The organism is Sulfitobacter sp. 1A15258 (assembly GCF_043557045.1).
Taxonomy (GTDB): domain Bacteria; phylum Pseudomonadota; class Alphaproteobacteria; order Rhodobacterales; family Rhodobacteraceae; genus Sulfitobacter; species Sulfitobacter faviae.
In genome coordinates this window covers 57,181-249,645 of the sequence record NZ_JBIFFK010000006.1, presented here as the reverse complement: position 1 = coordinate 249,645, position 192,465 = coordinate 57,181, and the positions used below count along the sequence as shown (strand labels likewise).

Genomic DNA, 192,465 nt, shown 5'->3' with positions numbered 1-192,465 from the left:
TGGCGCGGTTGACGGGGCTCGAACCCGCGACCCCCGGCGTGACAGGCCGGTACTCTAACCAACTGAGCTACAACCGCCCGCTGCACTCTCCAGGTCGCCCCGGAGCGTTTGGGTGTTCTATGGTGAGGGCGCTCCGCCGTCAAGCGCGGTTTGCGCGAAAATGTGAAATTTTCGTAAGTTGTTTTTGGGGCTTTTGATGGGCTGGGTTTGAGGCCGAAAATCGGGTGATTTTCGCGGAGGGATCGGGCCGCTTTTGCTTGGCCGCCCCGATGGTCAGGACTGACGAAGGCTATGGCTTGGAATACTGCTATGCCGCGGAGGCATTGAGCTGCTGGCCCAACATCAATCGCTGAACGAGAGGGAAATGCTGCGTCGTGAGAGGCTCGAACTCCCGACCCAGACTGACCGCGCAGCGGGCGGGCGTCGATCGGGCTCACCACTAGAGCAACTGGCTGATCCAAATAAATAGGTTGAAGGGAGATGGTGGGTCGTGAGAGGCTCGAACTCCCGACATCTTCGGTGTAAACGAAGCGCTCTACCAACTGAGCTAACGACCCGACTTGGACCTGATAGCCCAAGGTGGGGGCGGGCTTCAAGCCTATAATGTCAGCCTTTCTTGCTGACCGTTCTCAAGACGGAAAACCACCCCCTGCCCGCCTTGCATCTCCCGCAGCGCGGCGGGCGTGCGGCCCAGTAAAATAAGGCGCAACATGCGCGATGTGATGCCGTGGGTGACCAGCACATGGGGGCCGGACAGGCTGTCCAGAAAGCGCTGGCAGCGCTTATGCAGCGCCGCGAAACCCTCGCCCTCGGGGGCGTGTTCGTAAAGATCGTAGGAATCACGCGCGGCGGGGGTTTGGCGCAGCAACGTCTCGCGCGGCATTCCGGCCCAAGCGCCGATGCCGATCTCCCCCAAACGAGGATCAGGCGCAGCCTCCATCCCCGTCCCCGCCAGCGCGATTTCGGCTGTAACCACCGCCCGCCCCTGCCGGCTGCTGAGCGCCGAGAACCCCGCCAGATCGCAGCGCTTCAGAATCGCATTCTGCGCCGCGGCCTGTTCCCGCCCCCGCTCGGTCAGCGGGGAATCGAAATGCCCTTGGAGCCGATTGGCGAGGTTCCACTCCGTCTCCCCATGGCGCAGGATATAGAGCGTCGGGTAACGGCTCATGCGGAGGCTTCCAAGATGCGCTCGGTCCCGTTTTCCAACAAGTAGACGCAGCCCTGTCGATTGCTGAGTCGACCGGCCTCTGCCGGAGCGACGCCGCAGACCTCTGCCCGAAGCACCTGCCCCCAGAGCCCGTGGGCCACCAGCACCGTGGGCGCAGTCAAACTGTCGAGCACCGCCCGGATCCGCGCCCGAAAGGCCTCTACCCCCTCCCCGCCCGGCGCGGCGGCGTAGATCTCCAACGGGGCCGGGTCGCGGGCAGCGAGGTCGGGGTGCGCGGCGAATATCTCATCCCGGGTTGCCCCCTGCCAATCGCCCGCATGGATTTCTTTCAGCCGGGCATCCGTCTGGAAAGCGGCCCCATTCAACGCAATCCGCGCCGTCTGCTGCGCGCGGCCAAGCGGAGAGACGAGGATATCCGGCTTTTGCGCAAGGATCGCTGGCATGATCTGCGCTTGTCGCTCGGCCTCAGCGATGCCCTGATCGGTCAGCGGTGAATCGAGATGTCCTTGCAGACGAAACGCGCGATTCCACTCGGTCTGCCCGTGGCGCAGGAACCAGATTTTAGGATGTGCCGACATGCTCTCTCCGCCCGTGGTGCCCGTGGTATGGGCCGATGGGGATAAGGATCACCCCGACGCAGAGAAGGCAAGCCATGGGAGATGGGCGCAGGCTCGGAGCGGCAAGCTAATCCAACGCGAACTAGGGGGAAAATGGTGGGTGATAAGAGATTTGAACTCCTGACATCTTCGATGTGAACGAAGCGCTCTACCACTGAGCTAATCACCCTTGCGGGGCGAAGTAGCCAATTGCGGCGCGGCTTGCAAGAGGGTTTGGCGCAAAAACTGTCGCGAGATGCGGCGGGCCCTGCCCCACGGTGGATACGAAAAACGCGCGCCCCGAAAGGCGCGCGTTGATGACATTCTGACGGGCCGTTCGCCTTAATGCGTGGTCGTGGCGTCCACGCCTGCGGCACGGGCCTTCATCGCGGCGGCCTCGGCGGCCTCTTGGGCGGCTTCGTCCCAATCGATCGCTTTCGGCTTGCTCACCAGCGCATGCTCCAGAACTTCCGAAACATGGCCCACCGGGATGATGGTCAGCCCCTCTTTGACGTTGTCGGGGATGTCCGGCAGGTCTTTCTCGTTCTCTTTGGGGATCAGCACCGTGGTGATGCCGCCGCGCAGGGCCGCGAGAAGTTTCTCCTTCAATCCGCCGATTGGCATGGCGTTGCCGCGCAAGCTGACCTCGCCGGTCATGGCGATGTCGCGCCGCACCGGGATCTGCGTCAGCACCGAGACGATTGAGGTCACCATCGCCAGACCGGCCGAGGGGCCGTCTTTCGGCGTAGCGCCGTCCGGCACGTGAACGTGGATGTCCAGCGTGTCGAACTTCGGTGGTTTGATCCCGATCTGCGGAGAGATCGACCGGACGTAGGAACTGGCCGCGTCGATGCTTTCCTTCATCACGTCGCCAAGCTTGCCGGTGGTCTTCATCCGGCCCTTGCCCGGCAGGCGCAGTGCTTCAATGCTCAAAAGCTCACCGCCCACGGAGGTATAGGCCAGCCCGGTCACGACACCGATCTGGTCCTTCTCCTCGGCCAGACCGAAGCGGTGCTTGCGCACGCCGAGGTAGTCTTCGAGGTTGTCGCCGGTGACGGTGACGCTCTCGGCCTCCTTCTTGACGATCTTGGTCAGCGACTTGCGCGCCACCTTGGCGATCTCGCGCTCGAGGTTCCGGACGCCGGCCTCACGGGTGTAGTAGCGGATCATGCCGGTGAGGGCGGAGTCCTCAATCTCGAACTCCTTCTTTTTCAGACCGTGGTTCTTGATCTGCTTCTGCACCAAGTGCTGCTTGGCGATCTCGCGCTTTTCATCCTCGGTGTAACCCGAGAGCGGGATGATCTCCATCCGGTCCAGAAGCGGCCCGGGCATGTTGTAGCTGTTCGACGTGGTCAGGAACATCACGTTCGACAGGTCGTATTCCACTTCAAGATAGTGGTCCACGAAGGTGCCGTTCTGTTCCGGATCAAGCACTTCAAGCATGGCCGAAGCCGGGTCGCCACGGAAATCCTGACCCATCTTGTCGATTTCATCGAGCAGGATGAGCGGGTTCGTGGTCTTGGCTTTCTTCAGCGCCTGGATGATCTTGCCGGGCATGGAGCCGATGTAGGTCCGACGGTGGCCGCGGATCTCGGATTCGTCGCGCACGCCGCCCAGCGAGATGCGAATGAACTCGCGCCCCGTGGCCTTGGCGACCGATTTGCCCAAGGATGTCTTACCGACGCCCGGAGGGCCGACGAGGCACATGATCGGGCCTTTCATCTTGGTCGAGCGCTGCTGCACGGCCAGATACTCGACGATGCGCTCCTTGACCTTCTCGAGGCCATAGTGATCGTCATCGAGAACCTTTTGCGCGCGGCCCAAGTCCTTCTTCACGCGGGATTTCACGCCCCACGGGATGGATAGCATCCAGTCGAGGTAGTTGCGCACCACGGTGGCCTCGGCCGACATGGGCGACATGTTCTTGAGCTTCTTCAGCTCGGCCTCAGCCTTTTCGCGGGCTTCCTTGCTCAGCTTGGTCTCGGCGATCTTGGCTTCAAGCTCGGCAACTTCGTTCTTGCCGTCTTCGCCGTCGCCCAGCTCCTGCTGGATCGCCTTCATCTGTTCGTTCAGATAATATTCGCGCTGTGTCCGCTCCATCTGGGACTTCACGCGGGTCTTGATCTTCTTCTCGACCTGCAGCACCGACATTTCGCCCTGCATCAGGCCATAGACCTTCTCAAGCCGCTCGGAGATGCTCAGCGTCTCCAGCAAGTCCTGCTTCTGCTCGACCTCGATGCCGAGGTGACCGGCCACGAGATCGGCGAGACGCGCGGGCTCGGCGCTTTCGCCAACGGCGGCAAGCGCTTCCTCGGGTACGTTTTTCTTGACCTTGGCGTAGCGCTCGAACTCATCGGCCACGGTGCGCAGCAGCGCCTGCGTGGTGGCCGCGTCACCCGGCATCTCGGTCAGATACTCGGCGCGCGCCTCGAAGAAGTTGTCGTTCTCAAGGTATTCGGTGATGCGCACCCGCGCTTGGCCTTCGACCAGCACTTTCACGGTGCCATCGGGCAGTTTCAGCAGTTGCAGCACATTGGCCAGCACACCGGCCTTGTAGATGCCGGATGTGTCGGGATCATCCTCGGCGGGGTCGATCTGGCTCGACAGCAGGATTTGTTTATCGTCCGCCATCACCTCTTCAAGGGCGCGGACGGATTTCTCGCGGCCAACGAAAAGCGGCACGATCATGTGCGGAAACACGACGATGTCGCGCAGCGGAAGCACCGGGTAGGATGCGTTCAGTGGCTCTAACATGCTCAATTCCTTATCTTAGCAAGACATCCGGGCCCCTGTCATAGGCGGCCTCTGACATCCCCTCTTCTGGACAGGACATGTGTGCATCCCATCCGCCTGTTTCAATCCCTTGCGGGCTATTCGACCGCCATCATCGCGCTTCGGCGGGGTGGAGGCAAGCGCGCGATGGGGTGATTTCGCCCCAATTGCACGCGTCGTAAGAAAGGGGCGCCGCACGGGCGCCCCTGATCGGTCAGGCTTCAGCCTGTTCCAGCGTCGGATAATCGGTAAAGCCTTCACGCCCACCGCCGTAGTAGGTATCGGTATCGCCCTCATTCAGCGGCCCGTTCATCTGCCAGCGGCGCGGCAGATCGGGGTTGGCGATGAAGGGGCGGCCCACGGCGATCAGATCAGCCTTATCCTCGGCCACGGCCTTGATCGCCATTTCGCGGTCATAGCCGTTGTTGGCCATGTAAGGCCCGTCAAAGAGCGCCCGCAGCGCGGCGATGCTTTCGCCTTCGTCCAACTCGCGCGAGCCGCCTGTCGCCCCTTCGACAAGGTGCAGATAGGACAGGTTGTAGCGGTTCAGCCCCTTCACGACATACTCAAAGGTCTCTTGGGGATTGGCGTCTTCGATCCCGTTGGCGGGCGAAAAGGGCGAGAGACGCAGCCCCACACGTTCGCCGCCCCAGACTTCCGTCACCGCATCCAGCACCTCGAACAGCAGCCGCGCGCGGTTTTCCACGCTGCCGCCATAGGCATCGTCGCGTTTGTTGCTGCCGGTTTTCAGGAATTGATCCAGCAGATAGCCATTGGCCCCGTGAACCTCGACCCCGTCGAAGCCTGCTTTCTTGGCCATCTCGGCGGCATGGGCATAGTCGGCGACCAGACGCGGCATCTCATCCAATTCAAGCGCGCGCGGCTCGGAAGTATCCTCGAACCCGTTGGCGGTGAAGGTTTTCACGCCAGCGCCGATGGCAGAAGGCGCGACAGGCTTGCCGCCATCGGGCTGTAGAGAGGTGTGGCTGATCCGGCCCACATGCCACAGTTGAATGACGATCCGCCCACCTTCGGCATGCACCGCGTCGGTCACCTTGCGCCATGCGGCGACTTGGCCCTCGCTATGAATGCCGGGGGTCTGGAAATAGCCCTTGCCCTCGGGGCTGATCTGCGTGGCTTCGGTGATGATGATGCCCGCGCCAGCCCGCTGGCGATAATAGTCGACATGCATGTCCGAGACTTCGCCGGTCTCATTATCCGCACGGTTGCGCGTCAGCGGGGCCATCACCAGACGGTTCTCGGCCGCGATCTCACCGGCGGTGAAAGGGGTAAAAAGCTTCTCGGTCATATTCGGGCCTTTCCTTGCAATAGAATGTGCAAGGCACCTAAGACCCCGCCGCCTTGCAGCAAGGACCGTCAGCACAAATTCGCGTGAGGGCGAAACGCCCCGCCGCTACAGCGGGTCGATGTCGCCCTGCTCGCGCCCTGCGTGGAAATCGGCCTGCCACTGGGTGAACCGCCCCGCCGCAATGGCCTCGCGCATGCCGGCCATGATGTCTTGGTAATATTGCAGGTTGTGCCATGTCAGCAGCATCGACGAGATGATCTCTTGGCTGCGGAAGACATGGTGTAGATAGGCGCGCGAATAGTTGCGGCAGGCCGGGCAGCTGCAATTCTCATCCAACGGGCGCGGATCATCCTGATGCCGCGCGTTCTTGATGTTGAGCACGCCCATCCGGGTAAAGACCTGCCCCGTACGGCCAGAGCGTGAGGGCAGCACACAGTCCATCATGTCGATGCCCCGCGCCACGGCACCGACGATATCGTCGGGTTTGCCCACCCCCATCAGGTAGCGCGGCTTGTCCTCGGGCAGCATGTCGGTCGAGAAATCCAAGGTGGAGAACATCGCCTGCTGCCCCTCCCCCACGGCCAGACCGCCGACGGCATAGCCGTCAAAGCCGATCTCGCGCAGCGCCTCGGCGCTTTCTTGGCGGAAGTCTTCTTCCAACCCGCCTTGCTGGATGCCGAACAGCATGTGACCGGGGCGGTCGCCAAAAGCCTCCCGGCTGCGCTTGGCCCAGCGCATCGACAGACGCATGCTTTCGGCGATGCGGTCCCGGTCGGCGGGCAGCGCCGGGCATTCGTCGAAACACATGACGATGTCCGAGCCCAGAAGCTCCTGAATCTCCATCGAGCGCTCCGGCGTGATCTCATGCTTGGAGCCGTCGATGTGGCTTTTGAAAGTCACGCCGCGTTCGGTCAGCTTGCGCAGCCCGGCAAGGCTCATCACCTGAAAGCCGCCACTGTCGGTCAGGATCGGCTTGTCCCAGTTCATGAACCTATGCAGCCCGCCCAAGGTGGCCACACGCTCTGCCGTGGGGCGCAGCATGAGATGGTAGGTATTGCCCAGCAGAATGTCCGCGCCGGTGGAGGCCACGCTCTCGGGCATCATCGCCTTGACCGTCGCCGCTGTGCCCACCGGCATGAAGGCAGGCGTGCGGATCTCGCCGCGCGGGGTTTGGATCACGCCGCTGCGTGCCTTGCCGTCCTGCGCGTGTTTGGTGAATCCGGTGCTGGTCATACGCTGCCCTCTCTGCCTGCGACTGGCGCGATAAACCAGTGGCGGGAAACATGCAATAAAGCTGAAATAGCCGAGATTGCACGAGAATGGTATCGTTCAAAGGATAACGGGCTTGGTGCTTGGCCGGGCTTGTTCGTTGCCCTCTCCCCGCTCTGCGGGCGCATTTTGACGTAGCGATCCGGCGATGGGCGGAGGGTCATGCGCGATCTCGACAGGCCCCAAAGCCCGCAAATAGCGTTTCAAAGCGCCGCGCAGCCTTGAATTGCCCGAACCCCCGCTACATTGCGCTATCCATGCAGCGGCTTGCCTTACTCCCACGCGCTTTCGCGACTGTGTTTCCTCGTTTTCTGGGGGCCTTCGTGCTGGCGATTGCGCTGCTGACGGGGGCCGCCACCGGGCAGGCGCAGGAGAAATGGTTCCAAACAACCGAGCTGAACCCCGGCCTGCCGCCACCGCCTGAGACGCTGGACCGCGGCACACCGATGGCGGCGTTGGAAAGTTTCATCTACCTCACCGACAATGGCCACTATTCGGACGCGGCCCATATCCTTGACCTGTCGGACCTGCCGCAAGGGGATCAGGCGGTTATTGGGGCCGAGCGCGCTTTTCAGCTTTCCGTTCTGATGGAGCGCAAGGTCGTCGTGCCATGGCGCAGGCTGGCGGACCGGCCCGACGGCTGGCTCTCAGGCTCGGCCGAGGACAATGACACCGGGCGCGTGCGCCGCTCGCTCTTGATCGACCGGTTGGAACTGGGCGGCCATGACGTGCCGCTGCGGCTCAACCGGATCAAACCCGGTGAGGATGCCGAGCCAGTCTGGGTCTTCTCGCGCCAGAGCATCGATAACATTCCGCATCTTCACGCGCAGTATGGGCCGACGGACCTTGAGACGATGCTGCCCGACTGGCTGCGCATTCGCGCCTTTTGGGGCATGTACCTGTGGGAGGTGCTGTTCCTGCCCCTGCTGGTCGTCGTCGCCCTGACAGCCGGTTGGTTCGCCTTTAGCATCATGCGCCGCCTCGGACAGGCCGCCAAACGCCGCTGGATGCGCTTTGTGCTGCGCTCCTTCCGCTGGCCCGCCGCCATCGTGCTTTGCGCGGCAATCATTGGCACGGCCACCAGCAGGGTCTTGGTTGTCTCGGGCTTTATCGACGCGGTGCTCAGCCCGCTTTTGCTGATCGCCTATGTTACCGCCGCCGCCCTCGCCATTGTCTTTACCTTTGACGAGATCTTTGACCGGATCAGCCCCAACAACGCCTATGAGTTGGCCGATCCGATGAACGCCCATATGCGCTCTATCGCCACGACAATCGCGGCGGCGCGCAAAGGGGTGATCGTGATCGCCGTGCTGGTGGCCTCAGGGGTGATCCTCGTCTCCAGCAATGCGGACAACACCCTTGGCCTGTCGCTGCTGGCCTCTGCCGGTGCGGTGACCATCGTCTTGGGTTTCGCCGCGCGTGAGGTTTTAGGCAATATCCTCGCCTCTATCCAGATTGCGCTGAACCGCTCTGCACGGATCGGGGACCAACTGATCTTCGAAGGGCATTTCTGCACGGTCGAGCAAATTCACTTTACTTACGTGCAACTGCTCAACTGGAACGGCACCCGGCTGATCGTGCCGGTCAGCTATTTCGTCTCCGACGCCTTTGAAAACTGGTCGATCGAGGATCACGCCATGGTGCGCCCAATCATTCTGACCCTGTCGCAAAACGCCGATGTGGCAGCCCTGCGCCGCGTGTTCTTTGACCTCTTGGCCCGCGAAGACCCCGATGATGTCAAACCGATGGACAAGGCCAAGGTGCATGTGCTCGACCAAGATGCCTTTGGCATCAAGGTGCGCTTCGAGTTGCCCACCGACAATGCCGCCACCTTTTGGGATATCGAATGCCGCGTGCGCGAGGAACTTCTTGCCGCCGCCGCGCGGATGGAGAAAGAAGACGACGTCCGCATGTTGCCCCCCGCCCCCGCGGATATGGGCACCCCCTGACATCGCGCCGCTTGATGCAGCCCCTGCCGCAGGTTAGGCAGGCAGACCAATGACCCAAGGAGCAGGCAATGGAAAAACTCACATTCGGTTGGGAAGAATGGGTTGCCCTGCCCGATCTTGGCCTGCCCGCGATCAAAGCAAAAGTCGACACCGGCGCGCGCACCTCGGCGCTGCATGCCCATGACATCGAAGTTTTCGGCCCCGCCTCGAAACCCAAGGTGCGGTTCAACGTGCATCCCATTTCCGGGCGCGAGGATATCTCGATCACCTGTTCCGCCCCGATCATCGACCGGCGCGAGGTGACTTCCTCCAACGGCGAGTCTGAGCAACGTTTCGTCATCGCCACCACGCTTGAGGTCGGCGGCCAAAGCTGGCCCATCGACGTGACCCTGACCAACCGGGGCACCATGACCAGCCGCATGCTGCTGGGCCGTCAGGCGCTGACCGAACATATCAACATCTCGGCCACCGAACGACGGCTGCAACCTGACCTGAATTACGACGTTTACCACACCGCCAGCCTGCGCCACAAAGCGCCGCAGCGCGCCCTGCGCATTGCCGTGCTAAGCCGGGAAGACAACTACTCCACCCGCCGACTGGTCGAGGTTGGCGAGGCGCGCGGCCATGTGGTCGAAGTCATCGACACGACGCGCTGCTATATGGCGATCAACCAATTGGCCCCCGAGGTGCATTACGACGGCAAGCGCCTGCCGCGCTACGACGCCGTGATCCCGCGCATTGGCGCGTCGATCACCCCCTATGGCACCGCCGTGATCCGTCAGTTCGAGACGATCGGCACCTATTGCGTCAACGGCTCTGCCGGGATCACCGCGAGCCGCGACAAGCTGCACGCGCATCAGGTCTTGGCCGCGAAAAAGATCGGTATGCCGACCACGGCTTTTGCCGCATCGCCGAAAGACACTTCCAACCTGATGGCGCTGGTGGGCACCGCACCGCTGATCGTAAAGCTACTGGAGTCGACCCAAGGCAAGGGCGTCGTGCTGGCCGAAACCAAAAAGGCCGCCGAGAGCGTTATCGACGCCTTCCGCGGCCTGCGCGCCAACTTCCTTGTGCAGGATTTCGTCAAGGAAGCCGCCGGTGAAGATATCCGCTGTCTCGTGGTGGCGGGCAAGGTCGTGGCCTCCATGAAACGCACAGGTGCCGAAGGGGACTTCCGCTCGAACCTGCACCGGGGCGGCTCGGCCAAGGTCGTGCGCATCTCGAAAGAGGAACGCGACACCGCCGTACGCGCCGCCCGCGCCTTTGGCCTCGGCATCGCCGGTGTCGATCTGCTGCGGTCCGAAAGCGGGCCAAAGGTCCTTGAGGTCAACTCCTCCCCCGGTTTCGAGGGGATCGAGAATGCCACCAAGAAAGACATCGTCGGCAAGGTCTATGATGAGATCGAAGCCCGTGTGAAGCCGCAGCCCGCGCGGCGCCGCAAAGGCGGCTAGCGGGGGCGACAGCAGCCCCACCCGGCTCGGGGCCACTTTACGCCCCTGCCCGCAATCCCTATATAAAACGTCGAGAATGATGCGAGGCAAGAGATGACCGAACAGACCCAACCGCTCGAAGGGACACCGCTGATTGCGCCCTCTTCCACCGACCACCCGCTCTACGAGCAGGTCGTTGAGGCTTGTCGCACGGTCTATGACCCTGAGATCCCGGTGAATATCTATGAACTGGGGCTGATCTACACCATCGACATCAACGACGAGAATGAAGTCGACATCAAGATGTCGTTGACCGCGCCCGGCTGCCCCGTGGCCGGTGAGATGCCCGGCTGGGTTGCCGATGCGGTCGAGCCGATCGCCGGGGTCAAGCAGGTCAATGTGGCACTGGTTTGGGAGCCGCCTTGGGGCATGGACATGATGTCTGACGAAGCCCGTCTCGAACTGGGCTTCATGTAGCGGGCAGTCTCGCAGCGCGAACAACAGACGCCGTCGATGTAACTCATCGGCGGCGTTTTCTTTTGGCCGCTTCCCGCCGAGCGGGGTCACCGCGGATTGTTCATTTGACTGACATGATCCGGTCGTGAAACCGTTACATCGGGCACCCATAGAAGCCCCAGAACTTCATTCACGAACGGATAACATTATGCGAACACTTGTTTCTCTCGCCGCTCTGGCCCTCGCGCCCGGCATGGCACTGGCCGAGGCCCACGCCGCCGCGACACCGGTGGAATACGGCCCCCGCCCGGCCTATCTGGTGGACAAGCTGCCCGAGGGCGCATTGAAGGACAAGCTGGCCTCCTGCATGGGGCAAGACGCCACCAAAACCGATTTCTCCATCGGCCACCGTGGCGCGCCGCTGATGTTTCCTGAGCATACCGTGCAATCCAACGTCGCCGCCGCGCGCATGGGCGCGGGCATTCTGGAATGCGACGTGACCTTTACCGCCGATCATGAGCTGGTCTGCCGCCACGCGCAGAACGACCTGCACACCACGACGAACATCCTCGTCTCCGATCTGGCTGAGAAATGCACCACCGGCTTCACCGCCGCGTCGGGTGACACGCCCGCCAGCGCCGAATGCCGCACCTCCGACATCACCTTGGCCGAATTCCGCACCCTGACGCCCAAGATGGACAGCGCCGACAAGACCGCCACCACCGCCGAAGACTATCAGGGCGGCGTCGCGACTTGGCGCACCGAGCTTTACAGCGACAAGGCCGATCTGATGACCCATGCGGAATCGATCGAACTGTTCAAATCCCTGGGCGCCAAGTTCACGCCCGAGTTGAAATCCCCCTCTGTCGAGATGCCCCACGACGGTTTCTCGCAAGAAGACTACGCGCAGAAGCTGGTGGATGAATATGTCGCCGCAGGCATCCCCGCCTCCGACGTCTGGCCGCAGTCCTTCAACCTCGAAGACGTGCTTTACTGGGTTGAGAACACTCCGGAATTCGGCAAACAGGCTGTCTATCTGGTGCAATGGTCCGACGGTTTCGATGAGCAAAACCCCGAGACTTGGGCCGAGGATTTCGCCAATCTGAAAGCCAAGGGCGTGAACTACCTTGCCCCCTCGCTCAACATGATGCTGACCAATAAGGACGGCGCCATTGCCGCATCCGAATACGCCATGGCCGCGAAAGAAGCAGGGCTGACCCTGATCGCATGGACGCTGGAGCGTTCCGGCCCGCTCGCCTCCGGTGGCGGTTGGTACTTCCAGTCGGTCAATGACATCGTGACAGACGACAGCGACTATCTGGTGGCGCTGGATGTGTTGGCCCAAGACGTGGGCGTGGCCGGTGTCTTCTCTGACTGGCCCGCGACCGTGACCTATTATGCGAACTGCATGGGCCTCTGATCGGTCCTAGCCGTTAGAACGCCATCAGGGCCGCCCCCTCCCGGGCGGCCCTTTTCCGTGGCCGGGCTTGCATGGATTTCGCCTTCCTGCGACATTGCGGGAAACAAGGGGCAAGCCATGGAAACTTGGGCAATTTTTACCGGCGATATCGTGAAATCCTCCGCGATGAGCCGGGCGGAGTTGGATGCCATCTTTGCGCGCCTTGACGACGCCGCTGAGGCGCTGACTGCTTGGCAAGGGCAGCCCGCCCGGATGACCCGTTTTCGTGGAGATGGCTGGCAGATGGCCGTGGCGCCCGCCTTCACCTTCCGCGCAGCCCTCGTGCTACGCGCCACCGTGCGCCGCTGCGGCAAGACCGCCGACACCCGCTTTGGTATCGGGATCGGCCCCGCGCATTTCGCAGGGGACGACCTATCCCGCGCGGACGGAGTGGCACTGGTCAGCTCCGGCCACGCGCTCGACAACATGCCCCGCGCGCGACGCATGCACGCGCCCGACGCCCCCCTCGCCTTGCGCACGGCCCTGCCCCTCGCCGACCGGATCGCGGGCGGCTGGACCAAGCGCCAAGCCGATGTCGCCTATTACATGCTGGCCCCCGAACCGCCCGTCCAAGCAGAGCTTGCGCGGCAGTTTGACCTGACACAGCAAAGCGTGCAGGGCCATGTGGAGGCGGCGGGGATAGATGAGTTGCGGGAGGTCTGCCAGGTTCTCGAGGCGCGCAAAACAGCCCTTTAAGCCTGTTTTACCAAATTACAGCCAAATTAGACTGTTAAACACTATAAGAAAACACTTGTCCCGGCTCGCCATGGCTTTTCAAATGGACGCCATCACCAACTACCGGAATTTCTATGACCGAACAGGCCATCGCCACCGCTCTCGCCTGCCTGATCGCTCACTTGCTGGCCGATTTCGTTTTTCAAACCAATGCGATGGTCGCCGCCAAGCGCAAGCCGCAGGTGCTGCTGCTCCACGGCGCTATCGTCTTTGCCCTGACCGCATTGGCCCTCGGCGGCAGTTTGATCCCTGCCGCCCTCCTCGCGCTTGCCCATACCGCGATTGATGCGCTTAAGACCTACGCCGTGCCGGAGCACCAGCGCGACCGGCTTTGGCCCTACCTTACCGATCAACTTGCCCATCTCATCAGCATCGGGGTCCTTGTCCTCTATGCCCCCGATGCCTTTGCCAGCGGCATTTGGGCCGACCACAGCGGTACGCTCATCCCGCCTGCCCTGTTCCTTGCCGGGCTGATCACCGCGACCCTTGCGGGCGGTCCGGCGGTGGGCGGCCTGATGCTGCCGCACAAAGCTCAAGCCCAGCCGGACGGGCTGGAGAATGCCGGGCGGATGATCGGCCTGCTGGAACGCGCGTTGATCTTCCTCATGGTCATGATCGGCGAGCTTGCGGGCATCGGTTTTCTCATCGCGGCAAAGTCGATTCTGCGCTTTGACACCGTAAAAAAGAACCAGAAGATAAGCGAATACGTGATTATCGGCACGCTAGCCTCATTCGGCTGGGCGCTCATCGCCGCCTTCGCCACCAAGGCCGCAATGAATTCCTTCTGACGGCTTGAGATCGCCGCGCCGCACCCCTATCTTGGCGGCATAGGAGATTTGTGATGTTTGGCATTCCCGGCAAGCAAGCCGTTACCATGACCCCCAAAGCCGCTGGCCAGATTGCGAAGTTGATGCAATCGGCGGGCCACGCCGGGCTGCGCATTGGCGTCAAAAAAGGCGGCTGTGCGGGGATGGAATACACCATGGAATACGTCGAAGCGACCGACCCCAATGATGAGGTGGTCGAACAAGGCGGCGCGCGGGTGATGATCGCCCCCATGGCGCAGATGTTCCTCTTCGGCACCGAGATCGACTATGAGACCACGCTGCTCGAGTCCGGTTTCAAATTCCGCAATCCCAATGTGACCGAAGCCTGCGGCTGCGGCGAATCGATTAAATTCGACGAAAGCCTCGGCGCGAAGTAAGCGCGCCGATCGGCCCCGGCCTTGACGAAAGGCCACGGGCCTGCGAACTGATCTGGCAACATTAACAGATCAGGACGGAACCGATGCGCCCCAAAATCGCCGCCGGCAACTGGAAAATGAACGGCACTGCCGCCGCGCTGACAGAGCTTCACAGCCTTGCCACCGGCCTGCCCGACAACCCGCCGCAGGTCGTGATCTGCCCGCCCAGCACCCTCCTCTTTCGCGCCACCGACGCCACCCATGGCAGCCCGATCCAGATCGGCGCACAGGATTGCCATGCCGAAGAAGCGGGCGCCTACACCGGCGATATCTCCGCCGCGATGGTTGCCGACAGCGGGGCCAGCCATGTGATCCTCGGCCATTCCGAGCGCCGCGATGCCCACCGCGAGACCGATGCCGATGTGCAAGCCAAGGCTGTTGCCGCATGGGGTGCCGGTCTCACCGCCATCATCTGCATCGGCGAAAGCGAGGCTGAGCGGGACGCGGGCCAGACCCTCGACATTATCGGCGCGCAGCTCGACGGCTCCCTCCCCAATGCTGTGGAGGCCGGGAACACCGTTATCGCTTATGAGCCGATTTGGGCCATCGGCACCGGCAAGGTCCCCAGCATTGCGCAGATCAAAGAGGTGCATGACTTCATCCGCACCCGCCTGATCGGCCGTTTCGGCGCGGAGATCGGCAATGCGCTCCCCCTGCTCTACGGCGGGTCGGTAAAGGCTGCCAATGCGGTCGAAATCTTCGCGGTCGAAAACGTCGATGGCGCACTGGTCGGCGGGGCCAGCCTCAAGGCCGAGGATTTCGCGCCCATCGTGACGGCCCTCGCCCAGTCCTAAGCCAATGCGGGGCGGCGAAGACACCCGCCGCCCCGCCCTCTTACAGCGGCAGCATCGTCGTCGATTTGATCTCTTCCATCGACAAAAGCGCCGTGACGTTATGCACTTTCACCTCTGAAATCAGCGCCTGATAAAAGACATCATAGGCCCGCGCGTTCTTGACCCGCACCTTCAGGATATAGTCGATATCCCCCGCCAGACGGTGCGCCTCCTGCACCTCGGGCCGGTCTTTCAACGCCTGCAAAAACGCTGCCTGCCAAGCCGCCTCATGCTCTGACGTGCGGATCAGGACAAAGAAACAGGCCTCGAACCCGAGCGCTTCGGAATCCAGCACCACGGTCTGTTGGCCGATGACCCCGGCTTCGCGCAGCTTGCGTATCCGATTCCACACCGGCGTTTTCGAAGACCCCACTTCACGGGCAATATCGTCCAGCGATTGGCTCGCATCCCGTTGCAGCTGCGCCAAAATCTTCCGGTCGGTCTCATCAATTCGGACAGTCATTCTCTTCTCTCTCGCCCCGGCAGGACGTTCATACTCAACCCGCGGCCAAAGCGAACGCATGTTCTTATCTGCGCCAGCATATAGCCAATTATCGGGAATATTTCCTATATAAGAGGTCACGTCAAACAGAATACAGGGCGCATCATGGATCACTTTCCCATCTTCCTTGCCACCCGCGGGCAAAAGATCCTCCTCTCCGGCGGCGGCGAAGCCGCTCTGGCCAAGCTGCGTCTGCTGATGAAAACCGAAGCGGCGCTGCATGTCTTCGCCCCCGACCCGGCGGCAGAGATCGTCGACTGGCAAGCGGCAGGCAAGCTCACCCTACATCGCCGCCCCCTCACCGCCGCCGATCTCCCCGGCGCGCGGCTGTTCTACGCGGCGGATGAAGATGACACGCTGGATGCCGAGAATGCCGCGCTGGCCCATGCGGCGGGCGTGCTGGTCAACATCGTCGACAACCTGCACGACAGCGAATTCATCACCCCCGCCATCGTCGACCGCGATCCGGTGACCGTGGCCATCGGCACCGAAGGCGCCGCCCCGGTGCTGGCCCGCGCCATCAAGGCCGATTTGGAAGAGCGTCTGCCCGTCACCCTCGGCCCGCTGGCGCGCATCGGCAAAGGCTTTCGCAAACTGGCCGATGCCCTGCCCATGGGCCGCGCGCGCCGTGATTTCTGGCGGGAGTATTATTTCGCCACCGGCCCCCGCGCCATGGCTGAGGGCAAGGATACCGTGCGCCCGGCGCTGAAGACCCTGCTGCACACCCACCTCACCCGCAAGGCCCGCGCAGGCCATGTGGCCTTTGTTGGCGGCGGCCCGGGCGACCCGGAACTGCTGACGCTCAAGGCCCGCCGCGCGTTGGATGAGGCCGATGTGGTGATCTACGACCGTCTGATCAGCCCCGAGATCCTCGAACTCGCCCGCCGCGAAGCGCTGATGATCGACGTCGGCAAAGAGGGTTTCGGCCCCTCCACGGCCCAGGAGCACATCAACGCCCTGCTGGTCGAACACGCGCAAAGCGGCGCGCAGGTGGTGCGGCTGAAATCCGGCGATGCCACGGTCTTTGGTCGGCTCGACGAAGAGATCGACGCGGTCGACGCCCATGGCATCGGCTGGCACATCGTGCCCGGCATCACCGCCGCCTCTGCCGCCGTGGCGGGCATCGGGCAGAGCCTGACCAAACGGGGCCGCAATGCCTCGGTTCGGTTCCTCACGGGGCATGACATGAAGGGTTTCGCTGATCACGATTGGGCCGCCCTCGCGCGCCCGAATGAAGTCGCCGCGATCTATATGGGCAAGAAATCCGCCCGTTTCGTCCAAGGGCGCCTGCTGATGCACGGCGCCGACCGCGCCACACCCGTCACCGTGATCGAAAACGCCTCGCGCGCCGATCAACGGGTGCTGTCGACCACGCTGAACGATCTGCCGCGCGATCTGGCCGATGCCGAAATGACCGGCCCCGCGCTCACCTTCTACGGCCTCGCCCCGCGCGCCGCCGTCCAAGTTGCCACCGAAACCCCGCTAGAGGAGCTGGCCTGACATGCCCAAACCCTTCACCCCCAAGGTCATCACCGCCAATGCGCTGCTCGAAGGCGATGTGGTCTATCAAACCGCCACCGGCTGGACCCGCAAACTGAGTGAAGCCGAAGTCCTCACCGATGAGGCCGACGCCGACCTGCGCCTGATCGACGCGCTGAGCCAACAGGATTTGGTCGTCGGCGTCTACCTCGCCGATGTGGCCCCCGAAGCGGGCGGCCCCCGCCCCACCCATTTCCGCGAAGAGTTCCGCGCCACCGGCCCCTCAAACTACGCCCACGGCAAACAGGAGACCGTCTGATGTACAGCTACACCGAATTCGACGACAAATTCCTCGCCGAGCGCAACGCCCAGTTCCGCGCCCAAGTCGAGCGCCGCATCGACGGCTCGCTCACCGAGGATGAGTTCAAACCCCTACGCCTGATGAACGGCCTCTACCTGCAACTGCACGCCTATATGCTGCGGGTGGCGATCCCCTATGGCACGCTGAACAGCGCCCAGATGGATCAACTCGCCTATATCGCCGAGCGGTGGGACAAGGGCTACGGCCATTTCACCACCCGCCAGAACATCCAGTACAACTGGCCCGAATTGCGCGACGTGCCCGATATGCTCGACGCGCTGGCCGAGGTGAAGCTGCATGCGATCCAGACCTCCGGCAACACGATCCGCAACGTGACGGCAGACCATTTCGCCGGGGCCGCCGCCGATGAGGTCGCCGACCCCCGCCCCGTGGCCGAGCTGATCCGCCAGTGGTCCACCGACCACCCCGAGTTCCAGTTCCTGCCGCGCAAGTTCAAGGTCGCCGTCACCGGCGCCGCCGCCGACCGGGCGGTGATCAAAGCCCATGACATCGGCCTGCGCATCATCGAACGCGATGGCGAACAGGGCTTCGAAGTCATCGTCGGCGGCGGTCTTGGCCGCACCCCGATGATCGGCAAGGTGCTCTATGAATTCGTCAGCGCCGACGATCTGCTGCCCACGCTCGAAGCCATCGTCAGCGTCTACAACGTGCTGGGCCGCCGCGACAATAAGTACAAGGCGCGCATCAAGATCACCGTGCACGAGAACGGCATCGAAGACATCCGCGCTCGGGTCGATGCGCAATATGCGCTGATCCGCGACCAGTTCACCGGCGTCGATCAGCAAATGCTGTCGCGTATCGAAGCCGACTTTGCAGCACCCGCGTTCAAAACCGCCTCACTCGGGGCTTACGAGTCCGCCTATACCAATGACCCGGCCTTCCGCGCCTGGGCCGATACCAACCTCGCCGCGCACCGCGCGCCCGGCTATGCCATCGTCTCGATCAGCCTCAAGGCCCATGGCGCCACGCCGGGCGACGCGACGGCAGACCAAATGCGCGTGATGGCCGACCTCGCCCGCCGCTTTGGCCATGACGAGCTGCGCATCAGCCATGAGCAGAACGTGATCCTGCCCCATGTGCACCGCAGCGACCTGCCCGAACTACACGCCGCGCTGAAAGAGGCGAAACTGGCCACCGCCAACATCGGCCTGATCTCGGACATCATCGCCTGCCCCGGCATGGATTACTGCGCGCTGGCCACCGCGCGTTCCATCCCCATCGCGCAGGAAATCGCCACCCGTTTCGACGAGCTAAAGCTCGAGCATGACGTGGGCCCGCTCAAGATCAAGATCTCCGGCTGCATCAACGCCTGCGGCCACCACCACGTGGGCCATATCGGCATCCTCGGCCTCGACCGCGCAGGTGTGGAAAACTACCAGATCACCCTCGGCGGCGACGGCACAGAAAACGCAAGCCTCGGCACCCGCACCGGCCCCGGCTTCTCGGCCGAGGAAATCATCCCCGCCATCGAACGCCTCGTTCTGGGCTATCTCGACCTGCGCAACGATCCCGGCGAGACGTTCTTGCAAGCCTACCGCCGCCTCGGCCTCGCGCCATTCAAAGCCGTGCTCTACCCCGAAGCGGCAGAGAAGGATCGGGCCAATGCCGCTTGATACCCCTGAACTTCATCCTTTCTCAAATACCGATGCGCCGCCCCCCGAGGGGCTGCGCGCGGTCGAGGAAAAGGTGGCACGGCTCAACGCCGACCTGCGCCACCACGGGGCGACGGATGTGATCCGCCGCGCCGATACGGAGATCGAGAACCTCACCCTCGTCTCCAGCTTCGGCGCGGAATCGGTGGCGCTGTTGCACCTCGCCTCCATGGTCTCGCGGGACATCCCGGTGCTCTTCATCGACACCGAGATGCTCTTTGCCGAAACCCTCGTCTACCAGCAGGAACTGAGCGAGCGCCTCGGCCTGCGCAATGTCACCACCCTGCGCAGCGCAGAAATCGCAGCACAGGATCCCGATGGCACGCTGCACCAATATGACACCGATGCCTGCTGCGCCCTGCGCAAGACCCGGCCCCTGCAAAGCGCGCTGGCGGGCTATGACGGCTGGATCACCGGGCGCAAACGTTTTCAATCGGGCAGCCGCGCGGCCTTGGAGTTTTTCGAGACCGAGATCCCCGAAGACGGTGCCGCGCCGCGCATCAAGGTGAACCCGCTGGCCTATTGGGCCAATTCCGATGTGGCCGACTACATCACCGAAAACCGCCTGCCCCGGCATCCGCTGGTGGCCAAGGGCTACCCATCGATCGGCTGCGCGCCCTGCACCTCGCCCGTGGCCCCGGGCGAAGACCCGCGCGCCGGGCGCTGGCGCGATCAGAACAAAGAAGAATGCGGCATCCATTTTGTGAACGGCAAAGTGGTCCGAACAGGAGACAAATCATGAGCGTACTCGTCACCGACACAGGCTTCACCGCCGACGACTGGACCCAAGGCTATTGCGAGGATGGCGCCGCGAACGATTGCCGCGCCGTCGATCTGGCCTCTGACGCCGATGCCCATGCCCTCAGCCTGACCCCGGCGCTTGAGATGATCCGCGTCGATTTCCCCTCTTTCGCGGATGGGCGCGGCTTTACCATCGCCCGCGTCCTGCGCCTGCGCGGCTACAAGGGCCGCCTGCGCGCCCGCGGGCATGTGCTGGCCGATCAATATGCCATGGCCCGCCGCGCCGGGTTCGATGAGGTCGAGATCGACGAGGATCTGGCCGCCCGCCAGCCTGAGGACCAATGGCGCGCCCGCGCCGATTGGCAGGCCCATGACTATCAGTCCCGCCTGCGCGGTGCCGCATCCGGACCGGCGACCGCGGCCAAATAGGCCGCTTCATTGCCCTCCCCCCTTCCTTGCCATAAGTAGAGGCCGCAACCCGATTTGCGGAAACCATGATGACCGAGCAGAGCACAGTGAACCAAACCGCCGCCAAGCCCGTCCCGACATTGCCCGACGCCCAGACCGTGACTTCGGTCACCCACTGGACCGATCAGCTTTTCTCGTTCCGGGTAACCCGGCCCGCTTCCCTGCGCTTTCGCTCGGGCGAGTTCGTGATGATCGGCCTGATGGGCGATCCGCATCCCGAAACCGGCAAGCAAAAACCGCTCTTGCGCGCCTATTCCATCGCCTCGCCCGCGTGGGACGATGAGTTGGAGTTCTACTCGATCAAAGTGCAAGACGGCCCGCTGACCTCCAAACTGCAACACATCCAGCCCGGCGATCAGATCATCCTGCGGCCCAAGCCCGTGGGCACACTGGTCCATGACGCGCTTCTGCCCGGCCACCGGCTGTGGATGTTCGCCACCGGCACCGGCTTTGCCCCCTTCGCAAGCCTGCTGCGCGAGCCTGAGACCTATGAGAAATTCGACGAGGTCATCGTCACCCACACCTGCCGCGATGTGGCAGAGCTTGAGTATGGCCGCCAGTTGATCGAAGGGCTGAAGGCTGACGAGCTGATGCAGGAACTCATCGGCCCGGAAAACCTTGCCAAGATTCGCTATTACCCGACCACCACCCGCGAAGAGAGTCCCAAGATGGGCCGGATCACCAATCTTTTGCAGGATGGCACGGTCTTCAAAGATCTGGGCGTGCCCCAAATCAATGCCGCCCATGACCGCGCCATGGTCTGCGGCAGCCTTGGTTTCAACAAGGATATTATGGAGATTCTCGAAGGCTTTGGCCTCACCGAGGGTGCCAATTCCGACCCCCAGCATTTCGTCGTCGAAAAGGCTTTCGTCGGCTGAGCCAAATTAAGCCTTACGAAAGGTCGCAGCGTTACAACCAAGGTGTCGGCGCAGCTTTGCCGACGCTTTGGCAGAACCCTGCGCATCCCGAAAACGCCCCCTTCCGCTGCACTGCGGCAGGGCTTAGCTGACGCCTTGCGAGCGCGGGGGACTGCCGCGCGAAACGCAACCACAGGCGAAAGGCATATCAATGGCGAGCAATGGGACCCCGACCCCAAAGAAAGTCTCCGATCTGGCAACTCAGAAGGCCGACCTGTCCAGCACGGCGCTGATCGGCATCTTCGGCAGCGACAGCACGCCCGGCGCGCTGATCCGCGAAGGTGGCGGCAAAATCTCACGCGTCGAAGTGGGCGATCAGGTCGCTGGCGGCGTCGTCTCCGCCATCGGACAAGGGACGTTGGTGCTCTCCAGCCGCCGCGGCAATCAGGTGCTGCGCCTGCCGCAGGGCTGAAACCTTGGGGGAGGCGCGGCGCGCGCCTCTTGACCTGCCGCGCGGGGCAGTGCACATCCCGCGCATGAGCAAGACAGCATTGATCACCGGCGCATCGCGCGGCCTTGGGGCCGCATTGGCAGAAGCCTTGGCCCCCACCCACCACATCATCGCGGTCGGTCGCACGACCGGCGCGCTTGAAGAGTTGGACGACCGTATCCAAGCCAAGGGCGGCAGCGCCACCTTGGCGCCGATGGACATCACCAACGCCGATGCCATGGCCGTGCTCTGCCGGGGCATCCATGACCGCTGGGGCGGGCTTGACCTTTGGCTGCACTGCGCCGTCCATGCCGCCCCGTTGACGCCCACCGATCACATTGACGCCAAGGATATGGAGAAATCCATCGCCGGAAACGTCACCGCCACCGCGCGGCTGATCACCTTTGTCTCGCCGCTTTTGGGGGCGGATGGCACGGCGGTCTTCTTTGACGATCCGCGTGCGGGCACGAAATTCTTCGGCAGCTACGGCGCCACGAAGGCCGCGCAGATCGCGCTGGCGACCTCTTGGCAGGTCGAGACCGCGCAGATCGGCCCCCGTGTCCATATCCTCACGCCCGAGCCGATGCCCACCGCCACCCGCGCCCGCTTCTTCCCCGGCGAAGACCGCGCGGCGCTGAGCGACACCGCCACGCAGGCCGCTGCGGTATTGGCGCAACTGTCGGAAAACTCCGCCTCCTGAACCGCGCGGCACCGGCGCGCTGCGCTTGCCGCCGGTCCGCCCCTCGCCTATCAAGGCAAAAAGGGGCCATTCATGCGTATTTTGATTACAAACGATGACGGCATCAACGCGCCCGGTCTGGCCGTGCTGCGCGCCATTGCCGAGGAACTGGCCGGGCCTACGGGCGAGGTCTGGACCGTGGCACCGGCGTTTGAGCAATCCGGCGTCGGCCATTGCATCAGCTACACCAAGCCGATGATGATCACGCAATTGGACGACCGTGTCTTCGCCACCGAAGGCTCCCCCGCCGATTGCGTCCTTGCCGCGATCCACGACACGATGACCGCCGCCCCCCCCGATCTGGTGCTCTCCGGCGTGAACCGGGGCAATAACGCGGCTGAAAACGCGCTCTATTCCGGCACGCTTGGCGGCGCGATAGAAGCGGCGTTGCAGGGGCTTCCGGCCATCGCCCTGTCGCAATACTACGGCCCCGCCAACCGCGATCTGGCCGATCCTTTTGAGGCCGCCGCCCACCATGGGGCCGAGACCTGCCGCCGCATTCTAGATCACAGCCCCAAGGAAGACGCGGCCTATGGGCTTTTCTACAACGTGAACTTCCCGCCCGTAGCGGGCGCTGATGTGCGCGGCATCCGGCTGGCCCCGCAGGGCCGCCGCCCCGGCACCGGGTTTTCGACCGAAGCACATCTGTCGCCCTCAGGCCGCCGCTTTTTGTGGATCAAGGGCGGCGATCAACGCGTGCAGACGGCACCGGGCAGCGATGCCTGCGTCAACCTTGACGGCTATGTCTCAGTCACCCCGATGCGCTGCGACCTGACGGATCACGCGGCCCTCGAAACGCTGGCGGGCATCAACGGATGAATGAGCCACCCATCTCTGAAGCGGAACGCAAAATGCAGTTCCTCTACGCGCTACGCTCCAAAGGCGTGACCGATGCGCGCGTGCTCACAGCGATGGAAGCGATCGACCGCGGCCCCTTCATCCGCGGCCTCTTTGCCAGCCGCGCCTATGAGGATATGCCCCTGCCCATCGCCTGCGGCCAGACCATCAGCCAACCCTCTGTCGTCGGGCTCATGAGCCAAGCCTTGCAGGTATCGTCGCGCGATAAGGTGCTCGAAATCGGGACCGGCTCGGGCTATCAGGCCGCGATCCTCAGCAAGCTCGCCCGGCGGGTCTATACGATCGACCGGCACCGCCGTCTGGTGCAAGAGGCGCGCGGTGTCTTCGAGGCGATGGATCTGACCAATATCACCGCGATCACCGCCGATGGCAGCTTTGGCCTTGCCGAACAGGCCCCCTTTGACCGGATCATCGTGACCGCCGCCGCCGAAGACCCGCCCGGCCCCCTGCTCGCGCAGCTAAAAGAGGGGGGCATCATGGTGCTGCCCGTCGGCCAATCCGACACGGTCCAACACCTCATCCGCGTGCGAAAGACCGCTGATGGGCTGGAATACGACGAATTGCGTGCCGTGCGCTTTGTCCCCCTGCTGGAAGGCTTGGGCAAGGACGGCTAATAGGTTACAGAGACACGGACAACGCCCCATACCGTCTGGGGGCGAAGATGAGGACTTGCAGATGCGCCAAACACGCTTGCGCCGCCCCATGCGGCTGACCCTAATGGCCGGGACCAGTGCGATACTGCTGGCAGGTTGCGAAAATCAGCCCTTGGATTACGACATGCGCAGCACCTTTGGCGATGGGTTCTCCACCGCTGAAGCCGCACGCGGGCCTTTGGCAGACCGGCCAAAACCCGACGCCCGGGGCGTGATCTCTTATCCCAATTACCAAGTCGTCGTCGCCCGCCGGGGCGATACGCTGAAAGACGTGGCCGCGCGTGTGGGCGCCGACAGCGGCGAATTGGCCCGCTACAACGGGATCGATCAGGGCGTCCCGCTCCGCCAGGGTGAGATCATCGCCCTGCCCCGCCGAGTCTCTGAGCCTGCGCCGGGCACCAATGGCGCCGTGGACATTACCACCCTTGCCGGCAGCGCCATCGACCGCGCCCCGGCGACCCCCAGCGTCCAGACCCAAAGCCTGCCGCCCGCAGGCACCAGCACACCCGCACCACAGCCCGCCGCAGCACCGCAGGCGAAAGAGCCTGTGCGCCACCGGGTCGAGCGGGGCGAGACCGCCTATACCGTGGCGCGCCTTTACAACGTGCCGGTCAAGGCGCTGGCCGAGTGGAACGGCCTCGGCCCCGATTTCGCGATCCGCGAGGGCCAATTCCTGCTGATCCCGGTCGAGAAACAGGCGCCCCCGCGTCAGGCGACCAACACCGAGTCGAGCGCCGCCGCCTCGCGCCCCGTGCAGCCGGTCACCAGCGCACCCGGCGCAGGCACCCCCACGCCCACGCCGCCCTCCGCCGCCAAACCGCTGCCGCAGGATGAGACCGCACAGCCCCTGCCGCCCAAGGTCGAGCCGAAAGAGCCTGTGGCCGATGTGGGCAAGCCCACTGCCCCGGCAAAGGCGACCAAGATGACGCCGCCGGTCCAAGGCTCCATCATCCGCGCCTATTCCAAGGGCAAGAACGAGGGGATCAACATCAAAGGCAGCCCCGGCGGGCCGGTGAAAGCCGCCGAGGCGGGCACCGTCGCCGCGATCACCAAGAGCGCCGAGGGAATCCCGATCGTCGTGGTGCGCCATGCCAACAACCTGCTCACGGTCTATGCGAATGTCGACGGCGTGAATGTGGCCAAGGGCGATAGCGTCAGCCGTGGCCAGCAGATTGCCAAACTGCGCGGCGGATCGGAATCGCATGTGCATTTCGAGGTGCGCAAAGGCTTTGAGAGCGTCGATCCGACGCCCTATATTCAGTAACCAAACGACAAAGGGCCCGCAGAATATGCGGGCCCTTTCGCCAATACCGTCCGGCGCTCAACCGCCCGAAACGGGAACGCCTTTCCGGCCAGCCAAATCCACGAAATACTGCCAAGCCACCCGGCCCGAGCGGGCGCCGCGTGTTGCCTGCCATTCGACAGCCTCGGCGCGCAATGTGTCGTCGTCGATCTCCACGCCGAAGGCATCGCAATAGCCGCGGATCATCGCCAGATATTGGTCCTGATCGCAAGGGTGGAACCCCAGCCAGAGCCCGAACCGGTCAGAGAGAGAGACCTTTTCCTCGACCGCTTCGGAAGGATTGATCGCGCTGCCGCGCTCGTTCTCGATCATGTCGCGCGGCATCAGGTGGCGGCGGTTCGATGTGGCATAGAGCACGACATTCTCGGGCCGCCCTTCGATGCCACCGTCCAGCACGGCCTTCAGCGATTTGTAATGCGCGTCGTCATGGCCAAAGCTAAGGTCGTCGCAAAACAGGATGAACCGCTGCGAGGCCCCGCGCAGGAGGGACAGAAGCCGCCCGACCGAAGGCAGGTCTTCGCGCTGCAATTCAACGATGCGCAATGCTTCATGTGATGCTTGAACTTCCGCGTGTATCGCTTTGACAAGGCTGGATTTCCCCATGCCCCGCGCCCCCCAGAGCAGCGCGTTGTTCGCAGGCAGCCCCGCCGCGAATTGGCGGGTGTTGGCCAAGAGCGTATCCCGCGCCCGATCCACCCCCACCAAAAGCGGCAGGTCGATCCGCGCGACCTGCGGCACGGGCACCAGACGGTCGGGGTCGGTGTGCCAGACGAAGGCAGTGGCCGCATCGAAGTCCGGCGCGGCGAGCGGCGCGGGAGACATACGCTCCAGCGCCGCCGCGATACGGTCCATCGGATCATTGATCACAGCAGGTCTTCCTCGTCTTCGTCGTCAAAGTAGCCCTCTTCGCGCAGCTTTTCGTTGCGCTTTGTCTCGACCCGGCGCACGAGGAAGATCGAGATTTCGTAGAGGCCATAGACCACCACGAAAAGGATCACCTGCGTGATCACATCCGGCGGGGTGACCAGCGCGGCCAGCACAAGGATCGCCACCACCGCATATTTGCGCACATTGGCCAGTCCTTCGGAACTGACCAGCCCCGCCTTGCCCATCAGTGTCAGCAGAACCGGGAGCTGGAAACACAGGCCAAAGGCCACGATGAATTTGATCGTGAGCGACAGATACTCCTGCGCCGAGCCTTGGAAGGCGATGGCGGCAATGCCGTTCTCACCATCCGGCCCACCGACCAGCGTGCCCGCTTGTTGGAAGCCAAGGAAGAAGTCGAAGGCCAGCGGCGTGACGACGTAAAAGGCGAAAGCCGCGCCAAGGAAGAACATCACCGGCGAGGAGATCAGGAAGGGCAGAAAGGCCCCCTTCTCATTCTTGTAAAGCCCCGGCGCCACGAAGCGCCACAGCTGGTAGCTGATGAAGGGGAAGCCCAGCACCAGACCGCCCAAGAGAGAGATCGAGATCGCGACGAAGAAACCCTCTTGCAGCTTGATCAGGATCAGCCCGCAATCCTCTTGCCCCCGTTCCGCCATGGCCGAGCAGAGCGGTTCGGTCAGGAAGTTAAAGATCGGGTTCCAGACGGTAAAGCAGATCACCATCCCGATGATGAAGGCGATGACCGAATGGATGAGCCGCGTGCGCAGCTCGGCCAGATGCTCGATCAACGGGGCGGAACTGTCGTCGATCTCGTCATAATCGTCGGTGGCGCTCATTCAACTCACTCTTTCTTGGCGGCAGCTTTGGGTGCCGTTGAGGTCTTGGCGGCGGCATCGTCCGATGCCGCTTGGGCCTGACCTGTGTCTTTTTCGATCACAGGCCGCGCCGGGGCTTCCTTGGCCGGGGCGGCGTCCGAAAGCTTCGCCTCTGCTGCTTCGGCCTCGGCCATGGCTTCCGCCGCTTCGCGTTGCTTGCGTTCGGCGGCGGCCCGCGCGGTGCTGGCTTGGATCTTCTTCACATCCTCGGCCTTTTGCGCCGCCAGTTTGCCGGTCTCGCTCTCAGGGTCGAAATTGGTCAGTGACCGGGTCGCGTCCTTGACCTCATCCATTGCGCTGCCTAGCGGGTTGCTGGCCGTCTTGAGCGATTTGTTCAGCGACGATGACATCTCGCGCATGCCGCTTTCATCGGCGGCATCGTTCATCGCTTGGCTGAATTCACGCGCCATGCCTTTGGCCTTGCCCACGAATTGCCCGACGCGCCGAAACAGTACGGGCAAGTCCTTGGGGCCGACCACGATCAGGGCCACCACGCCGATGACTAAAAGTTCCGTCCAACCCAGATCGAACATCGGGTTACACCCGGTCCTTGTCGGCCTTCAGGTCGGTCTTGGGATGGGTGCCCTGATCGGCATGTTCCGGCAGGTCAGCATGGTGCACGTCTTCGACATGTTTGATCTCGTCGCGCTTGTTCTCTTCTTCGCCTTCGCTGATGCCCTTTTTGAAGCTGGTGATGCCCTTGCCGACTTCGCCCATGAGCGAGGAAATCTTGCCCCGGCCAAAAAGCACCAGCACGACAACCGCGATCAGCAGCAGGCCCGGCAGTCCGATATTGTTCAACATGTCTGTTCTCCCATCATGTTTGGCGCAGTCTCGTCGCGCCAGTCTGCACCGTGATAGCGGGCGGCGCCGGGACCATGAAGGGGCAATGCGGCGGATGGGCGGTGCTGCGGGCGAAGGACTGCCGATTTTCGCGCGTGCAATTCGCGTTGTGACATGTTTTTGTCAGGAGCATCAGGAGGCAACATGGTATCAGCGAAAACCGAAGACCGGCTTGTCAGGCTGATTGACAGGCTGCGGGATGGGCGGCTGCACCGGGCCGAGGATTTGGCCCGGCAGTTCAGCGTCTCCCCCCGCACGATCTACCGCGATATGGGCAAGCTCAGCGCGGCGGGCCTGTCCATCGCTGGGACGCGGGGCGAAGGCTATCGGATCATCCCTGCAATCACCCTGCCCCCGCTGACCCTGACGGCGGCGGAGTTGGAGGCGCTGAACCTCGGCCTCGCCGTGGCAGCAGAGGTGGGCGACCCCGCCCTGCAAGCCGCAGCAGAAACATTGGCCGCCAAATTCGACGCAGTGCTGCCGACGGAGGCCATTGCCGAGGGTGCCGCATGGGCGCAGGCGCTGAGGTCGCAGGGCAAAGCCACGCGGGTTTTCACCCATCTGCCGGTGCTGCGCGCGGCGGTGCAGGCCCGTCAAAAGCTGCGGATTGCGGTGATCGGCGAAGCGCCGCAGGTGGTGCGGCCGCTAGAGGTGCGGAACTGGGGGCGGTTCTGGTTGCTGACGGCCTGGAGCGAGGGGGCAGCGGATTTCGTGACCCTGCCGCTTGATCAGATCGAGAGCGCTGAGCCGCTACCGGAGTTGTTCGTGGACGAGCCGGGCAGAACGCTCGCGGATCATCGCCCCTAACCCCAGATCAACGCCGCCTCAGCCCTTCAATCGCCAGCCGGTTTGCGGGGGCAAAAACGCCTCGACACTGGCCTGCGCGATCACGATGGTATCCTGTCCCGTGGCTACATTCAGCCCGCCCTTCACCGCGCGGACCTTGGCGCGACCGCGCGGCAGTTTCGCCACCAGCGCGTCGACATCCACCTTCTCAGGCTCCTGCACGGCCACGGTGACCTGCACGCGCATCTGGTCGGGCGTCACGTCCAACGCGCCGAAAAGCGGCAGGGAGGAATGGCGCAAGGCATCCTCGATCGCGCGGGCGGCGGCCTTGGTATAGTCCATCCCATGCAGATCGTTGCCCATGCCCATTTCGATGATGATCCGCTGCTCAGCCATCGGCGCGCTCCATCTCGAAGCCAACGGAAAGCGCCACATTGGCCATGACCGTTGGGTTCCCTTCCCCTTCGGGGCGCGGCACGTCGAGGCCGCCGTGATGCAGTTTCACCGTCACCTCGCCATAGGGAAAGACCGCGCGCAGCGCTTCGGCATCGACCAGATCGGGCCGTTGCACGCCCACGTCGAGGATGATGCGCATGGCCGACTTATCGAAACCGAAAAGCTCGGCCAGATTGATCGAATTATGCCACAGCGCATCCTGCACCGCACGTTTCGCGGCCTGCGTATAGTCACCGCGGCGCAGGGAGGATCCCATGCCGAATTCTACCAACAGAGGCTTCATGAGGTCACCGGAAAGACAAAGCAACGGTCACGGCGCACGGTCAGCCACATGACGGCGCCGGGTTGCGGCAGAAAGACATTGGGCACCGTGGCCTTGAGCCGCGATCCGTCCTCCTCCAGTACGAATTCCACAAGGCTTTCGTTGCCCATAAAACGCGCGCGTTCCACCACCGCCCGGGCCGGTGTGCCATCGGACGCCGTCGGGCGCGGCCCCTTGCCCGCCCGGTCAAAATCGATGCGCAGGTGTTGCGGGCGAAAGACGATATTTACGGGCGTGCCGTCGGGCACCCCGGGGGCAAGGAATTGGCCAAAGACCGTATCGGCCAATGCCCCGGTCACCGTGGCCTCAAGCACATTGGCATCGCTGAAAAAGGCGACGGAGGCGCGGTCGACGGGCCGCGTATAGACGTTGTAGGGCGCGCCTTGCTGCACGATCTTGCCGTCGCGCATCAGGGCGATCTCATCGGCCATGCGCATCGCCTCGTCCGGCTCATGGGTGACCAGCAAAACGGCGGTGTCCTCTTCCTTGAGGATGCTCAGCGTCTCGTCGCGGATGCCATCGCGCAGACGGTTGTCGAGGCCGGAAAACGGCTCATCCATCAGCATGATACGCGGCTGCGGCGCCAGCGCGCGGGCCAGCGCCACGCGCTGCTGCTCCCCGCCCGAAAGCTGGTGCGGGTAGCCGTCGATATAGCGCAGCAGGTCCACCCGTTCGAGCAGTTCTTCGATCCGCGCGCGTTTCTCCTCACGCGTGCCTTTCTTGAGGCCAAAGCCCACGTTGTCGGCCACGCTCAGATGCGGGAACAGGGCGAAATCCTGAAACATCAGCCCGATCTCGCGCCGCTCGGGCGGGACGCGGAACATGGTGTCGCAGATCAGCTTGCCATCGACATGGATCGTGCCGCTGTCCTGCATCTCGACGCCCGCGATCATCCGCAGCGTGGTGGATTTGCCGCAGCCCGAGGGGCCAAGCAGGCAGGTCACCTGCCCCGGCATGATCTGCAAAGACACGTCATCGACCACCTGCCGCCCGCCATAGGCGCGGCGCAGGTTGCGGATTTCCAGACGGGGGGTGGGGTCACTCATGGCGGCTGCGGTATCCGATCAAATCGCTCGGAAACCCAGCTATCAGCCCCGCCGCGCCCCCGCAAGCACCGCTGCAAACCCGGCCAGCAGCACGATGATGCAGATCACCAGCAATTGCTCGTATTTATGCCCCTCGGGCAGAAGTGCCGCGACCCATCCCCAGCCCCGCGCGAAATAGGCCGCAGCCCCCAGCATCGCGGCGGCAAAGGCGGCAAGGTAGCTCCAGACCGGGATCGCGCGCCCCGCCACCAGCCCCACCAGCAGCACGGGGGTGAGGAACATCGACGCGGTGCCGCTCACCGCCACGGCATCAAAGAGCGTGGCGTTGCCCCAAAGCGTCAGCAGCGCACCAAGCGCCATAAACCCCGCCATCACCAGCCGCCCGCCCGCGAGGCTGCGCGGCGCAATGCGCCATTCCTCGACCATCAGCCGCGCCGCCGAAGCCAGCGCCGAGTCGAGCGTCGAGAGGGCCGAGACCAGCAGCGACAGCATCAGCGCCACGAAGATCCAGCCCGGAAACATTTGCCCCCATGTGCCGATCAGCTCACCCTCATAGGCCGCGCCGGTCAGGCTGGCTTGGATGCCGAAAAAGCCAAAGCCGATGATGCAGAGGGTCGAAATCCAGAAGGCATGGAGGAAGGACGCCTGCGTGGTCGCCTTATCCGCCAGAAAGCCGCGGTCCATCATCACCGGGTCATGCGCCGGGTAGGAAAAGACCTGCAACAGCGCCACGACCAAGAGCACCCAGCCGTTGTAGGGGCCAGAGACTCCCGGCGCGCTTAGCACCGCGCCAAGCTCGAACCCGGGGCTGAGCAGCAGCGCCCCGAGCGCAAGGCCGAAGACGATGAGAAAGACCAGCATTTGTACCACATCCGTGCGCAGCGCGGCGGAAAGCCCGCCCCACGCCGAATAGCCAAAGCCAAGGGCGGCGACGATCAGCACAGCCAGCGTGCCCGACCCGGGCCAGACGGCCTCGAAAATCAGCGCGACGACCAAGAGATTGGCAAAAACCTCGGACAGCAGCCGCAGCCCGATCACGAGGTTATAGGCCGCCGTCCCCGCGCCCCCGAAATGCCCCGCCAGCCAGTCCTGCACGGAGCGCGCGCCGCCGCGGCGCAGGTGACCCACGATGAAACCGCCCGTCAGGAAAGACCCGTAATAGGCCGCATAGGCCAGCGTGCCCGCGATGCCGTAGAAATAGCCCAAGATCGCCGCGTTCATCAGGCTGCGGGCGAAAATCCATGTGGTGACTTGGCTCAGCACCAGCACCCAAAGCCCCGGTGCGCGGCCCACCGCATTGGCGCCGCCAAAGAAGCCTTCGACCGTCGCGCGGCGCGGTGCCACCAACAGGCTGGCAAGGATCACGGCAGCGAAAAGAAGGACAAGAACAGTGGTTTGCATGGGCAGCGGACCTTTTGCGAGAAGCTGATCCACGAGGGTTAGCCGCCGCCTGCAATCCGAGCCAGCACTGAAACCGCTGCTGTCAGGAATGTGATCCACCGCGACGCTGTATGGCCGGGACGCGCGCCCCGGCCATGGAGGGTTTACATGGTCAGATTGGTGCCGCCGCCGTCCAGCAACAGGTTCTGCCCCACGATGAAGCCCGCGTGCTGCGAACAAAGGAAGGCACAGGTCGCGCCGAACTCCTCACGGGTGCCATAGCGCCCTGCAGGGATGCCCGCCTGCCGCTCGGCGCGGGCCTCGTCCAGCGTGATGCCCTTTTGCTTGACCACATTGGCGTCGAGCGAATCTGCCCGGTCGGTCGCATGGATGCCCGGCAGAAGGTTGTTGATCGTAACCCCCTTGCCCGCCACCTGCCGCGCGGTGCCCGCGACATAGCCGGTAAGCCCGGTGCGGGCGGAGTTGCTCAGCCCCAGCACGGGGATCGGCGCGCGCACCGACTGGCTGGTGATGTTCACGACCCGGCCCCAGCCGCGCTCCATCATTGCGGGCACCAGCGCTTTGATTAGCGCGATGGGGGCCAGCATATTGGCGTCAAGCGCCTTGATGAAATCCTCGCGGTCCCAATCCTGCCACATGCCGGGAGGGGGGCCGCCCGCGTTGTTGACCAGAATGTCACAGCCCTCTGCCGCCTTGATGACCAGCGCCTGCCCCTCTTCCGTGGCTACATCCGCCGCGACGGTAGTGACCTCGACGCCGTGTTCCTGACGGATGCGCTCGGCCGAGGCCTCAAGCGCCTCTGCGCCGCGGGCGTTCATCACAAGGTTCACCCCTGCCGCCGCCAGCGCCTCGGCGCAGCCAAGGCCGAGCCCCTTGGACGAAGCACAGACCAGCGCCTTCTTGCCTTTGATTCCCAAATCCATTTTGATTCCTCCTATGCATTTGCATATGCCTACCACGCCGCGCCGCCAATGCCAGCAAATCACCCGAGCCTTGACCCATCCGGGCCACAATTCTAGCCTACCTCACTGGCGAAAGCCCCAGAACCGAAGGCCCGTCATGTCCCCCAGCCGCACCGCCCCCGCACAGAACCTCGCCGTCTACCGCGCCGGGCAATTCCGCGCGAGCGATGGGGCAAACATGGGCGATGCGCTGTCCTTTGCCGCCGAATTGGTCCTCGATGATGTCTATGAGTTGGACCGCACGGCAGAGCCGCAGCGCTTGTCACTTTTGACCCTGCCCGGCGATCAATTCCGCCTTGCCGAGGATACCGGCGTGGGCCGCCCCGGGGGCGATCTGCATCTCGACAGCCTGCTGACGTTGATGTCGCCCGACGGGCAGACCCAAGAAGCGGTGCTGCTGGTGGAGGTCGATCAACACGGTCACGCGGCAGAGGTTTACCTTCTCCCGCTTGGCCCGCTGACACCGCAGACAGGCTACCGGATCGTGGGGATCGACACCCAGACCGCGCGGCAAAAGTTCGGTCAGCTCGCCTGCGTCTCTTTCACGCGCGGCACCCATATCTCGCTCAGCACCGGCGAGCTACGGCCCATCGAAAACCTGCGCGTGGGGGACCGGATCCTAACCCGCGATGATGGCGTACAAACCCTGCGCTGGATCGGGCAGAGCACCCTGCGCGCGGTCGGCGAATTTGCCCCGATCCGCATCCGCGCAGGCACGCTCAACAACGAACACGACCTGATCGTCAGCCCCGATCACCGGCTTTTCATCTATCAACGCAGCGATGAAATGGGCGCGGGTCGGTCCGAATTGCTGGTCAAGGCGCGGCATCTGGTCAATGGCGACAGCGTGACGGTGCAGGACGGCGGATTCGTCGACTACTTCCAACTGCTCTTTGACGGGCATCAGATCATCTATGCCGAGGGGATCGCCGCCGAATCCATGTTGGTCGACAGCCGCACCCGCTCGGTCTTGCCGCCAGAAATGGCCGAAGCCTTGGGCGAGGTGATCCCCGGCCATTCCGATCTGCCCCATGCCGGGCTTGATCTGGCAGAGGCTTTGCTTGACCGCCCCAACGCGGCGGCGCTGCTGCGCAAAGCCTCAACCCGTTAAGGCGCCTCGACGGCGTAGTGGAACTCCTCCCGGACGATCTTGCCGTCTTTGACGTGGTAAACGCCGATCTCTTCCATCTGGAACCGCTCACCGCTTTGCTTGTCGGTGGCATCGACCTTAAACATCGCGCTGAACTGGCTGTCGCCAAAGTAGAACGGGCCGATCACCTCGGTGCTATGTTCCTCCATCGCGTTTTCCCACCAATCATGTTTGCCATGGATCGCCTTAATGCCATGGGTCTCGCGCCCCTGCCCGCCCATGTCGGCAGCCTCTACAGAAACGGCATCTTCGGCATATAGCTTATCGAGGTTCTCGCGCACTTGGGCGTTCCCCGCACGGCAGCCCGCGACCAATTCGCGCGCAATCTCTTTCAGTTCCATCGCAAACCTCCATGTACCACTTATGTTCTCACCTTATGTCCATAGCCGATTCGCAGCAATGGCCAGATTGCGCCCGGTCGCGGCGCGGCCTATATGGGTCGGATGTTGGACACGCCGCAAAACCGCCCCGCCCTGCCGCCCGAGATCGCGCGCCGTCGCACCTTTGCGATCATCAGCCACCCTGACGCGGGCAAAACCACGCTGACTGAAAAGTTCCTGCTGTTCGGCGGGGCCATTCAGATGGCCGGCCAAGTGCGCGCCAAGGGCGAAGCGCGGCGCACCCGCTCGGACTTCATGGCGATGGAAAAGGACCGGGGTATCTCGGTCTCGGCCTCGGCCATGTCCTTTGACTTTCATAGCGGTGACACCAACTACCGGTTCAACCTCGTTGACACGCCCGGCCACTCGGACTTTTCCGAAGACACCTACCGCACCCTGACGGCGGTGGACGCCGCCGTGATGGTGATCGACGGCGCGAAAGGCGTGGAAAGCCAGACGCAAAAGCTCTTCGAAGTCTGCCGGATGCGCGACCTGCCGATCCTCACCTTCTGTAACAAGATGGACCGGGAAAGCCGCGATACCTTTGAAATCATTGACGAGATTCAGGAGAACCTCGCCATTGACGTAACGCCCGCAAGCTGGCCCATCGGCGTGGGCCGCGATTTCGTGGGCTGCTATGACATGCTGCGCGACCGGCTGGAACTGATGGACCGCGCCGACCGGAACCGCGTCGCCGACAGCATCAAGATCGAAGGGCTGGACGACCCAAAGCTGGCCGAACACGTTCCCGCCGCGCTGCTGGAGAAACTGCGCGAAGACCTTGAAATGGCGCGCGAATTGCTGCCACCGCTGGACCTCAAGGCGATGCACGAAGGCACGTTGACCCCGATCTGGTTCGGCTCGGCGATCAACTCCTTCGGGGTGCGCGAATTGATGGAAGGCATCGCCAAATACGGGCCAGAGCCGCAGATCCAAGCCGCCACCCCACGCCAGATCCTGCCCGAAGAGAAAAAGGTCGCGGGCTTCGTCTTCAAGGTGCAGGCCAATATGGACCCCAAACACCGTGACCGCGTGGCCTTTGTCCGCCTCGCCTCAGGGCATTTCGAGCGTGGCATGAAAATGACCCATGTGCGCACGAAAAAGCCGATGACGGTGTCCAACCCGGTCATGTTCCTCGCCTCCGACCGCGAGTTGGCCGAAGAGGCGTGGGCCGGTGACATCATCGGCATCCCCAACCACGGGCAGCTGCGCATCGGTGACACGCTGACCCAAGGCGAAGCGCTCCGCGTGAGCGGCATCCCCTCCTTCGCGCCCGAATTGCTGCAATCGGTCCGCGCGGGCGATCCGCTGAAGGCGAAACACCTCGAAAAAGCGCTGATGCAATTCGCCGAAGAAGGTGCTGCAAAAGTGTTCAAACCCTCGATCGGTTCGGGGTTTGTCGTGGGCGTTGTCGGCCAGTTGCAATTCGAAGTGCTCGCCAGCCGGATCGAGTTGGAATATGGCCTGCCGGTTCGGTTTGAGCCGTCTCAGTTCACCTCGGCCCGTTGGGTGAACGGCACGAAGCAAGCCGTTGATAAGTTTATCGATAGTAACAAACAGCACATCGCGCATGACCATGATGGCGACATCGTTTACCTGACCCGCCTGCAATGGGACATCGACCGCGTCGAGCGCGATTACCCGGATGTGAAGCTGACCGCGACCAAGGAAATGATGGTGTAAAACGGCCCGCCCCCGGGGGGCAGAAAACCTTGATTTCGGGGCCGATCATGGCATTCTAACCCCAACTGGGGAGACGCGATGACGACGACGACGAAATGGGGGCTGGTGGCCACGATCCTGGCCCCCGCAGAGGAGATACGCCGCTTTGCCGCCTACCATCTGGAGGCGGGCGCGCATCGCCTCTACCTATACCTCGATGCCGAAAACCCAGAGGCTTTCGAAAGCCTGAAGGCCCATCCGAAAATCCGTGTCACCACCTGCGACGAGGCCTATTGGCAGAGGCACTGTGGCAAACGTCCGCAAAAGCACCAAGTCCGTCAAAGTCAGAACGCGACCCGCGCCTATAACCGAGCGGATGATGTGGATTGGCTAATCCATATGGATGTGGACGAATTCCTCGTCTCTGACCGGCCCGTGGGCGAGGTACTTACCACCCTGCCCCCGGCACAAAAAATCGCCCGCATCCGCCCGATGGAGGCTTTGGCCGGGGATGGGACGGCCTTCAAAGCCTTCATTCCGAACGGCCCCGAGCGCGCCCAGATCGTCTCGGCGCTTTACCCGACCTATGGTGACTACGTCAAAGGTGGCTTTCTGAGCCATCTGGCCGGGAAAGTTTTCGTTCGCACCGGGATGGCGGAAGTGCGGCTCCAGATCCACAATGCTTTTCAGAACGATACGATGATCGACGGGCCAGAGCAGCAGCCCGGCATTGATCTCGCGCATCTTCACGCGAAAAGCTGGCCGGAGTGGCTCGCCGCCTATCGCTACCGGCTGGAAAAAGGCTCCTACCGCGCCGATCTGGCCCCCAACCGCCCCCGCGATCGCGGCGGATTGTCGATGCATGAACTCTTTTCCATGATCGAATCCGAAGGGGGTGAGCCGGGATTGCGCGCCTTTTTTGATGAGGTCTGCGCCGATACGCCTGAGCTGCGCGAAACGTTAAATGCCCACGGTCTGCTGCGTCTCGCTGATCTCGACCTTGATGCAAAGGTGTCGCGCCATTTCCCAAGTTAAGCGCCTGAGAGGGCAAGTGTTTGACGGCTGGGCCGCAACTTGCTATGCGCTTTCGCAACATGCCGCGGCAAATGCCGCCCCTTGGGCCATTCGGGCCGGCTTGTATTGCTGCCGCGGGCCAAGTCAGTGTCCGCTCAACTCGGACGCACATGACAAAATTTACCGATCTGAACCTGAATGCCAAGGTCCTCAAAGCTATTGATGAGGCTGGCTACGAATCGCCCACACCTATTCAGGCGGGCGCCATTCCCCCCGCTCTTGAAGGTCGTGACGTTTTGGGCATCGCCCAGACCGGCACCGGCAAGACAGCCAGCTTCACGCTGCCAATGCTGTCGCTTCTCGCCCGTGGCCGGGCGCGCGCCCGGATGCCGCGGAGCCTCGTCCTCTGCCCCACGCGGGAGTTGGCTGCACAGGTTGCCGAGAACTTCGACACCTATTCCAAGCATCTGAAACTGACCAAGGCGCTGCTCATCGGCGGAGTCTCGTTCAAGGAGCAGGACAAGCTGATCGACAAGGGCGTCGACGTGCTGATCGCCACCCCGGGCCGCCTTCTGGATCATTTCGAGCGCGGCAAGCTGATCCTGTCGGACGTCAAGGTCATGGTCGTGGACGAGGCCGACCGGATGCTCGACATGGGCTTCATCCCTGACATCGAGCGGATCTTTGGCCTCACGCCCTTCACCCGGCAAACGCTGTTCTTCTCGGCCACCATGGCGCCTGAGATCGAGCGGATCACCAACACCTTCCTCAGCAACCCTGAGCGGATCGAAGTGGCGCGTCAGGCCACCACGAGCGAGAATATCGAACAGGGCGTGGTCATGTTCAAAGGCTCGCGCAAGGACCGCGAGGCGAGCGAGAAGCGCAAGCTGCTGCGCCTGCTGATCGACGCCGAGGGCGAGAAATGCACGAACGCGATCATCTTCTGCAACCGCAAGATGGACGTGGATATCGTCTCGAAATCGCTGAAGAAATACGGATATGACGCGGCCCCGATCCACGGCGATCTGGACCAGAGCCAGCGAACCCGCACGCTCGAAGGGTTCCGGGGTGGCGAGTTGCGCTTCCTTGTGGCTTCCGACGTTGCCGCGCGTGGCCTTGATGTGCCAAGCGTGAGCCATGTCTTCAACTTCGACGTGCCCAGCCATGCCGAAGACTACGTTCACCGCATTGGCCGCACCGGCCGCGCGGGCCGCGATGGCAAGGCGATCATGATCTGCCAGCCGCGCGACGAAAAGAACTTCGAGGATGTCGAGCGTCTGGTGCAAAAGGAAATCCCGCGCATCGAAAACCCGCTTGGCAAAGTCAAACCCGCCGAGGAGACCTCCGACGCACCGGCCAAGTCCGATGACAAGCCCAAGCGGAGCCGCTCGCGCAGCCGCAAGGCCGACAAACCTGTCGAGGCACCCGCCGAGGACAAGCAACCGCAGGCCGAGAAGGCTGAGGCCAAGGTCGACGCTAAAACCGACGACAAAGCGCAGCCCGAAAAGGCAGAGGCCACGCAGGACGAGCGCAAGTCGGGCCGCGACAACAAGGACGAGAAGAAGTCCCGTGGCGGACGTGGCCGCGGCGACAAACGGGGCGGCAACGACAACCGTGTCGTCGGTCTGGGCGATCACACGCCAGACTTCATCGGCTTGAGCTTCCGCGAACGCATCTGAACCGCACCACAGCGGGCATGAATTCGCCGCCGATCCCCGCCGGGATTGGCGGCTTTTTCGTCTGTGCTATGTGAGGGGAAACCACTCACATAGGACCATCATGCTGCGCCCCGCCCTCTTCGCCCTTGCCTTTACCCTGACCGCCCTTACAGCCGCCCCCGCCAGCGCGGAACGCTGCCGGGCCGAGGTCAATGGCGCCGAAGTTGTGGTGGAAGCCGAGAATTTTGCCAATTTCGCCGAAGAGGTCGGCACCCGCGAGCGTCTGATGAATTGGCCCGCGCGGAAGTGGAGCAAGCTTTGGGGCACGCCGCCCGCCTGCGACAGCGGAGTGCTGTTCGACTACCTCGCCACCACCGTGCCGCTGGATCAGATCGACGGCTATTGCCTGACCGCCACGCCCGAAGACGGGCATTTCCTGATCCCCGGCGCGCGGAACTATCGCGGCTATTGTAAGAAGACTTTCTGCGAGCGGGTGAACACCACCAAGGAAGAGACCGTCGAGATCAGCAAGAACATCGCGCGCTCCGCCGTGGACCGGCTCAGCCAGCCGGACAACCTACGCGCCGTGGCGCATAAATCGGGGGCGTTCATTTTGACGGGAGGGGCCTCTGCCCTCAGCGCCAATTTGGCGACGACAGGCAGCACATTGGCCGCTGCCCTGTCGACCCCCGCCGCCCTTGCGGCCACGGGGGTAAGCGTGGTCGCGGTGGGCGGCGCGGTCTATATGTGCAGCGGTGAGGCGGAGGTCAGCTCAGACGGCTGACCACCACGGTGACTTCGGGCTTCTTGCCGATTTCGTCATAGGACGACTGCCGCGCGACCTTTTTCAGACCGTCATTCAGCTTGTCGTCATCCCGCAGGGTGGCGGCTTTCTGACGGTTCAGCCATTGGCTGAGGTCTTGTTCCAGCACGTCCACGAGCGGCGCGTTGGAGCGGCCCGTTTCCGGCAGGCCCATCAGATCGACCCAAGGCTCGCCCAAAGGCTCGTCATCGGTATCGAGGATCAGCGTCACCGTGGCATGGCCGTTCAGCGCCATGCGGATACGGTCGCGGATCACACCATCCAGCGCGCCAACCTGAACCGACCCGTCCAGATACATGCGGCCCGTGTCCACATGTTCGACCACCTTGGGCTGGTTGCCCGACAGGTCCACCATCATCCCGTTCACCGCCAGAACGCCGGTGATGCCCTTGGCATCGGCGATCTTGACGTGTTCGCGCAGGTGGCGATGCTCCCCGTGCATGGGGATCAGGACCTGAGGTTTCACGATGGCATGCAGCGTTTCAAGATCGGGGCGGTTGGCATGGCCCGAAACGTGGTAGAGGCCCGAAGAATCGTCGACGACATCGACGCCCTTTTCCGAGAACTGGTTGATGATGCCGATCACGCCGCGCTCATTGCCCGGAATTGTTTTCGACGAGAAGAGGAACAGATCGCCCTCTTTCAACTCGATGCCCTGATACTTGCCCCGGGCCAGTTGCGCCGAAGCCGCGCGGCGCTCCCCTTGGCTGCCGGTGACCAGCAGCATCAGGTTCTCGCGCGGGATGGCGCGGGCGTTTTCGGGGGAGATGACGGGCGGGAAGTCTTTCATCACACCGGTCTGGATCGAGGCTTCGACCATGCGGTTCATCGCACGGCCCAGAAGAACGATAGACCGACCTGCCCGCGCACCGGCTTCGGCCAGCGTTTTGACCCGCGCCACGTTGGAGGCGAAGGTGGTGGCGACGACCATGCCCTCGGCGCTGCTCACGAGCTTTTCGATCTCTGGGCCGACGGTGGCTTCGGAGCGACCGGGATGGGCGGAGAAGACATTGGTGCTGTCGCAAATCAGCGCCTTCACGCCATCCTTGCAGACCTCGGCCCAAAGCGCATCGTCAAAGGCTTCGCCGACGCCCGGCGTGCGGTCGATCTTGAAGTCGCCAGAGTGGATCGTGCGCCCCTCGGGCGTGTCGATAACCATGGCGGAGGATTCGGGGATCGAATGCGAGATCGGCAGGAAGCCCACTTTGAACGGGCCTGCGGTGATCTGCTCGGGCCATGCGCTGACAGTGGTGACCGCATCCTCGGGATGGCCGTGTTCGGACATCTTCCGGCGGGCGATATTGGCGGTAAAGGCACGCGCATAGATCGGCGCCTTCAGCACCTCATAGGAATGCGCAATTGCACCGATGTGGTCTTCGTGGGCATGGGTGATAAAGATCGCCTCGATCTGGTCGCGGCGTTCCTTCAGCCAAGTGATGTCGGGCAGGATCAGGTCCACGCCCGGCGTGCTGTCCATGTCCGGAAAGGCCACACCGATGTCGACGACGATCAGCCGCTCTTTCCCGGGCTTGCCGTAGCCATAGACATAGGCGTTCATGCCAATTTCACCCGCCCCACCGAGGGGCAGATAGATAAATCGTTCGCTGCTCATATTATTCAGCTTTGTCCTTATTGTAATCGTGGATCACGGTCAGCCCGTGCATCGTGAGTTCATCTTGATAATCATCGAACAGGTCGACTGCCTGCTGAAACAGCGGTGCCAGACCCCCCGTGGCGATAACGCGCATGGGTCTTGCACGTTCCGCCCTTATCCGCTCACATATCTCACGAACCAGCCCGACATAACCCCAAAAGACACCAGACTGCATACAGGCCACGGTATTGGTGCCAATCACATGCGGCGGTTTGGAGATATCGACATGCGGCAAGGCGGCGGCGGCGCTATGCAGCGCCTCTAGGCTGAGGTTCACCCCCGGAGCGATCACACCCCCGATATAGGCCCCGTCATCGGCCACCACGTCAAAGGTCGTGGCCGTGCCGAAATCCACCACGATCAGGTCGCCGCCATAGAGGTCATAGCCCGCCACGGTGTTCACCAACCGGTCCGGGCCGACCTGCGTCCCCTCGTCCACACGCACGTCGATGGGCAGCGCACAGCCCGGTTTCCCGACAACAAAGGGCCGCGTGTTAAAGTAGCGATCCGCCAGAACGCGCAGGTTGAACACCACCCGTGGCACCGTCGAACTGATGATCATATCGGTGATGTCGGCGTCGATATTCTGGAGCCGCATCAAGGTGTTGAGCCAAACGTAATATTGGTCCGCGGTGCGCTTCCATTCGGTCGACGTGCGCCATGTAGCGATGAACGCGTCCCCGTCCCAGATAGAGAAAACGGTGTTGGTATTGCCGCAGTCGATTGCCAGAAGCATGGTGCCTCCCCTCCCCCGATTTTAGAAAAACACGTCCGCCGCGGTGATGGGCACCGGGCCGTCGCGGGTGCGCAGGATCAGATTGCCTGCGCTGTCTACATCTTCGTAAACGCCGGTCATCTCGTCGCGCATGGTGCGCGCGGTGATGACCTCTCCGAGCCGCGCGGCATGGGCCAGCCACGCGGTGCGGATCGTGCTGAACCCATAGGTCGTGAACTGCTCTTCCAGACCGGCGTATTCCCGCGCAAGCACGTCGAGGAAGTCTTCAGCGCTCACATTGCCCCCCGCATCGCGTAGGGTCACCGCAGGTAAGGCGCGCGCCTCAAGGCTGCCCACCGCCGGTCCATGCGCAAGGTTCACGCCAATGCCAATGGCCAAATGCTCGCCCACGCTCTCCAGCAAGATGCCAGCGACCTTGCCCCCGCGCAGAAGAACGTCATTCGGCCACTTGAGCGCAAAAGCGTCCTCCCGCCCCGTCACAGCCACGAATGCACGGTAAAGCGCGAGCGAGGCCACGAAAGAGCGCAGCGCGGCGACGCCCGGCGGCTCTTTGCGCGGCATCATCAGGGTGGCCGCGAAATTGCCGCGGGGGGTGGCCCAGCTCCGGCCCCGACGCCCGCGCGCCGCCGTCTGCTCTAACGCCAAAATCCAAGTCGGCGCGGTCAGCTCTTGCTGCAACCGCGCCGCTTCTGAGAGGGTGGAATCGAGCGTGTCATAGACGCGCCGGCCATAGCCTTCCGGCCAAGGGGTCATGCGCGTCTCTGGCCGATCTCGTGCCGCACCGCTCAGTTCACCAGCGAAGCCGCAGCCGATGCGGCCAAGCCTTCGACGCCGAACATATTGGCGATGCCGACGATCATGATGACGGCAGAGGCCATCAGCACCACGGTCAGCACACCACCGTTCTGGTGGTCGAGCGTGTCCGAACGCTCTTCGCCGAAGTACATGTAGAAGACGATGCGCAGGTAGTAATAGGCACCGATCACACTGGCGATCACGCCCGCGATGGCCAGCCATGTCATATTGGCGTCATAGGCCGCGCGCAGCACATAGAACTTGCCGAAGAAGCCCAGCATCGGCGGCACGCCCGCAAGGCTGAACAGCAGCACCAGCATCGCCAGCGCTCGGCCCGGGTTGGTCTTGGCATACATGTTGAGCAGGGTGATATCGGTCACCGGCGCGCCGTCTTTCTGCATCAACAGAATAAAGGCGAAGGTGCCGAGGTTCATGGTCACATAGATCGCCATATAGACCAGCATCGCCTGCACGCCAAAGGCGGTGCCCGCGGCCAGACCCATCAGCGCATAGCCAATATGCGCGATGGAAGAGAAGGCCATCAGACGTTTGATATTGGTCTGACCGATCGCGGCGACCGAGCCAAAGAACATCGACAGAACCGACAGCAGCGCGACGATCTGGGTCCAGTCACTGACGATCTGGCCAAAGGCGTCATGCATCACCCGCGCGAAGAGACCCATCGCCGCGACCTTGGGCGCGGTGGCAAAGAAAGCCGCGATCGGCGTGGGCGCGCCCTCATAGACGTCCGGTGTCCACATATGGAAGGGCACGGCGGAGACTTTGAAGGCCAGACCGGAGATCAGGAAAACCAGACCAAAGAGCAGGCCAAGCGATGTGCCGCCCGTCTGCGCCGTGGTGATGATGCCCGCGAACAGCGTGGTCCCGGCGTAGCCATAGACCAGCGATGCGCCATAGAGCAGCAAGCCCGAGCTGAGTGCGCCGAGCACGAAATACTTCAAACCCGCTTCAGTGGACTTAACCGAGTCGCGGCGCAGGGAGGCTACGACGTAAAGCGCCAGCGACTGCAGTTCCAGCCCCATGTAGAGCGCCATCAGGTCGCCTGCGGAGACCATCATCATCATGCCAACGACGGCCAAGGCCACGAGCATCGGATACTCGAACCGCAGCAAGCCGCGCAGTTTCATATAGTTTTCCGACATGACCAAGACGGCAGCGGCAGAAAGCAGGATCGTCACCTTGGCGAAACGCGCGAAAGTGTCGTCGATGAACATGCCGTGGAAGGCGATATTGGTGGTGCCGTCGCCAGACATGGCCACCCAACCGGCCAGCAGCACCATCACCACCGCGGTCACCCAGACGAGCACCCCGGCGGCCTTGTCTTTCGACGTATAGACCGCGCCGAGAAGGCCAAGCAGGGCAAACCCCGCAAGGACGATCTCAGGCAGAATGATGTTCAGATCAGCGGATATCATGCGCCAAGTCCTTCTTAATGCGAGGCATCGGCGGTCTGCACGGCGGTATCAGCCGCCTCCAGCGCCATGTCGTAATTTTCAATCAGGGCCGCCACGGAGGGCCCGATCATGTCCAGCACCAGCGCCGGGTAGACGCCGAGGATCAGGGTCATCGCCACCAGAGGGGCAATGATCCATTTCTCACGCGCAGTCATATCGGTGATCGCCTTGAGGCTTTCCTTGATCAAGTCACCCATCACCACGCGGCGATAAAGCCACAGCGCATAGGCCGCGGAGAAGATCACCCCTGTGGTCGCCACGGCCGCCACCCAAGTGTTCACTTGGAAGGTCGCCATCAGCGTCAGGAATTCCCCCACGAAGCCCGATGTGCCCGGCAGGCCCACGTTGGCCATGGTGAAGAACATGAAGACCAGCGCATAGGCGGGCATCCGGTTCACCAGACCGCCATAGGCGTCGATCTCACGGGTATGCATCCGGTCATAGATCACGCCGACACTGAGGAAGAGCGCGCCGGATATGAAGCCGTGGCTGATCATCTGGAAGATCGCCCCATCGACACCCTGCTGGTTGGCCGCAAAGATGCCCATGGTCACAAAACCCATATGCGCGACCGAGGAATAGGCGATCAGCTTTTTCATGTCCTGCTGCACCAGCGCCACCAGCGAGGTGTAGACGATGGCGATGGCCGACATCCACAGGATCAGCGGCGTCATCACCTCGGCCCCCACTGGGAACATCGGCAAAGAGAAGCGCAGGAAGCCGTAACCGCCCATCTTGAGCAGGATTGCCGCCAGCACCACGGAGCCTGCCGTCGGCGCCTGAACGTGGGCATCGGGCAGCCAAGTGTGCACCGGCCACATCGGCATTTTCACCGCGAAGCTGGCGAAGAAGGCGAGGAACATCAGCGTCTGCATGCCGCCGACGATCTGGATGCCCAGAACCTCGAAGCTTTCGGAGCCGAAGTTATGCGTGAGCAGGCTGATTTCGCAGCCACCGATGCAGGTGGTGCCCGCTTCGGTAAACATCGCCACCATCGCGACCAGCATCAGCACCGAGCCGAGGAAGGTGTAGAGGAAGAACTTGAAGCTCGCGTAAATACGCTCTTTCCCGCCCCAGATGCCGATGATCAGGAACATCGGGATCAGGCCGGCTTCAAAGAAGAGGTAGAAGAGCACCAAATCCAGCGCCATGAAGACGCCCAGCATCAGGGTCTCCAACAGCAGGAAGGCGATCATGTATTCCTTGACGCGATGCTCGACGTTCCAGCTTGCCGCGATGACCAGCGGCATCATGAAGGTCGTGAGCATCACGAAAAGGATCGAGATGCCGTCGACGCCGAGGCGGTATTTCAGGCCCAAAAGCCAGTCGGCCTCATCCACGAATTGGAAATCGGTGTTCGACGGGTCGAACTCGAACAGCACGAAAAGCGAGATCAGGAAGGTGACCGTCGTGGTGATGAAGGCCAACCATTTCGCATTGCGCCCGGCGGCGGCATCGTCGCCCCGCAGAAAGACCGCAAGGATCAGCGCTGCGAATGCCGGAATGAATGTGATGATTGAAAGCAGATGCGTATCCATCAATTCGCTCCTCCGCTCATCGTCATCCATGTCACCAGAACGGCGATGCCGATCACCATGGCGAAGGCATAGGTGAAGATATAGCCCGTCTGCGCCTTACCCGCGAGGCGGGTGAAGAAGGGGATGATTCCCATGGCGACGCCATTGAGCGTGCCGTCGATCACAGTGCCATCGCCGCGTTTCCACAGGAACCGGCCGATCGTTTTGGCAGGACGCACGAAAATCACGTCGTAAACCTCATCAAAGTACCATTTGTTTTTCAGGAACAGGTAAAGCGGGCGTTGGTTTGCCGCCAGCCGTCCCGGGACGGTCGGGCTCCAGATGTAAAACCACAGGGCCATGACCAGACCGGCCAGCATCGCGATGAAGGGCGAGACCTTGACCCATTTCGGCGCGGCATGGGCATCTTCCAGCACATGGTTGTCAGGTGCGAAGTAAAGCGCCCCCTCGCCCGGCGCACCGCCAAAGGCTTCGTGATGGGTGCCTGCGTCTTGGTGGCCTTCAACCAGCGCATCCGCGCCATGGTCGCCATCGACCGGACCAGTTGCGCCATGGTCATCCTCTGCCCCCTCGACATGATCGTCGCCGTGGCCTGCCATCTCGGCCATCGGGATGCCGTAGAACTTGCCGACTTGATCCGCGTGACCAAAGAAACTGCCGTACCAAATCATCCCGGCAAAGATCGAGCCGAGCGCCAGAACGCCAAGCGGGATCAGCATGACCATCGGGCTTTCATGCGCATGCTCATGCGTGTGCTTGTTGCCGCGCGGCTTGCCAAAGAAGGTGAGGAAAATCAGGCGCCAGCTATAGAAGCTCGTCATCGCCGCGGCGATTACAAGAAGCCAGAAGCCATACATCGACCCACCGCCCCAAGCGCTCTCAATAATCGCGTCCTTCGACAGGAAGCCCGCGAAACCAATATGCGTGAGCGGAATGCCGACGCCGGTGATGGCCAGCGTGCCGATCATCATCGCCCAGAAGGTATAGGGGATCTTTTTGCGCAGACCGCCGTAGTTGGTCATATCCTGCTCATGGTGCATCGCATGGATGACCGAGCCCGCGCCCAAGAAGAGCATCGCCTTGAAGAAGGCGTGCGTGAAGAGGTGGAACATCGCCGCCGAATACATTCCCACGCCCGCGGCCACGAACATATAGCCAAGCTGCGACATGGTCGAATAGGCGATGACGCGTTTGATATCGGTCTGCACGAGGCCGATGGTCGCGGCAACAAAGGCAGTGGTGGCGCCGATCACGGTGACAAAGGCCATCGCCTCGGGCGCGAATTCCATCACAGGCGACATGCGGCAGACAAGGAAAACACCCGCGGTAACCATGGTCGCGGCGTGGATCAGCGCCGACACAGGCGTCGGGCCCTCCATCGCGTCAGGCAGCCATGTGTGCAGGAAAAGCTGCGCCGATTTACCCATCGCGCCGAGGAACAGCAGGAAGGCGATCAGGTTCGCTGCGTTCCAGTCGTTCCACAGGAAGGTAACGGACTGTTCGGCCAGATCGGGTGCGGCGGCAAAGATATCGTCAAAGCGGATCGAGTCCGTCAGCATGTAAAGGCCAAAGATGCCGAGCAGGAAGGCAAAGTCCCCCACCCGGTTGACCACAAAGGCTTTCATCGCTGCGGCATTGGCCGACGGCTTGCGGAAGTAGAAACCGATCAGCAGGTAGGAGGCCACGCCCACGCCTTCCCAGCCAAAGAACATTTGCACAAGGTTGTCGGCTGTCACCAGCATCAACATCGCGAAGGTGAAGAAAGACAGATAGGCGAAGAACCGAGGGCGATAGCTTTCGTTATCGCGGAAGTTCTCGTCATGGGCCATGTAGCCGAAGGAATAGAGGTGTACGAGGCTCGACACCGTGGTGATGACGATCAACATGATCGCGGTCAAACGGTCGAGCCGGATCGCCCAATCTGTGCTCAGCGTGCCGCTCTCGATAAAGCGCAGGATCTGGATTTGCTCGGCTGGGCCGTCCAGCGTCAGGAAGACCACCCAAGACAGGAAGGCGGCAAGGAACAGCAGCCCGGTGGCGACCCACTGGGCGGCCTTCTCACCGATGATCTTCCAGCCAAAACCGCAGAGGATGGCGCCCACCAGCGGGGCGAATAGGATCGTGGTTTCCATTGCCTCAGCCCTTCATCACGTTGACATCTTCCACCGCGATCGAGCCACGGTTGCGGAAGAAACAGACCAAAATGGCGAGGCCGATGGCAGCCTCGGCCGCGGCGACGGTAAGCACGAAAAGCGTGAAGACCTGCCCCGTCAGATCACCAAGGAAGCTCGAAAAGGCGACGAGGTTGATATTCACCGCAAGCAGCATCAATTCGATGCTCATCAGCAGAATGATCACGTTCTTGCGGTTCAGGAATAGCCCGAAGATGCCGATGACAAACAGCGTCGCCGCCACTGTCAGGTAATGCTCAAGTCCGATCATGTCGTCCCTTACGTTCCCGCCCCTTGATGGGCTTTGGTCGCGCCCCATCTGAGGGGGCTTTTAGTATCACTTTGCCCCGGCTGCCACCGGGATTGCCGAGGGTTTAGCCGATAAAGCTGTAGCCGCCGAAAAACACGACGATCAACACCACGACCAGTACCACGATTGTTGTTCTCGACATTTCGACGTCCCTTCTCTCTCTTGGTTCAGCCGTTCTCTTTCAAAGAGAACGGCCCCGGAATTTTCAAAAAATTCCGTCTGTTACAGGCCCTGCCCTGACTTCACGTCGCGCAGTTCCATCGCCTTAGCCGGGTCGCGCATCATCTGGGCCACCACGTCTTGGCGCTTTACATCCTTGCGGTGACGCAGTGTCAGCACAATCGCCCCGATCATCGCCACCAGCAGGATCAAACCCGCCAGTTGGAACAGCAGGAAGTAACGATCATAAAGCAGCAGGCCGAGGGCTTCGGTGTTGAACCGCGCGGGATCAATCGCATTGGCCCGCAGGCTTTCCGCCGCCGCGCTCTGCTCCCATGCGCCGAAGGCCATGACGAATTGCATCAAGATCACCAGCCCGATCAGCAGCGCCAGCGGCATGTAGCGCGCCATCTCGGCCTTGAGCTCGGCGAAGTCCACGTCGAGCATCATGACGACGAAGAGGAAGAGCACCGCCACCGCGCCCACATAGACGATGACCAGCAGCATCGCCACGAACTCCGCGCCGAGCAGAACAAAGAGCCCCGCCGCCGAAAGGAAGGACAGGATCAGCCAAAGCACCGAATGCACCGGGTTGCGGCTGATCACCGTGAACAGCCCGCCGGTGATGACGCTGATCGCGAAGAGGTAAAATGAAAAGACCGTCATGCGCCGTCTTCCTTCTTGGTGTCTTGTTCGTCGTCGAGGACCGATTGCGCCAATTCCAGCGCCCGGGTCATCGCCGGAAGCCCGGCAAAGACCGACATCTGGCTGATCGTCTCGACGATATGTTGTTTCGTGGCCCCCGCCTCGCGAGCGTGGCGCACGGTTTGACGAAGGGCCATGTCATTCTGCGCGCCCTGCATGGTCAGCCCGGCGAGGGTCAGAAGCAGCCGCGTCCGCGCGTCCAGCCCGCCCTTGTTCACCGTATCGCCGAACCAGAAATCCATCATCTCTTTCGGCATGGTGCCCATCATCACCTCGAACCCTTTGGGCGAAAAAGCATCCATGGCCGGAAAGGCTTTCGCCATCTCCTGCGCTTGCTTCATCATCGCATCAAAAGGGTTCTTGGGGTCGCTCATCTGTAGGGCGCGTCCATTTCGAGGTTGCGGGCAATTTCGGCTTCCCAGCGTTCGCCGTTGTCCAAAAGCTTGGCCTTGTCGTAGTAAAGCTCTTCGCGGGTCTCAGTCGAGAACTCGAAGTTCGGGCCTTCGACAATGGCATCCACCGGGCAAGCCTCTTGGCAGAAACCGCAGTAAATGCATTTGGTCATGTCGATGTCATAGCGCGTGGTGCGGCGGCTGCCGTCCTCGCGGGCTTCGGCATCGATGGTGATAGCCTGCGCGGGGCAGACGGCCTCGCACAGTTTGCAAGCGATGCACCGTTCCTCGCCGTTGGGGTACCGCCGCAACGCGTGTTCGCCACGGAAACGGGGCGACAGCGGCCCCTTCTCGTGCGGGTAGTTCAGCGTGGTCTTCGGCGCAAAGAAATAGCGCATCCCCAGCATGAACGCCTTGGCGTAATCCGCCAGCAGGAAGTATTTCGCGGCGCGGGTGTAATCGGTGTTAACCATGTCAGCCCCCTACGGTCCAGCGGGCGTAGATGCCCCAGAACCAGTCGAATTTTGCAGCGAAGGCCACGAAGACCACCCAGAAGAGCGAGAAGGGCAGGAAGACTTTCCACCCCAGCCGCATCAGCTGATCATAGCGGTAGCGCGGCGTGATTGCCTTCACCATGGCGAACATGAAGAAGACCATCAGCATCTTGATAAACATCCAGAAGAAGCCATCGGGCAGGAACGGCACCGGCGACAGCCAGCCACCGAAGAACATCAGCGACACCAGCGCGCACATCAGCACCACGGCCACCAGCTCGCCAATCATGAAGAGCAGGAAGGGCGTGGAGGAATATTCCACCTGGTAGCCTGCCACCAGTTCCGATTCCGCTTCCGGCAGGTCGAAGGGCGGGCGGTTGGTCTCCGCCAGCGCCGAGATGAAGAACAGGATCAGCATCGGGAAATGCGGCAGGAAGTACCAGTTCAGCAGACCCCAGTCGCCATCCTGGGCCGCCACGATGGAGGAGAAGTTCATCGATCCGGTCGAGAGGATCACGCCGATGATGATCAGACCGATCGAGACTTCGTAAGAGATCATCTGCGCGGCGGAGCGCAAAGAGCCCAAGAAGGGATATTTCGAGTTCGAGGCCCAACCGCCCATGATCACGCCGTAAACCTCGAGCGAAGAAACCGCGAAGACATAGAGGATCGCCACGTTGATGTCCGACAGGATCCAACCGTCGTTAAACGGGATCACTGCCCAAGCGATCATTGCCATGACGAAGGAAATCATCGGCGCAAGGAAGAAGACCCCCTTGTCGGCGCCCGCCGGAACCACCACTTCCTTAACGATATATTTGAGGAAGTCGGCAAAACTCTGCAGCAGGCCGAAGACGCCCACAACGTTGGGGCCGCGGCGCATCATCACGGCGGCCCAGATCTTGCGGTCGGCATACATGAGGAAGGCCAGCGCCAGCAATAGCGGCACGACCAGCAGCAACACCTGCGCAACCGTCAGAAGGCCAATGCCTAACCCGGTTGTGTAAAAGAAATCAGCCATAAGTCCTCACACCGTCGGAATGCCGCGTTCCGCGCATTGAAACGCGGTCACTTCGGCATCAATTGTCTTCAAGCCTTTGGGCAGGCTCGGCGAGATTGTGTAAACAGCATCTGCCCGCCATATGCCACCCTCTTCGCTCACATTTGTCCGCACATGACGCGCAAAACCGTAGCCCCGGATCAGCGTGTATTGCGCGGCGGCGCATTCGGCGTAGTCCGACACGTCCTGCGCCGAAAGCGCCTTGGTCATCGCCACGTTGAATTGCACCAAATCCCCGTCCAAAAGCTGGGTTTCGACCCCCTTGTAATCGGGGATAAAATCCTCGGCCACCGGCACCTGCGGTTCGCAGGCGGCCAGTAGCATCAAGGGGGCCAACGCCATTGTTCTCACTCCGCCGCCATCGGCTCGGCCCGGCGCGCGGCGGCCAGTGCCGACAGTTCCGCCATCAACTGGCTGGCCCGCGCGATCGGGTTGGAGAGATAGAAGTCACGCACCGCAGGCGCGAAAGACGCATTGCCCAGCTTGCCCGCAGGCAGCGCGTTCCATTCGTTTTCCGGCACCTCATCGACATTCGCCAGATGCGGCACGGCCTCGGTCAGCTTGCGGCGCAGTTCGGCAATGGAATCATAGCCCAGTTGCGCGCCCATCTCAGCCGAAAGTGCCCGGAGAATCGCCCAGTTCTCTTTCGCCTGCCCCGGTGCAAAGCCTGCGCGCAGCGCCAGCTGCGGGCGGCCTTCGGTGTTGACGAAAAGACCCGGCTCCTCGGTATAGGCGGCACCCGGCAGGATGATGTCGGCGCGGTGCGCGCCGCGGTCGCCGTGGCTGCCTTGGTAGATCACGAAGGGGCCTTCGCCGATCTCGATCTCGTCGGCACCGAGGTTGTAGATCACCTCTGCCGCGTTCACGTCGTCCATACCGTTTTCGGCCACGGCACCGATGTCCATGGCACCGACGCGCGAGGCGGCGGTGTGCAGGACCATCAGCTTGCTCTTGGTCTTCTCGGCCAGTTCCATCGCTTTCGCCAGAACCGCCGAACCATCGGCTTCGCGCAGGGCGCCCTGCCCGACGACGATCACCGAAGGCTGCTCCAGCACTTCGTCGAAGTCGCTGCCCATCAGTTTGTCGAGCGTGGCGCGGTCGTTGCCCAGATGGTGATGCGGATAGGTCAGATCAGCCGCTTCGCCGATCAGGCCGATCTCGGCGCCATTGGCCCATGCCTTACGGATACGCGCATTCAGCACCGGCGCCTCGACGGCGGGGTTCGTGCCAATGAGCTGGATCATCTTGGCATTGTCCAGATCCTCAATCCGCGCGTTGCCGACATAGCCGAAACGGTTGCCCGCGGGCAGTTTCGCGCCATCGGTGCGGCATTCGACAACACCGCCCTGCCCTTCGATCAGCTGTTTCAGGGCAAAGGCCGCCTCAACCGGGGCCAGATCGCCGATCAAACCGGCCAGCTTCTTGCCCTTCATCGCGGCGGCGGCGGCATTCAGCGCCTCGGGCCAGCTGGCTTTGCGCAGCTTGCCGTTCTCGCGGATGTAAGGTGTATCGAGACGCTGGCGGCGCAGACCGTCCCAAACGAAGCGCGTCTTGTCCGAAATCCACTCCTCGTTCACGCCATCATGGTTGCGCGGCAGGAAGCGCATGACTTCGCGGCCCTTGGTGTCCACGCGGATGTTGGAGCCGAGCGCATCCATCACGTCGATGCTCTCGGTCTTGCTGAGTTCCCACGGACGCGCGGTGAAGGCATAGGGTTTGGACACCAGCGCACCCACCGGGCAGAGGTCGATGATATTGCCGGACAGGTTGCTGTCGATCAGCGCGCCGAGATAGGTGGTGATCTCCGCATCCTCGCCGCGGCCGGTCTGGCCCATGACGTGCTGGCCTGCGACCTCGGTCGTGAAGCGCACGCAGCGGGTGCAGGAAATGCAGCGCGTCATGTGGGTTTCCACCAGGGGGCCGAGATCGAGATCTTCGGTCGCACGCTTGGGCTCGCGGTAGCGCGAGAAGTCGACGCCGTAGGCCATCGCCTGGTCCTGCAGGTCGCACTCACCGCCTTGGTCGCAGATCGGGCAATCCAGCGGGTGGTTGATGAGCAGGAATTCCATCACGCCCTCGCGGGCCTTCTTGACCATGGGCGAGTTGGTTTTCACGACCGGCGGCTGGCCCTCGGGACCGGGGCGCAGGTCGCGCACCTGCATGGCGCAGGAGGCGGCGGGCTTGGGCGGCCCGCCGACGACTTCCACAAGACACATGCGGCAGTTGCCAGCGATCGACAGACGCTCGTGGTAACAGAAGCGCGGCACTTCGATGCCGACCTGCTCGCAGGCCTGAATGAGCGTCATCGCCCCTTCGACTTCGACTTCCTTACCGTCGATGATGATCTTGCGGATATCGCTCATAAGCTCACTTTGCCTTCAGTAACGAACCGATCCGGCTCGATTTTTGAATCTCTTCGCGTCCGAGCGCACAATAGCTTTGCGGGTCCGAAGTATCGACCCCCTTCGCCTTGAAAAACGCGGCGCCCCGCGCTCTCATGCGCGCTTTTTCAGCGTCACTATCAATATAGGCGTCGATCTCGGCGTCGGAGTAGCCCAGATCGGTTGCCTTGCCTTTCAAGTCCCAAGCCATCTTGACCGCGCGCAGCATCCGCGCGCTGATGTCGGGGCAGTTCTTGCGGATGATGTCGGCGACGCCCATGTCCAAGAGCGCATCGTCGATGGCGGCCACCTCGCGCAGCGGCGGTTTGGCGGCGACCGGTGTCACGCTGGCGGCGGTCAGGCTCAGGCCCATCACGGCGATCATCAGGGTGCGCATATCAATTCTCCTTCATGCAGCGGGCCGGAACGGCCCGTCTGACAGATGGAGATTGCAGGCCGTGATATTCAATATCACCGCCCCCAAGGCCCGCAGGCCCGCGATATGTCGCCGATGCGATCACTGGGGGCAGCGCCCCTCAAAGGTCAGCGCCCCGCCATCGAACCGCAGCGCGCTTGCCGGGGCATCGGGGCCAAAGGTCCAGTCGATTTTCGAGTTGCCGTAGTTGCCGACACAGTATTTCACCGCCTCATAGCGCGCCGCCGCACGGGCGCCGTCGATGGATTTGCCGGCGTCCTTGACCGTCACCTGAAAGACATCCCGCTGGCCGTCGACCTTGCGCAGTTTGGTGTTGAAATACTGCCCGTCAAAGGCAATCCGCTCACCATCATTGGCGCAGCCTGCCAGCAGAGCGCTGAGCGTCAGAACCGTCAAAGCATATTTCATAGACCTACTCCGCTGCGCCATGGCCCGGCCTTGCCGATCGCCCCGCGCCTGTTGTGGACGGACGCGCCTGACGCGCGCCCGCTATCGCCGCTCCTGCATCAAGCGTCAAGCCGGTGAGGCCCGCCGCCGCGCAGGGTTTCACTCTGCCGCGACCGCGCTGACGCGGCCCGTGCGCTTGTGTTTGATCCGATCTTCGATCTCATCGCGGAAGTGGCGGATCAGACCTTGGATCGGCCAAGCCGCCGCATCGCCAAGCGCGCAGATCGTGTGGCCTTCGACCTGTTTGGTCACGTCGAGCAGCATGTCGATCTCTTCCGGCTCGGCATCGCCCGAGACCAGACGGTCCATCACCCGCATCATCCAACCGGTGCCTTCGCGGCAGGGCGTGCACTGGCCGCAGCTTTCGTGCTTGTAGAACTTCGACAGCCGCCAGATCGCCTTGATCACGTCCGTTGAGTTGTCCATCACGATCACCGCCGCGGTGCCGAGACCCGAACGCTGCTCACGCAGGTAGTCGAAGTCCATGATCGCGTCGCGCATGTCTTTGCCGGGGATCAGCGGCACCGACGACCCGCCGGGGATCACCGCCTTGAGATTGTCCCAGCCGCCGCGAATCCCGCCGCAATGGGTCTCGATCAGCTCTTCAAAGGAGATCGACATCGCCTCTTCGACAACGCAGGGGTTGTTCACGTGACCTGAGATCGCGAACAGCTTGGTGCCCGCGTTATTGGCGCGGCCAAAGCCTGCGAACCACTCCGGCCCGCGGCGCAGGATGGTCGGCACCACAGCGATGGATTCCACGTTGTTGACCGTTGTCGGGCAACCATAAAGACCCGCGCCCGCCGGGAACGGCGGCTTCATCCGGGGCATGCCCTTCTTGCCTTCGAGGCTTTCCAGCAGCGCGGTTTCTTCGCCACAGATATAGGCCCCTGCCCCGTGGTGCAGGTAGATATCGAAATCCCAGCCCGATTTGCTGGCGTTCTTGCCCACCAGACCGGCCTCATAGGCCTCATCAATCGCGGCCTGCAGGGCTTCGCGCTCGCGGATATACTCGCCGCGCAGGTAGATGTAGCAGGTATGCGCGTTCATCGCGAAAGAGGCGATCAGGCAGCCTTCGATCAGCGTATGCGGATCGTGGCGCATGATCTCGCGGTCTTTGCAGGTGCCCGGCTCGGATTCGTCGGCGTTGACCACAAGATAGGCCGGGCGGCCATCGCTTTCCTTCGGCATGAAGGACCACTTAAGCCCCGTGGGGAAGCCCGCCCCACCCCGGCCCCGCAGGCCAGAGGCTTTCATCTGGTCGACGATCCAATCGCGGCCCTTTTGAATGATCCCGGCGGTGCCATCCCAATGGCCGCGCGCCTGCGCGCCTTTCAGGGTGCGGTCATGCATGCCGTAGATGTTGGTAAAAATGCGGTCTTTGTCCTGAAGCATGATGCCTACCTTTGGTTCTCACGGCTGGCCCGGCGGGCCTGCCACATTTGATATATCACGGCCATCGCCCAGAAAAGCGCGGCCAGTGCAGCAAAGTCGAAGAGCAGCGCATAACGCCCCGGCAGGCCAAGCGCCGGGCCGGCCCATTGCATGGCCAGCCACAAGCACATCGTCACGGCAATGACCAGCCCTGCGGTGCGGCCCTTGCGGGCAAGCGCTCTGTCTTCGGCTTCGCTCATGTCTCTCTCTTACCCCGATCAGCCTTCGGCCTTGCCGTCACTGGCAAGCGCCTTGGCCTGACCGATCCAATCGTCGCGCCGGATACGGCCCTTGAAACGCAGACGGGAATCGACCCAGTCGATCTCTTCTCCCTCAAGGGCCGCGACCTGATCGAAATGGAAGATGCCCAATTCATTCAGCGTCTGTTCCAGCTTCGGCCCGATGCCGCCGATCCGCTTGAGGTCATCCGCCCCGCCCGCACGGGGTGCATCCAGCAGCGCGGGTTTTCCATCAGTCGATGCGCCGCCTGTCGCCCCCTTGGGCGCGGTTTCGACGGTCTCTTCCGGAGTGGTCACCACCGCAGGCGCTTCTTCGGCTTCGACAACCCGTTCCGGGGTGGCTTCGACGGCGGGTGTGTCAGCCACGGGCGGCGTCGGCGTTGTTTCCTCGGAGGTTCCGGCGGGCTCTTCCTCGCCCGCCACCTCGGCCTCGGCAACCTCATCCGGCGCGGCCTCAACGGCAGCTGTATCGGCCACGGGCGCGGTCGGCGGTGTCTCTGCCACAGGCTCAACCGGCGCGCTGGCCTTTCGCGCGGCCCCGATGCCTGCGTCACCGGCTGGGACGGTGCCCACCGCTGGCGAGACGCTGTCCGATGCCGTCGGTGCCGCTGCAACCGATGCTGCCGCCGCGCTGCGCGTGCTGTCTTGCGGTGCGGCGGCTGGCACGTCTTTGCACAGCAGGGTCATCGCCAGATAGCCCACAATCACCGCCACCAGCACACCGGCCAGAATGGACATCAACAGACCCCAGATGCCGAAAGCCAGCAACAGGAATGCCACAAGCAAACCGACACCGGCACCCAGCCACCAGCAGCGCTTGGTGCAGGCTTCTCGTTCCGAAATATCCGTCATGACTGTCCTTCTCTCCCTTGATACGGGCGATGCGGCTTATGGCTCTGCGGGGTGGTGTGGGTGCCGTCCTTGGCCCGTTGTTAATCTCCGTCTTATTCTTCTGCGAGGCGCGCGGCCTGCTCTACCCAATTGTCGCGGCTGACGCGGCCTTTGAACCCTTCGAGGTTCTGGTCGACCCAAGCGACCTCCTCAGGGCCCCATTGGGCGATCTGATCAAAGTGGTAGAAACCCATGCCGTTAAGCATCTGCTCCAGCTTCGGACCGACGCCTTTGATCTTTTTCAGATCATCCGCCTCGCCCTCACGCGGGCCGTCCAACTGCGCGGGCTTTTGGCCGGGCGTCGCGGGGGTGTCGGTCTCGGCCTTGGCGGCATCAACGGTTTCACCCGCGGGGTCGCGCTTGGAACGCGGCTTGCTTTTCGAGGCGGCCTCGGCCTCCTGCTCGGTGATGCCGGTCTTGTCGGCGCTTTCGCCCTCGGCGGGACGCGGCTCTTCGGCTTCGACCTCTTCCACGGTTTCAGGCTGCGGCGCGTCGGGCTTGCGCTGCCAAGGTGTCAGCAGCGGCACCTCGGTGCCGTCGATGCGCTTGACCGTATCGCCGATATCGACCGCCGCTTGCGCGCTGGCGTTATACTGCGTGCGCCCGCTTTCGTGATCCGTGAGGCTGGTCAACCCGCCCAGAGGCTCCGAGGCATAGCGCCCGTTCTGAGGGCCGGGCACGGGCACGCGCCCGTCGCTCAACTCATCAAGGATTTCGTTCAGCCGCGCGGTGGTCAGGTCTTCGTAATAGTCCTTGCCGATCTGCGCCATGGGGGCGTTGGAACAGGCGCCGAGGCATTCGACCTCTTCCCAAGAAAAACGCCCGTCCGCCGACAGCTCATGCGGCTTGGCGGCGATACGCTCTTTGCAGACGGCGACCAGATCCTCGGCCCCGCAAATCATGCAGGAGGTGGTGCCGCAAACTTGGATATGTGCCACGGAACCAACGGGTTGCAGCTGGAACATGAAGTAGAAGGTCGCCACTTCGAGGCCCCGGATATAGGCCATGCCCAGCATCTCCGAGACATGTTCAATCGCCGGGCGGGTCAACCAACCCTCTTGCTCTTGGGCGCGCCACAAAAGCGGAATGATCGCGCTGGCCTGACGGCCTTCGGGGTATTTGGTGATTTGCGCTTCGGCCCATTCTTGGTTGGCGGGCGTGAAGGCAAAACTGTCGGGCTGGTCAGGGTGTAGACGGCGGAGCATTAGTTCGAACCTATGGTCAGGCGGAGGCCAATGATGCCCCCGGCGTAAATTTCTTCAAAACGGGGTGACGCCAGCGGCATCACCGGTCAATCTCTCCAAAGACGACGTCCATGGTGCCGATGATCGCAGCGACATCGGCAAGCTGGTGACCACTGGCGACATGGTCCATCGCCTGCAGGTGCAAGAAGCCCGGCGCGCGGATTTTGGAGCGATAGGGTTTGTTGGAGCCATCGGCCACAAGGTAGACGCCAAACTCGCCCTTGGGCGCTTCTACGGCGCAGTAAACCTCCCCCTTGGGCACGTGGAACCCTTCGGTGTAAAGCTTGAAGTGGTGGATCAGGCTTTCCATGTCGGTCTTCATCGCGGTGCGCGACGGCGGGGTGATCTTGCCCCGGGCCAGTACATCGCCCTGCCCGTCGGGGGCGCGCAGCTTCTCGATCGCTTGCTGGATGATGTAGGTCGACTGGCGCATCTCTTCCATCCGGCAGAGGTAGCGGTCAAAGCAGTCGCCGTTCTTGCCCACGGGGATCTGGAAGTCGAATTCGTCGTAGCATTCATAGGGCTGCGCGCGACGCAGGTCCCAAGCAAAGCCCGACCCGCGCACCATCACACCGCTGAAGCCGTAGTTGAGGATGTCCTCTTCGGTCACGATGCCGATGTCGACGTTGCGCTGTTTGAAGATGCGGTTCTCGGTCAGCAGCTCATCGATGTCGACCATGAACTTCTTGAGGAACTGTTCACACCAAGCTTCAATATCGTCCAGCAGCGCGGGCGGCAGGTCTTGGTGAACGCCGCCGGGGCGGAAGTACGCCGCGTGCAGACGCGCGCCGCAGGCCCGCTCGTAAAAGATCATCAGGCTCTCACGCTCTTCAAAGCCCCAGAGCGGCGGCGTCAGCGCGCCCACGTCCAGCGCCTGCGTGGTGATATTGAGAAGGTGGTTCAGAATGCGCCCGATTTCCGAGAACAGCACCCGGATCAGCGAGGCACGGCGCGGCACCACCGTGTCGGTCAGCTTTTCGATGGCCAGACACCAAGCGTGCTCTTGGTTCATCGGGGCCACGTAATCCAGCCGGTCGAAATACGGCAGGTTTTGCAGGTAGGTGCGGCTTTCCATCAGCTTTTCGGTGCCACGGTGCAGCAGGCCGATATGGGGGTCGCAACGCTCTACCACCTCACCGTCAAGCTCAAGCACCAGACGCAAAACCCCGTGTGCGGCAGGGTGTTGCGGGCCGAAGTTGATGTTGAAGTTGCGAATCTTCTGCTCGCCGGACTCAAAGTCGGTCGACCCGTCGTCAAAGGCTTTTGTGCGAATGTCGCCGTCCATTACCGTTTCTCCAGTTCTTGCAGCTTCATGCCCATCCACCACAGCAGGGCAATCGTGCCCAGCGGGATCAGACAGGCCACCGCCCAGTATTTGTTGATGCCGAAGAACGGCAGCAGTTTGACCATCGGAATGGCGGTCAGCGCCGAGAGGATCAGCCAGCCGAACCCGCCCATTACTTCGCGTCCTTGCTCACATGACCGTCGGGTGCCGACTTGTCGTCGCCGGGCAGGATGTAATCGGCCCCTTCCCACGGCGACATGAAGTCGAACTGGCGGTATTCCTGAACGAGGCTTACGGGCTCATAGACCACACGTTTGGCGCCTTCGTCATAGCGCACCTCGGTATAACCCGTGGTCGGAAAATCCTTGCGCAGCGGGTGCCCGCGGAAACCATAGTCCGTCAGGATACGGCGCAGGTCCGGGTGGCCGGAAAAGAGGATGCCGAACATGTCAAAGACTTCACGCTCGAACCAATCGGCACTGGGATGCACGCCGGTGATCGAGGGCACCATGTCCTTCTCCCGCGCGGCGGCGCGCAGGCGGATGCGCTGGTTCTGATACATCGACAGGAAGTGGTAAACCACCTCGAACCGCTTGGCCCGGCCCGGATAATCCACTGCCGTAATGTCCACCAAAGTCGAGAAGCGGCAGGTCGGATCACCTTTGAGGAACTCGACAAGCCCGGCGACATTGGCCAGCGCCACATCCATGTTCAACTCACCCTTGGTGACATCCCATCCGAGCACGCAATCGGGGCGTTTGGCTTCGATATAGGCCCCAAGTTCCTGCAGTTGTTCGCTCATCGCAAATCTTCCTTCCACGCGCCGATCAACGCCATCTCACTGTCCCGCGCCTTTGGCGCTTTGTCCTTCTGCCTGCCCCGCTTGCGGCGCAGGCGGTTGCCTTAGCGCACGATCGTCCCGGTGCGACGAATTTTGCGCTGCAGCTGGAGGATACCATAAAGCAGTGCTTCCGCCGTCGGCGGGCAGCCGGGCACATAGACATCGACCGGCACGATGCGGTCACAGCCGCGCACGACCGAATAGCTGTAGTGATAGTAACCGCCGCCATTGGCGCAGGACCCCATCGAGATCACATAGCGCGGCTCTGGCATCTGGTCATAGACCTTGCGGAGCGCCGGGGCCATCTTGTTGGTCAGCGTGCCCGCGACGATCATCAGGTCCGACTGGCGCGGAGAGGCGCGTGGTGCTGTGCCGAAACGCTCAAGGTCATAGCGCGGCATGGAACTGTGCATCATTTCCACCGCGCAGCAGGCCAGACCGAAGGTCATCCAGTGCAAGCTGCCCGTGCGCGCCCAGTTGATGATGTCTTCGGTCGAAGTCAGCAGGAACCCCTTGTCCTGCAACTCGGCATTCAGGCTCTGGGTGGCGAACTCAGGGTCCGGCCCCGCGCCATATTGACCGTAGGCCGCAGGGGCGGAGGCACCGGATTTCACCCGTGGGCTTTGGTGGCCATCGCCCATCACCGGGGTGACGAGTGCGTCATCTTTTACTGCCATTCCAGCGCTCCCTTCTTCCATTCATAGGCGAAGCCCGCCGTCAGCACGCCCAAGAACACCATCATCGACCAGAAGCCCACCATGCTCACCTCTTTGAAGGCCACGGCCCATGGGAAGAGGAAGGCGATTTCAAGGTCGAAGATGATGAAGAGGATCGAGACCAGATAGAAACGCACATCAAACTTCATCCGCGCATCGTCGAATGCGTTGAACCCGCATTCATAGGCCGAGACCTTCTCCGGGTCAGGATTGCGCACGGCCACGACCACAGCGGCGAGGATCAGCACAAGGCCAAGGCCAATCGCCACGGCCAGAAAAACGAGGATGGGCAGGTATTCCCGCAGCATGTCGTCCAAGGGGATGCTCCTTTCGCGGTGCGCGGCATGAGGCAAAGGCCAAAAGCCCGCGCAGACAAACTTGGAACGGGTTTAACTCTGCCCGTGGGTAGGGTCAACGGGCCAAGCCCGGTTAATGCCGCCCACGGGCCCGCAATAGAGCCATTTCGCCAAAGCCTTGAGCTAGACCACCCAAGCGGCTTTGCGCTTATCAAAGAAGGCACCGATTCCCTCGGCAGCCTCATCGGTTTCCCAACGCGCCGCGAGGGCATCAATGGACATTTCCACCGCCTCGGGCGTGGCGATTCCACCCAAGTCCTGCGCCAGCTTCTTGGCCGCCGCCACCGCCCCCGGCGCGCAGGAGAGGTAGGGCACGACCTCGGCCTCGACTGCCGCGTCCAACTCCTCGGCCGGTACGGCGCGGGCCAACAGCCCCAGATCGACCGCCTCTGCAGCATCAAACAGACGCGCCGACATGAAGACCCGCCGCGCGCGCCCCTCGCCCATCCGCGCCAGCACATAGGGCCCGATGGTGGCCGGGATGATGCCCAGACGGGTCTCGGTGAAGCCCATCTTCAGCGTATCGACCCCCACGGCCACGTCACAGACCGAGGCCATGCCGACGCCACCGCCGAAGGCATTGCCCTGTAGCTTGCCGATCACCGGCTTCGGCAGCGCGTTGAGCGCGCCCAGCATGGTGGCAAGCTTGCCCGCCTCGGCCGAACGGGTCTCGGCATCCATGTCGCGCTGGTCGCGCATCCAGCCCAGATCGCCGCCCGCACAGAAGGATTTGCCCGCCCCGGTCAAAACTACGACGCGCACCGCGTCATCCTCCGCCAGCTTGCCCGCCGCCGCAGTCAAGTCAGCCAGCATCTGCGCCGACATGGCGTTGTGTTTCTCCGGCCGGTTGAGGGTGAGCGTCGCCACCCCGCGCGCGTCGGTTTTGATCGTCAAAGTCTCGTACATGTCACCCTCGCATTGCCCGTGCCATTTCGGCGGCCTCCAGCACCACCGCCTGATCGACGCCGGTGTCGTAGCCAAGCGCCGTCAGATGTTCGTTCACCGCCTCGGTGGCGACATTGCCCGCCGCCCCCGGCGCATAGGGGCAACCGCCCAAGCCACCGACCGCCGCGTCGAAGACCCGCAGACCCATCGACAGTGAGGCATCGATATTGGCCATCGCCCGCCCGTGGGTGTCATGGTAATGCCCCGCGAGCCGCCCCGCCGGCACCACGTCGCGCACCGAAAGCAGCATCCGCGCGATACTGTCGGGCGTGCCCGCGCCAATGGTGTCGCCGAGAGAGATTTCGTAGCAGCCCATCGCAAAGAGCTTGTCGGCCACGCGCGCCACGTCGCCGGGATCGACCCTGCCGTCATAGGGGCATTCCACCACGCAGGAGACATAGCCGCGCACCGGAATGTCCACGTGTCGGGCCTCTTCGAGGATCGGGGCGAAGCGCTCGAAAGCCTCGTCGATGCTGGCGTTGATGTTCTTCTGGCTAAACCCGTCGGAGGCGGAGGCGAAAATGGCGATCTCGTCGGCCTTCGCGGCCAGCGCATCTTCATAGCCGCGCATGTTGGGCGTCAGCGCCGCATAGCGTACGCCCTCGGCACGCGTGATACCGGAGAGCACCTCGCCCGAACCCGCCATCTGCGGCACCCATTTGGGGCTGACGAAACTGGCGCATTCGATGCGACGAAACCCGGCTTCGCTCAGCTTGTCCACCAGCGCGACCTTCTCGGCCACCGGGATTTCGCGTTTCTCGTTCTGCAGCCCGTCCCGCGGGCCGACCTCGAAAATCTCACATGGCCCAAGGCTCATTCGCAGCTTTCCTTCCCTGAGAGCACGCCGCCGGTCATTCCACCGGCCATGGCGCATAGAATTCCTTCTCGTAGAGCCGCCCCTCCTCGGGTAGCGCCTGCGCGAAGCTTTCACGTTCCGTGATCCGTTCATACCACGCCGCGACCGAGGGGTGGTCATCCAATTTCACGAAATGCCGCGCCATGTAGACCGCTTGGCCCACCGAGATATCGGCGGCCGAAAAGCCGGACGTCAGCAGGTAGTCGCGGTTCTCCAACGGCGTCGACAGCCGCGCCTCGAGTGCATCGTAGCATTTGCCGATCCGCGCAGCCTCGAGCTTCATCACGATGGGGCTGCGCATGTGGTCCTCGCGCAGGGCGATGTGTTGCTGGGTCAGCGCCGCGGTATGCTGGCTGATGGTTTCGGCGAAATGCACCCAGACCAGCCAGGCCATCCGGTCCGGGCTACCGACCGAGCGGCCCATGCGGTCGGGGCTGTAGCGTTCACACAGGTATTGCGTGATCGCCCCGGTCTCGAACATGCGCTCGCCGTCGATCTCCAGCGCAGGCACCCGGCCCGCGGGCGAGAGCACGAGGTATTCCGGATCGCGCAGGCTGCGGTCGAAGGCATGCATCTTGACCTGAAACTCCACGTCGTCCAGCTCGTGCAGCAGCCAGAGCGTGCGCATCGAGCGGGTCTGCGGACAGTGATGCAGCGTAATCATGCGCCCTCCTCGGCTTCCAGACGCACCAGCGCCGCACCGGCCTCGACCTGATCGCCGGCCTCTGCCAACACCTCGGCCACCACGCCGTCGCGCGCGGCGAGCAGCGAATGCTCCATCTTCATCGCCTCCAGCACCGCCAGACGGTCACCCTTGGCGACGCTCTGGCCGACCTCGGCGTCGATGGCACGCACCAACCCCGGCATCGGCGCTTCGACGATGTTGCCGTCGCCATGGGCGGCGGCGGCGCGTGCCAGCGGGTCGATCACGTCAAAGGCGATGCCATAGGCATCAAACACCGTGACCACGTCGCCCGCGACCGAGACCGGGGGGGCTATATGGCCATCGACCTTCCAGCGGCCCGCGATGCGCTCGGCCCGGACCTCGTGGTCGCCCACGGTCCAAAGCTGCACGTCCTCCGAGAGCACCCGCACCTTCAGCAGATGCTCCTCGCCCTCGCGGCCCAGCATCACCTGATGCCGCAACGGCCGCCAGAGGTTGAAGCCCGCCTCGGCCTGTGGCTGGTCGAGCCCAAGTGCTGCCATCCCGGCCAGCGCGAAATGCCGCCCCGGCACCTCGGGCTGCGCTGTCAGCGCCTCGATGTCGCGGGCGATCAGGCCCGTATCCACGTCGCCCATGGCGAAACCCTCGTGCTCGGCCAACGCGCCGAGGAAGGCGAGGTTGGTGACCGTGCCGCCGACTTCACACCCCTTCAGCGCCGCGCGCAGGCGCGAGAGCGCCACGTCCCGCGTGGGCCCGTGCACGATGACCTTGGCGATCATCGGATCGTAGAAGGGGCTGATCGTGTCGCCCGCCCGCACGCCGCTGTCGGCCCGGGTCTGGGGGGTGAAGGACAGATGTGTGAGCGTCCCGGTGGCGGGCAGGAAACCCTTCGGCACGTCCTCGGCATAAAGCCGCGCCTCGAAGGCGTGGCCGTTGATCGTGAGCTCATCTTGGCGCTTCGGCAGGGCTTCGCCCGCGGCGACGCGCAACTGCCATTCCACCAGATCGACCCCGGTCACCAGTTCGGTCACCGGATGCTCCACCTGAAGCCGCGTGTTCATCTCCATGAAGAAGAACCCGTCGGTCGAAAGCCCGCCCGAACCGTCGACGATGAATTCCACCGTCCCCGCCCCGGCATAGCCGATGGCCTCGGCCGCGCGCACCGCCGCTTGGCCCATGGCCTCGCGCATCTCTTCCGTCATGGCCGGCGCGGGCGCTTCCTCGATCACCTTCTGGTGGCGGCGCTGAAGCGAGCAGTCGCGCTCGAACAGATGCACCGCATGTGTGCCGTCGCCAAAGACCTGCACCTCGATATGGCGCGGCTTGGTGACGAATTTCTCGACCAGTACGTCCGGGTTGCCAAAAGCGGTCTTGGCCTCGGAGCGCGCGCTCTCAAGCGCCGCCTGAAAGCCCCCGGCCTCCTCGACCAGACGCATCCCCTTGCCGCCGCCGCCCGCGACGGCCTTGATCAACACCGGGTAGCCGATCTTCTCGGCCTCTTCCGCCAGCAACGCGTCGTCCTGATCCGCCCCGTGATATCCCGGCACCACGGGCACGCCCGCCTCGACCATCAGTGCCTTGGCGGCATCCTTCAGCCCCATGGCGCGGATGGCCTTGGCCGAAGGCCCGATGAAGGTCAGCCCCGCGGCCTCGACCGCTTCCACGAAATCAGGGTTCTCGCTCAAGAACCCATAGCCCGGATGGATCGCCTGCGCGCCGGTATCGAGCGCGGCTTGAATGATCACATCGCCCTTCAGATAACTCTCCGCCGGTGCCGAGCCGCCGATATGCACCGCAGCATCCGCCATGGCGACATGTTTCGCGCCCGCATCCGCGTCCGAGTACACCGCCACGCAGCGCACCCCCATGGCTTGCGCCGTTTCCATCACCCGGCAAGCAATCTCACCCCGGTTCGCAATCAGGATCGTGTCAAACATGCCCTACCCTTTTCATCTCTTTCTGGCTCCAAATATGGCGCGCGTTCCGGGGGGGGTCCCCCCCGGAGCCGCGCGGCGATCACATCCGGAACAATCCAAATTTCGTCGGCTCGATCGGCGCGTTCAGACTGGCCGAGAGGCTCAGGTAGAGCACGTCGCGGCTCTTGCGCGGATCAATGATCCCGTCGTCCCACAGCCGCGCCGAGGCATAGAGCGGGTGGCTCTGCTCCTCGAACATGTCGATCGTGGGCTGTTTGAAGGCGGTCTCTTCCTCCTCGGTCCATGTCTCGCCCGCGCGTTCCATCGCGTCGCGCTTGACGGTGGCCAGAACCCCCGCCGCCTGCGCGCCGCCCATGACGGAAATGCGGCTGTTGGGCCATGCCCAGAGGAACCGCGGCCTATAGGCGCGGCCCGACATGCCGTAGTTGCCCGCCCCGAAGGAGCCGCCCACCAGCATGGTGATCTTGGGCACATTGGTGGTGGCCACCGCCGTCACCATCTTGGCACCGTGGCGGGCGATGCCCTCGTTCTCGTATTTTCGGCCGACCATGAAGCCGGTGATGTTCTGCAAGAACACCAGCGGGATGTTGCGCTGGCTGCAAAGCTCCACGAAATGCGCGCCCTTCTGGGCGGCTTCGGAAAACAGCACGCCGTTGTTGGCGATGATGCCGACGGGGCAGCCCTTCACATGGGCAAAGCCGCAGACCAGCGTTTCGCCGAAGCGGGACTTGAACTCGTCGAAGCGGCTGCCGTCCACGAGCCGCATGATGACCTCGCGGATGTCATAGGGCGTGCGCAGGTCGGCGGGCACGACGCCCAGCATCTCGGCGGGGTCATAGGCGGGCTCTTCGGGGCTGGCCCAATCGACCGTTTTCGGCTTGGTCTTGTTAAGCTGTCCCACCGCGCGGCGCGCCAGTGCCAGCGCATGGGCGTCGTCCTCGGCGAGGTAATCCGCCACGCCCGACAGGCGCGTGTGCACGTCGCCGCCGCCGAGGTCTTCGGCCGAGACCACCTCGCCCGTCGCCGCCTTCACCAAGGGCGGGCCGGCAAGGAAGATCGTGCCCTGCTCTTTCACGATGATGGTGACGTCCGACATCGCAGGCACATAGGCGCCGCCTGCGGTACAAGACCCCATCACCACGGCGATCTGCGCGATGCCCTTGGCGCTCATCCGGGCCTGGTTGTAGAAGATCGCGCCGAAATGGTCGCGGTCGGGGAAGACTTCGTCTTGGTTCGGCAGGTTCGCGCCGCCGCTGTCGACCAAATAGATGCAGGGCAGATGGTTGGCCTCGGCGATCTCCTGCGCGCGGAGGTGTTTTTTCACCGTCATCGGGTAGTAGGTGCCGCCCTTCACGGTGGCGTCGTTGCAGACCACCATGACCTCATGGCCCTGCACCCGACCAATGCCCGCGATCACGCCCGCACAGGGTGCCGCGCCGCCATAAAGCCCATGCGCTGCTGTGGCGCCGATCTCCAGAAACGGGCTGCCGGGGTCGAGAAGGTTCGCCACCCGCTCTCTGGGGAGCATCTTGCCGCGGCTTTCATGCCGGGCGCGGGATTTTTCGCCGCCGCCTAGGGCGGCGGCCTCGGCGGCCTCGCGGACCTCGCTGAGCGCTTTCAGATGCGCCATCTCGTTGGCCTTGTAGGCATCCGAGGATGGCAGGGCTTGGGATGTCAGTTTCATGTTACGTCCTCATTCTCTCGCGCCGCCAGACGCTTCAATTCCTTGCGGATCACCTTGCCGGTGACGGTCATCGGCAGGTCCTCCACGAATGCGATCTCACGGGGGTAGGAGTAGCTCGCGAGCCGCTCCTTTACCCAGTCCTGCAGCTCTTTCTCTTCGACCTTGGCGCCGGGTTTCAGCACCACATAGGCCTTCACGATCTCGGTGCGCAGCGCGTCGGGCTTGCCCACCACGCCGCAGGTCGCCACAGCGTCATGGGTGAGCAGGCAATCCTCGATCTCGGCCGGACCGATGCGGTAGCCGGCGGAGGTGATCACGTCGTCCTCGCGCCCCACAAAGCGCAGATACTCGCCCTCCCAGATGCCCCGATCGCCCGTCAACAGCCAGTCGCCGTGGAACTTCGCCGCCGTTTCCTCAGGCCGGTTCCAATAGCGCAGCATCATCGATGGCGCGCCTTTGCGCACCGCCACGTCGCCCTCGGCATCGGTAGGCTGGCCGTCATCATCCAGCACGGCGATCTCGAACCCCGGCACCGGCTTGCCGATGCAGCCGGGTTGCGCGGGGAAATCCACGCCGCAGCTAGAGGCGACCATGTTGCATTCGGTCTGGCCGTAGAATTCGTTGATCTCGAGGCCAAATGCGTTGCGGCCCCAAGCCAGCATCTCGGCACCCAAAGGCTCGCCGCCGCTGGCGACCGAGCGCAGCCCCGGCAGCGACACATTTGCGGCCTTCAGCATCCGCAGCGCCGTGGGCGGGAAGAAAACGTTGCGCACGCCGCCCTTCGCGATCACCTCGGCGCAGCCTTCGACGGTGAACTTCGGCATCCGTGCGGCCACAACCGGCACACCAAGCGCCAACGCCGGCATCGCCACGTCGAAAAGCCCGCCGATCCACGCCCAATCCGCCGGGGTCCAAAGGCAATCGCCCGCCTGCCCCAGATGGTCATGGCTGACCGACACGCCCGGCAAATGGCCCGAGAGCACCCGGTGCCCGTGCAACGCGCCTTTCGGCGTGCCGGTGGTGCCGGAGGTGTAGATCAGCACGGCGGGGTCTTCGGGGCCGACCTCGGCGAATTCCACCGCCTCACCGTCCACGCCAGCCTCCGCCGCGATCCACGGGGTGGCCAGATCGCCGAGCAGTTCCGCGCCTTCCGCATCGGTCAGCACGATTTCGCAGCCCGCGTCACCCACCCGGCTGGCCAGCGCGTCCCGTTTGAACAGTTTGAACAGCGGCACCGAGATCGCGCCGATCTTCCAGATCGCCAGATGCGCCGCCGCGCACCACGGCGACTGGCTGAGCAGCACGCCCACCCGGTCGCCGCGCGCGACCTGCGTTTTCAGCGCGCGGGCCAGACCGTCGACCATCTCGTGCAGCGCGCCGTAGCTCACGTCGCGCCGCTCTGTAGCGGTCAGGTCGATGATCGCCAGTGCATCGTCGGGCTGGGCGAGGCATTGCGCCGCCATGTTGCCCTGCCAGATGGGCCAGTCGCCTTCGTTCTTCATATCAGCTTCGGTACTCCGGATTTTCGAAATCGAACCGCGCGCCTGCGTCCCAGGCGTTGCGGTCATTGCCCTGCCGCGGGTAGCCGCCCGCGTCCTTCAGCATGCGTGCCAGATGCAGGGCGTTCCATGTCATGATCGTGGTGTTGCGCTGCGTGAACTCGTTGTCGAAACCCGCGCGCTTGCCATCGACATCGTCGCCGTAAGACGGCCCCGGCCCGGCCTCGCCAATCCAGCCACAATCGGCCTGCGGCGGGATCGTGTAGCCCAGATGGTTCATCGCGAAACCGGTGGTCATGGCGACATGTTTGATGCCGTCCTCGTTGCCCGTCACCACGGTGCCGCCGACCTTGCCGTAAAAGACCGACTGGCCCTTGTCGTTGAGCTCACCGCTCATGGCATAGAGCCGCTCGATCAGCACACGGCAGACACTGCTCTCCTCGCCCAGCCACAAAGGCGTGCCGATGATCAGAATGTCGGCGGCCAAGACCTTCTCCCAGATCGCGGGCCAGTCGTCGCGGTCCCAGCCGTGTTCGGTCATGTCCGGATAGACGCCCGGCGGCACTTGGTGATCCAGCAGGTAGAGGTGTTCGACACCCACGCCCTGCGCCTCCATGATCCCCGCGCTGGCGTTCATCAGAAGCTGGGTGTGGCTGTCGCCCGGGGTCTTCTTGAGCGAGCAGTTGACGTAGAGCGCCTTGAGATCGGAATAGTCAGTCACGGCCAAGTTCCTTCTTCAGTTGCTCCAGCTCCCGGTCAAGGAAGTAGGAGGTGATGGAGCGGATGATGACCAGCATCAGCAGGAAGAGCAGGTCCGCAAACCGCAGGCTGATCGCGGTGTGGATCACATCCGAGACGATGAAGAGTTCCAGCCCCGCGAGGATGTAGCGCCCCAGTTCGATCCGCTCGCGGTTGGTGCGGCGCACACGCTCGGGGCCTTTCTTGGAAACCTCGGCGATCGTCACCCCGGTCAGGAAACGTGCCGCACCGATCAGCAGCAGAATGATGGCGGCGATGTCGATGACCGCGGCGAGGATCTCGAACCCCTCGATCAGCCAAGGCAGAAAGTGGTGCAGGACACCGCCTTCTGTCTCCAGTTCTATCAGGTTTTCCATCCTGATCCCTCCGTCCTGTTTGGCCGACACAGCGAGATGCGGTTAATAGGCCGCCCCCAAACGCAGCGCCTGTTCCCCCGTCATCTGCATCAAGCAGGCCAAGGTTGCAGGCCCGCCGCCAGTGCCACCGCCCCATTGGCTGCGTTCATAATCGCAGGCGGCATCGCGGAAGGTAATCCACGCGCGCTGCATGTCACGCAGCGCCTCGGCCTGCGAAGGCAGTTGCGGCTGGTAGAGGGCATTCTCCTCATCGGCGGATTTGGATTGCACCATGCGGGCGCGGTAATTCTCGTTCAGCAGGCCGTCCCAAAAGGTCAACTCGGCATCGAGACACCCGCCCATGCCGACGGTCGAATAGCCGCCCGGCCCTTCCATACAGAGGTTCGCCGAAAGACCGATACAGGCGCGCTGGTCTGCAAACTCTTCGGCCCCGGCCAGACAGTCCGCCGTGGCGGCATCGGAATAGGTGATGTCCTGCGCGGATACCGGCCCCGCCAGAAACGCGCAGGCCAGCAGGAGGGCGCGCATCACATCGCCCCCATCATCTCACGGCCCACCAGCATGCGGCGGATCTCAGACGTGCCCGCGCCGATCTCCATCAGCTTGGCATCGCGAAAGATGCGGCCCACCGGGTTGTCGGACAGATAGCCCGCGCCGCCCATCGCCTGCACCGCCTGATGCGCCTGCACCATGGCCTGCTCCGAGGCATAAAGACAGCAAGCCGCGGCATCCTGACGAGTCACATCACCCCGGTCACAGGCCTGCGCCACGCTGTAGACATAGGCCCGCGCCGAGTTCATCGCGGTGTACATATCCGCCATCTTGCCCTGCATCAGTTGGAAATCCCCGATGCGCTGGCCGAACTGCTTGCGCTCGGCCATGTAGGGCATGATCTCATCCAGACAGGCGGCCATGATGCCAAGGCCGATGCCCGCCAGCACGACGCGCTCGTAATCGAGGCCCGACATCAGCACGCGCACGCCCTTGCCCTCTTCGCCGAGAATGTTCTCGAAGGGCACTTCGCAGTCTTCAAAGATCAATTCCGCGGTGTTCGAGCCGCGCATGCCGAGCTTGTCGAAATGCTTGGAGGTCGAGAAACCCTTCATAGACTTCTCGATCAAAAAGGCAGTGATGCCCTTGGAGCCGGCATCCGGGTCGGTCTTGGCATAGACCACCAGCGTCTCGGCGTCGGGGCCGTTGGTGATCCAATACTTGTTGCCGTTCAGACGGAAGTGGTCGTTCCGCTTCTCGGCATGCAGCTTCATGCTGACCACATCGCTGCCCGCGCCCACTTCGGACATGGCCAACGCGCCGACATGCTCGCCCGAACAGAGCTTGGGCAGGAACTGCGCCTTCTGCTCCGGGGTGCCGTTCAGCTTGATCTGGTTCACGCAGAGGTTGGAATGCGCCCCGTAGGAGAGTGAGACCGAAGCCGAGGCCCGGGCGATCTCTTCCACCGCGACGGTATGGGCGACATAGCCCAGCCCCGAGCCGCCGAACTCTTCCTCGACGGTCATGCCCAGAAGGCCCAGCTCACCCATTTCCTGCCAAAGCTCGGCGGGGAATTCGTTCTTGCTGTCGATCTCGGCGGCCATCGGCTTGACGCGCTCCTGCGCCCAGCGGTGCACCATCTCCCGCATGGCCGCGACGTCTTCTCCCAGATCAAACTGCATACTTGCGTTGAACACGGCTTCTCCCCCCGATTTATTGAACGCTTGTTCATTACCTACCGCCCCGCCTGCTTTGCGTCAAGCGGCGCGATGTGGAACCGCCCCGCGCCGCGGCGGGTTGGCCCTGCGACCAAGCGAACACTACAACAAAGCGAGATGCAAATGAGCGATGATCTGAAAAAAGAGTTCTGGGACCGTCTGGACGACACCCGCGCCGGGATGCTGATGACCAAGACCGCCCGCGCGATCCCAATGACCCATTACATCGACGAAGACGACCGCGCCGCCGTGCTGTGGTTCATCACTGCCAAGGGCACCGATCTGGCGCAATCCGCCGAAGGACGCGCCGCCGCTGAATACCTGATCGCCAGCAAAGACGAATCCCTCTGGGCGCGGATCGACGGCCATGTCTCTGCCGTGACCAACCCGACTGAGTTGGACAAGATTTGGAACGCCATCGCGGGCGCATGGTTCGAGGACGGCAAGCAAGACCCGGACGTGCAATTGATCCGCTTTGACCTCACCGAAGCCGAGGTTTGGGCGACCGATGGTGGGTTCAAGTTCCTCTATGAGATCGGCAAGGCGCAGATGACCGGCCAAAAGCCCGACATGGGCAAACACGGCACCATCCGTTTCTAAGCCTAGCCCCCTTGAAAAACGGCGCTGACCTCGGCGCGGATGATCCGCGCGATCAGGGCGCAATCCTCCAGCGAAAAGGTCAGCGGCACACGCATGTCGATCAACCCCGCCAGCACCGCATCGCTGGCGGGCATTCTTTCAGCCCGCGCATAGCGCCATGTGTCATAGCGGCTGGTGAAGCCCATAGGCTCGGCCCTGCCGAACCATTTCAACTCCACCCCGCGCGCAGCGCAGCGCGATAGTACCGCCTCGACATCCTCCGACGACCAACCTTTCAGCAGGAATTGGATTGACGAGCCGACGATGCCCTCCGCCTCGGACCGGTCGATGACCGTGAGCCCCGGCGTGTCGCGTAGCCCCGCCTCAATCCTCCGATAGCGCTCATTCCAGCGCGCCACCTGTTCCGGCAGCCGCCGCAACTGCGGGCGCAGGACCGCGGCGCGCAGGTTGTCCATCCGTCCCGAGATATTGGGCGTCTCATAGCGGATCGTCTCAAAAGCCTCCGGCCCCGGCGCGGCGGCGTGGCGGTCATAGAGCATGTAAGACCCCGACAGCATGATCGCCCGCGCCGCGACCTCGGCATCATCGGTGATCAGCAACCCGCCCTCGCCCGCGTTCACATGTTTATAGGTCTGGCAGGAAAAACACCCCAGCTTCCCCTGCGAGCCCGATGGCTTGCCGTTCCACGCCGCCCCCATCGTATGGGCGCAATCCTCGATCACCGTGATGCCGCGCGCATCGCAAAGCGCCATTAGAGCGTCCATGTCCACCAGATGGCCGCGCATATGGCTAAGCAGCAGCACATCGGCCTGATCCGCCTTGGCGGCGAGATCGTCAAGGTCGATCACCAAGCGTTCAGTCACGTCGACAAAAACCGGAACCGCGCCGAGCGAGGCAATCGCCCCCGGCACCGGGGCGAGCGTGAAGGCATTGGTCAGCACCCGGTCGCCCGGTTTCACCCCTCCTGCGCGCAGCGCCGTGGCCATGGCATAGCCGCCCGAGGCCACGGCGAGGCAGTATTTCGCCCCCGTCATCGCGGCGAATTCCTGCTCCAGCAGGGCAACCTCGGCCACCTCCCCCGGGACTGTGTTGTAGCGGTGCAACCGTCCGTGACGCATCACCGCCACTGCCGCCTCGATCGCATCTTCGGGGATCGGCTCTTGCTGCGTGAAACTACCGGTAAACCGCTCGGCCATCAGGCGGCTTTGCCGATCAAACGTTCGATGACCTCCGGCAGGTCGGCGAAATCGTCCAACAACGCTTCGGGCTCCAGCGCAGCCATGTCTTCGCCCGAGGGGCCGAAGGTCACCAGCACGCACGGAACCCCTGCGGCTTTGGCGGTCTTGCGGTCGGTGTCGCTGTCTCCAATCAACACGCATTGCGCCGGATCGCCCCCGGCACGGCGGGCGGTTTCGAACAAGTGTTCCGGGTCAGGTTTGCGCACGGCCAGCGTATCAGCCCCCAACATCGCGCCGAATGCATCGCGCACGCCAAGACGGGTCAGCAGCAACTCCGCCAAAGCCTCGGGTTTGTTGGTGCAAATCGCCACGCGGTAGCCTGCGGCCTTGAGCGCGGCCACAGCCTCCATCGCGCCGGGGTACATGATGGTATGGGTGTCGATGTCGCGCCCATAGGCTTCGAGCAGCATCGGGTAATAGTGGTCGATCATCGCCGCATCATCGGCACGGCCCAGCTTTTGCATCCCCAAGGTCAGCATCGCCCGCCCGCCGCGCAGCGCAGTGCCCGCATCCTCGGCATGGACCAGCACATCGCCCTCGCCCATGTCGCGGAAACAGGCATTGGCAGCGGCGATCAAATCGCCCGAGGTATCGGCCAAGGTGCCGTCGAGATCGAAAACCACTGTCTTCACTGGATACTCCTTGGGCGGAACCCCGCCTTGCAAAATGGCATCGTGTTGCAGTCCGCAACCTAGTTTGATGGGCCGCAACCTTGCGCCTTTGTGCGAAGCGCGTAAAGAGAATGCAAGCTGAAGGACAAAGAGATTTACATGGAAACTGCATTGATCATCCTCGCCGCGGGCAAGGGGACACGGATGAACTCGGACCTGCCAAAGGTGCTGCACCGCGTGGCCTCCGCCCCGATGCTGGAACACGCCATGGCCGCGGGCGCCATGCTCGGCCCGCGCCATACAGTCGTGGTGGCCGGGCACGGGGCCGATCAGGTCCGCGCCGCCGCCACGCTTTTTGACGAAGACGCGCAGGTGGTCGAACAGACCGAGCAATTGGGCACGGCCCATGCGGTGGCACAAGCCCGCCCGGCGCTGGACGGGTTCGATGGCATGGCGCTGGTGCTCTACGGTGACACGCCCTTCGTCCAGCCTGAGACACTTGAAAAGATGCAGGAAGCGCTGGCGACACATGACGTGGTGGTTCTGGGGTTCGAGGCCGCCGATCCCGCCCGATATGGTCGTTTGGTGATGCAGGGCGACGCCTTGGAACGGATCGTCGAGTTCAAAGACGCCTCCGCCGAAGAGCGCGCCATTACCCTGTGCAACTCCGGCGTGGTGGCCTGTAAATCCGAACTGCTCTTGGATTTGATCGACAAGGTCGGCAACGACAACGCTTCGGAAGAATACTACCTCACCGATATCATCGGCATCGCCCGCGCCGAGGGCCGCAGCGCCACGGTGGTCACCTGCGATGAGGCGGAGACCATGGGCGTGAACTCCCGCGCTGATCTGGCGAGGGCCGAGGCCGCGTTCCAATCCCGCGCCCGCGATCTGTTGATGGAAGACGGCGTGACCTTGGTCGCTCCCGAAACCGTCTTCCTGTCGCGCGACACTTTCATCGGGCGCGATACAGTGGTGGAGCCGAATGTCGTCTTCGGCCCGAATGTCACCGTGGAATCCGGCAGCACCATCCGCGCCTTCTCGCATCTCGAAGGGTGCCATGTCTCACGCGGCGGGGTGGTTGGCCCCTACGCCCGGCTGCGCCCCGGCGCGGAACTGGCCGAAGACGTGCGCATCGGCAATTTCGTCGAGGTGAAGAACGCGCAGATCGCCGAAGGGGCCAAGGTCAACCACTTGAGCTATATCGGCGACGCCACCGTCGGCGCGCGCAGCAACATCGGCGCGGGCACGATCACCTGCAATTATGACGGAGTGATGAAACATCACACCACCATCGGCGCGGGCGCATTCATCGGGTCGAACACCATGCTCGTGGCCCCGGTGACCATCGGCGAGGGTGCGATGACCGGCTCGGGCTCGGTCATCACCTCGGACGTAGAACCCGAGGCGCTGGCCCTGTCGCGCGCCCCGCAGGTTGAGAAACCCGGCATGGCGCGCAAGATGTTCGAAATTTTAAAGGCCAAGAAGGCAAAATTGCAAAGAGGCAGCTAATTATGTGTGGAATTGTCGGGGTGCTTGGCACCCATGAAGTCGCGCCGATCTTGGTCGAAGCGCTGAAACGGCTGGAATATCGCGGCTATGACAGCGCCGGGATCGCGACCCTGAACGAAGGCAAGCTTGAGCGGCGTCGCGCCTTGGGCAAGCTGGTAAACCTCTCGGACGCGCTGGTGCATGAGCCGCTGGCGGGCAAGTCGGGCATCGGCCACACCCGCTGGGCCACCCATGGCGCGCCGAGCGTCACCAATGCCCACCCGCATCAGGCGGGACCAGTGGCCGTGGTGCATAACGGGATCATCGAAAACTTCCGCGAGCTGCGGGCCGAACTGGCCGAACATGGCGCGCAATTCGTGACCGAGACCGATACCGAGACCGTCGCCCTCCTGACCCAGCATCACATGGCGCAGGGCGCAGGCCCGGTAGAGGCCGCCAAACAGACGCTTGCACGTCTCGAAGGCGCTTTTGCACTGGCTTTTCTCTTTGACGGTCACGACGACTTGATGATCGCGGCGCGCAAAGGCTCGCCCTTGGCCATCGGCTATGGCGAGGGTGAGATGTATGTGGGCAGCGACGCCATCGCGCTTGCCCCGCTGACCCACCAGATCGCCTACCTCGAAGAAGGGGATTGCGCGGTCATCACCCGGACCTCGGTCGAGGTCACCGACCGCAACGGGGCGCTCGCCAACCGCGCGATCAAATCCGTGCAAATCGACAATACCCGCATCGACAAGGCGGGGCACAAACACTTCATGGCCAAGGAAATCGCCGAGCAACCCGGCGTGATCGGCGCGGCCATCGGCCATTACCTCACCCCCGAAGGCGAGATCAACATCAGCGCGCAGGACATTGATTTCACGCAATTTGACCGGATCCTCATGGTCGCCTGCGGCACGGCCTCCTTCGCCTGTTTCACTGCGAAATACTGGTTTGAGCAGATCGCCCGCCTGCCGGTCGAGATCGATGTCGCCTCGGAATTCCGCTACCGCGAGCCGCCGATCCCGCCCCGGACGCTGGCGGTCTTCGTCAGCCAATCGGGTGAGACCGCCGACACGCTAGCCGCCCTGCGCTATTGCGAGGGCAAGGCCGCGCGTATCCTGTCGGTCGTTAACGTGCCCGAAAGCTCCATCGCCCGCGAAAGCGATCTGGCGCTGCCGATCCACGCCGGTGTCGAAGTCGGCGTGGCCTCAACCAAGGCCTTCACCTGCCAGTTGGTCGTCCTCTTCGCGCTGGTGCTCAAAGCCGTGCGGGACCGCGAGGTGATCAGCGCAGACACCTTCGCCGATCACATCTCAGCCCTCCGGGGGCTGCCCGCGACCATCAGCACCGCGCTTGAACAAAACGACGCGATGCAGGAGGCCGCGCTCAAGCTCTCCCATGCCCGCGACGTGCTGTTCCTTGGTCGGGGCCAGATGTACCCCCTCGCCCTTGAAGGCGCATTAAAACTCAAAGAAATCAGCTACATCCACGCCGAAGCTTATGCATCGGGTGAGCTGAAACACGGCCCCATCGCGCTGGTGGATGAGCATGTGCCGGTGGTCGTCATGGCCCCGCGCGACGCGCTCTTCGACAAGACCGTCAGCAACATGCAAGAAGTCATGGCGCGCAAGGGCAAGGTGATCTTGATCTCCGATGCCAAAGGTCAGGCCGAGGCCAATGACGGCGTCTGGTTCAGCATCGAGATGCCCCCGGTGCCAGATGCGCTGGCCCCGATCCTCTATGCGGTTCCGGCGCAGTTGCTGGCCTACCACACCGCCGTGGCGAAGGGCACGGATGTGGACCAGCCGCGCAATCTGGCGAAATCGGTGACGGTGGAATGACCCCCGAAACCGCCCTTGAGGAACTTCAAGCGCAGGCCAACCCGGCCCGCGCGGAAGAGATGCGCGCCTATCACAAAGCCAACCGAGGCTATCTTGGTCTGACCAACCCGCAAATTGCGGAGCTTGCCCAATCGTGGCGCGCGGCGCTGGACGTCGAGGGCCGTGTCGCGCTTGCCGATGCCCTTTGGCAGTCCGACATTTTCGAAGCACGCGTCGCCGCGGCAAAACTGCTCACCCAGGCGCGGCTGCGCCCGGAAGATCAAGCCGCATGGGCGCTGATCTCAAGCTGGACCCCCGATTTCGACAGTTGGGCAATTGCCGATCATGCCAGCATGGCGGCGCAGAAACGTCTGGTGGCCGATCCGACGCGCTTGGACGAAGTGGAGAACTGGGTCGCTTCGGATCACCTCTGGACCCGGCGCGCTGCGCTGGTGTCGACCCTGCCGTGGACCAAGCAGAACAATCCCAAACCTGAGGAGCTCGAAGCCCGCGACCGTATCCTCGGCTGGGCCGCGACGATGGTGCCGGATCACCGCTGGTTCATCCAGAAAGCCATCGGTTGGTGGCTGCGCGATCTGTCGAAACACGACGCTGACCGCACCAGCGCCTTCATCGCCACCCATGGGGAGGCGATGAAACCTTTCGCGGTGAAAGAAGCCCTGCGCCTGCTGAAAAAGGCAGAAGGCGCAGGCTGACCCTTAACCTTCGGTCGAGACCTCGACCGTTGTGAGGTCGGTCAGCGACGCCCCGATCAAACGCAAGGCGGGCAGCGACATGCGGCTGCCTGCGGTTGCGGGCCCCTCCAGCGGGATCAGCGTCACCGCGGCGGATTTGCCCGTTGCGGGGTTGGTCACCCGCCCCGGCTGTTCGGCGTCGACCAGAGGTGTTTTCAACCACAGTCCCGGTTCCGTCGCGCTGCCCAAGCTGACCACGGTCGACCCCAAGGCGGCACCGGCGCTGGCGGGCGCGCGGGTGGCCGCTTCGCGCTCTGCCGCCGTGGTGGTATCCAGCGCCTCGGCGCTGTTGCCCGCGGTGGCGATGGGAGAGGCGGCGGGCCGCGTTGCAGGAGCCGGTCCGCTCGGCGTTGCAGCCTCAGCCGTGGCATCGACCGATGCGGATGCGGGTGCAGGCTCAGACTGGCTGGCATCCATCCCGAGGCGTTCCGTCAGGTTGCTGCAACCGGCGGTGGCGGCGGCGATGAAAAGCGGTAAGATTATGCGTGTCATCCACGCAGCCTATCCGCGCCCTGCCCCCTTATCAATCGCCCAAATGGCGCTTGCCCCGGGTTGGGCGGGGCATTACCTATAAAGCATGACAGCACCCCTCATTGACCCTTTCATGCGCGCGATCACCTATCTGCGCGTCTCCGTCACCGACCGCTGCGATTTTCGCTGCGTCTACTGCATGTCGGAGAACATGACCTTCCTGCCGAAGAAGGAATTGCTGACGCTGGAGGAGCTCGACCGCCTGTGCAGCAATTTCATCGACCTCGGCGTCGAGAAGCTGCGCATCACCGGGGGCGAGCCGCTGGTCCGCCGCGGCATCATGACCTTCTTCGACGGCATGAAACGGCATCTCGACAGCGGCAAGCTGAAGGAGCTGACGCTGACCACCAACGGCAGCCAGCTTGAACGCTTCGCCGATGATCTCTACGCCGCCGGGGTGCGCCGCGTGAATGTTTCACTCGATACGCTGGACGAGCAGAAATTCGCGGATATCACCCGCTGGGGCCGCCTGCCGCAGGTGCTGCGCGGGATCGACGCAGCGCAGCGCGCGGGGCTCAAGATCAAGATCAACGCCGTGGCGCTCAAGGGCTTCAACGAGCCCGAATTGCTGCATATCACCGAATGGTGCGCCGCGCGGGGCATAGATCTCACGTGGATCGAGGTCATGCCGATGGGCGATTTGGGCAACGAGGATCGTTTCGGCCAATACTGGTCGCTGCGCGACGTGCGCGCCCGTTATGCCGAGCATTACACCGTCACCGATTTGGCTGAGCGTACGGGGGGCCCCGCGCGCTATGTGCGGCTGGAGGAGACCGGGCAGAAGATCGGCTTCATTACCCCGCTGAGCCACAACTTCTGCGAAAGCTGTAACCGCGTGCGGGTCACCTGCACCGGCGAGATTTTTATGTGTCTGGGCCAAGAGGATGTGGCCGATCTGCGCAAACCTCTGCGCGACCACCCGGACACGGACCTGCCGTTGCAGGAGGCCATTCGCGCGGCCATCGACCGCAAGCCCAAAGGCCATGATTTCGACTATTCGCGGCAGCGTGTCGACGGGCAGATGCCCCGCCACATGAGCCACACGGGCGGCTGAGCCATTGGCGGTGCCGTTTCTCTACCGGGCATGGGTCGCGGCGAGCCGTGTGATCTTGCCCGTGGCCGGGCGGCGCTCCATGGCCAAACTGCGCCGCGCCGAAGTCTCATCGGAACGCGCGCGCGAAAAGCTGGGCCATGCCAGCCAACCCCGCCCCGAGGGGCAGTTGATCTGGTTTCACGCAGCCTCGGTTGGGGAGAGCCTGTCGGTTCTGGCGCTGATCGACCGGATGGGGCGCGCCCTGCCGCAGGCGCATTTCCTCATCACCTCCGGCACCGCCACCTCGGCCCATTTGGTGGGCGGCCGCCTGCCCCCGCGCACGCGGCATCAGTTCGCCCCGCTCGACGCCCCCGGTCCGCTAAAGCGGTTCCTTGACCATTGGCACCCCGATGCGGCGCTCTTCGTGGAAAGCGAGCTTTGGCCGCAGATGCTGCGGCGGACCCATGCGCGGGGCACGGCAATGGCGCTGATCAACGCCCGCCTCTCGCAACGCTCAATCGAAAGCTGGCAGAAACGGCCCGCGCTGGCGGGGTTCCTCTTTGGCGTGTTCAACCTGATCCTGACGCAGAATGACGCCATGGCCCGGGCCATGACCACGATCAACGCCCCGGCTGACCGGGTCACGCCCGGGATCAACCTCAAGTCCATGGCAGGCCCCCTGCCGCAGGACGAGGAGACCATCGCTGAGGCGCGGGCGGCCTTGGAGGGCCGCCCCGTCTGGATCGCCTCCTCAACCCACCCGGGCGAGGAGAAAGCGGTGTTAGAGGCGCATCGCCAACTGCTGGAGCGCATCCCCGGGTTGTGCTTGATCCTTGCCCCCCGCCACCCCGAGCGGGGGGACGAGGTGGCCGGTCTCATCGCCAGCTACGGTCTGACGCATGGGCGTAGAACACGGGGCGACATGCCGCGCGAACAGGTCTATCTAGCCGACACTCTGGGCGAGTTGGGCACATGGTACGCGCTATCCGACATCGTCTTTCTGGGCGGGTCGCTGCACCCGATCGGGGGGCACAACCCCTATGAGGTCGCGCAGGCCGGGGCGATGGTGCTCTCGGGCACCCATGTCACCAATTTTGCCGAGACCTATGCCCAGATGGAAGCCGAGGGCGCCGCGCGGCTGGTGGCGGGCACGCAGGATTTGGCGGACCGTGTGGGGGCTCTGCTGCGCAACGATATCGCCCGCGCCTCTGGCGTGGCCGCGGCCAAGGCCTATGCCGCCGGGCAGACCGACAAGCTCGACAGTATTGCCGAGCGTCTGATCACGGCCCTGCACCTGCGAGAGGACAGCGATGCCTGAGCTTTTCGTCACCAACTACAACCGTAATTTCACCGGGGTCTCGGCCACGGCGGCCAATGTGATCCGGCAACAGCTTGACCGGCATGATTTGGCGCTGGTGGGCCAGCCCCTGCCCGGCTGCCCGGTGCCACTGACCCGCGTCGCGGCGGGGCGGATCACCCGCAAACATCCCCCCCAAGGCCGCCCCTTCGCCATTTGGCATGTGCGCCGCAACACGGAAATGCGCAGCGCGCTTTGGCTGCGCGATGTGCGTGGGGCAAATATCCGGATCGTCTTTACCTCTGCCGCGCAGCGCCTGCATTCGGCCTATCCCCGCTGGTTGATCCGGCAGATGGACGCGGTGATTGCGACGACCGAACGCGCGGCGGAGTTCGTGCCCCACGTCCGCGCCGTGGTGCCGCATGGGGTGGATACCGATGTCTTCTCCCCTGCCACCAACCGGGCGAACGCTTGGGAGCAATTGGGCTTTGGCGGCACCCATGGCATCGCCACCGTGGGGCGCATCCGGCCTGAGAAAGGCACCGACCTTTTCGTCGAGGCCATGCTGCGCCTGTTGCCCCAACGCCCCGGCGCGGTGGCGCTGGTGATTGGCCGGGCGGGCGGCAAACATGAGGCGTTTTTGACCAAGCTCAAGGCGCAGGTCGAGGCCGCGGGCCTTGCCAACCGGCTGCTTTTCATCGGCGAATATCCCGCAGCCGATCTACCGAAACTGATGCGCGCCCTGTCGCTGGTGGTGCAACTGCCGCGCTACGAGGGCTATGGCATGGTCCCGCTCGAAGCGCTGGCCTCGGGCGTGCCTTTCGTCGGCAGTGACGCGGGCTATTACGGCGCTTTCTCGAACGGGGGCCGCGTGGGCAAGGTCGTGCCGCTGGGTGCGGCAGAGGCTGCGGCCCAAGCCGCGCTGTCCCTGCTAGAGCGCGAGGATCAAGCCGCCCTCTCCGAGGCCGCGCGCCACTGGGCCGAACAGCGTTTCAGCGCCCGGGCCGAGGCCGATGGGATCGAAGCCGTCTACAACGCGCTTTGGGAGCGCGGCTAGCCCCCAAAGCAAAACGCGCCCCCCAAGGGAGGCGCGCTCTAGTCATTACCGATGGTAGGATCAGGCCGCAGGCATCCGTTGCTCGACGATGCCTGCCCACCAGCTACACCCCGCCGGAATGGCTTCGTCGTTGAAATTATACTCCGGGTGGTGCACCGCCGCCGTGTCGCCGTTGCCGACAAGGATATAGGCGCCCGGGCGTTCCTCCAGCATGAAGGCAAAGTCTTCGCCCCCCATCACGAGCGGCGCTTCCTCGCATTGGCCCGAGATCGAGCGTGCCACGTCGGCAGCAAACTCGGTCTGCTCCTCGTGGTTCACCATGACCGGGTAGCCGCGATGGTAGGTCACATCGGCGCTACCGCCGAAAGTGCCTGCGATGCCGGTGCAGATCTCGTTGATCCGCTTTTCGGCCAGTTCCCGCATCTCGGCGGACATGGTGCGCACGGTGCCTTTGATCTGCACCTTCTGCGGGATCACGTTGAAGGCTTTTGAGGAGGTCTCGAAAGAGGTGACCGAGACCACGATCTGCTCCACCGGGTCGGCGTTGCGCGCGGTGATGGTCTGCAGCGCCAGCACGGCCTGCGCGGACATCACGGTGGTGTCAACGGTCTCATGCGGCTTGGCGGCATGGCCGCCGCGGCCTTCGAAGGTGATGTCGAACTGATCGGTCGCGGCAAAGAACGAGCCCGCGCGGATGCCGAAGGAGCCCGTGGGCATGCCCGGCCAGTTGTGCATGCCGTAGACTTCCTGAATGCCCCAACGCTCCATCATGCCGTCTTCGCACATCTCGCGACCGCCGCCGCCGCCCTCCTCGGCGGGCTGGAAGATCACCACGACAGTGCCGTCAAAGTTGCGGGTCTCGGCGAGGTATTGCGCGGCACCGAGCAGCATGGCGGTGTGGCCGTCATGGCCGCAGGCATGCATCGCGCCGTCCGTCTTGGAGGCATAGTCCAGCCCGGTCTGTTCGTGGATCGGCAGCGCGTCCATGTCGGCGCGCAACCCGATGACCTTGCCCGAGCCGGTCTCCTTACCCTTGATCACGCCGACGACACCGGTGCGGCCAATGCCCTCAACCACCTCGTCGCAGCCGAAGCTGCGCAGCTTTTCGGCCACGGTGGCCGAGGTGCGATGGGTCTCGAACAGGATCTCGGGGTTTTCATGCAGGTCGCGGCGCCATGCGGTGATGTCGGCGTGCAGCTCGGCAAATCGGTTCTTAACGGGCATTTAGGAAGTATCCTCCGGAGTTGGGTTGGGCGCTGTTTTCATGCAGTCGCATTTATCTGCCACATGCTTACGCCCTTGCCAGCCGGTCCTCAACCACCTGCGCGAACCACGAGCAGCCCGCCGGGATCGCGGCATCGTCAAAGTCGTATTCGGGGTGATGCACCGTCGCGCCATCGCCGTTGCCGATCATGATATAGGCCCCCGGTCGGGCGTTGAGCATGTAGGAGAAATCCTCCCCGGCCATGATCGGCGGCGTGTCGCGGTCGGTGCCCGGGGTGATCCGGTCGGCGATGTCGGCGGCAAAGCGGGTCTGTTCGGCGTGGTTGCGGGTCACCGGGTAGCCGCGATGGTAGTCGATCTCGGCCCGGCATTGATGCGCCTCCGCCGTGAGGCGGGTCAGATCATGCAGCCGCCCTTCGGCGAGGTCGCGCACCTCCGCGTCCAGCGTCCGCACCGTGCCGCGCAAGAGCACTTGATGCGGCAAGACGTTGTTGCTGTCGGTGTCGCTGCGCAGGGTGCAGACCGAGACCACGACCTGTTTCAGCGGATCGGTGTTGCGGCTGGCGATGGATTGCAGCGCGATCATTACGTGCGCCGCGGCGAGGTTGGTGTCCACCGCCTCATGCGGGGCCGCGGCATGGCCGCCTTGGCCCGTCAGCGTGATGTTGAACTCATCCGCCGCGGCCAGCAGCGCACCCTCGCGGATCGCGAATTGCCCCGTCGGATGGCCCGGCATGTTGTGCATGCCGTAAACCTCGTCGATGCCCCAACGGTCCATCAGCCCTTCCTGCACCATGACGTTGCCACCGCCGCCGCCCTCCTCGGCCGGTTGGAAGATCAGCACCACGCGGCCATCGAAGTTGCGGGTTTCGGCAAGGTATTGCGCGGCCCCCAGCAGCATCGCCGTATGGCCGTCATGGCCGCAGGCGTGCATCTTGCCGGGGGTCTTTGAAGCATGCGGCAGGCCCGTCGCCTCGGTGATCGGCAGCGCATCCATGTCGGCGCGCAGGCCGATGGTGCGGCCCGAGCTGTTGCTCTGCCCTTCGATCACCGCGACCACGCCGGTCTGGGCGATGCCGGTGGTGATGTCGGTAATGCCGAAGCTGCGCAGCTTCTCCTCGACGAAGCGCGAAGTCTCGGGCAGGTCGAACATCAGCTCCGGGTGCTGGTGCAGATGGCGGCGCCAGGCGGTGATCTCGGCATGGGTCTCGGCAAAGCGGTTCTTGATCGGCATGAAACGTCCTTTTCAAATAATCTCAGAGCGTCGGACCAAGGCGGATGGCACTGCCATCGTCAAAGCGGTCGGCGCGGAATCTGCTCAGATCATGGCCCGGCGCGTCGCCCATGACCAGAGCCGCGAGCACCCGCCCCATGGCCGGGCCGATGCCGAAGCCGTGGCCGGACATGCCGGTGCCAATGACAAGGCCCGGAATCTGGGCGCAGTGGTCCACCACCGGCACGATATCGGGCATCACATCGATCATCCCGGCCCAAGAGGCGCGGGCGGTGATCGGCGGCAACGCGGGATAGAGCGCGGCGAAACGTTTCAGCGCGCGCCCCAAGGCGCGGTGATCAGGCACGGGGTCGAGGATACGCGTCGCCTCGAAGGGGCTGTGCGCATCGGCGGGCCAGTTCCGAGGCGTGGACCAAGCATCCGGAAAGCCCCGGGGCGCGGCGGCGCGCAGGTGTTGGCCGAAGGGGTTTTGGCGCAGTTGCGGCAGGTAGTGGCGCAGGGCGCGAAAGGCGTCGGGGCCGACGAAAAGATCGGGCCGCCCGCCCGGCGCCAGCGTGTAGCCGCCATCGGCGCGGCGGCGGAAGGCAAGCCCCGCCTCGGCGGCGGCCCCGGCGTGAACCTCGGGCAGCACATTGGTGGCCAGCACGCTCTCGCGCACCGAAAGCTGCGGCAGGCTGACGCCATGGGCGCGCAGGAACAGCGCCGACCACGCCCCGCCCGCCAGCACGACCGAGGAACAGCGGATCGCGCCCGCCTCGCTCACCACGCCCGCCACGCGACCGGCGGCGAGGTCGAGGCGGCGCACCGCGCAATTCTCGATGATCTTCACGCCCTCGCGCGCTGCCAGCGCCGCCAAAGCGGGCACGGCGACCCAAGGCTCGGCCCGCATGTCCGAGGGGGTGGTGAGCGCCCCGGCATAGGTCCCGGCTAGCCCCGGGAAAGCCTTGGCGACTTCGCCCGCGTCCATCAACCGGCTGTCGACGCCGTGGGCCTTGGCATGGGGCAGCCAGTCGGCATAGCCCTGCATCTTGGCCTCGGTCCCCGCCAGATAGGTGACGCCGGTCTGATGCAAGCCGATGTCGCGGTCGAGGTCAGGCGCCAGTTCACGCCAAAGCCGCGCGGCCTCGACCATGATCGGCAATTCGTCTGGGTCGCGCCCTTGTTGGCGGATCCAGCCCCAGTTGCGGCTGGATTGTTCCGCGGCGATGCGGCCCTTTTCCAAGAGCGTGACCTGTTTGCCTGCGCGGGCCAGAAACAGCGCAGTGCACACGCCGATCACCCCGCCGCCGATGACGACGACCTCGCTCTCGCGCGGCGGGGTGCGCGGGTAGCTGGCGGGGGTGGCAAGGGTGATAGGAAAGGCGGACATGCGGACCCCGGTGGCTGACGCCGCGCGGCTGCACCGGGCGGCCGTGGAAAGGACAGGCCCGGCGAAGGGCCTGCCTCAGGTCTGTCAGGGAAAGCTCAGCCCTGCAAGCGGGTCAGCAGACGGCGCATGAAGTCGTGACCGGCCTCGAATTGCGCCACCTCGATAAACTCATTGGGCTGATGCGCCTGCGCGATATCGCCCGGGCCGCAGATCACGGCGGAATAGCCCGCCTCCTGAAACTGCCCGGCCTCGGTGCCGTAGCTCACTTTGTGGCTGGCGTTGTCGCCGGTGATTTGGCGCACGATCTGCTCGGCCTCGCCGTCCTTCTCGGGCTGCAGGGCGGGCACGTCGAAACGGGTCGAGGTCTCGATATAGGTCTCGGGCACCACGTCCTGCATCTGCTTTTCGACCTCACGCACCTTCTTGAGGTAGGCGGTGCCCCATTTGTCCTTGTCCTCGCCGGGGACGACGCGGAAATCCATCGCGAACTTGCAGTCCTTGGCGGTGATGTTGTGGGCCGTGCCGCCCTCGATCACGCCGACATGGGCGGTGGTGAAGGGCGGATCGAACATCGCCGCCGTCTCGGTCGGCTTGGCGGCCATGTTGTCGCTGTTCACGTCATTGGCCCATTCGATAAGCTTCGCGCCCGCCATGATCGCGTTGACCCCGGTGTGCAGCAGCGAGGAATGCACCTCGAAACCCACCAGATGGGTGTTGAAGCCGATGCCGCCCTTGTGCCCGGTCACCGCCTGCATGGTCGAGGGCTCGCCCACGATCACCGCCGAGCCCTTGGGCACCACGCCCTGCATCGCTTGGATCATAGGCGGGGCGCCGGTGCAGCCGATCTCCTCATCGAAGCTAAGCGCGATCTGCAGCGGGCGATTGACTTCTGCATAATGCGCCTCGACCAGCGCCCAGATCGCCAGCGCATCGAAGCCCTTCATGTCGCAGGTGCCACGCCCGTAGTAGCGGCCGTCCCTTTCGGTCACGGTGAACGGGTCGGTGTCCCAAGCCTGACCGTCGACCGGCACCACATCCGTGTGCCCCGAAAGGACCACGGCCCCCTCCTCCCACGGGCCGGCATGGGCAAAGAGCGCATGTTTCGGCTGCTCGGGGTCGATGTAGCGGTGGCTCTCGATCCCGTGCGAGGCGAGGTAGTCAGCCACCCAGTCGATCAGCGGGATATTGGTGTCGCGCGACACGGTGGGAAAGCTGATGAGCTTGGTCATCAACTCGAGCGGGGTCAGGCGTTCGGTCATGGGTCTTCTTTCAATAGCCGCTGTCGGTGGTCAGCACATGGTGCCCCGGCTCCACCTCGCGGTAGACCGAAGGCTCGGGTCGGTAACTGACCGGATGGATTGGCGAGGGGATCGGCTTGAAGTTCAGGTCCTTCTCGGACTTGCGGCGGCGCGGATCGGCGATCGGCACGGCCTTCATCAGCGCCTGCGTATAGGGGTGCTGCGGGTTCTCGAAGACCCGCTGGCGCGAGCCCATCTCAACGATGCGACCCAGATACATGACGCCGACATAGTGGCTGACGCGTTCGACCACGGCCATGTCGTGGCTGATGAAGAGGAACGACAGCTCCATCTCGGCCTGAAGCTCCATCATCAGGTTCAGCACCTGCGCCTGCACAGACACGTCCAGCGCCGAGACCGCTTCGTCAGCGATGATGAGCTTAGGGCTCAGCGCAAGCGCACGGGCGATGGCGACGCGCTGGCGCTGGCCGCCCGAAAGCTCATGCGGGAAGCGGCGCATGAAGCTGCGCGGCAGTTCCACGCGGTCGAAAAGCATCTCGATCCGCTTGTTGATCTCACCGCCCTTGAGCGTGCCGAAGTTGTGGATAGGCTCGGCCACCTGATCGGCCAACTGCATCTGGGGGTTGAGCGAGGCGAAGGGGTCCTGGAAGATCATTTGCATGTCGAGCCGCGCGGTGCGCAGCGCAGATTGGTCCAGCGACATGATGTCGACGCCGTCAAGCTTCACCTCCCCCGACATCGGCTCCACCAGCCGCAGGATCGAGCGCCCGGCAGTGGATTTGCCGCAGCCCGATTCGCCGACGAGGCTGAGCGTCTGGCCCTTGTTGAGCGAAAACGACAGATCCTCGACCGCATGAACATTGGCGACGGTGCGGCGCAGGAAACCGCCCTGTACCGGGAAGCGCGTGGTCAGGTTCTTGACCGACAGAAGCGTCTCTTCGCGGCCCTTGATCGGCACGATCTCCTTGTCGGGCGTGCCCAAGAGTTTCATCGGCTCGGGGTATGGCTTGCCCGTCATCTCGCCCAGTTTCGGCACGGCGGCCAGCAGCGCCTTGGTATAGGGGTGCTGCGGGTTCTCGAAGATCTCCTCGACGGTGCCTTCCTCGACCTTCTTGCCGCGGAACATCACGACCACACGGTCGGCCATCTGCGCCACCACGGCCATGTCGTGGGTAATGAACATCACCGCCGTCCCGGTCTCGCGCTTCAGCCGGTCCATCAGGGCAAGGATCTCGGCCTGAATGGTCACGTCGAGCGCGGTGGTGGGCTCATCGGCGATCAAGAGACGCGGCTCACAGGCCAGCGCCATAGCGATCACCACACGCTGGCGCATGCCGCCCGAAAGTTCGTGGGGGTATTGCTGGAGCCGGCGCTCCGGCTCGGGGATGCGGACCTGTTTCATCAGCTCCAGCGCGCGGGCCTCGGCCTCTTTGCGGGTCATGTTCAGATGCAGGCGCAGCCCTTCGGTCATCTGCTTGCCGATGGTGAACACGGGGTTCAGCGCGGTCATCGGCTCTTGGAAGATCATGCCGATCTCATTGCCGCGAATCTTGCGCATCAGATTGCCGCCACTGGCCGCAAGATCGACTTGGCCTTCTTCACCGCGCTCAAAAAGCAGGCGACCGCCTGCAATTTCACCGCCGCCATACTCAACCAGTCGCATCAGCGACAGGGAGGACACCGATTTGCCTGATCCTGATTCTCCGACCACGCAAACCGTCTCACCGGGATTGATGTCGAAACTGACATCCTCAACACCGACCACGGGGCCATCTTTGGTTTGAAATTCGACGCGCAGGCCCTGAATTTGGGCGATTGGCGCCCCATTGGTGTGATCCAGCATCTGTTTCCCTGTTGTTTTTATTGGCGCAGATTTTGCCCGACGCTACGGCGAATGTCACGAGACTGTCAAACCTGACGCGCAGAGTTCGAGCTTTGTCATAATTGCGCCACGTCCGCCCTTGCAATTTCCGGCAAACCTGTTTCGATATAGCCCATGCGGTTTGGAAAGAGCGCTTCGATCACAGGTTGAATATTGCTTGTTTTGTTATGTTTAGCTGGCGAAGCTCATGTTCTTTCCGGGGCGACAACAACAAGGCGGGGAACATCCCGTCGACAATAAGCGGCACGCCCACGTGTCCAACATGGAGTAAGATATGAAATTGAAGACCCTATTGATGGGGGCTGTCGCATCGACGGCGCTTGCCCCTATGGCCTTTGCCGAAGCCCATGAGGGCGAGCGGGGCCGCGACGGCGAAGTCAAGATCATCTATTGGCAGGCGCCTTCGATCCTGAACCCCTATCTGTCGAGCGGCACAAAAGACGTCGAAGCCTCCTCGCTGGTTCTCGAACCGCTGGGCCGCTACGACCAGAACGGCGCGCTGGTGCCCTATCTGGCAACCGAGATTCCGACGCTGGAAAATGGCGGCGTGAGCGAAGACCTCAAGACCATCACATGGAAGCTGAAAGACGGGCTGATGTGGTCCGACGGCACCCCCGTCACCGCCAATGACGTCAAGTTCACCGCCGATTACTGCATGAACCCCGAAGGCGGCTGTGCGCAGCTTGCCAAGTTCGAAGGTGTCTCCTCGGTCGACGTGGTCGATGACCAGACAGTCAAAGTTACCTTCTCCGAGCCGATGCCGAACCCCTACGGCCCCTTCATGGGCGGCCAATCCCCGATCATTCAGGCGGCACAGTTTGCTGATTGTACCGGCGCCAAAGCGCCCGAGTGCACCGAGGCCAACTTCAACCCCATCGGCACCGGTCCCTTCACCGTCACCGAGTTCCGCCCGAACGACGTGATCACCATGGCCGCGAACGAGAATTACCGCGACCCGAGCAAGCCTGCCTTCGCCACGCTGACCTTCAAGGGCGGTGGTGACGCGACAGCGGCGGGCCGTGCCGTGATGGAAACGGGTGAGTTCGACTACGCCTGGAACCTGCAACTGGCCCCCGATGTCATCGCCAAGATGGCCGAAGGCGGCAAGGGCAAGCCCATGTCGGCATTCGGCACGCTGGTTGAGCGTCTTGAACTGAACATGACCGATGCCTCCCCCGATCTGCCGGAGGGTGAGCGCGCCACGGCCAAACACCCGCACCCGATCCTGAGCGATGAGAAAGTCCGCCGGGCGCTCTCCATGGCGATCGACCGCGAACTGCTGGTCGAGGTCGGCTACGGCCAAGCGGGCCGCGCCACCTGCAACATGGTGCCTGCGCCTGAGCTTTACGCCTCTGACAACACCGACTGTCTGACACAAGACATCGAAGGCGCCAAGGCGCTCTTGGACGAAGCGGGCTGGGTTGACAGCGATGGCGACGGTGTGCGCGAGAAGGATGGCGAGAAACTGTCCCTGCTCTACCAGACCTCGACCAACGCCGTGCGTCAGGATTTCCAAGCGCTGATCAAGGATTGGTGGAGCCAGATCGGTGTTGAAACCGAATTGCGCAACATCGACTCTTCGGTCTTCTTCGGTGGCGACCCCGGTTCGACCGACACGTTCCAGCGTTTCTATGCAGACGTTGAAATGTACGCCAACAACTTCGACGGCACCGACCCGCAAAGCTACCTTGCTCAGCGGACCTGCGCCAAGTTCCCCAGCCCTGAGACACAGTGGCAGGGCGAGAACATCAACCGCTTCTGCAACGAAGAGTATGATGCGATGGTGGCCGAACTGGGCCGCACCGGCGAGATGGAAAAGCGTGGCGAACTGGCCAAAAAGCTGAACGACATGCTGACCAAAGACAGCTACTCGATCCTGCCGCTGGTGGACCGTGGCCGCGTCTCGGCTGCTTCCAACACCCTTGGTGGCGTTGTGCTGAACACATGGGACTCCGAGCTGTGGAATGCCGCCGATTGGTACCGCATGGAAGAGTGATCTAGGACGGAGGCGCGGCAGGCCCGCGCCTCCCTTCAACGACCTTCGGGGGTGTGCGTCATCCGCGCGCCCCCGTCTCGCCCCCACCCCCTCACAGACTGACCTACAAAGGCGACGCCCATGTTGACCTTCACCATCCGACGACTTCTTTTGTCGATCCCGACGCTTTTGTTTATCAGCCTGGTGATTTTCCTGCTGCTGCAACTCGCCCCCGGCGACCCGATGGCCCAAGTGCCGCTGACGGTCCCGCCCGAGGTGAAAGAGAAGATGCGCGAGGCGCTCGGCCTCGGCCAGCCGATCTATATCCAATATTGGAAATGGCTCGTGCAGGTCTTTTGGATCGAGCCGCAGGTTTTCATCGACTATCTGACCAACCACTCCGCCCTGTTTAGCTGGCTGCCCGATACGGCGCTTTCCGAAGGCAAGCTGCGCGTGATCTCTTGGCAGACCCGTTCGCCGGTGATGGACATCGTGATCCAGCGCATGCCACAGACCCTTTGGGTCGTGGGGCTGGCCTATATCGTCGGCATCGTCATCGCGATCCCGATCGGCATCTACTCGGCCTACCGTCACTATTCGGTCTTCGATCAGGCCGGGACCTTCATCACCATGATCGGCTTTTCGATCCCGCCCTTCTTTACCGGTCCGCTGCTCATCGTAATCTTCTCGGTCTCTTTGGGCTGGCTGCCGTCGATCTATGACACGACCCATGTCGTGAACGATTGGGAGAGCTTCAAGGTGCAGTTCTTCCAAATGATCATGCCGGTGATGGTGCTGGCGCTGCAAACCACGGCGCAGATCAGCCGCTACATGCGTGGTGCCATGCTCGACAACCTCAACCAAGACTACGTGCGCACCGCCCGCGCCAAGGGGCTGAAGGAAAGCGTCGTGGTCATGGTGCATGTGCTGCGCAACTCGATGATCCCAGTGGTCACCGTTATCGCGCTTGGCATGCCCGCGATCTTTGGCGGCGCCATCATCACCGAGAACGTCTTTAAGGTGAACGGCATCGGCCAGCTGCTGCTGACCGCGCTGCGCGCCAACGACCTGCCGATGGTGATGACGCTGACCTTCATCTTCGCGGTGCTGATCGTGCTGTTCAACCTGATCGCAGATATCCTCTACGGCCTGCTTGACCCAAGGATCCGTTATGACTGAGCAACCCATTCCCGCAAGCCCGGTCGAAGCCGACCTCGAGTTCATGAAGGCCTTGCAAGACAAGGGCCCGCAAAAACCGCCGCGCAGCCAATGGCGCGATGTTTGGGACCAGTTCCGCAAGCACAAAGGCGCGCTTTTTGGCGGAGGTTTCCTGATCTTCATCACGCTGGCCGTGATCTTTGGCCCCTATCTGTGGGACATCGACGCCAAGAAGCTGGACATCCGTAACAAGAACTGGCGGCCGATCTATACCCTGCTGTGGGATGGCGATGCCAAGGCGGGCTGGGCCCATCCCTTCGGCACCGACCAGTTGGGCCGCGACATCCTTGCGCAGATGCTCTTTGGTGGGCGCGTGTCGATGGCCGTGGGCTGGATGGCAATGGCGCTGGCGCTGATCATCGGCACCGCCGTCGGCGTGCTCTCGGGTTTTTTCAAACGGATGGACTTCTGGCTGATGCGGTTCACCGACCTGATCCTCAGCCTGCCGATCCTGCCTCTGGTCCTGCTCGCCGTGACGCTCTTTGGCCAACCGCTGCGGGCGCAGTTCGGGCCGGAGGGTGGCATGTTCATCCTCATCGTCTCGGTCATCAGCCTGACCTCATGGATGCAGACGGCGCGGATTGTGCGCGGCGACATTCTGGCGCTGAAAGAGCGTGAATTCATCCTCGCCGCGCGCTCCATCGGCACCACCCCGGGCAAGATCATCCGCCGCCACCTGCTGCCCAACGTGATCTCGCCCATCATGGTCTCGGCGACCTTGGGCCTCGCCACGGCAATCATCACCGAAAGCGCGCTGAGCTTCCTTGGCGTCGGCTTCCCGTCGGACTTCCCCACATGGGGCAAGCAACTGGCCGATGCCGTGGACCGGATGCAAGAGTTCCCCGAGCGGGTGATGCTGCCCGGCATCGCCATCTCGCTGACCGTGCTGGCGGTGAACTACCTCGGCGACGGTCTGCGCGACGCGCTCGACCCGCGCATTCGCGGACGCTGAGCAAAATAAGAACCGACCGGCCCCTGCCCCCTGTGGCGGGGGCCGATTGTTTTACGCCCCTTGACGCAGGGTGAACAGCGTCGCCCTTTTTCCCATAAATAGGGAATTTAATTCACCCCTCTGGGGGTCGGCCCTGTGCGCTTTCACTTGATTGTGACCCGCACCCGCTCCAAATGGGAAATAATTCCGTTTTCGAGGGTTTTCGAGATGTTTGAGTCTTTCGGCTTTGAAGAGACGACAGCAAAAGAGGCGTCCGTTCTGTTGGCGGCCCTCATCGGGCTGGCGTTCGGCGTGCTGGCGCAGCGCACGCGGTTTTGCTTTCGCCGCAGCCTCGTGGGCGAAGACCGACGCCAAGCGCTTGGCATCTGGCTGACCGCACTGGCGCTGGCCGTGATCGGCACGCAGGCCGCCGTGGCCGCCGGATGGATCAGTTTTGACGCGCATCGCTTCATGGCCAGCGACGTTCCGCTTTTGGCGATTGCCGTGGGTGGGCTGCTCTTTGGCGCGGGCATGGTGCTGACACGCGGCTGCATCTCACGCCTTACGGTGCTGACAGGCGGCGGCAACCTGCGGGCGGCGCTGGTGGTGCTGGTTTTTGCCGTGGTGGCCCATGCGACGCTGAAAGGCGTCTTGGCACCGCTGCGCGTGGCGCTCGGCTCTGTCACCGCGAGTATGGGAGAGAACGTGAGCCTCGCCGCCCTGCCCGGCGGTGCGCTGCTCTGGGCCGGTGTGATCGCCGTGGCGGCGCTGGCCTATGCGCTGCGCTCGGGCAACCGTCTGGGGCAATTGGCGATGGCGGCGCTGATCGGTCTCTTGGTCCCCGCCGCATGGGTGGGCACCGGGTTCATTCTGCTTGATGAATTCGACCCAATCGCGATGGAAAGCCTCAGCTTCACCTCTCCCTCCGCCGATACGCTGTTCTGGACCATCGCCAGCAGTTCGATCCCCGCAGGCTTTGGCACTGGGCTATTGGGCGGCGTTTTTGTCGGTGCGCTGATCGCCAGCCTCTTCGCGCGGGAGTTCCGGTGGCAGAGCTTTGACGCCCCCCGCCAGACCGGGCGCTACCTGACCGGGGCCGCCATGATGGGCGTGGGCGGGGTGCTGGCCGGGGGCTGCACCTTGGGCGCGGGGCTCTCCGGCGTGCCGACGCTTTCAGTCGCAGCCATCGAGGCCATCGTGATGATCGCTCTGGGCGGCTTGGCCATGCAGGCGCTTCTCAACCGATCTTCCGCCGCAGACGGCGCAGCGTCCACCACACGCCAAGCACAACCGGCAGAGTGACGGCGGCGGTCAGCAGCCCTTTGCTGACCCCCAATGGCGCGGCGAGCGGGTAGAGCAGATAGCCCGCCAGCGACACCGCGTAATAGCTGATCGCCACGACAGACAGCCCCTCTACGGTGTGTTGCAGGCGCAGTTGCAGATCGGCGCGGCGGTCCATACTGGCAAGGATCGCTTGGTTCTGGGCCGAGCGTTCCACATCCACCCGCGTCCGCAGAAGATCCGCGGCCCGCAGTGCCCGCGCGGCGAGGGTCTGCAAGCGCGTCTCGGTTGATTTCACCGTGCGCATCGCGGGCGCATAGCGGCGCATCATGAACTCGCCAAAGCCCTGCCGCCCCAGAAAACGCGCCTCACGCAGGGCCGAGATACGTTCATAGACGATGGCCTCATAGGCCCCCGTGGCGGCGAAACGATAGGCGGTCTCTGCCGTCAGCGCCTCCAGTGCGACCGACACGTCCAAAAGCGCGTGCAGCGTTTCCTCAGCCGCCGTGCCCGCCCCGCTGCGCATCGCCCCCATGAGCGTCGATAGCTGTCCGTCCAGATCATTCAGCGCCCCGGCCATGTGGCGCGCCTGCATGAACCCCAGCATCGACATCGCCTTATAGGTCTCGATCTCGCAGAGCCGCTGCACGATCCGCCCAATCCGCCGCTGGCCGGTCGTCGCATCGGTGAAAAGCGCGAGGCGCAGATGGCCTGCGGGATCAATCCGAAAGTCGCTGGCCACCACCGCCGCCCCATCCAGCACCTCTGCCACGGCGAGGCTTTCGGGCACGAACCAGTCTTGCAAATGCGCGGCGATCTCATCATCAGCGTCCGGTTTCGGCAGCACCGCAAGCAGGGCCGAGGTGATCCGCTCCCCCTGCACCTCGGCCAGCCAATCCTCTGGAAAAGCGTCGAAATCCGTGGCGGCGAAGGGCAGGCTCCGGCCCGTAGGGGCGATAACCGTATAGGTGACGAACTCGGTATGCTGCTCCCATTTCAGGGTGAAGCGGCCCATCTCTCCGTAATAATGCGTGGCCGCCGCATCGGCGCGCGGGGCGCCGTAATGGGCCAGCAGCGCGTTCAACTCGGCCTGCGGCACGGCATCGGGCGCGGGTTTCACCGCCAGAAAGGCAACCCGAGAGGGCGCAGCAAGCTGCGGAAACGGGCGCGCGTGCATTTCGCCGGTAAGGGCAAGCCGCTGCGGGTGGTCTTTGATCGGGGCCATGACGGGGTCCGCTGTTGGGTGTATTCCACCGAGAATAGCGTCATTGCCGCTGATGAACAGTGGAAAATCACGCTTTTTCAAAGGGTTAATGCATACCGAGGTATACCGCACGCCAGAATGCAAACGCCCCACCGTTTCCGGCGGGGCGTTCATGGGATGGGCCGGGAGTTTTTCAAAAATTCCCGGCCGTTTTCTTCGAAAGAAAACGTTAGTCGATCAGCGGCAGCAGCTTGTCGAGGCTGGCCTTGGCGTCACCGTAGAACATGCGCGTATTCTCCTTAAAGAACAGCGGGTTCTCGATCCCCGAATAGCCCGTGCCCTGCCCGCGCTTGGAGACGATCACGGTCTTCGCCTTCCAGCATTCCAGCACCGGCATCCCGGCGATGGGGCTGTTCGGGTCGTCCTGTGCCGCGGGGTTCACGATGTCGTTGGAGCCGATGACAATGGCGACGTCGGTCTCGGGGAAGTCGTCGTTGATCTCCTCCATCTCCATCACGATGTCATAGGGCACCTTGGCCTCGGCCAGCAGCACGTTCATATGCCCGGGCAGACGGCCCGCCACCGGGTGGATGGCGAAACGCACGTTCTTGCCCTTGGCGCGCAGCTTCTTGACCAGATCGCTGACAGCACCTTGGGCCTGCGCCACCGCCATGCCGTAGCCGGGGATGATGATGACGCTGTCGGCTTCGTTAAGCGCCTGTGCGACACCATCGGCCTCAATCGCCACCTGCTCGCCCTCGACTTCCATCGCCGGGCCAGAGGTGCCGCCAAAGCCGCCCAGGATCACGCTGATGAACGAACGGTTCATCGCCTTGCACATGATGTAGCTGAGGATCGCACCCGAGGAGCCGACCAGCGCGCCGACCACGATCAACAGATCATTGCCCAGCGAGAAGCCGATCGCCGCCGCGGCCCAGCCGGAGTAGCTGTTCAGCATCGAGACAACCACCGGCATGTCCGCGCCGCCGATGCCCATGATCAGGTGATACCCGATGAAGAGCGCCGCCAGCGTCATGACAAACAGCGGCAGGAAGCCCCCGGTGTTGAAGTACCAGATCAGGCAGATCAGCGAGATCAGCGCGGCACCGGCATTGAGCAGGTGACCGCCCGGCAGTTTCGTCGCGGCAGAGCTGACACGGCCTGCGAGCTTGCCATAGGCGATGACAGAGCCGGTGAAGGTCACCGCACCGATGAAGACGCCGAGAAACAGCTCAACCCGCAGGATCGCAATCTCAACGCTGTCCTTCTTGGCCAGCAGCGCGGCAAAGCTTTCGGTCGCCTTGCGCGCGACATCGTCCATCGCCAGCACGTTGCCCAGTTCGATATGGGCGTTGTAGCCCACGAAGACGGCGGCGAGGCCCACGAGGCTGTGCATCGCCGCGACAAGCTCGGGCATCTGCGTCATCTGCACGCGGGTGGCCAGTTGGTAGCCGATGGCCCCGCCCGCGGCGATCAGGATCAGCGAGAGGAGCCACAGCCCCGCCCCCGGCCCGATCAGCGTGGCGATGACCGCCAGCGCCATGCCGGCGATGCCGTACCATACAGCGCGCTTCGCGCTTTCCTGCCCCGACAGACCGCCAAGCGACAGGATGAAGAGAACCGCTGCGACCACATAGGCCGCTGTCGTGAATCCGTATTCCATGATGCTCGCTCCTTCAGGATTTCTGGAACATGGCGAGCATGCGCCGTGTCACGAGGAAGCCGCCGAAAATGTTGATCCCACACATGAAGACCGACAGGGCAGCAAGAAGGATCACCAGCCAAGAGCCCGAGCCGATCTGCATCAGCGCGCCCAGAATGATGATCGAGGAGATCGCATTGGTCACCGCCATCAGCGGCGTGTGCAGGCTGTGCGCCACGCCCCAGATCACTTGGAAACCGACGAAGACCGCCAGAACGAAGACGATGAAGTGCTGCATGAAGCTGGCGGGGGCCACGAGGCCCACACCCAGCAGCAGTGCCGCACCCACGGCCAGCAGCGTGACCTGGTTCTTGGTCTGCTGCTTGAAGGCGGCCAGTTCCTCGGCGCGTTTCTCTTCCGCTGTCTTCTCCTTCGGCTTTTCCTTCTTCGGCGCCGCCGCGATGGCCGCGACCTTGGGCGGTGGCGGCGGGAAGGTCACTTCCTTCTCGTGGGTGATGGTGGCGCCGCGGATGACATCATCTTCCATGTCGTGGTTGATGACCCCGTCCTTCTCGGGCGTGAGGTCCGCCATCAGGTGACGGATGTTGGTGGCGTAAAGCGTCGAGGCCTGCGTCGCCATGCGCGAGGGGAAGTCGGTATAGCCGATGATGGTCACGCCATTCTCGGTGACGATCTTCTCGTCCATCTTGGTGAGCTTGCAGTTGCCGCCCTTCTCGGCGGCAAGGTCCACGATCACGGAGCCGGGCTTCATCGCCTGCACCATGTCCTCGGTCCAAAGCTCCGGCGCCTCGCGGTTGGGGATCAGCGCCGTGGTGATGACGATGTCCACATCGGGCGCCAACTCGCGGAACTTGGCCAGCTGCGCTTCGCGGAATTCGGGAGAAGAAACAGAGGCATAGCCGCCGGAGGCGGAGCCATCTTGCTGCTCTTCCTCAAAATCCAGATAGACGAATTCGGCACCCATCGATTCGACCTGTTCTGCCACTTCGGGGCGCACGTCGAAGGCCAGCGTAATCGCCCCCAGCGACGTCGATGTGCCGATGGCCGCAAGTCCGGCGACACCCGCACCGACGACCAGCACCTTGGCCGGGGGCACCTTGCCCGCCGCGGTGATCTGACCGGTGAAGAAGCGACCGAAGTTATTGCCTGCCTCGATCACCGCGCGGTAGCCCGCGATGTTCGCCATCGACGAAAGCGCGTCCATCTTCTGCGCACGGCTGATGCGCGGCACCATGTCCATCGCCATGACGGTCGCGCCCTTCTCGGCAGCGGCCTCCATCAGCTCGGTGTTGCCGGCGGGGTTGAACATGGAGATCAGCGTCTGGCCTGCGCGCAGGTGCTTCACCTCCTCCTCGGAGGGCGGGCGCACCTTGGCGACCACATCGGCGGCCTCGTAAAGCGCGGCGGCGGATTGCACCACCTCGACATCCGCGGCTTCATAGGCGGCATCGTCAAAGCCCGCAGCCGCCCCGGCGCCCGTCTCGATGACGCAGCTATGCCCGAGCTTTTGCAGTTGCAGCGCGCTTTCCGGGGTCATCGCGACCCGGTTCTCGCCCTCAAATATTTCTTTTGGTGTCCCGATCTTCAAACCAAGAGTCCCCCTTTGCTGGCCCGTCGCGCCGCTCTGGCGCAACTTTGTTAGTCAGAGCGATAGCGCGCGCGCAGCAATAGTACAAGCAAACCGCGGGGTGAAACGGTGCAAAATTGCTGCACCGCGACATCGGAAGAACGGTTTGCTGTTTTTGACGCAGAGATAGAACAGCCGTTCCACCCCGCACCAGTAGCATGGCCCGAGGGCCATGCCGAAGTGTCAAACGACGGCTAAGTCGCGATCAAAGACCGGGGATCAGACGCGCCAAACCGCGCTGGTCGAAAGTGGTGCCACGATCCGCGCCGAAGTTGATTTCGCCGCCCAGACCGACGAAGGGCTCGGACTCGCTGATGCTGCCCACGTCCACCTTGGCAGACCCGACTTCCAAGAACAGATTGGTGGTCGGGGAAACCTCACGATCGAGCCGCATGGCAAAACGCGACAGATCGTCGCCATCGCTGCCTAGCCGATCATAGGAGCCGCTGATGCCAAAACCTTCCGCCAGCGCATAACGCGCCTTGATACCGCCAAGCGTGCCGTCACCTGCATCGGTATCGACATGGGCCAGATAGCCTTCGAAGTCCCAATTCAGCATTTCATAGCCTGCTTCGAGACCCAAGATATCCGCATCTCCGCCCAAGGCTTCCTCCCGGGTGTAGAAGGCCCCGAAAGAGGTTGCTTCATCCCAATGGTAAATGCCGTGCAGGCCCAGCAAATGGCTGTCTTCATCGACAAAGTCGAAGTCGCTGTAACCGGCGTCGAACTGCAAGCTAAGGTTGCGGTTAAAGCCAAGCTCTACCGACCCATCAAGGCCAAGCCGGCTGAAATCGGTGTCGTCCGCGAATGCGGAATAGGAAAGGCCGACCGATCCACCCGTCACTTCGACCGCCTGCGCTGTGGTTGCCCCAAAAGCGAGGGCTGCGGAAAGGGCGAGAACTGAAAATTCTATGTGTTTCATTTTGCTGCTCCAATGGTTCTGGCAAGGCCCTGTCATCAGGTTACCCATCCGACCAGTGCGCTAAGGCGGCGAGCGCTGCAATAGTCAGGCGTAAGGCTTCCGCAAATGTGATCGGCGGGCGGCAAGATTTGGCCTATCGCCGTGCCAGCCGCCCCGCACATAACGCCCCGTCATCACAAGCTGCCTATTGTACTGCCGCCCCCTCCGCGCCACCCTGCCCGCAAATGGGAGGCTTTATGACACTGAAAGACAAACACGCATTCATCACCGGCGGCGGCACAGGCATCGGCCTTGCCATCGCGCAGGACTTGGCCGCCAAGGGCGCGAAGGTCACCATCACCGGGCGGCGGCAGGAGGTGCTCGACGCCGTGTCAGGCAATGGCATCAGCGGCATGGCGATGGACGTGCGCGACGAGGCGCAGGTCACCGAGACCATCGCCCGCGCGGTCGAGGCAAATGGCCCGGTGCAAATCTGCGTGGCCAATGCGGGCGTGGCCGAGGGCCGGTCACTGCATAAAACCGACCTCGATTTCTGGCGCGACATGATGGCGACCAATCTCGACGGGGCCTTTCTCACCATCCGCGAGAGCCTGAAATCCATGCGCCAGACCGATTGGGGCCGGGTCATCGCGGTCTCCTCCATGGCCGGGCTGCGCGGCCTGCCGGGGGCGGCCTGCTACTCGGCCTCGAAACACGGGATGATCGGGCTGATCCGCTCGCTCAGCGAAGATTACATGGGCCAACCCTTTACCTTCAACGCGCTCTGCCCCGGTTACGTCGATACCGAGATCATCGCGCGCAACACGCAGGCGATCTCCAAACGCGCCGGCCTGTCCGAGGAAAAGGCCCGCGATGTCATGGTCAACGCCAACCGCCACAAACGTCTGATCGCGCCCTCGGAAGTGGCTGCCGCGGCGGCATGGCTTGTCGGCGAAGGCTCCGAAAGCATCAACGGCCAGTCGATCGAGATCGCTGGCGGGCAAATGTAGTGCCGTTAAGGTTGCTTTAACCAAGCTGCGCCAAGCTCAGGGCCATGAGAGACAGCCCTTCATCACATTGCGCGAACAGCTATTTCTTTACCCTGCGCCTTGCGCGGCGCGATGATGATGCGCTGCTGCGGCATATCACGGCCCTGCGCCAAGCGATGCGTGAGACTTTGGCGCGCAAACCCTTCCGGATTGATGCCATCGCCATCTTGCCGGATGTGCTCCATACGGTCTGGACCCTGCCGCCGAACGATACCGATTACGGCAACCGGATCGGCATGTGGAAGGGGCGGTTTTCCCGCCATCTCCCCCCGGCCCCGCATCGCAGTCTGCGGCAGATCAAACGGGGCGAGAAAGGGATTTGGCAGCGGCGATTCTGGGAGCATCGGATCCGCGACCCCGCGGATTTCGAACGGCATTGCAGTTTGGTGCACCTCAGCCGCGTGCATGCAGGCTATTGTGACCGTCTTGAGGCTTGGCCTTACAGCTCCTATCGCCGCGCCTGCTCAGGTCCGGCAGCGCCTCAGGGCGCGAAAGCGGGGCCACTAGAGGAAGACGCGGTCTTGGATGATGATGTGACGCCGCTGAACCACGCGGCCCCTCCGGTTACGCCGTTGAGCGGGCTGCACAGTTAAAAGGCGTTGAGGCTAGGCATCCGTTGACGGCGCGATTGAGGTCGCCTTCGGGGGACCGACAGAACGACTGCGTCGCGATGCAGGCTGCCGCGCCCCGAGAAGCGCGGCGCGCGGTCATAGATAGTGGAACGCGCGCCCCCGGCGCCGCGTCTTACTGCGCGGCGGTCATCACCGGCATGGCCGATCCATCTGCCGCCCAAGCCCGCACCGCCGCGCCGAAATGTTCGAACAGCGGGCGCGAGACGGGGTCATTGGCCGCGTTCCACTCGGGATGCCACTGCACGGCGAGGGTAAAGCCCGGCGCGTCTTTGATATAGATCGCCTCGGGCGTGCCATCATCCGCGTGGCCGTCGATCACCACGCGCGGGCCGGGTTCCTTGATTCCCTGTCCGTGCAGCGTGTTGGTCAGCACTTTGGTCGCGCCCATCACACGGTGGAACACGCCGCCTTCGGTAAAGCTCACGTCATGGCGCAGTTCAAATTTCTCTTCGATGGTGCCATCGGGGGGCATCCGGTGGTTCATCCGCCCCGGCAGATCGCGAATCTCAGGATAAAGCGACCCACCCATGGCAACGTTCACTTCCTGAAACCCGCGGCAGAGGCCGAGGAAGGGTTGGCCCCGCGCCACACAGGCCCGCACCAGCGCCAGCGCCACCGCGTCGCGCGCGCGGTCGAAGGCACCATGTGCCTCCGTCTCAGGCTCACCATATTCTTCGGGATGCACATTGGGACGCCCGCCGGTCAGCAGGAAACCGTCGCAGACCTCCAGCAATTCCTCGACCGAGACAAAGCGCGGATCGCTCGGCACGATGAGCGGCAGACAGCCCGAAACCTCGGCAATCGCTTCGGTGTTCATCTGCCCGCCTGCGTGGACGGGGTATTGATCGTTCAGCAGGTAGGAATTGCCAATGATACCAACGACGGGTCGGGCCATGAGTTACCTCTTATTCACCATGGCCCGAACATAGGCGCTTCGCGCCGTGGTCTCAACCTCAGCTCTGCGCCTTCAACTCCAACCGGCGCGCGTGCAGCACTGGTTCGGTATAGCCCGAGGGCTGTTCGCGCCCCTTCAGCACCAGATCGCAGGCCGCCTGAAAGGCCAGCCCGTCAAAGCCCGGCGCCATGGGGCGATAGCTGGGATCGTCGGCGTTTTGACGGTCCACCACGGCTGCCATTTTTTTAAGCGCGGCCTCGACTTCCTCGCGGCTGATGACGCCGTGATGCAGCCAATTCGCCAGCGCTTGGGCCGAGATGCGGCAAGTCGCGCGGTCTTCCATCAGGCCCACATCGTTGATGTCTGGCACTTTGGAGCAGCCGACGCCCTGATCAATCCAGCGGACGACATAGCCCAGAATGCCCTGCGCGTTATTCTCAATCTCGCGGGTGATTTCCTCGGTGCTGAGGTTGCGACCTTCCATCACCGGGATGGTCAGCAGCGCGTCGAGCGTGGCGCGCGCGCCGCCCTCTCTGATTTCTTCCTGCCGCGCCAAGACGTTAACCTTGTGATAATGTGTAGCGTGCAGGGTAGCCGCGGTGGGCGATGGCACCCATGCGCAATTGGCCCCGGATTGGGGATGGCCGATCTTGGCCTCCAGCATCTCGGCCATACGGTCGGGCATGGCCCACATGCCCTTGCCGATCTGCGCCCGGCCCTGCAAGCCGCAGGCAAGGCCGATATCGACGTTGCGATCCTCATAGGCGGCGATCCAAGCGCTGTTCTTCATCTCACCCTTGGGCACCATCGGACCGGCTTCCATACTGGTATGGATCTCGTCCCCCGTGCGGTCGAGGAAACCGGTATTGATAAAGGCCACACGGTGTTTGGCTGCACGGATACATTCCATGAGGTTGGCGCTGGTGCGGCGCTCTTCGTCCATGATGCCAAGCTTCACAGTATATTGCGGCAGGCCGAGCGTCTTTTCCACATGGGTGAAAATCTCATCGGCAAAGGCCACTTCCTCGGGCCCATGCATCTTGGGTTTCACCACATAGACGCTGCCGGTGACCGAGTTGCCGCCCGCGCGTTTGAGGTCATGAATGGCGATCAGCGTGGTCACCATGGCATCCATCAGCCCTTCGCCAATCTCGCGCCCCTCACGGTCGAGCACGGCGGGGTTGGTCATCAGATGGCCGACATTGCGCACCAGCATTAGCGAGCGGCCTTTCAACGTGATCTCACCTGAACCATCGGGCGCGGTATAGCGACGGTCCTCGGCCATGCGGCGGGTGACGGTCTGGCCGCCTTTTTCAAAGGTCTCGGCAAGGTCCCCTTTCATCAGCCCCAGCCAATTGCCATAGGCCAGCACCTTGTCTTCGGCATCCACCGCCGCGACGCTGTCTTCGCAATCCATGATGGTCGAAAGCGCGGATTCGATGATCACATCCGCAACGCTGGCGGGGTCGTCCTTGCCAATGGCATGCTCGGGGTCGATCTTGATCTCGATATGCAACCCGTTGTTGCGCAAGAGGACCGCGTCGGGCGCCTCCGCCGCGCCCCGGTAGCCCGCAAACTGCGCCGGATGGGCCAAGCCGCAGGGGGCCGCATCCTGCGCCATCACAGCTTCAAGGTGCCCGTCCACAACGCGATACCCCGCCAAATCTGCATGGCTGCCGGCCGAGAGCGGCACGGCGTCATCCAAAAAGGCTTTTGCCCGCGCCACCACCCGCGCGCCGCGCGCGGCGTCATAGCCCTTGCCCACCGGCAAATCACCCAGCGCATCGGTGCCATAGAATGCGTCATAAAGGCTGCCCCAGCGCGCATTGGCGGCGTTGAGCGCGAAGCGTGCGTTGGTGATCGGGACCACAAGCTGCGGCCCGGGCACCTGCGCGATTTCGGGGTCTACGTTTTGCGTCTCAATCTGGAACGCCGGCCCTTCGGGCAGAAGATAGCCAATCTCACGCAGGAAGGCGGTGTAGCTCTCCGCGTCATGGGGCTGGCCTGCGCGTGCGCGATGCCACTCATCAATCTTGGCCTGAATTTCGGCCCGTTTTTCAAGCAACGCACGGTTCTTCGGCCCAAGGTCATGCACAAGGTCCGACAGCCCCGCCCAGAAGACATCCGCGTCTACACCCGTGCCCGGCAGCGCCGATCCTTCGATGAAGCCGACCAGTGCGGGCTCTACCTGCAAACCGTTCTTGTCAATTCTACCCGTCATTCTCCGCCCTCTCCCGCGCTGGATACCTTTGTGAAAGGTCTAGCAGAAAGGCAAAGCGGCGCAAGCGCGGGCAGGCAGGCGCTAGTCGGCAACCGGCTCCGGGGTGGCGATCACCGGCTCGGCGTCCGCCGGGCCATCGACGGGCTGAACCTCACCTTCCGGCGAGGGGTCGGTGGCCTGCAACACCGCGTAGACGACGCCGGCGATCATCAAGAGCGCCCCTGCGATGATCGCGGTTTTGATACCGATCAAAGCAGGACGATGCCGTTTCTTCTGCGTTTCGGTATCGGTGTCGGGGGCGGACATGGATACACCTCATTGCTCGAAGTTGGGGCAGCTCGGCTTGCAGGCCGCCTTCTGGAGACATAACATTTCCCAGACCAATTACGTTCCCGCGACTGGAGGCCCAATGCGCGACGCCACCCCCCAAACGATCTATCTCAGTGACTACCAGCCCTTCGGCTTTCTGGTGGATGAGGTGGCCCTGACCTTTGACCTCGATCCTCATAAGACACGGGTCAAAAGCCGTATCGCCTTTCGCCCCAACCCGGCGGCGCAGGAGGCAGAGTTTTTCCTGCATGGCGAGCAACTCAAGCTCATCTCCGCGCAGATTGACGGCAAGCCGGTCACCCCGAAGGTGACGGAACGCGGTCTGACCTGCGATGCGCCCGACGGCCCCTTTATCTGGGAGGCCGAGGTTGAGATTGACCCCAAGGGCAACACCGCCCTCGAAGGGCTTTATATGTCGGGCGGCATGTATTGCACCCAATGCGAGGCAGAAGGCTTTCGCAAAATCACCTATTACCCCGACCGCCCCGATGTGATGAGCGTCTTCACCGTGACCATCAACGGCCCGTATCCCGTTCTGTTGTCCAACGGCAATCCAGTCGCGCAGGGGCAGAACCATGCCGAGTGGCATGACCCATGGCCCAAGCCTGCCTATCTTTTCGCGCTGGTGGCGGGCGATCTGGTCGCCCATTCCGACCGTTTCACCACCATGTCGGGCCGCGAGGTCGATCTGAACCTCTATGTCCGCCCCGGCGACGAGGGCAAATGCGCCTTCGGGATGGAGGCGCTCAAAGCCTCGATGAAGTGGGACGAAGAGGTTTACGGTCGTGAATACGACCTCGACATCTTCAACATCGTCGCGGTGGATGATTTCAACATGGGCGCGATGGAGAACAAGGGGCTCAATATCTTCAACTCCGCCGCCGTTCTCGCCTCCCCCGAAACCTCGACGGATGATAATTTCGAGCGGATCGAAGCGATCATTGCTCATGAGTATTTCCACAATTGGACCGGCAACCGCATCACCTGTCGCGATTGGTTTCAACTCTGTCTCAAGGAAGGGCTGACCGTCTACCGCGACGCGCAGTTCACCTCGGACATGCGCTCTCCGGCGGTGAAACGCATTGGCGATGTGATCGATTTGCGCGCACGTCAGTTCGCTGAGGATCAAGGCCCGTTGGCCCATCCGGTGCGGCCCGAAAGCTTTCAAGAGATCAACAACTTCTACACCGCCACCGTCTATGAGAAGGGCGCCGAGGTGATCGGCATGCTCAAGACCTTGGTGGGCGATGACGCCTATGCCAAAGCGCTGGACCTCTATTTTGAGCGTCACGACGGCGATGCGGCGACGATCGAAGATTGGCTGAAGGTCTTCGAAGACACCACGGGCCGCGATCTGACCCAGTTCAAACGCTGGTATTCGCAGGCGGGCACGCCGCGCCTCTCGGTGGTAGAGGCTTGGGATGCGGGCAAAGGCATCTTCACGCTGACCTTCACCCAGCACACCCCGCCCAGCACCGCCACGCCTGAGCCGGAACCGCAGGTTCTGCCCATCACCGTGGGGCTGATCGGCACGGATGGGGCCGAAGTGGCCCCCTCTCGCGTGTTGGAGCTGACCGAGGCCGAACAGAGCTTCACCTTCGACGGGTTGGATGCGCGCCCCGTGGCCTCGGTGCTGCGCGGTTTCTCCGCCCCGGTGGTGCTGGAGCAAGACCTCTCGAAAGAAGAGCGCCTGCTGCTGCTCGCCCATGACAGCGATCCCTTCAACCGGTGGGAGGCCGGGCGCACCTTGGCGCGGCAATCCTTGCTGGCCGTGATCACCGAAGGCAGCGCGCCGGATGACGCATGGCTCGAAGCCCTGCGGGCCGTGTTGGAGGATGAGACCCTTGAGCCTGCCTACCGCGCGTTGATGCTGGGGCTGCCCAGCCACGCTGATCTGGCCAGCACCCTGCATGACGCAGGCAAAACGCCGGATCCGGCGGCGATCCATCAGGCGGTGGATGCCACCCGGGATGCCATGGCCGAACGGTTTGCCGCACTGCTGGGTGATCTCTATGACCGCCACAGGGTCGACGCCCCCTATCAACCCAATGCGGCACAATCGGGCAAACGCGCCTTGACCAATGTAGCACTTGCCCTGCTGACCCGCGTTGAGGGACCAGCGCGCGCGCAAGCGCAGTTCGACGATGCCGACAATATGACCCAACAGCTCAGCGCCCTCGCCGCCTTGCTGCGCGCGGGCCAAGGCGACAAGGCGCTGGCTGCCTTCGAGGCGCAGTGGCGGGATGACCGTCTGGTGATGGACAAATGGTTCGGGCTGCAAGTCAGCCAAGCCGCGCCGGAAGAGGCGGCCGAAGTGGCGCGCAGGCTTACCGAGCATGCCGATTTCAATTGGAAGAACCCCAACCGCTTCCGCGCGGTCTTTGGCAGCCTTGCCATGCATCACGCAGGGTTCCACCATGAGAGCGGCAAGGGCTACGCCCTGCTGGCCGACTGGCTAATCAAGCTTGACCCGGTCAACCCGCAGACCACGGCGCGGATGTGCTCGGCCTTCCAGACATGGCGGCGCTATGACATGGCGCGGCAAGAGATGATTGAGAAGCAGCTCGACCGCATCCTCGCCAGCCCCGACCTCAGCCGGGACACGTCGGAGATGCTCAGCCGCATTCGCGGTGCCTAACGCGGCAACCCAGACCGAGGGCATGGCGGCCTATACCTATCACCGCCATGCCCGCAGTTGGACGACCCTGCTCCTGTCACCTGTGATCTGGGCGACCCTCGGGGCAGCGTGGCTCTGGCTCGACGCCTCGAGCTGGATCGTCGGACTATTGGGGCTCTTTACCCTGCCCGCGCTATGGGAGGTTTTTAGCAATCCGGCCAGCGGCTTGACGCTCGATCAGAACAGCCTGTCGTGGTTCACCGGCAAACGGGACGCGAAAATCGCGCTGGCGCAGATCGACCGCGTTCGGCTTGATACGCGGCTGGATATGTCCGTGCGCGCGACGGTCATTCTCCGCACGGGCCGCAAGATCAAACTGCCCTTCGAGGCCACGCCACCGCACCGCTCGCTAGAGGCCGCACTTCAAGCGCGCGGTGTCGCGACAGAGAGGCACCACTTCACGCTGATCCAGTAATCTACGGACGGCTGCGGGGTCGAGCCGCGTTCAACGGTTTGCAATAGGACTGCCGCCGGAGCCAGCGAGACATATCCGCCCGTTTGGACGCGCTGCGCATCGGCCCCCAATCGGCCCCGACGCCGCGCCGCCCGTTTCCGGCGATCACCCCGTCGCGCGGCACGGTCGTCGCCATGATCCGCACAGCACAACTCAGGTTCGCGGCGCCGTTCTTGAGCGCATCACCGCTGCCGACATTGCATTTGTAGCCCCGCGCGGTGCCCGGCAGGATTTGCAACAACCCATACCAGCGGCCACCCCCGCCCACGGCCCAAGACCGATAGGTGCTCTCATGTTTGGCCAGCGCCGACATGAAGCCGACCCAAAAGGCGCGGCGCTGGCTGTCGGATGCCGTGGGATAGGCCGGGCACCACTCCGCCACATCACCGGGCACCATATCCACCAAGGGCTTGCCATGGGATTTCAGCGCCGAGATCGCCGCGCGGGTCCAAAGCGAATGCCCCCGCATATGCTGCCAGCGCGTACGCGGCAGATTGCCCGGACGCGCGGGCGGGCGCAGCGTTGTGGTAAAGGGCGCGGTTTCAAGTGCGGGCGGTTCGTCCTCGGCCTCGACCTCATCAGGGAAGGACAAAGACGTGGCGGCGGTCTGCACTACGTTATCCACCTCTACCACCGGGGCGGGCTGTTTGGGCAATTCGGCCCAAATCATGGTGGGGCCGGCGCAGAGCAATAGGGCGATCATGGCAGTTTTCATGCCGCGCATAAGACCGCCCCGAAACGCGCTTGGCAAGCGCAGCAGGGGCGCGGGATCGGCAGATTTCCTCTGATCGGGAAACAGCGCCCGCCGCGCCGCCGGATTGTCGCGAAGGATTGCCCCCGCCTGCCCGACTGCGCTGCAGAATTTTCCCGAAAGCTCCGCACGCCGGACACGGTTCCGCCCCATTGCCCGGTCAAACCTAAATCATCGACAAACAGCAGGCAGGACCGGCCCCAGATGAAGAAACTCTCGCATATGATCCCGTCCGCCTTGCAAGGGTTCTTTGCCAAGCCCGCACCGCAAGCGCCCGAGTTCGAGCCGCTGGAAATGCCGCTCCTGCGCCGCCGTGCACCGCGCGACGCACTGCTGCGCATTTCCTGCCCCGACCCCACCGCCGAAGAGATGCAGCGCGACCGTCACCAGTACCGCGCGCAATGGCTGGTGCGCCAAGAACGTTGGGAGGAGATGGCAAAGCTTTTGCAAGAAGCCGACGAGAACCGCGAGATGACACCGGGTGCCATGCCGGTGGCCGAGCTGATGGCCTTTGGCGCGCGGGCGGATGTGATTCTCGCCGCGGAACACGCGCTTTACGACGGCAAACCGGCGAGTGACGCGCCCCTGATGGCAGGGATCGAAGCGCTGGAACATGTGCTGGCCGATCACGCCGGGAGCGCCATGATCGCCGCCATCGTGGCGCAGGCGCATATGGACATCGGCTGGGCATGGCGCGGCACGGGTTGGGACAGCGACGTGCCGGCCCGCAACCATGCGGCCTTCGCCGCGCATTTTGAACGCGCGGAGCAAATCCTCGCACCATTCGACAAGGACATGGCTGCCTCGCCCCTGCTCGCGGCGACGCACTGTGCCCTGCTTGGGGGAACCGGCGGTGACGCCCGCGCCGTGGCGGACCGCTACGCCCGGCTCATCGACCTGAACCCCGCAAACCCGCGCCCCATGCGGGCCATGGGCAACCACCTTCTGCCAAGGTGGCATGGCTCATATGACCAACTCGAACTCGAAGCCCGTCGCACTGCCGCGCGGACCGAAGAGACTTGGGGCGCGGGCGGCTACACATGGGTGCAATTCGACGCGATCAGCTGCGATGCGCAGGCCTGTGCCAATCTTGATGTGCCGTTTTTCATCGAAGGGCTGCGCGATATCCTCGCCCGCCGCCCAGATCCGCATACCGCCAACCTGCTGGCAGCCTATTGCGCCAATACCATCGGACAGACCGCCCCTTCGGCGGATGCCGCCGGAGCCGTGCGCGCCGAGATTGCCGATTGCGCGCGCTGGATCGTGCGCGATCACATGACGGAATTGCACCCGATGCTCTGGGCCCACGCCGCACGCGGCTTTGACAACAACCTGCGCGTCCGCTCCGCCCGGCGTTTTGCTGCTTCGGGGCGGGATGAAGCCATGCGCATCATCACCGACCTGTTCCAACGCGAGATCGAAGCAGGCAAGCGGGTCATTTTTACCGAAGGCCGCCGCCAGATTGCTATGCCGGGCTAAGCCTGCCTCTTGAAGCGCGTGGTGCGCTCCAGTATGACCGGCCAAGTTCCAATTGACCGAAGGCGGCCGCGATGCTTGATCTGAGTTACGACACCCCGAAACCGCGCGTGATTGCCGGTGCCAAACATGACTGGGAACTAGTCATCGGGATGGAGGTCCACGCGCAGGTCGCGTCGAACGCCAAGCTCTTCTCGGGCGCCTCGACCAAATTCGGCGCCGAGCCCAACAGCAACGTGGCCTTCGTTGATGCCGCGATGCCCGGGATGCTGCCGGTGATCAACGAATATTGCGTCGAACAGGCGGTGCGCACGGGGCTGGGCCTCAAGGCCGAGATTAACCTGAAATCCGCCTTCGACCGCAAGAACTACTTCTACCCCGACCTGCCGCAGGGCTACCAGATTAGCCAGCTCTACGAGCCCATCGTGGGCGAAGGCGAAGTTCTGGTGGAACTGGGCGACGGCACCGCGCGGCTGGTGCGGATCGAGCGCATCCACATGGAACAGGACGCGGGCAAGTCGATCCACGACATGGACCCGAACATGTCCTTCGTCGACCTGAACCGCACCGGCGTCTGCCTGATGGAGATCGTCTCCCGCCCCGACATTCGCGGGCCGGAGGAGGCCGCCGCCTATCTCGCCAAACTGCGCCAGATCATGCGCTACCTTGGCACCTGCAACGGCGACATGCAGTCCGGCGCGATGCGCGCGGACGTCAACGTCTCGGTCTGCCGTGTGGGTCAGTATGAGAAGTATCAGGAAACGCAGGACTTCTCGCATCTCGGCACCCGCTGCGAGATCAAGAACATGAACTCCATGCGCTTTATCCAGCAGGCCATCGAAGTCGAAGCCAAACGCCAGATCGCGATTGTCGAAGCCGGTGGCGAGGTTGTGCAAGAAACCCGCCTCTTCGACCCCGACAAGCAGGAAACACGCTCCATGCGCTCTAAGGAAGAGGCGCATGACTACCGCTATTTCCCGGACCCCGACTTGCTGCCGCTAGAGATCGAACAGGCATGGGTAGACGACATCAAAGCCAATCTGCCCGAACTGCCGGACGAAAAGAAATCCCGTTTCATCAATGACTTCGGTCTGTCGGACTACGACGCCTCCGTGCTGACCGCCGATCTCGACAGCGCGGATTTCTTTGAGAAAGCTGTTTTAGCCGGAGTTCCTGAAGACGCAAAAAGTTCAATTCCATCGAATGCCATAGGTGTAGCGACCACCCTTAGTTCAAAACCATCAATTTCGGCATCAGAACTCGTTAAGAGAGGAAAAGCTGCGGCGAACTGGGTCATCAACGAACTCTTCGGCCGCCTCAAGAAAGACGACAAGGGCATCACCGAAAGCCCGGTTACCCCGGCGCAATTGGGCAGCATCGTCGATCTGATCGCCTCGGATGCGATTTCCGGCAAGATCGCCAAGGAAGTCTTTGAAATCGCCTATACAACCGGGCGCGAGCCGGAAGAGATCGTGGAGACTGAGGGCCTCAAGCAGGTCACCGACACCGGCGCGATTGAAACGGCGGTGGATGAGATCATCGCTGCCAACCCCGCGCAGGTCGAAAAGGCCCAGCAGAACCCGAAACTCGCGGGCTGGTTCGTCGGTCAAGTGATGAAAGCCACGGGCGGCAAGGCCAACCCCAAGGCCGTCAACGAAATCGTGTCGCGCAAGCTCGCCCAGCAATGAGCGACACCCCGGCCCCCTTCTGTTCGGGCGAGATGACGGTTCTCCCCGAATGGATCGATTTCAACGGCCATTTGAACATGGCCTATTACAACGTCCTGTTCGATCAGGGCGTTGACCAAGCCTATGGCGAAATCGGTCTGGGGCCGGAGTATCAACGCACGGGTTGCACCACCTATGTGGCTGAATTCCACGTCTGCTACCTGCGCGAACTGCATAAGGGTGACCGCGTCTATACCACCTTCCAATTGCTCGACCATGACGAGAAGCGATTTCACAGCTTTCAGGAACTATGGCACGTCGACGGCTGGCTTGCCGCCACCGCCGAGGGGCTGACGCTGCATGTGGACCAGTCCGGCCCGCGTGTGGCCCCCATGCCGGACCATATCCTGACCCGTCTTGACGCGATGCGCCGCAGCCATGCCAAACTGCCCAAACCGGCGCAGGCCGGTCGCAGCATCGGCATCCGCCGCAAATCCGCCTGAAACTCACCTGACGCGGCTCATGTCGCCAACCCAGCCGAGGCCCCTATGCGCTACGAATACAAGATCCTTCCCGCCCCCAGCAAAGGGCAGAAAGCCAAAGGTCTGAAAGCCCCCGAAGCGCGTTTCGCCAAAACCTTGGAAGAATGCCTGAACGAACAGGCCGCCGAGGGCTGGGAATACCAGCGGGCAGAGACTTTGCCTTCGCAAGAGCGCTCGGGCCTGACCTCGACCACCACGGAATGGCGCAATGTGCTGGTGTTCCGCCGCTTGGCGACCGCAGCGGGCCAGCAGGAGGATAGCGATCTGCTGCCGCCCGCCACTGCTGCCGCAACGCCCGCCTTGGCCGCCACGATCGAAGGCGAAGACACCGCGCTTCAGGCCGATGCGCCCGCCTCTATCACGCCCGAGGATGACGCGCCTGCGAAAGAGGAACCCGCCAAAGCGGCGACGCCGCCTGCGTTTCTGTCCGGCCCCTCAGCGGATGAAGATTCGCCGCAAGGCAGCGACGAAGACGACGATAAGACAAAGCCCTAAAGCGGCGCTTATTCGTCCAGGTCAAGCGCCAGCGCGTGAATGCGCCCCATCAGGTTCGGCCCCAACGCGCTGTGCACCGCCCGGTGCCGCGCCAGCCGGTTCTGGCCCTTGAAACGCTCTGACCGGATGCGCACGTTAAAGTGGCTTTCGCCCCCCTCCTGAAATCCGGCATGACCGCGATGGCTTTCGCTGTCATCCACCACTTCCAGTTCACGCGGCGCAAAAGCGGCTTCCAGCCGATCCGAAATCTCTTGTGTTGTGGACATGTTTTTACCCCCGGCCCCCTTCAATCCTGCGACGCAGGGTATATGGTGACCGGCCTGAGTCGGAAAGGTCTATCCACATGCCAAAACCTGATCCCTTCGGATTCGACATGTCCGTGTCGTCCTCCAAAAAGAAAAACCCCCGCGGCCGCCGCGGCATGTCCGGTGCGTCGGAAACCTCGACCCGGATTTGCGACCACGAAGGCTGCGACGAGCCGGGCAAGTTCCGCGCGCCCAAAGCGCCCGATGTGCTGGATGACTACTTCTGGTTCTGCCAGAAACACGTGCGCGAATATAACGCGAAGTGGAGCTTCTTTGACGGCACCACCGAGGCCGAGATGAACGCGCAGATGTCCAAGGACAAGGTCTGGGAGCGCACCACCAAACCACTGGGCGACCCCGAGCAGCGCGCATGGGCCCGTCTTGGCATCGAAGACCCGCATCAGGTCTTGGGCAAGAACGCGACCCAAAACCCCGGCAAGGGCCAGCAAGCGGGCCGCCGCCTGCCCCCGACCGAGCGCCGCGCGATCGAGATTCTCGAGGCCAAGGACACTTGGACAAAGCCCGAGGTCCGCAAAGCCTACAAAGCGCTAATCAAGGTGCTGCACCCCGATATGAACGGCGGCGACCGCAGTCAGGAAGAGCAGTTGCAACTGGTCGTCTGGGCATGGGACCAGATCAAGGGCAGCCGCAACTTCAAGGACTGATCCCGCGACCGGACCAACGGCCGGTTGCGGATAATGCCAGTTGCCCCCTTCCCCTTGCGGATATGCACGATATGTTGCACCAGATACGCGCGCGGCCCCGACCGCGCGCCTAAGGAAAAGGATGACGAGCGATGGCCGACGGTGCACTGGAACATGACATGAAACCCACCGAAGAGGTCTCGGTGCGCGATGTCTTTGGCATCGACACCGATATGGTCGTCAAGGGCTTCCCGCAGCGCACCAGCCGCGTGCCGGACATCGACAGCACCTATAAGTTCGACCCTGACACCACGCTGGCGATCCTCGCAGGCTTTAGCCACAACCGCCGCGTCATGATCCAAGGCTACCACGGCACGGGCAAATCGACCCATATCGAACAGGTCGCCGCCCTGCTGAACTGGCCCACCGTGCGCGTCAACCTCGACAGCCACATCAGCCGGATCGACCTGATCGGCAAAGACGCCATCAAACTGCGCGATGGCAAACAGGTCACTGAATTCCACGAAGGCATCCTGCCTTGGGCGCTGCGCAACCCGACCGCGATTGTCTTTGACGAATACGACGCGGGCCGCGCCGATGTGATGTTCGTGATCCAGCGCGTGCTGGAGCATGACGGCAAGCTCACGCTGATGGATCAGAACGAGATCATCACCCCGCACCCCTATTTCCGCCTCTTCGCCACCGCGAACACCGTGGGCTTGGGCGACACCACCGGCCTTTACCACGGCACCCAGCAGATCAACCAAGCGCAGATGGACCGTTGGAGCCTTGTCGCCACGCTGAATTACCTCAGCATCGACGCCGAGACCGCGATCGTGCTGGCCAAGAACCCGCATTACAACACCGAAAAGGGCCGCAAGACCCTCAAGCAGATGGTCACCGTGGCAGACCTCACGCGGACCGCCTTCATGAACGGCGAGCTCTCGACCGTGATGAGCCCGCGCACCGTGATCGCATGGGCGCAGAACGCCGAGATCTTCCGCAATGTGGGCTATGCCTTCCGGCTGTCCTTCCTCAACAAGTGCGACGAGCTTGAGCGCCAGACCGTGGCCGAATTCTATCAGCGTTTGTTCGATGAGGAACTGCCCGAAAGCGCGGCCAGCCTGAGTTTGGGCTAAGCCGCCCCGGCGGGTTCGCCCGCCGCCCTGCAGGACGCGTTTCGGCACGCAAAGGCGCCCTGCCCTTCCCAGACGCGCGCCTGCCTGACAGACAAGGGGACCGGCATGAGTAAACAAAGCGATAACCCCGCTGACGCGTTCAAAAAGGCGCTGGCCGAGGCGACCAAGGTCATGGCCGATGACGCCGAGCTGACGGTCAGCTACTCGGTCGACCCCTCGGGGCTTTCGGGCGACGCGATGCGCCTGCCGCAAGTGAGCCGCCGGATGACCCGCGAAGAGGTGCTGCTGGCGCGCGGCACAGCCGATGCGCTGGCGCTGAACCGCCGCTACCACGATGCCGCGACCCACGCCCGTTATGCGCCCCAAGGCGACATGGCGCGCGAGCTTTACGAGGCGATGGAGACCGCACGCTGCGAGGCCATGGGCGCGCGCGACATGCCCGGCACCGCCGGCAACATCGACGTCAAGATCAAGCATGAAGCCCTGCGCCGCGGCTACGATCAGGCCAAACAGGCCAGCGACGTGCCGCTCTCGGTCGCGGCGGGCTATATGGTGCGGCATCTGGCCACCGGGCGGGATCTGCCCGCAGGGGCCGAGAACGCCATGGAACTCTGGCGCGGCTTTATCGAAGATCAGGCGGGCGGCACGCTCGAAGGGATCGACGGCAGCCTTGCCGATCAGGCGGATTTCGCGCGGCTGGCCCGCAAGATGATCTCGGACCTCGGCTATGGCGATCAGTTGGGCGACGATCCCGACAGCCAAGACGAGGATCAAGAGGATCAGGCCGAAGAGGGCACCGAAGAGGAGCAGGATCCCGACAGCACCGGCCAAGACGATCAGGACGAGGAAGAGGCCGAAGGCACCCCCGAAAACAGCCAAGAGCAACAGCAGGACGAAAGTCAGGCGCAGGTCTCGATGGATGACGAGGCCGATCAGGAGCTAGGCGACGAGGCGGAGATGCCCGAGGGCGACGCGCCGATGGACCCGCCGCCGCCGCCGCCCGTCTCGGACGCCGACCCGGAATACCGTGTCTATCAGGGCGAGCATGACGAGGTGATCGGGGCCGAGGAACTGGCCGAGCCGATCGAATTGGAACGCCTGCGCGCTTATTTGGATCAGCAGCTAGAGCCGCTGAAAGGCGCTGTGGGCCGTCTGGCGAATAAGTTGCAGCGCCGCTTGCAAGCGCAGCAAAACCGCTCGTGGGAATTCGACCTCGAAGAGGGCACGTTGGACGCGGGCCGTCTGGCGCGGGTGGTGGCCAACCCAACCACGCCGCTCAGCTTCAAGATCGAAAAGGACACCGAGTTCCGCGACACCGTGGTGACGCTGCTCTTGGACAACTCCGGCTCCATGCGGGGCCGCCCGATCTCCATCGCCGCGATCTGCGCCGACGTGCTCGCCCGCACGCTGGAGCGCTGCAACGTCAAGGTCGAGATCCTCGGCTTTACCACCCGCGCCTGGAAGGGCGGACAGGCCCGCGAGGCGTGGCTTAACGATGGCCGCCCCGCGCAGCCCGGTCGGCTGAACGATCTGCGCCACATCATCTACAAAAGCGCCGCCGCCCCGTGGCGCCGGACGCGCGACCACTTGGGTCTGATGATGAAAGAGGGTCTGCTGAAAGAGAATATCGACGGTGAGGCGCTGGAATGGGCCCACCGGCGGATGCTGGCCCGGCATGAGGCGCGCAAGATCCTCATGGTAATTTCCGACGGCGCGCCGGTGGATGACAGCACCCTGTCGGTAAACCCGGCCAACTATCTGGAAAAACACCTGCGCGACGTGATCGCCATGGTCGAGAAACGCCGCGCGGTCGAGCTTTTGGCGATCGGGATTGGCCATGATGTCACGCGTTATTACGACCGCGCCGTCACGATCACAGATGTGGATCAGCTTGCCGGGGCGATGACGGAACAGCTTGCAGCGCTGTTTGACAGCGATCCGCGGAAACGGGCGCGTGTCATGGGCATGCGCCGCGTGGGCTGAACCGTCGGATCGGTATTTGAAAAAGGATGAAGGAGGGGCCGCGTGTTCCAGAGTTTCGAGGTCACCGCGCGTCCGGAACAGGGTCCCCCGCGTTTGGCGGCGCTGCGGGCGGAGTTGCAGGCGGCGGGCTTGGACGGGTTTCTCGTGCCGCGCGCCGATGCGCATCAGGGTGAGTATGTTGCCCCGCGGGATGATCGGCTGGCTTGGCTGACGGGGTTCACCGGCTCTGCCGGGTTCTGTGCGGCGCTGCGCGATGTGGCGGGGGTTTTCATCGACGGGCGCTATCGGACGCAGGTCAAAGCGCAGGTTGCGGATGTCTTTACCCCGGTGCCTTGGCCCGAGGTGTCTTTGGCCGATTGGCTGAAGGATCAATTGCCCGAGGGCGGTGTGGTTGGTTTCGATCCGATGTTGCATACGCCCGCGCAGATGGATCTTTTGTTCGAGGCCTTGGCAGGGTCCGGCATCGAGATGCGGCGCGTCTCGAATATGGTCGACCGTATTTGGGAAGACCAGCCCGATGCCCCGATAGGCAAGGTGGCGGCGCATCCTGAGCGTTTTGCAGGGGAAAGCCATGAGGCCAAGCGCCGGCGTTTGGCCGCGGATTTGCGCGCGGCGGGGCAGAAGGCGGCATTGATAACCCTGCCCGACAGCCACAATTGGTTGCTGAACATTCGCGGGCAGGACATTCCGCGCAACCCGGTGGCCCATGGTTTTGCCGTATTGCATGACGATGCGCGGGTCGATCTGTTCATGGCGGCTGAGAAGCTTGTGAATGTGGAGGACCATCTGGGGCCAGAGGTGGTACAGCGGGATCCTGAGGGGTTGCCCGATTACCTGCGCGCGCTGGAAGGGCCGGTGCGGCTTGATCGGCAGTCGGCACCGTTGTTGTTCGCGGATTTGCTGGGGGATCGGGCGCAGGCTGGTGAAGACCCCTGCGCCTTGCCCAAAGCCTGCAAGAATGACGCCGAGATTGCAGGGGCGGCTGAGGCGCATTTGCGCGATGGTGCCGCGATGGTCGAACTGCTCACCTGGCTGGATGCGCAGGCGCCCGGCACGGTCACCGAGACGCAGGTGGTGCAGCAGTTGGAAGCTCTGCGCCGCCGCGACCCTGCGCTGCGCGACATCAGTTTCGAGACGATCTCGGGCACCGGGCCGAATGGGGCGATCATCCATTACCGGGTGAATGAAGAGACCGATACTGTTTTGCAGGAGGGGCATCTTTTGGTGCTCGACAGCGGCGGTCAGTATCTGGACGGCACCACCGATATCACCCGCACCATCGCCATCGGCGGCCCCGATCCGGAGGCGCGCGCGGCCTTCACGCGGGTGCTTTCGGGGATGATCGCCATGAGCCGTTTGCGCTGGCCGCGCGGGCTCGCGGGGCGGGATATCGAGATGCTGGGCCGTTTGCCGCTTTGGATGGCGGGGCAGGATTTCGATCACGGTTTGGGCCATGGGGTGGGCGCCTATCTGTCGGTCCATGAGGGGCCGCAGCGGCTGAGCCGGATGAGCCATGTGCCGTTGCAACCGGGTATGATCCTTAGCAATGAGCCGGGCTATTACCGCGAGGGGGCCTTTGGCATTCGGATCGAGAACCTGTTGGTGGTGCAAGAGGCCCCCGCCCTGCCCGGCGGTGATGCGCATCGCAAGATGCTTGATTGGCGCACGCTGACGCTGGTGCCGATTGATCGGCGTTTGATTGATGTGGCGGCGCTCAGCCCCGAGGCGCGGGACTGGCTGAACGCCTATCACCGCGACGTGGCGGAAAAGATCGGGCCGCGGGTATCACCTGTTACAAAACTGTGGTTGGATGCGGCAACGGCGCCCCTGTGAGCGTCCGATTTAAGTAAAGGGGGGTACGGCATGGCCGACCATATCAAGATTACTCCGGCTGAGGGCACATGGGTTGTTCGCGCTGGCGGAGCCGTATTGGGCGAGTCCACGGGCGCGCTGGAACTGCGCGAGGGGGACTATCCGCCGGTGATCTATTTCCCGCGTGGCGACATCGCCATGGCTTTCCTTGATGGCACCGATAAGACCAGCCATTGCCCGCATAAGGGCGATGCGACCTATTTCTCGGTGGTGACCAAGAGCCGGACCTTGCAAGACGCCGTCTGGTCTTATGAAAATCCGAAAGCCGATGTGTCCGAGATTAAGGGCTATTTGGCTTTCAACCCGATGGAAGAGATCGCCATCGAACGGATCTGAGCGCGGCTCAGGAATGCTCCTCTGCCGCCGTGGCGGCGAGGGCGCGGTTATAGGCTTTCAGCGCATCGACATGGAACAGCGCGCCCAGCAGTTCGGGCGGCGCATCCGCGCTGAGGGTGACCACCGGTATGAAATTGGAATGGGTCTGGTCGAACAGCGGCAAAGCGGCCTCTAGCGTGGCGCTGCCGTCGATATAGGTGCCCTTGTCGATCAAATCCCAACAGGCGTCTTCCGCCGCCGCGTCTTCATCATCCGGGCGGCGCATGATACGGCCCACCATGAACATCGAGAGCAGATAGGCCTGCGGACCTGCGGCCAGATGGATGCCGCGCCGCTCCATCTGGGTGAGGAAGAAGGACCGGTCGACCAGCCGGGAGGCCAGCGCGGTCGACATGCTAACGGCGACCATCACCGCGAGACCGGTCTGCCAATCGCCGGTCATCTCGAAAACGATGAGCGTGGTCGAGATCGGCGCGCCCAGCACGGCGGCGGCCACCGCGCCCATCCCCGCCAGCGCATAGAGCGAGGAGGAGCCGGAGATCTCAGGGAAGACACCGGTGGCGATGATCCCAAAGCCAAGCCCGGTCAAGGCGCCGAGCATCAGCGAGGGCGAGAACACCCCGCCGCCCATGCGCCCGCCTAGCGTGATCGCCACGGCGGCGACCTTGAGCACGGCAAAGATGATCGCCTCATGCAGCACCAGCTCGCCCACCAGCGCGCGAGAGGTCGTCTCATAGCCCACGCCGATGATATGCGGGAACCAGAGCGCGATGACGCCAAGGATCGCCCCCGCCACCGCCGGGCGCAACCAACGGGCAAGACCGGTGCGCGCTTGCAGGTAGTTGCCGAAATCCTCGGCCCAGAAGATCGCGCGCATCAGCACGACCGACACCAGACCGCAGGTCAGCCCCAAAAGCAGGAAGGCGGGCAGTTCGACGTAGAATTGCACGTCGCCAAGGCCCGGTAGGACGAACTCTGTCAGCCCACCGAACTCCAGCCGGTTGATCACCGTGCCTGCTGCGGAGGCGATGACGATGGGGGCGAAGGCGTGGACTGCAAAGTGGCGCAGCACCACTTCGAGGGCGAAAAGCGCGCCAGCGATGGGGGCGTTGAAGCTGGCCGAGACCGCCGCCGCCACGGCGCAGCCCAACAGATCCCGCCCGGTGATCCCATCGGCCTTGATAAAGCGGCTGACCTTGGTCGAGATCACGGCGGCGAGATGCACCACCGGCCCTTCGCGGCCCGAGGAGCCGCCTGTCGACAGGGTGATGAGCGAAGCCATCGCCGAGGCCACCCCGGCGCGCGTCTCGACCCGTCCGTCGTGCATGGCGGCGCCGAGGATCACATCGCCCACGCTGCGCGCGCGCCCGTCGCGAGTGAAACGGTGCAGGATCAACCCCACAAGCAACCCGCCCAAGGTCGGAATCAGCACCACCCAATACCACGGCAGCCCGGCAAGGAAGCTGTGCAGGAATTGCACATCGTCCGTACCGTAAAGCGTGGCCTGCAACCAGTTGATCCCCTTGCGAAAGAACAGGGCGGCAAAGCCCGCGGCGATGCCCACCAGCAGCGCGATAAACCAGAATGTCACCTTCCCCGGTCCGCGGGTGCGCAGCACCGTCCAGCCCTGTTTGCAGCCGCCAAGCGCCTGCTGAAGTTGTTGGGAAAAGAAAGCGTTATCTTGCGAAGGCATGGGACTAAGACCAGTTGAACCCTTTCTGTCTAGGGCAAGCTGACCTTGGGTAAAACCGCCATTTAAGAAGTCGTCGCGCCCTGTTGCCCGTTGAGCAATGCCTCCGCCGCCGCACGGGCCGCATCTGTAATCGTATCGCCCGCGAGCATTCGGGCGACTTCATCAACGCGCTCTTCGGCGGCAAGGGGGGTGACGGTGGAGGTGGTCATGCCCTTGGTCACCGATTTCGCCACGCGCCAGTGATGCGCGCCAAGGGCTGCGACCTGCGGCGAATGGGTGACGACCAAGACCTGACCCTCGGCGGCCAGCGCCTTCAGGCGGCGGCCCACGGCATCGGCGGTGGCGCCCCCTACCCCACGGTCGATCTCGTCAAAGATCAGGGTGAGGCCGGATTGGGTCTGGGTAAGGCAAACCTTCAGCGCCAAGAGGAACCGGCTGAGTTCCCCGCCCGAGGCGATCTTGCCCAAGGGACCGGCAGGTGCGCCCGGGTTCGTGGCGACGGTAAAGGAGACCGCATCGCGCCCCTCGGGGCCTGCGGGTTCCTCGGTCAATTGCGTCTGGAACACTGCGCGTTCCATCTTGAGCGGGGCAAGCTCTGCCGCCACGGATTTGTCGAGCTTGGCGGCGGCCTTGCGGCGCTTCTCGGTCAGCGCGGTGGCCCTTTCGTCGTAAAGCGCCTGCGCATCGCAGACGGCTTTCTCCAGCCCCTCCTGCGCCGCTTCGCCCGCATCGAGCGCATCGAGTTTGGCGCGCAGCGTGTCGGCGAAACCGGCCAGCTCATCGGGCTGCACGTCATGTTTGCGTGCAAGGCCGCGGATCGCAAAGAGCCGCTCTTCGCAGGCTTCCAACTCATAGGGGTCGAACGACATGCCGTCGATCGCATCGGCCACGCCGGACATGGCCTCGTCCAGTTCCACCATGGCGCGGTTTAGCGCGGCGAGCGGGCCCTCCAGCGCGCCTTCGGCCTTGTCGGCCACCCCGTCGAGCCAGCGCAGCGCGTCGCCCATGGCGGTCTCTGCCCCGCCTTGGCCCAACAACTCATAAGCGTTGACCACATCGCGGCGAATTTTCTCGGCCCCCTGCATCTGGCGACGGCGGATGTCGAGGGTGGCCTCCTCCCCCGCTTCAGGGTCGAGCTTGTCCAACTCAGCCACGGCGTGACGCAGGAACTCTTCCTCGGCGGCAATGGCCTCGCGTTCGGCGGCAGCGGCGGCGGCGGCTTTGCGCGCGGCCCCGAGGGCATTCCACGCCTCGCGCACCTTGGCAATCGCCCGGGCATTCCCGGCGTAATCGTCCAAAATGGCACGATGGCCGCGCGGGTTGAGCAGGCCGCGGTCATCATGCTGGCCGTGCAGTTCCACCAATGTCTCCGACAGGCGCCGCAGCACCTCGCCCGAGCAGCGGCGGTCGTTGACCCAAGCGGTCTTGCGCCCATCGGAAGTGTTGATGCGCCGCAGGATCAACTCATCCCAGGCGGGCAATCCCGCCTCTTCCAGCACCGCATGGGCCGGATGGCCGGGCGGCAGATCGAACCAAGCGGTCACCTCACCCTGTTCGGCCCCTTGGCGCACCAGATCGGCACGACCGCGCCAGCCCAGAACAAAGCCGAGCGAATCCAAAAGGATGGACTTGCCCGCGCCGGTCTCGCCGGTCAGCACGTTCAGCCCCGGCTGGAAGCCAAGCTCCAGCCGGTCGATGATCAGCATGTCCGAAATATCAAGTCCGCGCAGCATCTAGAACCGTTGGATGGGCGACCCCACCCCCCTTATAGCCACTCGCCCTTGATGGTCTGGCGATAGGCTGCACCCAGCCAATTGTCTTTGTAGAAGGCGGGCTCAAGGCCGCGCCCGGTCAGCAGTTTGTAGCTGTCCTCATACCACTCGGAGCCCCGGTAGTTGTGGCCAAGGATGGCCCCCGCCGTCTGCGCCTCATGGTTCAGGCCGAGCGACAGATAGGCTTCGACCAGACGGTGCAGCGCTTCGGCGGTGTGGGTGGTGGTCTGGAAATCCTCGACCACGACGCGGAAGCGATTGATCGCGGCGGTATAGTGATCGCGGCGCAGGTAGTAGCGGCCGATCTCCATCTCCTTGCCCGCCAGATGGTCGAAGGCGAGGTCGAATTTCAGAATCGCGGAGCGGGCATATTCGCTGTCCGGGTAGCCTTCGATCACGGCGCGCAGGGATTGCAACGCTTGGAAGGTCAGCCCTTGGTCGCGGCCCACTTCGTCGATCTGATCGTAATAGCTCAGCGCCAAGAGGTACTGCGCATAGGCGGCATCGTCATCGGCGGGGTAGAAATCAATGAAGCGCTGCGCGGCAGAGCGGCTGTTGGGATAGTCCTGATCCTTGTGATAGGCGAAAGCCTGCATGATCAGGGCGCGTTTGGCCCATTCGGAATAGGGATAGAGACGCTCGATCTCGGCGAAATAAAATGCCGCTTCGCCGGGGTTGTTGTTGGTCAGCTCATATTCGCCACGCTCGAAAATCTGCTCGGCCGAATAGGTTTCAAGCGGGATTTCCTGCGGGTTGAAAAAGTTCCCGTCAGAGCGTCCGTCACCACCGCCGCAGGCTGCCAATGTCGCGACCAGAAGCACCGCACTGATCGTCCGCTTGCGCGATCCCGCTACCGTCATGCCCGCACCTCTTGCATCGTCCAACCCATGGTCTTTGACCCTCTTGCGCATGTGACTAGCACAATAAACTGCGTTGCAAAACGCCCATTCCGCCCCCGTCCGCAGGCGGCTGCGCGGCGGCGCATCGCTGGGTCAGGCTTGTCACTTCGGCTTAGTGAATACAAGGCATTGGCAGGGCGTTCAATGGCACTTCGCCGCCTAAGCGCCCTGCGCTTCCCGGTGCTGTTCCCCTGTCCCGTGATCAGGCAACCTGCGGGATTTCGTCCCAGATCAGGCCGGAGCCGGGCAGCCGCGCCGTTTGCGCCGCATCGCAGGCCACCAGACGCACGGCGTCCGGCGTGGCAAAGAGCGCGCGCAGCAGCGTGTTGGTCAGCGAATGGCCCGCGCGTTTGCCTTCGTAATGGCCCAAAAGCGGTGCCCCGGCCAACGCCAGATCGCCGAGCGCGTCGAGCATCTTGTGGCGCACAGGTTCATCCGCGTGGCGCAGGCCACCGGGGCTGACGACGGCATCGCCGTCGAAAACCACCGCGTTCTCACCCGCTTCGCCACCAAGCGCCAGACCATTGGCCTGCATCGCCTCGACATCCGCCTGACGGCAGAAGGTGCGGCTGTCGCAGAGTTCACGCGCGAAGGAGCCGTTGTTCATCACCAGCGACTTGCGCTGCTGGCCGATGGCGGCATCGGCAAAGTCGATCTCAAAGTCGATGCGCAGCGTATCCGCGGGAGAAATGGTCGCGACCGCGTCGCCATCCTGCACGGTGATGGTTTTCAGCACTTCGAAGGCCATCACGGGGGCTGCAAGCTGGCGCAGACCGCGCTGAATGATGCCGCGCACGAAAGGCACGGAGGAACCATCGAGGATCGGCACTTCGGGGCCGTCGATCTCAATCAAAAGGTTGTGGATGCCACAGCCCGCCACGGCGGCCATCAGATGCTCGACGGTCGAGATCGACAGGCCGGTGGGGTTTTCCAGCTTGGTGCAGAGCGGCGAGCGGTTCACCGCGTCCCAGCGGGCAGGGATCAGACGGTCACCGACCGCCACATCGCTGCGCGAGAACCAGATGCCGTGATGGGCCGACGCCGGGCGCAGTGTCACCGTCGCAGGCAGACCGGAGTGCAGGCCTGTGCCAGTAAAACTTACCGCTGATTTGATCGTTGTCTGCACCGGGTCATCCTCAAGCTTCGAACATCTTCTTGTGTGTTGAACTCTGGATTAAGGGGCGGGTTCGTTTTGCTCAACTCAATCTTTGCAACGGTCTGAAACATCACTGCAACATTTGAGCACGGCTGCGCTTACCCGGAGGCAAGGCATTGTTATTACACGAAAAAGGGCCACCCTAAGGCAGCCCTTTCGTCATTCATCGTGATCGGTTCAGTTGGCCTGACGGCGCAGGAACGCGGGGATTTCGATGCGTTCTTGATCGGGATCGTTGTTTTCCTGCGGCTGCGGCGCGGCGGCAGAGGCGCGGGTTTGCACCGGCGGCTGCTGACGCGCGGGGCGGGCTTGCGCCTCGCCTTCGGCGTGGCCGGTCATCCGGTTGATCAGGGAGTTGATGCCGAAACGGCCCTTGTCGCCCTGCTCACCCTGCTGCTGCTGAGCCTGACGGTGCTGCTCGGGCGCTGCTTTTTGGGCAGCGGCGCGCAGGCGGGCCAGCGCTTCGGGGGACGGTGTGCCGGGTGTCGGCGCGCGCGGTGCGACGAAGGCTTCGGGTTCGGCTTCGATGTTCTCTTCCTGACGCGGCTCGAATGCGGCCACTTCGGGCTGGTAGGCCGGTGCGGGCAGACCGTCGTCATCTTCGACAACGTTCTCGTCCTCATACTGGTCCTGCTCACGCTGTGTCGGCTGGAGGTCTTGGAACAGGGCGGCCTGTTCGACTTCCTGCGGCGCTTCGGCGGCCACGGAGGCAGCAACCGGTGCCTGCGCGGCGGAAACCTGTGCCACATCGTCAACCGATACGTTCTGACGCAAAGGCTGGCTCATGGAGCGGCGCGGGACCGGGATTTCGGTGTTCACATCGGTGGCGTCGATGCCGGTGGCGACAACGCTGACGCGCATCAGGCCACCAAGGCTTTCGTCCAGCGTGGAGCCGACGATGATGTTCGCCTCGGGGTCCACTTCCTCGCGAATACGGTTGGCCGCTTCGTCGAGTTCGAACAGGGTAAGGTCCTGACCGCCGGTGATGTTGATGAGCACGCCCTTGGCACCGCGCAGGCTGATTTCGTCCAGCAGCGGGTTGGCGATGGCTTTCTCGGCAGCTTGGATGGCGCGATCTTCGCCCTCGGCCTCGCCCGTTCCCATCATCGCCTTGCCCATCTCGTCCATCACGGCGCGGACATCGGCGAAGTCGAGGTTGATGAGACCCGGACGGACCATCAGGTCGGTCACGCCCTTCACACCTTGGTACAGCACGTCATCGGCAAGCGAGAAGGCTTCGGTGAAGGTGGTCTTTTCGTTCGCCAGACGGAAGAGGTTCTGGTTCGGAATGATGATCAGCGTGTCGACGACCTTTTGCAGCGTCTCAACACCGTCTTCGGCCTGACGCATGCGCTTGGCGCCTTCGAATTGGAAGGGCTTGGTCACGACGCCGACGGTCAGCACGCCCAGTTCACGCGCGGCCTGCGCGATGATCGGGGCCGCACCGGTGCCGGTGCCGCCGCCCATGCCGGCGGTGATGAAGCACATATGCGCGCCGGCAAGGTGGTCGACGATCTGCTCAATGCTCTCTTCGGCAGCGGCAGCGCCGACAGAGGCACGCGCGCCCGCACCCAGACCTTCGGTCACTTTGATGCCCAGTTGCACGCGGTTCTCGGCCTGCGCCTGTTGCAGCGCCTGTGCGTCAGTGTTGGCCACGACGAAATCAACACCGTCAAGTTGCTTTTCGATCATGTTATTGACCGCGTTGCCGCCTGCCCCGCCAACACCGAAGACGGTGATACGGGGTTTCAGATCATCATGTCCTGGCATTGAAAGGTTGAGTGTCATGTGCTGTCCGCCTGTCCAGTTATCCGCGTTCTGCGGGAGTTTTTCGACCAAATTTACCCGACCCTACCGGGCTAGGGCCGCATCGTCACCTAAAAAACATCGTTTTGACGCTAAATATGGGCAGAAACTTGCCAGTTTCCGCCTCATCTCGGGCTTCTCACCCGATATTGGGGTCACCAGTTGTCTCTAAACCATTTCACCGCGCGTTTGAGCGAGCGGGAGGGGTAGCGATCAGCGGGAATGTCGAAATCCCACCATTCGTCCTGTGGATGCGCCGCGAACAGCGCAAGCCCCACGGCAGAGGCGAAGCCCGGCCCGGTCGCGGCCTGCGGCAGCCCATGCACGCGCAGCGGACGCCCCAGACGGACCTGTTGGCCAAGGATCTTGCTGGCCAACCCGTCAAGGCCCGGTATCTGACTGCCCGCCCCGGTAAGCACAATCTGTTGGCTTGGCAAGTGGTCGAAACCGGCGGCATCCAGCCGAACGCGGACCTCTTCGAGGATCTCTTCGACACGGGGGCGCATGATGCCGATCAACTCCGCCCGGCTGGCGGTGCGACGGTCGTGTTCGTAATCACCGGTCTCGCCGCCGATCTCGATCATGTCGCGGTCGTCCATGCCGGTGGCATGCACCCCGCCGTAGAAGGTCTTGATCCGCTCGGCATTGGCCATCGGCACTTGCAGACCCATCGAGATGTCGGAGGTGACGTGATCCCCGCCCATCTGCACCGTATCGGCATAGATCATATGTTTTTTGATAAAGATCGACAGGCCGGTGGTGCCACCGCCAAAGTCGATACAGGCGGCACCGAGCTCCTGCTCATCCTCGACCAGCGCCGAGATGCCCGAGGCATAGGAAGATGAGGCGATCCCGGCCAGTTCCAGATCACAGCGTTTGATGCAATGGGCCAGATGCTGCACCGTATCGGCGTCGACGGTCAGCATATGCATGTCCACGGACAGGCTGTTGCCCAACTGGCCGCGCGGGTCGGCCAGACCGCTGCGGTGATCCAGCGCGAAGTTCACCGGCTGGGCGTGCAGCACCTCGCGGCCCTCGCCATATTCCGGCACGTCGCAGCCCGCCAGCACCCGCGCCACGTCTTGCTCCGAGACCGATTGCCCCTCCAACTCGACCGAGGCGTCGAGCCCATAGCTGCGCGGCTCCCCGCCCGAGAAACAGGCGATGACGTGATCGACGCGGATGCCGGCCATTTTCTGCGCGGCCTGAAGCGCGGTGCGGATCGCGCGCTCAGTCTCGCCCATGGCGCAAATCTCACCAAAGCGGACCCCGCGTGAGCGGGTGGTCGCCGCCCCGATAACCCGGAACCCCGACTGCCCGGCCAAGGACCCGATGTCGCCGCTGTCGCTATCAAGCCCCGCACCGTCAAAGCGCAGCACCAGACAGGCGATCTTGGAGCTGCCCACATCCAAAATGGCGACCACCCCGCGTTGGATCGCCAATTTGCGCATGTGCCGCATCGAACGCTGACTGTCGTATAGGTCCATCATTTCGTTACTGTCCCGATTCCAATGGCCATCTTACTGGCCGGAAAGCTGCCTGATGTGCCACCATTCGCGGGTGGCATCTTCGTTCATTCTAAGGGTTGGTCTTGCCGCCAATCGCATGTCCACACGCGCCACGTCCCGCGTGAGAACCTCTTGCGCGCCTTCCAGCGCGATCACCCGTTCCAGCGCTTGCAGCGCGTTTTCTTCGGGCAACATGATCGTTTGATCGCGGTCCAGTACCACGTCCCAGCGGCGCTGGCCGACGCGGACCAAACCGCGCAGCCGGTCGCCCAGTACGTTCGCCGCTGCGATTAGCTTGAGCGCCTCCGGCACCGCTTTGTCGGCCCCTGCCCCGGCGATCAGCGGCAGGTCGGCATGATCGCGACGCGCCTCGATCCGTGCCACATGGGCACCGGTATTGTCCACCAGCGCCAGCCCCGTTTCACTGCGCCAGACGGCCACAGGCACGCGCGGCGTCACGTCGATTTGCAGCACGCCGCCGGGGCGGATGCGCACATTGGCCTGTTTTACCCCGTCGATGTCGGTGATCTTCTCGCGGATCTGCGGCAGGTCGAGATCGAAGGAGGACAGCGGAAATTCCAGCGGCAGCGCGGTGCGGATTTCGGTCGAGAGCATGTCGCTCGCCCCGTCGATGGCCATGAGTTTGACCATGAACTCGGGCCGCTCTTCGATGCTGGCGCGGACATCGGCGATGGTCTGCACCACGATGCCGCGCCGCTCTTCCTCCGCCATATAGATCGTGCCGGCCAGCAGGCTCAGCGTGAAGGGCAGCCCCACGCGCAGGGCAAAGCGGAAACCCGGCGTCAGCATCAACCGCTGCATGCGCCATGACCACCGCGATGGGGCGGGATCGGCCTTGACCGTTTCCGGGCGGCGGCGGATCAGCGATCGCATGTAGCGTCCTCCACCATCCAAGCGCAAAGCTCAGGGAATGAAATGCCGCAGGCGGCGGCCTGCTCGGGCGAGAGCGAAGTGGCAGTCATGCCGGGCTGGGTGTTGGTCTCCAACAGGATCAGCCCCTCTGGGCCGCGCGCCTCGTCCCAGCGAAAATCGGTGCGGCTGATGCCCTTGCAGCCAAGCGCCGCATGGGCGCGGCGGGCATAGTCGAAACACAGATCGGTGATCTCTTGCGGCAGATCGGCGGGCACCACATGGCGCGAGCCGCCGGGCTTGTATTTCGCGTCATAGTCATACCAGCCGGTGGTGATGATATCCGTCACCGCCAACGCCCGGTCGCCCATCACGGTGGTGGTCAGCTCACGCCCCGGCGCGAAAGTCTCGACCATCACCTCGGCGGGCATATCTTCGGACAGTTGCGGCGGGCCGTTGTTTTCCTCGGCCACGAGGTACACCCCAACCGAAGAGCCTTCGTTATTGGGCTTCACCACATAGGGCGGTGCCATGACATGGGCGGCCATCACATCGGCCTTGGGCGCGATGACGCTTTCCAGCACGGGCAGCCCCGCGTGGCGGAACACATCCTTCGAGCGCTGTTTGTCCATCGCAAGCGCCGAGGCCAGCACGCCGGAATGGGTGTAGGGCAGTTTGAGCCATTCCAGCAGCCCCTGCACACAGCCATCTTCGCCCCAACGGCCATGCAGGCAATTCAGAACGGCATAGGGGTTGAGATCGGCCAGAACGGCTGGAAGATCGCGGTCGGCTTCGACCTCGATCACGTTATATCCACCATGTTCCCGCAAGGCAGCGGCGCATGCACGCCCACTGGACAGGGACACCTCACGCTCGGCCGAGGGGCCACCCATCAATACCGCCACTGTCGGGGTCTGTCCGCTCGACTTACCCACCAAAGTGCCTCTTCGCCTCGGACCGTTTGCGGCCCCTATCGTTGTTTTCTTTGCTTCTGCCGTGGTTTAGCTGCTGCGCCGCGGCTTAGCTTTGCGGCGCCGGATCGCCCAATTTCTCACCGACGCGCTTAATTTCCCATTCTAGCCTTATACCGCTTGAAGCGTAAACCTTTTTTCGCACCTCTTCGCCCAATGTCTCAAGATCATGGGCCGTGGCGCCGCCGGTATTGATCAGGAAGTTTGAGTGTTTCGGGCTCATCTGCGCGCCGCCTACGGTGGCCCCGCGCATCCCGGCGTCGTCGATCACTTTCCACGCCTTCAGATCATGCACATCATCCGCCTTCCCGGTCGAAGAGAAACCCGCCGGATTACGGAAGGTGGACCCGGCACTGCGGTCTTTCGTGGGCTGGCTCTCATCCCGTTTGGCAAGCTGCTGCTCCATCCGGGCGTGCAGCTCCTCCGGCTCGCCTTTGGGCGGTGCAAATGTCGCCCCGATCAGCACCGCGCCGGGGGACAGATCGCTCTGCCGGTAGCGGAAGTTGAGGTCATCTGCCGTCAGGGTCACCACCTCGCCCGCGCGGGTCACGGCCCGGGCCGAGACGAAATGATCCGCCGTGTAGCTGCCATAACAGCCCGCATTCATGCGCAACGCGCCGCCGATGCTGCCGGGAATGGTGCGCAGAAAGGTCAGGTCCAGCCCCGCATCCGCCGCTTTGCGCGCCACATGGGCGTCGAGCGCTGCGGCCCCCGCCGTCATCTGATCGCCGTCGACCTCGATCCCGTTGAAACCGCGGCCCAGCCGGATCACCACCGCCCGCAGCCCGCCGTCACGTACGATGAGGTTGCTGCCCACGCCCATGGGGAAAACCGTCACCCCTTGCGGCAATCGCCGCATGAAAAGGCACAGGTCCTCCACATCGGCGGGTTGGAACAGGTAATCCGCAGGGCCGCCGACGCGGAGCCATGTCAGGTCGCTCAGGGCGCGATTTGGGGTCAGCCTGCCGCGCAGGTCGGGGATGTTCAGCTTAATCATGGCGCCGGACTTAGCGCATTTATAAGGCAGGGCAAACCATCAAGAAGACGGCGGATCGACACGGCTCTCGCGCCAGCGTTTCGCCACCCGCCCCGCAAGCCAGCCCAGCCCGAAACCGCCCACCGCATAGAACAGGACGGAAAGCTGCGCCAAAAGCGCATGCGGCTCGAACACCCGTGCGTTCAGCCCGAAGACCATCCATGTGGCATTGAGCGCAAAGCCTGTCGCCAGCACAAGAAAGAACCACAGCACGCGGGCGCGAAAACCGGTCCAGATACAGGCGATCATCCAGACCGCAAAGACCGACAGCAGCGCCACGAGGGTCGGCGTCAGGGTCATTCCGCCGGGCCTTTGACCCGGCCTGCCCCGCGGCGCAGCCAGCGCACGAAATAGACCACGGGCCAGCGCAGCACCGAACAGCCCCCCGCCAGCACCAATAGGCCCAGCCACGGGCCGTGCTGCGCGGTGACGAAACCAACGATCGGTATGCCCACGGCGATCAGCAGATAGGCGCTGCGCCAATGGGAATCCTTGCTGGGCGTCATGGCAAGGATGTTCGCGATCACGAACCAGAAACAGGCAAGGACGAGAGACAGGCTCATTTCGGCAGCTCCGGCTTTTGGCCCCGCAGCCGCGCCCAGAGATAGCGCAGCGGGTTGCGGAACATCGACAGGAACGCCAGCAGCGCCAAAAGCGCATAGGCCCAAGACTGGGTCACACCGATGGCGATGATCAGCAAGGGCGCGGCAATCAGCAGAACCACCCCCGGCAGGTATTGAGAGCGCAGCGGCAGCATGGCCACGGTCACGGCGGCGAAGACCCAGAGGATCGACAGCCAGACGAGGGTCACGCAGCCGCCCCCTTGGCCGCGCGCAGCGCCTCGGGCAGGTCATTCGCCCAGCCACTGATCGTGCCCGCCCCGAGACAGACCACCATATCGCCCGGGCGCGCCTCGCGCAGGACCAGCTGCGTCAGCGCCTCGGCATCCTCGACCGCATAGGCATGGCGATGGCCGTGCTGGATTAGCCCCGCGACCAGCCCGTCCCGGTCGGCACCGGGAATGGGTTCTTCGCCCGCGGCATAGACATCGGCAATGCCCACCACATCGGCATCGTTAAAACAGGCGCAGAACTCGTCAAAGTGATGCGACAGGCGGGAGTAACGGTGCGGCTGGTGCACGGCGATCACGCGGCCCGCGCTGGCCTGCCGCGCAGCTTTCAGCACGGCGGCGATCTCGACCGGGTGGTGGCCGTAGTCGTCGATGATGGTCACGCCGTCCACCTCGCCCACGCGGGTAAAGCGGCGGTTCACCCCGCCAAAGCTGCCCAAAGCGTCGCGGATTTGCTCAAGCTTCATCCCAAGATGCCGCGCCACGGTCACCGCCGCCAGCGCGTTCGATACGTTGTGATCGCCGGGCATCGGCAGGGCGCAGTTTTCGATCACCTTGTCTTCGGACTGAAGATGCACGTCGAAATGCGCCACCCCGTCTTTGTAATGCAGCCCCACGGCGCGCACATCGGCCTGCGCGTTGAACCCATAGGTCATCACGCGGCGGTCGGTGAGCTTGCCCACAAGCGACTGCACTTCCGGGTGATCGGTGCAACAGACCGCCAGCCCGTAGAAGGGGATGTTCGAGACGAAGTTCAAAAACCCCTGCCGCAGCGTGTCGAAGTCGCCCCAATGCTCCATATGCTCAGGATCGATATTGGTGACGATGGCGATGGTGGCGGGCAAGCGGTTGAAACTGCCGTCGCTCTCATCCGCCTCGACCACCATCCAGTCGCCCTGCCCCATCCGCGCGTTGGAGCCATAGGCATGGATGATGCCGCCGTTGACGACGGTGGGGTCAATGCCGCCCGCGACCAGCAGTTCTGCGACCAGCGTGGTGGTCGTCGTCTTCCCATGAGTCCCCGCCACGGCGATGTTGGACTTGAGCCGCATCAGCTCGGCCAGCATCTCGGCCCGGCGGACGACCGGCAGGCCACGGCGGCGCGCCTCGTCCAACTCGGCATTGCCCGGCTTGATCGCCGAAGAGATCACGACCACCGCCGCGCCTTCGATATTCTCAGCCGCCTGCCCCTCGAAGATGCGCCCGCCCAATTCGGCCAGCCGCACGGTGATCTTGGTGGTTTTGAGGTCCGACCCCTGCACCTTGTAGCCGTGGTTCAAAAGCACTTCGGCGATGCCGGACATGCCGATGCCGCCGATGCCGACGAAATGGATCGGGCCGACATCGGTCGGCAGTTTGGTGGCGGCGGCGTTCATTGCGGGTGTTCCTCTGCTGCGGGGGTGAGCGTGCCTTGGGCGGCAAGCTGCTCAACCATATCGGCCAATGTCTCGGCCGCGTCGGGTTTGCCGACCGAAAGCGCGGCGCGCGCCATCTGCATTGCCCCTTCGGGCATCTCAAGCACAGCGAGGATCTGGTCGGTCATGATATCTGGATTGGCTTTGCGTTCGGGCACCATGATCGCGGCCCCGGCTTCGACCAAGCCGCGGGCATTGGCGCTTTGGTGATCCCCCGCCGCGGCGGCAAAGGGGATCAGGATCGACGGACGCCCGATCACCGACAGGTCGGCCACGCTGGAGGCCCCGGAGCGGCTGATCACCAGCTGCGCCTCGGACATGCGGCGGGGCACATCGTCAAAGAATGGGCGCACATCGGCGCTGATGCCGGATTCGGCGTAGTAGTCCGCCACCCGCTGGCCGTCTTCGTCGCGGGCCTGATGGCTGACACGGATATTGCGGATCATGTTCATCGGCAGGGCCGCAAGCGCCGGGGGCACCACGTCCGAGAGGATGCGCGCGCCCTGGCTGCCGCCCATGACCAAAACCTCCATCGGGTAGTCACCCGGCGGGATATAGGCGGCACCGGCGCGGTCCAGAACGGCGGCGCGGACGGGATTGCCCACATGCCAGCCCTGCACGCCCTCGGGCAGTTTTGTGGGCCAGATGCCACAGGCCACGGCGTGAACCCGTTTGGCGAAAATCTCGTTCACGCGGCCCAGAATGCCGTTTTGCTCATGGATCATCCGCGGCATGCGCAGCGCCCAAGCAGCACCAAGCGCCGGGATCGACGGATAGCCGCCAAAGCCTACCACGACCGATGGCCGGTCGCGCAGCATGTTGAGGCCTGAGCGGACCACACCGGCGGCAATGCGGAAGGGCACCAGCGCCTTGGCCACCACCCCGCCCCGGGCAAAGGTAGCGCTGCTGATCTGGGTGATCTCGACCGCTTCGGGAAAGCCGCCGGTATAGCGCGCGCCGCGCGCATCGGTGCTGAGCTTCACCCGCCAGCCGCGCTTCAACATCACCTCGGCCAAAGCCTGCGCGGGAAACATATGCCCACCGGTCCCCCCGGCGGCGATGATCAACAGTGGGGCGGCCATCAGCGGCGGCCCCGGCCCAGAATATCGCTGATCTCACCCTGCGGGCGGGTCCGGGTAAAGGCCAACAGCATGCCCACGGCGATGCCGCTGGCGATCACCGAAGAGCCGCCGTAGCTCACGAAAGGCAGGGTCATGCCCTTGGCGGGCAAAAGCCGCACTGCCACACCCATGTTGATCATTGCCTGTACTCCGAATGTGCAGGCCAGCCCGGTTCCGGCCAGCCGGATGAAGGGGTCACGCTCGCGCACCAGACGCAGCAGCGACCGGACGACCACGACAGTATATAGGGCGATAATGCAGACGACCATGATCAGGCCGTATTCCTCGGCGGCGACGGCGATGATGAAGTCGGTATGCGCGTCAGGCAGCGACCATTTTACCTCGCCCTCGCCCACGCCGACGCCGAAAAGCCCGCCCTCGCGGATGGCGTTGGTGGCATAGCCAAGCTGGGTGGTCGGATCGACATCGACGCTGAGAAAGCCGTCGATCCGCCGGGCAAAGTGCTCGGAATTGGAATAGGCGAATGTGCCCGCCAGAACGACGAGCCCCGCCATACCGACCAACAGCACCATCGGCGCGCCGGCGACGAAATACATCACGCCCCAGCCGAACAGGACGAGGCAGGCCTGCCCGAAGTCGGGCTGCATCGCCAGCATCAGCACGATAGAGATACAAAGCGCGAAGGACCACGATTTGCCCGGGGGCCCGTTGATCTCGGTCGCGGCGGCCATCATCCATGCGGCGGCGACCATGAAACCGGGTTTCAGGAATTCGGAAGGCTGGAACGAAGCAAAGCCCAGCGAATACCAGCGCGTCGCCCCCTTGCCGAAATCGGTGCCGAAGAAAGGCAGCAACGCCAGCGCCACGAAGGCGACCACAAAGCCCAGCACCGCCAGACGCCGCACCAGCACCGGGGACATCATCGAGGTCAGCAGCATCGCGATCAGCGCCAATCCGCCGAAGAACGCCTGTCGCTGCACATAGTGGAAAGCATCAAAGCCGTTTTTCGCGGCCAAGGGCGGGGATGCGGCCAGCCCCAAAAGCATGCCGACGGCAAAGAGGATCAACACGCAGGACAAAGCCCAACGGTCGACCGTGCGCCACCATTTTGGAAGGATCGGTTCACCATCCCGCACCGGGACCGCGCCATAGACCATCTCTGTCATGGGTATCTGCCTTAACTGCCTCAACGGCCCCTTTGCGGGGTCTCATCCGGGCAGAATAGCCCGAATTGTCATATGAAGCTAGTGCATTTCACCCCGCTAAGGCGGGCGGGGTCAGCGGGGCTTTGCCAAGCCCCGCCGCCGGGCGATCAGCTCGCCCCTTCAACGCGCGCGATCAGGCGGCCTTATGGGTGCCGCGCACCGGGTAGCCTTTGTCGCGGACGAACTTGAGGCCGTTTAGCAGACCTTCCAACTCGGGCCGCGCGAAGGGCGCGTTGGAAATGTCGATGATCTGCACCTTACCCTCATCGTTGATGACGAAGATCGCAGGTTCGGCGAAGGGCCGGTCGGTCTCCTGCGGGCTGCGCGGGTCAGAGATGTAGAGCCCCAGTTCCGCCATCTGGTCGAGGCTGAGGTCATAGCCGATGGGCAGGGTCAGGCTGTCTTCCTCGGCCATGGCCTTGGCCTTCTCTTCGGGGTCGCCAGAGACGGCGATCACGTCGACGCCGATCTCATGGAACTGGCTTTGCAGCTTTTCCAACTGCGCGAGGTATTTTTTGCAAATCGGGCAGTGCAGGCCGCGGTAGACCACCACCAACTGCCAATCGCGCCCCTCTTGCGGCTGGCCCAAGGTCAGCGTGCCGCCGCCGAGTTTGGCCACGTCCATCTTCGGAAAATTTTGTTCTGCGGTCAGTTTGGTCATTCTCTGCTCCTTTCGTCAGTTGCGTTGCACCCCAGCTATGGCGGCTTGGCAAAGCGGCAACCGGTCTCACGTCTTCTTGACCGGGGCGGCACATTGAGGCAGAGCGCGCCCATGCAAGTCGATACAGCCATTATCGGAGCCGGTGCCGCGGGCATGATGTGCGCGGCCCATGCGGGCGGGCGCGTGCTGGTGGTGGACCATGCCAAAGCGCCGGGCGAGAAGATCCGCATCTCGGGCGGCGGGCGCTGCAATTTCACCAATATGTATTGCGAACCGCAGGCCTTTCTCAGCCAGAACCCGCATTTCGCCAAATCCGCTTTGGCCCGCTACACACAGTGGGATTTCATCGAACTGGTCGACCGTCACGGCATCGCGTGGCATGAGAAAACCCTCGGCCAGCTTTTCTGCGACACCAGCGCGAAAGAGATCATCGCCATGCTGCGCGGGTTGATGCAGCAGGCCGGGGTCGATCTGCAGCTGAAGAGCAGTGCCAGCAATTTCGCGAAGGTCGATGGGCAGTTCAGCTTCGACCTGCAAACACCTGATAAGTTAGTGAAGGTCACCACCCGAAACCTCGTGATCGCCACCGGGGGCAAGTCGATCCCCAAGATGGGCGCGACCGGGGTCGCCTATGACATCGCGCGCCAGTTTGGGCTGAGCGTCACCGATACGCGGGCCGGGCTGGTGCCCTTTACCTTTGCCGAAGGCCGCTTCGCGCCGCTGGCCGGTGTGGCCACCCCGGCGCGTATCACCGCCGGAGAGGCCGCGTTTGACGAGGCACTGCTCTTCACCCATCGCGGTCTCTCTGGCCCTGCCGTCTTGCAGGCGTCCTCCTACTGGCGCGAGGGGGAGCCGATCACCGTGAACCTCGCCCCCGAAGGCACCCTACTGGACGCGCTGCGCGACCAGCGGCAACGCGCGGGGCGGCGGAACTTTACCACCGTTCTCGCGCAGCACCTGCCCGCGCGGCTGGTGGAACATCTGGGGCAAGATTTCGATGTTTCGGGCAATCTGGCGGATTGGTCGGATGCGCGGCTTTCCGCATTCATCACAGGCATCGAGAACTGGCAGCTTCACCCCGGCGGGACCGAAGGGTATCGCACAGCAGAGGTCACTCTGGGCGGGGTCGATACCGACGAGCTATCCTCCAAGACCATGGCGGCGAAAGGGGTGCCGGGGCTCTATTTCATCGGCGAGGCCGTGGATGTGACCGGTTGGCTCGGCGGCTATAACTTTCAGTGGGCGTGGTCTTCGGGCATGGCCGCCGCGCGGGCGATTGCGGGCTAGGCGCCGCCCTACTCCGCCAGCACCTTCTGCACCTGCGCCACGAAATCCTCACCGCGGCGCTCGAAACTGTCGTATTGATCGAAACTCGCCGCTGCCGGGGCCAGCAGGACGACATCGCCCTCCTCCGCCTCTACCGCCGCCCGCGCCACGGCCTGTTCCATCGTGCCGCAGACTTCGGTCTCTGCTGTGAGTTGCATGGCGAAATGCGCGGCTTCGCGCCCGATCACATAGGCTTTGCGGACCGATCCTTGCGCCTCTGCCAACCCTTTCAGACCGCCCTCTTTCTCAAGCCCGCCGCAGATCCAGCGGATGTTCTTGAACGCCGCCAGTGCCTTGGCCGCGCTGTCGACATTGGTGGCCTTGCTGTCATTGACGTAGCGCACGCCATGCGCCTCGGCCACGGTCTGGCTGCGGTGCGGCAGGCCACCGAAACTGTGAAACGCCGCCTCGATCACCCGCGGGGCAAGGCCGAGCGCCCGGCAGGCGGCATAGGCGGCGCAGGCGTTCTGGTGGTTATGCGCGCCCGGCAGCCCTTGGATGCCGCGCAGGTCGATCGCGCCGACCTGCTTGCCGCGCCGATATTCGCTCAAGAAACCCTTTCGGGCAAAGACATGCCAGCCGGGGCCCGCAAGCTTGGTCTCGGCGCTGATGCGGATCACACGGTCGTCGCTCGGCCCCTCACTGAGTTGCCCGGCAAGGAAGCGGCCCTCGGCCTCATCCACGCCGATCACCGCGCGGTCCGGGCCGCCTTCGGCAAAGAGGCGACGCTTCGCGGCATAGTAGCCCCCCATCCCCGCATGACGGTCCAGATGGTCGGGGCTGAGATTGGTGAAGACCGCCACATCGGGCGTCAGCGCGCGCGCCAGTTCGGTCTGGTAGCTGCTAAGCTCCAGCACCACGACCTCCCCATCCACGGCGGGGTCGAGGTCCAACACACCGCGTCCGATGTTGCCCGCCAATTGGCAAGGCCGCCCGACATGCTCAAGGATGTGGTGAATGAGCGCCGAAGTCGTCGATTTCCCATTCGACCCGGTCACCGCCACCACCCGCGGGGCCACGTCGTAGTGATCCCATGCCAGCGTGGCGAAGCTTTGGAAAAAGAGGCCGATGTCATTGTCCACCGGCACCCCTGCAGCAAGCGCCGATGCCACCACCGGGTTCGGCGCGGGGTAGAGATGCGGGATGCCGGGGCTGACGATCAGCCGGGCGATCTTGTCCAAGGCACCGGGGGCGTTGAGATCGACACAGGCGAAGCCTTCGCGCTCGGCCCGCGCCCGTGCGGCGGGGTTGTCGTCCCAGCAGCTGACCTTGGCCCCGCCCGCTTGCAACGCGCGCGCCGCACTCAGGCCCGACCGGCCCAATCCCAGCACCGCCACGCGTGCGCCTTCCAAGCCCTGTACTGGAATCATCTGCAATCCCCTGCTACCCGTTGACCCCAGAATGGGGGCATGATGCGCCCATCACAAGCCAGAGGCCGCCGAAGATGTCCAGCCCCGCCAAACCTGACCTTGACGATGTGTTGCCGCGCCTCAATGCCATGATGCGCGAGGATGACCACTGGGGTGACGTGGCGGCCTATATCCCGCAACTGGCCAAGGTGGACCCGGCACAGTTCGGCATCGCCGTGGTGACGGCGGATGGCAAATGTCATGTGGCGGGCGATACGCAGGTGCCCTTTTCGGTCCAGTCCATCACCAAGGTCTTCACGCTGGCCATCGCGCTTGGCCGGTCGGGCGACCAACTGTGGCACCGCGTGGGGCGGGAGCCTTCGGGCCGGGCCTTCAACTCCATCGTGCAGTTGGAGCAGGAACAGGGCCGCCCGCGCAATCCCTTCATCAACGCAGGTGCGATCGTCACCACGGATGAAGTCTTGGGCAACCGCGAGCCGCGCGAGGCGCTGGCCGAGATCCTACGGTTCGTGCGCGAAGCGGCGGGGACGGACGACATCCACATCAATGACACCGTCGCCGCGTCAGAGACCGATTTTGGCCACCGCAACTTTGCGCTGGCGCATTTTCTGGCGAGCTACGGGAACCTCATCAACGCGCCGGACCGGACGCTTGGCACCTATTTCCACCATTGCGCGATGGAGATGACGGTGGAACAGCTTGCCATGGCGGGCCGTTTCTTGATCGAAGCGCCGGACGTGCCGCGCTTGGTGGCCCCCAGCCGCATCCGACGGCTCAACGCGCTGATGCTGACCTGCGGGCATTACGACGGTTCGGGCGATTTCGCCTATCGCGTGGGCCTGCCGGGCAAGTCCGGTGTGGGCGGCGGCATCCTGGCCATCGTGCCAGGGCGGGCCAGCATCGCGGTCTGGTCGCCGGGGCTGAACCGCTATGGCAACAGCCAAAAGGGCACCGAAGCGCTGGCCCTTTTGGCGCGTCACATGGACTGGTCGATTTTCTAGGCGCTTAGCGCACCTTCAACGTCGCCAGACCCAGCAGGGCGAGGATCAGCGAGATGATCCAGAAGCGGATCACGATCTGCGGCTCGGCCCAGCCCTTTTTCTCATAATGGTGGTGAATCGGCGCCATCAGGAAGACCCGTTTGCCTGTGCGTTTGAAGTAGAGCACCTGCACGATGACCGACAGAGCCTCGACCACGAAAAGCCCGCCGACGACCGCCAGCACCAGCTCGTGTTTCGTGGCCACGGCAATCGCACCCAAAGCGCCGCCAAGCGCCAGCGAGCCGGTGTCGCCCATGAAGACGGCGGCAGGCGGCGCGTTGTACCACAGGAACCCGAGGCCGCCGCCGAAGAGACCCGCGGTGAAGATCAGGATTTCGCCTGTCCCCGGCACATAGTGCACGTCGAGATAGTCGGTGAAGTCGACCCGGCCCACGGCATAGGCGATGACGCCAAGCGCGCCTGCGGCGATCATCACCGGCATGATGGCCAGACCATCCAGTCCATCGGTCAGGTTCACCGCATTGGCCGAGCCGACGATCACGATGATGGCGAAAGGCACGAAGAGCACCCCGAGGTTGATCAGCGTGTCTTTGAACACCGGCAGCGCCAGCTGGTACTGCAACTCTGCCGGATGGTATTGCGCGGCCCAATAGCCCGCGATGCCCGCGATCAGAAAACCTAGCAAAAGCCGCAGCTTACCCGGCACGCCATCGGTGTTTTGCTTGCTGACCTTGGCGTGGTCGTCGGCATAGCCGATGGCGGCGAAACTCATGGTGACGAAAAGCACCAACCAGACGAAAGGATTGTCAAGCCGCGCCCAAAGCAGGGTCGATGTCAGCAAAGCCCCCACGATCAGCAGCCCGCCCATGGTGGGTGTGCCCGCCTTGGCGAAATGCCCCTCTGGGCCGTCATCGCGGATCGGCTGGCCCTTGCCCTGCCGCTTGCGCAGCACTTCAATCAGCGGTTTGCCAAAGATAAAGCCGAACACCAATGCCGTCAGAAACGCCCCGCCCGCGCGGAAGGTGATATAGCGAAACAGGTTAAAGAAATCGCCGCCATCCGACAGCAGCGTCAACCAATAGAGCATATATCGCGTCCTAACTCATCATGTGGGGTGAATCGCCGATCAGGCGGTCGGGACCGGATGGCCCATTTTGCGGATGGCGTCAACAATACCGCCCAGCTTCATCGAAAGCGACCCTTTGATCAGCACGACATCGCCGGAATCAAGCCTTGCGCGGAGTCCTTGCAACATCTCTTCGGCGGTTTCCGTCCAATCACCGCGCTGATGTTCGGGCAGATTGTCGTAAAAGGCTTTCATCAACGGGCCGACGCAATGCACTACGTCAAGCGCGCGAGTGGCCTCAAGATCGGCGAGACCGGCGTGCAGCGCCACAGATTCGGGGCCGAGTTCTTTCATATCGCCGACAAAGGCGATCCGCCGCCCCTTGCTGACGCGCCCGATGTCATGGGTGACTTCCGAGGCGGCCAGCACCTCAAGCGCGGCGGCCATGGAGGTTGGGTTGGCGTTATAGCTGTCGTCGATCAGTTCCAGCGCCAAATGGGTATCGACAGTATCCAGCAAAATACGTTCGCGCACCCCGCGCCCGGCATAGGGCGACCAGCGGCCCAGCGATTGCACGGCCAGCGCCCGATCCGCGCCAAGCGCCTCGGCCACTGCCAGCGCGCCAAGCGCGTTCATCGCGAAATGCCGCCCCGGCGTGGCGATCTTGAAGATCAGCGGCGCGCCTTCGACCTCGGCCTGTGCCACGGTGGCATCGCCCTGAACCTTGACCTCGCCCAGCTTGTAGTGATGCCCTGCCTGCCCAAAGGTCGTCTCGCGCAGGCCGCGCTCTAGCGCTTTGGCCAAGACGATATCGCTGTGCGCGTGGTCGGCGTTGATCACCGCCACGCCGCCCGGCTCCATCCCGTCAAAGATGCTGGCCTTTTCGACCGCGATGGCGGCGACATCCTTGAAGGCTTCGAGGTGGACGGCGGCGACATTGGTCACCATCGCCGCGTCGGGCCGCGCCTGTTTGGCGAGGGGGGCAATCTCGCCGGGGTGGTTCATGCCGATCTCGATCACCGCGTAATCGGTATCGCGCGGCATCCGCGCTAAGGTCAGCGGCACGCCCCAGTGGTTGTTGTAGCTGTCGACGCTGGCATGGGCCCGGCCTTGATCGCCAAAGATCGCCAGCAGCATCTCCTTGGTCGAGGTCTTGCCGACGCTGCCGGTCACCGCCGCCACCTTGGCCTGCGGGCCGAGGCGCGCGCGCCCTGCCCGGCCGAGCGCTTCGAGCGCCTGCTGCACATCCTCAACGATCAGCAGCGGCGCGTCCGTGGCCACGCCTTCGGGGATATGGGTCACGAGCGCGGCAGCGGCCCCTTTGTCGAGCGCTTGGGCCACAAATTCATGCCCGTCCCGCGCGGCCTTGAGTGCGACGAAGAGATCGCCGGCCTGCAAGGTCCGTGTGTCGATCGAGACACCGTTGCAAGCCCAATCGCCCTGCGCCTGCCCGCCCGTGGCCTCCGCCGCTTCGCTCGCTGTCCAAAGGCTCATGCCAATCTCCCGTCCAGTGCCGCCACGGCCACGCTGGCCTGTTCCACATCGTCGAAAGGCAGCACGTCGTCGCCCACGGTCTGCCCGGTCTCATGCCCCTTGCCCGCGATCAGCAGCGCGTCGCCCGGCTCCAAGGCATCCACCCCGCGCAGGATGGCTTCGGCGCGGTCGCCGACCTCCATCGCGTCGGGTGCGCCGCCCAGCACGGCGGCACGGATGCTCGCGGGGTCTTCGCTGCGCGGGTTGTCGTCGGTGACAATGACCATATCCGCATGTTCCGCCGCCGCCTGCCCCATCAAAGGTCGCTTGGCCCGGTCCCGGTCGCCGCCCGCGCCGACGATGGCGACGAGGCGGCCCAGCACATGCGGGCGCATGGCGGCAAGTGCCGTGGCCACCGCATCGGGCGTATGGGCGTAATCGACGAAAACCGCAGCGCCATTGTCGCGGGTGGCGGCAAGCTGCATCCGGCCCCGCACGGTGGTGAGATGCGGCAGCGTGTCGAAGACCTCTTGCGGGTCGGCGCCACAGGCAATGACCAGCCCTGCGGCCAGCAATACATTGTCGCCCTGAAAACCGCCGATCAGATTCAGCCGCTTTTGATAGGTCTTGCCGCGCCAGCTAAAGCGCAGGTCTTGGCCCGTGGCATCGAACCGCTGGCCTTGCAGATGCAGATCGCCCCCGTCGCGGCCCACGGTGATCACCTCACAGCCCCGCGCGCGGGCGATGGCCGCGATGTCGACGCCTTTTTCATCGTCGATATTGACCACAGCCGTGCCATCCTCGGGCAGGACACGGGCGAAAAGCGCGGCTTTGGCGGCGAAATAGGCCTCGAATGTCTCGTGGTAGTCCAGATGGTCTTGGGTGAAGTTGGTAAAGCCCGCCGCCTTGAGCGTCACGCCATCCAGCCGGCGCTGGTCGAGCCCGTGGCTCGACGCTTCCATCGCGGCATGGGTGATGCCATTCGCCGCCGCCTCGGCCAGCGTGCGGTGCAGGGTGATCGGCTCGGGTGTGGTATGGGCCAAGGGGGCGGCCCATGCGCCTTCGACCCCGGTGGTGCCAAGGTTCACGGCAGGCAATCCCATCTCAACCCAAATCTGACGCACGAAGGTCGAGACGGAAGTTTTCCCATTGGTGCCCGTGACCGCGATCATCGTGGCGGGCTGGCCGCCGAACCAAAGCGCCGCCGTGCGCGCCAGCGCCTCCCGCGGGAGGTCGGAGACCACCAGCGCGGCATCCGAGCCCGCCAATTCCTCGGCGGCGAGTTTGGCGCCCGCCGCATCGGTCAGCACCGCCGCCGCGCCCATGCGCAGGGCGTATTGAATGAATTCTGCCCCGTGCACACGGCTGCCGGGCAGAGCCGCGAAGAGCGTGCCCTCGCGCACCTCACGGCTGTCGACCGCGATGCCGGTGATCATAGGGTTGGCCCCCGCCCGCGCGGTCAGCCCGAGAGAGGAAAGCGGTACGGCCCGGTCGGTCATAGAGATGTCTTTTCAGTTGCTGCTGGTCAGCGTTAGCACAGCGTCGTTCACCGGTTCAACAGCGGGGCGCAGCCCCAGCAGAGGTGCGATGCGGCGCACCATCTCGGCGGCCACGGGCACGGCGGTCCACCCCGCCGTGCGGCGCGGTTTCGGGCCCGAGGTCTCAACCGGTTCGTCCAGCGTGACGATCAGCACATATTTCGGATCGTTGATCGGAAAGATGCTGGCGAAAGTGTTGATCACCTTGTCGTCGTAATAGCCGCCCGTGGGCTTGGGCTTGTCGGCGGTGCCGGTCTTGCCCGCGATTTGATAGCCCGGCACCTCGGCGAAGCTGGCCGTGCCATCGGTCACCACCTTGCGCAGCATCATCCGCGCCTGCGCGGCGGTCTCTTCGGACATGACGCGGGGGCCGAGTTGGGGGGCGGATTGTTTCAGCAACGTGGGCTTTACCGCGCGCCCGCCATTGGCGATGGCGGCATAGCCCGCGGCAAGGTGCATCGGCGTGCTCGACAGCCCGTGGCCGTAGGAGATCGTCACGCTCGACAGCTCGGTCCAGCGGCTCGGCAAGAGCGGCTTGCCGCCCGAGGCTTCGACGATCTCAAAGGGGGTCGGCTCAAAGAAACCGAGGCTTTTGAGGAACTCCTGCTGCCGTTCGATGCCGATTTCCAGCGCCATCCGGCCCGTGCCCCGGTTCGAGGAATGCACGATGATGTCGGCAACGCTCAGCTTGCCGTAGTTCTTGTTGCGGAATTCACCGATGCGGAAGCCACCAACCTTCATCGGGCCGGAGGTGTCGATGATCGTGTCGGCGTTGAACAGCCCCAGTTCCACCGCCTGTGCCGCTGCGAAAATCTTGAAGGTGGAGCCCAGTTCATAGACCCCCTGCACCGCGCGGTTGAACAGCGGGCTGTCCGAGGCATCGCCTTGGGTCAAAGGCCGGGGCCGGTTGTTGGGGTCGAAGTCCGGCAGCGAGGCGACCGAGATCACCTCACCCGTATGGACATCCATCAGAATGCTAGTGGCCCCTTTGGCGTTCATCAGCTTCATGCCGCCATAAAGCACCCGCTCCGCCGCGGCCTGCACGGTGAGGTCAAGCGACAGCTCTAGGGGTTTGTTGCCATTGGCCGGGTCGCGCAGATAGTCGTCGAAATACTTCTCGGCCCCCGCCACGCCGATCACCTCGGCGGCATGGACGCCTTCCTTGCCATAGCTCGCCCCGCCCAGCACATGGGCTGCAAGCGAGCCGTTGGGGTAAAGACGCATGTCGCGCGGCGCGAACAATAGCCCCGGATCGCCGATATCATGCACGGCCTGCATCTGTTCGGGGCTGATTTTCTTCTTGATCCACAGGAACTTGCGCTTGCCTGTGAAATCTTTGATCAGGCGCTCTTCTTTCAGATCGGGAAAGATTTTGACCAGCTTTTTCGCGGCCATCTCCGGGTCGATCATGTGGCGCGGCTGCGCATACAGCGCATGGGTCTCGAAATTGGTGGCCAGAAGGTTGCCGTTCCGGTCCGTGATATCCGCGCGCGAGGCCGAGATTACGGCCCCCGGCGCATGGCCGCGCGGCTCGGACGGCTCCGACATGGCCAGCAGCCCCATGCGCCCGCCAATCACGGTGAAGGCACAAAGGAAACAGACCCCCAGCACCAAAAGCCGCCCCTCGGCGCGCATCCGCGCCTTGTCGCGCATCTGCTCGTGGCGGATGCGCTTGTTCTCACGTTCGATCGCGTCGGGGTTTTCCCCCTTCTCGCGGGCGTCGAGGATACGGGCCAGCGGGCGCAGCGGGGTGCGGATCATTCAACCTTCTCCTCGGAAAGACCGTTCAGCGCCTCGTAATTCATCGTCGAGACATCCACAGGATCGGTGATCGGCAGCAAGGGCTGGGGCGGATAGGCGACTTGATCGACCTGACCAAACTGGCCGGGATGCAACGGCAGCAGGCCCAGACGGTCAAAGTTCAGATCCGCCAGATCGCGCAGCCGGTCCGGGCGGTTTTGAAAGGCCCATTCGGCGCGCAGCACGGCCAGACGGGCGTGGGCGGCGCGGATATTGGCATGCAGCCTGTCGGCATCGCTTAGCGCCTGTTGGGTCGCGTAATTCTCGCGGTAGGCCCAGAAGGCCAATCCAACCACGGCAATGGTGGTGAGGATATACATCACCGTGCGCATCTCTCAGATCCCCCCGACCATCGGCATGCCGATGGTTTTCGCGTCAATCTCACCACTGGGCGCATCGGTGCGCGTGGCGACCCGCAGCTTGGCCGACCGGCTGCGCGGGTTCTCTTCCAATTCCTGCGCGTCAGGGCCGATCGCCTTGCGTGATTTCAGCGTGAACTGCGGCGGCGCCTGCTCAAGCGCGGGGGCGAAACGGTTGGCATTGCCCCCGGCCCCGGCACGTGCGGTGAGGAAGCGTTTGACCATGCGATCCTCAACCGAATGAAAGGTCACCACGGCCAGCTTTCCGCCCGGCTTCAACGCCCGCTCGGCGGCCATAAGCCCCTGAAAGAGTTCGCCATATTCATTGTTCACCGCAATCCGAAGCGCTTGGAAACTGCGGGTTGCCGGATGGCTCTGGCCGGGCTTAGAGCGCGGCAGGCACCCTTCGACCAGCTTTGCCAATTCCAACGTGGTAGTGATCGGCGCTTCTTCGCGGGCACGGACAATGGCCTTGGCGATCCGTCGCGAGGCGCGCTCTTCACCGTATTGAAAGAGGATATTGGCGATCACCTCTTCCTCGGCCTCATTGACCAGATCGGCAGCCGAAGGGCCATCTTGGCTCATCCGCATGTCGAGCGGGCCATCTTTCATGAAGGAAAAGCCACGCTCCGCCTGATCGAGCTGCATGGAGGAAACGCCGAGGTCCAGCACCACGCCATCGAGGTCTTGGGCATACTCATCCATGCGCGAGAAGACGCCCTGTTGCATGGTGATCCGATCGCCATAGTCACCGGCCCATGCCGCCGCCATCTCAAAGGCCAGCGGATCGCGGTCGACAGCCACCACACGCGCGGCTCCGGCTTCTAGCAAGCCACGGGTGTAGCCGCCCGCGCCAAAGGTGCCATCCAGCCAGATCCCCTCTACGGGCGCCACGGCAGATAGGATCGGGCGCAGCAGAACGGGGGTGTGAGGGGCGGAAGGGTCAGAGGCAGCAACCATTCCCTCAGATCTCCATATCACCATCAAGGAACGAGAGCGGATCGACATCGTCGGGCAGTTCCTGCTGCCATGCCTCTTCCTCGGTCTCGTAGGTTTCGGGCTTCCAGATTTGGAAGGTGTCACCGGCGGCGATAAAGAACGCCTCGCCGTTGAGTTCGATCTTGTTGCGCAGCTTGGCGGGCAGCACCAAACGGCCTGTCTCATCTACCGTCGTGGGGAAAGACTGACCATGGAACAGACGCTGAAGCGCCTTGCGCTGCATGGAGCCACGCGGCATGCGGTCGATCTTGGCGTCGACCTCTTCGATGGCTTCCATGGTGTAGCATTCAAGGTAGTTGCGGCGGTGATCGCCATAGACGATGACCAGCTCGGGATTGTCGCCGTTCTTCCAGTTCGGGTCGCCAGCCTCCAACACACGCCGAAAAGAGGCTGGGATAGACACCCGCCCCTTCGTATCGACCTTGTGGTGGCTTTCGCCTCTGAACCTGCGGCTCACTTGTTGTCCCTGCCTCTTGCGCCTTTGCGCTTAAACTCGTTATTCGCCTCAATCCCCTGCCCCGGAAATGGAAACGGCGGGTTGATCTGCTGCCACTGATCAACCCGCCGCCCACGTCCCGCAGCTTGGCGGGGGAAGTCCGACTGCGCGCGCCACCTGGGGGGATGTCTGCTCGCTCGCGCGCCGGATCTCTTTGGTCTGATGAAAGCGAGGTGCCTGTATGAAACCTGCTAGGTTTTGATTTATTTTGGGGTCGTTTGTTGCCCCGTGTCCCGTTCTCATCCGATGCATTAGGGATGCCATGGGAATTGATGGGCGTCTAGATATTTTTTGGATTCCCGCCCGATATTTTGTTTTGCACAGGCTGTGAGAACAACATCTGGTATAACTTTTCGGGCGCCGCGTGGCTTAATTTGGGTTCTTTTAAGCCCGAAACACTATATCTTGTTAACGAATTGCGACCTGCACAATATCCCACAGTTTCCCACTAAAATTTGCTCACATAGTTATCCACAGGATGTGTTCGTTGCCTGTTCCGCAGAATGCGCGCAAAGCATTCGAATTGCACGCCAATTCCCGTGGCTGCGAATCGGGCAAGACCCCCAATGAAGCAAGGGGCGCCCATGATTTCCCGGACTTCCCATGCATTCCCGCGACTTTTCCCATGACCTCCCAGCGGCCCATGATTTCCCAGCCGCGCAGCTCCTCCCGACAGCGGTATCTTGTCCTTTCGGCCCACGCACGGCATGTAATGGCGCGAAACGGAGGGAGTGCATCATGATCCAAGCCACGGCTCTATTCACCCACGCGCTGAACATGCTTTTTCACGCGCCCTCAACCACGCTGCGGGTAATCCTGCCTGCGGTGCTTTGGGTGATGGGGGCCGCCGCTGCCGCGGGCTTGCTGGCGGGGGATGCGCTTGGGGCCATGGATCAGGTGATCGAGAACGCCGCCCCGCCGCCTGCGGGTCAACTTCTGATCCTGATCGCCTGCGGGCTGGCGGGCATCCTTGGCTATGCGCTGATGGCCATCCTCTGGCACCGCTATGTCTTGCTTGATCACGACGGGAGCGCCCTGCGTCCGGGCATGGGGCTGTTCTGGGCCTATGTCTGGCGGGCCATCGTTTTGGGCTTCGTGCAGTTTCTCGCGGCCATTCCCATCGGCCTCGCCATGCTACTCCTGGGCGGGCTGACCGGGTCGAGCCCGGCGGCACTGCTGTTGATCGGGCTGGTGGCGGGGGTGGCCTTCCTTTGGCTGGCGCTGCGGCTCAGCCTCGTTCTGCCCGCCGCTGCTCTTGGCCACGTCATGTCGGTCCGCGACAGCTGGCGCGCGACCGAGCCTTTGGCCGGCACGCTTTGGGCGCTGGCCGTATTGCTGGCGGTGGTGAATACGTTGCTCGGCGTGATCGCCAGCATGTTGCTGCCCGCCGACCCCGGCCTGAGGCTGATGCTGGATTCCCTGCTCTATCTTATAGAAGGGCTGGTTTTCGTCTCAATGCTGACCACACTTTATGGCCACCTGATCGAAGGGCGCGAGCTGGGTTAACCGCCCGCGCCGCCCTCATCAGGCCATACCACCGTCGACCAAGCCCTTTGCGAGCCGGGCATAGGCATCGGCCATCGGCCCCTCGCCCGCTGCGACCGGCGTGCCGCTGTCCCCGGCCAAACGGGTATCGAGATCAATCGGCAGGCTGCCCAAAAGCGGCACGCCCATCTTCTCGGCCTCCGCCGCCACACCGCCTTGGCCAAAGATCTCATGCTGAGAGCCACAATCGGGGCAGACGAATGTCGACATATTCTCGATCAATCCCAGCACCGGAGTCTTCAATGTGGCGAACATGTCGAGCGCCTTGCGCGCGTCGATCAAGGCCACGTCCTGCGGGGTGCTGACCACGATGGCGCCCGAAAGCTCGGACTTGGTGCAGAGCGTCAGTTGCACATCGCCGGTGCCGGGGGGCAGATCGACGAGCAGCACGTCAAGCTCACCCCATTCCACTTGCCCGAGCATCTGCTGCAGCGCGCCCATCAGCATCGGCCCACGCCAGACGACGGCCTTGCCCTCCTCAAGCATAAAGCCAATCGACATCATGGTGACGCCATGGGCCTGCAAGGGAATGATCGTCTTGCCATCGGGGCTCGCCGGGCGCTTGTTGACCCCCATCATGCGCGGCTGGCTGGGACCATAGATATCGGCATCGAGCAGCCCCACCTTGCGCCCGGCCCGCGCCAGCGCCACGGCAAGGTTGGAACTGACGGTGGATTTACCCACACCGCCCTTGCCCGAGCCGATGGCGAGGATGCGCTTCACGCCGCTGGGTTTCATCGGCCCCTCTTGCGGTTTGGGATGCCCGCCGACCTTAAGACTGGGCGCTTTCGGTGCGGGGCCATGCGCGGTCAACGCGACCGATACATCACCCACCCCCGGCAGATCGCGGACCACCTGCTCTGCCGCGTCGCGCAACGGTGCCATCTGCCGCGCCACATCGGCATTGGGCGCTTCGATGACGAATCGCACCTTATCGCCTTCGACCACCAGCGCGCGGACCAGATCATGGGACAGCAGGCTCTTGCCGTCGGGCAGTTGCACCCGCGCCAGCGCCGCTTCGACTTCTGCTTTGGTCACAGACATGCGCAAATTCTCCTCTATTACGGCTTCTGAAATGGCAGGTTCTGCGCCAAGCGCAAGGGGACGACCCTTTTTGCACAGGGATGAGGCGGAATGCCTAAGGATTACGCAGGGGTACCATGTTTTTGCTGCATGGCAGCATTGCAAAAAGAAGTATTGTGCACTCGCAGCAATTAGCGCTAACTTAAGTTCATAGGCAGGGCTAAGCGCCCAGCTTTCGGAAAGACCAGACACATTCTTCCTCCTCCCGAATGTGTCTGATTTTACCAAGACTTGGATGCATCCACTCCTCCTCCCGGATGCAGGCAAGTTTGGAAAGACCAGACGCGTCCATCCTCCTCCCGGATGTGTCTGTTATTGGCGGCGACATCTACCTCCTCCCAGATGTCGTCGCCCCCTTTCCCCCCACCCCATATATGACAGTTTTATGACCCTGCGCCCTTTTGCCGCGCGGGCAAAACCGTTTTTTATCAACAAGTTGCGCCACTCAGAACCTATGCGCTTTCTGCATAGCGGCATTGACTTTATGCCCGTTGTGCAAATGCAGAAAGGGCGTAAATAGCAGGCAACGAGATGATCCACAGATGAAAAAAGAGGCGCCGAAATGGCTTACATGAACACAACCACCGCAAACACAACTTCCGTCTTCGCCCGTATCGGCGGCGCATTCGAAGCACTGGCAACCCGCTACAAACAGCACCGTCTGTACCGTGAAACTTTCGACGGTCTGAGCGCGTTGAGCAACCGCGAACTGGCCGACCTTGGGCTGAGCCGTTCCGAACTGCGCCGCGTCGCATGGGAATCTTCCCGCGGCTAAGCAGAGATAGAGATCGGACGTCAGAACCCCTCCCTGTTCTGCCGTCTGAAAGCCGGGGTGCGCGTCACTTTCCTCCTCCCTGAATGAGGCGGACCCCGCAAGGAGACCCGAAGCCGACCCTCCCTCGACGCTTCGGGCCGACATAGAAACGGCGGCACCTTCCTCCCAAGGTGTCGTCGTTTTTGTTTCTAAGGCCTTGTTGAGGCAGGCTTTTGGCAGCCCGCCCCAGGATACGCTTTTAGAAGGGAACGTCTTTCCCGCCGGTCAAGAAGCGCGAGACGACCTTTTTGGTCCCGGCCTTCTCAAAGGCGACTTCCATCTTGTCACCTTCGATGCCGATCACTTCACCATAGCCGAATTTATCGTGGAAAACGCGCTCGCCCATCTCAAAGGCGGCGACCGCCTGCATGTCGATCGTGACATTGCGGCTTTCGCGCGGCTGGCTGGTGCCCCGCGCTCCGCTGCGCGATTGCAGGCGCTTCCAGCCCGGTGAATTATAGACATTCGCGCTTGCCGCGCGGTCATGTAGATCCGATTGCGGCATAGCCGCGCCAAAACCACCGCCGTAAAGCCCCGGCGGGGTCAGCACATCCACATGTTCTTCGGGCAGCTCATCAATGAAACGCGACGGCATTGCATTTTGCCATTGGCCAAAGACCCGGCGATTGGCGGCAAAAGAGATGGTGCAAATCTGCTCCGCCCGGGTGATGCCGACATAGGCCAGCCGCCGCTCTTCTTCGAGCCCCTTCATTCCGCTTTCATCCATCGAACGCTGCGAGGGGAACAGCCCATCTTCCCAGCCTGGCAGGAAAACCATGGGGAATTCCAAACCCTTGGCCGCGTGCAGCGTCATGATCGACACCTTCTCGCCATCGCCCTCCTGCTCATTATCCATGATCAGGCTGACATGTTCGAGGAAGCCCTGCAGGTTCTCGAACCCTTCCAAGGCTTTGACGAGTTCCTTAAGGTTTTCCAGCCGCCCCGGCGCTTCGGGCGTTTTGTCATTCTGCCACATGCCGGTATAGCCGCTTTCGTCGAGAATCATCTCGGCCAGTTCGACATGGGACACTTCGGGCGGGCCATAATCCACCCGCAGCGGCGCGGCACCATCATCGAGCACCGAGTCATCTTCGCTGATCTCGATCCGCGGGCCTTGCAGCATGGATGACCAACGGTCGATCCCGTCGATCAAAAGCCGCAGTTGCGCCGCCCCTTTGCCGCTGATCCCGCCATGGGCGAGAAGGATTCGCGCGCCTTCGACAAGGTTCACCCCATGATCTCGCGCCGTGCGCTGGATTTTCTGCTGCGCCTTTTCGCCCAAACCCCGCTTGGGCGTGTTCACGATCCGCTCGAAAGCCAGATCATCATCGGGGCTGGTGACCACGCGGAAATAGGCCATGGCGTCGCGGATTTCCAAACGCTCATAGAATCGCGGGCCACCAATCACCTTATAAGGCAGGCCAATGGTCAAAAACCGGTCCTCAAAGGCGCGCATCTGGTGGCTCGCCCGGACGAGAATCGCCATATCGTCAAGCGAGAAGGGGTCGAGCCCCCTCGTTCCGCGCTGCGCGGATTCGATCTCGTCCCCGATCCAACGGGCCTCTTCCTCGCCATCCCAATGGCCGATCAGGCGGACCTTTTCGCCCTCGGTCTCTTCGGTCCAGAGCGTCTTGCCCAAGCGCCCCTCATTGCCCGCGATCACGCCCGAGGCGGCGGCGAGGATATGGGGGGTGGAGCGGTAATTCTGCTCAAGCTTGACCACATGGGCGCCGGGGAAATCCGTTTCAAACCGCAGGATGTTGCCCACTTCAGCCCCGCGCCAGCCATAGATCGACTGGTCGTCGTCGCCCACGCAGCAGATGTTCTTGTGCCCCTGCGCCAAAAGCCGCAGCCACAGATATTGGGCCACGTTGGTATCCTGATATTCGTCGACGAGGATGTATTTGAACCAGCGCTGATACTGCGCCAACACATCCGGGTGCGCCTGGAAAATCGTCACCATATGGAGCAGCAAATCGCCGAAATCGGTCGCGTTCAATTCGATCAGACGACGTTGATATTGCGCGTAAATCTCCGGCCCGCGGTGGTTGTATGCCCCGGCATCCGCGCTCGGGATCTTGTCCGGGGTCAGCGCGCGGTTTTTCCAGCCGTCGATGATCCCCGCCAGCATCCGCGCGGGCCAGCGCTTGTCGTCGATCCCTTCGGCGGCGACCAATTGTTTGAGCAGGCGCAACTGGTCATCCGTATCGAGAATCGTGAAATTGCTTTTCAGCCCCACCAATTCCGCATGCCGCCGCAGCAGCTTGACGCAAATCGCGTGAAAGGTGCCGAGCCATGGCATCCCCTCAACCTGCTGGCCCAGCATCTGGCCCACGCGGGTCTTCATCTCGCGCGCGGCCTTATTGGTGAAGGTGACCGCCAGAACCTCATGCGGGCGCGCGCGCCCGGTGTTGAGCAGATGCACGATTCGCGCCGTCAACGCCCGCGTTTTGCCGGTGCCCGCGCCGGCAAGCATCAGCACGGGGCCATCCAACGTCTCGACCGCGGCCCGTTGGGCGGGGTTCAACCCCTCCAGATAAGGCTGCGGACGCGCGGCCATGGCGCGGGCGGACAGGGAGGCGCCCTCAAAGGCGTCCATTTCGTCAAAATCACTCATGCCCGCAATCTAGCGCGTCCGGGGTATGAGATAAAGAGACGTTCCTCAAATGTTCTTTCGAAAGATATTCAAGTCCCGATTTGGCGCCGCTGCGGGCAAAACCGGGTGAATTTAAAATGCGGGGGAAATCTTTACCCGTTGATAATGCTTTGGCGGCAATGTGCTGACACAACGATAAACGAGAGGAACCGCTCATGTTCAGAAACGATGATACTTCGGTACTGCGCCGAGAGATTGACCGGTTCAAACTGCCGATGTTCATTGCGGAATTGAACGCCGACAGCGGGCATTTCGAACTTTTGGCTCTCAACACCGCCCATGAGGCGCATAGCGGCATGGTGATGAGTGAGGTGATAAACCGCCCCCTGCACAGTTTCATGCCCCATGAAGAGGCCGAGGCGGTCAATGAACGCTATGCGCGCTGCGTCTCGAACGCGGGGCAAATCCGCTATCGGGAGATGCTGCATATGCCGCGCGGGCCGCTCATTTGGGACACCACATTGCATCATGTGCAATCCTACCGCGGTCTTGACCGGGTGGTGGGCAGCGCCATCGTTGTGGAGCGGGTGCAGCGGGACAACCGCGATACCCTCGCTTTTGAAGATGTCCGCTATTTCGCGGCGACATCCTCGTTCAAACTCGAACAAATCTCGACGGTGCTGGATGCCGCCGAAAAGGGGCTGATCGATCCGGCGAAGCTTACCGGGTCGGCGGGGATGCTGGCCGGGCTCTGCCGCGCCATCGACAGCACCATGCAAGAGCTACGCTCCATCGCGCAGGAACGGCTGGACGCTGAGGCCAATCCGACCGTGCATCTGATCGACATGGAGGACGCCAGCGCCAGTGAAGGCGACGAAATCGAAGCAGCCATCGCGGCGCTTGTCGATATGGCCGACAACCTACCGACCCCTCCGGTGCGAAAGGTAAGCGAGGCCGCACCGCTGGCCCGGTCCGTTTTTCGGCAGTAGCGCCTCGGCGCCCCACCCGGACGGCAGCACCCTCACCCCGGCTCCGACGCAGCCGCACCATCTGGACAAACAGCAACCCTTTGGCGCAAATGCCGCCATGGACCTACATGCAACCTACCCCGCCCTTTCGGACCTTCGCAGCCGCGCGCAGTCGCGCCTGCCGAAATTCGTTTGGGAATACCTTGATTCCGCCACCGGGACGGAGGCCACCAAACACCGCAACCGCGCGGCCCTAGACCGCGTTGGGCTGATGCCCTCAGTGTTGCACGGCGAATTCACACCTGACCTCAGCGTCGATCTGATGGGGCAAAAGCTCCCCCTGCCCTTCGGCATGTCCCCCTTGGGCATGTCCGGCCTGATCTGGCCCGATGCCGAAGCCCATCTTGCCCGCGCGGCGGATCGTGCTGGCATTCCCTTTGGCCTGTCCACCGTGGCCGCCACCTGCCCGGAAGATGTAGCGCCCCATTTGGGCGCGCATGGTTGGTTCCAACTCTACCCCCCGCGCGACCCGGAAATTCGGACCGATATGCTGGCGCGGGCCAAGGCTGCGGGTTTCACGACTTTGGTCCTGACCGTCGACGTACCGGTCGCCTCGCGCCGTGAGCGGCAGACCCGTTCGGGCCTGACCAGCCCGCCCAAATTGACCCCACGGCTGATGGCGCAGGTTGCGATGCGCCCGGCTTGGGCAATGGGCATGGCCCGCCGGGGTCTGCCGCATATGAAAATGCTCGACAAATACACCGAAGGCACGGCCACCGCGAACCTGCCGCCCACCGCCCATGTGGGCTATCTGCTGCGCACCGCGCCCGATTGGGATTATCTGCATTGGCTGCGCGACCACTGGCAGGGTCCGCTGGTGATCAAAGGCGTGCTGCGCCCCGAAGACGCCACGAAAATGGAAAAGGCCGGGGCCGATGCGATCTGGGTCTCGAACCACGCGGGTCGTCAGTTCGACGCGGCCCCCGCCAGCGCCGAGGCGCTGCCCGCCATTCGTGCCGCCACGAAACTGCCGGTGATCTTTGACAGCGGCGTGGAATCGGGCCTTGATATCCTGCGTGCCTTCGCGCTCGGCGCGGATTTCGTCATGCTGGGCCGGGCCTTCCACTTTGCCCTCGCCGCCCTTGGGCCGCGCGGGGTCGATCACCTGATTGATGTGCTTGCCCGCGACCTGACCGCCAATATGGGACAGCTGGGCGCGCAGAACCTGCGCGACCTCCCTCCCCCCTTTGATCTGTCGCCGCTCTGATCGGAAAGCTTGCAGAAATGTGACAAAGACGGCCACAGCCCTCTTGCGCTGCACCGCAGCATCCCTAAGCTGCCTTTAAAAGCAGCAGGGGAGACCAGCCAGTGACCGATTTTAAAAAGATCCTGATCGCAAACCGTGGTGAGATCGCGATCCGCATCATGCGCGCCGCCAATGAGATGGGCAAGAAAACGGTCGCGGTCTACGCCGAAGAGGACAAGCTGGGCCTGCACCGTTTCAAAGCGGATGAGGCCTATCGCATCGGTGAAGGCCTCGGCCCCGTCGCGGCCTATCTCAGCATCGACGAGATGATCCGTGTGGCCAAGGCGGCGGGTGCCGATGCCATCCATCCGGGCTATGGCCTGCTGTCGGAAAACCCGGAATTCGTCGATGCCTGCGAGAAGAACGGCATCACCTTCATCGGCCCGCGGGCCGAGACGATGCGCGCCTTGGGGGACAAAGCCTCTGCCCGCCGCGTCGCGATGGCGGCGGGCGTGCCGGTCATCCCCGCCACCGAAGTGCTGGGCGAAGACATGGACGCGATCCGCGCCGAGGCGGCCGAGGTCGGCTATCCGCTGATGCTCAAAGCTTCTTGGGGTGGCGGCGGGCGCGGGATGCGGCCGATCATGTCCGAAAAGGAACTGGAAGAAAAAGTCCGCGAAGGGCGCCGCGAGGCCGAAGCCGCTTTCGGCAATGGCGAGGGCTATCTGGAAAAGATGATCCTGCGCGCCCGCCATGTCGAAGTGCAGATCCTCGGCGATAAACAGGGCGACATTTACCATCTGTACGAACGCGACTGCTCGGTCCAGCGCCGCAACCAAAAGGTCGTCGAACGCGCTCCCGCCCCCTACCTGAGCGAGGAGCAACGCGCCGAAATCTGCGAATTGGGCCGCAAAATCTGCGCCCATGTGAACTATGAATGCGCGGGCACCGTCGAATTTCTGATGGATATGGAAACCGGGAATTTCTACTTCATCGAGGTGAACCCCCGCGTGCAGGTCGAACATACCGTCACCGAAGAGGTCACCGGCATCGACATCGTTCGCGCCCAGATCCTCATCGCCGAGGGCAAACCGCTGGCCGAAGCGACGGGCAAGGCGCGGCAAGAGGACATCACCCTCACCGGCCACGCCCTGCAAACCCGCGTCACTACCGAAGACCCGCAGAACAATTTCATCCCCGACTATGGCCGCATCACCGCCTACCGTTCGGCCACCGGCATGGGCATCCGGCTCGACGGTGGCACGGCCTATGCGGGCGGGGTCATCACGCGCTATTACGACAGCCTGCTGACCAAGGTCACCGCCAAGGCGCCGACGCCCGAGATGGCCATCGCCCGCATGGACCGCGCCCTGCGCGAGTTCCGGGTGCGCGGGGTCAGCACCAACATCGCCTTTGTCGAGAACCTGCTGAAGCACCCGACGTTTCTGAACAACGAATACACCACCAAATTCATCGACGAGACGCCGGAGTTGTTCCAGTTCGAGCAACGCCGCGACCGCGCGACCAAGGTGCTGACCTATATCGCCGACATCACCGTGAACGGTCATCCAGAGACCAAGGGCCATGCCCTGCCCGCCGCCCATGTCCGCGACCCCAAGCCGCCCGTGCTGCGCGGCGAGCCGCAGATGGGCACGCGTAACCTCTTGGAACAAAAGGGCCCCGAGGCCGTGGCCGAGTGGATGGGCCAGCAGCGCCAACTGCTCATCACCGACACCACCATGCGCGATGCGCATCAATCGCTCTTGGCCACGCGGATGCGCAGCCTTGATATGATCAAGGTCGCCCCCTCCTATGCCGCCAATCTGCCGCAGCTCTTCTCGGTCGAATGCTGGGGCGGGGCGACCTTCGATGTGGCCTATCGCTTCTTGCAGGAATGCCCGTGGCAGCGCCTGCGCGACCTGCGCGCGGCCCTGCCCAATGTGATGACCCAAATGCTGCTGCGCGCCTCCAACGGGGTGGGCTATACCAATTACCCCGACAACGTGGTGCAGAAATTCGTGGCCACGGCGGCCAATACCGGCGTCGATGTGTTCCGCGTGTTCGACAGTCTCAACTGGGTTGAGAACATGCGCGTGGCGATGGATGCGGTCGTCGAATCCGGCAAGATTTGCGAGGGCACGATCTGCTACACGGGCGACATCTTTGACCCGGACCGCGCGAAATACGACCTTCAGTATTACGTCAACATGGGCAAGGATCTGAAAGCCGCCGGCGCGCATGTGCTGGGGCTGAAAGACATGGCAGGCCTGTTGAAACCCGCCCAAGCCCGCGCGCTCGTCAAGGCGTTGAAATCCGAGGTTGGTCTGCCAATCCATTTTCACACCCATGACACGGCAGGCAGTGCCACGGCCACCATCCTCGTCGCCTCCGAGGCGGGCGTCGATGCGGTCGACTGCGCGATGGATGCGCTTTCGGGCAACACCTCTCAGGCGACGCTCGGCACAGTGGTTTCGGCCCTGCAACATACCGACCGCGACACCGGGATCGACATGAAAGCCGTGCGCGAAATCTCTGATTACTGGGAAGAAGTGCGCGGCCATTATGCCGCCTTTGAGACCGGGATGCAGGCGCCCTCCTCCGAGGTTTACCTGCACGAGATGCCCGGCGGCCAGTTCACCAACCTCAAGGCGCAGGCCGCCTCTATGGGGCTGGAGGACCGCTGGCCCGAGGTGGCGCGCACCTATGCGGACGTGAATCAGATGTTCGGCGACATCGTGAAGGTCACGCCCTCGTCCAAAGTCGTAGGCGACATGGCGTTGATGATGGTCTCCCAAGGGCTGACCCGGGCGCAGGTCGAAGACCCGAATGTCGATGTCTCCTTCCCCGACAGCGTGATCGACATGATGCGCGGCAACCTCGGCCAGCCGCCGAATGGCTTCCCGGAGGGCATCGTCAAGAAGGTGCTGAAAGGCGAGACGCCGAACACCGAACGCCCCGGCAAACATCTGGAACCCGTCGATCTTGAGGCCGTTCGCAAGGAACTGTCCGAGCAGTTGGACGGCATGCAGATCGACGACGAAGACCTTTGCGGCTACCTGATGTATCCCAAGGTGTTCCTCGACTACATGGGCCGCCACCGCATCTATGGCCCGGTGCGCACCCTGCCCACGCATACCTTCTTCTACGGCATGGAACCGGGGGCGGAGATCTCGGCCGAGATCGACCCCGGCAAAACCTTGGAAATCCGTCTTCAGGCCGAATCCGAGGCCGGAGAGGATGGCGAGGTGAAGGTCTTCTTTGAACTCAACGGCCAGCCGCGGGTGATCCGCGTGGCGAACCGGCTGGTCAAGGATGCCACGGTGCAGCGCCCCAAGGCCGAGGCGGGCAATCCCGACCACATCGGCGCGCCAATGCCGGGGGTTGTGGCCTCCGTCGGGGTGAAGGCGGGCCAGCCGGTCAAGGCGGGCGACCTGATATTGACCATCGAGGCGATGAAGATGGAGACGGGCCTCCACGCGGAACGCGATGCAGTGGTAAAGGCCGTGCATGTGCAGGCCGGTGGCCAGATCGATGCGAAGGACCTGCTCGTCGAGTTAGAGTAAATCACCCCCCGGGCGCGGTCCCTTGCCGCGCCCCCACCAGGAGCGAGCCGATGCACCTCTCTGCGATAACCCTGATCGTCCCCGACTATGACGCCGGCATCGCCTTTTACTGCGGCGTCATGGGGTTCGAACTGACCGAGGACGTCGACCAAGGCCGCAAACGCTGGGTCCGCGTCACCCCGCCCGGCGGCGAGACGGGGTTCGTTCTGGCCCGGGCGGACGGAGAGGCGCAGCGCGCCGCCATCGGCAATCAGGGCGCGGGGCGTGTTTGGCTGTTCTTGAAGGTTAAGGATTTCGCGGCGGAATTCGACCGTCTGACCGCTGCGGGCGTGACCTTCGAAGAAGAACCGCGTCATGAGCCCTATGGCAAAGTGGCCGTTTTTCGCGATCCTTTCGGAAACCGCTGGGATTTGCTGGGTGATTGACCCCGCCCGCGGCTCCGCGCCGCATTGCCATTGCCCGCCCGACCGCTATCTTGGCCCTTGACTGAGCCTGAGCGATCCCATGCCCTACGAATGGACCACCCCGCCCCGCGCCACTCCGCAGCAGATGCGCCTTTGGCCGCATCAATCCCTGCCTGCGCGCGGTTTTGCGGCCTTCATGCTGGCCACTTTTACGCTGGCGATGATTCCGCTTTTTGCCATGCTCGGCACCGCCCTGCTCTGGGGGCTGCTGCCCTTCGTGCTTCTGGCCTTGGGGGCGGTCTATTGGGCCTTGCAACACAATCACCGCGCCCGCCAGATCGAAGAGGTGCTGACCCTCGACGACACCACGGCGCGGCTGGTGCACACCACCGCCAAGGGCGAGGTCAAGGATTGGGACTGTAACCGCTACTGGACCCAAGTGAAGAAATACGACGATGACGGCCCCGTGCCGCATTACGTCACCCTACGCGGCGAGGGCCGCGAGGTTGAGATCGGTGCCTTCCTCAGCGAAGAAGAGCGCATCGCGCTTTACGACGATCTGGCACGGCATCTGCGGAACTGAAAAGGGCCAGACACTAAAAAGGGCCAGACCTTGCGGCCCAGCCCTCTGTTTTTTTCCAACTCAAGCGCGGCTCAGCTCAGGCGGTCTTTAATGACCGGGCCCACTGCGCCGAAATCCATTTGGCCGGTATAACGCTCTTTCAACAACCCCATGACCTTGCCCATGTCGCGGATCGAAGTCGCGCCGACATCGGCCACGGCCTTATCCACGGCGGCGGCGGTTTCGGTGACGCTGAGCTGCCTTGGCAGGAACTCTTCGATCACCTCGACCTCTTCGCGCTCGCGCTCCGCAAGGTCCAGCCGTCCGCCCTCTTCATAGGCGCGCGCCGATTCCTGACGCTGTTTGGCCATTTTGCTGAGGATGCCCAGCACCTCGGCATCCGACACGCCCTCATCCTTGCCATTGGCCCGGGCGGCGATGTCTTTGTCCTTGATCGCGGCATTGATCAGCCGCAGCGTCGAAAGCCGGTCCGCCGCCTTGTCTTTCATGGCCTGTTTCAAAGCATCCGAGATGCGCATCCGCAATGACATGGTGGTTTCCTGTGTTTCGCTAAATCCAAGGGTCGCAGCTTAGCGGCTCTCTCCGCGCGGAGCAATGGGGGGCGACCACAGGTAAACCCCTGTTCTGAAACGATATCTCATTTCCCTCCGCCTATTGACCCCGCGCCCGCGCGGGATTAGGTTGCCACCCGTTTACCCGCCCCTTTCTGCCCGGAGACTGCCCCATGTCCGCGCCCGCTCGCCCACGCCCAACCGCCTGCCTTGCCCTTGCGGATGGATCGATTTTCTACGGCATGGGGTTTGGCGCCACCGGCCAGACCGTGGCGGAGTTGTGCTTCAACACCGCGATGACCGGCTACCAAGAGATCATGACCGACCCCTCCTATGCGGGCCAGATCGTGACCTTTACCTTCCCGCATATCGGCAATGTGGGCACCAACCCCGAAGATGATGAGACCGGCGATCCGGTCGCCGCGGGCATGGTCGTCAAATGGATGCCCACCACGCCCAGCAGCTGGCGCAACATTCAGCCGCTGTCGGATTGGCTGGCGTCGCGCGGACGCATCGCCATCGGCGGTGTCGACACCCGCCGCCTGACCCGCGCAATCCGCCAGCAAGGTGCGCCGCACGCCGCCCTCGCCCACGACCCGGATGGTAACTTCGACATCGAAGCGCTGGTCGCCGCCGCGCGCGATTTTGCCGGGCTCGAAGGGATGGATCTGGCCAAGGACGTGACCTGCGCCCAGACCTATCGCTGGAATGAGATGCGGTGGGCATGGCCCGACGGCTACGCGCCCCAGACCGAAGCCAAGCACAAGGTCGTCGCCGTGGACTATGGCGCGAAACGCAACATCCTGCGCTGCCTCGCCTCTGCGGGCTGCGATGTCACCGTGCTGCCCGCCACCGCGACCTATGACGACATCATGGCCCATGAGCCGGATGGCGTCTTCCTCTCCAACGGTCCCGGCGATCCGGCGGCGACGGGCGCCTATGCCGTGCCGATGATCCGCGAGGTTTTGGACAAAACCGATCTGCCGGTCTTTGGCATTTGCCTTGGCCACCAGATGCTTGCGCTAGCGCTTGGGGCGACCACCGTTAAGATGAGCCACGGCCATCACGGCGCCAACCACCCGGTCAAGGATTACGACACCGGCAAGGTCGAGATCACCTCGATGAACCACGGTTTCGCTGTCGACGGGCAATCTCTGCCCGAGGGCGTGCGCGAGACGCATGTCTCGCTCTTTGACGGGTCGAACTGTGGCATCCGCGTCGATGGCCGCCCGGTGTGGTCGGTCCAACATCACCCCGAAGCCAGCCCCGGCCCGCAAGACAGCTATTACCTGTTCGAACGGTTTAGCGAAGCGATGGCCGAGCGCAGCGCGTAAAATTTTCTACATGCACTGATTGCACAGGCGACTTTTAACTCTCGATTAACGGTCGCCTGCCAGTCTCATTCCGGAACCTCGACGGGGCACGGAATGAGCAACCTTCGCCTGAAACTCTCAGCGCCGCGGATGGCCACCGCGCCCGCCCGCCGGATGCGGTTGGGCCAACATTTGATCGCCGCAGGGGTCATCGGCCCGCGCGATCTGCTGCACGGGCTTGACCTACAGCGCCGCATCGACGCCCCTCTTGGCGAAGTTCTGGCCACCGAAGGCTTGGTCGCCTCCGATGACATCGTCAAAGCGCTTGCCCGGCAGTATGGCGCCCAACCTGTCGACTTGACCCGCAGCCCCTGCGATCAGCGTCTTGCGGCTCGGATACCCGCGCGTCTCTGTCTGCAATTCGGTGCCGTGCCATGGCTGGAACTGGGGGACCGGCTTTTCGTGGCCAGCGGTCGCCCCGCGGATTTTCCTCAACTTTGCAAAGCTTTGGGGGAGCGTGGGAAAACCTTGGTGTTGGTCGTCGCCGACCCCCGGCAGGTGCAGACCCAGATCGGCAGGCTCTATGCCGCGGAACTCGCGGAACATGCCGCCACCCGCGTCACGGATGCGGAAAGCTGTCGGAACTGGGGCGTGCGCAGCTGGAAACGGCGGTTTGCGCTGCGGGGTATTCTGCTGTCGCTCTTTGCGCTACTGATGTTCTTCCCCTCCGCCGTTCTTACCCTCGCTCTCCTCTGCGGCGCGCTGACGCTGCTGCTGACCAGCGGGCTCAAGGCCGCGGCCCTTTGGGCCTCTCTCACCCGGCCCAAGCCCACTCGGTCGCTGCCAAATGCCGCAGAGATTAAGGGGTTTCGCCTGCCCCGTGTCTCGGTCCTCGTGCCCTTGCTGCATGAGGAAGAGATCGCGCAGGCGCTGATCGCGCGGCTTTCACGGCTCACCTACCCTAAATCGCTGCTGGAGGTGGTTCTGGTCCTCGAAGCGAGTGACAAGCTCACCCGTGAGACCATCGCACGCACTTCCTTGCCGCCATGGATCAGCGCGATCGAAGTGCCCGATGCCGGCGCGCTTAAAACCAAACCCCGCGCGCTGAATTACGCGCTCGATTTCTGCCGCGGCAGCATTATCGGCGTTTGGGATGCGGAGGATGCGCCGGAGCCCGACCAGATCGAACAGATTGTCACCCGCTTTCACAACGCGCCCGAAAATACCGCTTGTTTGCAGGGGGTTCTGGATTTCTACAACAGCCGCGGCAATTGGATGGCCCGCTGTTTTGCGATCGAGTATGCGACTTGGTGGCGGGTGGTCCTACCGGGCGTGGCCCGGCTGGGGCTGGTCGTCCCGCTGGGCGGCACCACGCTGTTTTTCCGGCGCGACATCCTCGAACGGCTCGGCGCTTGGGACGCCCATAACGTGACCGAGGATGCCGATTTGGGCCTCCGGCTGGCGCGGCGCGGCTATGTGACCGAACTGATGCGCACCACCACTTTTGAAGAGGCCAATTGCCGCCCTTGGCCTTGGGTGCGGCAACGATCCCGTTGGCTGAAGGGCTATCTCATCACTTGGGCGGTCCATATGCAAAGCCCACGCGCCCTGCTGAAAGACCTCGGCCCCCTGCGGTTCATCGGCGTGCAGGCGATCTTTCTCGCCACGGTTTCGCAATTCGCCCTCGCGCCCCTTCTCTGGTCTCTGTGGCTGAGTTTTTTCGGGCTGTATCACCCGGTCACGGACTGGCTTGCGCCACCCGTCCTGACGGCGATCTTCGCGCTGTTCATTATGGCGGAATTGCTGAACTTCTGCGCCGCCACCATCGCGGTCTCAAACCGGGGTCAACGGCATCTGCTGCCTTGGGTCATCACCTGCCCGCTCTACTTCGCATTAGGCGCCTTGGCCGCCGCCAAAGCGCTGATTGAGCTCTATCGCAGCCCACATTTTTGGGACAAAACCGCCCATGGGCACACTCTGCCGCGCTATGTGAGACCGCGCAAAAGGCTCAAAAATCATCCTCGCGCCGGGCCGCTTCCTGCTTCAACCGGGTCATGAAAGCGACGGAGATATGCGTGCGCAGCGCCTCATCCGCGCCATCCTCATCGCGGGCTTCGATCATCTCCACGATGCGGTTATGTTCGGCCTGCGCAATCTCCCCGCGCCCCTCCACCGCGAGCGATGAGGTCGCCATCAAGGCCATGGAGCGATGTACAAGGTCAAGCTGCTGCACCAGATAGCGGTTGTGCGACGCCAGATGGATCTGCTTGTGAAACCGTTTGTTGGCCCGTGCCAGCGCATTGGGATTGCCCGCCAGCGCGTTGTCGGCATCCACCATCTCGCGCAGCACGCGCACCTCCTCGGCGGTGGCATGGCGCGCGGCCAGACGTGCGGCCAGCCCCTCCAGCTCGCCCCGTACAACGTAAAGCTCGGCCATCTGGTTGTGATCCAGCGAGGCCACGATCAGGCTACGCCCATCGCGCATGAGCAGAGACTGCGTCTCAAGCCGTTGTAATGCCTCACGGATCGGCGTGCGCGAGACGCCGAAACGCTCGGCCAACTCGCTCTCCACCAAGCGGTCACCGGGGCGATAGGTTCCAATGTCGATGGCCTCCAGAATCATCGAATAGGCGTCGGTCGGGCCGGTCTTGGGGTCGGGCATCAGTTATCAGTCCTTGAAAGTTGCGCCACCTTACTCACCGCGACCATTTGCGCAACCCAGCAGGGCTTGCGCGGCTGCGCGTCTCGGCCTACCTCTGCGCCATGCCGCGCGATGCTTTTTCTCATGTCACTACTTGGGTCTTCGACCTCGACCAAACGCTTTACCCGCCCGAGGCGCGGCTTTTCGACCTGATCGAAGCGCGTATGGTCGATTGGGTGATGCGCGCGATCAAGGTCGACCGCGCCGAGGCCAACCACCTGCGCCAGCATTATTGGCAGACCTATGGCACCACGCTGGCCGGCTTGATGCGCGAACACGGCGTCGACCCCGGCCCCTACCTGACCGAGGTGCATGACATCCCGATGGATCGGCTCACCCCCGACCCGCTGCTCGCTCAGGCCATTCGCGTGTTGCCGGGGCGGCGGATCGTCTACACCAATGGCTGCGCGCCCTACGCCGAACGGGTACTTGAGGCCCGCGGCCTTTCGGGGCTTTTCGACGCGGTCTATGGTGTCGAACACGCTGATTTCCTGCCCAAACCCGAAGCCGCAGCCTATGACAAGGTCTTTGGCATAGACGGGTTCCAGACCGCATCCGCCGCCATGTTCGAGGATGATCCACGCAACCTCGCCGCGCCCCACGCTCTGGGGATGCGCACGGTGCATGTGGCCCCGGAACGTGGCGAAGGCGATCACATCCACTACCATACGCAGGATCTTTGCGAATTCTTAACACGGGTGGCGGGCTGATGACCTTCGATTGCGATATCCTGATTTCCGGCGGCGGCATCGCCGGGCTGACCGCGGCGGCGGCCTTTGGCGCGGCGGGCTTCGATGTGATCTGCGTCGACCCCACCCCGCCCGTCACCGATGGCGCCGCCAAGGGGGCCGACATGCGCTCCACCGCGCTGCTGCAACCGGCGCGGCGCCTGCTGGAGGACGCGGGTCTTTGGGACCGTCTTGCCCCCCATGCCGCCGCGCTGCAAATCATGCGGATCGTCGATGCGGGCGGCGAAGACCCGACGCCGCGGGTGACCCGCGAGTTCGACGCCGCCGATATCTCTGACGCACCCTTCGGCTGGAACTTTCCCAATTGGCTGCTGCGGCGCGAAATCCTGACCCGGCTGAACGAATTGCCCAGCGTCGATTTCCGCCCCGGCACCGGCACCACCACGCTTTTCACCCGCCAAAGCGAAGCGCGTGTCGGGCTGAGCGATGGCAGCCGGATCAGAACCCGGCTCGTGATCGCCGCCGACGGACGCAACAGCCCGATGCGCGAGGCCGCCGGGATCGAGGTCACCACCCGCCGCTACGGGCAAAAGGCGCTGGCCTTCTGCGTGACCCACCCGATCCCGCATGAAAATGTCTCGACCGAGGTACACCGCTCGGGCGGGCCCTTCACCCTCGTACCCCTGCCGGATCGTGATGGCATGCCCTGTTCCGCCGTGGTCTGGATGGACGATGGGCCCGCAACCCAAGCCCGCGCCACGCTCGACCCCGCGGCCTTTGAGGCCGAGGCGACCGCGCGGTCGGCCAATCTCTTCGGCCCGCTCACCCTCGCCAGCCCCCGCGCCCTCTGGCCCATCATCAGCCAAGAGGCCAAACGTCTTTCTGCCGAACGGCTGGCGCTCGTGGCGGAAGCCGCCCATGTGCTGCCCCCCATCGGGGCACAGGGGTTGAACATGTCGCTGACCGATATGGCGACTCTGGTGGAGCTCGCCCGCGCCGCGCCAGAACGCCTCGGCGATGCCGAGATGCTGGAGGCCTATCACAAGGCCCGCCACGCCGATATCGCGCTCAGGGTCCGGGGCATCGACTTGCTGAACCGCGCCAGTCAAGCCAGCAGCCCGGTTGCCCGAGACGCGCGCGCGGCGGGGCTCAACGCGCTTTACGCCCTGCCCCCGGTGCGCAAAATGCTGATGCAAATGGGGCTGGGCCTGCGCCGCTGAACCGCGGCGCAGAAGGTCTTACAGAACCTCGTCCAACACCGCCGTCAGCCGTGCCACGGTCGCGTCGACGTCATAGAGCTTGTCCAATCCGAACAGCCCCAGACGGAAGGTGCGGAAATCATCCGGCTCCCCCACCTGCAACGGCACCCCGGCGGCGATCTGCATGCCATGGGCGGCGAAAGCCTTGCCGTTTTGCACATCGGGATCGGCGGTATAGCACACGACCACCCCCGGCGCGGCGAACCCCTCTCCGGCGACGGATGTCACACCGCGGTCGGCCAAGACCTGACGCACCGCTTCGCCCAACCGCCACTGCGCCTCTTTCAGCCGGTCAAACCCATAGTCCCGCGTCTCTTTCACCGTATCGCGGAACACGCGCAGCGCATCCGTCGGCATGGTGGCGTGATAGGCATGGCCGCCCGCCTCATAGGCCTTCATGATGTCGCGCCACTTACGCAGATCGATAGCAAAACTGTCCGACGTGGTCTCATTCAGCCGCGCCTCGGCACGCGCCGACATCATCACCAGACCGGCCGAGGGCGAGGCGCTCCACCCCTTCTGCGGGGCCGAGATCAGCACATCGACCCCAAGCGCCTTCATATCCACCCAGACACAGCCCGAGGCGATGCAATCCAACACCATCAGCGCGCCCACCTCATGGGCCGCCGTGGCCATTTCCTTGATATATTCATCCGGCAGGATCATACCCGAGCTTGTCTCCACATGCGGGGCGAACACCACCTGCGGCTTCTGCGTGCGGATCGCGGCGGTGACCTCGTCGATCGGGGCGGGCGCAAAGGGCGCGGGGCTGGCATTGCCCTGCATCCGCGCCTTCATCACCTCGGCACTATTGGTCAAATCGGCACTCTCGATGATCTGGCTCCAGCGGTAAGAGAACCAGCCGTTGCGCACCACCAGCACATCCTGCCCCCGCGCGAACTGCCGCGCCACGGCCTCCATCGCATAGGTGCCGCCACCGGGCACCAGCGCCACGGCATCGGCGTTATAGACCTCACCCAGCCAGTTCGAGAGGTCGCGCATGACCTGCTGAAACTCCGCCGACATGTGGTTGAGCGACCGGTCGGTAAAGACCACGCTGAATTCATCAAGCCCCGAAGGGTCTACCGTGTCGAGCAATGCCATCGTTCTTCCTCCATCATTCGAAGCAAAGGCATATGGCCCGCCACGGCAAAAGGCAAATGCGGCTAAAGCGGCCCCGGCAGGCGCTCTTCGCTCAACAGCACATTGGCCTCCACCTCCCCCGCGCCGGGCAGGGTCATGATCCGCCGCCTAAGCACGCGCTCGAAATCCGGCAGGTCTCGCGCCACGACCCGCAGACGATAGTCGAACAGCCCCAAAACATGTTCCACTGTCTGCACCTCGGGAATGGCCGAAACCGCCCGCTCGAAATCCTCCAAACTGACCCGCCCGCGCGTGGCCAGCTTGATGCCCAAAAACACCGTGACGCCAAAACCCAAAGCCTCGGCATTCAAGCGCAACCGCCGCCCGGCAATCGCGCCGCCCTCCTCCAGCCGTTTGATCCGCCGCCATGTCGCAGGCTGCGACAGGCCCAAACGGCGCCCCAAGGCACTGGCACTTTGATTGGCGTCCCGCGCCAGCGCCCGCAGCAAGGCACGGTCAATGTCATCAAGCTCGATCACAGCGGCAGCCCCTCCTGCGTCTTGATCCGCGCGACATGCATCAGCGCCTCAATCTCAGCGATATGCGGCAGGGTCAGGATGCGACTGCGGTAGATCTGCTGATAATGCCCCATGTCCCGCGCAATGATCGACAGCCGCAGATCAACCCGCCCCAAAAAGGTCTGCAACTCGATCACCTCAGGCACCTGCCGCGCCTCGGCCATGAAAACATCAAAAGCATTCGCCTGCGTTTTGTCCAAGGTCACCCGCAAGGACACTTCCAAAGCATAGCCAAGCGCCGCCCAATCGATCACCACCCCGCTGCCCTGCACGATCCCCTGATCTTGCAGCCGCGCAATCCGCCGCGCCGCTTTGCCGGAGGTGATATTGCACCGCTCCGCCAATTCCCCGGGGCTAAGACTCGGCTCCGCCTGCCAATAGCGCAGAATACGGCGATCCAGATCATCAAGCATGATTTTTCCGTTTTAGAGCGATACCACGAATAACTATCTTCATCCTTTCACAAATACCTCTGCGATGACAATGGCTACTGCGCGCGACTTCGCTATGGTGAGACCCATAACGAGACAAACCAAAGGACAAGATCATGCGCGTTTACTACGACCGCGACTGCGACGTGAACCTCATCAAGGACAAGAAGGTGGCGATCCTCGGCTACGGCTCCCAAGGCCACGCCCACGCGCTGAACCTGCGCGATTCGGGTGCCAAGAACCTCGTCGTCGCCCTGCGCGAAGGTTCCGCGTCCGCCGCCAAAGCCGAGGGCGAAGGCCTCAAGGTCATGGGCATCGCCGAAGCCGCCGCTTGGGCCGACCTGATCATGTTCACCATGCCCGATGAACTTCAGGCTGAAACTTACAAGAAATACGTGCATGACAACATCCGCGAGGGTGCCGCCATTGCCTTCGCCCACGGTCTGAACGTCCACTTCGGCCTGATTGAGCCGAAAGAAGGCGTCGACGTGATCATGATGGCCCCCAAAGGCCCCGGCCACACCGTGCGCGGCGAATACACCAAAGGCGGCGGCGTGCCCTGCCTCGTGGCCGTCGACAAAGACGCCTCCGGCAAGGCGCTGGAAATCGGCCTCTCCTACTGCTCCGCCATCGGCGGTGGCCGCTCTGGCATCATCGAGACCAACTTCCGCGAGGAATGTGAAACCGACCTCTTCGGCGAGCAGGCCGTGCTCTGCGGTGGTCTGGTAGAACTGATCCGCATGGGCTTTGAGACACTGGTCGAGGCGGGCTACGCCCCCGAGATGGCCTATTTCGAATGTCTGCACGAAGTGAAACTGATCGTGGACCTGATCTACGAAGGCGGCATCGCCAACATGAACTACTCGATCTCGAACACCGCGGAATACGGCGAATATGTCTCCGGCCCCCGCATTCTGCCCTACGACGAGACCAAGAAGCGCATGAAAGACGTGCTGACCGACATCCAGAACGGCAAATTCGTGCGTGACTTCATGCAAGAAAACGCTGTGGGCCAGCCTTCGTTCAAAGCGACCCGTCGCATCAACGATGAACACCGCATCGAACAGGTCGGCGAAAAGCTGCGCGAGATGATGCCGTGGATTTCCGCAGGCAAGATGGTGGACAAGGCCAAGAACTGAGCCAAATCTCCCCCAAAGATAAGACGACATCGACCCCGGCCTCGCGCCGGGGTCTTTGCCTTTACGCCGGAGCCCCGATGAACACCACGCCTCAAATCACGCTGACAAGCTGGCTGCTGATCGCCCTTTTGGGGTTTGTCTGGGGGGGCACCTTCCTTTTTACCGAAGTGGCGCTCACCGGGATCACGCCCTTCTGGCTCGCCGCCTCGCGGATCGGGTTGGCGGCGGTGGTGATGCTGGCGCTCTGGGCCCTGCGCGGATTCGCGCTTTTCACCGCACGCCCCTCTGCCTCCAACATCCTCGTGTTGGTGACCATCGGCATCATCAGCTCGGCCCTGCCCTTTTCGCTACTCGCATGGGGGCAGCAATATGTGACCTCGGGCTTTGCCGGGGTGACCATGGCCTCCGTCGCGCTGATTGTCCTACCCATGGCCCATTTCCTGCTGCCGGGAGAGCGCATGACCCCGCGCAAGGTCGGCGGCTTCGTCATCGGTTTTGTCGGTGTCGTCGTGCTGATCGGCGGGCAAGCCTTTGAAAGCACTGGCGCTGCGATGGAGACGGCAGGGCGTATGGCCTGCGTCGCCGCGGCCTCTTGTTATGCGGTAAGCTCAATCCTCATGCGGCGGCTGCCTTCGGTTGATCCGATCGGGCTCGGGACGGTGCTGATGCTGATCGGTGCCGTGGTCATGCTGCCCGCCGCCTTCCTCAGCGAGGGCCCGCCGCCCCTGCCCGCGCCCAAGATACTGGCCGTGCTGGCCTTTCTCGGTCTGATCCCCACCGCCGGCGCGGCGTTTCTGCGGGTCTATGTGGTGCGCACCGCAGGGCCGGTCTTCATGTCACTGGTGAACTACCAAGTGCCGGTCTGGTCGGTCCTTCTGGGCGCTCTGGTCCTGTCAGAGCCGCTGCCAATGTCGTTGCTTTACGCGATGGCGCTGATCCTTGCGGGGGTCGGGCTCAGCCAATACGGCGCGCTGAAACGGTTGTTCCAGCGCGGGTAGAACAGCTTAGCTGCCCACCGCCGTATTCACCGCCTCGACCACGCTATCGACGGCACGCTCCATCAGTGCCGCGTCCTCATGTTCGGCCATGACGCGCACCAAGGGTTCCGTGCCCGATTTACGGATCAACAGCCGCCCACCCTGCGCCAGATCGGCCTCTGCCTGCGCGATGGCGGCTTTGACCTGCGCGTCTTCCAGCGGGGCCTGCCCGGCAGAGAAGCGCACGTTTTTCAGCAGCTGCGGCACCGGGTCGAATTGGTAGAGCAGTTCCGAGGCAGGTTTGCCCGAGCGGACCATCTCGGCCAGAAACTGCATCCCAGCCATCAGCCCGTCGCCCGTGGTCGCATAGTCGGTCATCACGATATGGCCCGACTGCTCCCCCCCGAGGTTGAAGCCCCCTTCGCGCATCCGCTCCACCACATAGCGGTCGCCGACGCCGGTCCGCTCCAACCGCACACCGCGGTCATTCAGAAAACGCTCCAGCCCCAGATTGCTCATCACCGTAGCGACGAGCGCCTTGCCCGCAAGACGCTCCTCTTCGGCCCAACGCGCGGCCATCAGCGCCATGAACTGATCGCCGTCGCCGATGCGGCCATTCTGATCGATCAGGATCACCCGGTCAGCGTCGCCATCAAGGCAGATGCCCACATCGGCACCATTGGCCACCACGGCCTCCGCCGCTGATTGCGGCTGGGTGGAACCGCAGCCATCGTTGATGTTGAACCCGTTCGGGTCCACGCCCACGGGGATCACATTCGCGCCCAATTCCCACAAAGCCATCGGCGCCACATGGTAGGCCGCGCCATGGGCGCAGTCGATCACCACCTTGAGCCCATCAAGCCGCATCTGCCGCGGGAAAGAGGATTTGACCCGTTCGATATAGCGAAAGCGGCTGTCGTCGATCCGCTTGGCCCGGCCAATCTGATCCGGCGCCGATGGCTCGACCCCCTCGGCGACCAGCGCTTCGATTTCCTGCTCGACCTGATCGGAGAGTTTGAACCCATCCGGGCCGAAGAACTTGATGCCATTGTCGCTGGCCGGGTTGTGACTGGCCGAGATCATTACCCCCAGATCGGCCCGCATGGAACGCGTCAAAAGCCCCACAGCCGGTGTCGGCACCGGCCCCAGCAGCAACACGTTCATGCCGGTGCTGGTAAGGCCCGCGGTCAGCGCGTTCTCGAACATATAGCCCGAGAGCCGCGTGTCTTTGCCGATGACCACACGGTGCACGCCGCTTTTCTCACGCCGGAAATAGCGCCCGACGGCGGCACCGATACGCAGCGCCATATCGGCGGTCATGGGGTGAATATTGGCGGTGCCCCGCACGCCGTCTGTACCAAAGAGTTTTGTCATATCTATTTTCCTGCCAGCGCCGAACGATAAAGTAAAATGGATTGGATGGTTTGCGCCACATCGTGGACGCGCAAGACTTGGGCCCCGTGGTTCAGTGCCGCCAGGGCCACCGCGATGGAGCCGGGCGCGCGGTCTTCTCCCGCCGCGCCGCCGCCGATCGTGCCGATGAAACGTTTACGCGACGCACCGAGCAAGATCGGCACCCCGAGGCTGTGAAACAGGCTCAGCCGCGCGAGCAGCGCAAGATTGTGCTCCAGCGTCTTGCCAAAGCCGATGCCCGGATCGGCGATGATATTTGCGCGCGGGATGCCCTGCGCCTCAAGCGCCGCGATCCGCTCGGCCAGATAGTCATAGACGTCGAGCAGCACGTCCTCATAGCGCGGGTCGCGCTGCATCGTGGCCGGGTCGCCTTGGGCGTGCATCACACAGACCGGCAGCCCCCGCGCCGCGCAAAAGGGCGCAAGCGCCGGGTCAAAGGTCAGCCCTGCCACGTCATTGACCAGAACCGCCCCCGCCGCCACGGCAGCTTCGGCCACGGCGGCCTTGCGGGTGTCGATGCTGATCGCCCCCTCCCCGGCCGCCCGCAGCCCTTCGATCACCGGTCGAACACGCGCGATTTCTTCGCCCTCCGGCACGGTCTCCGCACCCGGGCGGGTGGATTCCCCGCCGATGTCGAGAATATCGACTCCCGCCGCCCGCATCGCCGCCCCCGCCGCAACCGCGACCTGCGGATCGGCATGGCGGCCCTCGTCGGAGAAACTGTCAGGCGTGGCATTGAGGATGCCCATCACGCGGGGGCGGTCGAAACTTAACCCCGCGATGGCCGGGCGCGGCGCGGTCAATGCATCTCGCGCGGCGGAGGGGAGCGCATCTGCCGGGATCACGCGCGCCCTCTGCCCCCGCGACAGGACTTCAACATGGGTGAACCAGCCCCAACCGCCCGCAAGGGTCAGCGCAGCTTCGGGCCGCGCGGGGCCGATTTGAACCAAGGGGCGGTGGTAGTCGGTCATCACAGGATCTCCGCGCAGCCGACATCGAGCAGGCGTAGCGGCAGCTTCGCGCCCTCGGGCCGCTCCGCGCCGATCAGGACCAATTCGCAGGCCGATGAACTCTCGGCGAACCAAGCGGCCAAGGCGGGTGCCGCGCTTGGCGGGGCGGCGGGGCCGTCCACCGCGTCGAGCACGATCCGCGCAGGCGCCCAGATGCTGATCTGGCCGTTTTTCATCGCCCAGTCTAACTCCGTCCGGCTGCCGACCACCGCGCCACGCGGATCGCGGGTTGAAAGCATCCAAGCGTTCTGTTCGATCGCCAAAAGGTCAATGTGGCGCTGCGCTTTCTCATCCTCGGCCTGTGGCACGGCAATGTCCGAGGGGCCAACACAGAGGATCACCGGCTCCGCCGCCGCTTCCAATCGATCCAGCCATTTCGGCAAACGCGTCGAGGCAATCGCCGCATTGGAGAGGTATACCACGCGCGGCTGCGGGGCCTCTTGGGCCGCATCCTGCGCTGCCGCCTCCTCCCGCGCGCGGACGATCTCGACCCCAAGCGCACCGGGGCCCCGGTCGAGCTTTTCGATCCGCACGAAGACCCGCATCGCCTGCGGCTCAATCAAGATACGGTCGGCCACCCGTTCGGCCAGCGTTTCCAAAAGGTTGAGCCGTTCGGCGGCAAGCTCGGCGGCGATGGCTTCGGTCACGCGGTCGTAGGATAGGATACGGTCGACATCGTCGTCCACCACACCCGTCAGGGGCGCGACCTCGACCACCACGTTGAAACAGACCCGCTGGGTCACGTCCCGCTCGGCCTGAAAGGCACCGATCTCGACCTCGACGATATGATCGCGGAGGGAGATACGATCACGCGGCTCGGGGCCGGCCATCGTCTCTGCCCGCTCGGAAGGGTGGGCAAAGGCAAGTCGAATTTCGTCGTCGGACATCGGCAGCGCCTATCGGATCAGGGTAATGGCCCCACCGGGGGCGCTTCGATGCACATTTAGCAGGCCCACCGGCGGCAGACCAGCACCCGAAGGCACATCCCGCCCCTCAGTTCGAGGCGGTCTTCCATGTGTGGCGATAGAAGAGGTGCTGCCCGATCCGCGCGGTCTTGGTATAGACCCGCGCCCAATTGGGGTTCACGGCAGTGGTGTGATAGTGGGTCGCCCCATTGGTCAGCTTCGGCGCGCTGCCGTCGATGATCGCACGCGCGACTTTCGAGACACGGGCAAAAGCGCGCGGTTCATTGATGACCTCTTTGTGGCCGTCGCAGGTGTAGGTGAACTGGCACTGATACTTGCGCCCCGTCCCCTGATTGATCACGCCACAGAGCGTGCCGGGGAAACGGGCGGATTTCACCCGGTTCATGATCACTTCGGCCACGGCGAACTGGCCTTTGACCGTCTCACCGCGCGCCTCGAAATAGAGCGCTTCGGCAAGGCACTGCAACTCGGCGTTGCCTTCGGCCTTGGGCTGGCTGTCGATCCAGGCCGTGGAGAATTTCACATCTGTCGCGCTGGCCGACACGGGCTGTGCGACCATCTCCTGAAGCCGCGCCGCACCGGCGGACTTCAGACCTTGAATTTCAATCTGCGCAAGATCGCTCGCGCTTTCGGAGCTGGCCTGAACCGCCAGCGGGCTGCTGCACAGCGCCATGGAAAGAGCAAAAGAGATCGACCGGATAAAACGCATTATGCGCCTCGCATCATTGTTAGGGCTGCGGGGCGGATAGCCAAAAGGTTCCCGGCGGTAAACCCAACCAGACGTTATGTGCAGAAACTCGCCGAATTATGGTATAAATTGGGCTGGAGCCCGCCGCCCCTACCCGATCTTGTGGGCAATGGCGAGTTGGGCGGCGGCCAGACGTGCAACTGGCACGCGAAATGGCGAACAGGAAACATAATCGAACCCCGATTCGCGGCAAAAGGCGATGGATTCGGGGTTGCCGCCATGCTCCCCACAGATGGAGAGGGTGATTCCGGGCTGCGCCTTGCGCCCTCTTTCCGCCCCGAGTTGCAGCAATTCGCCGACCCCATCGGTATCGAGCACATGGAACGGATCCTCCGGGTAAACCCCCTGTTGCACGTAGTTCGACATGAAGCGCCCCGCATCGTCGCGCGAGAGGCCATAGGTCATCTGCGTCAGGTCGTTGGTCCCGAAACTGAGGAAGGCGCAATGCGGCGCGATATCATCGGCGCGCAGACAAGCGCGCGGGGTCTCTACCATAACGCCAAGGCGGTAGGTAAAGCTCGCGTCGCGCTCACTGCGCACGGCGGCGGCCACGGCATCAACGCTTGCTTTGACCAGTTCCACCTCGCGCCGGGCGCTGACCAGCGGGATCATGATCTCGGGCACCACCGGCTCGCCATCGCGACTGGCCTCGATCGTCGCCTCAAAGATCGCGCGGGCCTGCATCTCATAGATCTCGGGCACGGTGACCCCCAACCGCACCCCGCGCAGGCCAAGCATCGGGTTATATTCCGTCATCGCCGCCACGCGGCGCGTCACGTCGGACATCTGAAGGCCAAGCGCCTCGGCCAATTCGCGCTGCCCGGCTTTGTCGGAAGGCAGGAATTCGTGCAGCGGCGGGTCGAACAGGCGGATGCAGACCGGCTGGCCCTGCATGATGCGGAAAAGCTGGGTGAAATCCTCGCGCTGCATGGGCAGCAGGCGTTCCAGCACCGCGCGGCGGTCTTCCCCGCTTTCGGCAAAGATCATCTCGCGCATCACGGTCAGGCGGCCCGGCTCGAAAAACATATGCTCGGTCCGGCACAGCCCGATGCCATGGGCGTTGAAGTTGCGCGCGGTTTGCGCGTCGGTCGGCGTGTCGGCATTGGCGCGAATGCCGATATCGGCCACATCCTCGGCCCAGCCCATCAGGCGGTTGAAGGTATCGTCAAGCGCGGCCTCCTGCATCTTGGCAGCCCCCGCCAAGACCTGCCCGGTGGAGCCATCGACGGTGACCTGATCCCCCTCGACAAAGACCCGCCCATCGGGGGCGATGATCTGCCGTTGGGTCACCACAAAGCGCATGTTTGAAGCGCCGACCACGCAAGGCAGCCCCATGCCGCGCCCGATCACCGCCGCATGGCTGGTGATGCCGCCGCGTTCGGTCAGCACGGCGGCGGCGGCATGCATGCCGCGAATATCCTCGGGCGACGTCTCACGCCGGACAAGGATGCAAGGCTCCCCCCGTGCAGCACTTGCCTGCGCGTCGCTGGCGGAAAAGACGATCCGCCCCGTGGCCGCGCCGGGGCTGGCTGCGATGCCGCGCCCGATCACGTCCCGCTTGGCGCTTGGATCGACTTGGCGGTGCAGCAGTTCCGACAGCGTGCGCGGCTGCACCCGCATGAGTGCTTCCTCGCGGCTGATGATCCCCTCGTCGGCCAGCGCCACGGCGATCCGCACGGCAGCCCGAGAGGAACGCGCGACCTTCACGCCGTCCAAGATATGCAGCTTGCCCTGATCGATCACGAATTCGACCTGCATCTCGGCGCGCAGCCTCTTGCGCATCAGCGCCGCGTGGTCCTTCAATTCGGCAAAGGCTTCGGGCACCAATTCTTCAAGCGATGGCCCGCGCGGATCGCGGGTGAGATACATCGCCGCCGCATCGCCTTCGAGCGCGTCGCGGCCTTGGCTCTGGCTCAGATAGCGCCCGGTGATCTGCGGCAGGCCGGTGTCGCTGTCGACCAGTTGCAACACGCCCGAGCCGCATTGCCCCTGCCCCACGCCAAAGGCCATCTCTTGCACCACCAGCCCCAGCCCCGCATCCGCAGGCGCGCCCTTGGCCTGCCGCAGCAGCCGCGCCGAGGTGCCGTTCCACGCCCGCGCCATGGAGCGCAGCACCGCCGCCAGTTGCGTTGCCGGGTCTTGGGGAAAACGCTCTTCGGTCTCGGCCTCATAGGCACGCAGGGATTCCATCAGCGCCGCGCGGCCATCGCCATTCACATCGTCGAACATATCCGGGTCGAGACGGGCCACGTTGACCGCGTAGGACTGCACGAAACGCGAATAAAGTGCCGCCGCGGGCCCTTCGCCAATGCTGCCCGCGTAGCTTTCGAAGAGCGCGTCGTTAATCCCGATGTTCAGCACCGCCCCCGGCCCGCCCCAATCGGGGTCTTGGCTGGAGGGCCGCACGCAAAGCAGCGCACCCTTCGGGAACTGATCGACCACCGCCTGCACGTCGGGCATCTGCCCCCGCGCGATCTGCTGCACCGCGTCAAAGGACAGCGCAATGGTGCGCGGCACCGGCAGGTCGAGCCGCACGAGACGTTGCAAACATTTGGCCCGCCCGCCGTGGGTGGTATTGGCAATCGGCGCGGTGGGCGTCACCAGCGTGGTATGGGGATCGTTCTGCACTGCGGCACCTTAATCGTTCCGGTGCAGCATAGGGGTTGAGGCAGAAGGGGCAAGGGATCTCGCCCCCTCTGGGGTCAGCCGTCCAGTTTGGTCAAGTCCGCCACGGCGCTACAGATCGTGCGGATGCGGCTCAGCAGATTAAGCCGGTTGCGCCGCACCGTGGGGTTCTCGGCGTTGACCTGTACCGCCTCGAAGAAGGCATCGATCGGCCCGCGCAATTCCGCCATGGCCGCCATCGCGGTCGAGAAATCCTGCGCCGCCATTGCCGGGGTGATCTTGGCCTCTGCCTTGTCGAGTGCGGCGAAGAGGTCTTTTTCGGCCTCCGTCTCGGCAAACTTCGGATCAGCGCCAAAGGAGTATTCCACGCCATCGGCCTCTTCGGCTTGGCTGAGGATATTGTTGGCGCGTTTGAAGCCTTGGATCAGGTTCTCGCCATCGTCGGTTTTGAGCGTCTCCGACAAGGCGCGGGCGCGTTTGACCAGTAGCGTGAGGTCGTCGCTGCCCTCCATGGCAATGCAGGCGTCGATGACGTCGTGACGGATGCCTTGGTCGCGCAGGTAGACTTTCAGGCGGTCGTGGATGAAGCCCAGAATGTCGGCGGTATCGGCCCGGCCCGCGTCACGGTCGCCGACGATCTCGGCGCTTTGGCCCAGCACGTCGTTCAGCGACAGCGACACATCATTCTCCACCAAAATCCGGATCACACCCAAAGCCGCACGGCGCAGCGCGAAGGGGTCCTTGCTTCCGGTCGGTTTCTCATCAATCGCCCAGAAGCCGGTGAGCTTGTCGATCTTCTCGGCCATTGCCACGGCGATGGAAACCGGCGCGGTCGGCACGCCATCGGATGGCCCGAGCGGCGCGTAATGGTCTTTGGCCGCATCGGCCACGGCATCCGACATCCCCGCCTTGCGTGCGTAATAGCTGCCCATCAGGCCCTGCAACTCGGGGAATTCATAGACCATTTCGGAACTGAGATCGGCCTTGGCGACGCGAGCGGCCTTTTCGGCCTCGTCAGCGTCAGCACCTACCAGCGGGGCGAGCTCACGCGAGAGCGTCGCCATGCGGTCGATCAACTCGGCCTGCGTGCCGAGTTTGTTGTGAAAGGTCACGTTTTCCAGCGCCTTGACCCAAGTCTCCATGCCCGCGCCGGTGGTGACGCTGCGCAGGTCGTTGTCCCAGAAGAACTTGGCATCCGACAGCCGCGCGCCCAAAACCTTCTCGTTCCCGGCGAGGATCGTGGCACCTTCGTCGGCGGTGGTGCGGTTGGCGACGGTGACGAACCGCTCAATCTGCCCCGACTTCGGATTGCGGACCGAGAAGAACTTCTGATGCTCTTTCATCGAGGTTTGCAGCACTTCCGGCGGCAGGCCGAGGAAATCCTCACCGATGCGGCCCATCAGCACGACGGGGTATTCCACGAGGCCCGCGACTTCGGCCAGAAGCCCTGCGTCCTCAACCACTTCCAGCCCGGCGGCGAAGGCCATGTTGGTGGCGTCATGCCAGATCGTGTCGGCCCGCGCGGCGGGGTCGAGCACGACAAAGGCTCGGCTGAGCTTGTCCTGATAGTCCTCGAAACCCGCGACTTCGATCTCGTCGGGGGCGAGGAAACGGTGCCCGCGCGTGGTGTTCCCGGCGGTGATCCCGTCGATGGTCAGCGGCACCACCTCGGCCCCGGCCTCGTCGCTGATCACGCAGAGGATGGAATGCAGCGGGCGGACCCATTTCAGGCTACCACTGCCCCACCGCATGGACTTGGGCCAGGGGAAGTTGCGGATGGTCTGCTCCAGCACCTCGGCCACGATCTCGGCGGCGGGGCGGCCCGGCTTCTCGATCTTGGCAAAAAGCACCTTGCCCTTGGGCGTATCGCGTTCCTCAAGCTGGTCGCGGGTCAGACCCGCGCCGCGCAGGAAACCTTCAATGGCTTTCTCGGGCGCGTCGGCCTTGGGGCCCTTGCGCTCTTCCACCTGTCGGGGGCTGGCGGCGAGCATGTCGCCAAGCGCCAACGTCAGGCGGCGCGGGGTGGTGAAGACGGCGGCGGAGCCATAGGTCAGACCGGCCTCGACCAAACCGTTGGTCACCAGCTTTTGCAGGTCTTCGCCCGCGCGCTTCTGCATCCGCGCGGGAATTTCTTCGGAAAAAAGTTCAATCAGCAGATCTGGCACGGGCGGCCCCCAATTCTTGCCGCGACGGCGGCGTCTCATCGGGGGCTTGGATAACGAGTGCTAGGCGGAGGGTCTAGCCCCCCGCCCCGCGTTTAATCCAACAAGGTGCGGATATCGGGGTCGGAGAATTTCGGCACCACGCGGTAGCCCGCCTCGACGAAGTTATAGACCGCAAAACCGATCAGCCCCAGCCCGGCCCCGCCCAGAAGGAAGCGCCCAAAGGCCATGCCGCGCAGGTCTTGCAGCGCCTCGCCCAGACCGCCCGCTTGTTCGGGATTGGCCGTCAGCGCCGCATAGCCCAGCGAAAAGGCGACGAGCGCCAGAATTCCGCCATAGATGACAAGGCCAATCTTCACGATGGGGTCGATGCTTTCGGTGAAATGGGTGCGCGCCAGATGGCCCTTATACTTCCCGCTCAGCCCTTTGTAGGCGTAGTAAATCCCCGCGCCCAGCAGGATCAGCGCCCCCGCGGCCACGATATAGCGCCCGGCGGGCATGGCCATCAGCTTTTGCGTCCAATCCTGCGCGGAACTGCCGCCGGAGTTCTTGCCGCTCATCGCCAGAGCGAGAACCGAGACGCCGATACCGCCGTGGATCAGCCCGGTCGTGATCTGTCCCAGCCGCGCGACCAGCCCCTTGGCGTCGGTGCCGTGGTCTTCGACATCTTTCACGCCCGCGGCCACACGCCAGACCAGATAGGCAAGCAGCCCGATGCCGATGGCAAAGAGAGCGGGGATGCCATAGGGCTCATCCCGCAGCGCCGCGAGGGCGTCTTTCGTACCTGAGGCTTGGGTGCGTTTCAGGGCGGCCAAAAGCGCCAGCCCCCCGATGATCGTATAGATCAGCCCGCGCGCGCCGTAGCCTGCGCGCATCACCCATTTCAGCCCCTCATGTGTTTTCTCTGACATTTTCGCCCCCGTTCTATGTGGGGACAAGCGTTCGGCAGCGTCAAAAGGTTCCGCCGAGAGGGTCCGCGCGCGGGGATAAGATCAGTCGGCGGGGCGTTCCGGGCAGGCCTCGCCCACCACGGTGCCGTCATAGGACTTCTCACCGCAGTCGTTCAGCTCATGCCAGATATAGCCGCGCCCGTCGTCGGTCAGCGCCACGATCCGGTCGACGCCGTAGTGCACGTTTTTGCCGCCGAGGAAGGTCAGCGCGCTGCCCGCTTCGATCTCAGCCGCGATGGCGGGGGCGTCGAAACAATCAAACCAGCCCGGCGCGTTGCGCGGATCGGTGTGGTCGGTCATCTCATAGGTCTCGGTCGCCATGGCGAGGCTGATGTCATGCTCGAAACAGGCGCGGAACCGGATCGGGGAACTGTCGGCGTCGATGGCCTGTAGGTTCTCCGCCGCGATCTCCTCCGGCTCCTCCGTCGTCAAAGAGACGAGTTCAACCTTAGCCTCGGGCACATCGTGATAAAAGCCGTAGATCTGAAGGTAATAGAGCGCCGCACCGGCGATCACTGCGGAGACGAGGATCACGATGCCAACAATCTTGCCGCTCATGCCGCGCTGTCCGCCTCGGGCGTCCAGCCGCCGGCGCGGGTCTGCACGAAGGCATCCGCGCATTGCTTGGCCAGCGCCCGCACCCGCCCGATATAGGCCTGCCGCTCGGTGACCGAGATCACGCCGCGCGCATCCAGCAGGTTGAAGATATGGCTCGCCTTGATGCATTGGTCATAGGCCGGATGCGCCATGACGATGCGCTTGCCGGTCTTGGGGTCTTCGGCGGGCTGTTCGAGGATGAATTTGCAATGCGCCTCAGCCTCATTGAACTGATCGAGCAGCACCTCGGTGTTGGCCGTATCGAAGTTCCAGCGCGCAAATTCCTCTTCGGTCTGTTTGAACACATCGCCATAGGTCAGCGGGATCGGCGCGTCGGGGCTGTTGAAGGGCATATCCATCACATGGTCGACGCCCAGTACATACATCGCCAGACGCTCCAGCCCGTAGGTCAGCTCGCCCGAGACGGGGTGGCAGTCATGGCCACCGACCTGCTGGAAATAGGTGAACTGGCTGACTTCCATGCCGTCGCACCAGACCTCCCAACCCAGCCCCCAAGCGCCGAGCGTCGGGCTTTCCCAGTCGTCCTCGACAAAGCGGATGTCATGCAGCGCCATGTCGATGCCGATGGCTTCGAGCGAGCCGAGGTACAGCTCCTGCAGATTGGGGGGGCTGGGTTTGATCAGCACTTGATACTGGTAGTAATGCTGCAAACGGTTCGGGTTCTCACCATAGCGCCCATCCGTGGGGCGGCGCGAGGGCTGAACATAGGCCGCAGCCCAAGGCTGCGTGCCAAGGCTGCGCAGCGTGGTGGCCGGGTGAAAGGTGCCCGCGCCCACTTCCATGTCGTAGGGTTGCAGCACCGCGCAGCCCTGCCGCGCCCAATAGCTTTGCAAAGCAAGGATGATCTCTTGGAAAGAGCGTGGTTTCTGCGCTGCGTCAGACATGGTGATTGCCCCTTAATGATGCGCGCCTTTCCTACGTCTGCAAACCATGGGGGTCAATCACAGCTTTATCAGAATTTCGCCCCCTTTGGCATGGCATTCGCGCCGCTTTCCGGCGTAATCTGGCTCGGATTTGGTTTTGCGAGAGTTGAGTGACGATGAAGCGAATTCTACGTGCCCCCGTGGCGATCTTCTTGGCCCTGAGCCTGACCTGGGCGGGCCTTGCGCGGGCGCAATCGGCAGAGGATGTCGTTTGGGTTCAGATCGAGGCGCAACCGTCCTTGGCCGAGGCCACGGACCGGGCGCGCGCCTATGAGACCCTGTTGGATGACGTGAATGGCTTTGCCTTGGGCGGCGGTTGGTACGGTATCGCCGTGGGCCCCTACCGGCGCGAGGATGCAGAACTGGTGCTGCGCAGCTATGTGCGCGACGGTCTGGTGCCGCGCGACAGCTTCATCCAGCAATCCAGCCGGTTCCAGCAGCAATTCTGGCCCGTGGGTGACAACGTTCTGGAAACCGGCGTGATCGACGCACCCGTAGGCGTGGATGGCGTTGCGCCAGAGGAAGCCGCCGCGGGCAGCAGCACCCCCGATGTCACGACCACCCCGCTTGATCCCGCAGGGACGGAGGGTGAAACCGAAGCCGCAGAGGCCGAGACCGCCCCGGCCCCCACGCCGCCGGAACCGGATGAAACCCCGGCAGAGGCGCGCCGCTCGGAACGCGCCCTTTCGGCGCAGGAGCGCAAAGACCTGCAAATCGCCCTGCAATGGGCGGGCTTTTATGATGCCGCGATTGACGGTGCCTTTGGCCGTGGCACCCGTGCCTCCATGCGCGCGTGGCAGGGCGCCAACAGCTATGAGCAGACCGGTGTGCTGACCACGCGCCAGCGGGCGGCTCTGATGGCGCAGTATAACGCCGTGCTCGACGGGCTGGGCTTGCAACTGGTGCGCGACGAGAAGGCCGGGATCGAGATCATGATGCCCACCGCCGAGGTCGACTTCGCCCGCCACGAGCCGCCCTTTGCCCATTACGACAGCAGTGGCAACATCGGCGCGCGGGTCTTGTTGATCAGCCAGCCGGGCAATCAAAATACGCTCTATGGCCTTTATGACATCATGCAAACGCTTGAGATCGTCCCCTTGGATGGCCCGCGCGAGCGCAAGCGCAATTCCTTTGAGTTGATCGGCGAGAACGGCAGCATCATCAGCCAGACGCAGGTCTCGCTGGAGAACGGTCAGATCAAGGGCTTCACGCTGATCTGGCCCGCCGGGGACGAAGACCGCCGCCGCCGCGTGGTGGCCGAGATGTCCAAAAGCCTGACCCGCCTGCCCGGCGTGCTCGACGCCGGCGCAGGCAACAGCGATGCGCAGGCGATTGATCTGGTCGCCGGTTTGCAGATCCGCCAGCCCAAGATCGCCCGCAGCGGCTTTTTCGTCGATGACAACGGCGCGGTCGTGACCACCAGTGAAGTCGTGGCCTCTTGCGGGCGGGTGACGCTGGACGCCGATACCGATGCCACGGTGGTCGCCACCGATGAGGCGCGCGGCCTTGCACTGCTCAAGCCCGAAAGCCGCCTCGCCCCGCTGGCGGTGGCCGAGTTCAGCAACGCGGCCCCGCGCCTGCAATCGGAAATCTCCGTCGCGGGCTACTCCTACGAGGGCGTGCTGAGCGCCGCGACACTGACATTTGGCGCGCTGTCGGACCTCAAGGGGCTGAACGGGGATGAGACCCTCAAGCGCCTCTCGGTCAAAGCCCAGCCCGGCGATGCCGGGGGTCCGGTCTTTGACGAGAATGGCCACGTCGTGGGCATGTTGCTGCCCCAACCGGATGCCGACCGCAAACTGCCCGAAGACGTGAGCTTTGCCCTCGATGGCGATGTGATCCTAAAGGCAGCGCAGGAGGCCGGGCTAGGCAGCAAACAGGCGCAGGGGGCCACAGGCCCGATTGCGCCGCGCGACCTGACCCTGCGCGCGCAGGGCATGACCGTCTTGGTCAGCTGCTGGGAATAACGCGGGGGGCTCAGCCCCTAGCGACAAAGACAAAGGGCGGTGCCATCAGCGCCGCCCTTTTACGTTTCAAGCGCGCCAGAACTTGGCGGTGAACATGACGTAGACCGCCATCAGCTCCAGCCGCCCGATCCACATGGCGATGATCAAAATCCACTTCGCCGTGTCGTTGAGGCTGCTGAAGTTCCCCGCCGGGCCGATGATCTCTCCCAACCCCGGGCCGATGTTCGCCAGCGCCGCCGCCGCCCCCGAGACGGAGGTGACGAAATCCAACCCCGTCAGGCTCAGCGCGACCGAGATCAGGCCGAGCGATACGACGAAGAACATGAAGAAGGACATCACCGAGCTTAGCACGTCCGCCCCCACCGGGCGGCCATCGTAGCGCGGGGTAAAGACACCGTGGGGCGAACGGATCCGCCGCAATTGCGCGCGGATCGACGCAAAGAGCAATTGATAGCGGAAGATCTTGATCGAACAGGTGGTCGATCCGGCGCAGCCGCCGATCAGGCCGATGAAAAAGAACAGCGCCACGGCAAAGCTGCCCCATTGCATATAGTCCGCCGAGGCATAGCCGGTGCCCGAAATGATCGAGGTGATGTTGAACAGCGCTTCGCGCAAGACCCGCTCGGATTCATAGGTCGTGCCGCTGCGCAGAACGAAAAAGACGATCACCACCAGAAAGGTCATCGTCATGAAAAAGCCGCGCACCTGCGGGTCGCGGTGCAGGGCCACGGGGTTGCCGTTGATCAGCTGCACATAGCGTACGAAGGGCAGCGCCGCGAGGATCATGAAAATTGCGGCGACATATTCGGCGGGGCCGGAGAAAGTGCTGAAGGAGGCATCGTAGTTGGAAAAACCACCCGTCGAGACGGTGGTGAGCGCATGCACGGTGGCGTCGAATGTGGTCATCCCAAGGGCGAGATAGCTTAGCATACAGGCCAGCGTGAGCCAGAGATAGATCACCGAAATCTGCGTCGCGATTTGCCCCGCGCGGGGCAGGATTTTCCCGAATGTGTCAAAGGACTCGGATTTAAAGATCTGCATACCACCGACCCGCAACTCGGGCAGAAACACCATGGCGACGACAACGATACCGATGCCGCCCAGCCATTGCAGAATACCGCGCCAGATCAGCAGACCTTTGGGCAGGTCTTCCAACCCGGTCAGCACCGTGGCCCCGGTGGTCGTCAGCCCCGACATCGCCTCGAACATCGCGTCGGTCACGCTGGCCTCGGTCGCGCCCAGCACGAAAGGCAAGGCCCCGAAGAGCGGCAGCATCAGCCAGACGCCAGTGGTCAGCATGAATGTCTGTTGAATGGTGAGCCCTTCACGGACCCCATTGGCGCTGGCGAGGGCGATCATACCGCCACCCAGCGTCGTGATCAGCGCGCTTTCGACGAAGACCCACCACTGGCCCCGGCCTTCGGCCAGATCGACCAAGATCGGGATGATCATGGCAAGGCCGAGCACGGCCACCAAAAGGCCCACGACATATCCGACAGGTCGTATATCCAACATGCGCGCAGCGTTGGCTTGGCCGCTCGTCGCTGTCAAGCCGAGACGGGACCGGGGCGCGATTTGGCCCCGGTCCGTGTCGTCTTAGATGTAGTAGAGGTCTTTGAAAACGTGGTGAACGATGTCGTCACGCTTGATGCCCATGGCGGCCAGTTCTTCGTCGCTTTTCGCTTGCAGGCCTTGGACCTGCTCAAAACGGCGTTGGGCGGTGGAGCCCATCATGATGCCATGGCCGATCCCCGCGAAAAAGCGGCGCAGACCGGCGCCGGCGCGCCACAGCCCTTCGAGGGGAGAGACGGAGTGGGCGGGGTGAGCAGTGCTCTGGTAGGTCATCTGATTGCCTTTGCAATTTCCAGTATTTCGATGACCGTTAGATAGGCAATGCTGCGCCGCAGCAGAACCGACGTTTTCGCATAGCCGCTGGTCGGGACTTGCAGGGCTGACAGGGCGACATTCACCATTTCCGCGCTAAGACAGGCGGAATGCCCCGCAAAGGGGCGCGGCGCGGGCTGCGAACAACCAATGCGCGATTGCCGCGCCGTCCGGGGTCAGCCGACGTGGAAGAGCGTGTTGAAAAGCTTGGGGTCGATGCTCTGCGCGGCAAAGGTCTCACCTTGGGTCAGCACGCTGATCGCATCGTGGCTATGCAGGCTTTCTTGATGGCTGGCGACGATGCGGAAATCGCCCACCCGGTCATCGGCCAAAAGCTGTTCGCAAAACAGCCGCGCGGCATCCTCGACAAAGATCGGATTGGCGGCGTTAAGCTCAGCGAACGCCTGTTCGTCTTCGCGTTTGACCATGACCTGCGTCTCGGTCGGCACGGCGCGGCGGCAAATCTCGATCAGGTCTTCGAACCACAGACAATCGCCCTCGTCCCGTGTCTCGACCGATATCCGCGCGACGGAGCGTTGCGAATGCGGCGTCGCCAATTGCCCGCGGGTCTGACGCGCGTGTTCGCTCAGTTCCAGCGAACAGGGGCAGGTGCTGGAATAGACATAGTCGAGATGCACGATCTTCTTGCGCTCGCCGTTCTGTTCTACCAACTCCAGCGCGATGTCGTAATACTGATAGCCCGTGAGGCCCGAGCGCAGGCTGCCGATTTTCATTGGGAAGGAAAAGCGCATCTGAATTCGCGCGTCCAAGCTCTCAAGATCGGCTTTGTAATCATCCAGCGCCGCTTCGATCACCTCGAAGCTAAAGGTCGCTTCGGCATGGCGGTAGAAGCTGCGCATGATGCGGGACATGTTGATGCCCTTCTTCTCCGCATCGAGCGAGACCGTGCCGGTCACGGAAGTCTCAAGCCGCAGATCCCCGCCCTCGCGGCTGCGATAGCGGATCGGCAGGCGAAAGTTCGAGATACCGACATGCTGGATCAACTGCTGCGCGCCGCGGATCAGGCTGGAGGGGCCGTTTTGCAGATCCGGCAGGCTGGCGCGGTAGTTGTCGCCCGCGGTGAAATCTTCGGGATAGGCGCGGCTAAGGGCGGGATATTCGGCGGGGGCCAGCATCCGCGCCATGGCCGGGTCCAGCGCTGCAATCTCGGCCGGGGTGGCCGTTTCGGCCCAAGCGCGCAGCGTGGCGAGCGCGGATTGCGCCGCCTCCCGGTCCGGTGTCTCGGACATCTCAGTCACGATGTTCATTGCGCGGCCCTCCGGTCTGTCGCTCTCAATGTATGATGCGCGGGGCCAAAATGCCACCGCGCCCGCGACACATCAGGTCAGGCTTGCGCCGCCGCATCCAAGGCTTGCAGCAGATCGGCCTTGAGATCGCCGCTATATTCCAGCCCTACGCTGATCCGCACCAGCCCCGGCGTGATGCCCAAGAGGTCTTTGGTGTCCTGCGGCAGACGCTGGTGGGTGGTGGTGGCCGGATGGGTGACGATGGTCTTGGCGTCGCCAAGGTTGTTTGAGATCACGCCCACCTGCAACGCATTCAGGAAAGCGAAAGCCGCCGCCTTGCCGCCCTTGAGGTCGATGGACAGCACCGTGCCCCCTGCCCCCATCTGGCGCATCGCCAGCGCGTTCTGCGCATGGCCCGCAAGGCCCGGGTAAAGCACCCGCGCCAAGGCCGCGTGACCGTCCAACGCCTCGGCCAGTTCCTGTGCGCTGGCCGCCTGCGCCCGCACCCGCAGGTCGATGGTCTCCAACCCTTTGAGCATGATCCATGCGGTGAAGGGGCTCATCGAGCCGCCGGTGTGTTTCATGTAAGGCTCAAGCGTGCCGCGGATGAACTCGCGGCTGCCCAGCACCACACCGCCAAGCGCACGGCCCTGCCCGTCGATATGTTTGGTCGCGGAATAGACCACCACATCCGCGCCCTGCGAAATCGCGCGCGAAAAGACCGGCGTGGCAAAGACATTGTCGACCACCACAAGCGCGCCTTTGGCATGGGCCAGCTTGGCGACGGCTTCGATGTCGATCACCTCAAGCGTGGGGTTGGCCACGGATTCGAAGAAGACCGCGCGGGTGTCCTCACGGATCGCGGCCTCCCAAGCGGAAAGGTCGCTGCCGTCGACGAAAGTGACCTCCACCCCGTAGCGGCCAAGGATCTCTTCCAGCACATAGATACAAGACCCGAATAGCGCCCGGGCCGAGACGACATGATCGCCCGCCTTCAGCATCGAGATCAGCGCGCCCGAGACCGCCGCCATGCCGCTGGCAGTGGCAAAGGCATCTTCGGCCCCTTCCAAAGTGGCGATACGGTCCTCGAACATGGCGACCGTGGGGTTGCCATAGCGGGCATAGATGAACTCATCCGGGCCGATCTCTTCGAAACGCGCCTCGGCCTGTTCGGCGCTGTCATAGACGAAACCTTGGGTCAGGTAGATCGCTTCGCTCACCTCGCCATATTGGCTGCGGCGGGTGCCTGCGTGGATCGCTTGGGTGCGCGCGTGACGGTCGTTGCTCATCTATCTCATCCTTCCGGCCCGACCTCGCGGGCATAAAAAAACCCCAGACGCGGCCAAGCGAAAGGGGTCTTTCATCCTGACCTTTTAGCGGCATGTTTAACGTGGCCCACAATCCGGTAACAAATCGCCACGCGGGGTGGATTACGCCGCGCGACGCTACAGGTCAACAGTTTCGCGCGGGGCGTTCGTTAAATTTGAGCGGATCAGCTTTGGTCTTTCTTCTCGCCGTAGGCTTCGAACAGCTTGCCCTGCGCCATGAAGAAAACGAAAATCGCCGCCGTGAGACCGAAGGTTTTGAAGTAGACCCAAGTATCGGTCGAGAAGAACCGCCAAATCACCTCATTCGCCAGCGCCAGACCAAAGAAGAAATACATCAGCCGTTTGGTCAGCAGCATCCAGCCCTCATCGCGCAGGGGCATCATCTCTTCCATGACGTATTTCAGATAGGATTGCCCGCGCAGCAGGCCGACGGCCAAAAGGCCGCCGAAAAGCACATAGATCAGCGTCGGCTTCATCTTGAAGAAGCGGTCGTCGTTCAGCCAGACCGAGAGCCCGCCGAAAATCACCACCAGCACCACGGTGGCGACCTGCATCCGGCTGAGCTTGCCCGTCAGCGCCCAAAGCGCGCCGGTCGACAGCACCAGCAGCGGCACGAACATCGCGGTGACGACGATAAAGCCGTCATACTCCGTCCCGCTGAAGGTATAGGTGTTATCCTTGAGCCACAGATAGGCCACGAGGAAGGCCAAGACCGGCCCGTATTCCAAGCCTGCCCGCAGCATTGGGTTGATCTCTCTTGGTTCTGACATGCCTGTTCCTTTAGCCGCCCATTTCAACAATCACCGCCCCGGCTGCGATCAGCGCCATCAGCGCGATGCGGCGGGGGCCGACGGTTTCTTTCAGCACCAGCACCCCGATCAGCGCGGCAAAGACGGTCGAGGTCTCCCGCAGCACCGCCGCCTCGCCCACCTTGTCGAGCCGCGTGGCCAGCATGACCGACCCGAAACTCGCAAAAGCGATGATCCCGCCGATAAAGCCGCGCAGCATCAGCGGCGCCACCTCGGGCGGGTTCTCCATCGCGTGCCAGCGCCGCCATGCGATCACCGGCATCACCAACCCGTCGATCATGAAAAACCATGCGAGGAAGGTGAAAGGATCCGCCGTGGCGCGGATGCCGTATGCGTCATATGTGGTGTAAAGCGCCACGAACAAGCCCGTCAGCACCGCCAGCCCGAGCGCTGCGTGCAGCGTATCGCGCGCGGCGACCAAATTGCGCAGGTTATAGAGGGCAAGGCCGAAGATACCGCTTAGCAGCACCGCCACGCCAAGCCACTGCACCGCGTTAAACCGCTCACCAAAGATCAAATAGGCGCCGACCACGGCAAAGAGCGGCCCCGTGCCGCGCACCACCGGGTAGACCACCGTATAGGCGCCCTTGGTATAGGCCCATGCCTGCAACAGCTTGTAGATCACATGGATCACGAAAGCGCCGAGGAAGATCACCCACATATTCGGCTCGGGCCAAGGCACGACGAAAAGCGCGAAGGGGGCCGCCATCACGCCATAAGAGACGTCGATCGCCCCGCGCGTGAGCCACGGATCATGTCGCCCCTTTTGCAGCGCGCCAAAGACTGCATGCAAAAAGGCCGCCGAAAGCGCGAGCCACAGAGCTGCGGTATGGCCCGCCGGAGTGCCTTCGATCGACAGGATCCAATCGGTCATCGCGGAACCACCACGGCGGCGAGAGGTTTATACCTCAAAGCCTTTATCACCAACGGAAATTCCATGTTTGAAAGCCTGATCGCGGACCTCACCAACAGTTTTTCGAAAGTGCCGGTTACCGTGGCCGCGGCGCGGCTGCTCATGGCGGCCTTTCTGGCGGGTATCGTCGGGTATGAACGCGAGCGGCGCGACAAACCCGCGGGTCTGCGGACCCATATCATGGTGGCCATCGCCGCCTGTCTCTTCATCATCATCGGGCAAGAGCTTGGCAGTCTGGAGTTTGGCGATGGCGACCAGATGCGCTTCGATCCATTGCGCCTCATCGAGGCGGTGACCGCAGGCGTCGCATTCCTCGCGGCGGGGATCATTTTCACCTCGAACGGCGAGGTGCGCAACATCACAACCGGCGCGTCGATGTGGCTGGCCGGTGCCATCGGCCTGTCCTGCGGCGCCGGGCAAATCCTGTTGGCCTGTCTGACCGCAGGGGTCGTGGTGCTGGTTCTCACCGTTCTGCGCTGGATCGAACGAAAGCTTGGCACCCACGACTGAACGGGGCCGCCGCCTCCAGCGACCGAGATGTCGTTAGCCATCCGTGCCCACCAAGGCGGCGGCGAATTCATCCGGGTCAAAGGGCGACAGATCGTCAATCTGCTCGCCCACGCCCACGGCATGAATGGGCAGGCCAAAGCGATCCGCCAGCGCCACCAGCACGCCACCCTTAGCGGTGCCGTCGAGCTTGGTCATCACCAGACCGCTTACGTCGGAAATCTCTTGAAAGACTTTCACCTGATTGACCGCGTTCTGCCCTGTCGTCGCATCTAGCACCAATAGGGTGTTATGCGGCGCACTCTCATCCTTCTTGCGGATGACGCGGACGATCTTGGCCAATTCCTCCATCAGGTCGCCCCGGTTTTGCAAACGGCCTGCCGTGTCGATCAGCAGCAGATCGGCCCCCTCTTCCTGCGCGCGGCCCATGGCGTCAAAGGCAAGGCTCGCGGGGTCGCTGCCCTCAGGCGCGGTCAGCACGGGCACGCCTGCGCGTTCGCCCCAGACCTGCAATTGCTCCACCGCAGCGGCGCGGAACGTGTCACCGGCGGCGATCACGACCTTCTTGCCCGCCGCACGGAATTGCGAGGCCAATTTGCCGATGGTCGTGGTCTTGCCCGAGCCGTTCACGCCGACCACCAGCACCACCTGCGGGGTCTTGGCATAGAGCGGCAGGGGCCGAGCCACGGGCTCCATGATGCGGCTGACTTCACTGGCGAGCAGTTGTTTGATCTCTGCCACCGAGAGTTTTTTGCCAAAGCGCCCTTCGGCCATATTCGCGGTGACCCGCAGCGCCGTGTCGACGCCCATGTCGGCGCTGATAAGCAGCTCTTCGAGCTGTTCGAGCATCTCGTCATCCAGCGTCCGGCGCACCACGGGCTGCGCGGCACCGCGGCCCATGAGACGGCCCAGAATGCCCGGTTTGGCGGGGGCGGCCTCTGCCGGGGTTTCGTCCAGCGCCGGGGCGACGGGGGTCATCGCTTGGCGCAGGTCGGTCGCCGCGGGAACTTCCTCCGGGGTCGGGGTGGGCTCGGGGTCAGCGGCGGGGGGTTCCTGCACGGGTGTGGGGTCCGGCTGGGGCTCAGTCGGTTCAGGCTGCGGTTCAGGCGCAGGC

Annotated in this window: 180 protein-coding genes, 3 tRNA genes and 1 riboswitch (1 of these 184 only partly in view); of the genes, 66 read left to right on the top strand and 117 right to left on the bottom strand. The window is 63.4% G+C overall.

Annotation, left to right across the window (positions count from 1 at the left end; genetic code table 11):
* The 8 genes from ACGYK9_RS14335 to tgt form a co-directional block, all read right to left on the bottom strand.
* Positions 1 to 77 (bottom strand) — tRNA-Asp (locus ACGYK9_RS14335).
* 404 nt (positions 78 to 481) lie between these two features.
* Positions 482 to 557 (bottom strand) — tRNA-Val (locus tag ACGYK9_RS14330).
* Between the two features lie 41 nt (positions 558 to 598).
* Entirely contained in the window at positions 599 to 1,168 is a 570-nt protein-coding gene (locus tag ACGYK9_RS14325) for a histidine phosphatase family protein (protein WP_394414535.1), read from the bottom strand.
* A complete protein-coding gene (locus ACGYK9_RS14320) occupies positions 1,165 to 1,746 on the bottom strand; it encodes a histidine phosphatase family protein (protein ID WP_394414532.1) in 582 nt (193 codons plus the stop codon). Before ACGYK9_RS14320 ends, ACGYK9_RS14325 begins: the two co-directional genes overlap by 4 nt.
* Positions 1,747 to 1,879: 133 nt before the next feature.
* Positions 1,880 to 1,954: transfer RNA gene (locus tag ACGYK9_RS14315), tRNA-Val, on the bottom strand.
* A 152-nt stretch (positions 1,955 to 2,106) separates the two neighbouring features.
* On the bottom strand, positions 2,107 to 4,518 hold the full coding sequence (lon, locus tag ACGYK9_RS14310) for an endopeptidase La (RefSeq protein WP_394414529.1): 2,412 nt from the start codon (positions 4,516 to 4,518) through the stop codon (positions 2,107 to 2,109).
* A gap of 232 nt (positions 4,519 to 4,750) precedes the next feature.
* A complete protein-coding gene (locus ACGYK9_RS14305; RefSeq protein WP_394414526.1) occupies positions 4,751 to 5,845 on the bottom strand; it encodes an alkene reductase in 1,095 nt (364 codons plus the stop codon).
* A 105-nt stretch (positions 5,846 to 5,950) separates the two neighbouring features.
* Positions 5,951 to 7,078: a tRNA guanosine(34) transglycosylase Tgt gene (tgt, locus tag ACGYK9_RS14300; protein ID WP_394414523.1), complete on the bottom strand. Its 1,128-nt coding sequence runs from the start codon at positions 7,076 to 7,078 to the stop codon at positions 5,951 to 5,953.
* 293 nt (positions 7,079 to 7,371) lie between these two features.
* Here tgt and ACGYK9_RS14295 point away from each other — a divergent pair, with 293 nt between their 5' ends.
* The 8 genes from ACGYK9_RS14295 (at position 7,372) to tpiA (ending at position 15,180) form a co-directional block, all read left to right on the top strand.
* On the top strand, positions 7,372 to 9,063 hold the full coding sequence (locus ACGYK9_RS14295; RefSeq protein WP_394422566.1) for a mechanosensitive ion channel family protein: 1,692 nt from the start codon (positions 7,372 to 7,374) through the stop codon (positions 9,061 to 9,063).
* A 68-nt stretch (positions 9,064 to 9,131) separates the two neighbouring features.
* Positions 9,132 to 10,514: a 30S ribosomal protein S6--L-glutamate ligase gene (gene rimK / locus ACGYK9_RS14290; RefSeq protein ID WP_394414517.1), complete on the top strand. Its 1,383-nt coding sequence runs from the start codon at positions 9,132 to 9,134 to the stop codon at positions 10,512 to 10,514.
* Positions 10,515 to 10,607: 93 nt separating this feature from the next.
* Positions 10,608 to 10,970, top strand: a complete 363-nt coding sequence (locus ACGYK9_RS14285; protein WP_209218051.1) for an SUF system Fe-S cluster assembly protein — start codon at positions 10,608 to 10,610, stop codon at positions 10,968 to 10,970.
* Between the two features lie 187 nt (positions 10,971 to 11,157).
* The gene (locus ACGYK9_RS14280; RefSeq protein WP_394414514.1) at positions 11,158 to 12,369 is read left to right on the top strand and encodes a glycerophosphodiester phosphodiesterase family protein; all 1,212 of its coding nucleotides are present in this window, start codon (positions 11,158 to 11,160) and stop codon (positions 12,367 to 12,369) included.
* A gap of 117 nt (positions 12,370 to 12,486) precedes the next feature.
* Positions 12,487 to 13,104, top strand: coding sequence for a hypothetical protein (locus tag ACGYK9_RS14275; protein WP_394414511.1), 618 nt, complete (start codon positions 12,487 to 12,489; stop codon positions 13,102 to 13,104).
* A gap of 113 nt (positions 13,105 to 13,217) precedes the next feature.
* Entirely contained in the window at positions 13,218 to 13,931 is a 714-nt protein-coding gene (locus ACGYK9_RS14270; protein ID WP_394414508.1) for a DUF3307 domain-containing protein, read from the top strand.
* A gap of 53 nt (positions 13,932 to 13,984) precedes the next feature.
* A complete protein-coding gene (locus tag ACGYK9_RS14265; RefSeq protein WP_394414505.1) occupies positions 13,985 to 14,347 on the top strand; it encodes a HesB/IscA family protein in 363 nt (120 codons plus the stop codon).
* Positions 14,348 to 14,430: 83 nt separating this feature from the next.
* Positions 14,431 to 15,180: a triose-phosphate isomerase gene (tpiA, locus tag ACGYK9_RS14260; RefSeq protein WP_394414503.1), complete on the top strand. Its 750-nt coding sequence runs from the start codon at positions 14,431 to 14,433 to the stop codon at positions 15,178 to 15,180.
* 40 nt (positions 15,181 to 15,220) lie between these two features.
* On the opposite strand, the gene ACGYK9_RS14255 is transcribed toward tpiA, so the two are convergent.
* A complete protein-coding gene (locus ACGYK9_RS14255; RefSeq protein ID WP_067265010.1) occupies positions 15,221 to 15,682 on the bottom strand; it encodes an Lrp/AsnC family transcriptional regulator in 462 nt (153 codons plus the stop codon).
* Positions 15,683 to 15,826: 144 nt separating this feature from the next.
* Here ACGYK9_RS14255 and cysG point away from each other — a divergent pair, with 144 nt between their 5' ends.
* The 11 genes from cysG to ACGYK9_RS14200 all read left to right on the top strand — a co-directional run bounded on the left by cysG (position 15,827) and on the right by ACGYK9_RS14200 (position 25,304).
* Positions 15,827 to 17,221, top strand: a complete 1,395-nt coding sequence (cysG, locus tag ACGYK9_RS14250) for a siroheme synthase CysG (RefSeq protein WP_394414500.1) — start codon at positions 15,827 to 15,829, stop codon at positions 17,219 to 17,221.
* Position 17,222: 1 nt separating this feature from the next.
* Complete coding sequence (locus tag ACGYK9_RS14245; protein ID WP_136720162.1) at positions 17,223 to 17,519, top strand: DUF2849 domain-containing protein; 297 nt, start codon at positions 17,223 to 17,225, stop codon at positions 17,517 to 17,519.
* On the top strand, positions 17,519 to 19,195 hold the full coding sequence (locus tag ACGYK9_RS14240) for a nitrite/sulfite reductase (protein ID WP_394414497.1): 1,677 nt from the start codon (positions 17,519 to 17,521) through the stop codon (positions 19,193 to 19,195). Before ACGYK9_RS14245 ends, ACGYK9_RS14240 begins: the two co-directional genes overlap by 1 nt.
* Positions 19,185 to 19,976, top strand: a complete 792-nt coding sequence (locus tag ACGYK9_RS14235) for a phosphoadenylyl-sulfate reductase (RefSeq protein WP_394414494.1) — start codon at positions 19,185 to 19,187, stop codon at positions 19,974 to 19,976. The genes ACGYK9_RS14240 and ACGYK9_RS14235 overlap by 11 nt, the downstream gene beginning before the upstream one ends.
* Positions 19,973 to 20,404 (top strand): DUF934 domain-containing protein, encoded by a 432-nt coding sequence (locus tag ACGYK9_RS14230; protein WP_394414491.1) that lies wholly within the window; start codon positions 19,973 to 19,975, stop codon positions 20,402 to 20,404. Before ACGYK9_RS14235 ends, ACGYK9_RS14230 begins: the two co-directional genes overlap by 4 nt.
* A gap of 68 nt (positions 20,405 to 20,472) precedes the next feature.
* Positions 20,473 to 21,321 (top strand): ferredoxin--NADP reductase, encoded by an 849-nt coding sequence (locus tag ACGYK9_RS14225; protein WP_394410396.1) that lies wholly within the window; start codon positions 20,473 to 20,475, stop codon positions 21,319 to 21,321.
* A 190-nt stretch (positions 21,322 to 21,511) separates the two neighbouring features.
* On the top strand, positions 21,512 to 21,772 hold the full coding sequence (locus ACGYK9_RS14220; protein WP_067267925.1) for a pilus assembly protein PilZ: 261 nt from the start codon (positions 21,512 to 21,514) through the stop codon (positions 21,770 to 21,772).
* 64 nt (positions 21,773 to 21,836) lie between these two features.
* The gene (locus tag ACGYK9_RS14215; protein WP_271687608.1) at positions 21,837 to 22,490 is read left to right on the top strand and encodes an SDR family oxidoreductase; all 654 of its coding nucleotides are present in this window, start codon (positions 21,837 to 21,839) and stop codon (positions 22,488 to 22,490) included.
* Positions 22,491 to 22,562: 72 nt separating this feature from the next.
* Positions 22,563 to 23,348 carry a 5'/3'-nucleotidase SurE gene (surE, locus tag ACGYK9_RS14210; RefSeq protein WP_394414486.1) on the top strand — a complete coding sequence of 262 codons (786 nt, stop codon included), beginning with the start codon at positions 22,563 to 22,565 and terminating at the stop codon, positions 23,346 to 23,348.
* Positions 23,345 to 24,001: a protein-L-isoaspartate(D-aspartate) O-methyltransferase gene (locus tag ACGYK9_RS14205; RefSeq protein WP_067267929.1), complete on the top strand. Its 657-nt coding sequence runs from the start codon at positions 23,345 to 23,347 to the stop codon at positions 23,999 to 24,001. Before surE ends, ACGYK9_RS14205 begins: the two co-directional genes overlap by 4 nt.
* A gap of 61 nt (positions 24,002 to 24,062) precedes the next feature.
* Positions 24,063 to 25,304, top strand: coding sequence for a peptidoglycan DD-metalloendopeptidase family protein (locus tag ACGYK9_RS14200; RefSeq protein WP_394414483.1), 1,242 nt, complete (start codon positions 24,063 to 24,065; stop codon positions 25,302 to 25,304).
* 57 nt (positions 25,305 to 25,361) lie between these two features.
* Here the strand turns inward: ACGYK9_RS14200 and ACGYK9_RS14195 are convergent, their stop codons facing one another.
* Genes ACGYK9_RS14195 through ACGYK9_RS14180 form a run of 4 tightly spaced genes read right to left on the bottom strand, consistent with a single transcriptional unit; the run spans position 25,362 to position 27,907 of the window.
* Entirely contained in the window at positions 25,362 to 26,210 is an 849-nt protein-coding gene (locus ACGYK9_RS14195; protein WP_394414480.1) for an ATP-binding protein, read from the bottom strand.
* Entirely contained in the window at positions 26,207 to 27,064 is an 858-nt protein-coding gene (gene tatC, locus ACGYK9_RS14190; protein ID WP_067267932.1) for a twin-arginine translocase subunit TatC, read from the bottom strand. The genes ACGYK9_RS14195 and tatC overlap by 4 nt, the downstream gene beginning before the upstream one ends.
* Before the next feature lie 5 nt (positions 27,065 to 27,069).
* Positions 27,070 to 27,636, bottom strand: a complete 567-nt coding sequence (gene tatB / locus ACGYK9_RS14185) for a Sec-independent protein translocase protein TatB (protein WP_394414477.1) — start codon at positions 27,634 to 27,636, stop codon at positions 27,070 to 27,072.
* A gap of 4 nt (positions 27,637 to 27,640) precedes the next feature.
* Positions 27,641 to 27,907 carry a twin-arginine translocase TatA/TatE family subunit gene (locus ACGYK9_RS14180; RefSeq protein ID WP_067268177.1) on the bottom strand — a complete coding sequence of 89 codons (267 nt, stop codon included), beginning with the start codon at positions 27,905 to 27,907 and terminating at the stop codon, positions 27,641 to 27,643.
* Positions 27,908 to 28,090: 183 nt separating this feature from the next.
* Here ACGYK9_RS14180 and ACGYK9_RS14175 point away from each other — a divergent pair, with 183 nt between their 5' ends.
* Positions 28,091 to 28,753 carry a helix-turn-helix transcriptional regulator gene (locus tag ACGYK9_RS14175; RefSeq protein ID WP_394414474.1) on the top strand — a complete coding sequence of 221 codons (663 nt, stop codon included), beginning with the start codon at positions 28,091 to 28,093 and terminating at the stop codon, positions 28,751 to 28,753.
* A gap of 18 nt (positions 28,754 to 28,771) precedes the next feature.
* Here ACGYK9_RS14175 and ACGYK9_RS14170 read toward each other — a convergent pair whose 3' ends face one another.
* The 5 genes from ACGYK9_RS14170 to ACGYK9_RS14150 all read right to left on the bottom strand — a co-directional run bounded on the left by ACGYK9_RS14170 (position 28,772) and on the right by ACGYK9_RS14150 (position 32,880).
* Positions 28,772 to 29,128 (bottom strand): Lin0512 family protein, encoded by a 357-nt coding sequence (locus ACGYK9_RS14170; protein WP_394414471.1) that lies wholly within the window; start codon positions 29,126 to 29,128, stop codon positions 28,772 to 28,774.
* Positions 29,121 to 29,471 (bottom strand): Lin0512 family protein, encoded by a 351-nt coding sequence (locus tag ACGYK9_RS14165; RefSeq protein ID WP_271693463.1) that lies wholly within the window; start codon positions 29,469 to 29,471, stop codon positions 29,121 to 29,123. Before ACGYK9_RS14165 ends, ACGYK9_RS14170 begins: the two co-directional genes overlap by 8 nt.
* The gene (locus ACGYK9_RS14160; RefSeq protein WP_394414468.1) at positions 29,468 to 30,556 is read right to left on the bottom strand and encodes an ABC transporter ATP-binding protein; all 1,089 of its coding nucleotides are present in this window, start codon (positions 30,554 to 30,556) and stop codon (positions 29,468 to 29,470) included. Before ACGYK9_RS14160 ends, ACGYK9_RS14165 begins: the two co-directional genes overlap by 4 nt.
* A 42-nt stretch (positions 30,557 to 30,598) precedes the next feature.
* A complete protein-coding gene (locus tag ACGYK9_RS14155) occupies positions 30,599 to 31,957 on the bottom strand; it encodes a sodium:proline symporter (RefSeq protein ID WP_394414465.1) in 1,359 nt (452 codons plus the stop codon).
* Positions 31,958 to 32,100: 143 nt separating this feature from the next.
* Complete coding sequence (locus ACGYK9_RS14150; RefSeq protein WP_209218030.1) at positions 32,101 to 32,880, bottom strand: SDR family oxidoreductase; 780 nt, start codon at positions 32,878 to 32,880, stop codon at positions 32,101 to 32,103.
* Between the two features lie 136 nt (positions 32,881 to 33,016).
* On the opposite strand from ACGYK9_RS14150, the gene ACGYK9_RS14145 reads away from it, so the two are divergent.
* Complete coding sequence (locus tag ACGYK9_RS14145) at positions 33,017 to 34,030, top strand: Hint domain-containing protein (protein ID WP_394414462.1); 1,014 nt, start codon at positions 33,017 to 33,019, stop codon at positions 34,028 to 34,030.
* On the opposite strand, the gene ACGYK9_RS14140 is transcribed toward ACGYK9_RS14145, so the two are convergent.
* Positions 34,027 to 34,410: a SnoaL-like domain-containing protein gene (locus tag ACGYK9_RS14140; RefSeq protein ID WP_394414459.1), complete on the bottom strand. Its 384-nt coding sequence runs from the start codon at positions 34,408 to 34,410 to the stop codon at positions 34,027 to 34,029. The genes ACGYK9_RS14145 and ACGYK9_RS14140 overlap by 4 nt on opposite strands.
* Before the next feature lie 102 nt (positions 34,411 to 34,512).
* Here ACGYK9_RS14140 and ACGYK9_RS14135 point away from each other — a divergent pair, with 102 nt between their 5' ends.
* The 4 genes from ACGYK9_RS14135 (at position 34,513) to ACGYK9_RS14120 (ending at position 39,567) form a co-directional block, all read left to right on the top strand.
* Positions 34,513 to 36,132, top strand: a complete 1,620-nt coding sequence (locus ACGYK9_RS14135; protein ID WP_067268179.1) for a peptide chain release factor 3 — start codon at positions 34,513 to 34,515, stop codon at positions 36,130 to 36,132.
* A 78-nt stretch (positions 36,133 to 36,210) separates the two neighbouring features.
* Positions 36,211 to 37,146, top strand: a complete 936-nt coding sequence (locus tag ACGYK9_RS14130; protein WP_394414456.1) for a glycosyltransferase family 2 protein — start codon at positions 36,211 to 36,213, stop codon at positions 37,144 to 37,146.
* Between the two features lie 149 nt (positions 37,147 to 37,295).
* Positions 37,296 to 38,804, top strand: coding sequence for a DEAD/DEAH box helicase (locus tag ACGYK9_RS14125; protein ID WP_394414453.1), 1,509 nt, complete (start codon positions 37,296 to 37,298; stop codon positions 38,802 to 38,804).
* Positions 38,805 to 38,904: 100 nt separating this feature from the next.
* On the top strand, positions 38,905 to 39,567 hold the full coding sequence (locus tag ACGYK9_RS14120) for a hypothetical protein (protein ID WP_394414450.1): 663 nt from the start codon (positions 38,905 to 38,907) through the stop codon (positions 39,565 to 39,567).
* Here the strand turns inward: ACGYK9_RS14120 and ACGYK9_RS14115 are convergent.
* The 34 genes from ACGYK9_RS14115 to ACGYK9_RS13950 all read right to left on the bottom strand — a co-directional run bounded on the left by ACGYK9_RS14115 (position 39,551) and on the right by ACGYK9_RS13950 (position 71,753).
* Positions 39,551 to 41,218 carry a ribonuclease J gene (locus ACGYK9_RS14115; protein WP_067268157.1) on the bottom strand — a complete coding sequence of 556 codons (1,668 nt, stop codon included), beginning with the start codon at positions 41,216 to 41,218 and terminating at the stop codon, positions 39,551 to 39,553. The genes ACGYK9_RS14120 and ACGYK9_RS14115 overlap by 17 nt on opposite strands.
* A gap of 1 nt (position 41,219) precedes the next feature.
* Positions 41,220 to 41,996 carry a type III pantothenate kinase gene (locus ACGYK9_RS14110; protein WP_394414447.1) on the bottom strand — a complete coding sequence of 259 codons (777 nt, stop codon included), beginning with the start codon at positions 41,994 to 41,996 and terminating at the stop codon, positions 41,220 to 41,222.
* A 21-nt stretch (positions 41,997 to 42,017) separates the two neighbouring features.
* Positions 42,018 to 42,749 (bottom strand): biotin--[acetyl-CoA-carboxylase] ligase, encoded by a 732-nt coding sequence (locus ACGYK9_RS14105; RefSeq protein WP_394414444.1) that lies wholly within the window; start codon positions 42,747 to 42,749, stop codon positions 42,018 to 42,020.
* A 32-nt stretch (positions 42,750 to 42,781) separates the two neighbouring features.
* Positions 42,782 to 44,227, bottom strand: coding sequence for an NADH-quinone oxidoreductase subunit NuoN (gene nuoN, locus ACGYK9_RS14100; RefSeq protein WP_067268151.1), 1,446 nt, complete (start codon positions 44,225 to 44,227; stop codon positions 42,782 to 42,784).
* Between the two features lie 14 nt (positions 44,228 to 44,241).
* Positions 44,242 to 45,804: an NADH-quinone oxidoreductase subunit M gene (locus ACGYK9_RS14095; RefSeq protein ID WP_271687634.1), complete on the bottom strand. Its 1,563-nt coding sequence runs from the start codon at positions 45,802 to 45,804 to the stop codon at positions 44,242 to 44,244.
* Positions 45,804 to 47,936, bottom strand: a complete 2,133-nt coding sequence (nuoL, locus tag ACGYK9_RS14090) for an NADH-quinone oxidoreductase subunit L (protein WP_394414440.1) — start codon at positions 47,934 to 47,936, stop codon at positions 45,804 to 45,806. Before nuoL ends, ACGYK9_RS14095 begins: the two co-directional genes overlap by 1 nt.
* Positions 47,937 to 47,940: 4 nt before the next feature.
* Positions 47,941 to 48,246 (bottom strand): NADH-quinone oxidoreductase subunit NuoK, encoded by a 306-nt coding sequence (gene nuoK, locus ACGYK9_RS14085; protein ID WP_007119508.1) that lies wholly within the window; start codon positions 48,244 to 48,246, stop codon positions 47,941 to 47,943.
* A 261-nt stretch (positions 48,247 to 48,507) separates the two neighbouring features.
* Entirely contained in the window at positions 48,508 to 49,110 is a 603-nt protein-coding gene (locus ACGYK9_RS14080; protein WP_067268146.1) for an NADH-quinone oxidoreductase subunit J, read from the bottom strand.
* On the bottom strand, positions 49,107 to 49,523 hold the full coding sequence (locus tag ACGYK9_RS14075) for a carboxymuconolactone decarboxylase family protein (protein ID WP_394414437.1): 417 nt from the start codon (positions 49,521 to 49,523) through the stop codon (positions 49,107 to 49,109). The genes ACGYK9_RS14080 and ACGYK9_RS14075 overlap by 4 nt, the downstream gene beginning before the upstream one ends.
* Entirely contained in the window at positions 49,520 to 50,014 is a 495-nt protein-coding gene (gene nuoI, locus ACGYK9_RS14070; RefSeq protein WP_394414434.1) for an NADH-quinone oxidoreductase subunit NuoI, read from the bottom strand. The genes ACGYK9_RS14075 and nuoI overlap by 4 nt, the downstream gene beginning before the upstream one ends.
* Position 50,015: 1 nt before the next feature.
* Positions 50,016 to 51,056, bottom strand: coding sequence for an NADH-quinone oxidoreductase subunit NuoH (gene nuoH / locus ACGYK9_RS14065; protein WP_394414431.1), 1,041 nt, complete (start codon positions 51,054 to 51,056; stop codon positions 50,016 to 50,018).
* Positions 51,057 to 51,062: 6 nt separating this feature from the next.
* Complete coding sequence (locus ACGYK9_RS14060; protein ID WP_067263450.1) at positions 51,063 to 51,437, bottom strand: hypothetical protein; 375 nt, start codon at positions 51,435 to 51,437, stop codon at positions 51,063 to 51,065.
* Positions 51,438 to 51,442: 5 nt separating this feature from the next.
* Entirely contained in the window at positions 51,443 to 53,458 is a 2,016-nt protein-coding gene (gene nuoG, locus ACGYK9_RS14055; RefSeq protein WP_394422563.1) for an NADH-quinone oxidoreductase subunit NuoG, read from the bottom strand.
* Between the two features lie 4 nt (positions 53,459 to 53,462).
* Positions 53,463 to 53,873 (bottom strand): DUF5333 domain-containing protein, encoded by a 411-nt coding sequence (locus ACGYK9_RS14050; RefSeq protein ID WP_322327938.1) that lies wholly within the window; start codon positions 53,871 to 53,873, stop codon positions 53,463 to 53,465.
* Between the two features lie 120 nt (positions 53,874 to 53,993).
* Entirely contained in the window at positions 53,994 to 54,320 is a 327-nt protein-coding gene (locus tag ACGYK9_RS14045; protein ID WP_394412259.1) for a hypothetical protein, read from the bottom strand.
* Between the two features lie 138 nt (positions 54,321 to 54,458).
* Entirely contained in the window at positions 54,459 to 55,754 is a 1,296-nt protein-coding gene (nuoF, locus tag ACGYK9_RS14040; protein ID WP_209218008.1) for an NADH-quinone oxidoreductase subunit NuoF, read from the bottom strand.
* Positions 55,755 to 55,759: 5 nt separating this feature from the next.
* On the bottom strand, positions 55,760 to 55,993 hold the full coding sequence (locus ACGYK9_RS14035) for a DUF5337 domain-containing protein (RefSeq protein WP_394412256.1): 234 nt from the start codon (positions 55,991 to 55,993) through the stop codon (positions 55,760 to 55,762).
* 18 nt (positions 55,994 to 56,011) lie between these two features.
* The gene (locus ACGYK9_RS14030; protein ID WP_394412253.1) at positions 56,012 to 56,884 is read right to left on the bottom strand and encodes a hypothetical protein; all 873 of its coding nucleotides are present in this window, start codon (positions 56,882 to 56,884) and stop codon (positions 56,012 to 56,014) included.
* A gap of 92 nt (positions 56,885 to 56,976) precedes the next feature.
* On the bottom strand, positions 56,977 to 58,128 hold the full coding sequence (locus tag ACGYK9_RS14025; protein WP_394412250.1) for an NADH-quinone oxidoreductase subunit E: 1,152 nt from the start codon (positions 58,126 to 58,128) through the stop codon (positions 56,977 to 56,979).
* A 79-nt stretch (positions 58,129 to 58,207) separates the two neighbouring features.
* The gene (locus ACGYK9_RS14020; RefSeq protein ID WP_271693443.1) at positions 58,208 to 59,452 is read right to left on the bottom strand and encodes an NADH-quinone oxidoreductase subunit D; all 1,245 of its coding nucleotides are present in this window, start codon (positions 59,450 to 59,452) and stop codon (positions 58,208 to 58,210) included.
* Positions 59,452 to 59,625: a hypothetical protein gene (locus ACGYK9_RS14015; protein WP_271687645.1), complete on the bottom strand. Its 174-nt coding sequence runs from the start codon at positions 59,623 to 59,625 to the stop codon at positions 59,452 to 59,454. Before ACGYK9_RS14015 ends, ACGYK9_RS14020 begins: the two co-directional genes overlap by 1 nt.
* Positions 59,625 to 60,254: an NADH-quinone oxidoreductase subunit C gene (locus ACGYK9_RS14010; protein WP_394412247.1), complete on the bottom strand. Its 630-nt coding sequence runs from the start codon at positions 60,252 to 60,254 to the stop codon at positions 59,625 to 59,627. Before ACGYK9_RS14010 ends, ACGYK9_RS14015 begins: the two co-directional genes overlap by 1 nt.
* Before the next feature lie 101 nt (positions 60,255 to 60,355).
* A complete protein-coding gene (locus tag ACGYK9_RS14005) occupies positions 60,356 to 60,970 on the bottom strand; it encodes an NADH-quinone oxidoreductase subunit B family protein (protein WP_231886322.1) in 615 nt (204 codons plus the stop codon).
* Complete coding sequence (locus tag ACGYK9_RS14000) at positions 60,961 to 61,326, bottom strand: NADH-quinone oxidoreductase subunit A (protein ID WP_067263411.1); 366 nt, start codon at positions 61,324 to 61,326, stop codon at positions 60,961 to 60,963. Before ACGYK9_RS14000 ends, ACGYK9_RS14005 begins: the two co-directional genes overlap by 10 nt.
* Before the next feature lie 162 nt (positions 61,327 to 61,488).
* Positions 61,489 to 62,271 (bottom strand): crotonase/enoyl-CoA hydratase family protein, encoded by a 783-nt coding sequence (locus ACGYK9_RS13995; protein ID WP_394412244.1) that lies wholly within the window; start codon positions 62,269 to 62,271, stop codon positions 61,489 to 61,491.
* 1 nt (position 62,272) lies between these two features.
* A complete protein-coding gene (locus tag ACGYK9_RS13990; protein WP_394412241.1) occupies positions 62,273 to 63,127 on the bottom strand; it encodes a hydroxymethylglutaryl-CoA lyase in 855 nt (284 codons plus the stop codon).
* Between the two features lie 34 nt (positions 63,128 to 63,161).
* Complete coding sequence (locus tag ACGYK9_RS13985) at positions 63,162 to 63,830, bottom strand: glutathione S-transferase family protein (protein WP_394412238.1); 669 nt, start codon at positions 63,828 to 63,830, stop codon at positions 63,162 to 63,164.
* Entirely contained in the window at positions 63,827 to 65,767 is a 1,941-nt protein-coding gene (locus ACGYK9_RS13980) for an acetyl/propionyl/methylcrotonyl-CoA carboxylase subunit alpha (protein WP_394412235.1), read from the bottom strand. The genes ACGYK9_RS13985 and ACGYK9_RS13980 overlap by 4 nt, the downstream gene beginning before the upstream one ends.
* A 79-nt stretch (positions 65,768 to 65,846) precedes the next feature.
* Positions 65,847 to 67,451, bottom strand: coding sequence for a carboxyl transferase domain-containing protein (locus tag ACGYK9_RS13975; protein ID WP_394412232.1), 1,605 nt, complete (start codon positions 67,449 to 67,451; stop codon positions 65,847 to 65,849).
* Positions 67,448 to 68,953, bottom strand: a complete 1,506-nt coding sequence (locus tag ACGYK9_RS13970) for an AMP-binding protein (RefSeq protein ID WP_394412229.1) — start codon at positions 68,951 to 68,953, stop codon at positions 67,448 to 67,450. Before ACGYK9_RS13970 ends, ACGYK9_RS13975 begins: the two co-directional genes overlap by 4 nt.
* Before the next feature lies 1 nt (position 68,954).
* Positions 68,955 to 69,671, bottom strand: a complete 717-nt coding sequence (locus tag ACGYK9_RS13965; RefSeq protein WP_394412226.1) for a flavodoxin family protein — start codon at positions 69,669 to 69,671, stop codon at positions 68,955 to 68,957.
* The gene (locus ACGYK9_RS13960; protein ID WP_271693432.1) at positions 69,664 to 70,065 is read right to left on the bottom strand and encodes a DUF1622 domain-containing protein; all 402 of its coding nucleotides are present in this window, start codon (positions 70,063 to 70,065) and stop codon (positions 69,664 to 69,666) included. Before ACGYK9_RS13960 ends, ACGYK9_RS13965 begins: the two co-directional genes overlap by 8 nt.
* A gap of 42 nt (positions 70,066 to 70,107) precedes the next feature.
* The gene (locus tag ACGYK9_RS13955) at positions 70,108 to 70,593 is read right to left on the bottom strand and encodes a lysozyme inhibitor LprI family protein (RefSeq protein ID WP_394412222.1); all 486 of its coding nucleotides are present in this window, start codon (positions 70,591 to 70,593) and stop codon (positions 70,108 to 70,110) included.
* Positions 70,593 to 71,753, bottom strand: a complete 1,161-nt coding sequence (locus tag ACGYK9_RS13950; RefSeq protein ID WP_271693430.1) for an isovaleryl-CoA dehydrogenase — start codon at positions 71,751 to 71,753, stop codon at positions 70,593 to 70,595. Before ACGYK9_RS13950 ends, ACGYK9_RS13955 begins: the two co-directional genes overlap by 1 nt.
* Before the next feature lie 144 nt (positions 71,754 to 71,897).
* On the opposite strand from ACGYK9_RS13950, the gene ACGYK9_RS13945 reads away from it, so the two are divergent.
* Positions 71,898 to 72,374 (top strand): pyridoxamine 5'-phosphate oxidase family protein, encoded by a 477-nt coding sequence (locus ACGYK9_RS13945; protein ID WP_209217986.1) that lies wholly within the window; start codon positions 71,898 to 71,900, stop codon positions 72,372 to 72,374.
* 2 nt (positions 72,375 to 72,376) lie between these two features.
* Here the strand turns inward: ACGYK9_RS13945 and ACGYK9_RS13940 are convergent, their stop codons facing one another.
* Positions 72,377 to 73,570, bottom strand: a complete 1,194-nt coding sequence (locus ACGYK9_RS13940; protein ID WP_394412219.1) for a DegT/DnrJ/EryC1/StrS family aminotransferase — start codon at positions 73,568 to 73,570, stop codon at positions 72,377 to 72,379.
* The gene (locus ACGYK9_RS13935) at positions 73,570 to 74,244 is read right to left on the bottom strand and encodes an HAD-IIIA family hydrolase (RefSeq protein ID WP_067263363.1); all 675 of its coding nucleotides are present in this window, start codon (positions 74,242 to 74,244) and stop codon (positions 73,570 to 73,572) included. Before ACGYK9_RS13935 ends, ACGYK9_RS13940 begins: the two co-directional genes overlap by 1 nt.
* A gap of 138 nt (positions 74,245 to 74,382) precedes the next feature.
* On the opposite strand from ACGYK9_RS13935, the gene glmU reads away from it, so the two are divergent.
* From glmU to ACGYK9_RS13920, 3 genes are read left to right on the top strand one after another with little or no spacing between them, the layout of a single operon-like run.
* On the top strand, positions 74,383 to 75,735 hold the full coding sequence (gene glmU / locus ACGYK9_RS13930; protein ID WP_394412215.1) for a bifunctional UDP-N-acetylglucosamine diphosphorylase/glucosamine-1-phosphate N-acetyltransferase GlmU: 1,353 nt from the start codon (positions 74,383 to 74,385) through the stop codon (positions 75,733 to 75,735).
* A gap of 2 nt (positions 75,736 to 75,737) precedes the next feature.
* A complete protein-coding gene (glmS, locus tag ACGYK9_RS13925; RefSeq protein ID WP_394412212.1) occupies positions 75,738 to 77,558 on the top strand; it encodes a glutamine--fructose-6-phosphate transaminase (isomerizing) in 1,821 nt (606 codons plus the stop codon).
* Positions 77,555 to 78,253 (top strand): DNA alkylation repair protein, encoded by a 699-nt coding sequence (locus ACGYK9_RS13920; RefSeq protein WP_394412209.1) that lies wholly within the window; start codon positions 77,555 to 77,557, stop codon positions 78,251 to 78,253. Before glmS ends, ACGYK9_RS13920 begins: the two co-directional genes overlap by 4 nt.
* Positions 78,254 to 78,256: 3 nt before the next feature.
* On the opposite strand, the gene ACGYK9_RS13915 is transcribed toward ACGYK9_RS13920, so the two are convergent.
* On the bottom strand, positions 78,257 to 78,784 hold the full coding sequence (locus ACGYK9_RS13915; RefSeq protein WP_394412206.1) for a hypothetical protein: 528 nt from the start codon (positions 78,782 to 78,784) through the stop codon (positions 78,257 to 78,259).
* Positions 78,785 to 78,869: 85 nt separating this feature from the next.
* Here ACGYK9_RS13915 and moaA point away from each other — a divergent pair, with 85 nt between their 5' ends.
* Genes moaA through ACGYK9_RS13900 form a run of 3 tightly spaced genes read left to right on the top strand, consistent with a single transcriptional unit; the run spans position 78,870 to position 82,210 of the window.
* Entirely contained in the window at positions 78,870 to 79,877 is a 1,008-nt protein-coding gene (gene moaA, locus ACGYK9_RS13910; RefSeq protein ID WP_067263351.1) for a GTP 3',8-cyclase MoaA, read from the top strand.
* 4 nt (positions 79,878 to 79,881) lie between these two features.
* On the top strand, positions 79,882 to 81,174 hold the full coding sequence (locus tag ACGYK9_RS13905; RefSeq protein ID WP_394412201.1) for a 3-deoxy-D-manno-octulosonic acid transferase: 1,293 nt from the start codon (positions 79,882 to 79,884) through the stop codon (positions 81,172 to 81,174).
* Complete coding sequence (locus ACGYK9_RS13900) at positions 81,167 to 82,210, top strand: glycosyltransferase family 4 protein (protein WP_394412198.1); 1,044 nt, start codon at positions 81,167 to 81,169, stop codon at positions 82,208 to 82,210. The genes ACGYK9_RS13905 and ACGYK9_RS13900 overlap by 8 nt, the downstream gene beginning before the upstream one ends.
* A 60-nt stretch (positions 82,211 to 82,270) precedes the next feature.
* Here the strand turns inward: ACGYK9_RS13900 and ACGYK9_RS13895 are convergent, their stop codons facing one another.
* From ACGYK9_RS13895 to ACGYK9_RS13875, 5 genes are all read right to left on the bottom strand, one after another.
* Positions 82,271 to 83,434: a M20 aminoacylase family protein gene (locus tag ACGYK9_RS13895; RefSeq protein ID WP_276154301.1), complete on the bottom strand. Its 1,164-nt coding sequence runs from the start codon at positions 83,432 to 83,434 to the stop codon at positions 82,271 to 82,273.
* 67 nt (positions 83,435 to 83,501) lie between these two features.
* Positions 83,502 to 84,668 (bottom strand): M20 aminoacylase family protein, encoded by a 1,167-nt coding sequence (locus ACGYK9_RS13890; protein WP_394412195.1) that lies wholly within the window; start codon positions 84,666 to 84,668, stop codon positions 83,502 to 83,504.
* 22 nt (positions 84,669 to 84,690) lie between these two features.
* Positions 84,691 to 86,037, bottom strand: a complete 1,347-nt coding sequence (locus ACGYK9_RS13885) for an NAD(P)/FAD-dependent oxidoreductase (RefSeq protein WP_394412192.1) — start codon at positions 86,035 to 86,037, stop codon at positions 84,691 to 84,693.
* Between the two features lie 95 nt (positions 86,038 to 86,132).
* The gene (gene argE, locus ACGYK9_RS13880) at positions 86,133 to 87,296 is read right to left on the bottom strand and encodes an acetylornithine deacetylase (protein WP_394412189.1); all 1,164 of its coding nucleotides are present in this window, start codon (positions 87,294 to 87,296) and stop codon (positions 86,133 to 86,135) included.
* Between the two features lie 10 nt (positions 87,297 to 87,306).
* Positions 87,307 to 89,139: a dipeptide ABC transporter ATP-binding protein gene (locus ACGYK9_RS13875; RefSeq protein ID WP_394412186.1), complete on the bottom strand. Its 1,833-nt coding sequence runs from the start codon at positions 89,137 to 89,139 to the stop codon at positions 87,307 to 87,309.
* Positions 89,140 to 89,452: 313 nt separating this feature from the next.
* Between ACGYK9_RS13875 and ACGYK9_RS13870 the strand changes: the two genes are divergently transcribed.
* The 4 genes from ACGYK9_RS13870 (at position 89,453) to ACGYK9_RS13855 (ending at position 94,604) form a co-directional block, all read left to right on the top strand.
* Positions 89,453 to 91,174: a peptide ABC transporter substrate-binding protein gene (locus ACGYK9_RS13870; RefSeq protein WP_168612027.1), complete on the top strand. Its 1,722-nt coding sequence runs from the start codon at positions 89,453 to 89,455 to the stop codon at positions 91,172 to 91,174.
* 120 nt (positions 91,175 to 91,294) lie between these two features.
* Positions 91,295 to 92,332 carry an ABC transporter permease gene (locus ACGYK9_RS13865; RefSeq protein ID WP_067263329.1) on the top strand — a complete coding sequence of 346 codons (1,038 nt, stop codon included), beginning with the start codon at positions 91,295 to 91,297 and terminating at the stop codon, positions 92,330 to 92,332.
* Entirely contained in the window at positions 92,325 to 93,323 is a 999-nt protein-coding gene (locus ACGYK9_RS13860; RefSeq protein ID WP_067263326.1) for an ABC transporter permease, read from the top strand. The genes ACGYK9_RS13865 and ACGYK9_RS13860 overlap by 8 nt, the downstream gene beginning before the upstream one ends.
* Before the next feature lie 207 nt (positions 93,324 to 93,530).
* On the top strand, positions 93,531 to 94,604 hold the full coding sequence (locus ACGYK9_RS13855) for a YeeE/YedE family protein (RefSeq protein ID WP_394412183.1): 1,074 nt from the start codon (positions 93,531 to 93,533) through the stop codon (positions 94,602 to 94,604).
* On the opposite strand, the gene ACGYK9_RS13850 is transcribed toward ACGYK9_RS13855, so the two are convergent.
* From ACGYK9_RS13850 to ACGYK9_RS13835, 4 genes are all read right to left on the bottom strand, one after another.
* On the bottom strand, positions 94,540 to 95,808 hold the full coding sequence (locus tag ACGYK9_RS13850; protein WP_394412180.1) for a DUF3422 family protein: 1,269 nt from the start codon (positions 95,806 to 95,808) through the stop codon (positions 94,540 to 94,542). The two genes, ACGYK9_RS13855 and ACGYK9_RS13850, sit on opposite strands and share 65 nt — an antisense overlap.
* A 208-nt stretch (positions 95,809 to 96,016) precedes the next feature.
* On the bottom strand, positions 96,017 to 97,450 hold the full coding sequence (locus tag ACGYK9_RS13845) for an NAD(P)(+) transhydrogenase (Re/Si-specific) subunit beta (protein ID WP_394412177.1): 1,434 nt from the start codon (positions 97,448 to 97,450) through the stop codon (positions 96,017 to 96,019).
* Positions 97,451 to 97,463: 13 nt separating this feature from the next.
* Positions 97,464 to 99,038, bottom strand: a complete 1,575-nt coding sequence (locus ACGYK9_RS13840) for a Re/Si-specific NAD(P)(+) transhydrogenase subunit alpha (RefSeq protein WP_394412174.1) — start codon at positions 99,036 to 99,038, stop codon at positions 97,464 to 97,466.
* A gap of 244 nt (positions 99,039 to 99,282) precedes the next feature.
* A complete protein-coding gene (locus ACGYK9_RS13835) occupies positions 99,283 to 99,999 on the bottom strand; it encodes a hypothetical protein (RefSeq protein WP_394412171.1) in 717 nt (238 codons plus the stop codon).
* Positions 100,000 to 100,235: 236 nt separating this feature from the next.
* Between ACGYK9_RS13835 and ACGYK9_RS13830 the strand changes: the two genes are divergently transcribed.
* Together ACGYK9_RS13830 and ACGYK9_RS13825 are read left to right on the top strand one after the other, a co-directional pair.
* Positions 100,236 to 100,988: an SDR family NAD(P)-dependent oxidoreductase gene (locus ACGYK9_RS13830; protein WP_394412168.1), complete on the top strand. Its 753-nt coding sequence runs from the start codon at positions 100,236 to 100,238 to the stop codon at positions 100,986 to 100,988.
* A 44-nt stretch (positions 100,989 to 101,032) separates the two neighbouring features.
* Positions 101,033 to 101,620 carry an REP-associated tyrosine transposase gene (locus ACGYK9_RS13825; RefSeq protein WP_394412165.1) on the top strand — a complete coding sequence of 196 codons (588 nt, stop codon included), beginning with the start codon at positions 101,033 to 101,035 and terminating at the stop codon, positions 101,618 to 101,620.
* Between the two features lie 151 nt (positions 101,621 to 101,771).
* Here ACGYK9_RS13825 and ACGYK9_RS13820 read toward each other — a convergent pair whose 3' ends face one another.
* The 3 genes from ACGYK9_RS13820 to ACGYK9_RS13810 form a co-directional block, all read right to left on the bottom strand.
* On the bottom strand, positions 101,772 to 102,554 hold the full coding sequence (locus tag ACGYK9_RS13820) for a gamma-glutamyl-gamma-aminobutyrate hydrolase family protein (protein ID WP_394412162.1): 783 nt from the start codon (positions 102,552 to 102,554) through the stop codon (positions 101,772 to 101,774).
* Positions 102,555 to 102,612: 58 nt separating this feature from the next.
* Positions 102,613 to 104,775 carry a malate synthase G gene (locus ACGYK9_RS13815; RefSeq protein ID WP_394412159.1) on the bottom strand — a complete coding sequence of 721 codons (2,163 nt, stop codon included), beginning with the start codon at positions 104,773 to 104,775 and terminating at the stop codon, positions 102,613 to 102,615.
* An 81-nt stretch (positions 104,776 to 104,856) separates the two neighbouring features.
* The gene (locus ACGYK9_RS13810) at positions 104,857 to 105,081 is read right to left on the bottom strand and encodes a hypothetical protein (RefSeq protein WP_394412156.1); all 225 of its coding nucleotides are present in this window, start codon (positions 105,079 to 105,081) and stop codon (positions 104,857 to 104,859) included.
* Positions 105,082 to 105,184: 103 nt separating this feature from the next.
* On the opposite strand from ACGYK9_RS13810, the gene pepN reads away from it, so the two are divergent.
* Both pepN and ACGYK9_RS13800 read left to right on the top strand, forming a co-directional pair.
* Positions 105,185 to 107,743, top strand: a complete 2,559-nt coding sequence (pepN, locus tag ACGYK9_RS13805; RefSeq protein WP_394412154.1) for an aminopeptidase N — start codon at positions 105,185 to 105,187, stop codon at positions 107,741 to 107,743.
* Positions 107,736 to 108,197: a hypothetical protein gene (locus ACGYK9_RS13800; protein ID WP_394412151.1), complete on the top strand. Its 462-nt coding sequence runs from the start codon at positions 107,736 to 107,738 to the stop codon at positions 108,195 to 108,197. The genes pepN and ACGYK9_RS13800 overlap by 8 nt, the downstream gene beginning before the upstream one ends.
* 1 nt (position 108,198) lies before the next feature.
* Here ACGYK9_RS13800 and ACGYK9_RS13795 read toward each other — a convergent pair whose 3' ends face one another.
* Positions 108,199 to 108,939 carry a transglycosylase SLT domain-containing protein gene (locus ACGYK9_RS13795; RefSeq protein WP_394422560.1) on the bottom strand — a complete coding sequence of 247 codons (741 nt, stop codon included), beginning with the start codon at positions 108,937 to 108,939 and terminating at the stop codon, positions 108,199 to 108,201.
* 252 nt (positions 108,940 to 109,191) lie between these two features.
* Here ACGYK9_RS13795 and ACGYK9_RS13790 point away from each other — a divergent pair, with 252 nt between their 5' ends.
* From ACGYK9_RS13790 to ACGYK9_RS13775, 4 genes are all read left to right on the top strand, one after another.
* A complete protein-coding gene (locus tag ACGYK9_RS13790) occupies positions 109,192 to 110,466 on the top strand; it encodes a hypothetical protein (protein ID WP_394412145.1) in 1,275 nt (424 codons plus the stop codon).
* A gap of 71 nt (positions 110,467 to 110,537) precedes the next feature.
* Positions 110,538 to 112,151: an Asp-tRNA(Asn)/Glu-tRNA(Gln) amidotransferase subunit GatB gene (gene gatB, locus ACGYK9_RS13785; RefSeq protein WP_394412142.1), complete on the top strand. Its 1,614-nt coding sequence runs from the start codon at positions 110,538 to 110,540 to the stop codon at positions 112,149 to 112,151.
* Complete coding sequence (locus ACGYK9_RS13780; RefSeq protein WP_394412139.1) at positions 112,148 to 112,633, top strand: thioesterase family protein; 486 nt, start codon at positions 112,148 to 112,150, stop codon at positions 112,631 to 112,633. The genes gatB and ACGYK9_RS13780 overlap by 4 nt, the downstream gene beginning before the upstream one ends.
* A 45-nt stretch (positions 112,634 to 112,678) precedes the next feature.
* The gene (locus ACGYK9_RS13775) at positions 112,679 to 113,167 is read left to right on the top strand and encodes a DUF4177 domain-containing protein (protein ID WP_394412136.1); all 489 of its coding nucleotides are present in this window, start codon (positions 112,679 to 112,681) and stop codon (positions 113,165 to 113,167) included.
* Positions 113,168 to 113,175: 8 nt separating this feature from the next.
* On the opposite strand, the gene ACGYK9_RS13770 is transcribed toward ACGYK9_RS13775, so the two are convergent.
* The gene (locus ACGYK9_RS13770; protein ID WP_394412133.1) at positions 113,176 to 113,433 is read right to left on the bottom strand and encodes a BolA family protein; all 258 of its coding nucleotides are present in this window, start codon (positions 113,431 to 113,433) and stop codon (positions 113,176 to 113,178) included.
* A gap of 77 nt (positions 113,434 to 113,510) precedes the next feature.
* Here ACGYK9_RS13770 and ACGYK9_RS13765 point away from each other — a divergent pair, with 77 nt between their 5' ends.
* From ACGYK9_RS13765 to ACGYK9_RS13745, 5 genes are all read left to right on the top strand, one after another.
* Entirely contained in the window at positions 113,511 to 114,137 is a 627-nt protein-coding gene (locus ACGYK9_RS13765; protein WP_168612010.1) for a J domain-containing protein, read from the top strand.
* Between the two features lie 131 nt (positions 114,138 to 114,268).
* Complete coding sequence (gene cobS / locus ACGYK9_RS13760; RefSeq protein WP_067263280.1) at positions 114,269 to 115,255, top strand: cobaltochelatase subunit CobS; 987 nt, start codon at positions 114,269 to 114,271, stop codon at positions 115,253 to 115,255.
* Between the two features lie 105 nt (positions 115,256 to 115,360).
* Entirely contained in the window at positions 115,361 to 117,238 is a 1,878-nt protein-coding gene (gene cobT, locus ACGYK9_RS13755) for a cobaltochelatase subunit CobT (protein ID WP_394412129.1), read from the top strand.
* Between the two features lie 42 nt (positions 117,239 to 117,280).
* Positions 117,281 to 119,071: an aminopeptidase P family protein gene (locus tag ACGYK9_RS13750; RefSeq protein ID WP_394412126.1), complete on the top strand. Its 1,791-nt coding sequence runs from the start codon at positions 117,281 to 117,283 to the stop codon at positions 119,069 to 119,071.
* A gap of 30 nt (positions 119,072 to 119,101) precedes the next feature.
* A complete protein-coding gene (locus ACGYK9_RS13745) occupies positions 119,102 to 119,446 on the top strand; it encodes a DUF427 domain-containing protein (protein ID WP_394412123.1) in 345 nt (114 codons plus the stop codon).
* A 7-nt stretch (positions 119,447 to 119,453) separates the two neighbouring features.
* Here ACGYK9_RS13745 and ACGYK9_RS13740 read toward each other — a convergent pair whose 3' ends face one another.
* From ACGYK9_RS13740 to ACGYK9_RS13665, 16 genes are all read right to left on the bottom strand, one after another.
* Positions 119,454 to 121,139, bottom strand: coding sequence for a chloride channel protein (locus ACGYK9_RS13740; RefSeq protein WP_394412120.1), 1,686 nt, complete (start codon positions 121,137 to 121,139; stop codon positions 119,454 to 119,456).
* 62 nt (positions 121,140 to 121,201) lie between these two features.
* Entirely contained in the window at positions 121,202 to 122,872 is a 1,671-nt protein-coding gene (gene recN / locus ACGYK9_RS13735; RefSeq protein ID WP_394412117.1) for a DNA repair protein RecN, read from the bottom strand.
* A gap of 32 nt (positions 122,873 to 122,904) precedes the next feature.
* Positions 122,905 to 123,771 (bottom strand): outer membrane protein assembly factor BamD, encoded by an 867-nt coding sequence (locus ACGYK9_RS13730; protein ID WP_067263264.1) that lies wholly within the window; start codon positions 123,769 to 123,771, stop codon positions 122,905 to 122,907.
* 241 nt (positions 123,772 to 124,012) lie between these two features.
* Positions 124,013 to 124,936 (bottom strand): UDP-3-O-acyl-N-acetylglucosamine deacetylase, encoded by a 924-nt coding sequence (lpxC, locus tag ACGYK9_RS13725; RefSeq protein WP_394412114.1) that lies wholly within the window; start codon positions 124,934 to 124,936, stop codon positions 124,013 to 124,015.
* Positions 124,937 to 125,143: 207 nt separating this feature from the next.
* Positions 125,144 to 126,754 (bottom strand): cell division protein FtsZ, encoded by a 1,611-nt coding sequence (gene ftsZ, locus ACGYK9_RS13720; RefSeq protein WP_067263259.1) that lies wholly within the window; start codon positions 126,752 to 126,754, stop codon positions 125,144 to 125,146.
* 173 nt (positions 126,755 to 126,927) lie between these two features.
* Positions 126,928 to 128,262 (bottom strand): cell division protein FtsA, encoded by a 1,335-nt coding sequence (gene ftsA, locus ACGYK9_RS13715; protein ID WP_394412111.1) that lies wholly within the window; start codon positions 128,260 to 128,262, stop codon positions 126,928 to 126,930.
* A gap of 30 nt (positions 128,263 to 128,292) precedes the next feature.
* Positions 128,293 to 129,174: a cell division protein FtsQ/DivIB gene (locus ACGYK9_RS13710; RefSeq protein WP_394412108.1), complete on the bottom strand. Its 882-nt coding sequence runs from the start codon at positions 129,172 to 129,174 to the stop codon at positions 128,293 to 128,295.
* Positions 129,162 to 130,085, bottom strand: a complete 924-nt coding sequence (locus ACGYK9_RS13705; RefSeq protein ID WP_394412105.1) for a D-alanine--D-alanine ligase — start codon at positions 130,083 to 130,085, stop codon at positions 129,162 to 129,164. Before ACGYK9_RS13705 ends, ACGYK9_RS13710 begins: the two co-directional genes overlap by 13 nt.
* An 85-nt stretch (positions 130,086 to 130,170) precedes the next feature.
* The gene (gene murB, locus ACGYK9_RS13700; protein WP_394412102.1) at positions 130,171 to 131,118 is read right to left on the bottom strand and encodes a UDP-N-acetylmuramate dehydrogenase; all 948 of its coding nucleotides are present in this window, start codon (positions 131,116 to 131,118) and stop codon (positions 130,171 to 130,173) included.
* A gap of 39 nt (positions 131,119 to 131,157) precedes the next feature.
* Complete coding sequence (locus tag ACGYK9_RS13695; RefSeq protein WP_394412099.1) at positions 131,158 to 131,457, bottom strand: hypothetical protein; 300 nt, start codon at positions 131,455 to 131,457, stop codon at positions 131,158 to 131,160.
* Positions 131,454 to 131,720, bottom strand: a complete 267-nt coding sequence (locus ACGYK9_RS13690) for a DUF2484 family protein (RefSeq protein WP_322327988.1) — start codon at positions 131,718 to 131,720, stop codon at positions 131,454 to 131,456. Before ACGYK9_RS13690 ends, ACGYK9_RS13695 begins: the two co-directional genes overlap by 4 nt.
* Positions 131,717 to 131,968, bottom strand: a complete 252-nt coding sequence (locus tag ACGYK9_RS13685) for a DUF2484 family protein (protein ID WP_067263245.1) — start codon at positions 131,966 to 131,968, stop codon at positions 131,717 to 131,719. The genes ACGYK9_RS13690 and ACGYK9_RS13685 overlap by 4 nt, the downstream gene beginning before the upstream one ends.
* Positions 131,965 to 133,383, bottom strand: coding sequence for a UDP-N-acetylmuramate--L-alanine ligase (murC, locus tag ACGYK9_RS13680; protein ID WP_276154299.1), 1,419 nt, complete (start codon positions 133,381 to 133,383; stop codon positions 131,965 to 131,967). Before murC ends, ACGYK9_RS13685 begins: the two co-directional genes overlap by 4 nt.
* Entirely contained in the window at positions 133,380 to 134,504 is a 1,125-nt protein-coding gene (locus ACGYK9_RS13675) for a UDP-N-acetylglucosamine--N-acetylmuramyl-(pentapeptide) pyrophosphoryl-undecaprenol N-acetylglucosamine transferase (protein WP_394412095.1), read from the bottom strand. The genes murC and ACGYK9_RS13675 overlap by 4 nt, the downstream gene beginning before the upstream one ends.
* Positions 134,504 to 135,670 carry a putative lipid II flippase FtsW gene (gene ftsW / locus ACGYK9_RS13670; protein WP_067261784.1) on the bottom strand — a complete coding sequence of 389 codons (1,167 nt, stop codon included), beginning with the start codon at positions 135,668 to 135,670 and terminating at the stop codon, positions 134,504 to 134,506. The genes ACGYK9_RS13675 and ftsW overlap by 1 nt, the downstream gene beginning before the upstream one ends.
* Positions 135,671 to 135,842: 172 nt before the next feature.
* Positions 135,843 to 136,370, bottom strand: a complete 528-nt coding sequence (locus tag ACGYK9_RS13665; RefSeq protein WP_394412092.1) for a peroxiredoxin-like family protein — start codon at positions 136,368 to 136,370, stop codon at positions 135,843 to 135,845.
* 111 nt (positions 136,371 to 136,481) lie between these two features.
* On the opposite strand from ACGYK9_RS13665, the gene ACGYK9_RS13660 reads away from it, so the two are divergent.
* On the top strand, positions 136,482 to 137,657 hold the full coding sequence (locus ACGYK9_RS13660) for an NAD(P)/FAD-dependent oxidoreductase (protein ID WP_394412089.1): 1,176 nt from the start codon (positions 136,482 to 136,484) through the stop codon (positions 137,655 to 137,657).
* A gap of 8 nt (positions 137,658 to 137,665) precedes the next feature.
* Here the strand turns inward: ACGYK9_RS13660 and murD are convergent, their stop codons facing one another.
* The gene (gene murD / locus ACGYK9_RS13655; protein WP_394412086.1) at positions 137,666 to 139,066 is read right to left on the bottom strand and encodes a UDP-N-acetylmuramoyl-L-alanine--D-glutamate ligase; all 1,401 of its coding nucleotides are present in this window, start codon (positions 139,064 to 139,066) and stop codon (positions 137,666 to 137,668) included.
* Positions 139,067 to 139,140: 74 nt separating this feature from the next.
* Here murD and ACGYK9_RS13650 point away from each other — a divergent pair, with 74 nt between their 5' ends.
* Positions 139,141 to 140,067: a glutaminase gene (locus ACGYK9_RS13650; protein ID WP_394412083.1), complete on the top strand. Its 927-nt coding sequence runs from the start codon at positions 139,141 to 139,143 to the stop codon at positions 140,065 to 140,067.
* Between the two features lie 4 nt (positions 140,068 to 140,071).
* Here ACGYK9_RS13650 and mraY read toward each other — a convergent pair whose 3' ends face one another.
* Genes mraY through mraZ form a run of 7 tightly spaced genes read right to left on the bottom strand, consistent with a single transcriptional unit; the run spans position 140,072 to position 147,759 of the window.
* Entirely contained in the window at positions 140,072 to 141,154 is a 1,083-nt protein-coding gene (mraY, locus tag ACGYK9_RS13645) for a phospho-N-acetylmuramoyl-pentapeptide-transferase (RefSeq protein WP_168611989.1), read from the bottom strand.
* A 39-nt stretch (positions 141,155 to 141,193) separates the two neighbouring features.
* On the bottom strand, positions 141,194 to 142,627 hold the full coding sequence (gene murF, locus ACGYK9_RS13640; protein ID WP_394412080.1) for a UDP-N-acetylmuramoyl-tripeptide--D-alanyl-D-alanine ligase: 1,434 nt from the start codon (positions 142,625 to 142,627) through the stop codon (positions 141,194 to 141,196).
* Complete coding sequence (locus tag ACGYK9_RS13635) at positions 142,624 to 144,105, bottom strand: UDP-N-acetylmuramoyl-L-alanyl-D-glutamate--2,6-diaminopimelate ligase (protein WP_394412077.1); 1,482 nt, start codon at positions 144,103 to 144,105, stop codon at positions 142,624 to 142,626. Before ACGYK9_RS13635 ends, murF begins: the two co-directional genes overlap by 4 nt.
* 12 nt (positions 144,106 to 144,117) lie before the next feature.
* Positions 144,118 to 145,905 (bottom strand): peptidoglycan D,D-transpeptidase FtsI family protein, encoded by a 1,788-nt coding sequence (locus ACGYK9_RS13630; protein WP_394412074.1) that lies wholly within the window; start codon positions 145,903 to 145,905, stop codon positions 144,118 to 144,120.
* A complete protein-coding gene (locus ACGYK9_RS13625; RefSeq protein WP_394412071.1) occupies positions 145,902 to 146,276 on the bottom strand; it encodes a cell division protein FtsL in 375 nt (124 codons plus the stop codon). The genes ACGYK9_RS13630 and ACGYK9_RS13625 overlap by 4 nt, the downstream gene beginning before the upstream one ends.
* 3 nt (positions 146,277 to 146,279) lie before the next feature.
* Complete coding sequence (gene rsmH, locus ACGYK9_RS13620) at positions 146,280 to 147,263, bottom strand: 16S rRNA (cytosine(1402)-N(4))-methyltransferase RsmH (RefSeq protein ID WP_394412068.1); 984 nt, start codon at positions 147,261 to 147,263, stop codon at positions 146,280 to 146,282.
* A gap of 4 nt (positions 147,264 to 147,267) precedes the next feature.
* Positions 147,268 to 147,759, bottom strand: a complete 492-nt coding sequence (gene mraZ, locus ACGYK9_RS13615) for a division/cell wall cluster transcriptional repressor MraZ (RefSeq protein WP_082851962.1) — start codon at positions 147,757 to 147,759, stop codon at positions 147,268 to 147,270.
* A 777-nt stretch (positions 147,760 to 148,536) separates the two neighbouring features.
* Here mraZ and ACGYK9_RS13610 point away from each other — a divergent pair.
* Entirely contained in the window at positions 148,537 to 149,304 is a 768-nt protein-coding gene (locus tag ACGYK9_RS13610; protein WP_209217906.1) for a hypothetical protein, read from the top strand.
* Between the two features lie 18 nt (positions 149,305 to 149,322).
* On the opposite strand, the gene ACGYK9_RS13605 is transcribed toward ACGYK9_RS13610, so the two are convergent.
* Positions 149,323 to 150,387: an Mrp/NBP35 family ATP-binding protein gene (locus tag ACGYK9_RS13605; protein ID WP_394412064.1), complete on the bottom strand. Its 1,065-nt coding sequence runs from the start codon at positions 150,385 to 150,387 to the stop codon at positions 149,323 to 149,325.
* Positions 150,388 to 150,988: 601 nt separating this feature from the next.
* Here ACGYK9_RS13605 and ACGYK9_RS13600 point away from each other — a divergent pair.
* Complete coding sequence (locus ACGYK9_RS13600) at positions 150,989 to 151,201, top strand: DUF1127 domain-containing protein (protein WP_067262642.1); 213 nt, start codon at positions 150,989 to 150,991, stop codon at positions 151,199 to 151,201.
* 238 nt (positions 151,202 to 151,439) lie between these two features.
* On the opposite strand, the gene ACGYK9_RS13595 is transcribed toward ACGYK9_RS13600, so the two are convergent.
* Positions 151,440 to 153,857, bottom strand: a complete 2,418-nt coding sequence (locus ACGYK9_RS13595) for an ATP-dependent helicase (protein WP_394412061.1) — start codon at positions 153,855 to 153,857, stop codon at positions 151,440 to 151,442.
* Between the two features lie 194 nt (positions 153,858 to 154,051).
* Between ACGYK9_RS13595 and ACGYK9_RS13590 the strand changes: the two genes are divergently transcribed.
* From ACGYK9_RS13590 to ACGYK9_RS13570, 5 genes are all read left to right on the top strand, one after another.
* Positions 154,052 to 154,825, top strand: coding sequence for a hypothetical protein (locus ACGYK9_RS13590; RefSeq protein WP_168611980.1), 774 nt, complete (start codon positions 154,052 to 154,054; stop codon positions 154,823 to 154,825).
* Positions 154,826 to 154,922: 97 nt separating this feature from the next.
* Positions 154,923 to 156,071 (top strand): alpha-hydroxy acid oxidase, encoded by a 1,149-nt coding sequence (locus ACGYK9_RS13585; RefSeq protein ID WP_394412057.1) that lies wholly within the window; start codon positions 154,923 to 154,925, stop codon positions 156,069 to 156,071.
* Positions 156,072 to 156,172: 101 nt separating this feature from the next.
* Positions 156,173 to 159,613, top strand: coding sequence for a pyruvate carboxylase (locus ACGYK9_RS13580; protein WP_394412054.1), 3,441 nt, complete (start codon positions 156,173 to 156,175; stop codon positions 159,611 to 159,613).
* 50 nt (positions 159,614 to 159,663) lie between these two features.
* Positions 159,664 to 160,038 (top strand): VOC family protein, encoded by a 375-nt coding sequence (locus ACGYK9_RS13575; protein WP_271687753.1) that lies wholly within the window; start codon positions 159,664 to 159,666, stop codon positions 160,036 to 160,038.
* A gap of 79 nt (positions 160,039 to 160,117) precedes the next feature.
* Positions 160,118 to 160,600 (top strand): DUF2244 domain-containing protein, encoded by a 483-nt coding sequence (locus ACGYK9_RS13570; protein WP_168611976.1) that lies wholly within the window; start codon positions 160,118 to 160,120, stop codon positions 160,598 to 160,600.
* 71 nt (positions 160,601 to 160,671) lie between these two features.
* Here ACGYK9_RS13570 and ACGYK9_RS13565 read toward each other — a convergent pair whose 3' ends face one another.
* Positions 160,672 to 161,130 (bottom strand): GatB/YqeY domain-containing protein, encoded by a 459-nt coding sequence (locus ACGYK9_RS13565; protein ID WP_067262660.1) that lies wholly within the window; start codon positions 161,128 to 161,130, stop codon positions 160,672 to 160,674.
* A gap of 194 nt (positions 161,131 to 161,324) precedes the next feature.
* Between ACGYK9_RS13565 and carA the strand changes: the two genes are divergently transcribed.
* Together carA and ACGYK9_RS13555 are read left to right on the top strand one after the other, a co-directional pair.
* Positions 161,325 to 162,485, top strand: coding sequence for a glutamine-hydrolyzing carbamoyl-phosphate synthase small subunit (gene carA / locus ACGYK9_RS13560; RefSeq protein WP_394412051.1), 1,161 nt, complete (start codon positions 161,325 to 161,327; stop codon positions 162,483 to 162,485).
* Between the two features lie 93 nt (positions 162,486 to 162,578).
* The gene (locus ACGYK9_RS13555; RefSeq protein ID WP_394412048.1) at positions 162,579 to 164,522 is read left to right on the top strand and encodes a glycosyltransferase family 2 protein; all 1,944 of its coding nucleotides are present in this window, start codon (positions 162,579 to 162,581) and stop codon (positions 164,520 to 164,522) included.
* Here ACGYK9_RS13555 and ACGYK9_RS13550 read toward each other — a convergent pair.
* Positions 164,473 to 165,126, bottom strand: a complete 654-nt coding sequence (locus ACGYK9_RS13550; RefSeq protein WP_209217897.1) for a GntR family transcriptional regulator — start codon at positions 165,124 to 165,126, stop codon at positions 164,473 to 164,475. The genes ACGYK9_RS13555 and ACGYK9_RS13550 overlap by 50 nt on opposite strands.
* A gap of 101 nt (positions 165,127 to 165,227) precedes the next feature.
* Between ACGYK9_RS13550 and ACGYK9_RS13545 the strand changes: the two genes are divergently transcribed.
* Together ACGYK9_RS13545 and ACGYK9_RS13540 are read left to right on the top strand one after the other, a co-directional pair.
* Positions 165,228 to 165,875, top strand: coding sequence for a pyrimidine 5'-nucleotidase (locus ACGYK9_RS13545; RefSeq protein ID WP_209218181.1), 648 nt, complete (start codon positions 165,228 to 165,230; stop codon positions 165,873 to 165,875).
* The gene (locus ACGYK9_RS13540; protein WP_394412045.1) at positions 165,875 to 167,074 is read left to right on the top strand and encodes a UbiH/UbiF family hydroxylase; all 1,200 of its coding nucleotides are present in this window, start codon (positions 165,875 to 165,877) and stop codon (positions 167,072 to 167,074) included. Before ACGYK9_RS13545 ends, ACGYK9_RS13540 begins: the two co-directional genes overlap by 1 nt.
* 18 nt (positions 167,075 to 167,092) lie before the next feature.
* On the opposite strand, the gene ACGYK9_RS13535 is transcribed toward ACGYK9_RS13540, so the two are convergent.
* The 3 genes from ACGYK9_RS13535 to ACGYK9_RS13525 all read right to left on the bottom strand — a co-directional run bounded on the left by ACGYK9_RS13535 (position 167,093) and on the right by ACGYK9_RS13525 (position 169,187).
* Complete coding sequence (locus ACGYK9_RS13535) at positions 167,093 to 168,217, bottom strand: aminotransferase class V-fold PLP-dependent enzyme (RefSeq protein ID WP_394412042.1); 1,125 nt, start codon at positions 168,215 to 168,217, stop codon at positions 167,093 to 167,095.
* Positions 168,218 to 168,279: 62 nt separating this feature from the next.
* Positions 168,280 to 168,735, bottom strand: a complete 456-nt coding sequence (locus ACGYK9_RS13530; RefSeq protein WP_067262685.1) for an Lrp/AsnC family transcriptional regulator — start codon at positions 168,733 to 168,735, stop codon at positions 168,280 to 168,282.
* The gene (locus ACGYK9_RS13525; RefSeq protein ID WP_168611969.1) at positions 168,732 to 169,187 is read right to left on the bottom strand and encodes an Lrp/AsnC family transcriptional regulator; all 456 of its coding nucleotides are present in this window, start codon (positions 169,185 to 169,187) and stop codon (positions 168,732 to 168,734) included. The genes ACGYK9_RS13530 and ACGYK9_RS13525 overlap by 4 nt, the downstream gene beginning before the upstream one ends.
* A gap of 134 nt (positions 169,188 to 169,321) precedes the next feature.
* On the opposite strand from ACGYK9_RS13525, the gene ilvC reads away from it, so the two are divergent.
* Together ilvC and ACGYK9_RS13515 are read left to right on the top strand one after the other, a co-directional pair.
* Positions 169,322 to 170,344, top strand: a complete 1,023-nt coding sequence (gene ilvC / locus ACGYK9_RS13520) for a ketol-acid reductoisomerase (RefSeq protein ID WP_168611968.1) — start codon at positions 169,322 to 169,324, stop codon at positions 170,342 to 170,344.
* A 77-nt stretch (positions 170,345 to 170,421) separates the two neighbouring features.
* Positions 170,422 to 171,342: a DMT family transporter gene (locus ACGYK9_RS13515; protein WP_394412037.1), complete on the top strand. Its 921-nt coding sequence runs from the start codon at positions 170,422 to 170,424 to the stop codon at positions 171,340 to 171,342.
* A gap of 6 nt (positions 171,343 to 171,348) precedes the next feature.
* On the opposite strand, the gene glmM is transcribed toward ACGYK9_RS13515, so the two are convergent.
* The 9 genes from glmM to ACGYK9_RS13470 all read right to left on the bottom strand — a co-directional run bounded on the left by glmM (position 171,349) and on the right by ACGYK9_RS13470 (position 182,657).
* Positions 171,349 to 172,695 carry a phosphoglucosamine mutase gene (gene glmM / locus ACGYK9_RS13510; protein ID WP_168611966.1) on the bottom strand — a complete coding sequence of 449 codons (1,347 nt, stop codon included), beginning with the start codon at positions 172,693 to 172,695 and terminating at the stop codon, positions 171,349 to 171,351.
* A 2-nt stretch (positions 172,696 to 172,697) separates the two neighbouring features.
* Positions 172,698 to 173,705, bottom strand: a complete 1,008-nt coding sequence (folP, locus tag ACGYK9_RS13505; RefSeq protein ID WP_394412033.1) for a dihydropteroate synthase — start codon at positions 173,703 to 173,705, stop codon at positions 172,698 to 172,700.
* On the bottom strand, positions 173,705 to 174,631 hold the full coding sequence (locus ACGYK9_RS13500; protein ID WP_394412030.1) for a dihydroneopterin aldolase: 927 nt from the start codon (positions 174,629 to 174,631) through the stop codon (positions 173,705 to 173,707). Before ACGYK9_RS13500 ends, folP begins: the two co-directional genes overlap by 1 nt.
* A 106-nt stretch (positions 174,632 to 174,737) precedes the next feature.
* Positions 174,738 to 175,379, bottom strand: a complete 642-nt coding sequence (locus ACGYK9_RS13495) for a cell wall hydrolase (RefSeq protein WP_209217890.1) — start codon at positions 175,377 to 175,379, stop codon at positions 174,738 to 174,740.
* Between the two features lie 129 nt (positions 175,380 to 175,508).
* Entirely contained in the window at positions 175,509 to 178,046 is a 2,538-nt protein-coding gene (gene ppdK, locus ACGYK9_RS13490; RefSeq protein ID WP_394412025.1) for a pyruvate, phosphate dikinase, read from the bottom strand.
* Positions 178,047 to 178,120: 74 nt separating this feature from the next.
* Positions 178,121 to 180,208, bottom strand: a complete 2,088-nt coding sequence (glyS, locus tag ACGYK9_RS13485; RefSeq protein WP_394412022.1) for a glycine--tRNA ligase subunit beta — start codon at positions 180,206 to 180,208, stop codon at positions 178,121 to 178,123.
* 92 nt (positions 180,209 to 180,300) lie between these two features.
* Positions 180,301 to 181,116 carry a DUF1206 domain-containing protein gene (locus ACGYK9_RS13480; protein WP_394412019.1) on the bottom strand — a complete coding sequence of 272 codons (816 nt, stop codon included), beginning with the start codon at positions 181,114 to 181,116 and terminating at the stop codon, positions 180,301 to 180,303.
* Between the two features lie 81 nt (positions 181,117 to 181,197).
* The gene (locus tag ACGYK9_RS13475) at positions 181,198 to 181,713 is read right to left on the bottom strand and encodes a DUF6446 family protein (RefSeq protein WP_271687774.1); all 516 of its coding nucleotides are present in this window, start codon (positions 181,711 to 181,713) and stop codon (positions 181,198 to 181,200) included.
* Positions 181,710 to 182,657, bottom strand: a complete 948-nt coding sequence (locus tag ACGYK9_RS13470; protein ID WP_209217886.1) for a glycine--tRNA ligase subunit alpha — start codon at positions 182,655 to 182,657, stop codon at positions 181,710 to 181,712. Before ACGYK9_RS13470 ends, ACGYK9_RS13475 begins: the two co-directional genes overlap by 4 nt.
* A gap of 155 nt (positions 182,658 to 182,812) precedes the next feature.
* Between ACGYK9_RS13470 and ACGYK9_RS13465 the strand changes: the two genes are divergently transcribed.
* A complete protein-coding gene (locus ACGYK9_RS13465) occupies positions 182,813 to 184,663 on the top strand; it encodes a serine protease (protein ID WP_394412015.1) in 1,851 nt (616 codons plus the stop codon).
* A gap of 66 nt (positions 184,664 to 184,729) precedes the next feature.
* Here ACGYK9_RS13465 and ACGYK9_RS13460 read toward each other — a convergent pair whose 3' ends face one another.
* The 6 genes from ACGYK9_RS13460 to ACGYK9_RS13435 all read right to left on the bottom strand — a co-directional run bounded on the left by ACGYK9_RS13460 (position 184,730) and on the right by ACGYK9_RS13435 (position 190,805).
* A complete protein-coding gene (locus ACGYK9_RS13460) occupies positions 184,730 to 186,178 on the bottom strand; it encodes a TrkH family potassium uptake protein (RefSeq protein ID WP_394412012.1) in 1,449 nt (482 codons plus the stop codon).
* Positions 186,179 to 186,259: 81 nt separating this feature from the next.
* Positions 186,260 to 186,508 carry a hypothetical protein gene (locus tag ACGYK9_RS13455; RefSeq protein ID WP_394412009.1) on the bottom strand — a complete coding sequence of 83 codons (249 nt, stop codon included), beginning with the start codon at positions 186,506 to 186,508 and terminating at the stop codon, positions 186,260 to 186,262.
* 215 nt (positions 186,509 to 186,723) lie between these two features.
* Complete coding sequence (folE2, locus tag ACGYK9_RS13450; protein ID WP_394412006.1) at positions 186,724 to 187,815, bottom strand: GTP cyclohydrolase FolE2; 1,092 nt, start codon at positions 187,813 to 187,815, stop codon at positions 186,724 to 186,726.
* A gap of 77 nt (positions 187,816 to 187,892) precedes the next feature.
* Entirely contained in the window at positions 187,893 to 189,083 is a 1,191-nt protein-coding gene (gene metZ / locus ACGYK9_RS13445; RefSeq protein ID WP_394412003.1) for an O-succinylhomoserine sulfhydrylase, read from the bottom strand.
* 64 nt (positions 189,084 to 189,147) lie between these two features.
* A riboswitch (SAM riboswitch) is annotated at positions 189,148 to 189,224 on the bottom strand.
* 62 nt (positions 189,225 to 189,286) lie between these two features.
* Positions 189,287 to 189,892 (bottom strand): inner membrane-spanning protein YciB, encoded by a 606-nt coding sequence (locus tag ACGYK9_RS13440; RefSeq protein ID WP_394412000.1) that lies wholly within the window; start codon positions 189,890 to 189,892, stop codon positions 189,287 to 189,289.
* A 10-nt stretch (positions 189,893 to 189,902) separates the two neighbouring features.
* Complete coding sequence (locus tag ACGYK9_RS13435; RefSeq protein ID WP_394411997.1) at positions 189,903 to 190,805, bottom strand: DMT family transporter; 903 nt, start codon at positions 190,803 to 190,805, stop codon at positions 189,903 to 189,905.
* A 63-nt stretch (positions 190,806 to 190,868) separates the two neighbouring features.
* On the opposite strand from ACGYK9_RS13435, the gene ACGYK9_RS13430 reads away from it, so the two are divergent.
* Positions 190,869 to 191,354, top strand: a complete 486-nt coding sequence (locus ACGYK9_RS13430; RefSeq protein ID WP_271693342.1) for an MgtC/SapB family protein — start codon at positions 190,869 to 190,871, stop codon at positions 191,352 to 191,354.
* A gap of 33 nt (positions 191,355 to 191,387) precedes the next feature.
* Here ACGYK9_RS13430 and ftsY read toward each other — a convergent pair whose 3' ends face one another.
* Positions 191,388 to 192,465, bottom strand: partial view of a signal recognition particle-docking protein FtsY gene (ftsY, locus tag ACGYK9_RS13425; RefSeq protein ID WP_394411994.1) — the 3' portion only. 275 nt of this gene lie beyond the right edge of the window; only the last 1,078 of its 1,353 coding nucleotides appear in the window; the start codon falls outside the window, past its right edge — the gene reads right to left on this strand; the stop codon is at positions 191,388 to 191,390.

Excerpts from the sequence above, each read along its gene's own strand:
- ACGYK9_RS14325 (WP_394414535.1), bottom strand. The coding sequence starts at position 1,168 with ATGAGCCGTTACCCGACGCTCTATATCCTGCGCCATGGGGAGACGGAG.
- ACGYK9_RS14320 (WP_394414532.1), bottom strand. The coding sequence starts at position 1,746 with ATGTCGGCACATCCTAAAATCTGGTTCCTGCGCCACGGGCAGACCGAG.
- lon (WP_394414529.1), bottom strand. The coding sequence starts at position 4,518 with ATGTTAGAGCCACTGAACGCATCCTACCCGGTGCTTCCGCTGCGCGAC.
- ACGYK9_RS14305 (WP_394414526.1), bottom strand. The coding sequence starts at position 5,845 with ATGACCGAGAAGCTTTTTACCCCTTTCACCGCCGGTGAGATCGCGGCC.
- tgt (WP_394414523.1), bottom strand. The coding sequence starts at position 7,078 with ATGACCAGCACCGGATTCACCAAACACGCGCAGGACGGCAAGGCACGC.
- ACGYK9_RS14295 (WP_394422566.1), top strand. The coding sequence starts at position 7,372 with ATGCAGCGGCTTGCCTTACTCCCACGCGCTTTCGCGACTGTGTTTCCT.
- rimK (WP_394414517.1), top strand. The coding sequence starts at position 9,132 with ATGGAAAAACTCACATTCGGTTGGGAAGAATGGGTTGCCCTGCCCGAT.
- ACGYK9_RS14285 (WP_209218051.1), top strand. The coding sequence starts at position 10,608 with ATGACCGAACAGACCCAACCGCTCGAAGGGACACCGCTGATTGCGCCC.
- ACGYK9_RS14280 (WP_394414514.1), top strand. The coding sequence starts at position 11,158 with ATGCGAACACTTGTTTCTCTCGCCGCTCTGGCCCTCGCGCCCGGCATG.
- ACGYK9_RS14275 (WP_394414511.1), top strand. The coding sequence starts at position 12,487 with ATGGAAACTTGGGCAATTTTTACCGGCGATATCGTGAAATCCTCCGCG.
- ACGYK9_RS14270 (WP_394414508.1), top strand. The coding sequence starts at position 13,218 with ATGACCGAACAGGCCATCGCCACCGCTCTCGCCTGCCTGATCGCTCAC.
- ACGYK9_RS14265 (WP_394414505.1), top strand. The coding sequence starts at position 13,985 with ATGTTTGGCATTCCCGGCAAGCAAGCCGTTACCATGACCCCCAAAGCC.
- tpiA (WP_394414503.1), top strand. The coding sequence starts at position 14,431 with ATGCGCCCCAAAATCGCCGCCGGCAACTGGAAAATGAACGGCACTGCC.
- ACGYK9_RS14255 (WP_067265010.1), bottom strand. The coding sequence starts at position 15,682 with ATGACTGTCCGAATTGATGAGACCGACCGGAAGATTTTGGCGCAGCTG.
- cysG (WP_394414500.1), top strand. The coding sequence starts at position 15,827 with ATGGATCACTTTCCCATCTTCCTTGCCACCCGCGGGCAAAAGATCCTC.
- ACGYK9_RS14245 (WP_136720162.1), top strand. The coding sequence starts at position 17,223 with ATGCCCAAACCCTTCACCCCCAAGGTCATCACCGCCAATGCGCTGCTC.
- ACGYK9_RS14240 (WP_394414497.1), top strand. The coding sequence starts at position 17,519 with ATGTACAGCTACACCGAATTCGACGACAAATTCCTCGCCGAGCGCAAC.
- ACGYK9_RS14235 (WP_394414494.1), top strand. The coding sequence starts at position 19,185 with ATGCCGCTTGATACCCCTGAACTTCATCCTTTCTCAAATACCGATGCG.
- ACGYK9_RS14230 (WP_394414491.1), top strand. The coding sequence starts at position 19,973 with ATGAGCGTACTCGTCACCGACACAGGCTTCACCGCCGACGACTGGACC.
- ACGYK9_RS14225 (WP_394410396.1), top strand. The coding sequence starts at position 20,473 with ATGACCGAGCAGAGCACAGTGAACCAAACCGCCGCCAAGCCCGTCCCG.
- ACGYK9_RS14220 (WP_067267925.1), top strand. The coding sequence starts at position 21,512 with ATGGCGAGCAATGGGACCCCGACCCCAAAGAAAGTCTCCGATCTGGCA.
- ACGYK9_RS14215 (WP_271687608.1), top strand. The coding sequence starts at position 21,837 with ATGAGCAAGACAGCATTGATCACCGGCGCATCGCGCGGCCTTGGGGCC.
- surE (WP_394414486.1), top strand. The coding sequence starts at position 22,563 with ATGCGTATTTTGATTACAAACGATGACGGCATCAACGCGCCCGGTCTG.
- ACGYK9_RS14205 (WP_067267929.1), top strand. The coding sequence starts at position 23,345 with ATGAATGAGCCACCCATCTCTGAAGCGGAACGCAAAATGCAGTTCCTC.
- ACGYK9_RS14200 (WP_394414483.1), top strand. The coding sequence starts at position 24,063 with ATGCGCCAAACACGCTTGCGCCGCCCCATGCGGCTGACCCTAATGGCC.
- tatC (WP_067267932.1), bottom strand. The coding sequence starts at position 27,064 with ATGAGCGCCACCGACGATTATGACGAGATCGACGACAGTTCCGCCCCG.
- tatB (WP_394414477.1), bottom strand. The coding sequence starts at position 27,636 with ATGTTCGATCTGGGTTGGACGGAACTTTTAGTCATCGGCGTGGTGGCC.
- ACGYK9_RS14180 (WP_067268177.1), bottom strand. The coding sequence starts at position 27,907 with ATGTTGAACAATATCGGACTGCCGGGCCTGCTGCTGATCGCGGTTGTC.
- ACGYK9_RS14175 (WP_394414474.1), top strand. The coding sequence starts at position 28,091 with ATGGTATCAGCGAAAACCGAAGACCGGCTTGTCAGGCTGATTGACAGG.
- ACGYK9_RS14170 (WP_394414471.1), bottom strand. The coding sequence starts at position 29,128 with ATGGCTGAGCAGCGGATCATCATCGAAATGGGCATGGGCAACGATCTG.
- ACGYK9_RS14165 (WP_271693463.1), bottom strand. The coding sequence starts at position 29,471 with ATGAAGCCTCTGTTGGTAGAATTCGGCATGGGATCCTCCCTGCGCCGC.
- ACGYK9_RS14160 (WP_394414468.1), bottom strand. The coding sequence starts at position 30,556 with ATGAGTGACCCCACCCCCCGTCTGGAAATCCGCAACCTGCGCCGCGCC.
- ACGYK9_RS14155 (WP_394414465.1), bottom strand. The coding sequence starts at position 31,957 with ATGCAAACCACTGTTCTTGTCCTTCTTTTCGCTGCCGTGATCCTTGCC.
- ACGYK9_RS14150 (WP_209218030.1), bottom strand. The coding sequence starts at position 32,880 with ATGGATTTGGGAATCAAAGGCAAGAAGGCGCTGGTCTGTGCTTCGTCC.
- ACGYK9_RS14145 (WP_394414462.1), top strand. The coding sequence starts at position 33,017 with ATGTCCCCCAGCCGCACCGCCCCCGCACAGAACCTCGCCGTCTACCGC.
- ACGYK9_RS14140 (WP_394414459.1), bottom strand. The coding sequence starts at position 34,410 with ATGGAACTGAAAGAGATTGCGCGCGAATTGGTCGCGGGCTGCCGTGCG.
- ACGYK9_RS14135 (WP_067268179.1), top strand. The coding sequence starts at position 34,513 with ATGTTGGACACGCCGCAAAACCGCCCCGCCCTGCCGCCCGAGATCGCG.
- ACGYK9_RS14130 (WP_394414456.1), top strand. The coding sequence starts at position 36,211 with ATGACGACGACGACGAAATGGGGGCTGGTGGCCACGATCCTGGCCCCC.
- ACGYK9_RS14125 (WP_394414453.1), top strand. The coding sequence starts at position 37,296 with ATGACAAAATTTACCGATCTGAACCTGAATGCCAAGGTCCTCAAAGCT.
- ACGYK9_RS14120 (WP_394414450.1), top strand. The coding sequence starts at position 38,905 with ATGCTGCGCCCCGCCCTCTTCGCCCTTGCCTTTACCCTGACCGCCCTT.
- ACGYK9_RS14115 (WP_067268157.1), bottom strand. The coding sequence starts at position 41,218 with ATGAGCAGCGAACGATTTATCTATCTGCCCCTCGGTGGGGCGGGTGAA.
- ACGYK9_RS14110 (WP_394414447.1), bottom strand. The coding sequence starts at position 41,996 with ATGCTTCTGGCAATCGACTGCGGCAATACCAACACCGTTTTCTCTATC.
- ACGYK9_RS14105 (WP_394414444.1), bottom strand. The coding sequence starts at position 42,749 with ATGACCCCTTGGCCGGAAGGCTATGGCCGGCGCGTCTATGACACGCTC.
- nuoN (WP_067268151.1), bottom strand. The coding sequence starts at position 44,227 with ATGATATCCGCTGATCTGAACATCATTCTGCCTGAGATCGTCCTTGCG.
- ACGYK9_RS14095 (WP_271687634.1), bottom strand. The coding sequence starts at position 45,804 with ATGGATACGCATCTGCTTTCAATCATCACATTCATTCCGGCATTCGCA.
- nuoL (WP_394414440.1), bottom strand. The coding sequence starts at position 47,936 with ATGGAAACCACGATCCTATTCGCCCCGCTGGTGGGCGCCATCCTCTGC.
- nuoK (WP_007119508.1), bottom strand. The coding sequence starts at position 48,246 with ATGATCGGACTTGAGCATTACCTGACAGTGGCGGCGACGCTGTTTGTC.
- ACGYK9_RS14080 (WP_067268146.1), bottom strand. The coding sequence starts at position 49,110 with ATGACGGTCTTTTCATTTTACCTCTTCGCGATCAGCGTCATCACCGGC.
- ACGYK9_RS14075 (WP_394414437.1), bottom strand. The coding sequence starts at position 49,523 with ATGAGCGACCCCAAGAACCCTTTTGATGCGATGATGAAGCAAGCGCAG.
- nuoI (WP_394414434.1), bottom strand. The coding sequence starts at position 50,014 with ATGGTTAACACCGATTACACCCGCGCCGCGAAATACTTCCTGCTGGCG.
- nuoH (WP_394414431.1), bottom strand. The coding sequence starts at position 51,056 with ATGGCTGATTTCTTTTACACAACCGGGTTAGGCATTGGCCTTCTGACG.
- ACGYK9_RS14060 (WP_067263450.1), bottom strand. The coding sequence starts at position 51,437 with ATGGCGTTGGCCCCCTTGATGCTACTGGCCGCCTGCGAACCGCAGGTG.
- nuoG (WP_394422563.1), bottom strand. The coding sequence starts at position 53,458 with ATGAGCGATATCCGCAAGATCATCATCGACGGTAAGGAAGTCGAAGTC.
- ACGYK9_RS14050 (WP_322327938.1), bottom strand. The coding sequence starts at position 53,873 with ATGCGCACCCTGATGATCGCCGTGATGGGCCTGAGCCTGACCGCCGCC.
- ACGYK9_RS14045 (WP_394412259.1), bottom strand. The coding sequence starts at position 54,320 with ATGAAATATGCTTTGACGGTTCTGACGCTCAGCGCTCTGCTGGCAGGC.
- nuoF (WP_209218008.1), bottom strand. The coding sequence starts at position 55,754 with ATGCTTCAGGACAAAGACCGCATTTTTACCAACATCTACGGCATGCAT.
- ACGYK9_RS14035 (WP_394412256.1), bottom strand. The coding sequence starts at position 55,993 with ATGAGCGAAGCCGAAGACAGAGCGCTTGCCCGCAAGGGCCGCACCGCA.
- ACGYK9_RS14030 (WP_394412253.1), bottom strand. The coding sequence starts at position 56,884 with ATGACGGATATTTCGGAACGAGAAGCCTGCACCAAGCGCTGCTGGTGG.
- ACGYK9_RS14025 (WP_394412250.1), bottom strand. The coding sequence starts at position 58,128 with ATGCTCCGCCGTCTACACCCTGACCAGCCCGACAGTTTTGCCTTCACG.
- ACGYK9_RS14020 (WP_271693443.1), bottom strand. The coding sequence starts at position 59,452 with ATGGACGGCGACATTCGCACAAAAGCCTTTGACGACGGGTCGACCGAC.
- ACGYK9_RS14015 (WP_271687645.1), bottom strand. The coding sequence starts at position 59,625 with ATGGGCGGGTTCGGCTGGCTGATCCTCTCGGCGCTGACCGCCATTCCG.
- ACGYK9_RS14010 (WP_394412247.1), bottom strand. The coding sequence starts at position 60,254 with ATGAGCGAACAACTGCAGGAACTTGGGGCCTATATCGAAGCCAAACGC.
- ACGYK9_RS14005 (WP_231886322.1), bottom strand. The coding sequence starts at position 60,970 with ATGGCAGTAAAAGATGACGCACTCGTCACCCCGGTGATGGGCGATGGC.
- ACGYK9_RS13995 (WP_394412244.1), bottom strand. The coding sequence starts at position 62,271 with ATGTACGAGACTTTGACGATCAAAACCGACGCGCGCGGGGTGGCGACG.
- ACGYK9_RS13990 (WP_394412241.1), bottom strand. The coding sequence starts at position 63,127 with ATGAGCCTTGGGCCATGTGAGATTTTCGAGGTCGGCCCGCGGGACGGG.
- ACGYK9_RS13985 (WP_394412238.1), bottom strand. The coding sequence starts at position 63,830 with ATGATTACGCTGCATCACTGTCCGCAGACCCGCTCGATGCGCACGCTC.
- ACGYK9_RS13980 (WP_394412235.1), bottom strand. The coding sequence starts at position 65,767 with ATGTTTGACACGATCCTGATTGCGAACCGGGGTGAGATTGCTTGCCGG.
- ACGYK9_RS13975 (WP_394412232.1), bottom strand. The coding sequence starts at position 67,451 with ATGAAACTGACATCCCAAGCCCTGCCATCCTCGGATGCCTACAAGGCC.
- ACGYK9_RS13970 (WP_394412229.1), bottom strand. The coding sequence starts at position 68,953 with ATGAAGAACGAAGGCGACTGGCCCATCTGGCAGGGCAACATGGCGGCG.
- ACGYK9_RS13960 (WP_271693432.1), bottom strand. The coding sequence starts at position 70,065 with ATGGAAAACCTGATAGAACTGGAGACAGAAGGCGGTGTCCTGCACCAC.
- ACGYK9_RS13955 (WP_394412222.1), bottom strand. The coding sequence starts at position 70,593 with ATGCGCGCCCTCCTGCTGGCCTGCGCGTTTCTGGCGGGGCCGGTATCC.
- ACGYK9_RS13945 (WP_209217986.1), top strand. The coding sequence starts at position 71,898 with ATGAGCGATGATCTGAAAAAAGAGTTCTGGGACCGTCTGGACGACACC.
- ACGYK9_RS13940 (WP_394412219.1), bottom strand. The coding sequence starts at position 73,570 with ATGGCCGAGCGGTTTACCGGTAGTTTCACGCAGCAAGAGCCGATCCCC.
- glmU (WP_394412215.1), top strand. The coding sequence starts at position 74,383 with ATGGAAACTGCATTGATCATCCTCGCCGCGGGCAAGGGGACACGGATG.
- glmS (WP_394412212.1), top strand. The coding sequence starts at position 75,738 with ATGTGTGGAATTGTCGGGGTGCTTGGCACCCATGAAGTCGCGCCGATC.
- ACGYK9_RS13920 (WP_394412209.1), top strand. The coding sequence starts at position 77,555 with ATGACCCCCGAAACCGCCCTTGAGGAACTTCAAGCGCAGGCCAACCCG.
- ACGYK9_RS13915 (WP_394412206.1), bottom strand. The coding sequence starts at position 78,784 with ATGACACGCATAATCTTACCGCTTTTCATCGCCGCCGCCACCGCCGGT.
- moaA (WP_067263351.1), top strand. The coding sequence starts at position 78,870 with ATGACAGCACCCCTCATTGACCCTTTCATGCGCGCGATCACCTATCTG.
- ACGYK9_RS13900 (WP_394412198.1), top strand. The coding sequence starts at position 81,167 with ATGCCTGAGCTTTTCGTCACCAACTACAACCGTAATTTCACCGGGGTC.
- ACGYK9_RS13895 (WP_276154301.1), bottom strand. The coding sequence starts at position 83,434 with ATGCCCGTTAAGAACCGATTTGCCGAGCTGCACGCCGACATCACCGCA.
- ACGYK9_RS13890 (WP_394412195.1), bottom strand. The coding sequence starts at position 84,668 with ATGCCGATCAAGAACCGCTTTGCCGAGACCCATGCCGAGATCACCGCC.
- ACGYK9_RS13885 (WP_394412192.1), bottom strand. The coding sequence starts at position 86,037 with ATGTCCGCCTTTCCTATCACCCTTGCCACCCCCGCCAGCTACCCGCGC.
- argE (WP_394412189.1), bottom strand. The coding sequence starts at position 87,296 with ATGACCGAACGCCTGACCCCGCTCGAGTTGATGACCAAGCTCATCAGC.
- ACGYK9_RS13875 (WP_394412186.1), bottom strand. The coding sequence starts at position 89,139 with ATGCTGGATCACACCAATGGGGCGCCAATCGCCCAAATTCAGGGCCTG.
- ACGYK9_RS13870 (WP_168612027.1), top strand. The coding sequence starts at position 89,453 with ATGAAATTGAAGACCCTATTGATGGGGGCTGTCGCATCGACGGCGCTT.
- ACGYK9_RS13865 (WP_067263329.1), top strand. The coding sequence starts at position 91,295 with ATGTTGACCTTCACCATCCGACGACTTCTTTTGTCGATCCCGACGCTT.
- ACGYK9_RS13860 (WP_067263326.1), top strand. The coding sequence starts at position 92,325 with ATGACTGAGCAACCCATTCCCGCAAGCCCGGTCGAAGCCGACCTCGAG.
- ACGYK9_RS13855 (WP_394412183.1), top strand. The coding sequence starts at position 93,531 with ATGTTTGAGTCTTTCGGCTTTGAAGAGACGACAGCAAAAGAGGCGTCC.
- ACGYK9_RS13850 (WP_394412180.1), bottom strand. The coding sequence starts at position 95,808 with ATGGCCCCGATCAAAGACCACCCGCAGCGGCTTGCCCTTACCGGCGAA.
- ACGYK9_RS13845 (WP_394412177.1), bottom strand. The coding sequence starts at position 97,450 with ATGGAATACGGATTCACGACAGCGGCCTATGTGGTCGCAGCGGTTCTC.
- ACGYK9_RS13835 (WP_394412171.1), bottom strand. The coding sequence starts at position 99,999 with ATGAAACACATAGAATTTTCAGTTCTCGCCCTTTCCGCAGCCCTCGCT.
- ACGYK9_RS13830 (WP_394412168.1), top strand. The coding sequence starts at position 100,236 with ATGACACTGAAAGACAAACACGCATTCATCACCGGCGGCGGCACAGGC.
- ACGYK9_RS13825 (WP_394412165.1), top strand. The coding sequence starts at position 101,033 with ATGAGAGACAGCCCTTCATCACATTGCGCGAACAGCTATTTCTTTACC.
- ACGYK9_RS13820 (WP_394412162.1), bottom strand. The coding sequence starts at position 102,554 with ATGGCCCGACCCGTCGTTGGTATCATTGGCAATTCCTACCTGCTGAAC.
- ACGYK9_RS13815 (WP_394412159.1), bottom strand. The coding sequence starts at position 104,775 with ATGACGGGTAGAATTGACAAGAACGGTTTGCAGGTAGAGCCCGCACTG.
- ACGYK9_RS13810 (WP_394412156.1), bottom strand. The coding sequence starts at position 105,081 with ATGTCCGCCCCCGACACCGATACCGAAACGCAGAAGAAACGGCATCGT.
- pepN (WP_394412154.1), top strand. The coding sequence starts at position 105,185 with ATGCGCGACGCCACCCCCCAAACGATCTATCTCAGTGACTACCAGCCC.
- ACGYK9_RS13795 (WP_394422560.1), bottom strand. The coding sequence starts at position 108,939 with ATGATCGCCCTATTGCTCTGCGCCGGCCCCACCATGATTTGGGCCGAA.
- ACGYK9_RS13790 (WP_394412145.1), top strand. The coding sequence starts at position 109,192 with ATGAAGAAACTCTCGCATATGATCCCGTCCGCCTTGCAAGGGTTCTTT.
- gatB (WP_394412142.1), top strand. The coding sequence starts at position 110,538 with ATGCTTGATCTGAGTTACGACACCCCGAAACCGCGCGTGATTGCCGGT.
- ACGYK9_RS13780 (WP_394412139.1), top strand. The coding sequence starts at position 112,148 with ATGAGCGACACCCCGGCCCCCTTCTGTTCGGGCGAGATGACGGTTCTC.
- ACGYK9_RS13775 (WP_394412136.1), top strand. The coding sequence starts at position 112,679 with ATGCGCTACGAATACAAGATCCTTCCCGCCCCCAGCAAAGGGCAGAAA.
- ACGYK9_RS13770 (WP_394412133.1), bottom strand. The coding sequence starts at position 113,433 with ATGTCCACAACACAAGAGATTTCGGATCGGCTGGAAGCCGCTTTTGCG.
- ACGYK9_RS13765 (WP_168612010.1), top strand. The coding sequence starts at position 113,511 with ATGCCAAAACCTGATCCCTTCGGATTCGACATGTCCGTGTCGTCCTCC.
- cobS (WP_067263280.1), top strand. The coding sequence starts at position 114,269 with ATGGCCGACGGTGCACTGGAACATGACATGAAACCCACCGAAGAGGTC.
- cobT (WP_394412129.1), top strand. The coding sequence starts at position 115,361 with ATGAGTAAACAAAGCGATAACCCCGCTGACGCGTTCAAAAAGGCGCTG.
- ACGYK9_RS13745 (WP_394412123.1), top strand. The coding sequence starts at position 119,102 with ATGGCCGACCATATCAAGATTACTCCGGCTGAGGGCACATGGGTTGTT.
- ACGYK9_RS13740 (WP_394412120.1), bottom strand. The coding sequence starts at position 121,139 with ATGCCTTCGCAAGATAACGCTTTCTTTTCCCAACAACTTCAGCAGGCG.
- recN (WP_394412117.1), bottom strand. The coding sequence starts at position 122,872 with ATGCTGCGCGGACTTGATATTTCGGACATGCTGATCATCGACCGGCTG.
- ACGYK9_RS13730 (WP_067263264.1), bottom strand. The coding sequence starts at position 123,771 with ATGACGGTAGCGGGATCGCGCAAGCGGACGATCAGTGCGGTGCTTCTG.
- ftsZ (WP_067263259.1), bottom strand. The coding sequence starts at position 126,754 with ATGACACTCAACCTTTCAATGCCAGGACATGATGATCTGAAACCCCGT.
- ftsA (WP_394412111.1), bottom strand. The coding sequence starts at position 128,262 with ATGATGGACCTATACGACAGTCAGCGTTCGATGCGGCACATGCGCAAA.
- ACGYK9_RS13710 (WP_394412108.1), bottom strand. The coding sequence starts at position 129,174 with ATGCGATCGCTGATCCGCCGCCGCCCGGAAACGGTCAAGGCCGATCCC.
- murB (WP_394412102.1), bottom strand. The coding sequence starts at position 131,118 with ATGATTAAGCTGAACATCCCCGACCTGCGCGGCAGGCTGACCCCAAAT.
- ACGYK9_RS13695 (WP_394412099.1), bottom strand. The coding sequence starts at position 131,457 with ATGACCCTGACGCCGACCCTCGTGGCGCTGCTGTCGGTCTTTGCGGTC.
- ACGYK9_RS13690 (WP_322327988.1), bottom strand. The coding sequence starts at position 131,720 with ATGAGCCTGTCTCTCGTCCTTGCCTGTTTCTGGTTCGTGATCGCGAAC.
- murC (WP_276154299.1), bottom strand. The coding sequence starts at position 133,383 with ATGAACGCCGCCGCCACCAAACTGCCGACCGATGTCGGCCCGATCCAT.
- ACGYK9_RS13675 (WP_394412095.1), bottom strand. The coding sequence starts at position 134,504 with ATGGCCGCCCCACTGTTGATCATCGCCGCCGGGGGGACCGGTGGGCAT.
- ftsW (WP_067261784.1), bottom strand. The coding sequence starts at position 135,670 with ATGACAGAGATGGTCTATGGCGCGGTCCCGGTGCGGGATGGTGAACCG.
- ACGYK9_RS13665 (WP_394412092.1), bottom strand. The coding sequence starts at position 136,370 with ATGACCAAACTGACCGCAGAACAAAATTTTCCGAAGATGGACGTGGCC.
- ACGYK9_RS13660 (WP_394412089.1), top strand. The coding sequence starts at position 136,482 with ATGCAAGTCGATACAGCCATTATCGGAGCCGGTGCCGCGGGCATGATG.
- murD (WP_394412086.1), bottom strand. The coding sequence starts at position 139,066 with ATGATTCCAGTACAGGGCTTGGAAGGCGCACGCGTGGCGGTGCTGGGA.
- ACGYK9_RS13650 (WP_394412083.1), top strand. The coding sequence starts at position 139,141 with ATGTCCAGCCCCGCCAAACCTGACCTTGACGATGTGTTGCCGCGCCTC.
- mraY (WP_168611989.1), bottom strand. The coding sequence starts at position 141,154 with ATGCTCTATTGGTTGACGCTGCTGTCGGATGGCGGCGATTTCTTTAAC.
- murF (WP_394412080.1), bottom strand. The coding sequence starts at position 142,627 with ATGAGCCTTTGGACAGCGAGCGAAGCGGCGGAGGCCACGGGCGGGCAG.
- ACGYK9_RS13635 (WP_394412077.1), bottom strand. The coding sequence starts at position 144,105 with ATGACCGACCGGGCCGTACCGCTTTCCTCTCTCGGGCTGACCGCGCGG.
- ACGYK9_RS13630 (WP_394412074.1), bottom strand. The coding sequence starts at position 145,905 with ATGATCCGCACCCCGCTGCGCCCGCTGGCCCGTATCCTCGACGCCCGC.
- ACGYK9_RS13625 (WP_394412071.1), bottom strand. The coding sequence starts at position 146,276 with ATGCGCACGGTGATGTATATCCTCACCACCATTGCCGTGGTTGGATTG.
- rsmH (WP_394412068.1), bottom strand. The coding sequence starts at position 147,263 with ATGGTTGCTGCCTCTGACCCTTCCGCCCCTCACACCCCCGTTCTGCTG.
- ACGYK9_RS13610 (WP_209217906.1), top strand. The coding sequence starts at position 148,537 with ATGATCCAAGCCACGGCTCTATTCACCCACGCGCTGAACATGCTTTTT.
- ACGYK9_RS13605 (WP_394412064.1), bottom strand. The coding sequence starts at position 150,387 with ATGTCTGTGACCAAAGCAGAAGTCGAAGCGGCGCTGGCGCGGGTGCAA.
- ACGYK9_RS13600 (WP_067262642.1), top strand. The coding sequence starts at position 150,989 with ATGGCTTACATGAACACAACCACCGCAAACACAACTTCCGTCTTCGCC.
- ACGYK9_RS13595 (WP_394412061.1), bottom strand. The coding sequence starts at position 153,857 with ATGAGTGATTTTGACGAAATGGACGCCTTTGAGGGCGCCTCCCTGTCC.
- ACGYK9_RS13590 (WP_168611980.1), top strand. The coding sequence starts at position 154,052 with ATGTTCAGAAACGATGATACTTCGGTACTGCGCCGAGAGATTGACCGG.
- ACGYK9_RS13585 (WP_394412057.1), top strand. The coding sequence starts at position 154,923 with ATGGACCTACATGCAACCTACCCCGCCCTTTCGGACCTTCGCAGCCGC.
- ACGYK9_RS13575 (WP_271687753.1), top strand. The coding sequence starts at position 159,664 with ATGCACCTCTCTGCGATAACCCTGATCGTCCCCGACTATGACGCCGGC.
- ACGYK9_RS13570 (WP_168611976.1), top strand. The coding sequence starts at position 160,118 with ATGCCCTACGAATGGACCACCCCGCCCCGCGCCACTCCGCAGCAGATG.
- ACGYK9_RS13565 (WP_067262660.1), bottom strand. The coding sequence starts at position 161,130 with ATGTCATTGCGGATGCGCATCTCGGATGCTTTGAAACAGGCCATGAAA.
- carA (WP_394412051.1), top strand. The coding sequence starts at position 161,325 with ATGTCCGCGCCCGCTCGCCCACGCCCAACCGCCTGCCTTGCCCTTGCG.
- ACGYK9_RS13555 (WP_394412048.1), top strand. The coding sequence starts at position 162,579 with ATGAGCAACCTTCGCCTGAAACTCTCAGCGCCGCGGATGGCCACCGCG.
- ACGYK9_RS13550 (WP_209217897.1), bottom strand. The coding sequence starts at position 165,126 with ATGCCCGACCCCAAGACCGGCCCGACCGACGCCTATTCGATGATTCTG.
- ACGYK9_RS13545 (WP_209218181.1), top strand. The coding sequence starts at position 165,228 with ATGCCGCGCGATGCTTTTTCTCATGTCACTACTTGGGTCTTCGACCTC.
- ACGYK9_RS13540 (WP_394412045.1), top strand. The coding sequence starts at position 165,875 with ATGACCTTCGATTGCGATATCCTGATTTCCGGCGGCGGCATCGCCGGG.
- ACGYK9_RS13535 (WP_394412042.1), bottom strand. The coding sequence starts at position 168,217 with ATGGCATTGCTCGACACGGTAGACCCTTCGGGGCTTGATGAATTCAGC.
- ACGYK9_RS13525 (WP_168611969.1), bottom strand. The coding sequence starts at position 169,187 with ATGCTTGATGATCTGGATCGCCGTATTCTGCGCTATTGGCAGGCGGAG.
- ilvC (WP_168611968.1), top strand. The coding sequence starts at position 169,322 with ATGCGCGTTTACTACGACCGCGACTGCGACGTGAACCTCATCAAGGAC.
- ACGYK9_RS13515 (WP_394412037.1), top strand. The coding sequence starts at position 170,422 with ATGAACACCACGCCTCAAATCACGCTGACAAGCTGGCTGCTGATCGCC.
- glmM (WP_168611966.1), bottom strand. The coding sequence starts at position 172,695 with ATGACAAAACTCTTTGGTACAGACGGCGTGCGGGGCACCGCCAATATT.
- folP (WP_394412033.1), bottom strand. The coding sequence starts at position 173,705 with ATGACCGACTACCACCGCCCCTTGGTTCAAATCGGCCCCGCGCGGCCC.
- ACGYK9_RS13500 (WP_394412030.1), bottom strand. The coding sequence starts at position 174,631 with ATGTCCGACGACGAAATTCGACTTGCCTTTGCCCACCCTTCCGAGCGG.
- ACGYK9_RS13495 (WP_209217890.1), bottom strand. The coding sequence starts at position 175,379 with ATGCGTTTTATCCGGTCGATCTCTTTTGCTCTTTCCATGGCGCTGTGC.
- ACGYK9_RS13480 (WP_394412019.1), bottom strand. The coding sequence starts at position 181,116 with ATGTCAGAGAAAACACATGAGGGGCTGAAATGGGTGATGCGCGCAGGC.
- ACGYK9_RS13475 (WP_271687774.1), bottom strand. The coding sequence starts at position 181,713 with ATGAGCGGCAAGATTGTTGGCATCGTGATCCTCGTCTCCGCAGTGATC.
- ACGYK9_RS13470 (WP_209217886.1), bottom strand. The coding sequence starts at position 182,657 with ATGTCTGACGCAGCGCAGAAACCACGCTCTTTCCAAGAGATCATCCTT.
- ACGYK9_RS13465 (WP_394412015.1), top strand. The coding sequence starts at position 182,813 with ATGAAGCGAATTCTACGTGCCCCCGTGGCGATCTTCTTGGCCCTGAGC.
- ACGYK9_RS13460 (WP_394412012.1), bottom strand. The coding sequence starts at position 186,178 with ATGTTGGATATACGACCTGTCGGATATGTCGTGGGCCTTTTGGTGGCC.
- ACGYK9_RS13455 (WP_394412009.1), bottom strand. The coding sequence starts at position 186,508 with ATGACCTACCAGAGCACTGCTCACCCCGCCCACTCCGTCTCTCCCCTC.
- folE2 (WP_394412006.1), bottom strand. The coding sequence starts at position 187,815 with ATGAACATCGTGACTGAGATGTCCGAGACACCGGACCGGGAGGCGGCG.
- metZ (WP_394412003.1), bottom strand. The coding sequence starts at position 189,083 with ATGAGCAACGACCGTCACGCGCGCACCCAAGCGATCCACGCAGGCACC.
- ACGYK9_RS13440 (WP_394412000.1), bottom strand. The coding sequence starts at position 189,892 with ATGTCAGAACCAAGAGAGATCAACCCAATGCTGCGGGCAGGCTTGGAA.
- ACGYK9_RS13435 (WP_394411997.1), bottom strand. The coding sequence starts at position 190,805 with ATGACCGATTGGATCCTGTCGATCGAAGGCACTCCGGCGGGCCATACC.
- ACGYK9_RS13430 (WP_271693342.1), top strand. The coding sequence starts at position 190,869 with ATGTTTGAAAGCCTGATCGCGGACCTCACCAACAGTTTTTCGAAAGTG.